Raw genomic sequence first — 230,686 nt, forward strand, 5'->3', positions numbered from 1 at the left:
GGGATCGGACTCGGTGATGACGCGGACGAGGATGAATTCCTTCAATCGCTTCTTGGTGATGGCTTTCGCGACGTCTTGCTCGTGGATGACGTGAGAGGTCTGGAGACCGTTGACAATCAGGGGGTTGGTGAGAACCCATTCCAGCTCAAGCGGGTTATTTGCCTCATCCGCGATCACTGTGATTCCGTTGTTCAACCACCAGAAGGCGGAGTCCGAATCGGTTGCGAGGGTCGTCCCGATTGCATCGTTGACGCGAACATTTGCACCAGCGTAGTCTCGAACATTGACTGCGAACATTTCCTCACGAATGATGGCAGTCTTCTCGTATCTCAGAAAGTTAATGTACTCCTTGATTGAGACGAGGCCCACCATTGCTTTTGCCTGTCTAACTGGCGGTTTGGTCAGCACGAGCTTTGCCATGAAATCGGTGCTGACGCGCAACCGGGTGACCAGCTCGGCGTCGCCCACGTACTCCACCGTAGTGGTGCTTCCCGTTGGCAGGCGGCCTGTCAGCCACTCCTTCAACTGTTTCGACTTCGTTTCCATGTACTTGTCCACATTCTCTTGTGGCGCGAAGCTGGCGTAATAAACGTGAAAGTGGACGACTGGCACAAGCATCGCCAGTTTGGCACGCAGCTGCCGCCACGTAGTTGCTTTCTCAATGATGTCATCGTTCAGAGGAAAGGACCTCAGGTCTGCGGCCGACTGATTGTCGTCGAAGATGGCCTTCAACGTGCTCCCGATTTTAGGGAGTACATTGGTATCCCATTTCTTTTCCTTCTTAGTCTGGATAACGACGACGTCCAATGACATTCCGGTCTGCAGACCGTTCAGAGAGTTCCTGCGCCTCGTCAGCCGGATCGAGTCTGCGTCCACAAGTTCGCGGCGATTCAGAAACAGGAAGATGCCGTCAATCCCGCCGTCGTTGCTCCCAGACACAAGGCCGCGTTCGATGTCTGCGTGATCAGCACCATACTGCCTAAGCAGCAAGCTGGAGGCGAATCGCTCGAAGGCATCGCCGTCTGACAACTTCGGATAGTTGTTTGCCTTGAACTCAGTGAAGTTGCCAATAGCGATGACTTGATCTGGAGAGTCGCTCATCTGGTAAAGCTATCGCGCCTCAGTTGAGCGTCCGCAAGACGGTCGGGCCCGCCGGGAAACCTCTAGCCAGCGCGAATGACCAATGCCGCACGCCACGTGGTCGGTCCGAACCGCGCGGCCCTCGGTCCCTCATCTGAGGCCGGCCAGCACCACAGCGCAGCTCGTACGCGCCCTGGGGCTTGGGCGCTCCGGGTGTCGCCATAGCGTCGTCCTTCCGTTTGTTGTGCGTGAGTCTTCAGGACGATCGAGAACCACTTGCTTGGCATCGCGCCGAGCGCGTTCAGCACCTCGAATGTCGGTGGAGCACTAGCGCCCCTAGACCTGGGTGCGCCGGCCTCGGGTAGCGACAACTGCTCTCGAGCCAGCTGTCTAGGTCTGCTAGATAGCGTTGGAGTCCGGCGATCTGCCCGTCCACGACCTCGGGGCTCGGGTGCCAGAACCGCTCGGGTAACCGAGCCAGTAGTGACTTGATCTAGCCTGAGACGGCTTGAGATCCGCGTCTTCGGGCTATCGGACCACCTTGAATTTCGCCGCCTTCGAGGCGTCGCTGCGGACGGCTGAGACGGCTCCTCGCTTTGCTTCGATCTGTTCGTCTGTCGGGTAGGCAGAGCTTGCCGAGCAACTGAGCGAGCAACCCGCGCTGGAAGCGAACTTCCGCGATCAACGGGTGGATCATCACCTGTCGGGTCGATCCGAGGACGGTGAGCGCACACCGGACGCGGTCACGATCGTTGAACGAATTGTTCCCATCGAGGGCTGACGCGAGCATTGTCCGAGTTCACCGATACATTGCTGCGGTGAGCAGTGAGCTGTGGGCAGCGATAGTCGGTGGAGTGGCAGGTCTCGGAACTGGTGTCGTCTCCTCCTTGTTCGCTCCCTGGGCGAAGTGGGCGGTCGACAAGCGTCAGATCAAAATGCAACACAGATTGGCCTTGTTGACGCAGTTTAGGGACGGACTCGGTGAGTACCGAAGAACGGGCAGGTCTATCTCCAGCAAGAATTGGTATCAGCAACTGCGTCCTTACCTGTCAGTCGACGCACGAGCCAAGGCCGAATTTCCACTTGTCCCGGCAGCGTCGGACCCCGATGGCCGCAGAGATCGGGTGCGAGAGGTCTCGGTGCTACTGGCAGAAGAGATCGACCGGGTTGAGCGCCAATGGAAGCTGCGAAAATGATTTCGCAATGGTTGGTGCAGGAGCCCCCGTCAATTGTCGTCCCGGTCCCTACCGTCGTAGTCGAACCTCAGGTGACGATCCCGCCAGACCTGCTCGAACGGCTGACTCCGCCAGACCCAGGATTGTTCACACAGCCAATTGCAACTATCGCTGCGTCACTAATTGCGCTTACTGCGGCATGGATCGCGTGGTGCTCTGCTAAAAGGCAGACAGCCGCGAACACACGCAACACAATGCGGCAGATCGCTACTCAGAAAAACTTGCATCGCCTCGCGGAGGAATCGGCGGCTCAACAACGAGCGCGGCAAGAACGGCTGACAGTGCTAACGGACGCGGTTTCGGCGCTGAACGAGCTTGGTGCGGCAAGTATCAAGCTTCTCACTATTCAGCATGATCCTATCGACCCTGCAACCTACAAACCCGCCATCGAGCGTGTTCAGCTGGCAAAACTCAAGATGGCTGAGACCACGGCTCAACTGCAACTACTCGGCCTCGCTAGCGCCGTACAGGCAACCGAGACGGCGCGTAAGAGTCTTCTCAAGTGCCGTACAGACAAGCTTTCACCGGTTGAAGAACTTAGCGCCACCATTCGCAGCTCTATCGCAGTAGCGCTGAACACATACGTTGCGGAGCTGGACACGCCAATACGGTTTAACCGGTGAGCTCTACGGAATTATGCAGGACAACCGCCCCGGTCTCGATGACCGCACCGGAGCCCGGCTCCATCTCCAACAGCACTTCCTGCCACTGCTGGGCGCTTCCGGTCGGTCGTGCGCCACACGGGGGTAGAGGCGGTGACCAAACTATCGTGGTCTCAGGAACGTTCCAGGGTCATCGATACGTGAGACAGGGGAGTAGTCCGAACCAGCGGTGCGATCGTGTGGTAACTCGCTCGAACTCTTGAATAACGTCAGCCAAGGTCTCGTGCTCATCGCCGGTAAAGGTTCCTACATCGCGTCGTGCATAGCCGACGCAATCGGATTCGTCGAAGTCGGCCCAATGCCTTTGGAACCAAATGCGTTCTGCCGCAGCAGCGTGATTGATGAGTGCGATAGGTGTCGTGAGCGATGGGACCAAACGTCTGCGGGCTTCGGATTCGCCTAGGTCGCGGACTGCATCGATCAGGGCCCGTCGGTTCCGGTCCAGCATGGCGTCGATAATCTGTCGATCATCTCCAGTGGTAATCATGTCGTCGTACATCGTCGTCCGTTCTTGTCGGGGGGGTAGGGGACTCAGGCGATTGCGGCTTATGTTCGGGCAAAGCGTCGGGTTCGAGGAAGCCGTGTCCTCATGGTTTGCGTCCGCACGATGAGGGCTGGCAACGCAGACTTGTTGGCCGCAGCGGACGCTTCTACCAACCGCTACCGGGCGAGTGTCGAACACCGCGCAGAGGCGACGGCGGACTCGTGAACTTTAACGCGGTCGGCCAATGGATTTTTAGGCCCTGCGCTCAGCGGCAACCTCACGACCGTGACCACCCCATTCGGGTGCCGCATCCCGGCGCTGGGGTACCAACCTCATTGGGAAAGAGCCGCCCCTGATTCCCGCTCGAGCATGGGTCATCCGGATCATCGGCGACTCCGGCAAAGACATCGGAGCCCGTAGCAGGTTTCTCAGGCCTAGGTCTGCAGTGCAAGCCACAGGCCCGCCACGGCCCCGATGATGGTCAGCGGTGTCGTGATGACGCCCAATACGGTGAATGTCCGCAGGTCTGCCGGCTCGTCGTTGGCCGATGCAACGCGTCGCCACAGCATGATTGCCAGTGACCCGACGTAGGTGAGGTTGGGCCCGAGGTTCACCCCGATCACCATGGCCAACAACAACGCCGGGGGAGCATCGGCACCGAACGCGGCCAGTAGCAGCAGCGTCGCGGGCAGGTTGTTGACGATGTTCGACGCCACCGCCGCAATGGCTGCGGTTGCCAGTAGCGATACGAAGGTGGTGTCCGACGGCAGAATTCGCGTCAGCCAGTCGCCGATCGGCCCTGTGGTGACGCCGAGAACGACGATGCCGAGCAGAAAGACGAAGCCGCAGAACGGTAGATCGGCACCGCGCAGAATGGCGCGAGCACTGGTGTGCCGGCCCCGGAGTGCGGGGATGGCCAATGCCACCGATCCCACCGCCGCCACCCAGAACGGTTCGACGTCGAACAGGCCTGCCACTGCGAAGCCGACGAGTGTCGCGCCGAGGATTGCCAGCGTGGCTCGCGGTGCGGGTACGTCCTCGGCGCTCTGCTCGACGGACTTCTCCGGCGGTGTGGCGGTGCGGGACAGGTCTTTGCGGAAGAAGATCAGGAACACCGCCAACTCGATGGCCACCGCGAAGATCCACGGCAGGGCCATCAAGGCAGTGAAGTGCAGGAAGGTCAGACCGGTCGCGGCGAATGCGAGAAGGTTGGTCAGGTTCGACACCGGCAGCAGAGTCGACGCCGAGTTGGACAGGTGTGCAGTGGCGTAACTGTGCGGACGCGGCGACATCCCCAGGATCCGCGCAGCACCGATGATGGCCGGTGTCAGCAGAACCACGGTGGCGTCGAGGCTCAGCACCGCGGTGGTCGACGCCGCCGCCGCGAACACAAGGGTGAGCAATCGGCGGGGACTGCCCCTGGATCCTCGGCGGAGCTTCGCGGCTATCCACGTGAACACTCCGAGTGCGTCCGAGAGGTGCGCCAGGATAAGGATGAACGCCAGAAAGACCACGGTCGGAGCGAGTTCGAGTACTTGCTCTCGCGCGGCGTCGAGGCTTACGAGGCCGACGAGCAGAACGATCGCCGCAGCCGGAAGTGCGGCGACGATCTCGGGCAGGCCGCGAGGGCGAACGATGGCGAAGACGAGAACGGCGGCGACCAGTGCCGCGGCAAGAGCGGTCACGCGAGAATCTTCACCAGTGTGCGCACGTTTCGTGTGGTGGTCGTGGCCTTGTACTTTGCTTTGGCCGTGGCTTTCCCGAATGTGCTGTCGGTGGTGTTGCCCTTGCGCACCTCCCAATAGAGCACGCTGTTCCCCTCGGCGATCCGTTCGAGTTCCGGGTCGAGTTCGTCTGCAAGAGCGGACAATTCGGTCAAATGTTTATCGTCGCTACCAAACACCACATAAGGATGCCAGCCCTCCCGCTCGGCGTCGAACGGGTACGACTCCACTATCGCTCGAAGTGTGGTCACGTCGAGGACGACAACCCAGGCTTGGTAGCCGAACGTCTCGGCCAGCGTGCTCTCCGTCTGCGCCTTGACGGCGTCGACGCTCAGCGAGGAGCCCAGCAGAACATTGCCGGTCGCCAGAACGGTGCGGACATCGGTGAAGCCGGCCGATGTCAGGGCCCCACGGAGATCGGCCATCTTGATGTTGATGCCACCGACGTTGATGCCGCGGAGCAACACGACCCACTCACTCATGGGAGGGACTGTAGTTCGGTTCCCGGCTGACGCGGAGTGCCGAGTAGAGTGTGCAACCGCGAACGAGTTGGCCGGACGGCTGCGGCTCGGAGGACAGGCGAACGAGTGTCGTCGCGCTTCGGGCCGAGGAAAGTCCGGACTCCACAGAGCAGGGCGGTTGTTAACGGCAACCCGAGGTGACTCGCGGGACAGTGCCACAGAAAACAGACCGCCTGCGGATCGGTTCTTCGGAGTCGAACTGCAGGTCAGGGTGAAACGGTGCGGTAAGAGCGCACCAGCATCCCAGGTGACTGGGATGGCTAGGTAAACCCCGCCCGGAGCAAGGTCGAAGGCTGCACCGTTCAAGCGGTGCAGCTGCGCAGGTGCTCGAGGGCTGCTCGCCCGAGCCTGCGGGTGGACTGCTCGAGGTACCCGGCAACGGTGTGCCCAGATGGATGGTCGTCGACGTCGAACCTGCGAAAGCAGGAACGGCAGACAGGATCCGGCTTACAGGCCGACTCGTTCGCACTCACTATTTCTCCCGCAGTTCTCCTGCGGTGTCGCTCCATGGGGCACACTGGAAGTCATGACCGACGACGACACCTCCTGGTACTACGACATCAACACCAAGCAGGTCGTACAGGGCAAGCAGACCAACGCCCTCGACCGCATGGGCCCGTATCCGGACAAGGCCACCGCGGAGCAGGCGCTGAAGATCGCCGCGGCGCGCAACAAGGCCGCCGATTCCGACGACGACTGGAACAACTGACGGTGCTGCTCACCCGGCTCAGGGCTCCGGGCTTCGACTTCGAGGCCATCAGATCCGAGTTCGCTCTCACCGACGCTTTCGAAGCAGACGTGATGCGTGAAGCGATCGAAGCCCGAGACCTGCACGCCGACAGCAGAATCGACCGCACCGACATCCCGTTCGTCACCATCGACCCACCCGGCTCGAAAGACCTCGACCAAGCCGTCCACATCGAGAAGACGTCCAACGGGTTGGTGGTGCACTACGCGATCGCCGACGTGGGCGCACTGGTGACGCCCGGGGGAGCACTCGACACCGAGACCCGTCGACGCGGCCAGACGTTCTACCTCCCCGACGGATCCGTGCCGTTGCATCCACGGGAGCTGTCGGAGGGATCGGGCAGCCTGCTGGAGGGGCAGACTCGCTGCGCCGCGCTGTGGACCATCGAACTCGACGACGTCGGTGAGGCGGCCGCATGGACGGTCACCCGGGCTCTCGTTCGATCGACCGCCCGGCTCGACTACGCCGCCGTGCAAGCCGATGTGGACGCGGGGACACCGCATCCGTCCATCGCGGCGCTGGCCGAATTCGGGGCACAGCGCGCAGCCGCGGCCAGACGGCGCGGAGCCGTCGACATCACCTTGCCCGAGCAGGAAGTGGTGCCCGACGGACAGGGCTGGCGCATCGTCCTGCAACCACGCACCGCAGTGGACGGGTGGAACGCCGACGTATCGCTGCTGACGGGAATGTGCGCCGCCAGAATCATGCTCGACGCCGGAATCGGCATCGTGCGCACCCTCCCGCCTGCCTCGTCCGAATCCGTGGACACACTGAAGAAAACGGCAGTGGCACTCGGAATCGACTGGCCCGCAGGAGCATCCGCCGGGTCTGTACTGGCCGGCCTGCCCACCGACGAGCCGTCGACGCTGGCGATGATGACCCAGGCGACCGGTTTGCTGCGCGGCGCGGACTACCTCGCGTTCGACCGCACGACCAACCCTGTGGACAGTGACACTTCGGTCGAGCATTCGGGAATCGGCGCGCCGTACGCGCACGTGACGGCACCACTGCGTCGGCTGTCCGATCGCTTCGCCACCGAGGTGTGCCTGGCGGTCGTAGCCGGAGCGCCGGTACCGGACTGGGCGGCGCAGGCATTGCCGGAACTGCCCGCCATCATGCGTGGATCGGATTCCGCAGCGTCGAAAGTGGACCGCGCCTGCATCGACCTCACCGAAGCGCACGTACTGAAAGATCGAGTGGGCGAGCAGTTCTCGGCTGTCGTACTGCGCGGCGCAGAGGGCAAGCGGGATGCCGAGGTGCTGGTGTCACAGCCGATCGTTCTGGGAAAGTGCGACGGGGAACCGCCCGCGGGGGAGTCGGTGAAGGTCCGGTTGACCCGGGCCGACACCGACTCGCGCACAGTCCGATTCGACTACGAGGCCGTCACGGCCTGAAACGATCCGTGGCCTCGACGAGGTGATGCACGATGCCGGGCTCGGCCGCAGAATGGCCGGCATCGTCGACGATCACCAGATCGGCCGAAGGCCAGGCCTCGTGCAGCGCCCACGCGCTCGTGGCCGGGCACACGACGTCGTAACGGCCCTGCACGATGACACCGGGAATGCCGTCGAGCAGAGGGGCGTCACGCAGCAGTTGATTCTCTTCGAGAAAGCAGTTGTTGCGGAAGTAGTGGTTCTCGATACCAGCGAATGCCAGGGCGAACCGCGCATCCGAGTTGTTCTGCACCGCATCCGGTTTGGGTAGCAGGTAACTCGTTGCCGCTTCCCAGGTCGACCAGGCCACCGCTGCTCGCGTCGCGGCTTCGTGGTCCTCGGACATCAGCTGCCGGTGATACGCCTCGACGAGATTGCCGTCGCGCTCGTCCTCCGGAATGGGTTCGAGAAATTTGTCCCACAGGTCGGGAAAGATGTGGCCTGCCCCGCCGCCGTAGTACCAGTCGATCTCCGACGGCCGCACCAGGAATATCCCCCGCAGTATCAGCCCCCGGACGCGATCCCGGTGCGACTGCGCGTAGGCCAGGGACAGCGTCGAGCCCCACGAACCGCCGAACACCAACCACGTGTCGATACCCAGGTGCTCCCGGAGCGTCTCCATGTCCGAGATCAACCGGTCGGTGGTGTTGACCGACAGATCGGCACCGTCGGCGATGTGCGGGGTCGACTGCCCGCAGCCTCGCTGATCGAACAACACGATTCGATAGGCCTGCGGGTCGAAATACCTGCGCTGCAACGGATTGGTGGCACCGCCCGGACCGCCGTGCACGAACACCACGGGCGCACCGTCGGGGTTGCCCGATACCTCCCAGTAGATCTGTTGGCCGTCGCCCACGTCGAGGTGCCCGGTCTCGACAGGCGCGATCTCGGGGTAGAGGGTCCGCATTCTAGAAGCCAACCAGACCGGACGCGAGGTCCGGAATGTCGAGAGATCGGATGGCCTCGTCTCGTACGTCCGAGCACGTTTCCGTCGTGATGTCGTCGACGATCGCTCGGTTCTGCACCACCTGCAGGTTGATGACGCCGCTCTGCGCCGCCCAGGTCTGCACCAGGATGTTCAGCCCGCCGCGGCCCAGAGTGGGCCCCTGAACGCGCCAATTGGACAGCTGCGCCTCGAGATCGGTGCACAGCTGCTGCTTCTGGGCATCGGTGATCACTGCGTCCGCAGGCGGTGCGGTGACCGTGGTGGTCGGTGCGACCGTCGTGGTGGACGACGAACCGGTGTTGCTGGTGTCGGTGCTGCATGCAGTCGCCACGACGAGAAGCGCAGCCGCGCCTGCCAAGCCGACTGCGCCTCTGCCGAGAATGGAGATCGAACCCCGTCTGAGTTTCATGGTCCGAGTGTGCCACCCGAACCTGGACGAGGCGAGGACGGTCAGTAGCTGTGCTCGGGCCCGGGGAAGACTCCCGATCGCACCTCGGACAGGTACGTGGTTGCCGCGGTCCGCAGTGAATCGCCGACGTCGGCGAACTTCTTCACGAACTTGGCGGTCTTGCCATTGGTGTATCCGGCCATGTCCTGCCACACCAGAACCTGCGCGTCGCATTCGTTGCCGGCGCCGATACCGACCGTCGGAATGGTCAGCTTGCGGGTCACCTGGCCGGCGATGTCGGCCGGAACCATCTCCATGACGACGGCGAATGCTCCCGCCTCCTGGACTGCGATGGCATCGGCCACCAGCTGCTCGGACGCGTCTCCGCGACCCTGCACGCGGAATCCACCCAACGTGTTGACGCTCTGCGGGGTGAAGCCGACGTGAGCCATCACCGGGATGCCTGCGGCAGTGATCGCGGCGATCTGAGCGGCCACGCGCTCGCCGCCCTCGAGCTTCACTGCGCCCGCGAGCCCTTCCTTCATGAACCGAACAGCGGTTTCGAGTGCCTGCTGCGGGGAGGCCTCGTAGGTGCCGAAGGGCAGATCTGCGACGACGAGGGCGTGCGGTGCGCCGCGGACCACTCCGCGGACCAGCGGAAGAAGTTCGTCGACGGTGATCGGCACGGTGGTGTCGTAGCCGTAGACGACGTTGGCCGCCGAATCGCCGACGAGCAGAACAGGAACTCCGGCTTCCTCGAAGATGCGAGCGCTGGAGTAGTCGTAGGCGGTGAGCATTCCCCAGCGCTCACCGTCGGCCTTCATCTGAAGAAGGTGGTGGGTGCGGGTCTTGCGGGTCAACGCGGTGGATGATGCTTCCTGAGCAGATCCGCCGTACACAGCAGTTTCGGACATCTTTGTCCCTTTCTGGTCCTCGAGGCCCGCTCGGCGGGTCCCCGGGATGGGGTGTGATGACGTGGGCAAGTCTGCCACTGCGCGCGATCTGCCGGAGCGCTACCGGCAGTGCAATTGGTCACATCCCGTGGAGCGTCGAGTAGTCCCGCCAGCCATTGGTGATCGGCATGCGGCGGTCACGTCCGAACGCACGAGAGGTGACCTTGGTGCCGATCGGATATTGACGCCGCTTGTACTCCGATGCGTCGACCTTGCGCAGAATGTCCGCGACCACCGCCGCGTCGAACCCGGCCGCCACGATGTCCGCGAAGCCTTGATCGTGGTCGACGTAGCGAAACACGATGGCGTCCAGTTCGTCGTAATCGGGCAACGAGTCGGTATCCAGTTGGCCCGGCCGAAGCTCGGCGGACGGAGGCTTGTCGATGCTCGACTGGGGGATGGGAGGGACGTCCCCACGATCGGCAGCGGACTTGTTTCGCCAGCGCGCCAGATCCCACACGAGCGACTTCGGCACGTCCTTGATCGGCGCGAAGCCGCCGACGGCATCCCCGTATATCGTCGAATAGCCAACGGCCAGTTCGGATTTGTTGCCGGTGGCCAGCACCAGATGGCCGAAGCTGTTCGACAGTGCCATCAACACCATGCCCCGGCAGCGGGCCTGGATGTTCTCCTCGGCCAAGCCGGTCAGATGCAGCTGGTCGACGTAGCAGGCCACCATGTCCGCAATGGGTTCGGTATGGAAATGGATACCGGTGCGCGACGCGAAATCCTCTGCGTCGGTGCGGGAGTGATCCGACGAGTACGTCGAGGGCATCGACACTCCGTGTACCGCATCGTGGCCCAAGGCGTCGACGGCGATGGCGGCGACCACTGCCGAATCGATACCACCGGACAATCCCAGAGCCACCGAACGAAAACCGTTCTTGTGCACATAGTCTCGTAGTCCGGTCACCAGTGCGCCCCACACCTGTTCCTCGGTGCTCGCGATGTCTGCGAGGGACGGCTCGGCTCGTTGCCAGCCGGTGACCGCGACGTCGGGGAGCGTCACCCGATCGATGGTCCAGCCGGGTACCTCGGCGGCATCCGGATGTGGTGTCGTCGGGGCATCGACGTCGACGATCAGCAGATGCTCGACGAATTGAGGGGAGCGGCCCCACATCGAACCGTCCGGCCCGACGACGAAGCTCGCCCCGTCGAACACCAGCTCGTCCTGTCCGCCGACGACGTTCACGTAAGCAATCGGAGCGCCGATCTCGGTGGCCCGTCGCAGGGCGATGGAGCGCCGCACCTCGTCCTTGCCCTGCTCGAAGGGACTGGCATTGAGGCAGAGCAACATGTCGACCCCGGCCGCGGCATAGGCGGGCACGGACCCGCCCGGTTGCCAGATGTCCTCGCAGACAACGACACCGAGCCGCAGGCCGTTCACCGTCGTGATACTCAGGCCGGATCCCGGAGCGAAGTAGCGGGCCTCGTCGAACACTCGGTAGGTGGGGAGCGAGTGCTTGTCGTATCGAGTCGTCACCCGTCCGTCGGTGATGACTGCCGCGCTGTTCCGCGAGCCCTCGGCGTCGCGATCGAGGTAGCCGACGACCACGATGCGGTCGCCGCACCCGGCACTGTCCAAGGCGGTCGCCAATTCGGTGAGGGCGTGAGCCGATGCGGCGGCGAACGACGGCCGCAGAGCGAGATCCTCGACGGGATATCCCGTCAGCGCCATCTCGGGAAACACCACCACGTTGGCACCGTCGTGGGCCGCGCGGACCGTCCACTCGACGATCGCGGCGGAATTCGCTGCGAGATCGCCGACGACGGAGTTGATCTGGGCCAGGGCGAGTCGAAGTGCCTGCACTGCGCCCACGCTAGTGCTCGGACGACGTCCCCGCCGGGCAGCGGGAGCGGAGCGCCCGAAAGACCTGGCACGATCGTGCCATGAGAACGCGCACCAGGAGCACGGCCGTGGCACTGTCCACGGTCGCCGTGTTGGCCGTCGGCTGCTCGAACTCGGAGCCGACTGCCACTCCCGAGAACTCCGCCGCGCCCGACAGTTCGTCGTCGGCATCGGCCGTCGGTCCGATCCCCTCGGGGCTCGAAGCGTTCTACACCCAGACTCCGGAGTGGGAATCCTGCGACCGGTACAACACCGACGGCAGCGAACTCGGAAGTGCTGTCGAATGCGCGATGGTGACCGTCCCGTTGGACTACGCCGACCCCGAGGGCACAACGATCGAGGTCGCCATCTCGCGGACGAAGGCAACGGGCGAGAAGATCGGATCGGTACTGATGAACCCGGGCGGGCCCGGCTCGTCGGGGCTCTACCTCGCCGGACAGGCCGAAGGCACCGCGATCGCAGAGCGCTTCGATCGGATCGGCTTCGACCCACGCGGTATCGGAGCATCCGAGCCGGAGGTGCGGTGCCTGACATCCGACGAAGTCGACCAGGAACGTAGCGAACCAGACGTGGACGTCAGCCCCGAGGGCATCGCGGCGACCGAGGCCGAACATCGGGACTACGCCGCGCAGTGCGTCGAGCGCACCGGGGCGGACGTGCTCGAGCACGTCGGCACCCGGGAAGTGGTGCGCGACATGGACGTCATCCGCGCAGTTCTCGGGGACGAGAAGATGACCTACATCGGTTACTCGTACGGCACCCGGATCGGGACCGCGTACGCCGAGGAGTTCCCGTCGAACGTGCGCGCGATGGTGCTCGACGGTGCGCTCGATCCGGACCAGTCACCCGTCGACGAGGCCGTCGCCCAGGGTGCGGCGTTCCAGACCGCGTTCGATCAGTTCGCGGCGGACTGCGCACAGACCGACACCTGCCCGCTCGGAACCGATCCCGCGCAGGCCGTCGAGCAGTTCCGATCGCTGGTGGAACCGCTGATCGACCGGGCGGCCGAGACGACCGATCCCCGCGGTCTCAGCTACGACGACGCGATCACCGGTACGCAGCAGGCGCTGTACTCACAGCAGCTGTGGCGTCTGCTGCGAGCCGGATTGAACGAACTGCGCGACGGCAGGGGCGACACCCTGCTCCGGCTGGCCGACACCTACTCCGGACGGCTCGAGGACGGCAGCTACACCAACATCGACGACGCGTTCAACGCCGTTCGGTGCGTCGACGGCCCGCCGACCACCGATCGCGCAGCGGCCGACGAGGCAGACGTCAGGTTCCGTGCCGCCGCGCCGTATCTGGACGACGGCCGGGCGACGGGCAATGCGCCGCTCGATCTGTGTGCTTTCTGGCCGGTGCCGAACACGAGCGATCCGCACATCGTCGACGTCGAGGGACTGCCGACGTTGGTGGTGGTCTCGACGACCAACGATCCGGCCACGCCCTACCAGGCAGGTGTGGAGTTGGCCGCTCAGCTGCGCGGCGATCTGGTGACCTACGAGGGCACCCAGCACACGGTCGCCTTCTCGGGGGTCGAGTGCATCGACGATCCGTTGGTGAACTACCTCGTCGATCTGGTTCCGCCGGGGGACGGATTGCGGTGCTGACGTGCTACCTCACGACCTGGGAAGAGTGCTGAGAGTTTCACGAAGTGAGACCGAATTCACGATGTAACACAGATTTAACTCCGTTTGCTTACTCTCGCGTTCATGGATCGTCAAAAGGAATTCGTGCTCCGGACCCTCGAAGAGCGCGACATTCGTTTCGTCCGCCTCTGGTTCACCGACGTCCTCGGGTACCTCAAGTCGGTGGCCATCGCCCCCGCCGAGCTCGAAGGGGCATTCGACGAGGGAATCGGTTTCGACGGTAGCGCCATCGAAGGATTCGCCCGCGTGTCCGAGGCCGACACCGTGGCCAAGCCCGATCCGTCGACGTTCCAGATACTGCCGTGGTCCACCAGCAAGGGGCACCAGCACTCGGCGCGGATGTTCTGCGACATCGCTATGCCCGACGGCTCGCCGTCCTGGGCCGACTCACGCCACGTGCTGCGTCGCCAGTTGAGCAAGGCCGCGGACCTCGGATTCAGCTGCTACGTGCACCCCGAGATCGAATTCTTCCTGCTCAAGGACGCCCCGCAAGACGGCTCACCGCCGACCCCGGCCGACAACGGCGGTTACTTCGACCAGGCCGTACACGACTCGGCCCCGAACTTTCGCAGGCACGCCATCGACGCGCTCGAGTCGATGGGAATCTCGGTCGAGTTCAGCCACCACGAGGCCGCACCCGGACAGCAGGAGATCGACCTCCGCTACGCCGACGCACTGTCGATGGCCGACAACATCATGACCTTCCGCTACGTGGTCAAGGAAGTCGCCATCGAAGAGGGTGTGCGCGCGACGTTCATGCCCAAGCCGTTCAGCGATCAGGCCGGTTCGGCGATGCACACGCACATGAGCCTGTTCGAGGGCGACGCCAACGCATTCCACAACCCGGACGACCCGATGCAGCTCTCGGAGACCGGCAAGTCGTTCATCGCCGGCATCCTCGAACACGCCAACGAGATCAGCGCCGTGACCAACCAGTGGGTCAACTCCTACAAGCGACTCGTGCGCGGCGGAGAAGCACCGACCGCAGCGTCGTGGGGACCGGCGAACCGCTCGGCACTGATCCGCGTGCCGATGTACACCCCGAACAAGGCATCCTCGCGTCGCGTCGAGATCCGCAGCCCCGACTCGGCCTGCAACCCGTACCTGGCGTTCGCGGTGCTGCTCGCTGCCGGTCTGCGCGGAATCGAGAAGGGCTACACCCTGCCGCCCGAGGCCGAGGAAGACGTGTGGGCGCTGACCTCCGCGGAGCGTCGCGCCATGGGCTACAAGGAACTGCCGGGCAACCTCGATCAGGCACTGAACGCGATGGAAGGCTCCGAACTGGTCGCCGAAGCACTGGGCGAGCACGTCTTCGACTTCTTCCTCCGCAACAAGCGTCGCGAGTGGGAGGAATACCGCAGCCACGTCACGCCGTACGAGCTGAAGGCCTACCTGGGTCTTTAACAGCACGGCGTCGTCATGGGCTACGTTCTAGTCGATCCTTCAATGGTAGTTCCGATGCCGACGCGAGCACCCTCGCGCCGCTGTGTACTGACGACGAGGTAATTCTGTGGCACCCCGAGGTGGATTCTGATGGTGCGTCCTCCGACCTCCAGATCCGTCGTTCCCGGACCGGGCCGTCTCGGCCTCGTCGAAGAAACTGCGCCGTCCGACCTGCGCACCCTCGGCTGGACGGGGGAGGAAAGCCTCGAGCTGCTGTGGTCGCTCTCCCGTGCGCCCAACGCTGACCTCGCTCTGCGCACCCTGGTGCGGATGTACGAACTGCTCGGTGCCGGGTGGACGGAGTTCGACTCGGCACTACGCACCGACAAGGGATTCCGCGGGCGCATCCTCGGCCTCGTCGGTGCGTCGAGTGCGCTCGCCGATCACCTGGTAGCCGACGACAGCACCTGGCGTCTGCTGCTGACCAAGGCGGGTCAGAGCAGCGGGGTCTCGGCCAAGATCGAGCTCCCCACCAAGGCCACCCTGGTCGCAGAACTGCTCGAGGCCGTCGGGGCCGAGCCCGAGACCGGCCCCAATGCCGCACCCGACCTGTATCGCGCGTCCGTCATCGGGCCGCCCGCCGTGATCGCGCTGCGCAAGAAGTACCGCGACCAGATCATGGTGCTGGCGGCATACGACCTTGCCGCGACCGTCGAGAACGAACCCGTCCTGCCGTACACGGTGGTCGGTTCGCAACTGTCCGACATGGCCGACGCTGCGCTCACTGCTGCGCTGGCCGTTGCCGTGGCCACCGTGTGCCCTGACGCTCCGTGTCCGACGCGTCTGGCCGTCGTCGCGATGGGCAAATGCGGTGCGCGCGAACTCAATTACGTCTCCGACGTCGATGTCGTGTTCGTCGCAGAGCCCGCCGACTCGCAAGCGAGCCGCATCGCCGGTGAGATGATGCGCATCGGATCCTCGGCGTTCTTCGAGGTGGACGCGGCACTGCGGCCCGAGGGCAAGCGCGGCGAGCTCGTCCGCACCCTGGATTCGCACGTCGCCTATTACAAGCGCTGGGCCAAGACCTGGGAGTTCCAGGCGTTGCTCAAAGCTCGCCCCATGACCGGCGACATCGCGCTCGGCAACGACTACGTCGACGCGGTCAACCCGATGGTGTGGTTGGCCAGCCAACGCGAGGACTTCGTGCCCGAGGTACGCGCCATGCGGCGTCGAGTCGAGGAGATGGTGCCGCCGGAGCTCCGCGAGCGCGAGATCAAACTCGGACGCGGCAGCCTGCGGGACGTCGAATTCGCCGTCCAGCTCCTGCAATTGGTGCACGGTCGCACCGACGAGTCGTTGCGCGTACTCGGCACGACCGACGCACTGACCGCACTCACCGAGGGCGGCTACGTCGGCCGCGACGACGCTGCGAACCTGACGGCCTCCTACGAGTTTCTTCGGCTGATCGAGCACCGCCTGCAGATGCAGCGGATGCGTCGCACACACACCCTGCCTCCTCAGGACGACGAGGAAGCCCTGCGGTGGCTCGCTCGTTCGGCGCACATGCGACCCGACGGCAACCGCGACGCCCTCGGCGTGCTCAACGCCGAGATCAAACGCAACGCGCAGCGCATCAGGCGGTTGCACGCGAAGCTCTTCTATCGGCCGTTGCTCGACTCGGTGGTCAAGTTCGACTCCGAGACAGTGCGTCTGACCCCCGACGCCGCGACGCGACAGCTCGCCGCACTCGGCTACGCGACCCCGCAGAACGCGTTGGGCCACCTGCGTGCGCTCGTCGGCTCGGGTACCCGCCGCGGTCAGATTCAGGCCGTGTTGCTTCCGACGCTGCTCGAATGGCTTGCCGACACCCCCGATCCCGACGCCGGACTGCTCAACTACCGCAGACTGTCCGAATCGGCGGGGGAGCAGACGTGGTTTCTGCGCGTGCTGCGCGACGAAGGCGCTGTGGCACAACGGCTGATGATCGTGCTCGGCTCCTCGGCCTACGTACCGGACCTGCTGATCAAGGCTCCGGAAGTCATTCGGTTGTTCGCCGATGGACCGACCGGCCCGCGACTGCTCGACGTCGAGCCGGAAGAGACCTACCGCGCCATCCTGTCGTCCTCGGCTCGGTACGAGGACCCGGTGCGAGCCATCAACGCGGCCAGGGCATTACGACGCCACGAACTGGCGCGGGTGGCCTCGGCGGACATTCTGGGAATGCTCGATGTGCCTCAGGTGTGCCGCGCGCTGTCCTCGGTCTGGGCCGCCGTCATCAATGCCGCTCTGGCAGCTGCCATTCGGGCCAGCGAGATCGAGCGCGGCGAACCGGCTCCGGCAACTCTCGCCGTCATCGGCATGGGACGGCTCGGCGGCGGTGAGCTCGGCTACGGCAGCGACGCGGACGTACTGTTCGTCTGCGATCCGGTGGACGGAGTCGACGAGACCGTTGCGGTCAAGTGGGCCAACACCATTGCCGACCGTATCCGGAAGCTGCTCGGCGCGCCCAGCACAGACCCACCCCTCGAGGTCGACACGGGTCTACGGCCGGAAGGCCGCAACGGCCCGGTGGTGCGCACCCTGGCGTCCTACGCCGCGTACTACTCGCAGTGGGCACAGGCCTGGGAAGTGCAGGCGCTGCTGCGCGCACATCAGGTCGCCGGAGACCAGGATCTCGGAATCCGATTCCTGCTCATGGCCGACAAGGTGCGCTACCCCGAGGGCGGCGTGTCCGCCGACGCGGTCCGCGAGATTCGACGCATCAAGGCGCGCATCGACTCCGAGCGTCTGCCCAAGGGGGCCGACCCCTCCACCCACACCAAGCTCGGACGTGGCGGACTGGCAGACATCGAGTGGACCGTTCAGCTCATTCAGCTCAGGTACGCGCACAAGGTCCTGACGCTGCACAACACCTCGACCCTGCAGTCACTCGATGCCATCGGTGCGGCCGAGCTGATGAGCGAAACCGACGTCGAATTGCTCAGGGAGGCATGGATCCTGGCGACGAAGGCGCGCAACGCACTGGTGCTGGTCCGCGGTAAGCCGACCGATCAGCTGCCTGCACCGGGAGCTGTGCTCTCCGCAGTCGCGCAGGTGGCGGGCTGGGAGAACGGCGACGCCGGAGCGTTCCTCGACAACTACCTGCGTGTGACGCGTCGGGCAAAGGCAGTGGTGGAGCGGACCTTCGGCGGGAACTAGTCCCGTCTGTCTCTAATCACTGCCGACGGTGACGAACCCCTGCTGAACCATCCAGTCCCGTGCGACGTCCGCAGGCTCGCGCCCGTCGATGTCGACCTGCTTGTTCAGCTCGGAAATGGCCTCGTTGGTCAACGCAGCCGAGATCGGCGCGGTCACCTCGGCGATCTCGGGGTACTGATCGGCAACCTCCTGGCGGATGATGACCGTGGCGTTGTACCGCGGGAAGAACGACTTGTCGTCCTCGACAACCGTCAGATTCAGGCCCTTGATACGTCCGTCGGTGGTGAACACCTCACCGAACCTGCACTGCGCGCCCTCGGCCGTGGCCTGGTAGATGACGCCGGTCTGCAGAATCTGCACCGGCAACGTGCTCGCGTCGAACCCGTATGTGGCGGCGAGCCCGGGCAATCCGTCCTGGCGACTGTTGAATTCGGTCTCCACACACAGCGCACCGGCGGCGGGGTCGCGGTTCACCAGAGCGGCGTAGTCGGACAGGGTGCGCACCCCGGTCTCCTGTGCAACCTGCTGATTCATGGCCAACGCATACGTGTTGTCCATCGGTGCTGGGTTGACCCAGTCGATGCCGTTGGCCTTGTCCGCGTCGCGCACGGCCTCGAACTGCTCGGTGGCGTCGGGAATAGGGGTTTCGTTGCCCAGGAAGTTGATCCAGCCGGTGCCGGTGTACTCGTAGGCGACGTCCACCTGGCCGCTCTGCATGGCCAGCCGCACGCTCTGCGAGCCGGCGATGTTGGTCAGGTCGCGAACGTCGGCACCGGCCGCGCTCAACGCGAATTCGAGGATGTAGCCGAGGATGATCTGCTCGGTGAAGTCCTTGGAACCGACGGTGAACTGGGCACCTTCGAGGCCGGGGAGCGGGGTGATGCTTCCCGGTTCGACCGACAACGGCATGGCACCGCCGGATTGCAGTCCGCATCCCGAGAGCGCCAGTGTTGCCGCAGCGCACAGGGCCGCGAGTCGTCGAGTGGTGCGCCGCATCAGCGGAGTCCTTTCGGTCCGAGGAATGCCTCGGCGAGTGCGCCCAGCCAATCGACCAGAAGTGCGAGAGCGACGGCAAGAACCGCTCCCACCACCAGGATGATCGGTTGGTTGAGCTTGTAGCCGGTATCGATCAACACGCCCAGACCGCCCGCTCCGACGAGGAAGCTCAGGGTCGCGGTGCCCACGGCCAACACGAGTGAGGTACGCAGACCGGCGAGAATGAACGGAACCGCGAGGGGAAACTCGATGCGCCGCAGGATGCCCATGTTCGACATGCCCTGTCCGCGTGCGGCATCGATGTAGTTGGGATCGACTGTCTGGAAGCCCAACATGGTGTTCCGCAGCACCGGAAGCAGCGAGTAGAACGCGATGGGCAGAACGCCCGCAGTGAATCCGGTCCATCCGGTGGCCAGGAACAACAGCACGAGCAATCCGACTGCCGGCGCTGCCTGACCGATGTTGGCGATACCGATGAACAGCGGAGCCAGCTTTCGATACCCGGGCCGCGTCAGCAGAATCCCGAGCGGTACCGAGATGGCGAGTACGAGTGCCGTCACGACGAACGTGATCGCCACGTGCTCGCGGACGGCGGTGGTGATGCTGCCGGCGTTCAGGGTGCCCGACTGGGTGGCGGTGAGGTCCCGGCTGAACGTGTAGACCAGCAGCGCCGCCACGATGACGAGAACGACGACCGGCTGGATGAGAAGCCGTAGTCGCTCGGCGCGCTTGGCGGCTCGCGCGGTGTCTTTCGTGTCGTCTCCGGTATCGGCGAGTGTGGTCACGACGGCGTCCCGACGTCGCTGCGCGCCTCGTCGTGATCGTTCGCGTGCTGAGACCGCAGGGATTTGATGGTGTCGATCAGCACATCGATCGTCACGGTGCCGACGTACTCGCCGCGGTTGCCGGTCACTGTGGCCGTCGCGTTGCCCTCGGACAGCAGGGCTTCCAGTGCGTCCTGCAGGGTGGACTGCGTCGAGACCATCTCACCCATCGGCACACCGACGTCGCGCAGGCTCCCGACTCCGACGAGGTGGCGTCGATCGGTCCAGCGGAGCGGGCGCTTCCGTGCGTCGAGGATGATTCCCCACGCCTCGGGATCGGAGCCCAGAGCGGTGTTCATCGTATCCACCGAATCGTCCTCGCCGAAAACCGGGACGTCGGACAGTTCGATGTCGCGCACCCGCATCAAGGTCAACTGCTTCAATGCCGCTCCGGCACCGACGAAACCGGCGACGGTGTCGTCTGCGGGGTTGGCGAGAACGGCCTCCGGAGTGTCGTACTGGAGGATGGTCGACTGGTTGCCCAGAACGGCGATCCGGTCGCCGAGTTTCACGGCCTCGTCGAAGTCGTGGGTCACGAACACGATGGTCTTGCCCAGTTCCGCCTGCAGCCGCATCAACTCGTCCTGCAGCAGTCCTCGGGTGATCGGATCGACCGCGCCGAAGGGCTCATCCATCAACAACACCGGGGGATCGGCGGCAAGAGCGCGGGCGACGCCGACACGCTGCTGCTGGCCACCCGAGAGCTGGCGCGGATAGCGCTGCCGGTACACCGCAGGATCGAGCCCGACGAGATCGAGCATCTCGTCGGTGCGATCGTCGATGCGCTTCTTGTTCCACCCGATGAGCCCGGGCACCATGCCGACGTTCTGCGCGATCGTCATGTGCGGGAACAGACCCGCCTGCTGAATGGAGTAGCCGATGGTGCGACGCAACTCGTTGGGGTCGATCGAGAGCGCATCCTTGCCACCGATGGTGATGCGGCCCGACGTCGGCTCGATCAGTCGGTTGATCATGCGCATCGTCGTCGTCTTGCCGCAGCCCGAGGGCCCGACCAGAACGACGACCTCGCCGGCGGGAATCGTCATGGACACGTTGTCCACCGCCGCGAGCTTCTGGCCCGGGTAGCTCTTGGTCACGTTCTCGAGCACGATTTCCGCGCCGGAGACGTTCGATGTACGGGTCGAGTCACTCACGGATACCCCTCGAGGTGGTCAGTTTGCCGATCAACACGTAGATCCCGTCCAGGATCAACGCCAGCAGGACGATCAGGACAGTGCCGGTGAGGGCCTGCGGTAGGGCCGTTGGGCTGCCTACGCGTGCGAGCCCGGAGAACAACAGGTTGCCCAGGCCAGGGCCCTTCGCATACGCAGCGATGGCCAGGATGCCCATGGCCATCTGCGTGCTGATCCTCATCCCGGTGAGAATCGACGGCCAGGCGAGAGGGATTTCGATGCGCCGCAGCACCAGCGTGCGACTCATGCCGATACCGCGGGCGGCGTCGGCGACGGCCGGATCGACTGCCGCCAGCCCGACCACGGTGTTGCGGATGATGGGCAGCAGGGAATAGAGGACCAATGCAGTCACCGTGGGCCGCACGCCCAAACCCATGATGGGGATGAGAACACCCAGCAGCGCGAACGAGGGGATCGTGAGGATCGTGCTTGCGAGCGCCGTCGCGATCGCCGACCCAGCGGGGCTGCGGTAGACGAGAACTCCGATTGCGACCCCGATGACGGTGGCGATGACGACGCACTGCACGACCGCCGAGACGTGCAGATAGGAGTCGATCGCCAGTTGCCTTCGCCGTCCGACGATGAATTCCCACAGTGCATCCATGCAGTTGTCGTCCTCTGTTCGCCGGTAGCGGATAAATACCTTTACCCCGCGTACCGACTATCAAACTCCGACCGGTACGAATTCTTTCGTCGCTTGCCCGAAACGACGCCGAACGGAAACAATCGAGAACGCGACAACGCCCGGCCGAAAAGATTCGGCCGGGCGTTGTCGGTGAGAAATCAGACGATCACACGTCGTAGTACAGCGAGAACTCGTACGGGTGCGGACGCAGGTTCACCGGAGCGATTTCCTGTTCGCGCTTGAGCGAGATCCAGGTCTCGATCAGGTCGGTGGTGAACACGCCGCCCTCGGTGAGGTAGTCATGATCGGCCTCGAGCCGGTCGATCACGGCATTCAGCGAAGTAGGTGCCTGAGGAATGTTCTTGGCTTCCTCGGGCGGCAACTCGTAGAGGTCCTTGTCGACCGGAGCCATCGGTTCGATCTTGTTCTTGATTCCGTCCAGACCAGCCATCATCTGAGCGGCGAAGTTCAGGTAGGGGTTACCCGAGGAGTCCGGCGCACGGAACTCGAGGCGCTTGGCCTTGGGGTTGTTGCCGGTGATCGGGATACGAACCGCGGCGGAGCGGTTGCGCTGGCTGTAGACCAAGTTGATGGGGGCCTCGTAGCCCGGCACCAAGCGGTGGTACGAGTTGATCGTCGGGTTGGTGAACGCCAACAGCGACGGCGCGTGGTGCAGGATGCCGCCGATGTAGTGGCGTGCGAGATCCGACAGTCCGGCGTATCCGGCCTCGTCGTGGAAGAGAGGCTTGCCGTCCTTCCACAGTGACTGGTGGACGTGCATACCCGAGCCGTTGTCGCCGAAGAGCGGCTTCGGCATGAATGTTGCCGACTTGCCGTTCTGCCACGCGGTGTTCTTGACGATGTACTTGAACAGCTGCAGGTCGTCCGCTGCGCGAAGCAGCGTGTTGAACTTGTAGTTGATCTCCTGCTGGCCGCCGGTGCCGACCTCGTGGTGCGCACGCTCGAGCTCGAAGCCCGCGTTCTGCAGGTTGGTCGAGATCTGGTCGCGCAGGTCGACGTAGTGGTCGTACGGAGCGACGGGGAAGTAGCCACCCTTGAAGCGCACCTTGTAGCCGAGGTTCGGGCTGCCGTCGGCCTCGGTCTCGGCTCCGGTGTTCCACCAACCCGAGGACGAATCGACCTCGTAGAACGCGCCGTTCGCCTGCGAATCGAAGCGCACGGAATCGAAGATGTAGAACTCGGCCTCGGCACCGAAGTACGCGGTGTCGGCGATGCCGGTGCTGGCCAAGTACTCCTCGGCCTTACGTGCGACGTTGCGCGGGTCGCGGCTGTAGGCCTCACGCGTGAACGGATCGTGAACGAAGAAGTCGATGTTCAGCGTCTTGGCATTGCGGAAGGGATCGACCTGAGCGGTGGCGTAGTCCGGAAGCAGAATCATGTCGGACTCGTGAATGGACTGGAAGCCGCGGACGGACGAGCCGTCGAACGCAAGGCCGTCTTCCAGCGTGTCCGCCGTGAACGCCTTGGCGGCGATCGAGAAGTGCTGCTGTGCACCCGGCAGATCCGTGAACCGGATGTCGACGTATTCGATTCCTTCATCCGCGATGAACTTGATGACCTCTTGGGCCGTGGAAAACGCCACGCTTTTGCTCCTTTGTTGAGTCCGTCGACCTGACGGTATGGACTTGGTGTTGCCCGCCCGTCAAGCTCGTGTTTCGCCCGTGTTACGCGTCCTGGTTCACGAGTGGCACGAACAACAGTACGTCCGCGTGTTTTCCCGTGTGCCCGTCCGCGCCTATCCTGGAAATCATGGCACGAATGACAGGGTCCTGGTTGTCCGGACCGGCGGCCGCGAACCCGCGTGAACCCCAGAACTTCCGCGGGGAGGAGTTGGGCCTTCCGAAGCAGGGCGTCGGCGCGCTGGCCGGCACGGGACGTCGAATCCTCGCGCTGGTGCTGGATTGGACGATGGCCACCGGCGTGGCGTCGCTGATTCTCGGTGGTTACACCACGAGCGGACTGATCTCGACGATCGTGCTCGCCGTGTGGTTCGGCGTCGGACTGGTGAGCGTCTCGCTGTTCTCGTTCACCCCTGGCCAGTTCATCGTCGGTATTCAGGTGGCACGCATCGACGCGCAGGCGCGGGTCGGCTTCGTGCGCGCGCTGGTGCGCCAGTTGATTCTGCTGTTCGTCGTCCCGGCCGTCGTCACGGACATGGACGGCCGAGGCATGCACGACCGCGCAACGGGAACAGCCCTGCTGCGGGCCCGCTGAGGGGTCGTCGCACCAGGGCTGTCCGAGTGATCGTGAGAGGCTAGCGGCGCTTCATGGTGCGCTGAACGCCCTTCATCTTGGCTCCGCCGGGAATGGGTCCCTTCGGCATCGCCGGGCCCCCCTTGGTGCCCAATGCGGAGAGCCGCGACTCGATGGTGTCCATGCGCTTGCCGTCGATGTTCTTCGGCAACTTGGACAGATACTTCTGCAGACCCGAGAGCGGAATCTGGTTCTCTTCGTTGCCGACGATGATGTCGTAGATCGGAGTGTCGCCCACCAGGCGGGCGGTCTTCTTCTTCTCCTGAGCCAACAGCGACTTCACGCGATGCGGTGCACCCTCGGCCACGAGAATGACACCGGGCTTGCCGATGACGCGATGCACCGCGTCGAGATGGGTGGTTCCGGCGATTGCGTTGGTCACCCGCCACGATCCCTGCAGATTGTCCAGGGCCCACGCGGCCGCGCCGGCCTGACCGTCAGCCTTCTTGTACACCGACTTCTGCACGCGGCGTCCGAAGATGATGAACGCGACCAGGACGCCCAGGAGCAGTCCGATGGGGAGCAGGAACCACTGGAAATCGAAGGCCAGGCCGATGAGGAATCCGAGGAGCCCCAGCCCGACCACCGCGCCGATCATCAGCGGAAGGAGAACCTTGTCGTCCTTGCGCTGCATCTGAAACGCCTGCCAGAGCTGCTTGCGCCGTTCCCTCGATGCCTGCTTGCGCGCTGCCTTGGCAGCCGCTTTTGCTTCCTTGCTGGGCTTTGCTGCTTTGCCAGCCTTACTGCCGTTCGCCATACCTCACAGGATACGTCCTGTGCCGGCGCTCACTCGCACCGCGCCGGGTTGAGGCGAGGATCAGCGAGCAGCCAGTCGTGCCATCAGCGAACTGGCCTCCTGTGACGCTTCGCCACCGTCGGTCAGGTGGCTCATGCTCTCGGGAAGCTGGCGGCCGTGATGTGCCATGGCCTGTGCGTAGAGGCGTCCGGCTCGGTAGGAGGAGCGGACCAACGGCCCGGCCAACACACCGGCAAAGCCGATTTCGGTCGCGTAATCGGAGTGCTCGACGAACTCCTCCGGCTTGACCCAACGCTCGACCGGATGGTGGCGCGGCGACGGGCGCAGGTACTGGGTGATGGTCAGGATGTCGCATCCGGCCTCGTGCAGGTCGCGAATGGCTTCCTGCACCTCTTCCGGGGTCTCACCCATGCCGAGGATCAGGTTGGACTTGGTGACCAGACCGTCGTCGCGGGCTGCGGTGATGACGTCCATCGACCGCTGGTACCGGAAGGCCGGACGGATGCGCTTGAAGATGCGCGGCACCGTCTCGACGTTGTGAGCCAACACCTCGGGCCGTGACGAGAAGACCTCGGCCAACTGATCGGGCTTGGCATTGAAGTCCGGGATGAGCAGCTCGACGCCGGTGTTCGGATTGAGCTTCTTGATGTACCGAACCGTCTCGGCGTACAGCCACGCGCCGCCGTCCTCCAGATCGTCCCGAGCGACTCCGGTGATCGTGGAGTAGCGCAGACCCATGGCCTGCACGCTCTCGGCCACCCGGCGCGGCTCGTCTCGATCGAGATCCTCCGGCTTGCCGGTGTCGATCTGACAGAAATCGCAACGGCGGGTGCATTGCTCACCGCCGATGAGGAAGGTCGCTTCGCGATCTTCCCAGCATTCGTAGATATTGGGGCAGCCGGCTTCCTCGCACACCGTGTGCAGACCTTCACGCTTCACAAGACCCTTGAGCTCGGTGTATTCCGGGCCCATCTTGGCTTTGGTCTTGATCCAGTTGGGTTTGCGTTCGATGGGGGTCTCCGCGTTTCGGATCTCGAGGCGGAGCAGCTTGCGTCCTTCTGGGGCCACAGTCACGGCTTCGATGCTACGCGCCGAAGCGGACCGTCGTGAACTGCGGGTTGATCGACGCCTCCGTGAGCGCCGGATGCTCGATCTCGTGATCCTGCACGGGCATCGACCCGTCGAGCGCGGCCAGAACGGCCTCGGTCACAGCAGCGGTGACCTCGGCGACGGTGACGTCTCGGCCCAGCTCCAGCGACAGCGACGTCACACCCGCATCGGCGATGCCGCACGGCACGATCGCATCGAAACCGGTCATGGCCGCGTTGCAGTTCAGTGAGAAACCGTGCAGCGTCACTCCGCGCTGAACACGGACCCCGATCGCCGCGATCTTGCGTTCGGGCAGCCACACGCCGTCTCTCGGCTGCGCGGCGAGCCACACCCCGGACCTACCGTCGACGCGCCCGCAGCCGATGCCGTAGGCGGACACGACGGAGATCAGAGCTTCTTCGATACGGCGTACGTACCTGACGACGTCGATGGGCTGCGCGAGCTTGACGATGGGGTACCCGACCAACTGGCCGGGACCGTGCCAGGTGATCTTGCCGCCTCGATCGACCTCGACAACGGGGGTACCGTCCCGCGGCATGTCCTCCTCGGAGGTACGCCTGCCCGCCGTGTACACGGACGGATGCTCGAGCAGCAGCATCGTGTCGGAGCCGGTACCGTCCGCCCGGGCACCGGCCAGCTCGCGCTGCAGTGCCCACGCCTCGGTGTACTCGACGGTGCCCAACTCTCGCACCACGACCGGCTCGGAGCTCGCGCGTGCCGACACGGCGACCGACGAAGAGTTCGCATCACTCATGAATCGGAACGGTACGCCGCGTCAGCCACCCACAGCCACCCGCAGTGCCTCTCCCACGGTGTTGTGCTCGAACGTGTAGCCCGCGTCCTCCAGGGCTTTCGGAATGGCGCGTGGGCCGGTGAGAATGGCTTCCTCGGCGAACTCGCCGATGACGGCCTTCAGCGCGAAGCCGGGGACGACCCAGGGTGCCGGACGGTGCACCGCGCGCGACATCGCGCTGTTGAACTGTGCGTTGGTCACCGGAGTTGGACCGACCATGTTGACCGGTCCACGCAGGGAGTCGTTCTCGATGCCGTGGACGATGGCACCGATCTCGTCCTCCAAGGAAATCCACGGGAAGTACTGGCGTCCACTACCGAGCCGCCCGCCGAGGGCGAACAGATACAGCGGGCGAAGCTTGCCCAACATTCCGCCGCGCTGCGACAGCACGACACCGCTGCGCAGCATGATCGTGCGGACACCGGCTTCCGACGCCGCTGTCGTGGCATTCTCCCAATCGCGACAGACCTCGGCCAGAAATCCGTCACCGACGGGAGCCGTCTCGTCGACCACTCGATCGCCCGTGTCGCCGTAGAAGTTGACGCCGCTGGCATTGATCAGGGTGGGTACACCCGCGTCGGCGGCAGCCCCGGCGAGAACCTCGGTGGGAGCGATGCGACTGTCTCGCACCAGCTGCTTGTACGCACCGGACCACCTCTTGTCGCCGATTCCGACACCACAGAGGTTGACGATCGCGTCGGCACCATCGAGCGCGGCCGCGTCGATGCTCCCGCGCGACGGATCCCACTGCGACTCGTCCGGCCCCGCCGGCGATCTCCGAACCAGGCGGGTGACGTCGTGGCTACGACCCCGCAGCGCTGCGACCAGGGCAGTGCCGATCAAACCCGATGAACCTGCAATGACTACGCGCATGTGAACGAAAGCCTCCTTGACGCAAACGGGGCACCATTCGCGAACGAATGATGCCCCGGATGCACGGTTCGTGCCCCTCTTGTCGAGACTCCGATGCGAATGTTTCGCGCTCTCACGAGAATACGTGAGGCGCGAAACTCGCCGGTTGCCTACAGGCCGAGATCGGCCTCGAACGACGCCACTTCGAGACGCTGCTTGATCGTCGTCAGGAAGCGTCCGGCGTCGGCTCCGTCCACCAGACGGTGGTCGTAGGTGAGCGGCAGGTAGCACATCGAGCGAACACCGATCGACTCGTTGCCCGAGTCGTCCTTGACGACGACCGGACGCTTGACGATCGCACCCGTGCCCAGCATGGCCGCCTGTGGCGGAACCAGGATCGGGGTGTCGAACAGCGCGCCCTGGCTGCCGATGTTGGTGATGGTGAACGTGCCACCGGACAGCTCGTCGGGCTTCAGTCCGCCCGAGCGTGCACGGGTGGCGATGTCGTTGATCGCCCGAGCCAGTCCGGCGAGCGACAGGTCGCCCGCATTGTGGATGACGGGGGAGAGCAGACCCTGCTCGGTGTCCACGGCGATACCGAGGTGGACATCGGCGTGGTACGTGATCTCCTTGGCGTCCTCGTTGATGCTCGCGTTGACGTTGGGGTGCGCCTTGAGAGCCTCCACGACCGCTTTCGCGAAGAACGGCAGGTACGTCAGGTTGACGCCCTCGTTCTCGGCGAACTTCGCCTTCGCCTTGGTCCGCAGACCGGCGATCTTCGTCACGTCGACCTCGAAGGTCTGCGTGAGCTGTGCAGACGTCTGCAGCGACTCACGCGTCTTCTTCGCGGTGATCTGCCGAATTCGGTTGATCTTCTGCGTGGTTCCGCGAAGATGCGCGAGCTCCGGACGAACACCTGCGGTGGCCGGGGCAGCGGGCTTCGATGCGGCGGCGGGCGCAGCAGCAGCGGCGGCCGGAGCGGCCGGAGCCTTCTTGGCCTCGGCTGCGGCGAGCACATCCTGCTTGCGGATGCGTCCACCGACACCGGTGCCCTTCACGGTCGACAGGTCGACGTCGTTGTCCGACGCCAGCTTGCGCACCAGGGGAGTGACGTACGGGCTGGAATCACCCGAGGGTGCCGACTCCTTGGCGGGAGCTGCCTTGGGAGCCTCCTGCTTGGGCTCGGCCTTCGGCTCGGCCTTCGGAGCTTCCCGCTTGGGAGCCTCTTCCTTCTTGGGCTCTTCCTTCTTCGGCTCTTCGGCCTTCGGAGCCTCGGGCTCCGGGGTGGCCTCGGGCTCGGGGGCCTTCTCGGCCGGCGATCCCGATCCGATGACGGCGAGCTGGCCACCGACGGCGACCGTGTCGTCTTCCTCGGCGGAGATCTCGAGCAGAGTTCCGGCGACCGGAGACGGGATCTCGGTGTCGACCTTGTCGGTGGACACCTCGAGCAGCGGCTCGTCGACAGCAACCTCGTCACCGACAGCCTTGAGCCACCGAGTCACGGTGCCCTCGGTGACGGACTCGCCCAACTCGGGCATCGTCACCGGCGTGCCGGATCCGGACGAGTCGGACGATGCACTCGCTGCGGGTGCCTCCTCCTCGGCCTGCGGCTCGGGCTCGGCTGCGGGAGTGGGCTCCTCGGCAGCTTCCTCGGGTGCCGATTCCTCGGCGGGCGCTGCGTCCTCGGCCGGTGCATCGGACGAGGGAGCCTCGCCTGCGTCACCGATCTGGGCGAGCTCGCCACCGATCTCGACGGTGTCGTCTTCCTGAGCGACGATCTTGGTCAGGACACCGGCTGCAGGCGACGGGATCTCGGTATCGACCTTGTCCGTGGAGACTTCGAGCAATGGCTCGTCGACTTCGACGGTGTCGCCTTCTTGTTTGAGCCACCTCGTGACAGTTCCCTCGGTGACGCTCTCACCAAGAGCTGGCATCTGGACGGAGAAGGCCATGTCTGTTGACTCCTCGACAGTTGTATGCGGGTGATGTGGTTCGACGACTTGTGGTCGCAGACCATTGTGCTGGCGGAACAGGGTTCATGGACGAGAGTTGCGTGATTCGGTTCGACGGAGGCACCGGTGCACACGGCACCGATCGAGCGTGTTCGGCTCGACACAGCGCCCACGTGGACACTCCCTCTCGGCAATTCACTCACTCACTTCACGAGCCTTGGTTCACTATCAAGAGAGCTGAACCCTCTAATGTCATCCTTCCATTGTTATCGCCTCGCCGTTCCCCTAGGGCGTGCAACACGCCTGGCAAACTGGCGGGTAACAACATTCCGGCACCAGAACCGGTGATCCATCGGCCGTACGAAAAGGATGTTCTCGTGGGATTGTTCGATCGACTCAAGCGCAGCGGCGGGGGCGCGAAACGGGCCCCGGAGGGGTCGGTTGCCCAGTACCTGGCCGATTGGACCGCGGCGCGAATCGGTGTCGAGGCCTACGTCGAGCCGAAGACGACGGTCACCCCGCTGACCGTCGTACTGGTCGCGAACGACGGCGAATGGACCCGTCGGCCGCTCGATGAAAAATATGCACGAAAGATCGGACCCGACCTGAAGATCCCGGTCTACGACGTCCGCAAGACCGGGTATCCCCAGCGCATGCGCGACCACGACGCTCGCCAGAAGATCATCAGGAAGCGCGAGCAGCAGCAGCGCGATCTCTGACCTCACCCGTGCGTGCGGACGACGATCCGCACGCACGGTCGAGCGCGATCAGCCGTTCTCGACGATGTCCTCGAGGACCGCGAACATCGTCCGCACGGGAACACCGGTGCCGCCCTTGCCGGTGTATCCGAAGGGGCCACCGGTGTTGTACGCCGGACCCGCGACGTCGATGTGAGCCCACTCGACGCCGTCGGCGACGAATTCCTTCAAGAACAGGGCGGCGGCCAGCATTCCACCGGCCCGGCCGTTGGTGACGTTCGCCAGATCGGCCACCTTGGAATCGAGTTCGCGTCGGATCTCCTTCGGCAACGGCATCGCCCATGCGTTTTCGCCGATGGCCTGAGAGATCTCGGCGACGCGGTCGCGGAAGTCCTCGGTACCCATGACCCCCGGAGTTCGATTGCCGAGTGCGACCACCTGAGCGCCGGTCAGTGTCGCGGTGTCGATGAGGTAATCCGGATCGTCCTCGCAGGCGCGCACGATCGCGTCGGCCAACACCAAGCGGCCTTCGGCGTCGGTGTTGATGACCTCGACGGTGATGCCGCCGTACTGGGTCAGGACATCGCCCGGACGCTGCGCAGTGCCCGACGGCATGTTCTCGGCCATCGGCACCGTCGCGATGACATCGAGTGGCAGACCGACCTTCGCGGCCAGGATCACCGTCGCGATGACCGCAGCCGCGCCGCCCATGTCCGAGGTCATGTTCTCCATGCCCGCAGCGGGTTTGATGGAGATGCCGCCGGTGTCGAACGTGATTCCCTTGCCCACCAGGGCGACCTTCTTCGCGCCCCGCTTACCGCCCGAATGCGTCAGACGGACCAGTCGCGGCAGGCGTGAAGAACCCTTGCCGACGCCGTGAATGCCGCCGTAGCCGTCCTTCTCCAGTGTCTTGTCGTCGAGGATCTCGACCTTCAGGCCCGCTGCCGTACCCAGGGCCTTGGCCTGCGCCGCGAACTCCTCCGGGTAGAGGTGGCTCGGCGGGGTGTTGACGAAATCGCGCGCTACGGCGACGGATTCGGCAATGGCGAGCGATCGTGCCAGCTCGTTCTTGGCGTCCTTGGAGCGGGTGTCGGGAACGAGCAACTCGACGCGGGCGAGGGGAAGCGCGTCGGACTTCGGTGCCGACAAGGCCGACTTGAACTCGGTGAACTGATATGCGCCGAGAAAGAAGCCTTCAGCGGCCGCACCGAGGTCGAGTGCCGACAGCGTCGTTGCGGCCGTATCGACGCCTTTCAGCGCACGAGCTGCGGTTCCGGCCGACTGGCGGATGCGCTCGCTGTCGATGTCGGCTGCACTGCCGAGGCCGACCGCCAGCACGCTGTCCACGGACAGGCCGGGCGGTGCCGGAATGCGCACCAGCTCGTCGGCCTTGCCGGTGGCACCGACGGACTCGAAAGAGTCCAGCAGCGCTGCGGCGACGGCGTCGTCGGAAATGTCGTCGGTGATGGCGAGTTCGAGTCCGTCGTCACTCGTACTCAGCGCGACGACGAGAACGTCGACTTTCTTACCGAGCTTGCCCGCGAGGACCAGGTCGGGTCCGAGAGTGCGGGAAGGCGTCGAGGGTGAAGGCACGTGGCTGCTCCTGTAGGGGTTGACGTGTACGTACCCCGATCCTAATGACGACTCGTCGCCGGACGCAGTCGGTCTGCCGGGCCCGCAACGGCCGCCATGTGAGCTAGCGTGACCGCCATGACCGACACCGAGCTGATCGAGGGACCACTTCACGCCGTGCACACCGAATTGGGTGCGACATTCGCACCTTTCGGCGGCTGGACCATGCCGGTGTCGTATGCCGGTGTCGTCGTCGAGCACACGGCAGTGCGAGAGGCCGTTGGCCTCTTCGACGTCGGGCATCTCGGCAAGGCGTCGGTGACCGGACCCGGAGCAGCTGCGTTCGTGAACTCCGTGCTCACCAACGATCTGAACCGAATCGAACCGGGCAAGGCGCAGTACACCCTGTGCTGCACCGAATCCGGCGGTGTCGTCGACGACCTGATCGCGTACTACGTCTCGGACGAGGACGTCTTCCTGGTGCCGAACGCAGCCAACACGGCGGCGGTCGTCGCGGCGATGGCAGAGCAGGCACCCGACGGGGTTTCGGTGGTGAACCAGCATCGTGAGTTCGGAGTGCTCGCCGTGCAAGGACCGAAATCGACCGAGGTCCTGCAGGAACTCGGGCTGCCGACCGACATGGACTACATGGCATTCGAGGACGCCACCTGGAATTCGGTGGCGGTCCGCGTCTGCCGGACCGGATACACCGGCGAACACGGCTACGAGCTCGTTCCTCCCGCGGGAGATGTGGAACCGCTCTTCCGGGCACTCATGGCTGCCGTGCGATCGCGCGGAGGCCAGGTGTGCGGGCTCGGTGCACGCGACACGTTGCGCACCGAGATGGGGTACCCGTTGCACGGACACGAACTGGCACTGGACATCTCGCCGCTCGAGGCGCGCTGCGGCTGGGCGATCGGGTGGAAGAAGGACACGTTCTGGGGCAAGGAAGCCCTGTCCACCGAGAAGGCGAGCGGACCGGCGCGAGTGCTGCGCGGACTGAAGGCCCTCGAGCGCGGTGTGCTGCGCCCCGGCCTCGCCGTCAGGGCTTCGGGACAGCAGATCGGAACGACGACGTCCGGCACGTTCTCGCCGTCGCTCAAGATCGGAATCGCACTCGCCCTGCTCGACGCGGAAGCCGCTCCTGAGGTCGGCACGGAGGTCGAGGTCGACGTTCGTGGGCGAGCGTTGCGCTGCGAAGTGGTCGCGCCGCCGTTCGTCGCAGCGAAGACCAGGTGACCGCGCGAGAGCTCGGTGACGTTGACGATAGGATCTCCGGCATGACAGGTGTTTCCGAATTCACGCACGTGCAGCATTCCTCGCCCGCCACTGCCGCGGAGCGCGACGCGGTGCTCGCTGCACCCGGTTTCGGAAAACACTTCACCGACCACATGGTGTACATCGACTACACCCGTGAGAGCGGTTGGCACGATGCGACGATCGCGCCGTACGGTCCGATCGAACTCGACCCCGCAGCGATGGTCCTGCACTACGGCCAGGCCATCTTCGAAGGACTCAAGATCTACCGTCAGCCGAACGGCGACCTCTCGACTTTTCGGGTTGACTCCAACGCCGAGCGTTTCCGCTCCTCGGCTCGCCGTCTGGCGATGCCGGAGTTGCCGGACGAGCTGTTCATCGGATCGATCGAGAAGCTTCTCGAACTCGACCACGACTGGGTTCCCGCGGCCGGCGGCGAGGACGCGCTGTACGTCCGGCCGTACATGTTCTCCACCGAGGCCGGGCTCGGTGTGCGCCCCGCCGACTCGTACCGCTACATGTTGATCGCCTCGCCCGCGGGCGCGTACTTCCCCCGCGGCGTCAAGCCGGTGAGCGTCTGGCTGTCCACCGAGTACGTCCGGGCGGCTCCGGGCGGAACCGGTGCGGCGAAGTTCGCGGGCAACTACGCCGCGTCACTGCTCGCGCAGGCGCAGGCGAGTGACGAGGGATGCGACCAGGTGGTGTGGCTCGACGCCACCGAGCGTCGCTACGTCGAGGAGATGGGCGGCATGAACCTCTTCTTCGTCTTCGGCTCGGGCTCCGACGCGCGTCTGGTGACGCCCTCGCTGTCCGGATCGCTCCTCCCCGGCATCACCCGCGACTCGCTGCTGGCCCTGGCGACGGATGCAGGTATTCCCGTCGAAGAGCGACGGATCTCCACCGAGGAGTGGCGCAAGGGCGCCGATTCGGGTGAGATCACCGAGGTGTTCGCATGTGGCACGGCAGCGGTCATCACACCGGTGGGCAGCGTCAAGTCCACCGAGGGAACGTTCGAGATCGTAGGCGGCGAGCCGGGCGAGATCACGCTCGCACTGCGTGACACGCTCACCGGCATCCAGCGCGGAACGTTCGCCGACACGCACGGCTGGATGACGACGCTCCGCTAGCTCCCCACGAGCAGACCGATCGCGGCCAGCGCGGTGGTGGTCTCGATCCCGGCTCCGAGCACGTCGCCGGAGAGCCCGCCGAAGCGTCGGACGCAGTGCCGAGTGGCCAGTGTCCCGAGCACCAGAACGGCGACGACCACCAGCGGTCCCTGCCACGGGCGGTCGGGCTCTGCGAACACCGAGATCGCCACTGCGACAACCACCCACAACGCTGGAGTCACGTTCGACTGCGTGCCTGCGACCAGCGCACCGAAACCGTTCGGAGACGACGCGGCCGTGCCCCGGCGGCAGGCGAGCACCACCGACACCCGGCCGATCACCGGCAGGACAGCGATCGCCCACCACAGCTGCTGCTCCGCGAGCTGGCCCAGGCCCGCGGCCTGAACCGCCAGAACGAGTGCGATGGTCGCAACTCCGAACGGCCCGGCACTGCCGGACTTCATGACTTCTCGCGCGCGCTCGGGAGGTCCGTAACAGCCCAGTCCGTCTGCGGTGTCGGCCAACCCGTCGAGATGCATCCCCCGAGTGAGCAGTGCCGTGGCCGCGACGGCGATCAGTCCGCGGAGCAGGGGAGACAGGCCTGCCGTCGTCGATGTCCACAGAATGATCGCGCTGATGGCGCCCAGGGCGATGCCGACGATCGGAGCGAGCGCTATCGCGCGCCCGGCGGAGTCCCTGTCGACCTCGTCCGGGCCGCGTACAGGCAGCACCGTCAGCCAGGAGAACGCGAGCACCAGTGCATCGGCTCGCCCGCGCACCGTCAGTGCTCTTCGATAGTGCTGTGGGCTTCGATATCGCCGGTACTGACACCGGAGTCGGCGAAGGTGGCCATCGAATTCAGGGTGCCGACACCCGCACGAACCAGAGGCAACGCCGCCAGCGCACCCGAGCCTTCGCCGAGGCGCATCTCCAACTCCACGATCGGCTCGAGACGCAAGTGCCGCAACGCAAGTGAATGGGCGGGCTCGGCCGAACGATGCCCGGCAACCCACCAGCTGCGTGCCCCGGCTGCCGCGTCCTCGGCCACCAGAGCGGCCGCTGTCACCACGAGGCCGTCCAGAATCACGGGGGTTCGCCGATGCGCGGCCTGGGCGAGAAAGCCGGCGAGGGCCGCGATGTCGGCTCCGCCCGCGACCCGCAGCAGATCGGTTGGATTCTTCGCGACCGGTCGTGCTCGACGCATCGCGTCCCGGATCGCTGCGGTCTTCCTGATCCACCCCGCATCGTCGATTCCGGTGCCGCGACCGACAGCGGCAACCGGCTCGGTGTCGGTCAGAGTCGCGATCAATACCGTTGCAGGAGTGGTGTTTCCGATACCCATGTCGCCTGCGATGAGAAGATCTGCGCCGCCGTCCACTTCTTCGTCGGCGATGGCGGCTCCGGCGGCGATCGCGGCCAGAACCTCGTCCTCGGTCAGTGCGTCCTCGCGGTCGATCGATCCGCTGGACCGTCGAATCTTGAACGCGGACACAGAGGAATCCGTATCGGCGTCGACAGCGATGTCGACAACCCGAACCGCGGCACCGGCGATATCGGCGAGCACATTGACTGCGGCACCACCGGCGCGGATGTTCTCGACCATCTGCGCCGTCACCTCGGGAGGGTACGCAGAGACCCCGTGCGCAGCGACGCCGTGATCGCCTGCGAACACGACGACTCGCACTCGTTCGAGAGAGCGCGGCGGGCAGGTGTCCTGGCATGCGGCGATCCACTCACCGAGCGCCTCGAGGCGACCGAGGCTGCCGGCAGGCTTGGTCAATTCCCGTTGCCGGTCCGCGGCGGCCGATCGAGCCGAGTCGGACGGAGCGGTCACCGGACGAAACGGCGACGACGCCGAATTCTCTTCCGAAAGAATTGTCACACTGTGCCTTTCGCGGTGATGAAGTCCGCCGGAGGTTCCTTGAGAGTCAGCGCGAGTCCCGCGACGACCAGCAGAACCCTGTCACACACTGCTGCGAGCCGAGAATTGAGCAAGCCCAACTCGTCTCGGAAGAGGCGACCGGAACGGGATTCGGGCACCACGGACAGGCCGACCTCGGGGCTGACCAGGACGAGAGTGGAGGTGCAGTCCGCGACCGCCCCCACCAGGTTGTCGACAGCCGGTGCGATGGTGCCGCGGGGGAGCTCCCACGCCTGCGCGTCGTCGAGCATTCCCGTCAGCCACGTTCCGAGATCGTCGACGACGGTGGTGCCGTCCCACGGCTGCGACAGGACTCCCGACAGTGTTGCGACGGTTTCGACAGTGGACCAATGTGTCGGTCTCGACGCGCGATGACGGTCGATGCGGAGCTGCCAGTCCTCGTCCGTGGCGTCGCGCCTACCGGTGGCGAGGTAGCGAACCGGCTCGAGAAGGGCAAGCGACTCGGCGTGCCCGGACTTACCGGATCTGGCTCCACCGAGCACGAGGGTTCGTCTCGGTTCGCCCACCGACGTCAGACGGCCTCGCCGGCGCTGACTCGCGGCTTGGGAGCGCGCATCTTGCGGATCTGGGACGCACGAACGAAGGCGTACCAGCCGATCTTGAAACCGCCGTCGGTGGTCTCGGGGAACCGCACCCGAATCTTGTTGTTGATCATCTTGCCGAGGTAGACGCCCTCGCCGACCATGAAGAGCATCATGACGAACATGCCGAGGGTGACGTATTGCTGCACCTGAGGCTGCAGGAACAACGCGAAGATCAGGATCAGCGCGAGTGGCATGAACAGACCAACGAGGTTGCGCCGCGCGTCGACGATGTCGCGCACGTAGGCGCGGACCGGACCCTTGTCTCGCGGGAGCAGGTACTTGTCGTCGCCCGCAAGCATGCGTGCGCGTCGTTCGGCTGCGGCGGCGCGTCGCTCGTTGGACGCGGCCTTGCGATCTTCCTTGCTGCCCTTGTTCGCCTTGCGACGCTCGCGTGCCTCTTTGCTCGTCAGCGGAGCAGGAGCAACCGGTCCGCGACGCCGGGCCTCGGCGTCACGGCGCTTGGGGGTCGGTCGGCCCTTGCCGAGAGACACCGAAGTGGTCGCGTCGCTCCCGGCCGTCGTCGACTCGGATTCGTTCGAGTCGTTTCCGTCCGAATTGTCAGAGTTTCCACGGCGTAGCAGCTTCACGCACCCAGAGTATGGGATGACTCGTCGGTGTCGAACACCGGCCAGGTCAGCGGCGAAACAGCGGATGCCGTTCCGGCGCTGCAGCCCTAGACTTCCGACGATGCGAGTGATGATTGCGCCGGATTCGTTCGGAGACACCCTGACTGCCGCGGCCGCGGCGGAGGCCATCGCCAGGGGATGGGCCTCGGTTCGTGAGAACGATCGACTCGAACTCGCGCCCCAATCCGACGGCGGCCCCGGCTTCGTCGAGGTCCTGGCCTCGCGCATCGGCACCGTGCACTCCGCGGACGTCGACGGGCCACTCGGCAACCCGGTCCGAGCCCACTGGCTGCTCGACGGTACGGCGGCGTACATCGAATCGGCCCAGGCCTGCGGTCTGCATCTGCTCGGCGGCCCGCCCACCACACAGTCTGCCCTGAAGGCAAGCAGCTACGGCGTCGGCCAGCTTCTCGACGCCGCCCTCGATGCCGGCGCTCGAACGGTGTTCGTCGGACTCGGCGGAAGCAGCTGCACCGACGGCGGGCGCGCGATGATTCGTGCACTGGGCGGACTCGGAGCGGCAGTCGCGCGGTTGTCGGACATCGACCTCGTCGCCGCGTCGGACGTGGAGAACCCGCTGCTGGGCGATACCGGTGCAGCCCGCGTGTTCGGCCCGCAGAAGGGTGCCGACGCGGACACCGTCGCTCGGCTGGAGGAGTTCAACACCGATTGGGCCGCAGTGCTCGCTGCCGCCGGTTACGACGTGGCAGATCGTGCCGGCGCCGGAGCCGCAGGCGGACTGGGAGCCGCTCTGTTCGCACTCGGCGGCAGGCAGCTTCCCGGTGCCGTCGTGGTGGCCGAACGGACCGGTCAGCAAGAACTTCTGGACTCCGTCGACATGGTTCTGACCGGTGAGGGCAAATTCGACTCGCAATCGCTGCGAGGCAAGCTGGTGACCAGAATCGCTGCCGCGGGCGGCGCGACCGGGATCGACACGATCGTGCTGGCGGGACAGGTCACCTTGTCCGAGGACGAACTGGCCTCGGCGGGTATCTCGGCAGCGCATTCGATCAGTGAGTTCGCGGGATCGGTGGAGCTGGCCATGTCCGACGCGGCGAACCAGCTCGAACAGCTCGCCGCGCGCGTCGCGGCCGACGTTGCCGAAACCTCGGTCGAACCGAGGCGGCGAGCGTGAGGAATAGAGCCACCGGGAGTACGGTTGAGTAATTCACGGGTTGTACGACTGATAGGGAGAGCCCATGACCGTTTCGAATGAGACCACAACGACCGAAACCACGGCGCACAAGGTCACCATGACGGAGACCGCATCGACCAAGGCCAAGGCGTTGCTGGATCAAGAAGGCCGCGACGACCTCGCTCTGCGCATCGCCGTGCAGCCAGGTGGTTGCGCAGGACTGCGCTACCAGCTCTTCTTCGACGACCGAAGCCTCGACGGCGACCTCGCGGTCGACTTCAACGGCGTCACCCTCGCGGTGGACCGGATGAGCGCTCCCTACGTGGAGGGTGCATCCATCGACTTCGTGGACACGATCGAGAAGCAGGGCTTCACGATCGACAACCCGAACGCCACGGGATCGTGCGCGTGCGGCGACTCGTTCAACTGAGCTGACTCGTTCTCGACTGTGACCGATACACGCACGCGTGTATCGGTCACAGTCGTGTCTGCCTGTCAACACCCCAGTATTTCCGAACCGAAAGGCCCTCCTTCGTGACTCTCGCGGTATCCGGCTCGATAGCGACCGACCATCTGATGCGATTCTCCGGACGGTTCGCCGAGCAGATCGTCGCCGACCAGCTCTCGAACATCTCGTTGAGCTTTCTGGTGGACGATCTGGTCATCCGCAAGGGCGGCGTCGGCGGCAACATCGCATACGCACTCGGAGTTCTCGGCGGTGCGCCACTGCTCGTCGGAGCTGTGGGACCGGACTTCTCCGAATATCGGAGTTGGCTCGAAGAGCACGGAGTCAACTGCAGTGGTGTGAGCGTGTCCGCTACCGCGCACACTGCCCGCTTCGTCTGCACCACGGACGAGGACATGGCGCAGATCGCGTCGTTCTACCCCGGAGCGATGAGCGAGGCCCGTGATATTTCCATCGAGGCACTGGCAGCGCAGCACTCGATGGACCTCGTTCTGATCGGTGCCAACGACCCCGACGCCATGACGGCGCACACGGCGCAGTGCCGCGCTGCCGGCATCCCGTTCGCGGCCGACCCGTCGCAGCAGCTCGCCCGGCTCGACGCCGTGCAGGCAACCGACTTGATCGACGGCGCCGCGTACCTGTTCACCAACGAGTACGAATGGGCGCTTCTCAAGCAGAAGACCGGAATGTCCGACGCAGATATCGCCGCGAAGGTGGATCTGCGTGTCACCACCCTGGGTAAGCGGGGCGTCGACATCGTCGCCAAGGGCGGCGAACACACTCACATCGGTGTCGTACCCGAGACGAGCAAGGTCGACCCGACCGGTGTCGGCGACGGCTTCCGAGCAGGTTTCCTCACCGCGCACATGGCCGGAGCCAGCATCGAACGTGCAGCACAGCTCGGTTCGCTCGTGGCCGTGCTGGTACTCGAGACCACCGGCACCCAGGAGTGGGATCTCAACCGCGACGACGCGATCAAGCGTCTGACGGCGGCCTACGGTGCCGACGCGGGCGAGGAGATCGGGGCATTGCTCCCCGCCTGATCGAGGTTGTTCGTTTGCCCGCCGGATCAATGTGGCTTTGTTGCACTCCGAGTGACCGAAAGTCGCATTGATCCGCCGGGGACGGTCGGCCAGGTCAGATGTTGACCGGATACTCGGGTTCGGCGATCTGCGGCACGATGCGCTTCTCGACGAAGATGCCGTGCCACACCATGAAGATCAGCAGCGTCCACAGTCGTCGGCTGTGATCGGACTTGCCGGCGCGGTGGTCGTCGAGCATTGCGACGACGGCGGCCTTGTTCAGCAGGTGATCGGTCTGCGAATCGGCGATCTGCTGGTGCGCCCAGTCGAAGAGTTCCGGGCCGCGCAGCCAATGGCGCAGTGGCACGGGGAATCCCAGCTTGGCGCGGTGCAGCACGTGACCGGGAACGATTCCCTCCAGCGCCTGGCGCAGTGCGTACTTGGTGGTGCTCTTGGTGATCTTCTGCTCGAGCGGAAGCTTCTCGGCGACCTTGTAGACCTCGGAGTCCAGGAACGGAACTCGCAGCTCGAGTGAGTTCGCCATGGTGATCTTGTCGGCCTTGACCAGAATGTCGCCGCGCAGCCAGGTGAACAGATCCAGATGCTGCATCCGAGCAACCGGATCCCAGCCCTGCGACTGCGCATAGATCGGCGCGGTGACGTCCTGATGAGTCCACTCGGATCGGAACTCGCGCAGCACGGATCGCAACTGCGCGTCGTTGAAGCTGCGAGCGTTGCCGTAGTACCGCTCTTCGAGAGTCATCGATCCACGGTTGAGCAGGCTCTTGCCGCGCGTGCCCTCCGGGATTCGCTCGCTCAACGAGCCGGCTGCACGTCGAAGGAAGGCGGGAAGCGACTCGAACGGCTTCAACGACAGCGGTTCGCGGTAGATGGTGTAGCCACCGAACAATTCGTCCGCACCTTCACCTGAGAGCACGACCTTCACGTGCTTGCGTGCTTCCTTGGCGACGAAATACAGCGGCACCAACGCGGGGTCGGCCACGGGATCGTCCAGATACCAGACGATCTCGGGGATGGACGCCGCGAACTCCTCCGGCCCGACGACCTTCACGATGTGTCGGGCACCGATTGCGGCCGCGGACTCCGCTGCCACGTCGACCTCCGAGTAGCCGTCGCGCTCGAATCCGGTGGTGAACGTGATCAGGTCGGGATTGTGACGAATCGCCAGAGCCGCGATGGCCGTCGAGTCGATGCCGCCCGAGAGGAACGAGCCGACGGTGACGTCGGCACGCATGTGTTTGGCAACCGAGTCCTCGAGTGCCTCGGCGATTTCCTGGTACCGCGCCTTCTCGCTGCCGGGTGCGAAGGGCTGCACCGGAAACTTCGGGGTGAAGTAGCGGGTGACCTTCGGCGCGGTACCGGGGGAGAGGGTGGCGTAGCAACCGGATTCGAGCCGGCGAACGCCTGCGTGCAGGGTTTCGGGCTCCGGGACGTACTGCAGCACCGTGTAGTGCTCGATCGCGCGAGGATCGAGATCGGCGTCGACGCCGAGCAGATCCATCAACTCGAGCACGCTCTTCTTCTCGCTGCCGAACGCGGTGCCGCCCGGACCGGTGGCCAGGAACAGCGGCTTGATGCCGAAGGGATCGCGTGCGATGAACATCTCGCGGGTCTCGGTGTCCCATACGGCGAACGCGAACATGCCTCGCAGTCGCTGCACGGCGGCAGCGCCCCAGTAGTGGAACGCCGCGACGATCGACTCGCTGTCACCTTCGGTGGTGAACTCGGCACCGTGGTCGCGTGCAAGTTCTGCGCGCAGTTCCAGATAGTTGTAGATCTCGCCGTTGAAGACGAGCGCGTACCGGTTCGGTGATTCCGGCGGACCCCAACGCATCGGCTGATGGGAGTGTTCGATGTCGATGAAGGACAACCGATTGAAGCCGTAGACGACGTCGTCGTCGTGCCAGGTGCCACCGGGTTCGTCCGGGCCACGGTGTCGCATGCAGTGTGTCGCCGAAGCGACGAGTTCGACTCCGGCGGCGGTCGTTCCGTGAGACGTGAGTACTCCGAGCAGTCCACACACGGCGTCTGCTACCTCTTCTCGCAGTTGGGGACAGTGCAGGGGTCCTGGTCTCCGCGAGTGTCGTCAGCGGGACTGTAGATCAGGATCCGAGTATGCCGCAGACACGCTCGGACGTAGGTAACGACCCAAGGGTGGTTCTCCTCGGGCTTTGGTCTACGCTGCGTAGTACTCGGGCATCTCCATGTGGAAGCCCTTATTCTTCAGTGGTGGGCAATCAGGAAGGCGTGAACGTGGCGCAGAGTCGGATCCTTCGGCGAGCGGGGCTGACAGCATTTCTCGGTGTAGCCGCGTTGATGCTGTCGGGCTGTTCCATCAGCAGCGACAACGTACTCAATTTCGGTTTCGCCTCGGGCGTCACCCCTCAGGGGCGACGCATCGGCGACCTGTGGACGTGGTCGGTCATTGCCGCCCTGGTCATGGGCATCATCGTGTGGGTTCTGATCTTCTGGGTGGTGCTGTTCCACCGTAAGAAGAAGAGCTCACCGGAGTTCCCCCGCCAGACGGCGTACAACGTTCCGCTCGAGCTGTTCTACACAGCGGTTCCGTTCGTGATCATCGCCGTCCTGTTCTACTTCACCGTGGTGGTGCAGAACTACGTCGACGAGAAGCAGGCCGATCCCGACGTCCAGGTGGATGTCACGGCGTACCAGTGGAACTGGAAGTTCGGATACCGGACCATCGACCTCAAGGACGGTGCCGCCAAGTACGAGGGCACCGACGAGGAAGAGCAGGCCGCCGCCGAGGCCGCCGCCACCCCGGGCGAAGGTGCCGAGGGCAGCGAGGACGGCGAGTTCGTTCCGGGCCCGATCAACGGAGCATCCACGCAGGACCTGTCGTACCTGCACTACAACAAGATCGAAACGGTCGGCTCCAGCGAAGAGATCCCCGTGCTGGTTCTGCCCACCGGCAAGCGCATCGAATTCGTGCTCGCGTCCTCGGACGTCATCCACGGATTCTGGGTTCCGGAATTCCTGTTCAAGCGTGACGTTCTCCCGAACCCCGAGGAGAACCACTCCGACAACGTGTTCCAGATCAGCGAAATCGAACGCGAAGGCTCCTTCGTCGGACGGTGCACCGAGATGTGTGGCACCTTCCACTCGATGATGAACTTCGAGGTGCGTGCCGTGTCTCCGGAGCGGTTCGAGCAGTACATCGAACTTCGCAAGCCCCTGTCCGAAGGCGGAGAAGCGCTGACCAACGCGCAGGCACTCGAAGCCATCGGCGAGAGCCCCGTCGCAACGAGCACCGCGCCGTTCTCGACCGACCGCACCGTCCGAACAGCCGCTGTCGCTGAAGGCAACTGACCAAGGAAGCATGCTGATATGAAAATCGAAGCCAAGATCTTCGAAATCCTCACTGTCTTCTTTCTCCTGGTCGGCATCGTGTACACGTTGTTCACGGGCCTGAGCCGCACAGGAGTCGAGTGGGCCGGAGTCACCGCGATCTTCCTGTCGGTGGGTCTGACCTTGATCATCGGTACCTACTTCAGGTTCGTCGCCCGACGCCTGGACACGCGCCCCGAGGACTTCGACGACGCCGAGGTGAGCGACGGCGCAGGCGACCTCGGCTTCTTCAGCCCCGGCAGCTTCTGGCCGATCGTGCTGGCAGCAGCGGCATCCGTCACCGCCATCGGATTCGCGTTCTTCCAGCCGTGGCTCATCGCCCTGGGAGTCGTCTGCGTGATCGCTGCGGCCGCAGGTCTGGTCTTCGAGTACCACGTGGGTGCCGAGCGCCACTGACTCCACCAGCTACACCCGGAAAGGGCCCCGGTCGTTCTCACGAGCGACCGGGGCCTTTTTCTGCTGTCCGGGGCACAGGCACGGACGGAATGATCGGCTCACGGCGCTGTGGGGTGTGAACCGGCGCAGATGAACGGGAGAGCTGAACGAGGTGGGGCCGTCAGGAGACGTCGGCCTCCGAGTGGGACCGGACGGAGCTGGACGTCGAATCGGCGAGCGAATCGAGGGAGATGTTCAGCGCACCGCACAATGCGGCGACGGTGAAGAAGGCCGGCGTCGGAATTCTGCCGGTCTCGATCTTCCTCAGAGTCTCGACCGAGATACCGGCCGCATCCGCGACGTCGGTCATGGTTCGACCACCACGGGCACGACGGAGAGCAGAGCCGAGCCTGGCACCTCGGGCGAGTTCGCCGGGGGTGAGGGGAATGCGAACCATGACACCGATAGTAATACCGGTGTTCGCAAGCCCCTGAGCGGAGAACGGTCGGTACACCGGGTCGGTGGGTCATCCGCCCGGTGGGGGAGGGGAGGGGCCGTCAGGACCTTCGCCGGTGTGGAGCCGTCCTGTAGCGAAGGGTTCGAGCCCGGATAGTCTTCGCAGACAACAAAAGAGGGCGACACCGTTGCCGGTGTCGCCCTCTTTTTCGGACTCTGTCAGATGTCAGCGTTCTCTGTCGTTGTCGCTTCGACCCGAAGCGATAGCGGTGTCCTCGTCCGAGTGCAGCCCATTGCCGTTCCCGTTCGAGTGGCCGTGGCCATTGGCATGACCGTTCCCGTTCGAGTGGCCATTGCCGTTCGAGTGACCGTTGCCGTGGATGCCCGCCTGGTAGTTGCGAAGCATCGTGAGCTGCTCGTGCTCACCCTTGTGGTGGGCGTCTTCGAGAGCCTTGCTCTGTGCCACCGGATCCGGCGTGAACAGCGATCCCGAGCCGGGCTTTCCGGCCGAGCCGAGCTTGTTCATCTTCTTCGGTACGGGTGCGCCCTGGTAATCGAGGGGGATCGGGTGTCCGTGATCGTCGACCGGTCCGAGCGGCTGGTGGATTTCCACGTACTGGCCGTGCGGGAGTCGCTTGATGATTCCGGTTTCGATGCCGTGCTCGAGAACAGCCCGGTCACTGCGCTGCAGTCCGATGCAGAATCGGTACGCAATGAAGTACGCGAGCGGGGGCATGGTCAGAATTCCGATACGACCGATCCACGTCATCGCGTTCAGCGAGATGTCGAACTTGTATGCGATGAGGTCGTTGACACATGAGAGGGTCAGAATCACGTAGAACGTGATCGACATCGCGCCGATAGCTGTGCGGACCGGAACGTCGCGGGGACGCTGCAGCAGGTTGTGGTGTGCAGTGTCTCCGGTGAGACGCTTCTCGATCCACGGGTACGCAATCATCACCGCAAATACGAGACCCATGATAACCGCGACCCAGAACACGGCCGGGATCGTGTAGCGACCCGCGATGTAGATCTCCCACGCCGGCCACAGTCGGGCCAGACCGTCGGTCCACATCATGTAGAAGTCGGGTTGCGATCCTGCGGACACCTGGGACGGGTTGTACGGTCCGAGATTCCAGATCGGGTTGATCTGGAGTAATCCGCCCATTGCTGCGAGCACACCGAAGGTGACGGCGAAGAAAGCTCCGGACTTGACTGCGAAGACCGGGAGAATGCGAACGCCGACGACGTTCTGCTCCGTGCGGCCAGGTCCGGGGAACTGCGTGTGCTTCTGGTACCAGACCAGGGCCAGGTGGGCGGCGATCAGTGCGAGGATGATGGCCGGCAACAGCAGCACATGAGCGACGTACAGACGCGGAATGATGATCGTGCCGGGGAAGTCGCCGTCGAAAATCAACCAGTGCATCCATGTGCCGATGATCGGGATGCTCATCGTGATGCCGCCGAAAGCCGCCCGCAGGCCGGTGCCGGACAGCAGATCGTCGGGAAGCGAGTAGCCGAAGAAGCCCTCGAACATCGCGAGGATGAGCAGCAGGCAACCGATGACCCAGTTGGCCTCACGCGGGCGACGGAACGCGCCGGTGAAGAAGATGCGCATCATGTGCACGATGATCGAGGCCGCGAACATGAGAGCAGCCCAGTGGTGAATCTGCCGCATGAAGAGGCCACCGCGAACCTCGAACGAGATATCGAGGGCAGTGGCGTACGCACGCGACATCGTCACACCGTTGAGAGGGGTGTACGCGCCGTCGTACACAACTTCGCTGAGCGACGGATCGAAGAACAGGGTGAGGAACACACCCGAGATCAGCAGGATGACGAAGCTGTACAGCGCGATCTCACCGAGCAGGAACGACCAATGCGTGGGGAAGACCTTGTTGATCTGGCGACGCAATCCCGGCGCCAAGTGGTAACGACTGTCTACGCCGTCGGCCTGCTTGGCGGCGAGGGTTTGCAATGTACTCATGAGTCACGCTCCGGACGACGTTCCCAGAAGGCGGGTCCAAGAGCTTCGGTGAAGTCTCCCGAAGCGACGAGGAATCCCTCTTCGTTGACAGTGATGGGAAGTTGGGGCAGCGCACGCGCAGCCGGTCCGAAGATCGGCTTGCCGTACTCGAGCGCGTTGAACTGCGACTGGTGGCAAGGGCACAGAATTCGGTTGGTCTGCTGCTCGTACAACGATGTCGGGCAACCCAGGTGCGTGCAGATCTTCGAGTAGGCGAAGTAGTCGCCGTAGTTGAAGCTTTCTTGACCCTTGCGCTTGACGACGGTGCTGGCGGCGTCCGGGCGAAGGCGGATGAGCATGACGGAGTTACGAACACCGCGCAGAGAGACGAGCAGGTCGTGCTCGCTCTCGCGGTCCGCTTCGCGGAACGGGAAGACGGTCTCCATGGCACCAGCGTCCAAGTCCTCGGGCCGAACGAGAACGACATCTTCCGGTCGCCCGGTGTCTCGTCGGAGGTAGATGGTCTCTCCATCGTAGCGAGGAGTCCAGCCGGATACCCACAACGGAGAATCTTCGCCCTTCGCCCACGGGTTCTTGATCAGGCCACCGAGGGGAAGTAGTGCCATGACGCCGAGTGCACCACCACCGAAGACCAGCGATCGCTTGATCACCTTGCGACGACCGATGGTCGACGTGTCGAGGGAGTCGCCCAGCTCGGCGACGAGCGTCTTGCGGTCCGTCTCCGACGAACCGCCGTCGTGACGATCCTGGATCGAGACCTCTTCCGGGATGAACTTCTTGGTGAACTGCACCGCGCCGACACCGACCGCGAAGATCGCCAGGCCCATCGTGCCGCCGATCAGCGGGGTGTACAGCGAGTAGGCCAGGTAGTTCTCTTCGCCGATGCCGGCGTACTGCCACGGCCAGAACAGGTAGATACCGATGAACGCGACTGCGGCGAGACCGGCGATCGTGAACCAGATCGCGACGCTGCGCTCGGCGCGCTTCTCGGCGCGGGTACCTTCCACAGCCCAACGGTTGCGGCGGAAAGCGACGTCGACGCCGTCGAGGTTGGTACCGAGCTCGACCAGTTCGTCGCGGCTCATCGCGGCGAGCTCTTCGTCGGTGTACTTCTTGTCCGCGTTCACGCCTTCGGAACCGGTCGCATCCTTGCGTCCGGATTCGTCGTCGTTGTTCGCGTCCTTACGGCCGGAATCGCCGTCGGTCATGATCTAGCTCCGATCCACAAAGTTGCTCCGACGACGGCGATGATGCCGACCGTCCAGATAGCGATCATCTCGGTACCGGGACCGAAGCTTCCGATGCTCCAACCGCCTGCGGGAAGCGTTTCCTGGGCCGACTTGACGTACGCGATGATGTCGGACTTCTCCTCGATCGTCAGCTGACGATCGGAGAACTTCGGCATGTTCTGCGGACCGGTGACCATCGCGGTGTAGATCTCCTGCTCGTTGGCAGGGCCGAGGGACGGTGCGAACTTGCCCGAGGACAGAGCGCCGCCTTCACCGGTGAAGTTGTGGCAGGAAGCGCAGTTGAGACGGAACAGTTCACTGCCGCGTCCGATGTCGCCGCCGCGCAGCGACTCCTGGGCGATCTCACCGTTCTCGTCGCGGATGACCGTGGGTCCGCCGCCGTTGGCGTTGATGAACGCACCGAGGGCGTCGATCTGCTTGTCGTTGAACTTCGGCGGCTTGCGCATTGCCTGCGCCTCGTTGCGCACGGCGGGCATGCGGCCGCTCGACACCTGGAAGTACACGGCTGCTTCGCCGACGCCGATGAGGCTCGGTCCGCGATCCTGAACACCCTGCAGGTTGGCACCGTGGCACGTGACGCAGGACGTGTCGTAGAGCTGCTTGCCCTCGCGGATCAGCGCTGCCGAATCGGTATCGGCGGTCGCGACCTGCGGGGTCGGCGTCAGAGCCGAAGCGAGGAACCCTGCGCTCAGAAGGCCCATCATCAGTACGAGCGCACCGGTGATGCGTCGGCGCGTCTTACGCTGCCGTCTCGTCTTGGAGGCGGCGTTGTCGTCGGATGCTGCTGGGGGAGATGAACTCATCTTCTATCCCTTGTCGTGTCGGGACGGACCGAACGTCGGGGGCTGAATCCGTTCGCTCGTTATCTTTGGCGTGCTGACTGTCACTAGCGGATGAAGTAGATCGTTGCGAAGAGGGCAATCCAGACGATGTCGACGAAGTGCCAGTAGTACGAAACGACGATGGCGGCGGTGGCCTGCGCGGGCGTGAACTTACTGACCAGCGTCCTGGTGATCAGGAACACGAAGGCGATGAGTCCGCCGATCACGTGCAGTCCGTGGAAGCCGGTCGTGATGTAGAAGACCGAGCCGTACACGCTGCTCGAGAGCGTCGTTCCCTCGTGGACCATGTGGTAGTACTCGTACGCCTGGCCGGCCACGAAGAACGCGCCCATGACCAACGTGATGATGTACCAGCGGCGCAGTCCGAAGACGTCACCTCGCTCGGCGGCGAACACACCCAGCTGGCAGGTGAACGACGATGCGATCAGCACCGCGGTCACCGGCACAGCGAGAGCGAGGTTCAGTTCCGTCGGCTCCGGCGGCCAGATTCCATTCGCCTGGGCGCGTGCGACGAAGTACATCGCAAACAGCCCGGCGAAGAACATGAGTTCACTAGACAGCCACACGATCGTGCCGACGCTGACCATATTGGGGCGGTTCAGCGAGTGCACGCGTTGGGTGATTGCCGATCCTTGAGTCCCTACAGCGCTCGTCACAAAGAGAAGTATGACCCGTCGTAGTACGGAAGGCATATCCGGGTCCGCTCTTGGCGCGTCGTGTCGGAACGAATCCGAGTGCCTCCTTGTTCCCGTGCTGGTGGGAGGCCCTGTACGGGCCGGTAGGGTCCAGTCGTGCAAGGCTGGCCTCATGGCAAAGCGCACCGAAGGTGGATGGTTTCGGAGACTGTTCTCGCGATCGACGGCCGAACGTCTGGACCCCACCCGCGACGACCTGGTGACTGTGGCGAGTTGCTTCGACGATGCACAGGCTTGCTCGGCCGTGCTCGACGAAGCGGCGAGGACCCAGCCGGTGTGGACGGAGGCGTCGGACGTGCTGCTTCGGCATCATCTGCTGTTGCCCGCTCACGAAGTCGAGGACGCCGCGTCCGTCGCGGCGCAGGACGGTTACGAAGTCGGACCGAACGTCGAACTCGCGGACAGCGAGGGCTATCGCCCGAAGGTCGACGACGGTGTCCCTCTGGTGCTGCAACGTGTGCAGGTGCTCGACGCCTTGCACTGCTCGCAGGAGCGTTCTCGCATGGCGGGCCTCGCTCAGCGTCGAGGGGGAGCCGTCCTCGGCTGGGACGCGCTGCAGCCCGCGCAGCCCGACGCAGCGTCTGGCTAAGCTTCCACGGCACCGAGTGCATCGACGGCAGAAGGGCACGGCAGAACCACCATGACCGCAGCGATCAGCGACGAACAGCCGCGAACCTGGCGTCGAATCCTCGGCGCGTTGACGAACCACACCGATCTGTCCAGCGCCGACACCGGCTGGGTCATGGACGAGATCATGGCCGACAACGCGACAGCCGCGCAGATCGCAGCCTTCGGCGTAGCGCTCAAGATGAAGGGCCCGACGCCGGCGGAGGTGAACGGGCTGGCCGAATCGATGCTGGCGCACGCAGTGCTGGTGCACACCGACACCGACGCCGTCGACGTCGTGGGGACCGGAGGGGACGGAGCAGACACCGTCAACATCTCCACGATGGCCGCCGTCGTCGTCGCTGCCAGCGGCATCCGAGTCGTCAAGCACGGCAACCGCGCAGCCTCGTCGAAGAGCGGCACGACCGACGTGCTCGAGGAGTTGGGCGTCCGCGTGACACTCGGGGCCGCCGCAGTCGCGGCGAGCGTCGAGCAGGTCGGCATCGGCTTCTGCTTCGCGCCGATCCACCACCCCGCACTGCGCTTCGCCGCCGCACCGCGCAAGGAAATCGGAATCCCCACGGTCTTCAACGTGCTGGGGCCACTGACGAACCCGGGCCGCCCGCGCGCAGGCCTGATCGGCTGCGCGTTCGAGAACCTGGTCCCCGTGGTCGCCGACGTGTTCGCCGCCAGGGGCAGCTCGGTGCTCGTCGTCCGCGGCGACGACGGACTGGACGAGATCACCCTGTCGACCACCACGACCGTGCACGTGGTGTCCGGTGGTTCGGTGAAAGTCGAGACGATCGACCCGCTCGACTACGGCATCGCCCGAGCGCCCATCGAAGCTCTGAAAGGCGGAGACGCCCAATTCAACGCAGCCGTGGCGCATCGCGTGTTCGCCGGTGAACACGGCCCCGTCCGCGATGCAGTACTGCTCAACGCGGCCGCAGCAATGGCAGCGCACCATGGCGTGTCCGGCGACCTCCACACCCGGATCGAAGCCGGATTGGCCACTGCCGCAACGACAGTCGATTCGGGCGCGGCAGCACGTCTGCTCGCCGATTGGGGTCGATGCACCAACGAACTCGTCGACTGACGTAGAGGACGCCTACTCGCCTATCGAGAAGCCGGCATCGACATCGGCGCTCGAATAGGACTGGAACGCAATGTGAGTGGTGGTGCTGCGCACTCCCCGCACACGATTGATGTGCTTGGTGATGACCTCTGCGATCGAAGCATGATCGCGAACCTTGACGATGGCGATCAAATCGACATCCCCAGCACACGAGTAGACCTCCGACACCCCGTCGACATCGGCAACGGCCTGAGCCGCCTCCGGAATCAAGTCGGCCTCGGCGTCGATCAAGACGATGGCATTGATCATCTGTGCTCCTCAAGCATCTCGAGCTCGGTGTCCGACGCGAGCTACCCCCAGACCCTAGTTGCTGCCGTGCTGCAAGAGTCGTCCCGCAGGCTCCACTCCTGCCCTGAACGGTCGTTCCGCAGGCTCCACTCCTGCCCTGAACGGTCGTTCCGCAGGCTCCACTCCTGCCCTGAACGGTCGTTCCGCAGGCTCCACTCCTGCCCGTGCTGCTTCTCTCGCCGTCCGACACCACGACTCCCACGAACCCGCCGACCGTGCCGGGCTGCAGTACCCACTGCTCGTACGCACGATCCGGACGCCGTCCGTACGCAGCCAGGCCGCAATCAGTCCGACTTCCTCCGGCGGCGCGCCGCGAAGCGGGGTGGTATCGGGCAGCACCGTCTCGGCCGACGCGGTGATGGCATCGACGACAGGCATCGGATGCACTCCGCGCGGCGCGACGGCAGCGCCGGCCAGACGCCCGAAACGCACCACGATCAACTCCCACCCGCCGTCGGACGTCCGCTTCGCCGCAACCAGTTCGGCAATGGTGGCCACTGCTGCCGATCGGTGCATCCTGCGCAGTGCATCGACGGTGATCGCGATCCGGTCGCGCAGACGAGCTGCCGTCTCGTACAGCTCCTTGTCCGCCAACTCGGCGACGCGGCGGCGCATGGAGTAGAGAACGGCATCGTCCTGACCGCACACGAGGGCGAGAAACTGTGTCGGGGCGTCCGAGTACTCGTCGGCCGTCAACGGGCCGGACAGTGCCGCTGGGCAGCCTCCGACGTCGGTTGCCGGACAGTGGTCACCGTGTCGGACCGAGCGAGCCAGACGTCGAGTGCACGTTCGTAGGCGGCAGAACTCCGCGACGAGCGCAGCGGCCTCGGCGGCGTCGCCGCGAACCGAGAACGGTCCGAGGCTGTTCGGCGTCGGCGTGCGAACGATCGACAGGCGGGGAAACGCCTCGTCGGTCAGGGTGATCCACCACCCCTTCCTGGGAAACTTCGAGCGGCGGTTGTACGGCGGGATGTGCGCCGAGAGCAGCCGTAGCTCGCGGACTCCGGCCTCGAGCGCGTGCGCACACTCGACGTGGTCGACGCGAGTGGCCAATGCGACCATCTCCTTCATCCGGCCTCTCGTCTCCGAGCCGGTGAAGTAGTTGCGCACGCGTCGCTTGAGGTTGTTGGACGTACCGACGTACAGCACCTCGTCGGACGGGCCGCGGAACAGATAGACGCCGGGGGTGCCGGGTAGATGAGCAGCCAGGCCGCGTTTGGCGCGCTGGCCGGCCGACACCGCGGGTAGGTAGTCGACCAACTCGGCGTAGCTGTGGACTCCCTGATTGCCCACACGTTCGATGAGGCCGTGCAGAACGTCGACGGTCGCCCGGGCGTCGTCGAGTGCGCGGTGGGTGGGCCTGGTGCCGGACCGGAACAACGTCGACAGTGCGGACAGCTTCACCGACGGGGCTTCGTCGCGCGTCAGAACTCGACGAGCCAGCTTGACGGTGCACAGCACCTGAAACCGTGGCCACGCGATGTCGAGACGACTGGCGGCCGCTTTGAGGAATCCCGTGTCGAAGCCGGCGTTGTGCGCCACCAGCACCGAACCGCGCGCGAATTCGAGGAAACCGGGCAGGACCCGTTCGATGCGCGGCGCGCCGATGAGCATCGCCGATGTGATGCCGGTCAGCTCCACGATGTACGGCGGGATGGATCTGCCCGGGTCGATCAGGGTGGCGAACTCGCCGAGAATTTCGCCGCCTCGAACCTTGACTGCCCCGATTTCGGTGATGGCCTCGGTGTCCGCGCTACCACCGGTGGTCTCGAGGTCGACGACGACGAACGTCGTCTCGTGCAGAGGGGTGTCGAGTTCGTCGAACGTCAGCTGGATGGGCAGGCTCACCGGGACGACGTTAGGGCCGACCTCCGACAAGAACGCTCAGCGCGCCGCCGAACGTCGTCGTGTCACGAAACCTGTCGGTGCCCGACGCTATCTTTCGCTTCGTCGGCCGATTCGGCCGCCGGAAACCGCAAAGAGACAAGGATCACAATGATCATCGACTGCAGTGACTGCCTGGTCCGTGACATCGCCTGCGCGGACTGCGTCGTGACGGTGCTTCTCGGGGCTCCGGGGATGCCGTCGAGATCGGACGGGCGATGGGTCGGTCCGCCGTCTCGTATCACTCTCGAGCAGGAAGAACTCGGTGCCATGGGTGTGCTCGCCGATGTCGGTCTCGTGCCCACTCTCAAGCTCGTCGTGAACGACGAGGACACCGCCGAGGTTCCGTTGTTATCGACTCGTGACACACCGGGGGATCAGCGCGCCGGCTAGCGAGAATCAAGGCGAATTCACTCGCCTCGGCGAGTTGGGGTCGACACAGGGGTATGCCATTTCGTAACCTTCCTGAGACCTTGCGGAGTCTCGCCAGTCCAAACCGGAGTGGCGTCGCAAGTCACCGCCTAATCGTTCACTCGCGAGAGTGTTCGTACCGGGAACCCGATATCTACTGGGGTGAATCCCGCTGAGCCACCACACGGTGGCCGGTGGGTAGGGCTGCTCTTCCCAGCCCGAACCCGTCAGCTAACTCGGTCGGCGGACGATAGGAAGAAACGGAGCACCATCTTTCGTGGCGTCACAACTTTCCAACCGATCATTGCGGCGAGTCCTCGTAGCCGGAGCGCTCACGGCAGGCGTGGTCATTCTTCCCGCTGCGCCCGCAATGGCGGCCCCCCTCACCATTCCCGGCGTCGGAACCTTCGAGATTCCTGACATCCCGGGCCTCCCTCCCCTCAACATTCCCGGTGTGCCTGCGCCTGGTGCGCCGTTGGCACCCCAGGTCACCCCGGCAGCGAAGGCCGTTCAGGCCGCAGAATCCAAGATCGGAGCACCGTACGTGTACGGCGCTTCGGGTCCGGATTCGTTCGACTGCTCCGGCCTCGTTCAGTGGGCGTACAAGCAGGCCGGCATCAGCTTGCCCCGTACGAGCTACGACCAGGCGGCCGCAGGCACTCCGGTCTCGCGCGACAGCCTCGCCCCCGGCGACGTCGTCTCGTTCTACGACGGATCGCACTCGGGCATCTACGTCGGCAACGGCAATGTCGTGCATGCATCCACGTCCGGCGTGCCGGTCAAGGTTGCTCCGCTTGCCTCGATGCCGTTCGACGGTGCTCGCCGTTACTGATTCGAGCGACCGACGTCTGCTGTGATCGACCGACAGGGTCGAGCCGTTCATCGGCTCGGCCCTGTCGGCGTATCCGGACACGGACCGCGCGACACGCCGGTCCGGTGGACAGGGAAGCATCCAGTTCGTAATCTGATCGAGACCTGGTCGATGTTTATTTTGTGACCTGTCACCTCGAACCCCCGTCGATTTCGGACCGTGTTCACGTCCGCGCCCGTAAGAGCATGGGTATGGTTCGTTTTCGGTCTACTTTTCCAACCGTTACCTCGGTCGAGGTGACATCTGTGAGGACGGAGAGTCGCTTTCCGTGGCGATATCGAGATCTACCCGAGCGTTGCGTACGGCCCGTAACTCGCTGGTTGCTGTTGCACTGACCGCATGCATCGCCGTGGTGCCGACGACGACGGCGACCGCGCAGCCGGGATTCGGTTCGGCGTCCGACGCGCAGACCGAGCTCGCCGAGCTTTCTCGCCAGTCCGAGCAGACCACCGAATCTCTGCACAATGCTCAGATCGATCTCGACGCCAAGAGCCAGCAGCAACTCGACGCGCAGGTCGTCGTCGACCAGAGCCGTGCCGCGGTGGACGCAGCGCAGGCTCAGTTGGAGCAGCTCAAACCGGCCATGGACAAGGTCGCCAACGTCAACTATCAGGGCGCGCGGACCAACCGACTGTTCGCCGTCATGGTCAGCGACTCGCCACAGCAGTTGCTCGACCAGATGTCGGCGCTGGATGTGATCTCTGCGGAGACCGCCGACCAGGTTGCTCGTTTCAAGCAGGCGAGCTCGGATGCCGAGACGGCCGAGCAGGCCGCAACGACGGCCGCCGAGCAGGCGCGCGTCGCCGCGGAACAAGCCAAGGCCGTCAGCGACGACCTCCAGGCCAAGCAGAGTGAGCTGCAGGGGCAGATAGCCGAGGTCATGGCTGCCTACAGTGCGCTCTCGTCCTCGGAGCAACTGGCTCTGGCCGGTTCGGCCCTGCCCGACGGATTCGACCCCGCCACGATTCTGCAGAACCTGACGCCGGGATCGGGTGCCAGTGCGCTGCAGGCCGGCCTGACGCAGATCGGCAAGCCGTACGTGTGGGGCGCAACCGGCCCGGACGGCTTCGACTGCTCAGGGTTGGTCGTGTGGGCGTACAAGCAGGTGGGCAAGACGTTGCCGCGGTCGAGTCAGGCGCAGGCGGCAGGCGGAACTCCGGTGGATCAGAAGGATCTGCAGCCGGGTGACGTCGTCCTGTTCTATCCGGACATCTCACACGTCGGCATCTATGCCGGAAACGGCAACGTGCTGCATGCGTCGACCTTCGGTGTTCCCGTGAAGGTGCAGTCGATGGCTTCCTTCCCGTACTACGGGGCGCGTCGATACTGAGGGTGTGTCTCGACGATCGACTGACGGCGGTATGAACGCCTCGAACCGGCCATCCGGGTTGCAGGTTCTCCTCCGATCGTCATGGCTGCGTTGGACAGCGGTCGTGGTCGTCGCAATCGTGGCCGTCTCGGTCGTCCTGATTCACCGATTCGACGGCACGTCCAGTGCCGGGACCGCCGACGTGACAGTCGCTCAGGCCCCGCCGACCTACGATCAGCAGCGCCGCGCCGATGTGACCGTCCTCCTCGACCAGTGGGCGCGGGCGGTTCGCTCCGGAGATCTCGATGCACTGCGCGAGTTGATGGATCCGCAGGCCGACCCAGACTTCGTGGAAGCACAGATGCGTCGGGCGGCAGTGGTTCCGGGCGTCCCCTTCGCCGAGTTCGGCTACGACCTGGGTGACGACCCCGAGACCCCGGTGCCGCCGCCGATCGCCGCGGCGCTCGATTCAACCGATGTGTGGGCACCCTCGGTGTATCTGCGCTACGCGGTCACCGGTCCGGACGCATCGCCGACGCGGCGGCCGGTCTCACTGGTCGTGGCCGAGCGGGACGGTCGGTGGCGGCTGGTCGACGACGCGGACCTGACCGAGTACCGACGCCACACCTGGCGTGGGCCGTGGGATTTCGGCCCTCTGACCGTGCGCTCGGTGCCCACCGCAGCCGGGACATCGGTGGTCATGGGCCATCCGGACCGCGAGCAGTTCGTCGAGAGCCTCGCGGCCGAACTTCCGTCGGCAACCGCAGCCGTCACCGACTTCTGGGGAGACGACTGGGCGCGCGACGGGCTGGTCTTCGTCGCATCCTCCGCGGAGGAGTTCGCCGAACTGACGGGATCCGATCCGTCCACCGATGTGGCCGCGGTGACGGTGTCCGACGCGGTTGCGGGGGACGGCTCCCGGCCGACGGGTCAGCGGGTGGTGTTCGGTCCGGACGCGGCGACGCGGTTGACGCCGTTCACCGTGCGCTCGGTTCTGCGACACGAGTTGACTCATGTGGCGGCGAGGGCGCGGACGTCCGACGGTACGGAGTTGTGGGTGTCGGAGGGGTTCGCCGACTATTCGGGGTACCGAAATTCGGGTGCCGACTTCGTGCAACTTGCGCCCACGCTCGCGGCGATCGTGGCGGCGGGTGGGCCGCCGACGGTGCTGCCGAAGAACGAGGACTTCGGGGCCGGTGGTGCCCGGTCGAGTGTGGCCTACGAATCGGCGTGGTCGGTATTCGCATTCGTGGCCGATCGGTTTGGGGAGTCGACCCTGCGCTCGCTGTACGAAGCTCTTGCGTCCGAGAGCTCCACCGATTCTGCCTTCGCGTCGGTGCTGGGGTCGGACCGAGCACAGTTCGTGGCCTCGTGGGGCGACTGGGTGGCTCGCCAGGCCCGCTGAGACGGGGCGCTACGGTTGACACCATGCGTCGTACTCTGCTCGTGACGAACGACTTTCCGCCTCGCCCGGGTGGTATCCAGTCCTATCTGCACAGCTTCGCCTCGCAGCTGCCGGCCGACGAGCTGGTGGTCTACGCACCGCGATGGCGCGGCGACTCGCACGACAAGTTCGACGCCAGGCAGCCGTTCGAGGTGATCCGGCATCCGACGACTCTGATGTTGCCCACTCCGCTCGTCGCGCGTCGGGCAGCTCGAATCCTGAAGTCCAGAGACTGCGATTCGGTGTGGTTCGGTGCGTCGGCTCCGCTGGCCGTGATGTCGTCGTACCTGCGCAAGGCCGGGGCCGAGCGCATCGTGGCGAGTACGCACGGTCACGAGGTCGGTTGGTCGATGGTGCCGGGTGGGCGGGCGACTCTGCGCACGATCGGCGAGAACACCGACGTGGTGACCTACGTCAGCAAGTACACCCGGGGGCGCTTCAGCTCGGCGTTCGGTCGGACCGCTGCCCTCGAGCACCTGCCGCCCGGTGTCGATACCGATCGCTTCGTGCCCGACGACGCTGCACGAGCGGAACTTCGTGCGCGCTACGGCCTCGGTGATCGCCCTACCGTTCTGTGCCTGTCCCGGCTCGTTCCGCGCAAGGGTCAGGATTTCCTGGTCCGGGCGCTCCCGGGGATCCGCCGCGCCGTCGACGGTGCGGTTCTGGTGATCGTCGGCGGCGGGCCGTACGAGAAGACTCTGCGCGAGCTCGTTCGATCCACCGGGATGGAGCAGCACGTGGTGTTCACCGGCACCGTGCCGTCGGCGGAGCTCGCCGCCCACCACACCATCGCCGACGTGTTCGCGATGCCGAGCCGAACCCGAGGCGCCGGTCTCGATGTCGAAGGTCTCGGCATCGTCTACCTCGAGGCGTCTTCCTGCGGAGTACCCGTTGTCGCAGGCATGTCCGGGGGAGCGCCGGAAGCTGTGCAGCACAACAAGACCGGCCTCGTCGTCGACGGGACGTCGGTCTCGGACATCACCGACGCGATCGTGAAGATCCTGTCCGATCGCACGCTGGCCACGCAGATGGGCAACGCCGGCCGCGCATGGGTCGACGCGGAATGGCGCTGGGACGTACTGACGGAAAAGCTGCGTTCGTTGATCTAGGCAGTGCGGCTCAACGGGCGTAGATCGCCTCGATCTCGTCGGCGTAGGCCGCGGTGATGACGTTGCGCTTGAGCTTCATCGTGGGAGTCAGCTCGCCGCTCTCCTCCGAGAAGTCGTGGGGGAGTAGTCGATACTTCTTGATGGACTCTGCATGCGAGACGGACCTGTTCGCGTCGGCGACGGCGGCGTCGATCTCCGCGACGAGTTCGGGATCGGTCTGCAGATCCGCTGCGGTGGCGTCGGCGGCCTTGCCGTGGGAGGACTTCCAGCGATCGAACGCGTCCGGATCGAGGGTGATGAGCGCGCCGATGAAGGGCTTCTGATCGCCCACGACGACTGCCTGGCTGATCAACGCGCCCGCCCGCAGCTGGTCTTCCAGTCCGGCCGGTGAAACGTTCTTGCCGCCTGCGGTGACGATCAATTCCTTCTTGCGCCCCGAGATCGTGATGTAGCCGTCCTCGTCCACGGAACCGAGATCGCCGGTGCGGAACCAGCCGTCGTCCAGCGATTCGGCGGTCGCGTCCTCGTTGCGCCAGTAGCCGTCGAACACGACCGGTCCGCGGAGTTGGATCTCGCCGTCCTCGGCGATGCGCACCGTGTTGCCGGGCAGTGGACGCCCGACGCTGCCCACGCGTTGGAATCCGATGGTGTTGACCGCGAACGCCGCGGTGGTTTCGGTCAGCCCGTAGCCCTCGTAGATCGTCACGCCGATGCCCCGGTAGAAGTGGCCGAGACGGGAACCGAGAGGCGCGCCGCCGGAGATGGCGAGTTCGCACTTGCCGCCGAGCGCTGCCCGCAGTTTGCCGTAGACCAACTTGTCGAACACGGTGTGCTTGGCGCGCAACACGATTCCCGGTCCGCCGGTGTCCTGTGCCTCGCTCCACGCCACTGCGCATTCGGTGGCGAGGTCGAAGATCTTTCCCTTGCCGTCGGCGTGCGCCTTCTGCTTGGCGGTGTTGAAGACCTTCTCGAACACTCGCGGTACCGAGAGGATGAAGTCCGGCTGGAACGTGCCGAACGTCGCAACGAGGTTGGGGATGTCGCTGGTGTGCCCGAGGGTGACCCCGGCGTCGAACGAGGCGATGGACACCGCGCGTGCCAGTACGTGCGCCAACGGAAGGAACATCAGCGTGCTGCGGCCCTGCCTCATCAGTGATTTCAGCGACGTCTCACGAATGCCGAGTGATTCGGCGAGCAGGTTGGCGTGGGTCAGCTGGACGCCCTTGGGGCGACCCGTGGTTCCCGAGGTGTAGATGAGGGTTGCCGGGTCCGACGAGGCGAGTGTCGAAACCCGTTGGTGCACCTCGTCTTCGGTGATCCCGGTCCCGCCGTCGATCAGTGCCTGCACTGCGTCGGTGCCTGCCGAGTTCGCGATGACGAACGTCTGCTGGACCGACGGGGCAGCTGCCACAACGGACTTCGTCTCCTGCACGTGCGCGTCGTTCTCGAGGATCAGCAGGACCGGCTCGGCGTCTTCGAGAATCCACTCCACCTGCCCGGCCGAGGACGTCTCGTAGATCGGTACCGTCACGCCGCCCGCGGCCCAGATCGCGTAGTCGAGAACCGACCACTCGAAACGCGTCGACGACATCAGTGCGACCCGATCGCCCTGCGCGATGCCCGCGGCGATCAGACCCCGCGCCACCCCGACCACCAGGCGCTCGAACTCGGCAGCGGTGACGTCGATCCACTGCCCGTCCGACAAGCGGCGGAACACGACCGCGTCCGGCGATGTGCGGGCGCGAGCGAAGACGGTATCGACAGCCGAGTCGGTGTCCGCGATGGCGTATTTTGCGGCGACGGTGAACTCGCGCACGGGATTACCTCCGGATAGAACGGGGAGAACGAAAGTCGATAGCTCGGCTTCACAGATACTCTAGACCCGGGCTCACGGCGTCGAAATGCGCCTCGAAAGAAGGCTGCAGGAACGACCCGGAACAGACGCGAGTGGAGCCTGCAGGAACGAGCCTGAACAGAGGGGACGCGCATTGCCCCGGACCCGATATGTGAAGCTCTGTCGATGAGCAGTATTCAAGTTGCGGATCAGACATTCGTGGCCGCCCCCGGTGAGCGGGTGGCGCAGGCGTTCGCGTCGCCCGAGCGGTGGCGTCGATGGTGGCCGGATCTGAACCTGACCATCACCGAGGACCGGGGTGAGAAGGGGATCCGCTGGGCAGTGCGCGGCGGGGTCGTCGGAACGATGGAACTGTGGCTCGAGCCTGCGCTCGACGGTGTGATCGTGCATTACTTCCTGCATGCCGAACCTGCCGCGGACGTCGACGTGGCGGCGCACCAGCACACTCGGCGGGTGGCCGGACGAGCGATGACGTTCGAGCTCAAACGAGAGCTCGAGGCCGGTCGGTCTGCAGGTGAGGCACCCCACCACGTAGCGTCGACTCCGGCTCGAGAATGAACCGCGCGGTACGGTCGGCCGGTTCGCGTTGTGCGTCGGCGGATCGATCGTGTGAGATAGGCCTGCGCGAGTTCGGCGGTGCAGAAGCGAGCCGAGCTGATCGAAGTACCCGAGAGGAAGCGGACGAGTAGTCATGGCGGAGAAAACCCAGAGGTCGATCGTCGTCGAAGCCCCACCGAGCCGGGTCATGGACGTCATCGCCGATTTCGACGCGTACCCCACGTGGGTGTCGGCCGCGAAGTCCGTCGAGGTCCTCGAAGTCGGCAAGGACGGTCGTGGCAAGCGCGTCAAGTTCGTGCTCGACGCAGGGATGGTGAAAGACACCTACGAGCTCGAGTACGACTGGGCAGCCGACGGCCATTCGGTCTCCTGGAACCTCGTCTCGGGCGAGATGCAGAAATCCCAGAACGGCTCGTACACGTTGCGCGAGTCGGGTAGCGGCACCGACGTGACGTACGAGCTCACCGTGGACCTGAACATTCCGATGATCGGTCTGTTCAAGCGCAAGGCAGAGAAGGTCATCACCGACACTGCGCTCAAGGAATTGAAGAAGCGGGTCGAAGGCTGAGCGAAGCTCGCACCGAAGCCCGCACCACGGTGTTGCTGTTCCTCGGCAAAGGTGGCGCGGGTAAGACGACGCTGGCGGCTGCGTCGGGGCTGCGACTCGCCCAGGCCGGTGAGCGGGTGCTGATCGCCTCCGTCGACCAGGCGCACTCGCTGGCCGACGCGTTCGCGGGGGACGCCGAGGCCGAGGACCCGTCCGGTGTTCGTTCGATCGCGCCCGGCCTGGACATCGTCGAGATCGACACGCTGGCGTTGCTCGAAGCGCGGTACCGGGGGCTCGGCTCGCTGATGGCCGTGGCGTCCGCCGGACACGAACACGGGGTGAGCTTCGGGGCAATCGAACCGGAGGAGCTGCTCGGTCTCCCCGGAGTCGAAGAGTTGCTCGGAATGCACGAGATCGGCCGTCTTGCCGACGAGAATCGCTGGGACACAGTAATAGTCGACCTGCCCGCATCGGCGGATGCCCTACGCATGCTGCAGTTGCCCGACACCGTCGCCGCGTACGTCGAGCGGATCTGGCCTCTGCACGCACGGATGGTCGCCGGCACCGGTTCCGATGTACGTCTGACCCTCGTGGTGGCGATGATCGAGCGAATCCTCGCGCAGGTCGACTCCGTACGGTCCCTGATCACCGACTCCGCCCGAACCGGCGCGACCGTGGTCGTCACCGCCGAACAACTTTCGGTCGTCGACGCGGAACGAACACTGTCGGCAGCTGCTCTGCTCGGAATCAGAATCGATCGTGTTCTGGTCAACAAAATCCTGCCGAAGCTCAACGCGTCGTCGATCGGTCTGGTGGGCGCTCATCCGGCCGTGTTCTGGTTCGAGAGGTGGCGGGCGGCGCAGCAAGACGCGGTCGCCGAGCTGCGCCGACGCATCGGCACGGTGCCGATCGTGGAGGTGGAGCACGCTCCCGGCGAACCGGTAGGGTTGGGGCCCTTGCAAGATGTGGCCGATCGCCTCGAACCGGACTCCCTCGAACGGCGCGCGCCGGGCTGGGGTGAGCAACCTTCGGTTGTGCTCGAGTCGGGTCGCGGACTCGAATCCGTGTACGCGATGAGAATGCTTCTGCCGGTGGTGGATTCGACGACCTTGGGCCTGGGGCGAGTGGAGGACGACTTGATAGTGAGTGCCGACGGGAGGCGACGGCGCATCAGATTGGCGTCGGTGCTGCGTCGGTGCGTCGCGGACTCCGCCGAACTCGACGGACCGTGCCTGGTGGTGCGTTTCCGTCCGAACCCCGACGTGTGGCCACTGTGACTCCATCAACCCCGGCGGCCGGGGTGTGTCGATGAACTCGGACCATTCCGAGCTGGGGGCGGACCTGCTGGCCCTGGCCGAGACCGTGTTGACGCGACTGGAGCCCATCCTGCGTCGCGTCGCCGAGACACAGCAGGATCGTGACCAACAGGGATGCAGTTGGTGCCCGGTCTGCGCACTCGCGGCGCTGGTGCGCGGCGAGCGCCACGATCTCGTCGAGCTCGTGGCCTCCGAGAGCGCCGTGGTGATCGCGCTGTTGCGCCAGTTGCTCGCCGATCACACGACCTCCGGGGCGGCGCACTCCGCAACGCAGGCTCCGCCCGCCCCGTCGTCACCCGGAACCGCGGCCGAACCCGGGCCCGGCAGTGCCGGTGCCCCCTCGGACCCGGCAGAGGTCGCGGACGTGTCGATGGACACGAAATCACGGGACGACCGCCCCGCGTCGTTCGTTCCGATTACCGTTCGAGTGAAGAATTCGCGTTCGGACGAGCAGGAGCGTCCGTGATCGACGCGACTCGGGTGCAGGCCGCGTGGGGGACGGCCGAGGAAGGCATGAACGAATGAAGCGGCACCACCAGCGACTGACGGTCGGCATCGACGTGGGCGGGACCAGCCTGCGCGCGTCCGTCGTCGACGAGGACGGGCAGGTGCTCGACTCGACGGCCGCTCCCACCCCGCACACTGCTCGCGCGCTCGAACGTGGTCTGGATCGGGCCGTGCAGGAGCTGGCCGGGCGACACGACATCGCGGCAGTGGGGCTCGCCGTCGCCGGGTTCATCGACTCCGACCGCACGACGGTTCTCTTCGCCCCGCATCTGCCGTGGGTGAACACTCCGGTGGCGACGGAAATGAGCATGCGCATCGGTCTGCCGGTGTTGCTCGAGCACGACGCCAATTCGGCGGCATGGGCCGAGTATCGCTTCGGTGCCGCGTCCGGTGGCCGCAACGTGGTGATGGTGGCCATCGGTACCGGTATCGGTGCGGCGCTGCTGATCGACGGCAGGATCTATCGGGGTAGCCACGGCGTGGCACCGGAACTCGGTCACATCCAGGTCGTGCCGGACGGCCGGGCCTGTCCCTGCGGCAAGCGCGGTTGTTGGGAGCGGTACTGCAGCGGTACTGCTCTGGTGGACACCGCGGTCGAGTTGCTGGCGGCGGACCCGGCGTCCTCGACGACCCTGGCTCGTGAGGTGTTCCTCGACCCGGGTTCGTTGACCGGCCGCCGGATCGCCAGTGCTGCGCACGAGGGTGACTCGATCGCCCGCCGCACCATGGAAGACTTCGCACAGTGGCTCGGCGTCGGGCTCTCGATGGTCAGCGACGTGTACGACCCGGATCTGATCGTGTTGGCCGGTGGAGTGGCGACGTCGTCGAGTCAGTTCCTGGCGCGCGCGACCGACAAGTATGCGGAGCTGGTGACCGGTGCGGGGCACCGACCGCTGGCCCGAATTCGCAGTACTCAACTCGGTGAGGCAGCAGGCATGATCGGGGCCGCGGAGTTGGCCCGGGCGCAGTTCGTCACCGGGGTCCGCTGACTGTTCTTCGCTCGCTTCCTGTGACCTCTGTCCCCGTGTCGGCGATGATGTGGCTGGTGTCATAAACCGTGGGTACAGTTCACTACGCGGCACGGTTCGAGGACGCACGGCCGCAGTCGATTCGCTTCAGGGCGAGGCGGCACCAAACGAATTCCGGACCATCATCAGGGAGCATGTCAATGTGGTACTGGCTGGTTAAGTACATTTTCGTCGGCCCCCTTCTCATCGCCCTGGGGCGGCCCACGATCGAGGGTGCGGAGAACATCCCGACGGAGGGTCCGGTCATTCTGGCCAGCAACCACAAGGCCGTTCTCGATTCGTTCTACCTCCCGCTCAAGACGCCTCGCCGCATCACCTTCCTCGCCAAGAGCGAGTACTTCACCGGACCGGGGCTCAAGGGCGCGTTCCAGAAATGGTTCTTCACCGCGGTCGGGCAGGTGCCGATCGATCGCACCGGAGCCGACGCGGCACAGGACGCGCTCAACGCAGGCGTACGCGTGATCGAAGCAGGCAAGGTTCTCGGCATCTACCCCGAGGGCACACGGTCACCCGACGCGCGGCTGTACAAGGGCAAGACCGGGATGGCGCGTCTGGCATTGCAGACCGGAGTTCAGGTGATCCCGGTCGCGATGATCGGTACCGAGAAGATGAACCCGATCGGTTCGCGCGTGTGGCGTCCGGCGAAGGTCACCATCCGGATCGGAAAGCCCATCGACTTCTCTCGCTTCGAGGGCATGGCAGGCAATCGTTTCGTCGAGCGTGCCGTCACCGACGAGGTGATGTACGACCTGATGTTGCTCTCCGGTCAGGAGTACGTGGACGTGTACGCCGCATCTCTGAAAAAGGCTGCACCCGAGGCGGAGTCGGCTCCGACCGCGCAGCGTATCCCGGATTCCAAGGCCAGCTGATCCTGTTCGGCCCGCGTCGCGATCACTGCGCGGCGTGTGTACCGACTGTCGCGTTCAATCGATCGGACCACGTGATCGCGGCCGTGGCGACGATCGAGGCGAGCGCCCACCACACGTAGCCCGAGGCAGCGAACTGATCCACGAGCGGCCAGCCCAGCCCGCTCCATCGACCCTCGCCGAGCTTCCAGTGCGGCGGGTAGAGCATCAACGCCAGCCCGACGGCCACCAGAGTCGCCAGCAGCGCACTGCGGCGGCGGTAGCCCAGTACGGCGAGCACGACGACGAACGGGATGGCCCACACCCAGTGGTGTGACCAGGAAACCGGCGACACCAGCAGTCCGAACATGGCGTTGATCGTCAGCGCGAGCGCAGTCTCGTCTGCGGCGAACGCCTTTCGCATCGCCACCGCCGCGATGGCGAGCACCACCACCGACAACGCGAGCCACAGGATCGACCGGGGTAGTTCGTCCAACCCGAGCCGCGCGAGCACTCCGGTGATCGACTGATTGGGCGGGTAGGCCGGGCCGCCGATTCGGTCGGAATCGACGATCGTCTCGGTCCAGTACTTCACCGAGTCCGACCACGTCAGCGCGAAGCCGATCGCGGTGAACACCGCAAAACTCAGTACCGACACCACTGCTGCGCGAAAGTCCTTGCGCAACAAGAAGAACAGTACGAACACTGCGGGGGTGAGCTTGACGGCGGCCACGAGACCGATCAGCACACCTCGGGGCCACGGCGTCTTCTTCGGCAAGCAGTCCAGTGCAACGAACGCCATCAACACGATGTTGATCTGTCCGTAGTTCAGCGTCGAGGTGACCGGCTCGAGGAGCAGCACGGCCACGGCGAACACAGCTCCGGCAGACCACCACACGAGCGTGCGGGGACGCAGTCCGAGCGAGGTGAGGGTCACCACGACGGTCACCAGCAGCAAGAGCATGGACAGCACGGTGACCGCGATCGAGGCGGCGTACAGCGACACCGACGACAGCGGGCTGAAAATCGCCGCGGCGATCGGGGGATAGGTGAACGGCAGCGTCGTACCGGTCGCGATCGGTGGCAGCTGACCGTAGAGATCCCCGCCCTCGGCGAACACCTGCCCGCCCAGTCGATACACGTCCAGATCGAGACGGTAATGCTCACCGATCGTCCGCAGCCCCGGAAAGCCGTTGAGATGGAACAGCACACCGACGACGGCACCGATCAGAACGAGGACCCTGCTCGACGCCACCGCCCAACTCGGCCACCGGCGTCGCGTCGGCGCGGCCGGCTCCGATGCTTCGGCGACCGGACGGTTGGAGTCGGGCGAAGTCACTGGCGTTCCCTTTCAGGGCTCTTCGGATCGGGGCTACCGGTACGTGGGGGACGTGTCGGGGACGCGCTAGGGTGAGCCGCGTGCGCTACTTCTACGACACAGAGTTCATCGAGGATGGTCGCACAATCGAGTTGGTCTCGATCGGTGTGGTGTCGGAGGACGGTCGCGAGTTCTATGCGGTGTCCTCCGAGTTCGACCCCGAGCGCGCCGGCCGCTGGGTTCGACGCAACGTGCTTCCCAAGCTGCCACCGTACTCGTCGCCGCTGTGGATGAGCCGGTCCCGAATCCGAGACGAACTGCTCGAATTTCTCGTTCCGCACTACGGTGCCGAGGTCGAATTGTGGGCGTGGGTTGCGGCGTACGACCACGTGGCCCTCTGTCAGCTGTGGGGCTCGATGACCGAGTTGCCGCGTTCGTTGCCGCGGTTCACTCGTGAGCTGCGCCAACATTGGGAGGATCGCGGCAGTCCCGAGCTGCCGTCGGTTCCCGACGATGCTCACGACGCCCTGGCCGACGCGCGGCACAATCTGGCGAAGTTCCAGGCGATCGAGGAGTACTCGTACCGCGGGTGAACACCCGTTGTCCTGCGGCTTCGGCGGTGCGAATATCCTGTAGCGGTGAACTGGACTGTCGACGTACCCATCGATCGCTTGCCCGACCTGCCGCCGTTGTCACCGACGCTGCGCTCTCGATTGGACGATGCGTTGGCCAAGCCGGCTGCGCAGCAACCGCAGTGGGATCCCGAGCATGCTGCCGACATGCGCAAGGTGCTCGAGAGCGTTCCCCCGATCACCGTCGCCGGTGAGGTGGAGGCGTTGTCGGACAAGCTCGCCGCCGTCGCTCGCGGTGAGGCCTTCCTGCTGCAGGGTGGCGATTGCGCCGAGACCTTCGTCGACAACACCGAGCCGCACATCAAGGGCAACATCCGCACGCTGCTGCAGATGGCGGTGGTGCTCACCTACGGCGCGAGCATGCCGGTGGTCAAGGTCGCCCGCATCGCGGGGCAGTACGCCAAGCCGCGTTCGTCGAACATCGACGCGCTCGGACTGCAGTCCTACCGCGGCGACATGATCAACTCGCTCGTCGCCGACGAGAGCGTCCGCGGCCACGATCCGTCGCGACTGGTGCGCGCCTACGCCAACGCGAGTGCAGCGATGAATCTGGTCCGCGCACTCACCGGTGCAGGCATGGCGGATCTGCACAAGGTGCACGACTGGAACCGCGAGTTCGTCGCACAGTCGCCCGCCGGTGCCCGCTACGAGGCGCTCGCGGGGGAGATCGATCGCGGACTGCGCTTCATGGATGCCTGCGGCGTCTCGGACCCCAACCTGCACACCGCGCAGATCTTCGCCAGCCACGAAGCACTCGTTCTCGACTACGAGCGCGCGATGCTGCGCCTGGACAACACCGACGATCACCCCAAGCTGTACGACCTGTCCGCACACTTCCTGTGGATCGGCGACCGCACCCGCCAACTCGACGGGGCGCACATCGCGCTGGCCGAGCTGATCTCCAACCCGATCGGTCTCAAGATCGGGCCCACGACCACGCCCGAGATGGCCGTCGAGTACGTCGAGCGGCTCGACCCGACCAACAAGCCGGGACGTCTGACGCTGATCTCGCGCATGGGCAACGGCAAGGTGCGCGACATCCTGCCCGCCATCATCGAGAAGGTGCAGGCCACCGGCCACCAGGTCATCTGGCAGTGCGATCCGATGCACGGCAACACGCACGAGGCCTCGACCGGCTACAAGACGCGTCACTTCGACCGCATCGTCGACGAGGTGCAGGGATTCTTCGAGGTGCACAACGGCCTCGGAACGCATCCGGGCGGAATTCACGTCGAACTGACCGGCGACAACGTCACCGAGTGCCTCGGCGGTGCCCAGGACATCTCGGACCTCGACCTCGCAGGCCGCTACGAGACCGCCTGCGACCCGCGTCTGAACACGCAGCAGAGCATCGAGCTGGCGTTCCTCGTCGCCGAGATGCTCCGCGACTGATCAGGGCAGCGACACGACCATGACCTCGGAGCCCGGTTCCACCCGAGAACCGGCTCCGGGGCTCTGGGTGATGACCAGAGACCCGTCGGTGTCCACCACCTGACGGACGTCGATCGTCAGACCCAACGTCGCGAGCGTGCTCCGGGCCGAGCCGACCGACCGACCCAGCAACGACGGCACGGTGACGGCGTTGGACACCTCGAGCACCGCGGTGGACCCGGACCTCACCGTCTGACCGGCTTCCGGTGTGGTTGCGATCGCCTTGCCGCCATCGGTGTCCTCGTCGAAGGTCTCGCGAACCTCGCCGACGGTGATGCCCACCGAATCCAGCGTCGTTCGGGCCTGGTCGACGCTCTGCCCGCGTACGTCGGGTACCTCGACCGGCGGTGCCCCCTTGCTGCGCAGCACCGTGACCGAGCTTCCCGTCGTCAGCACCGTGCCGGGCGGTGGGTCCAGTGCTGCGACCCCGCCGATCGGAGCGGACGTGCTGAAGGCCTCGCCGCCGTCGACGGGCGTGAACGTCCGGTCTCGCAGCTGTTGTTCCATGTCGTCGACGGATGCGTCCGTGTCGATAGAGGGAACGGTGGGGCGGCCCAGCGACACCAACAGAAACACCGTGTCGCCCTTGGCGATTCGCGATCCGCCGGTGGGATCGGTGCCGATGAGAAGGTCGGTGTCCACCGAGTCGGAGTACGTTCCGCGCACAGCCGACTCGAGACCGGCGGCTTCCACGGCGCTCGTGGCACCGGTGGTGTCGAGCCCGTCCACCATCGGGACTGCGGTGTAACGACCCGAGCCCATCCACCATCCGCCGAAGCCGACCAGTACGGCGAGCAGGGCGACAACGAGCAGCCAGACGACGATCGCTCGGCGCGAGCGTTGGCGATCGGCGTCGAAATCGGGGAACTCGTAGTGCCTTCTGCCGGTCGGGGGTGGCCCGGCGGGCGGCGGATCGGTGATGTCGGAGCCGTGGTCGATGCCTCGGGACGTGGGCGAGGTGACCACTCGGGTGTGCTGCACCCCGTCTCGAGGGGGCTGGGGCGGCGAATTGTCCACGACCTGGGTGCGAGCGGCCGGCGGACGGCCGCCTGCGACCGTCGTCGGTGCGCCGGCTGCGGCCGAGCTCAGATGTTCGGCCGAGCGCTTGGGCGCGGGCACTCGGTACTCGGGCAGCGCGAGCGCCGACGCGGCAGCGCGCAGAGCGCGGGCCATGTCGTCGGCATTGCGGTACCGGTGTTCCGGGGCGCGAACGGTGGCGCGTTGGACCACCTCGTCGAATTGCGGGGGTACGCCCGCGATGAGAGTGGAAGGGAGCGGTACGTCGTTGTCGATGCGCTGGTAGGCGATGGACAGTGAAGTATCGCCGGTGAACGGTGTGCGTCCGGTCAGTAGCTCGAACAACACGACACCGACGCCGTAGACGTCGCTGCTCGCGGACGCGGAGCCGGTGGTGACCTGCTCGGGAGACAGGTACGCGGCGGTGCCCAGAATCACACTGCTCGACGTCACGGTGGAGGCTGCGATGGCTCGGACGAGACCGAAGTCGGCAATCTTCACGTCGCCGTCGTCGCTGATCAGAATGTTCTCGGGCTTGATGTCGCGGTGCACCAGACCGGCTCGGTGGGCCACTGCGAGCGCGTCGAGAACCGGTCGGATGACGGCCGCTGCAGCGTGCGGGGGCATCGGTCCACGCTCGCGCAGTAGTTCACGCAGAGTTCCGCCCTCGACGAGTTCCATGACGAGGAAGGCGTGTTCGCCGTCGCGCCCGTGGTCGTAGACGGCGACGAGGCCGGGGTGACTGAGCCTGGCCACGGCCCGAGCCTCGAACTCGAAGCGCTGGACGAACTGCGGGTCCTCGGCGAACTTCGGATCCATGATCTTCACCGCGACGGGGCGGTCGAGCCTGGTGTCGAGTCCGCGGTAGACCGTCGACATACCGCCGCGCGCGATCGGTGCGTCTATTCGGTACCGACGATCGAGCATCGAACCCGGTATCACCGAACCTCCCCTCGTCGTCCATTGATTTCCGGCCTTCGGTGCCGGATGCTGAAGTCGATCGTATCGGTGCCGGAGATGCCGACCGACGATCGTGGATCGTGTCCTCGGTCCCGACCGACCCGGATTCTGCGCTTTTGAAGTCTGGACGCCGGACCCGTTAACGTTACCTGCGTGAGTGCCATTCCCTATGCCGACGACGTGCTCGATCCGTCGGTGTCTTTGCTGCAGTTCGCCGATGTCGCGAAGATCCTCGACATCCCCAAGACCCGCGTCGAACAGCTCGTCCGAGATCGCCAGTTGCTCGCCCTGAAGCGTTCGCGCGTGCCCGGTGTGCCGGAGCAGTTCCTCGACACGAGCAAGGGCACCATCGTCAAGGGGCTTCCCGGTCTGCTGGCCGTGCTGCACGACGGCGGTTACGAGGACGAGGAAATCCTGCGGTGGCTGTTCACCGAGGACGAGAGCCTGCCCGGTGCACCTGTCGCCGCTCTGCACGGCGACCTGATGCGCGAAGTGATCAGGCGCGCACAGGCGATGGCCTTCTAGCGAACCGTCGCGCGCTTCCAGCCGGTGACGGCGAACTGCGGAAGCGCGATGCGCGCTCGGGTCAACTGCGGCACCGTCGCGCGTTGGGAGAGCACGCGGTAGCCCTGTGACTCGACCTCTGCGAGGATGCGGCCGTACAGGATCGACGCCGTGCGCATCGACGGTCGCACTCGCGGATCCAGCATCTCGATGCCCGCATCGGACGTGCGGTAGATCGAGCGGGTGACGGCGATCAGGTGCGCGAGAGCGCGGGTGACCCTGGCATCGACATTCCCCGTGGTGCGGCACCACCGGAGTAGTTCTTCGTCGACGCCGAACGCCGCGAGTTCGTCGGTGGGCAGGTAGATGCGGTCGCGATCGAGGTCCTCACCCATGTCTCGGATGAAGTTGGTGAGCTGGAACGCCTCGCCGAGGGCTGCGGCGGGCGGCTCGGCCTCCGACCGCTCGACGACGGTTCCCAGGATCGGCAACATCTGCAGTCCGATGACCGCAGCGGAGCCGTACACGTACTCGCGCAACTGCTCCATCGTGCGGTAGCGGGAGACGAACATCGGGCTTCCCGGAATGTCCATGCGCATCGAGTGCATGAACGCGAAGAAATAGTCGTGCGGAATGTCGTAGCGCGCCACGGTGTCGCACAACGCGCTCAACACTCGATCGGACACGCTGTCGGACAACGGTTTTCCCGCCAACGCGTCGCGCACCCGGGATTCGATCACGTCGAGTTCGACGATGCGACGGGCGTTGAGCTCGTCCGACCCCACGGCGATGTCGGTGCCCTCGAGGTCGACGATGTCGTCGACCATCCGGGCGAACCCGTACAGCGCATGCACGCCTGCGCGCTTGTCGGTGGGGAGCAGGCGCGTGGCGAGGAAGTACGTCTTGCCGTGCTGGGCGTTGAGTTCGCGACAGATGCGGTATGCCTCGTGCAGCTCCGGATCGATACCGTCCAGTTCTTTCATCACGCGGGCCTTCATGATGTGGATTCGTCTCCGGTCGGTTCCGTTGCTGGGGTCCTGGGCGCGTTCGGTACGGCACGGTGTTCCCTGGATCGGTCCGATCGTAAACGCAGCGGATCGACGCGCGTCAGGGCCAGAGCCGCGACGACCGCGGCGAAGATCGCCAGTGCGACGTGCCCGAAGGTGTACAGGCCGATCGATCCATCGGGTTGGAAGACGAGCATGAGCCACGTCGACAGACCCGTCAGGATCATCAGGGTCGTACGCGAGAGTGCGAAGCCTGCGGCGATCGCCAACGGCCACGAGTAGTACCAGGGCAGGGCTGCGGGGGAGAGGACGACGGTGGCCACCAGGGCGATCAGGATGCCCTTGACCGCATCGCGTTCTGATCTGCGACCCAACCACCAGGCCACCGCGAGAACGACCACCAGTGCGATCGCGCACAGCAGACGGGTGACGTCGAGAACGGGTCCGAGGCGCAGATCGAGGAACCATGATGTGCTGACGGTCACCAGGTGCGCCAGGATCGTGGGGAGCGAGAGCCAGTTGATGATCTTGGCCGATCCGGAAAGAGCGGTCAGCCAACCGATTCCGACTCCGGCGATCACCGATGCCACGGCGAACACGGCGACGAAGACGGCGGCTCCGATTCCTGCGGTCTTGACGAATGCCAGGCCGGGCGCCATCGGCGTTCGACCCTCCGCCCGCGCCTTCTCTCGCAGATGGATCATCCAGATCCACACCAGGAAAGGCAGCGCCAGGCCTGCTGTGGCCTTGATCGCCACCGCGATCGCGACCAGTGCGATGCCGCCCACGTGTCTGTGCTCGAGCGTCAGCACGATCCCCGCGGTCATCAGGCCGACCATGAGCAACTCGTTGTGCACTCCGCCGATCAGGTGGATCAGCACCAGAGGGTTGAGGACGGCGAGCCACACCGCGGTGGTCGCTCGGCCGCCGAGGTGCTTCGCCAGCCGCGGAACCGCCCACATCATCAGAGCCAGACCGGGCAGCATCGTCAGGCGCAGCAGCATGGTTCCGGCGATGACGTTGTCACCGGTCAGGCTGGTGATTCCGCGACCGAGCAGCAGGAACAACGGGCCGTACGGCGCAGTGGTGGTGGTCCAGACATTGCTGACGTTGTCGAGCAGAACTCCTGGATTGGCAACGGGTCCAACGGCATACGGGTCGAAACCGTCGCGGAGCAGTGCGCCCTGAGCCAGGTAGGAGTACGCATCGCGGCTGAACATCGGCACCGACAGCAGCAGCGGTGCGGTCCATGCCGGGACGACCCAGCGCAGTTCGCCCACGGTGGTGCGGCCGTGCAGGGTCGCGCGGCCGAGCCGAACCCATGCGGTGATCATCAGCAGGACGCCGACCCACACGATGATGGTCGAGAGTACGAATCCGTGACCGAATCGCAGCCACGACAGGTGCATCTCCTCGAGCAACGGATCGCGTCGGCGCACACTGCCCGCGCCGAATCCACCGAACACGATGCAGACGGCACCGACCACACCGAGCAGTGCGGCTTTGCCCTCGGGACTGCGCAGGAAATTGCCCGTTGCGGTCAGTCTGGACGGTCGTCGCGAAGCCGAGGGCGGGGGGCCGCCGTCCGACGATCGATCCTCGGAGGTGGAGTGCGACGAGATCGAAGACATTGCCGCCTGCTCCTCCTCTGCAACGAGTTGTGGGTCGAGATCTGTACGCCGGACGATGGTTCACGCCGATCGCCGAACGATCATGGTCGCAGCAATGAGCGCGACCGGCAAACGATCGCGCTCAGCTTAGTTGGTCGACGCAGTGAATCGAACGAACCTACCGTCCGGTGGGCCCCGTCACCCGCTCTGCGGCGAGCTTTCCGGACACCAGAACAGTGGGAACGCCCACTCCCGGCGTGGTGCCCGAGCCTGCGAGAACCACGTTCTCGAGCCCGGCGACCATGTTCTTGCGTCGGAACGGCCCGGTCTGCCTGAACACGTGGGCGGACGAGAACGGAGAGCCCTCGATCATGCCCTTCTGCGCCCAGGTCTCGGGTGTGTCGATGTGATCGAGCGTGAAGCCGTCGAGCAGACCTTTGTATCCCCGAGCTTCCAGCGTCGTCAGGATCTCGGTGAGGTACGGCTGCGCCAGCTCGCCCCACGGCAGTGGAGCACTGTCGAGGTTGGGGCACGGTGCGAGGATCGACACCGGCTCGCTGCGCACTCCGCCACGCACCACTTCGAGATCGGGATCGCTCACCGACGGTCGGGTGATGAGCAGGGACGGATCGGCCATCAGGGATCCCTTGCCCGATCGTGCGGTGATGCGGCGGAAGGTCTCGGCCCATTCGTCGCCGAAGTCGATGGTGTGGTGCGCGCGGGCCGGCCACGTCGCCGTCAGCTCGACGGGAACGGTTCCGTGCGCGACGACCGCCGACGGTGACACCACGCCGTATCCGTTCCGTCGGCCCTTCTTGGACACCGACGCTCGGTCGAGCAGTCGATCGACCACGGGCAGGTCGGCAGTGAGAACGAGTGCGTCGCAGGCGATTCGACTGCCGGCTGCGGTGACGACGGAGTCGGCACGGCCTCGGTCGACGGTGATGTCGACGATCTCGGTGCCGAGTTCGAGCGTGCCGCCTGCGGTGACGAACGCGTCGGCCATGGCCTTGGCGATGGCCGCCATGCCGCCTTCGGGGAAGAACACCCCGAGGGAGGTGTCCATGTGTGCGATCGCTCCGTAGACCGCAAGGGCCTTCTGGGGTGCCATCCCTGCGTAGAGCGCCTGGAACGTGAACACGCGGCGTAGGCGGGTGTCCTTCAGGAACTTGTCGACGCGGGGCCCGAGACGGCCGAAGCCGCCCAGCTTGGTGAGCGTCGCGGTGTCGGAGATCGCAGCCTTCGATCCCACGAGATCGAGCGGTGAATCGAAGTTCGAGTCGATGAAGCGGTCGAACTCGGCGTCGAAGATGTCGGCGAGCCAGCGCCGCAGTTCGCGATATCCCTGCGCCTCGGCGGGGCCGCAGGTGCGTTCCACCTCGGCCGCCATGGCTTCGGGATCGGAGTAGACGTCGATGGACGTGCCGTCGGCGTAGCGCGTGTGATAGGACGGCGACAGTGTGGTCAGCCGAATCGGCGGCGTGGTCGACTCGAAGTCCGCACCCACGGCGGCGAGCGCCTCGAGCACCAGGTTCGGCATCGTCAACACGCTCGCACCGTTGTCGATGTCGTACAGGTGCGATCCGTCGGCGTCCGATACCGGGTACACCCCGACTCGGCCGCCCACGGTCTCGTCACGCTCGACGATGGTGACTTTCCTGCCTGCCCCCAGCAGATGCAGACCGGCGGCCAGACCGGCCAATCCCGCTCCCACGACGACGACGGTGTCGGTGGTGCCGGAGACCGTGCGGATCGAAGACATGACGCTCTCTTTCAGTACTGCCGTTGGATGGCGGCGGTTGCCATGGCGCGTAGGTGCGCCGCAGCGACCGGTTCGATCGAACTGTTGTCGAGGGCTGCGACCGCCCGGGTTCCGAGCTCGTCGATCTGCTTCTCGACCGCGTCCACTGCGCCGAGTTCGACGAGAATGGAACGGATGTCGGCCACTTCGTTCGCGTCGAGTTCGGTTCCGAGGCTGGCTCTGATCGTGGCTGCACGATCCGGCCGGGTCTCGTCCGCCTTCTGCAGTGCCAACGCGATCAGCACGGTGCGTTTGCCCTCGGTGATGTCGTCGCCCGACGGTTTGCCGGTCACCTCGGGATCGCCGAACACTCCGAGGAGGTCGTCGCGCAGCTGGAACGCGATTCCGATGTCTGCACCGAAGTTGCGGTAGGCCGAGATCAGGTTCTCGTCGGCATCGGCGAGAGCTGCGCCCAGATGCAGCGGCCGCTCGACGGTGTACGCAGCTGTCTTGTAGCGGTTGACGCGCATCGCAGCCTCGACACTCTCGTCGGTGCCTGCCTCGGCTTCGATGTCGAGCAACTGGCCGCCGAGAACCTCGGTGCGCATCGCCGACCACACCGGCTGGACTCGCCGCGCGGCATCGGCGTCGATACCGGACTCGCGCAGTAGATCATCGGCCCAGCACAGGGCGAGATCGCCGACGAGGATGGCTGCCGATTCACCGAAATGGTCCGCGCCACCGGACCAGCCCGCGTCCCGGTGGCGCTGGGCGAAGCCGACATGCACGGTCGGGAAACCACGTCGCGTGCTGGAGGAGTCGATGATGTCGTCGTGGATCAGGGCGCAGGCCTGGATCAGTTCGAGAGCCGAACACGCCCGCAGCACTGCGTCCGCACGGGCACCGGTGGATTCACCGCCTGCACCGAGCCACGCGGTCCAGGCGAACGCGGGGCGCATGCGCTTGCCGCCACGAAGCACGAACGCCTCGAGATCGGCCACCGCAGCGGGATAGCCGCCGCCCACGGTGTCGACTACACCTCGGCGTGAGGCGAAGAACTCGGCGAGGGTCGCATCGACGGCCGTGCGCATCGCCTTGGGGTCGTTCGCGGCGGCGGGTGTGTCGACTACGGGCGAAGAAAAGTCTCCGGACAGGACGATCCTCCAAGGTTGCTGTGGATTACATGAATTCTGAATCCCACAGTAATGGCCGTGCAAGCCCTGGACCGACGTGCAGCGAACATCTGTCGTCAGGGAGGCCCGACGGGCTTCGTTGGGGCGCAACCTATGATCTTCGGGTGAGCGAAGATTCCGTCAGGGGGCGGTCGAGTCGAGGATTCGTGACGAGGACACCGTCCATCGTCGACCGACTACGGACAGAACCCGAGGCCAGGATCCCGTTCTCGGTGGAGTTCTCGCCTCCACGAGACGAGGCCGCCGAGGCCAGGCTGTGGCGGGCGGTTCGTGAGTTCGAACAACTTCAGCCGGCATTCGTGTCGATGACCTACGGCGCAGGCGGTTCGACCCGCGATCGCACGGTGCGCGTCACCGGGCAGATCGCCGAGGAGACCACCCTCCTTCCTGTGGCGCATCTCACTGCTGTCTCGCACAGCGTGGACGAGTTGCGATCGATGGTCGGGTCGTACGCGGACCGCGGCATCACCAACATTCTCGTACTGCGCGGAGATCCCCCCGGAGATCCACTCGGCGACTGGGAGAAGCATCCGGACGGAGTCGAATACGCGGAGGAGCTCGTCCGGCTGGTACGCGATCTCGGCGACTTCCACGTCGGCGTTGCGTCGTTCCCCGAAGGACACCACCGCGCTGCCGACCTCGAGCAGGACACTCGCTGCCTGGTCGGCAAGTTGCGGGCGGGTGCGGAGTACTCGATCACCCAGATGTTCTTCGATGTGGACGACTACCTGCGCCTACGGGATCGCGTGTGCGCGTTCGACGCCGAGCAGGGTGCCAAACCGATCATTCCCGAGATCATGCCCATCACCTCGCTTCGGTCGGTTCGTCGGATGCTCGAGCTCTCGGGCACGACGCTCCCGTCGCACCTGGACGAGAAGTTCACTCGCGCCGCCGGATCCGGTCCTGAGGAGGACCGCGCCGCCGTCCGCGAGGTGGGCATCGAACTCGCCACGAACATCGGTGAGCGCCTGATCTCCGAGGGCGCGCCCGGATTGCACTTCATCACCCTGAACTTCGCGCGCGCGACGCGTGAGGTGCTGAGCAACCTGGGGCTTGCGGCCGCGCGAGTGTGAGACGGGTCAGGGCTGCGGAGCGGGCATCGGGCGCGACTTCCACGACAGCGAGCCACGACGCCTGCGCACGTGGGATTCCGCGACGAGTCCGACGAACGCGAGAATCGACACCGGGTGCAGAGCCGCGTCGAGTGCGTCGCCCACCCCGAACCGCGACCCCACCTCGCGCCGCCGTGTCGACAACCGAGACACCGTACCGGCGAGGTACCCGGCGAATCCGAGGCGACGCGCGCGACCCGAGGACGTGAGCGCCGTGATCGGGGGCAACACGTACACAGCGGTCAGTGCCAGGGCCGCCGCAGCCGAACCTGCCGGTCCACCGAACTCGTTCCACAGCCACCTGCTGTAGCCGGATCGAAGTTCTGCCGCCGATCGATACATCCGGCAGCGGACGAACCCCGCACCCGACGCCACCGCCGTCGAGAATCCACGCCGACGCAGAGCACGTGCCAGATCGAGGTCCTCGGTCGCGCTCGCGGCGACGCAACCGTGGCCCCCGATGGCGCGATAGGCGGCGGCATCGAAAGCCATGAACTGCCCGCAGGCGACCGCCATCGACGGTGCGAGCGTCGCGTTGCCCAGAGGGACGGGAAGCGTGGACATCCACGACCATGCGAGCAACGGCTGGACGAGTCGCTCGACGGTGCTCTCGGCCAGTTGCTCCGGCCACGGGCACAGCAGGGAGGCGCCGCGCCTTCGCAGCATCCGGGCGGCTGCCGCCACGGCCTCCGGTTCGAGTCGCACATCGGCATCGACGAACACGATCAGCGACGTCATCGGGTCGTCCTCGTCGGCCAGCCTCGCGAGTTCGGCGCACGCAGCTGCCTTGCCGGTCCAGCCGGCCGGGGGAGCGACACCGGAGGTCACGATGCGAATCCTCGGATCACCGTCCGCAGCCGCACGGGCAGCGGCCGCCGTTCCGTCGGTCGAGTCGTCGTCGAGAACGATCACTCGCAGATCCGTGCACGATCGTTGCCGCGCGAGATCGCCGATCAGCGCAGGCAGCGTCGCGACCTCGTTACGGGCGGGAATGCAGACCACGACGCGCTCGGTGACGGCCTGCTTCGGGGAGCGCAGGCTCGGCATGAACCGCGAGTTGAACACGGACACCGCGGCCGACGCCGTTGCGAGAACGCTTGCGGTCGCCGTCGTGCGCGCGAGCAAGCCGTCCTTCACGCAGACGTTCTGTCGGTGGAGCTTCCGGACTCGGTACCGCGCGACCCGCGGACCCGCAGCGGTGGATTGCGCGAGACCCACGCCATGGCCCCGACGATGGCCGCGACGCCGACGGTCACGCCGCCCACGATGCCGGCCCAGCCGGCGAAGCTTCGGGTGTTGGGATCGGGATAATTGACCTCGGCGCGCATCGAGGTGACCTCTCCTGCCGGCAACTTCCACGAAATCGAGTTGTCGCTCTCGCGGGTGCCGTTGGTGGTGCCGATGCGGGCCGGGAACGCGATGGTGAACTGTACGTCCGAACCCTGAGCCGGAACGGAGGACAGATCGGCGTTGCCTGCCAGAGTGACGGTGTCACCGGAGCGCTGCAGCGTCAGCTGGAACGAACCGGCCGCGTTCTGGAAGATCGAGCCGAGGGTCTGCACGTCGCCGAACGAGAGATCGTCGAAGATGGCCTGCGACCCGACGTATCCGTCCTGGCTGTACGGCTCGACGCGAACCTTGTCCTCGATCGAGGAGGGAACCACCAGTTCGGGACCGGTGTCGGAGTCCGATGTCGGCACTGTGGCGGCCACGATCTGACCCGCGACGCGGTCGTTCGCCGACACGCCCATCGTGACCTGCACGCGCAGGCAACCGGCCAGCATCGGCGCGACCAGCAGCGCCAGTGCGACCACCGAGAGAACACGGCGGCGGTGGGTTCGATGAGATGTTCGCGATGTCGACTGCACAGCGACATCGTGCCAGGGCATCGAGGTGATGTCAGTCGGCAGGGGTTGTCAGCGAGGCGTGTCGGTACCGGAGCGATCGACCGTCGCACGCGGCTCGGACCCGAGTGGTCGACCGCGACGGGCATTCCATGACAGACGGACATTCCACAACAGCGGGATACCGACGACGCCCATGACGACGAACCCGTACACCGCCGAGTACCTAAGTTCCGGACCGTCGAGGAACACCGCGTGCGCGAGCGCCGATCCGAGCCACGTCCACAGGAACAACCCGATGGGCACCGTGTCGTCGGATGGCTGTGGGCGACCGACGGCGCGGTCGAGCGATTCCATCACCGCAGCCATCAGCGTGGCCACCACCAGCCAGCCGAGGTAGTTGGTCAGCGGAATCGACGGCACACCGGGCAGCCCGACGGAACCGGCGGTCCAGGTCCACTGTCCGTCGGTGACCATCTGAGGATCGAGGTAGAGGTCCCAGCCGACCATCCCCACCGCCACTGCCACGATTCGGAGTGCGGTGGCGCGCGCCTGCGTCGTGTCGAGACGGCGAACGACGAAGGTCACGGCGCACCAGATCGGGTAGAACCCGGCCGTCCACGCCAACGGAACCACGACCGGCACCTCGAACAGGCTCGGGCCCAATCGATTCTGCGCGTAGAAGTACTCGCCGAACGGGATGCCGGTTGCCGTGCCGACGAGCTCGGACGCGAACCCGGTACCTGCGGTCACGACGACGAGAATGGTGGCCCACACGACGCCGCGGTTCAGCGCCGCGTGCAGGATCGACGCGAGCGCGAGCAGGGCCACCACCGCCACCGTCACCACGTCCCTTGTCGATCCCGATACCAGTGGATAGACGATCTGGCAGCCGACAGCGGCGGCAGCCACGACGATCGGCACAACCTTCATTCCCGTTTCCTTCCGAAGAACGTGCGACGGCGGGCTGCGCGGGCGTCGGCGATCGCGATTCGCGCCGCCGACCGACCACTGGCCGCAGTGACCCCTCCGCCGGGGTGGGTCGATGCGCCGGTGAGATAGAGCCCGTCGGCACCGGGGACCCGATGTCCGGCCAGTTGAGGGTGTGGTCGCCACATCATCATCTGGTCCAACGACATGTCCAGGTGCATGATGTTGCCTCCGATCAGACCGAGCTCACGCTCGATGTCCGGCGGCGATTGAACGAACCGATCCAACACCGATCCCGCGAAACCGGGTGCGTACCGATCCAGTTCGGCCACGATCCGGTCCGCCTCGAACTCGGCCAACGAGCGCTCGCCCGGAACGTTCGATCGCCATTGTCTGCCGTCGGCGAGGGTGTGGGGATGCCACTGCGACCACAGTGAGATCTGGTGCTGTCCCGGCGGCGCGATGGTGGGATCGAGTGCGCTGAACGACATTCCCAGGACGGCCGGGGTGGGCGGCAGGTCGCCGGCGAGCGCGTGCCCGTGCGCCAACCGCAACTGGCTGCGGTCGCGTACCAGCAGCGCCAGACCGTGGGTGCCGTCCTCGATCCGGTCCGCACTCGGGTACGCCGGTAGGGCGTCGGTGGCCAGTCTGACCGCGGTACCGATCCCGGGCCCCACCCGAATCGTGCTGCGCCACCGGGTGATCTGCGCCGAGTCGTGTCCGCCTGCTTCGAGGAGGTCGAGGGTGGTCACGATGTGGCAGCCCGCCACGACTACACGGCTGTCGATCTCCCGTCCCGACGCGGTCCTGGTGGTCCAGCCGTGTGGCCGGCGTACGAGCGAGGTCACGGCGTCGCCGAGTGTCAGTTCGGCACCGTCGCGCTGCAGCCGAGCGATCATCGCCTCGGTCAGTGCGCCGCTGCCGCCGACCGCGCGGCCCGGCGGAAGGGTGTGCATGAGGGCAGCGAATCCGACCATCGGTGCGGTGCCCGGCTCGGACATCGGCGGACCCGACTGCGCGCCGAACCACGCGAGGGCGGCCTTGAGTCGTTCGCTCGAGAACATCTCGTCCAGCAGGGAATCGCCGGTGGCGAGAAATTCACGCGACAGCATGCTGCCGCCGTCGGGCGCGCCGAGGCCCCAGAAGGATCGGAGCAGTTTCGGGCCGGTCGGTGGCCCACCGAAGGCACGCATGGTGCGTTCGCTGCGGGGGCCCCAGACGGAGACGAAGGTGCGGTAGGCGCGGGCGTCGGCTGCGCCGCAGGCGGCGGCGATGGAGTCGCAGGTTCGGTCGAGGTCGCGATGGAAGACGATGCCGCGTTCGTCGGTGTCGACGGCTCCCGGCGCGAAGGCCCAGGGATCGCAGTCGATGTAGCGCAGTCCGAACTCGGCGAGTCCGAGCTCCTCGATGATGCCGGTGTGACGAATCATGATGTGCGCCGACGAACCGCGGTCGACACGGTGGCCGGGAAAGCGTTCCACCGTCGAGACCGCGCCGCCCGCGACGGTGTCGCGCTCGAGAACCTCCACCGACATACCGGCATCGGTCAGATAACAGGCAGAGGTCAGGGCATTGTGGCCGGAGCCCACCACCACAGCATCGATCACGCCTTCAGGCTACTGGCCCGTCGAGAGGCAACCGGCGGCCCAGGACTGCGAAGGGGCGTCGGTCGCCGGCGAAGGTGAAGTCGCGCAGCACGTCCTCGAACCCGAGCCGCCGGTACAGCCGCCAGGCTCGGTTGTCCTCTCCCACGACCTCCGGTGTGGACAACATCACGTTGTCCGCGGAGACGCCGCCCAGCAGTCGGCTGCACAGTCGTCCGCCGAGCCCGTGGCCCTGAGCGCTCGGGAGGACGTGCAACTCGGTGAGTTCGAAGTAATCGTCGAGCGTGGCCTCGACACTGTGCGGGGAATGCCCCGTGCGCCGCAAGCCGTCGCGCACCTGCTGATGCCACCACTGGTGCGCGGCACCGTGGTAGCCGTATGCGACGGCCACCAGCGAATCCGGCTGGTTCGGGTCGGTGTTCGGGAGCAGTGCACCGACTGCTCGCCAGCCCGGCCGGTGCAGATGTTCGCTCCACATCGGTGCCCTGCTCTGTTCGGTTCCACGCGGATAGCCCATGGCCTCGACGTAGATGGACAGTGCCTCGAACAGCCGCTGGCGGAATTCCGGGGGCGTCAGATCGACCAGGTACGGCGTTGTCTGCGCATCGGTGACGACTGTTCTCAACCTTTCTTCGGCAACTTGTCGGTGGGCACAGCTATATTGAATGTGTCGAACGGGTGTTCGACAATCGGGGCCGAGTGCGCCGGTGGCTTCGGCTCGGATCGTCGAGACGGATTCTCCGGAGTTCGACTGTAAGGCTTCGCCACGGTTCCGGCCGCGTCAGGTACGCGCCGGAGATTCGAACTGGAGGTGTTCGAGTATGACGATCACGAAGGCATTCGATGCCGGAGTGCGGTCGCCGGTGTCGCGTCAGGCTCAGGTTCTGCTGGGTCGAGCCGATGCCCTGCTGTCCGAGTCCATCGGGGAGAGCGATGTCGGAGATCGATTTCTCGGGAGCTACGCCGCCGCGTTGAAAGGTGCGGCAGCTGTGCTGGCGTCGCTGCCGAATTCGATCGGAGCACGTCCCCGTTCACGCAGTGCATGGGTGCTGATGGCCAAGGCGGCACCGGATCTCGCTGTCTGGGCCGACTATTTCGCGTCCTTCTCGGCCACGCGGGCCGCGGTCGAGGCCGGCGCGTCGAGCACGATCGCCGATCTCGATGCCGACGATTTTCATCGGCACGTCGGTCGTTTTCTGAACTCGGTCGAGGATCGACTCGGCGGGCAGGCTCGATTCGCGTCCGTCGATCCGATGACTGCACCCTTGTCGGCGTAGCTCATCGAGCTGGACGCCGCGTGACAATCGCCACGTCATACGGTGTTCGCTCGGAGTTTTCGGGACGTCCGTCTCCAAAACTTCGGTGTTTCTCAGGAACACATCGACCGAGTAGGTGGTAAGCGGCCGATTCAGCTCGTATCATCGACAGCAGGTAGCCGCCAAGGTCAGCTTCCCGTCGTTTCGCAACCGAAATGACCTTCAATATCTGTGCAGGGGGAGGTACCGTGCCACTCTCCGAGCACGAGCAGCGCATGCTCGATCAGATCGAGAGCGCTCTCTACGCCGAGGATCCCAAATTCGCGTCTCATGTGAGGGGCGGTCGCGTACGCGCGGCGTCGAGCAGGAGGCGCTTTCAGGCTGCCGCGCTGTTCGTAGTGGGACTCGTGTTGCTCGTCGCCGGTGTTGCATTGTCGACGAACAGTCTGGCTTTTCTCGTCGTCAGTCTCATCGGTTTTTTGTTCATGTTCGGTGCCGGGGCACTGTTCTTGTTCGGCGGTTCCAACAAGGGAGCCGCAGCGTCGCAGGACGAAGGCAGCACAGCCAACGATGCTGCCGAACCGTCCGGGCGTAGTACCGGGCAGAAATCGAAGGGTGGTCGCAAGGGCGGCAGCTTCAGCTCTCGCATGGAAGATCGGTTCCGTAAGAGGTTCGAGCAGGAGTAGTCGACCGGGTTCGACGGACCGCTACCGGCTCGTCTCCACAACTTCACGCGTCAACGTAGAACAGCATCTCACCTTCGGGTGAGGTGCTGTTGTCGTTTCTGCCCTCGGACGGACGCCGCCGAATCGCCCGTAGCCCTCCGCTTAGCGTCGAGGGCCGGCTCGGTCGTCCCCGCGCACGGGAGTTCTGGGATGCCTCCCCGACATCCCCCACTTTCACCCACAGTCCCCACTTCTCCCCACCCCGGCCCCACTGGAGGGTCGAGATCTGCGTTCGTTCACCACGCCCGATGCCGAGGTGCTGGTCAGGCGGCTTCAACGATGGACTCGAGCGCTGTCGCTCCCGAATCGAACCGGTGATGTCGCCCGCGGCGTCACGGCCGACGACACCGATCTTGTGCACCCTGAGCTGCATGAATGCCATTTTGGTCAAAGTTTTCCGGCCGTGGATGGTTCGAAGTGGGGGAGAGTGGGGTAAAGTGGTCCGCAGCGGAGAGTCGAGGCTGGAGGTGGCGAGTGTTTCTCGGTACCTACACGCCGAAGCTCGACGACAAAGGTCGACTCACGTTGCCGGCCAAGTTTCGGGACGCGCTTGCAGGAGGAGTCATGGTGAGCAAGGGGCAGGATTTCAGCCTCGCTGTCTACACCGCGGCGGACTTCGCGGAGCGTTCACGGAAATTGACGGCGGCTTCTCGTGCCAACCCCAAAGCCCGTGCCTACGTTCGTCAGTTCTTTTCGGGAACCGACGAACAGCGGCCGGACGGACAGGGTCGTATCACCATCAGTCCCGAGCATCGCCGCTATGCGGGGCTCGAACGAAACTGCGTGGTGATCGGTTCGATGGACTTCATCGAAATCTGGAACGACGAAGCGTGGGCGCGCTACTCCGCTGAGAACGAGCAGGATTTCTCCGACGCTTTCGACGAGTCCCTCGGAGGGATCTTGTAGCCCCAACCAGGTCGCCTGCGAGTGCAGCGAGGCCTCTGCCCGATCAGAACCCTGACGTTCTTCCCCAACGCCAGGTTTCGCAGATCAGGACCCTGACGTTCTTCCCCAACGCCAGGTTCCCTATCGGACAGGGACCTCGATGCATTCGCATCGGCTTCGGTGGGCGACCCGCACGGCCCGGACCCGGGCGAGAAGTACGTACGCGCGACCGGGAGGAACCATGACGGAGGGCACCGGACCGGACGACAACGAGTCGTCCGCCGACCGAACCCACCGTCGATCCGCAGGTCCGGTCCATGTTCCGGTTCGACTCGAACGAGCCGACGAATTGCTCGGACCCGCACTCGAATCCACCGGCGACACCCGAGTCATGATCGACGCAACACTCGGACTCGGCGGTCACGCCGAGCACTTCCTGCGGACCTATCCGCACCTGCATCTCATCGGACTCGACCGTGATCCCGACGCGCTCGAGCTGGCCGGAGCCAGGTTGGCTCCGTTCGCCGACCGAATCACGTTGGTGCACACGACCTACGACGGCATCGCCGACGCGCTCGACGAGGCAGGCCTGCCTGCGGTCGATTCCGTTCACGCCATCCTGTTCGACCTCGGAGTGTCGTCCATGCAGTTGGACGAGTCCGATCGCGGATTCGCGTACTCCGTCGACGCCCCACTGGACATGCGAATGAATCCGACCGTGGGAATCACCGCCGCAGACGTGCTCAACACGTACTCGCACGGCGACATCGCCCGGGTTCTCAGCACTTACGGCGAGGAACGATTCGCCGGCAAGATCGCCTCGGCTGTACTGCGTCGACGAGAGCACACGCCCTTCACCACGAGCGGCCCGTTGGTCGAATTGCTCTATGCCGCAATCCCGGCCGCGACGCGGCGCACCGGCGGACACCCTGCCAAGCGCACTTTCCAAGCACTGCGCATCGAGGTCAACGGTGAACTGGATTCGTTGAAGGCGGCGGTCCCTGCCGGGCTCGACGCGTTGGCTGTCGGCGGCCGGGTGGTCTTCATGTCTTATCAATCGCTCGAAGATCGAGTTGTCAAGCAGGAGTTGGCACCTCGGATCAAGTCGCGCAGTCCCGAGGGGCTGCCGGTCGAGCTACCCGGAATGGGTCCGGAGTTTCGGCTCCTGACCAGAGGTGCCGAGCGTGCCTCGGATGCAGAAATCGACGTCAACCCACGTTCGGCTCCGGTGAGATTGCGCGCCGCCGAACGGATTGCAAGGAGAGCGGAATGACGGTTCCAGGCACAACCGTTGGAACACAACGCAATCGGGTTCCAGCGCCGCGGCACGAACGTACGGGTAAGGGCGGTGGACGATCCGGTGCTGCACTGCGCGCATACGAGCGCAGGCAACAGCGCGCGTCGATCCACACCTCGGATTCTGCGCGTGGATCCGGAACCGGTGCGCGGCCTTCGTTGAACGGGAGCGCTATCGCAGCGCGAATTCCGTTCGTCGCCTTGATCATCGGCCTGCTCGCCATCGGTCTCGGTCTGACGTTGCTGCTGACCACTCGGTCCGCGGGCGACTCCTACGATCTCAGCGCCGCCAAGGCCGTCAATGCCGAACTGGCTCAGCAGCGGGCGTCGCTGCAGCGTGATGTCGAGTTGGCGGAGTCTGCTCCGGAGTTGGCGCGCAAGGCCGCCGAGCTCGGAATGGTCCCGGTGAAGAACTCTGCGCATCTCATCGTCGCGCCGGACGGCGGCGTCCAGGTCGTCGGTACCCCGGCTCCGGCCGACGGTGCACCGGTGGCACCACTCGATCCGGTATCGTCCGCGGCCGCAGGCGAGGGCACCGTCGCGAATCCGAGCACGCAGTCACAGCAGCAGCAGCAGACGCCGAGAAGCGCCTCGCAGCCCAATCGGACGTCGGGAACGATCGACACCCGTGCCGCCACGCCGAATACAAGCAATGGAGCTGGAAACACCGCGCTTGCTGAACAATTGGTTCCCATGAGCATCCCCTCGCTCGAAACACCTGCGGTCGAAGCCCCCGAGCCCACCGGCGAAGCAACGGGTGACGGGCAGTGACCAGGCCTTCGCCTGCTCCACGCCGTCGGCCGCCGAGCCGAAAGCGTCTCGACTCGTCCACCTTTCGGTTTCGCCACGGCACCGGCCGCGTTCTGATGTACCTGGCGCTCGCCGTCGCGGCGGCCCAGTTGCTGTGGATTCAGGGATTCGACGCGCCGAGGCTGTCGGCCGAGTCGGCGTCCCAACGCACCACCACGCTCGTCGATCCGGCGATGCGTGGATCCATCCTGGACCGGAACGGCAACCCGATCGCCTTCACGATGGAGGCCAAAGCGCTGACGTTCCAACCGGTTCGGGTTCGCAAGGAACTCGACGAGGCCCGGGCGAAGGACCCGACCGAACCGGAGACGGATCAGTACCTCGAGGACATCGCCGCGCGCATCCACAGCGACCTCGGCGATGTGATCAGCGAGAAGGACCTGCTCGCGAAGCTGAAGAGCAACGACGAATTCACCTACCTCGCCCGCGGGGTGGACGCCACCGTGGCGTCGAAGATCAGCAAGGATTTCAAGCAGGTAGGACTCGAGCGTCAGGACATCCGTGAGTACCCGGGCGGATCGCTGGCCGGGAACATCGTCGGTGCCACCGGATGGGACGGACACGGTCTGCTCGGTCTGGAGGATTCGCTCGACGCGACCCTGGCCGGAACCGACGGTTCGCAGACCTACGACCGCGGATCCGACGGCGCCGTCATTCCCGGAAGCTGGCGGGACAAGCAGCCGGCCGTGAACGGTTCGAGCGTCGAACTGACCATCGATGCAGATCTGCAGTACTACGTGCAGCAGCAGGTGCAGCTGGCGAAGGACCTGTCGGGAGCGAAGAACGCCTCGGCGTACGTGCAGGATTCGCACACCGGCGAGGTGCTCGCCATGTCGAACGACAACACCTTCAACCCCGGTATCGGGGTCGGCAACAACGAGCGCACCAAGGAAATGGGCAATCTGTCCGTCACCACGCCGTTCGAACCCGGTTCGGTGAACAAGATCATCACCGCGGCCGCAGCCATCGAGTACGGACTCACCACACCCGACGAGGTGCTGCAGGTACCGGGCAGCATCTTCATGTCCGGCGTGTCGGTCAAGGATGCGTGGGACCACGGCGTCGCGCCGTACACGTCGACCGGTGTGTTCGGTAAGTCGTCGAACGTCGGCACCCTCATGCTGGCGCAGCGCGTCGGGGAGGATCGCTACGCAGACATGCTCACCAGGTTCGGCCTCGGCCAACGCAGCGACGTCGGTCTGCCCGGCGAGAGCGCGGGAAACGTACCGAGCCGTGATCAGTGGTCGGGCGGCACGTTCGCCAACCTCCCCATCGGTCAGGGACTGTCCATGACGCTGTTGCAGATGACCGGGATGTACCAGGCCATCGCCAACGACGGAGTCCGCATCCCGCCGCGGATCGTCGAAGCGACGGTGGACGCCAACGGTCAGCGAACCGAGACCCAGCAGCCCGACGGTGTGTACGTCGTCAGTCCCGATACCGCGAAGACGGTCCGCAACATGTTCCGATCCGTCACCCAGGACGACACCGGAAATCAGCGCGGTACCGGAGTCGCTGCGGGCGTCGAGGGTTACCAGATCAGTGGCAAGACAGGTACGGCTCAGCAGGTCGACCCCGAGTGCAAGTGCTACTCGAACTCGAACTACTGGATCACTTTCGCCGGTATCGCGCCCGCGGACGATCCCCGCTACGTGATCGGAATCATGCTCGACGCCCCGACGCGCAGCGCGGACGGTTCGGGCGGTCAGTCGGCAGCACCGCTGTTCCACAACATCGCCAGCTGGATGCTGCAGCGGGACAGCGTGCCGATGTCCGCCGACCCCGGACCCAAGCTGGTTCTGCAGGCGGACTGAGATTCCGACCCGCCGGTTCGGGAGTCGGGGCGGCGACATGACTGTCCCGGACGCCGGTAATCTGACACATCGGCTCGTCCGTGTTCGTTCGGCTGTCGCCGCGGCGTGATCGAGCCGCGGCAGGCGCGCGGCCGGCAGTAGAGAGGAAGGGAGCAGGAGTGACTGTGTCATCGGATTCACAACCGGCTCCGGGTTCACGTCCGGCGCATCCACCACACACCGAAGTTCGGGAGGTGGCGTCCGCGGTCGGTGCAACGATCGGCGAGGGCGACCCCGCCGGTGTGAGCGTGACCGGTATCGATCTGCGAGCACAGTCCGTTCTTCCCGGCGATCTCTTCGCAGCACTGCCCGGATCTTCTCGACACGGTGCCGAGTTCGTCGCCGACGCGATCGAGCGTGGTGCGGTGGCGGTGTTCACCGACCCGGCCGGACTCGAGATCGTGCGGGGAGCGCTCGAAGGCACGGATCGACAGCTTCCGGTGCTCGTGCACGATCGTCCGCGCCAGGTGTTGGGGGCGGTCTCCGCTCTGGTGTACGGCAACCCGTCGTCGAAGATGACCGTCATCGGTATCACCGGTACGTCGGGAAAGACGACGACGTCGTATCTGCTCGAAGCCGGGCTGACCGCTGCCGGTCGTCGGTGCGGTCTGATCGGGACCATCGAGACACGTGTTCTCGGCCGGCACGTACCGAGCGCGCTCACCACTCCCGAGGCTCCGCAACTGCACGCGCTCTTCGCCGTCATGGTGGAGGAGGGTGTCGACACGGTGGTGATGGAGGTGTCCTCGCACGCGTTGTCCCTCGGCCGGGTCGACGGCACCCGTTTCGCGATCGGTGCGTTCACCAATCTTTCGCAGGACCACCTCGATTTCCACGATTCTCTCGAGGACTACTTCTCGGCCAAGAGTCGCCTGTTCGCGGCCGACTCGGCGGTTCGTGCCGACACCGCCGTCGTCTGTGTCGACGACGCGTGGGGCGTGCGGATGGCAGACATCGCTCGATCGGCCGGGTCGACCGTGGTGACCGCGTCGACCGGTGCCGAGTCGCAGTGGACGGTCTCGGACTGGGCCAAGCACGACGACGGCACGCAGTCGTTCACCGTCGCCGATCCCCAGGGGGCTTCGCTTCCGGTCTCGGTCCGGTTGCCGGGTCGCTACAACGTCGCCAACACCGTCCTCGCGTTGGCGACCTGCGCTGCGGCCGGGGCCGATGTGCGCAGCGCTGTGGCCGGGGTCGCGACGGTCGACGTGCCGGGTCGCGTGCAGCGGATCGATCGTGGACAGAACTTCCTCGCGGTGGTCGACTACGCGCACAAGCCTGCGGCCGTCGAGGCCGTGCTGGCGACGCTGCGCGAGTCCTCGCGCGGACGGATAGCGGTTGTGCTCGGAGCAGGTGGCGACCGCGACACTGCGAAGCGTCCGCTGATGGGCGCTGCTGGAGCGCGCGGTGCCGAGCTGCTGCTGGTGACGGACGACAACCCGCGCAGCGAGGATCCGGCCGCCATTCGGCAGGCCGTCGAGGACGGCGCGCTGTCGGTGCCCGGCGAGGCCCGCGGTGAAGTACGGAACGTGGCAGGCCGCGCAGCGGCGATCGAGCAGGCCGTGGCGTGGGCACGTGAAGGGGATGTTGTGTTGATCGCAGGTAAAGGGCACGAGACCGGCCAAGAGGTAGCGGGTGTGAAGCATCCGTTCGACGACCGAGTGGTACTGGCCTCGGCCATCGATGCGCGTCGGGTCGGCACGAGCGCGGGCGCACGGTGATCCCACTCTCGATCGACCGCATCGCCGAGATCGTCGGAGGCACGGTGCACGACGTGCCGGATCCGACCGTCGTGGTGCCGGGGCCGGTGGAGTTCGACTCCCGCAAGGTGATCCCCGGCAGTATCTTCCTCGCACTCCCCGGAGCGAAGGTGGACGGTCACGACCACGCCGCCGACGCGGTTGCCGCCGGTGCGGCCCTGTCGCTGGCCGCGCGTCCGGTGGGTGTACCGGCCGTGGTCGTGCATCCGGTTCCGCACGACAGTCGTGCGATGGCGCTCGAGAACGACCCCGACGGCTCCGGTTCGGCAGTGTTGACCGCACTGGGCGCTCTGGCCCGGGCTTCGGTGCTCGAGTTGACCGCCGAACACGGCCTGACCGTCGTCGGCGTGACGGGATCCTCGGGGAAGACCTCCACCAAGGATCTGATCTCTGCGGTTCTCGAGCCCCTGGGCTCGGTGGTGGCACCGCCCGGATCGTTCAACAACGAATTGGGACATCCGTGGACGGCGCTGCGAGCCGATGCCGAGACCGATTTCCTCTGTCTCGAGTTGTCCGCCAGGGGAATCGGCCACATCGCCGAACTCGCCACGCTCGCACCGCCCAGGATCGGGGTGGTCCTCAACGTCGGCACCGCGCACCTGGGCGAGTTCGGCTCGCGCGCGGCCATCGCACTGGCGAAGGGCGAACTGGTCGAAGCACTGCCGAGTGCTGCCGCCGGGGGAGTGGCGATTCTCAACATCGATGACCGGCTCGTCGCCGAGATGGCCACCCGCACAACGGCATCCGTCGTCACGGTGGGACGCAACGCAGATGCCGACATCAGGGCGCTCGACGTGCAGGTCGACACCGACGCCCGGGCGTCGTTCACGCTCGAATGCGCAGCGGGTTCGGTACCGATCACGCTGGCGGTGCACGGTGAGCATCAGGTCGGCAACGCCCTCGCGGCAGCGGCCGTCGCACTCGAGTGTGGAGCAACGCTGACGCAGGTTGCTCAGGCGCTCGGGACGGCCGCACCGACGTCGATCAGGCGGATGGACGTGCGCACCCGCGCCGACGGCGTCACCGTCGTCAACGATTCGTACAACGCCAACCCCGATTCGATGCGCGCTGCACTCAAGGCGCTGGTGTCGATGTCGCGTCGCGACGACGGACCGAAACGCCGCAGCTGGGCGGTGCTGGGGGAGATGGGCGAACTGGGTTCGGACTCGGTGGTCGAGCACGACGCGATCGGCCGGCTCGCCGTCCGCCTCGACGTCGATCGTCTGATCATCGTCGACTCGGGACGTCCTACTCGTGCGCTGCATCAGGGTGCAGTCATGGAAGGTTCGTGGGGCGAGGAATCGATGCTGGTGCCCGACCGTGAATCGGCGATCGAAGTGCTGCAGGAGGAGGTGCGTCCCGGCGACATCGTGCTGGTGAAGGCCTCGCAGTCCGGGGCGATGTGGACCGTCGCAGACGCTCTGCTGGCCGATGCATCCGGTGTCGCTGCGGAGGGTGAGCAGTGAGGCAGATCCTGTTCGCCGGAGGCATCGCACTCGCGGTCGCGATTCTGCTGACCCCGGTCCTGATCAAGACCTTCTCGAAACAGGGCTTCGGCCAGGAGATCCGGGTGGAGGGCCCGGCGAGTCACCAGTCCAAGCGGGGCACACCGACAATGGGCGGCGTCGCAATTCTGGTCGGCATCTGGGCCGGGTACTGGGGCTCGCATCTGATCGGCATCGGCTACGACGCGGACGGTCCTTCGGCCTCGGCCCTGCTCGTTCTCGGCCTGACCACGGTGCTCGGTCTCGTCGGATTTCTCGACGACTTCATCAAGATCCGCAAGCAGCGCAACCTGGGTCTGAACGCCACCGGCAAGTACGTCGGTCAGATAACGGCTGCCGTGCTGTTCGCGATCCTGGTGTTGCAGTTCCGCAGCGAGAGCGGGCTCACTCCGGGCAGCACCCAACTGTCGTACGTTCGCGACATCGCCACGTGGTCGATGTCCGCGGTGGTCTTCGTGTTCTTCGTCTGCCTGCTCGTGATCGCGTGGTCCAACTCGGTCAACCTCACCGACGGACTCGACGGCCTCGCCGCCGGGTCGATGACGCTGGTGCTCGGTGCTTACACCGTCATCACTTTCTGGCAGTACCGCCAGGCGTGTGCTGGGCCCGCCGGTCCTGCCCCCGGCTGCTACGACGTCCGAGATCCTCTCGACCTGGCCCTGGTCTGCGCCTCGGCAGCGGGAGCCTGCATCGGCTTCCTGTGGTGGAACGCCGCGCCGGCCAAGATCTTCATGGGCGACACCGGATCACTGGCCCTCGGCGGTCTGATCGCAGGCCTGTCGGTGGTGACCAAGACCGAGCTGATCATGGTGGTCATCGGTGCACTGTTCGTCGCCGAGGCCGCGTCGGTCGTCATCCAGGTCGCGGTGTTCCGGTCCAGTCGCCGACGCGTGTTCCGCATGGCACCGTTCCATCATCACTTCGAGTTGGCCGGATGGGCCGAGACGACGGTGATCATCCGGTTCTGGTTGTTGGCCGCCATCGCGTCGGCCGTCGGACTCGCTCTGTTCTACAGCGAGTACCTCGCTGCTGTCGGCGGATAGAGCATGGACGAACGTGTGCACGACTCTCGGACCGACCTGACCTGGTTGCGTGGCAGTGCGGTGCTGGTGACCGGTGCCCGCATCTCGGGACTCGCCGTCGTGCGACCACTGCTCGATCTCGGTGCCGTCGTCACGGTCACCGACTCCAATCGTGCCGCGCTGGACGAGGCGTCGGACTCCGGTGCTGCGGTGGTGCTGCAGGACGACCTGCTCGCCGATCCAGCGGCGCTCGCAGCGTTTTCGCTCGTCGTCACCAGCCCAGGTTTTCGACCCGACTCTCCGGTGTTGGCCGCTGCCACGAAGCAGGGCATTCCGGTGTGGGGCGATGTCGAGTTGTCCTGGCACGTGGACCGGGTCGAGCTGTACGGACCGCGAACTCGCTGGCTGGTGGTCACCGGCACCAACGGAAAGACGACCACCACCTCGATGCTGGCGTCGATACTCGACGCCGCTGGCATCGAGTCGGTGGCCTGCGGCAACATCGGACTCCCCATCGCCGACGCGTTGCGCGGTACCCCACATCCGAGTGTGCTTGCGGTGGAGTTGTCGTCGTTCCAGTTGTTCTGGGCTCCGTCGGTGCGTCCGGCGGCGGGCGTGGTGCTCAACATCGCCGAGGACCATCTCGATTGGCACGGCGGTATGGATCGGTACGTCCAGGCCAAGGCTCGTGCGTTGAGCGGCGATGTCGCGGTGGTCGGTCTCGACGACTCGAGGGCGGCGGGCCTGGCGGCCGGGTCTGCGGCGGCGACCGTCGTCGGTTTCCGCTTGGGTGAGCCGGCCCCGGGTGAGCTGGGAGTGCGGGCGGGGATGCTCGTGGACAACGCCTTCGGGGAGAACGTCGATCTTCTCGCTGCGAACGACGTGGAGCCGAGCGGCCCGTCCGGCGTTCTCGATGCGCTCGCTGCGGGCGCGCTTGCTCGTTCGATCGGAGTGGAGGCCGGAGCTGTTCGGGTAGGGCTGCAGACCTACCGAGTGGGACCGCATCGTGCTGCGGTGGTGCGCGAGCTCGGCGGGGTGACGTTCATCGACGATTCGAAGGCAACGAACCCGCACGCTGCTCGCTCCTCGATCTCGGCGCACGATCGCGTCGTGTGGATCGCGGGTGGGCTGTTGAAGGGTGCGGTGATCGACGATCTGGTGGTCGAGATCGCCGATCGGCTCGTGGCCGCGGTCGTTCTCGGGCGCGATGGGATGCAGATCGCAGAGGCTTTGGCGCGACACGCGCCCGATGTTCCGGTCGTCAGGCTCCCTTCGGGAGACGATGCTGGTGTGACTCATGGTGCTGAAGATGCTGATGCGGTGATGCGGGCGGTCGTGGCCCATGCGGCCGAACTCGCCGCGCCGGGGGATACGGTCCTGCTGGCCCCGGCCGCCGCGTCACTGGACATGTTCGCCGACTACGGCCACCGCGGCCGCAGCTTCGCCGAGTCGGTCCAGCGTCTCGATGCCACCGACATCGGATCGCCGCGATCGTGACCGCCGGTCATCCGCCGCGTCCGCCTCGCCGCACCGCCGCTCCACGCACCCGAATCGGCCTGTGGTTCGGCAGGCCGCTCGCGTCCTTCCACCTCATCGTCACGATCGCGGTACTGCTCACGGTGTTGGGCCTGGTGATGGTGCTGTCGGCGTCGTCCGCCGAATCCTTCGCAGCCGACGAGTCCGGGTACGCGCTCTTCACCCAGCAGTTGATCGGTGTCGCGCTGGGAGTCGTGGCGTTCTACGTCGCTCTCCGGCTGCCGGTTCGGTACCTCAGGAAGCTGTCGTTTCCGCTGTTCCTGGTCTCGATCACCATGTTGATGCTGGTGCTCATTCCCGGTATCGGTGCCGAACGTCAAGGTGCGCGCCGCTGGTTCGACTTCGGCGTCGTGTCCTTCCAGCCGTCCGAGCTGGCCAAGGTCGCGCTGGTTCTGTGGGGCGCGCACCTGCTGGCCTCGCGTCGCAGCGAGCACGGCAACATCAAGTCGCTGCTGGTGCCGCTGCTTCCTGCGGGTCTGCTGATGTGTCTGCTGGTCGTGCTCCAGCCGAACCTCAGTACTGCCATCGCCCTCGGCATCATCCTGGTGGCGCTGCTGTGGTTCGCCGGCCTCAACGCTCGGCTGTTCGGTGCGGTGCTGATGACCGGTCTGGCGCTGGCAACCGTGCTCGCGTTCACCGCCGGTTACCGATCCAATCGCGTCAAGGCCTGGCTCAATCCGGGTGAGGACACCCAGGGCCTGTCGTATCAGTCGACCCAGGCGAAATACTCACTGGCCGACGGCGGAATGTTCGGTCGCGGGCTCGGGCAGAGCCGAGCGAAGTGGAGTTACCTGCCCAACGCGCACAACGACTTCATCTTCGCCATCATCGGCGAGGAACTCGGGATGATCGGCTGCCTCGCAGTCATCGGATTGTTCGGTCTCTTCGTCTACACCGGCCTGCGTATCGCCATGCGTTCGGTCGATCCGTTCCTGCGCCTGTTGACCGCAGGTGCCACGTGCTGGGTGTTCGGCCAGGCCATGATCAACATCGGCTACGTCGTCGGGCTGCTGCCGGTGACCGGCCTACAGCTGCCGCTGGTCTCCTACGGTGGCACCTCGACCGCGATCACGCTGTTGATGTTCGGCATCATCGCGAGCGCCGCCCGGCACGAACCGGAGGCGATCGCAGCCCTGCACGCGGGGCAGGAAGGCCGTATCGCGCGAGCCCTGAAGCTGCCGCTGCCCGCCGTGTTCTCGCCCAAGCGAGCCGCGATGGCGCGGTCGAAGTCCACTCGCCCCACGCTGGCGGCGCAGGATCGCAAGCGCCTCGAGTCCCGTAAGAGCCAGGGCAAGGACGGTCGCGCAGCGAGGGCAGCCGAGCCCGGTCGCGCAGCGAGGGCAGCCGAGCCCGGTCGCACCCGCACTCGAGTCTCCAGCTCACGGACCGATACGATGGTGCCCACATCGGCTGCGTACCGGGGCGATTCGTCCCGCGGCAACCCCCGTCGTGGCGAGCCAGTCCGGCGAGAGCCCGCCGCCGGATCGCGATCGGCATACCGTCCGCGGCCGGAACCACAACCCGGTCGCCCGCCCGTCCGCTCGGGTGAGCGAGGATATCGACGGTGAAGCAGACATCTCGACCGATTTCCGTAGTGGTTGCCGGGGGCGGAACGGCCGGGCACATCGAGCCCGCGCTCGCTGTGGCCGATGCCTTGCGTGTCCTCGACCCCACCGTGACCGTGACCGCTCTCGGCAGTAGCCGTGGTCTGGAGACGACGCTCGTCCCGGCTCGCGGGTACGCGCTCGAACTCATTCCACCCGTTCCGCTGCCCCGTAAGCCCACCGTCGACCTGCTCAAGTTGCCGCTGCGCGTCGTGCGATCGGTGCGCCGCACCCGAGAGATCTTTGCGGCCGTCGAGGCCGACGTACTCGTCGGATTCGGCGGCTATGTCGCGTTGCCTGCCTATCTCGCTGCCCGCGGTCGCCTGTTCGGCCGCGGCGGCCGAATTCCGGTGGTCATTCACGAGGCCAACGCGCGAGCGGGCATCGCCAACAAGGTCGGTGCCCGGTCGGCCCAGCGGGTGCTCGCCGCGGTCGCGGGCTCGGGTATCGCCGCACGCGGTGCCGTCGACGCGGATGTGATCGGAATTCCCGTGCGTCCCACCATCACCGAACTCGACCGGGCCGCGGTTCGCGCGGAAGCTCGTGCGCACTTCGGTCTGCCCGAGAAAGGCCGGGTGCTGCTGGTGTTCGGCGGCTCGCAGGGGGCCCGATCGCTCAACGATGCGGTGTCCGGAGCCGCGGCGGCCCTCGCCGACGCCGGCATCTCGGTTCTGCACGCTCACGGTCCCAAGAACTCGCTCGACGTCGAGCAGCGCAATCCGGACGCGCCGTACGTCGCGCGTCCGTACATCGACCGAATGGATCTGGCGTATGCGGCCGCGGACCTCGCGATCTGCCGGTCCGGCGCGATGACGGTCGCCGAGGTTTCCGCGACCGGGTTGCCTGCCGTCTACGTACCCCTGCCGCACGGCAACGGCGAGCAGGAACTCAATGCCCGTCCGGTGGTCGACGCCGGAGGTGGCATCCTGGTATCCGATGCGACACTGACCGAGCAGTACGTGTGCGAGACGGTGGTCGCGCTGCTGGCCGACACCGAACGAATTGCCACCATGTCTCGTGCCGCCGCCGGTGCCGGGCACAAGGGCGCAGCAGCTGCCGTCGCGCAGATCGTGCTCGACACCGCGCACGCGGCGCGGCGCTGAGCTCGGCGGCGTCGAGCATGAGAAGAGAACGAGGGAGACGTCCGCGTGACAACTGAGGGTGCGATGTCGGATCTGCCGGCAGAGCTCGAACGAGTACACATGGTGGGCATCGGTGGTGCCGGAATGTCCGGCATCGCGCGGATCCTGCTGGCTCGCGGGGGACAGGTGTCGGGTTCGGATGCCAAGGAATCGCGCGGCGTGCTCGCATTGCGTGCACGCGGTGCCCAGGTCCGCATCGGTCACGACGCCAGCGCTCTGGACATGATCGACGGCGGACCCACCGTGGCGGTGACGACCCACGCCGCAATTCCCCAGTCCAATCCCGAACTCGTCGAAGCTCGGGAACGCGGAATCCCGGTGGTGCTGCGACCGGCCGTGCTGTCCTCTCTCATGCAGGGATACCGCACGTTGTTGGTCTCGGGTACGCACGGGAAGACGTCGACGACCTCGATGCTGGTCGTCGCCCTCCAGCACTGCGGGTTCGATCCGTCGTTCGCCGTCGGGGGAGAACTCAACGAGGCCGGGACCAACGCCCACCACGGCAGCGGCGACGTGTTCGTGGCCGAGGCGGACGAGAGTGACGGCTCGCTGCTGCAGTACACGGCCAACGTCATCATCGTGACCAATATCGAGGCCGATCACCTGGACTACTTCGGCACCACCGACGCCTACGTTCAGGTGTTCGACGATTTCGCCGCGCTGCTCGGTCCGGGCGGTGTGCTCGTGGCCTGTATGGACGATCCGGGTTCGGCGGCGCTGGCTCGCCGCGTGGTCGAGCGGAACCTTCCCGGAGTGAAGGTGCTGGGATACGGGTCCTCGGACGTCGACGCGGGGCCGGTCGAGATGGCCGTTCGACTGCTGGCGTGGGAGCCCGAGGACATCGGCGGTGTCGCGCAGTTGCAGATCGCAGGCGAGGACGCGGCGCGCACCGTTCGGCTCGGTGTTCCGGGACGCCACACCGCCCTCAACGCGCTGGCGGCGTTCGTCGCGGCGCGTCAGGTCGGTGCCGGTGTCGAGGAATTGCTGGCCGGGCTCACCGGTTTCGGCGGAGTCCACCGGCGCTTCCAGTTCACCGGGCGTGAGCACGGCGTCCGCGTGTTCGACGACTACGCGCACCACCCGACCGAGGTGCGTGCAGTGTTGACGGCCGCGCAGGCTCTCGTGGCGGGCCAGGACCGTTCGGGTCTCGAGCAGGGACGGGTGGTGGTGGTGTTTCAGCCGCACCTGTACTCGCGGACCGCGACGTTCGCCGAGGAGTTCGGTGCCGCATTGTCGTTGGCCGACGAGATCGTCGTGCTCGACGTCTACGGCGCGCGCGAGGAACCGTTGCCCGGTGTGACGGGGGCGCTGGTTGCCGCGTCGGTGACCAAGCCGGTCAACTACCAGCCGGATCTGTCGTTGGTGGCCAAGCAGGTCGCCCATCTGAGTATGCCCGGCGATGTCGTCATCACCATGGGCGCAGGCGACGTGACGATGCTCGGCGGACCGATTCTCGATGCGCTTCGCTCGAAGACCGATTTCGGTGCTGCGACCGGCCGCGGGGTACCGAAGGATCGGCCGTCGACGTGACCCGCCGCTCCGATCGAGTCCGTTCTTCGAGGTCGGGAACAGCTGCAGGAGAGGGTGATTCGCCGTCCGCGGTCACCGACAAGCAGGCGCGCGCTCTGGCGCGGGAAGAAGAGCGCGCCCGGGTGAAGCGGTCGCGGCGCAAGGCCCTGCTCATCGCGCTGGCCGTGGTGGTCGTCGTGGTGGGATCAGCTGTGCTGGTGTACTTCACACCGTTGCTGTCCGTTCGCACCATTGCGGTCGCGGGGGCATCGTCGGTGTCCGAGGAGGAAATCCTGGAACGGCTCGACGTACCCGTCGGCCTTCCGCTGGTTCGGGTGGACACGGCGGCCGCGGCGCAGCGGGTGGCGACGATTCCGGCGCTGGCCACGGTTCGAGTGCAGCGAAAGTATCCGTCCACCGTTCAGGTGACGGTCGAGGAGCGAGTTCCGGTGGCGTTCTTCGATTCTCCGGATGGCACCCATCTCCTCGACTCCACCGGCGTCGATTTTGCGATCGCGCCACCACCGCCCGGAGTGGTGCGTCTGGTGACCGACAACCCGGTGTTCGGTGATCCGGTGACCGAAGATGCACTCGGGGTTCTCGATACGTTGCCACCGCTGCTGCGCGATCAGGCGGGAGAGGTGCGGGCGAGCACGTTGTCCGACATCTCGATTCTGCTGCTCGACGGGCGCACCGTGGTGTGGGGCAGCAAGGACGACTCGGAACGCAAGGCCGCAGTTGCGATCGCGTTGCTGTCCCAGCCCGGGCAGATCTTCGACGTGTCGAGTCCGGATCTGCCCACCACCAAATAGTTTCGACGCGCGTGACGGGAATTTCTCGCGCGGCGTCGGCGCGCCTAATGGCGATAGTCGTCGGCGATGAATAGCGTTTCGACCAGTTCAGTACTTGACATAACTCTAAGCCTGTGGTTTAGGTTGAGGGTTTTCCACATTTCACGCAACAATCCACGGAAGGCGAGAGCCCATGACGCCCCCGCACAACTACCTCGCCGTAATCAAGGTCGTCGGCATCGGCGGCGGCGGCGTGAACGCGGTCAACCGCATGATCGAACAGGGACTCAAGGGAGTCGAGTTCATCGCGGTCAACACCGACGCTCAGGCCTTGCTGATGAGTGACGCAGACGTCAAGCTCGACGTGGGTCGCGAACTGACTCGCGGACTCGGCGCAGGTGCCGACCCAGAGGTCGGCCGCCGCGCAGCGGACGATCACAAGGACGAGATCGAAGAGGTGCTCAAGGGTGCCGACATGGTGTTCGTCACCGCAGGCGAGGGTGGTGGCACCGGAACCGGTGGTGCTCCCGTCGTCGCCAACATCGCTCGCAAGCTCGGTGCGCTGACCGTCGGTGTCGTCACCCGGCCGTTCTCGTTCGAGGGCAAGCGGCGCGGTGGACAGGCCGACACCGGAATCCAGCAGCTCCGTGAGTCCTGCGACACGCTCATCGTGATCCCCAACGATCGACTTCTCCAGCTCGGCGACGCGGCCGTGAGCCTCATGGACGCATTCCGCAGCGCCGACGAGGTACTGCTCAACGGCGTCCAGGGCATCACCGACCTGATCACCACTCCCGGCCTGATCAACGTCGACTTCGCCGACGTCAAGGGCGTCATGTCCGGGGCAGGCAGCGCGTTGATGGGTATCGGATCCTCACGCGGTGAGGGTCGAGCCATCAAGGCAGCCGAGTCGGCGATCAACTCGCCGCTGCTCGAAGCCTCGATGGAAGGTGCACGCGGTGTGCTGCTCTCCATCGCCGGTGGATCCGACCTCGGTCTGTTCGAGATCAACGAGGCCGCCTCGCTGGTGCAGGAAGCCGCACACATCGACGCCAACATCATCTTCGGCACCGTCATCGACGACTCCCTCGGCGACGAGGTCCGCGTGACCGTCATCGCCGCGGGCTTCGACGGCGGAACTCCGACCCGACGTCCGGTCGAAGCGGCTGCCTCCACGCGTGGCCCGATCGGATCTGCTCGCTCGGGCGAGGTGTCCTCCAGGTCGAGCGACAGTTCCGACGGTGCTGTGTTCCGCGATCCGGTCGGCGCACCGAGTGGTAGCAGTCTGCCGCCGCTGAACTCGTCGAGCTCGTCCAACCGCGAATCGTCGAGCCGCGAATCCGCAGCCGGTCACGGCCGTGAATCGGCCGGCCAGGGCCGCGAATCCGTCGGGTCCGGCCGTCGCGTGCCGATCGCCGAGGACGAGGGCGAAGACGAAGTCGATGTGCCGTCCTTCATGCGGCGGTGAGTGACACCGCATCCGCCGGTCCGTTTCGTGTCCGACGCGTCTCGACGACGCGGGAGGGCGGCGTCTCGGCACCGCCGTTCGACACGTTCAATCTCGGCGACCACGTCGGTGACGACCCCGCTGCGGTGGAGGCCAACCGTCGACGCCTGGGTGACCGATTGGGCATGGGACTCGAACGGCTCGTCTTCATGGAGCAGGTCCACGGACGCACTGTCACGGTGGTCGACGGTCCGGTGTCCGAGCCGGTACCGATGACCGATGCGTTGGTGACGATGCAACGTGACCTCGGTTTGGTGGTGCTCACTGCCGACTGCGTGCCGGTCCTGCTCTCCGACGAGGAGGCCGGGGTGATCGCCGCCGTGCATGCCGGACGGGTCGGTGCCCGCATCGGCATCGTTCCTCGGGTGTTGGCCGCGATGGTCGAACTCGGTGCTGTCCCGTCGCGGATCGGCGCATTTCTGGGTCCGGCCGCGAGCGGTCGGCAGTACGAGGTGCCCGCGTCCATGCGAGCGGACGTCGACAAACATCTGCCGGGCAGCGCGACGACGACGGTCCGCCGTACGCCGGGGCTCGACATTCCCGCCGGTATCCGCACTCAACTGCTCGCTGCGGGAGTGTCCGGGGTGGCGCAGGATCCGCGGTGCACCATCGAGGACCGGGCCTTGTTCAGCCACCGTCGCGAAGGGTCGACCGGCCGCATTGCCAGTGTCGTCTGGATGGACACATCCGCAGGAGATCGGCCGGAAACGGCCGATCGGTGAATCGGCAGAGAAGGTTGTCATGAGCGAACCCACCGACAGCGGTTCGGGCACGGACCGGGCGCGAGAGATCGAGACGGCGTTGACGTCGGTGCGCGAGCGGCTTCATCGCGCCTGTGTCGATGCAGGCCGGTCGCCTGCCGACGTGGCTCTGCTGCCGGTGACCAAGTTCTTCCCTGCCTCGGACGTACGGATCCTGTACGACCTCGGGTGTCGCGATTTCGGAGAGTCCCGGGAGCAGGACGCGTCGCCCAAGGTCGCCGAGACCGCCGAGGCTTTCCGCGGCGATCCGCCTCGGTGGCACATGATCGGTCACCTGCAGCGAAACAAGGCGAAGTCGGTGGCCGCCTGGGCGCACTCCATTCATTCGGTGGACAGTGCGCGGTTGGTGGCCGCGCTGTCCAAGGCGACGACGGCGGCACTGGACGAGGGCGTGCGTCGGACCGAACTCGACGTGATCGTTCAGGTCAGTCTCGACGGGGATGTGCACCGCGGAGGCGTCGAACGTGACGAACTGCGCGAGCTCGCGGACGCGGTGTCGAATGCGTCCGGATTGCGTCTCGCCGGATTGATGGCGGTGCCGCCGCTCGATGCCGATCCGGACGCCGCATTCGCCGACCTCGAGAGTCTGCATCGCCGGCTGTCGGCCGACCATCCAGGAGCGCTCGAGCTGTCCGCAGGCATGACCGGAGACCTGGAAGCTGCTGTGCGGCACGGATCGACGTGCGTGCGTGTCGGTACCGCAATACTCGGCGCGCGGCCGATAACCTCGCAATAACAGTCCATGGATCACATCAGTCACAACAGACACTTGCGAACCTGGAGATGGACAGTAGACACACCGCCACGGAAGGCAGAACGATGAGCACCCTGCACAAGTTCAAGGCGTACTTCGGCATGGTTCCGCTCGCCGACTACGAGGACGACTACCTCGACGATCCGGACACGCGACGCAGCTCCCGTGGTGGTCGCGACAGCTACGACGACATGGACGAGCGCGAGTTCGTGAAGCCGTCGTTCGGTGGATCTCGGCACTCGCAGGTCGAGGACGACTACGACGATTACGAGGCACCGCGTCCGGCGGCCACGCTGGCACCGATCGGTGGACGAGGACGTGGCGTGGCATCGACCACGCGAGGTGCGGCAACCAGGGGAGCGCTCGCCATGGACACTCGGATGGACGTGCGCGCGGAGACCCGACGTAGCCCGATCGTGGACGACGGTGGCCCGCTCTCGAAGATCACCACGTTGCGACCGCGCGACTACAGCGAGGCACGCACCATCGGTGAGCGCTTCCGCGACGGCACTCCGGTCATCATGGACCTGGTCGAGATGAGCAACGCGGACGCCAAGCGTCTGGTGGATTTCGCTGCCGGGCTCGCTTTTGCACTGCGCGGTTCCTTCGACAAGGTGGCGACGAAGGTCTTCCTGCTCTCGCCCGCCGACGTCGACGTCTCGCCGCAGGAGCGCAGGCGCATCGCCGAGACCGGTTTCTACAGTCAGCAGTGAGAGATTCACTGTTCGGGGTGGTAGTACAGGGCTGTGACCAGCGCGCTTTGCTCAGCCCGGCGAATTCAGGCAGAGTATAGCCGTGATCGTGTTCACGGTGATCAACATCGTATTGTTTCTTTTTTGGCTCCTTCTCATCGGTCGAATCATCGTCGAGTTCATCAGAACTTTTGCGAGAGATTGGCAACCGACCGGGGTGGTCGTCATCCTGCTGGAGGCGATCTTCACGGTCACCGACCCGCCGGTGAAGTTCCTCCGGAAGATAATTCCGCCGCTCAACCTCGGTGGAGTTCGACTGGACCTGTCCATCATGGTCCTGTTGTTCGTCGTCTTCATCGCGTGGAATGTGACCAGCGGTCTCGCGGCCTGAGATCGCAGACGAAATGTTAGAACGCGGGACCCAGCGCATGCTGCGTGTCCCGTGTGACAGAATGGACGCCAGTTACAGTTTGATTGTTCTGCACTCGCGCGGAATGGCATATAACTGAATGCTTGCTCTACCGCCCCAAGACGCGTGAAGGGATCCTTCCATGCCGCTGACTCCAGCTGATGTGCACAATGTCGCGTTCAGCAAGCCGCCCATCGGTAAGCGCGGTTACAACGAAGACGAGGTCGACGCTTTTCTCGACCTCGTCGAGCAAGAGTTGTCGCGACTGATCGAAGAGAACGCCGACCTACGCCAGCGAGTCGGTGAGCTCGACCAGGAGCTCGCGGATGCCAAGAACGCTGCGCGGCAGAACCCGCAACCGGCGCAGGTCGCGGCACCGAAGGCCGAGCCGCAGCGCCCGGTGGATCCCCCCAAGCCGCCGCCCGTCGCAGCGCAGCCCGCGCCGGTCGCGCCCGTTGCAGCAGCCCCGCAGCAGAGCGGCGACTCCAACATGCAGGCCGCCAAGATTCTGGGCCTCGCTCAGGAGATGGCCGATCGCCTCACCGGTGATGCCAAGTCGGAGTCCGAGCAGCTGCTCGGTAACGCGCGCACCAACGCCGAGCGTTTGGTTTCGGATGCACGTACGCGTTCGGAGTCGATGATGTCCGAGGCTCGGCAGAAGTCCGAGTCGCTGCTGTCCGACGCACAGACGCGGTCGGAGACCCAGCTGCGTCAGGCCAAGGAGAAGGCCGACGCACTGCAGGCCGACGCCGAGCGCAAGCACACCGAGATCATGGCGACGATCAACCAGCAGCGGTCCGTGCTCGAAGGTCGTATCGAGCAGCTCAAGACATTCGAGCGTGAGTACCGCGTGCGGCTCAAGTCCTACCTCGAATCGCAGCTCGAAGAGCTCGAGAACCGTTCCTCGGCGTTGCCGGTGGACAACGGGCAGGACAACTTCAACCAGGACAACCAGTCCTCGGGGTACAGCCAGTCGTACGCCAAGGGCAACTGACGCACCACCGAACTCCGACGCTGTCGATCGCGACAGCGTCGGACCAGGTTGTCGCGTCGAGTGGTGAGCGAGGAGTCCCGTGTTGGTCCTGACTCTCGGCGCAGCAGCGATCGGCTTCGGCTTTCTGGTTCTCGCCCTGATGACGGGTTCGGTTGTCTGGGCGTGGGCCTGCATCGTCGTTTGTATCGTGGGTGCAGTGCTACTGCTCGTCGGAGCGCTCACGGGCCGACGGCCTCCGTCCGAGCTCGACAGGTAGCATCACGACTCAGGCAGTCAGATTCAAGGCGTCGATCCGGCCATCACCGGGGAGCTTTCGGAAGAACGACGTCGGCACGAAACGCCCTGGTGTTTCGGAACGGCGTTCAGTAGAACCGAACGGGTGAGCCCGTCACAGCTCATCAGGAGTGGCGCGCTCCGACTCGAGAGCGTGCAAGCGGGGTGGTACCGCGGTACCGGGCGTACGAATCGCCCGGATGTCGTCCCCGTGCCAACTTTGCGTCGCGTTAGAAACGCGGCCGGCACGGAGGAGACACGACATGACAGATGCAACCGCACGTCCGAACTCGAAGTCCTACCCGCTGGTGGATCTGGCCGAGGGCCGATCGGGCAGCGTCCCGTTTCCCGATCTCGAGCGCATCGTGCTGCACGAGTGGGCCGAGGACGGCACGTTTCGAGCCAGCATCGACAATCGAGCGGATGCCGAGGAGTTCGTCTTCTACGACGGCCCACCCTTCGCCAACGGTCTGCCGCACTACGGTCACCTGCTCACCGGCTACGTCAAGGACCTCGTCCCGCGATTCCAGACGATGCGGGGCAAGAAGGTCGAGCGTCGCTTCGGGTGGGATTGTCACGGTCTGCCCGCCGAGCTGGAAGCGGAGAAGCAGCTCGGTATCAAGGACAAGTCCGAGATCGACGAGATGGGCCTGGCGAAGTTCAACGCCTACTGCAAGCAGTCGGTACTCCAGTACACCGACGAGTGGCGGGACTACGTCACCCGGCAGGCACGGTGGGTCGACTTCGACAACGACTACAAGACCCTCGACGTCGACTTCATGGAGTCGGTCATGTGGGCGTTCAAGACGCTGCACGACAAGGGCCTGATCTACCAGGGATACCGAGTTCTGCCGTACAGCTGGTACGAGCAGACGCCCTTGTCCAATCAGGAGACCCGCCTGGACGACGCGTACAAGATGCGTCAGGATCCCGCGGTCACCGTCACGATGCCGTTGACGGCTCCCGGCTCGCCCCTGGACGGTGCGAACGCGCTGATCTGGACCACCACGCCGTGGACCCTGCCGTCGAACCTGGCGATCGCGGTGCATCCCGAGGTGCAGTACGTGCAGGTGCGAGGCGGCGGCGGTGAGCGTTACGTACTTGCCGCGCAGCGACTCTCGCACTATGCGAAGGAACTCGGCGAGGAGCCCGAGGTGCTCTCGGAGCACACCGGCTCCGACATGGTCGGACTGTCCTACACACCGCCGTACGACTTCTTCCTCGGCCACGAGAACGCGCACCGCGTACTCGAGGCCGACTACGTCACCACCGATTCGGGCACCGGAATCGTCCACCTCGCACCGGCTTTCGGTGAGGAGGACATGGACGTCGCCACCGCCAACGGAATCGAGGTGGTGCAACCGCTCGACGCAGGTGGCAAGTTCACCTCGTTGGTTCCGCCGTACGAGGGCCTGATGGTGTTCGACGCCAATCCGGTGATCATCAAGGACCTCAAGGCCTCCGGTCGGTTGCTGCGGCACGAGACCATCGAGCACTCGTACCCCCATAGCTGGCGCAGTGGTCAGCCGCTGATCTACATGGCGGTGCCGTCGTGGTTCGTCGCGGTGACCAAATTTCGCGATCGGATGGTCGAGCTGAACCAGGAGATCACCTGGGTGCCCGAGCACATCAAGGACGGCCAGTTCGGCAAGTGGCTCGAAGGTGCACGCGACTGGAACATCAGTCGAAACCGGTACTGGGGCAGCCCGATTCCGGCGTGGACGTCCGACGACCCGGCCTACCCGCGCCTGGACGTGTACGGCAGCCTGGACGAGCTCGAGCGTGACTTCGGCGTGCGTCCGACGGATCTGCATCGTCCGTACATCGATGACCTGACGCGACCCAACCCGGACGACCCGACCGGCAAGTCGACGATGCGCCGCGTCCCCGAGGTGCTGGACTGCTGGTTCGAGTCCGGCTCGATGCCGTATGCGCAGGTGCATTTCCCGTTCGAGAACGAGGAGTGGTTCCAGACACACAACCCGGGCGATTTCATCGTCGAGTACAACGGGCAGACGCGCGGCTGGTTCTACACCCTGCACGTGCTCGCGACCGCGCTCTTCGATCGACCTGCGTTCAAAACGGTTGCCGCACATGGCATCGTGCTCGGCGACGACGGCCTGAAGATGAGCAAGTCCAAGGGCAACTACCCGGACGTCAAGGAGGTCTTCGACCGCGACGGCTCCGACGCCATGCGGTGGTTCCTGATGTCCTCACCGATCCTGCGCGGCGGCAACCTCATCGTCACCGAGCAGGGCATCCGCGAGGGCGTTCGCCAGGCGTTGCTGCCGATCTGGAATGCATGGAGTTTCCTGCAGCTCTACGCGTCGACGCCAGGGCAGTGGCGAACCGATTCGCCGCACGTGCTCGATCGCTACGTGTTGGCCAAGCTGTCGGCCACTCGCGACGCGATCACCGATGCGCTCGAGGGCAACGACATCGCCGGTGCCTGCGACGAGCTGCGCACGTTCTGCGATGCGTTGACCAATTGGTATGTGCGACGGTCTCGCTCGCGGTTCTGGAGCGAGGACGCCGACGCGATCGACACCCTGCACACCGTGCTCGAGGTGCTCACTCGCATCGCCGCTCCACTGTTGCCGCTGATCAGCGAGGTGGTATGGCGCGGATTGACCGGTGGCCGCTCGGTGCACCTGACCGACTGGCCCGAGGCAGGGGACCTGCCGTCGGATCCCGAACTGGTCGAGAGCATGGACGAGGTCCGCACCGTGTGCTCGACGGTTCTGGGCCTGCGCAAGGCGCAGAACCTGCGCGTGCGGTTGCCGCTGCCCGAGGTGACGGTCGCGGCCGCCGATGCGGAGCGGCTGCGTCCGTTCGTCGACATCATCTCCGACGAGGTCAACGTCAAGAAGGTCGACCTGACCGAGGACGTCGCCGTTCACGGAAAGTTCGAGCTCGTCGTCAATGCCCGCGCTGCCGGTCCGCGTATCGGCAAGGACGTCCAGACGGTCATCAAGGCCGTCAAGGCAGGCGATTGGTCCGAGGACGCAGACGGTGTGGTCAGCGCAGCAGGAATCGCGTTGCTGCCGGAGGAGTACACGCGCAAACTCGTTGCCGCCGAACCCGAATCGACGGCGCCGCTGCCCGGAAACGCCGGACTCGTCGTGCTCGATTCCGCCGTCACCGAGGAGCTGGAGGCGGAGGGCTGGGCCAAGGACCGCATCCGCGAACTGCAGGATGCGCGTCGTAATCACGGATTCGACGTCTCGGACCGCATCGACATCGTCATCGAGGTGCCCGAACACCGACAGGCGTGGCTCGACACCCATCGAGATCTGATCGCAGGCGAGGTGCTCGCACTCTCGCTCGTCGACGGACGCGTCGGAGACGACGGCAGCGATCTCGGTGAGGGAGTGCGGGCAGCGATCACCAAGTCGTCATGATCGACGGCGACGTGTCGGTCGACGCCGTCCGCGAGCTTCTTTCCGAGGCCCGCGGCGGCGTCGTGCCCATCGTCGCTGCAGGTGACCCGGTCCTGCGGTCCGGGGCTGCGCGGTATTCCGGTCAGCTCGACTCCGAGACGTTCGCGGAGTTGATCGAGGTGATGCGCGCGACCATGCACGACGCGCCCGGTGTCGGTCTGGCCGCACCGCAGATCGGCATCCCGCTGCAGATCGCGGTGATCGAGGATCTGTACGACGTCGGAGCGGATGTGGCCCGGGTACGGGAGCGCACGCCGCTGCCGTTCCGCGTACTGGTCAATCCGCGGTACACCCCGGTCGGGTCGCGGACCGCAGGGTTCTACGAGGGATGCCTCAGTGTTCCCGGGTATCAGGCCGTCGTGACGCGCGCGGCCGAGGTGCGGCTCGAGTGCACCGACGAGTCGGGCCGCGAGATCGACGAGGTGGTTCGTGGTTGGCCGGCCAGAATCGTGGCCCACGAGACCGATCATCTCCACGGCACCCTGTACATCGACACGGCGCACATGCGATCGCTGACGACGAGCGTGGTGTACGGCGAGCTGTGGTCGGATCCGACTCCCGACCGTGCGGCGCAGGCGCTCGGCTTCACCGTCGATATCGGCTGACGATGTCGAACATCGCCGACGACACTCTGCGGAGTCGCCGATGGGTGCTGCACCTGGACATGGACGCGTTCTTCGCTTCCGCAGAACAGCTGACGCGCCCCACGTTGCGGGGCCGCCCGGTTCTCGTCGGCGGTGCGGGCGGGCGGGGAGTGGTGGCCGGTTGCAGCTACCAGGCCCGCGCATACGGGGCACGTTCGGCGATGCCGATGCATCAGGCCCGCCGGCTCGTCGGAGCCGGAGCCGTGGTGTTGCCGCCGCGGTTCGTTCTCTACTCCGAGCTGAGCCGACGAGCTTTCGAGGCACTCCGGGGACCGATGCCCGTCCTCGAACAACTCTCGATCGACGAGGCGTTCGGTGAGCCGCTCGAACTCGCCGGAGCGACGGTGCACGAGGTCGAACAGTTCTGCGCGGGCCTACGAGCGTTGATCCTCGCCGAGACCGGGCTGGTTGCCTCCATCGGTGCCGGATCCGGGAAGCAGATCGCCAAGATCGCGTCGGGACTGGCCAAACCCGACGGCATCACCGTCGTCGCTCCGGGAATCCAGGCCGAGCTGATGGCGGCTCTGCCGGTCCGGAAGTTGTGGGGGATCGGACCGGTGGCAGGCGAGCGATTGCGGCGCTTGGGCATCGACACCATCGGCAAGTTCGTGGCCACACCCGAGTCCGAGGTGGCGTCGATTCTCGGGGCCACGATGGGGCCGAGCCTGCATCAGCTCGCACGAGGAATCGACAATCGCGTCGTGGCCGAGCGGGCCGAGGCCAAACAGGTCAGCGCCGAGACGACGTTCGCACAGGACCTGATCTCCCTCGCTCAGCTCCGCCCGGCCATCGAGTCCATCGTCGACTCGACGCATCGCCGGTTGCTGAAGGACGGTCGGGGTGCCAGGACGGTGGTGCTCAAACTACGAAAGTCCGACATGAGCATCATCACCCGATCGGCCACGTTGCCGTACGCGACGGTGGACAAGCAGACCATCGTCGCCACGGCGCAGCGACTTGCCGTCGATCCGGTCGACGTCGGTCCGATCAGGCTGGTCGGCGTCGGACTGGCCGGGCTGTCGGCCGTGCGACAGGGATCGCTGTTTCCCGAATTGGAGTACGAGCCGGTCGCGGATGCGACGGAGGAGTCGCCCGCCCCGATCGAGGCGGCTGCGGATATCGTCGTCGAGGAAGGCCCCCGGTGGCAGCCGGGTATGGACGTCCGGCATCCCGACTTCGGTCACGGCTGGGTGCAGGGGGCCGGACACTCGGTGGTGACCGTCCGATTCGAGACCCGAACCAGCGGGCCGGGAATCGCGCGCACCTTCGCCGAATCGGACGAGAACCTGGTCCCTGCCGACGTTCTCGACAGCCTGACGTGAGTTATGGCGTCGCTGAGGAAACTCTGTGAGGTTTCACAGGTATGCCGATCGCGTTGTGACTCGGGCGTGTCGAGCTGACATAGTGGACCAGGTCCGAGACGACCCCATTCCAGACGACCGACGAGTCACAGAACGATCGAGACGTGACTCAGAGTGAAAAGGACAAGCACTTGAAGCTTCGCAACACCCGACGGACAATGGTTGCCGGCATCGCCATCGCCGCAGCGCTCACCATGACCGCCTGCAGCTCCGGAGGCGATGAAGAGCCCACCACGACGACGACGGCTGCCACCACCTCTGCGTCTGTCGCTCCCGACGCCGGTGCGTACCCCCCGGTCCCCACCGTCGAGGAGCTCAACGGCCAGCTCGCGCGCGGGCTCGACCCGAACGTTCCGGTCGAGGAGAAGGCCGCCCTGATCCAGGGTGCCTCCGCCGATCCGGAGCTGATCAACCAGGTCGCCGCCGCAGCGGTAGCCAACAACGCTCAGATCGAGATCACCAGCATCGACGATCTCGGCACCGGAGTCCTCAACGCCGGCATCACCATCACCCTCAACGGGCAGGCCAACCCCGGCACGTTCCAGTTCGTCCCCGAGGACGGCGTCTGGAAGCTGTCGAAGGACAACGCCTGCGGCATCGTGTCGCTCGCGCAGCTGACCAGCCCGGCGTGCCCCGCACCCTGAGTCCTGCCGATCGTCTCTGACCGACACGACGAACTGCCGGTGACATGTCCCCTCGGGGATGTGTCACCGGCAGTTTTTTGTCGGCCGAGTCGGCCCGATTCACATGCTGGGCGTGACCGATCGAATGCGCTCGACGGCCGCTTCGGCGACCGCGGTGACGGTCTCGGGTTCCAGACCACTCTGATCCGAGACGACGACCTGGACGACGGTCGAGTCGACCACGGCCACCACGACGTCGGAGATCAAGGTGAACCCCTCGCTGCTGGTGGTCAGGCGTATCGAGGCCGATGCATCGCCGACCGACGACTGCTCCCGGCCTGCCAACGCGTAGTCGACGCTCACCCCGTCCGCATCCGTGCCGCTGAACGCCGTGCACCCCGCCCACGCCTGCTGAACCGCCGTGAAGGCCTCGGCCGTACCCGTATCGGGGTAACTTGCCGCATCCTCGTCGATCGACGAGAAGTTCGGTCCCGAGAACCGGGCGACTGCGTTCGACGCCGCTCCGCTGCGCTGCTCCGAGATCGGTGCCAGTACCGCGGCGCACTCGGCCGGGTCGGTACCGGACTTGTCGGGGGAGTCGTACTCGGGAGCCGGGTCGAGTCCCAGATCCTGGACCGGGTCGGGGATCGAGGAGAACCCGTCCGGGAGGTCGCCGAGACCCAACATCGCCGCGGCCAGGACTCCGGAGTCGGTGATGGGGGCACCGAGCAGGGGATCGGGTGCGGAGACGGAGCTGGGTGCGACTGCAGGGGCCGGGGCAGGCTCGTCCGCGCCGCATCCGGCCGCGGCGACGCCGACGAGCGAGAGCGCCGCCAGCAGCTGCGTCGTCGTCCGCGCCGTCATCGGGCACCCCAGGTGATCGAGTCTCCGACGGTCTGACGCAGCACGGTCGTGCTGTCGGGGTCGGTGTACATCTGCTCGCCACCTGCGGTGATCGATCCGCCGACGGGGAGTGGGCGGGTCAGATCGATCTCGAGCGTTCCCGAGCCGGTGAAGGTGTACGTCGCGATGTTCAGCGTTCCGGCGTCGTCGGGCAGGTTCCATGTCGTCGATTCGGGCGTCTGGGTGATCGCGATGTCCAGGGTCGCTCGGTCACCGTCGAGTGCTCGCAGCGTGACCGTGGTGCGCTGATTCAATGTGATGCCGCTCAGCACCTGCTGATCGACGGTCCAGACGGCACCCACTCCCACCTCTGCGTCGGGAAAGTCGACGGAGCGGTACACCGCTGCGTTCAACGACCGTTCGATCGCCGCGCGGGCGGTGTCGAGGGCGGCGTCGGCGGGGGTGATGTGCAGTGCGGTGATCGCTCCCGAGTCGCTGGTCGCCAGCCGTGCCGTCGAGCCCTCGGAGGCGGACAGTGCGTCGGTCAGTCCTTCGTCGGGCGACGTCGCAGCTCCGATGGTCAGCTCGACCGAGCGCGTTGCGCCGGTCGCGGCGTCGTCGTCCGGCACGGTATCGGACGTCGACGCGGACAGGGGAACGGTCAGTTCGGGACTGGAGAAGTCCTGCGGTGCATCGTTGTTGATCTGCTGCGAGACGGTGGAGGTGGTGGTGAGGTCCACGTTCTGCTCGTCCGAGTCGGAAGTGTCGAGTGCCAGCACGCGCCGCGGCTCGGCACCGGGGTCGACGACCGTGGTCGTCGTCGGTGTCACGGCGATCGTCACCTCGTTCGAGGACGCGGCCTGTTCGGGAGCGGGATCGGTGTCGGTGCTCGAACATCCGGCGACGAGCGCCACTGCACAGCAGGCGGCGAGAAAACCGGAACGGACGGTGCCGGAGCGGACGGTGCGGATACGATCGGTCGACTTCACGGGCACCAGGCTACTGACACCGCCGGTAGTGACGGGTGGTGCGCGGCACGGATGAGGACCCGCCGCCGTCCATGCGCCATGATGGACAGGTGAGTGAAGACCGCGCCGACGATCCGCCAGCCGAGACGAGTAGTGTTCCGGCACCGAACGAGACCGCGGACTCCCAGGTGACCGATACCGACAGCGCAGTGAATCGACCACCGAAGCCGCTCAGGACACGGTTGCTGGTCGCGATCGCAGCCGTGATTCTGCTGTTCGACCTCGTGACCAAGATCGTGGTGGTGCACTACGTCAAGCCCGGCAACCCGATGTCGATCGTCGGAGACGTCGTGACGTTGCGCCTGGTGCGTAATCCCGGTGCGGCGTTCTCGATGGCCACCGGGATGACCTGGTTGCTCACGGTCGTGGCCGTCGCGGTCGTCATCGGGGTGATCAAGATCGGCCGGACGCTGCGATCGCCGTGGTGGGCACTGGGATTGGGTCTGGTTCTCGGGGGTGCCCTCGGCAACCTGATCGACCGTTTCTTCCGCGCACCGGGGCCGTTCCAGGGACACGTCGTCGACTTCGTGTCGGTGGGCTGGTGGCCGGTGTTCAACGTTGCCGACTCGTCCATCGTCTGTGGTGCGATCCTGCTCGTCGTGCTGAGCCTGTTCGGCTTCGAGCCGAACGGTGAACGGGTGACCAAGTCGAACTCCGACGCCGCAGGCGAGGCCGACAAGTGAGGGAATCGCGCTCGATGCCGGTGCCCGACGGTCTGGACGGAATGCGGGTGGACGCCGGTCTCGCTCGGCTGCTCGGGCTCTCGCGTACCGTTGCCGCGACCCTCGCCGAGGAAGGCTCTGTTCTGGTCGATCACGGTGCCGTCGGCAAGTCCGACCGGCTGGCCGCTGGTTCGTGGCTCGAAGTCACGCTGCCCGAGCCGGCCCGCGAGTTGACGATCGAGGCGGAGCCGGTCGAGGGGATGGAAATCCTCTACGCCGACGACGACATCGTGGCCGTGGACAAGCCCGTCGGGGTCGCCGCGCATGCCAGTGTCGGCTGGACCGGCCCCACCGTCATCGGTGGTCTCGCGGCCGCCGGTTTCCGAATTTCGACCTCCGGTGCGCACGAGCGGCAGGGCATCGTCCATCGCCTCGACGTCGGCACGTCCGGAGTCATGGTGGTCGCCACGTCCGAGCGGGCGTACACCGTGCTCAAGCGGGCGTTCAAGGCGCGGACCATCGACAAGCGCTACCACGCACTGGTGCAGGGCCATCCGGACCCGAGCAGTGGAACGATCGATGCCCCGATCGGTCGACACGGCAGCAACGACTGGAAGTTCGCCGTCCGTGCCGACGGCAAGCCCAGCGTCACCCACTACGACACGGTCGAAGCTTTCCAGGCCGCGAGCCTGCTGGACGTGCACTTGGAAACCGGTCGCACGCACCAGATTCGGGTGCACTTCTCGGCTCTTCGACATCCGTGCTGTGGCGATCTGACCTATGGAGCCGATCCGCGTCTGGCCGAACGATTGGGCCTGGAGCGGCAGTGGCTGCATGCCCGGTCGCTGGGCTTCGCGCATCCGTCCGACGGACGCTGGGTCGAGATCGAGAGCAAGTATCCGGCCGACCTCGAGCACGCACTCGAGGTGCTTCGGAAGGCGTGATGCGCACCAGGGGAGTCTCCGGTGTACTCGGCGGCGTCGTTGCCGCTGCGCTCGTGGTCGGGTCGCTCGCCGTGGTCGGGCACCTCAATCCGGTACGACAGCTGAGCGTGAGCACCGACCGGCTCGGCCCGGACAGCGGCGAGCAGGTGACCGACTATCTGGCCCGCGCCGAGGCGAGCCTGCGTAGCGACAACGCCGAACCTCGATGGGGCTCGGTGTCGTTCGATCGCGAACTCACCGCCGAACAGGCCTACGCCGTCGCCGACGGGATTCGTATCTCGCAGGTGGTCCTGCGTGTTCCGCTCGATCGCGTGCAGACTCCGATACACACCGTGGGCGTGCCGGGCAGCGAACGCTCGGTACTGAACTCGGTCGCGCGCGCAGCGAGCCAGGCGACCGACTCGTTCGGGGCGGGGGATCGGCAGGCGCAGATCGCCGCAGTGTCGCAGCGACGTCTCCTCGACGGGTGTGCGTGTGTGGTGACGGTGGTGGTGCGCGGGACCCCTGCCGAGTTGACCGAGCTGGCCGGCCGCGCCGATGTGCGAGCGGTGCAGGCGCTTCCGCCGGATGCAGTGTCCGGCAAGTTCGCGGTCGAGCCACTTCTGCCGGAGTACGTCGACGTCGTCGCGCCGTTGCCGGACGACGGTCCCGTGCCGGCAGAGTGAGAACATCTTTCGTCGCATCCGTCACACCTGTCACGTCCTCCCAGGACACACCGGCGGCCTGAAAATTCTGTCGGTTTCACCGCCTAGAGTGGGTGCATTCGCGGCTCGTATTATCGAAAACGCACGACCTTCAGGAGAGAACCTTCGTGGCCGATTCGTTCGTTCATCTGCACAACCACACCGAATATTCGATGCTCGACGGTGCCGCCAAGATCGGGGCGATGTTCGCCGAGGCGGCACGGTTGGAGATGACGGCGGTCGGCATGACCGACCACGGCAACATGTACGGGGCCAGCGAGTTCTACAACGAGGCCAAGAAAGCAGGCATCAAGCCGATCATCGGCATCGAGGCCTACATCGCCCCCGAGTCGCGGTTCAACAAGAAGCGCGTGCTCTGGGGTGACCGCAGTCAGAAGTCCGACGACGTCTCCGGTAGCGGTGCCTACACGCACATGACGATGGTCGCCGAGAACGCCACCGGGGTCCGCAACCTGTTCAAGCTGTCCTCGCTCGCCTCCATCGAGGGCCAGCTGGGCAAGTGGGCCCGAATGGACGAGGAGATCATCGCCTCGCACGCCGAGGGCATCATCGCCACCACGGGCTGCCCGTCGGGGGAGGTGCAGACTCGGCTCCGACTCGGCCAGGAGCGCGAAGCGCTCGAGGCCGCAGCCAAGTGGCGCGAGATCTGGGGCCCGGAGAACTTCTTTCTCGAACTGATGGATCACGGCCTGTCCATCGAGCGACGCGTCCGCGAAGGTCTGCTCGACATCGGCAAGAAGCTCTCGATCCCACCGCTGGCCACCAACGACTGCCACTACGTCACCAAGGACGCCGCCGAGAACCACGAGGCGCTGCTGTGCATCCAGACCGGTAAGACGCTCAGCGATCCCACTCGCTTCAAGTTCGACGGCGACGGCTACTACCTCAAGTCCGCCGCCGAGATGCGCGAGCTCTGGGACGATCAGGTGCCCGGTGCCTGCGACAGCACGCTGCTCATCGCCGAGCGAGTGCAGCCCTACGACGAGGTGTGGGCGCACCGCGACCGGATGCCGATCTTCCCCGTGCCCGAGGGCCACACCCAGGGCACCTGGCTGCGCCACGAGGTCATGACCGGGCTCGAGCGTCGATTCCCCGACGGACCGGCCGAGGACTACCTCGCGCGCGCGGAGTACGAGATCAAGGTCATTCTCGAGATGGGCTTCCCGGCCTACTTCCTGGTGGTCGGCGACCTGATCAACCACGCCAAGGCCGTCGGCATCCGCGTCGGGCCCGGCCGAGGATCCGCTGCCGGATCGTTGGTCGCGTACGCCATGGGCATCACCAACATCGACCCACTCCCGCACGGTCTGCTGTTCGAGCGATTCCTCAACCCCGAGCGCGTGTCGATGCCCGATATCGATATCGACTTCGACGATCGTCGCCGCGGTGAGATGGTCCGCTACGCCACCGAGAAGTGGGGCAGCGATCGAGTGGCCCAGGTGATCACGTTCGGCACCATCAAGACCAAGGCCGCCATCAAGGACTCCGCACGAGTGCAGTTCGGCCAGCCCGGCTTCGGAATCGCCGATCAGATCACCAAGGCGCTGCCGCCGCCCATCATGGCCAAGGACATCTCGGTGGCCGGCATCACCGACCCGGCGCACGAGCGGTACAAGGAAGCCGTCGAGGTTCGAGCGCTGATCGACTCCAACCCCGACGTCGCGACCATCTACAAGACGGCCAAGGGACTCGAAGGCCTGATTCGCAACGCAGGCGTGCACGCCTGCGCGGTCATCATGTCCTCCGAGCCGCTCACCGATGCCATCCCGGTGTGGAAGCGCGCGCAGGACGGCGCGATCATCACCGGCTGGGACTACCCGTCGTGCGAGGCCATCGGCCTGCTCAAGATGGACTTCCTGGGTCTGCGCAACCTCACCGTCATCGGTGACGCCATCGACAACATCAAGGCCAACCGCGGCATCGACATCGACCTCGACGCTCTCCCACTCGACGACCCGGCGACCTTCGACCTGCTCTCTCGCGGAGACACTCTCGGCGTCTTCCAGCTCGACGGCAGTGCCATGCGTGATCTGCTCCGCCGTATGCAGCCCACCGGCTTCGAGGACATCGTCGCCGTCCTGGCCCTGTACCGGCCGGGTCCGATGGGCATGAACTCGCACAACGATTACGCCGACCGCAAGAACGGTAGGCAAGAGGTCAAGCCGATTCACCCGGAGCTCGAAGAGCCGCTCAAGGTGATTCTCGGCGAGACGTACGGCCTGGTGGTCTACCAGGAGCAGATCATGCAGCTCGCGCAGAAGGTGGCCGGCTACACGCTCGGCCAGGCCGACCTGCTCCGTCGTGCCATGGGCAAGAAGAAGCTCTCCGAGCTGGAGAAGGCCTACGCCGGGTTCCGGCAGGGCATGTTGGACAACGACTTCTCCGAGGCGGCCATCAAGGCGCTGTGGGACACCGTGCTGCCCTTCGCGGGCTACGCGTTCAACAAGTCTCACTCCGCGGGCTACGGCCTGGTGTCGTACTGGACGGCATACCTCAAGGCGAACTACCCGGCCGAGTACATGGCAGGCCTGCTCACCAGCGTCGGCGACGACAAGGACAAGGCCGCGATCTACCTCGCCGACTGTCGCAAGCTCGGTATCACGGTGCTGCCACCGGACGTCAACGAGTCCGAACTGAACTTCGCGTCGGTGGGCAAGGACATCCGGTTCGGTCTCGGCGCTGTCCGCAACGTCGGTACCAATGTGGTCGCGTCGATAATCAGGGCGCGATCGGAGAAGTCGAAGTACACCGACTTCTCCGACTACCTCGGCAAGATCGACGCGATCGCGTGCAGCAAGAAGGTCACCGAATCCCTCATCAAGGCAGGTGCTTTCGACTCGCTCGATCATCCGCGCAAGGGTCTGATGCTCATCCACGCCGATGCGATCGACGCGGTGATGGGCACCAAGAAGGCCGAGGCGATCGGTCAGTTCGATCTGTTCGGCGGCGAGGATGCCGACGAGTCCATCTCCGCAGTGTTCAACGTTCGGGTGCCGGACGAGGAGTGGGAATCCAAGCACCGGCTCGCCCTCGAACGCGAGATGCTCGGCCTCTACGTCTCGGGCCACCCGCTTCTGGGCGTCGAGCACATGCTGGCCGCGAAGTCCGACTGCAACATCCCCACCATCCTCGAAGGTGACATCAAGGACGGCACTCAGGTCACCGTCGGCGGCATTCTCGCCTCGGTGAATCGTCGGATCAACAAGAACGGTTTGACGTGGGCGTCGGCTCAGCTCGAGGACCTGGCCGGTGGTATCGAGGTGCTGTTCTTCCCGCAGGCGTACTCGGTGTTCGGTGCCGACGTCACCGAGGATTCGGTGGTACTGGTCAAGGGTCGGGTCTCGGTGCGTGACGACCGGGTGTCCTTGATCGCGAACGACCTTGCGGTGCCGGATCTTTCGGCCATCGGCATCGACAAGCCGCTTGCGGTGAGTCTACCGACGCGGCTGTGCACCGCCGACAAGGTCGGCGCGCTCAAGCGGGTGTTGATCAGTCACCCGGGGACCTCGGACGTCCATCTGCGGTTGGTCAGTGGCGACAAGATCACCACGATGAAACTCGATGACAGTCTGAGGGTGACGCCGACCTCGGCGCTGATGGGAGACCTGAAGGCGCTACTGGGGCCGGGCTGCCTGACGGGCTGACGCCGGGCCGGTCGAACCGAGCTCGGTCAGGCGCAGCGTCCACCACGCGACGACGGCAACCGCTGCGCCTGCCAGCACTGCTGCCTGCAGGGAGCCGGCAATGACGAGGGTCGCGGCGAACACGAGAAATCCGAGTGCGAGGGCTTCGAGCTTGTACACGGGCCACGCGATGCCTGCGACGTCGGCGGTGCGCAGCGCGGGAGCGGGTCGACGGCTCACCTGGGTGCTCGTGTAGGTCATCGCGTTCTCCTCTGGTAACCCCGGCAGGTTCGGGTGTCCGCTGCAGGAAGTTCAGACTATACCCAACAAAAGATTCGGTCCACCGAACTTGGCCCTCGGGCCTGGCAATGTGATCGATCTCGTGGCGTCACGCCCGCGAGAGGTGTTCACTCGAGTCATGCCATTGACAGGAGAATACGAACCGAGTTCATCCGACTGGGCCCGCGAGCAGGCCGAGCTGTACGAGAACTCCGGCGGAACCGAAGGCACGATGATGAACGGCATGCCGGTGGTGCTGTTGACCACCAAGGGCAACAAGAGCGGCAAGCTGCGCAAGTCGCCGTTGATGAAGGTCGAACACGACGGCGAGTACGCCATCGTCGCCTCGCTCGGCGGAGCACCGAAGCACCCGGTCTGGTACCACAACGTCAAGGCCGAGCCGCTCGTCGAGCTGCAGGACGGTCCGGACAAGCACGACTACATCGCACGCGAAGTGACCGGCGACGAGAAGGCCGTGTGGTGGGAACGTTCGGTTGCCGCGTACCCCGACTACGCGGAGTATCAGAAGAAGACCGACCGCGAGATACCTGTTCTCGTACTCTCACGCGCCTGAAACGGCGTCGCCGGCGTTCCGGAGTCGGGCCTGCGGAACGACCCGGTCTCCAGCGTGGAACGGTCCCGGATGGGCAACCGTTCGACGCTGGTGGCAGCATGTCCTGGTGTCTTCATCCCCTGAACTCGCCTCCCAGCACTCATCGTCGGTAGCCGTCACCGCTGCCGACATCGATGCCGCTGCCGTGCGAATTTCTTCGGTGGTGGCGGCGACGCCCCTGCAGCTGTGCGAGCGACTGTCTGCGGAGACGGGTGCGAAGGTCTACCTCAAGCGCGAGGACCTGCAGATCGTGCGGTCGTACAAGATTCGCGGCGCATACAACCTGATGGATCAGCTGACTGATGCCGAGCGCTCCGTGGGCGTGGTGACGGCGAGTGCAGGCAACCATGCTCAGGGCGTCGCGTTCGCGTGCCGGACGATGCAGGTGCGGGGGCGGATCTACGTCCCGGCCAACACCCCCAAGCAGAAGCGTGACCGAATCCGGGTGCACGGCGGCGAGTTCGTCGATCTCATCGTCATCGGGGACACGTTCGACGCTGCTGCCGCTGCGGCGGCCGAGGACGTCGCTCGTACCGGTGCCACGATGGTGCCGCCGTTCGACGATCCCCGTACCGTGGCCGGCCAAGGCACCATCGCCGCCGAAATAGTCGACCAGCTCGGCAGCGCGCCGGACGTCGTCGTGATGCCCGTCGGCGGCGGAGGATGCATCGCGGGCATCTCGAGCTACCTGCGCGAGCGAGCACCGCAGACCTCACTGGTGGGCGTCGAGCCGTCCGGAGCCGCGTCGATGACCGCCGCCCTGATCGCCGGTGGCCCGGTGACGCTCTCCGACATCGATCCGTTCGTCGACGGAGCTGCCGTCCGCCGCATCGGAGACGTGCCGTACGCCGCGCTGCGGTCGCTGGGCGCGAGCGTGGTCTCGCACGCGTCGCTGCCGCTGCTCACCGCGCCGGTGTTCGACAGTGCAGGCCCCGGTGCGTTCCTGATCACGCAGATCGACGAGGGCGCTATCTGCACTGCGATGCTGGCGCTGTACCAGAACGAGGGCGTCATCGCCGAGCCTGCGGGTGCACTCGCGGTGGCTGCGCTCGAACACCTCGACATCGCCCCCGGCAGTACCGTCGTGTGCCTGGTCTCGGGTGGCAACAACGACGTCTCCCGATACGGCGAGATCCTCGAGCGCTCTCTGGTGCATTTGGGGCTCAAGCACTACTTCTTGGTGGATTTTCCGCAGGAACCCGGAGCGCTTCGCCGATTCCTCGACGAGGTACTCGGCCCCGAGGACGACATCACGCTGTTCGAGTACGTCAAGCGAAACAACCGGGAGACCGGTGCCGCACTGGTCGGCATCGAACTCGGGTTCGCGAGCGGATTGGGCCCGCTTCTGGAACGCATGCGGGATTCGCACCTGCACGTCGAGCAGCTGGAGCCGGGTTCCCCGGTGTACCGCTATCTGACCTGAGTCGGCACACCGAACGTACCCGCGCGAAGTCACCGGCCGAGAAGGCGATCGACCACCCGTCGATGCAGGTCGGGGTCCACTCCCGGAAGATCGAGGAGGGCACCGAGGTAGATCCCGTCGCCGACGAGTCTGATGATCTCGGCCTGGACCGGATCGTCGATCTCGGTGCGCAGACCCTCGTCCCACAACCGCATCATTTCGGTGACGGCGTCCTGCACCTCGCCGGAATTGCCGTCGACGCTGCGTAACGCGGCCAGGGTCGATCGATACAGCGCAATCTCCTTCTCGGAGATGGAGTCGGGCGGTTGCAGATACCACTCGGCCACCGAGGTTCCGCCTGCTGCGGCGTCGGCGCGCTGCTGATCTGCCTGGGCGCCGAGTCGTCGCACCATGGCGGCGATCAGCGCGTCCTTGGTCTTGAAGTGATAGAGCAGACCGCCCTTGGAGACGCCTGCGGCGGCGGCGACGCTGTCGAGGGTCACCTTGGTCATGCCGTGTTCGATCAGCATCGATTCGAGTGCGTCGAGTATTCGGTCGCGGGTGTCCGATGACATGAAAGTCACTTTACCGGCTGGACGGTTCGCGGTACTCTCGATCACTGTACCGGCTGGACGGTTGGTGCTCGCAGGCGTTTCGGACCCGGCCATCGCCGGCGCACCGAGCGCAGAACGTAGGAGATGTAGTGAGTGACATGCGCACCGGATCGGTGCACGAGGTAGCCGGGGGATCCGAGCACCGGGCGACCCCTCGGGACTGGCTCGGTTTGGTGGTGCTGGCGTTCGCGGTGCTGCTCATCGCTGTCGATGGCACCGTCCTCGATCTGGCACTGCCGTTCATCAGTTCGGACTTGGCACCGACCAGCAACCAGCTGCTGTGGATCATCGACGTCTACTCGTTCGTCCTGGCCGGCCTGCTCATCACCATGGGCACCCTCGGCGATCGCATCGGCCGTCGCCGATTGCTACTGATCGGAGCAGCGGGTTTCGGTATCGCCTCGCTCGTCGCCGCTGTGTCGACCAGCGCCGAGATGCTCATCGCGGCGCGGGTGTTGCAAGGTATTTCCGGCGCGACCTTGATGCCCGCGACGCTCGGCCTGATCAGGACCATCTTCCTGAACCCGCGTCAGCGTGTCGCCGCCATCGGCGTGTGGGGCGCGATGGCGGGTGGCGGTGCTGCGGCCGGTCCACTCGTGGGCGGTTGGCTGCTCGAGCACTTCTGGTGGGGCTCGGTGTTTCTCATCAACATCCCCGTGATGATCGTGCTGATCGTGCTCGGGCCACTGGTGATTCCCGAGTCCAAGGATCCGAATCCGGGCCGCTTCGACCTCACGAGTTCGGCGCTGTCGATGCTCGCCATCGTGCCCGTGGTGTTCGCGGTGAAAGAAACCGCAGCGCACGGATTCGACGTGGTGTACCTGCTCTCCGCTGTGATCGGTGTGATCGCCGGCTTCGTGTTCGTCCGCCGGCAGCGGACCCTCGCCGCGCCGATGATCGACCTGAGGCTGTTCGCGAACCGGGCGTTCTCGACGGGCGTCGCCACGAACTTCCTGTCGGTGTTCGCCCTCGCCGGGGTGCTGTTCTTCGGCTCGCAGTACCTGCAGCTCGTACTCGGCAACAGCCCGCTCGAAGCCGGATTGTTGCTGCTACCGGGCACGGCCGCCAGTATCGTCACCTCACTGCTGGTTGCGGTGCTGGTTCGATACTTCAGCGCGGGAACGGTTCTCGGCGTCGCGATGTTCGTGGCCGCCGCGGGCGCAGGCCTCCTGGTCGGCCTCGCAACCGACAGCGGCCCGGCGTTGTTCATCGCCGGATTCGTCCTCGTCGGAGCGGGAGTCGGTGTCGCGCTGACGCTGACCTCCGAGTTGGTCGTCAGCTCCGTCGAACCCGAACGAGCGGGAGCTGCCTCGGCGGTGTCGGAGACCGCGTACGAGCTGGGTATCGCGTTGGGTGTCGCCGTGCTCGGCACCGTGGTGATGGCCATCTTCCGTCGCGGAATCGACGTCACTCAGTTGACCCCCGAGCTCGGAGCCAAGGCAGGCGAGACACTCGGCGGCGCGGATGCGGTGGCTCGTGAGTTGCCGGACTCGGTGGCGACGGTTCTGCTCGATTCCGCACATGCTGCGTTCGTATCGGGCATGCATGTCGCGGCCGTCGCCACCGCGGTGGTGCTGGCGATCACCGCCGTGTTCGTCCTGGTCAATCTACGCAGGCGTCAGGACTCCAGCACGACGACGGAGTGACCAGGAACCGTGGTGGCGGAGCCGGTCCGGTCCGAGGTCGTCGGCTCCCACTCGAGCAGTGCGGAGCCGCCGACCGGCACCGTCACCGCGGATTCGGACAGGTTGCACACCACGCTGATGCGGCCTCGGCGAACGACGATCCACTTCGCGTCCTCGTCGTACTCCACCTTCACGTGGTCGAGCCACGGATCGGTCAATTCGGTCCGGTCACGGCGCAGCCGCAACAGATCGCGGTAGACGGCCAACAGTCGCGCATGATCGCCGTCGCCCAGCTCCGCCCAGTTCAGCTTCGATCGCGTGAACGTCTCGGGATCCTGCGGATCCGGGATGTCGCTCTTGTCCCAACCGTGCTCGGCGAACTCCGCTTTGCGCCCCTCTGCGGTGGCCTTGCCCAGCTCGGGCTCGGGGTGCGAGGTGAAGAACTGGAACGGCGTCGACGCTCCCCATTCTTCGCCCATGAACAGCATCGGAGTGTAGGGCGAGGTCAGCACCAGGGCGGCCTTGATCGCGAGCTGGCCGGGGGAGAGGTAGAAGCCCGGTCGGTCGCCGATCGCACGGTTGCCCACCTGGTCGTGCGTGGTCGTGTAGGTCACCAGGGAGCTGGCCGGGATTCGTCGGGTGTCGAGCGGGCGACCGTGGATACGGCCCCGGAAACTCGAGTACGTTCCGGCGTGAAAGAAGCCCTGCCGCAGCGTGTTCGCAAGCCCCTGCAGCGAACCGAAATCGCCGTAGTAGCCCTGCCGCTCACCGGAGACCGCGGCGTGGATCGCATGGTGGATGTCGTCGTCCCACTGGGCGTCGAGTCCGTAACCACCGCCCGACCGAGCGGTGATCAGCATCGGATCGTTGAGATCGCTCTCGGCGATCAGGGTCAGTGGCCGACCCAGATGTGCCGAGAGGCTTCGGGTTTCGATCGACAGCTGTTCGAGCAGGTGCACCGCAGTGTGGTCGACGATCGCGTGTACTGCGTCGAGTCGCAGCGCGTCGATGTGGAACTCGGAGAACCACCGCAGCGCGTTGTCGAGGGCGTAGCGCCGCACCTCGCCCGAGTCGGCCTCGGCGTAGTTGATCGCCTGGCCCCAACTGTTGGCACCCTCGGTCATGTACGGGCCGAAGCGGTCCAGGTAGTTGCCGGACGGGCCGAGGTGGTTGTAGACCACGTCGAGAACGACGCCGATGCCGCGGCCATGGCAAGCATCGACCAAGCGCTGCAAGCCTTCCGGGCCGCCGTACGTCTCGTGCACGGTGTACCAGAGCACACCGTCGTAGCCCCAGTTGTGCACGCCGTTGAACCCGTTGACCGGCATGATCTCCACGAACGTCACGCCGAGGTCGACCAGATGATCGAGCTTGGTGATGGCCGCGTCGAACGTGCCCTCGTCGGTGAACGTGCCGATGTGCAGCTCGTAGATCGACGAGCCGGGCAGTTGCCGTCCGGTCCAGGCCGCGTCGGTCCACAGCGTCGGATCGACTTCGAAGACCTGGGACAGCTCGTGTACGCCGTCGGGCTGCCGAGGCGACCGCGGATCCGGGAGCGCCTTGTCTGCGTCGTCGAGCAGGAAGCCGTAACGACTCGTCGGGCTGCAGTCGACATCCGCGTGCCACCACCCGTTCGAGGAGCGCTGCATCGGATGCACCGTGTCGTCGAGCTGGAGGCGGACCGTCTCGGGCGTCGGCGCCCAGACCTGGAACCGACGAGTCGCTGCCGGTGATGTCGCTGCTGTCGATGTCACTGCTGTCGATATCACTGTGTCACCGCTTCTTCGTTGTCGCGCACCAGAAGTGCGACCGGGAGTGAGGCGAACACCTCGGCCACCGACACGGTGCCGGTGTGTTCGACGTCGGTGATCCGATCGCGCCAGCGGCCGTCGGGCAGGGACACGGTTGTCTCACCCCAACCCTGCTCGGAGACGCCGAGTGAGAGTCTGGTGGCCAGTGCGATCACGTCGGCGTTGCCGGCCAGTGGGCCACGCGCGAATCCGACGAGGTGCTCGGCCGCGGATCCGTTCGCGACGATGGGGGTGTAGGTTCCGCCGACGAAACTCTCGGGTCGCTCGCGTCGCACGTGCAGTGCGGAGCGAACGACGGCGAGCTTGGCAGCACCCGTATCGACCGAGAGCGCAGCGGAGTTCGACGCGGCGAGCATAGATCGACGGACCGAGTAGTCGACGGGCCGTCTGTTGTCGGGGTCGACGAGCGAGTCCTCCCACAACTCGGTGCCCTGGTACACATCGGGGATACCGGGCCCGGCCAGGTTCAACAGTTTCTGACCCAGTGCGTCGGAATGGCCGTGCGGAGCCAGCTTCTCGACGAGCATCGACATCGAACGCGCGACGGCACCGTCGAAGATCGCGTCGAGCCAGCTGTGTACCGCGGACTCGAATTCCTCGTCCGGATCGGTCCACGTCGTGCGAAGGGCTGCCTCGCGGATCGCCTTCTCCGCGTAGGCGTGGACGCGTTCACGCAACGAGGAGGTGACCACGCCGTCCGTCGGCCAGACTCCGAACAGGTTCTGCCACAGGAACATTCCAGTGGTGCCGTCGGGGCTCGGGGCCAGTTCTTCCCAGTCGGTGATGCATCGGGCCCACAGTTCGGGAGTCTGCGACAGCACGCCGATGCGCGCTCGCACATCCTCGCCTCGCTTGGTGTCGTGAGTCGACAGCGTGGTCATCGCAGCAGGCCAACGCTTCGCGCGGTCCGCATTGGTGAGATGGAAGAACTCTGTGCTGCAACCGAATCGGCTGGGATCGCCGCCGACCTCCTGCAGCGAGATGAGCCGGTTGGCGCGGTAGAACAAGCAGTCCTCGACGCCCTTGGCGGTGACGGCACCGCACACCTGATCGAATCGCACCGGCGATTCGGCACCGCCGATGAGAGCTGTCGTCAATGCACCGAGACCGGCTGCCAGTTCGGGCTGCTCCTCGCCGATCTCCGCGATCACGCCGGGCAGGACGCGGGCGAGCGGCGCGTAGTCGGTCCTGTACACGGGAACGGCCGCGACGACTGCGACGATCGCGTCGATGACGGACTCGAGATCGACGCTCGTGCCGGACTCGCGCACGACGGCCCGCGCGAGGCGTCGTACCTCCGGGGACAGATCCCCGCGGGCGACACCGGTCTTGAGGTCGAGTTCCGTCTCGTGCAGCGTCTCGCTGTCGTAGGCGATGCCCGAGCGCACCTGGGACAACGCGGTGAGCGCGTGCACGCCCTCGGGGTCGACGAACACTCCGCCGACTGCGGCCAGGGCGTCGTATCCGGTCGTGCCGTCGACGGGGAGCGACTCGTCCAACGGTTCGCCGTCGGCGAGAATCTTCTCGATGACCAGCCACCGATCGGGGCCGAGAAGTCCGCGTAGTTCGGTGAGGTAGCCGGCGGGGTCGGCCAGACCGTCGGGATGGTCGACGCGAAGTCCGTCGATCAGACCGTCCTCGATCCAACCGGCCACCTGACGATGGGAGTCGGTGAAGACGTCGAGGTCTTCCTGCCGGATTCCCGCCAGGCCGTTCACCGAGAAGAACCGTCGGTACCCGATCAGCCCGTCGGACCAGCTCACCAGTCGGTACGACTGACGGTCGTGCACTGCCTGCGCGTCGCCGCTGTCCGTGCCGTCGGCGATAGGGAAGCGGTGCTCGTAGAACGCGAGCAGAGGCTGGTCCTCGGAGCGGTCGACGGTCAGCTCGCCGACGTCGCTCGCGCTACCCAGGACGGGGATGGCGATCTTGCCGTCGACGCCGTTGTCGGCTCCGAAGTCGATGTCGAAGTACGTCGCGTACTCGGAGTCGCGACCACGCCGCAGTACGTCCCACCACCATCCGTTCTGCCGCGGATCCTCCACTCCGACGTGGTTGGGCACGATGTCGACGATGATCCCCATGCCCAGTTCGGCAGCACGAGAATGCAACTGCGTCAATGCCTCTCGGCCCCCGAGTGCGGCCGAGACAGTCGAGGTGTCGGTGACGTCGTAACCGTGGGTCGAGCCCTCGGTCGCAGTGAGGATGGGCGACAGATAGAGGTGGGTGACCCCGAGGTCGTGTAAATAATCGACCACGTCGGAGGCGTCGGCCAGGGTGAAGGCATCGCCCCGCAGTTGTAACCGGTATGTACTGGTGGGCAGCGGCATATGTCAGGCAGTCTTTCGTAGAACGAGCAAGGAACGAGCGGTGACTTCCACCGGTGTACCCGCTTCGATCGATTTCTCACTTGTCCCGGTTCGCGACGCGGTGTTCAGCGCCACCGTCCACTCCTTGGCGTAGTTTCCGTCCGGGGTCACGAACTCGATGGTCTCGTGATGTGCGTTGAAGCACAACAGGAACGAGTCGTCCACCACGCGCTCGCCGCGCTGGTTCGGTTCCGGGATTCCGTCACCGTTGAGGAACACGGTGAGCGATTTGCCGAATCCGCTGTCCCAGTCCTCCGGAGTCATCTCCTCGCCCGCGGGGGTGAGCCAGGCGATGTCTCGGGCCTGCTCGCCGGTTCGAATGGGACGGCCCTCGAAGAACCGTCGACGCCGGAACACCGGGTGCTCGGCACGCAGCGCGATGGCGTTGCGGGTGAACTCGATCAGTTCGGCGTTCTTCTCGGCCAACGACCAGTCCATCCAGGCCAGTTCGGAGTCCTGGCAGTAGACGTTGTTGTTGCCCTGCTGAGTGCGCGCCATCTCGTCGCCGTGGGCGATCATCGGCGTGCCCTGGCTGAGCAGCAACGTCGCCATGATGTTGCGGATCTGGCGAGCACGCAGGTCGAGGATCTCCGGATCGTCCGTCGGGCCCTCGACGCCGCAGTTCCACGAGCGGTTGTGGCTCTCGCCGTCGTTGTTGTCCTCGCCGTTGGCGTCGTTGTGCTTGTCGTTGTACGACACCAGATCGTTGAGGGTGAACCCGTCGTGCGCGATGACGAAGTTGATGCTGGCACCGGGGCGACGGCCGGTGGCCTCGTACAGATCCGAGGATCCGGTCAGTCTCGACGCGAACTCGCCCAGCGTGGCCGGCTCGCCCCGCCAGTAGTCGCGCACGGTGTCGCGGTACTTGCCGTTCCATTCCGTCCACAGGCCGGGGAAGTTACCGACCTGGTAGCCGCCTTCGCCGACGTCCCAGGGTTCGGCGATCAGCTTCACCTGGCTGACGACCGGATCCTGTTGCACCAGATCGAAGAACGCGCTCAGGCGGTCGACGTCGTGCAGTTCGCGAGCCAGAGTGGACGCGAGGTCGAAGCGGAATCCGTCGACGTGCATCTCGGTGACCCAGTAGCGCAGTGAGTCCATGATGAGCTGCAGCGTGTGCGGGTGTCGCGCGTTGAGGCTGTTGCCGGTACCGGTGTAATCCATGTAGTGCTCGAGGTCGCCGTCGACGAGCCGGTAGTACGCGGCGTTGTCGATGCCGCGGAAGCTGATGGTCGGGCCCATGTGGTTGCCCTCGGCCGTGTGGTTGTAGACCACGTCGAGGATCACCTCGATGCCGGCGGCGTGGAACGAACGAACCATGGCCTTGAACTCGGTGACCGCGGCACCGGGGGACTTGTGTGAGGAGTACTCGGCGTGCGGGGCCAGGAAGCCGAATGTGTTGTAGCCCCAGTAGTTTCGCAGTCCCTTGTCCAGCAGAACCTGATCTTGCATGAACTGGTGCACCGGCATCAGCTCGATGGCCGTGACACCGAGGTGGTTGAGGTGGTCGATGATCACCGGATGCGCCAGGCCTGCATAGGTGCCGCGCTCGGATTCGGGGATGTCGGGATGGTTGATCGTCATGCCCTTGACGTGGGCCTCGTAGATCACCGTCTCGTGATACGGGCGCTTGGGGGCGCGATCGGCCTGCCAGTCGAAGAAGGGGTTGATCACGACGGTGGTCATCGTGTGTCCGAGCGAATCGTGCTGGGGGAAGTCGTTGTTCGGCACGTCGTCGTGCGCGATGGGAGCGTCCTCGATGATCTCGTCGTCGGGATCGGCGAGATCGGTGGCGTCCTCGAACGGGGCCTCGGCGTCGAGTGAATCCGCGGATTCCTCGTCGATCCGTACCTCGGCCTCGGGTTCGGGAGCCGGCGCGTCCATGTTGTACGAGAACAGCGATCGGTCGCCGTCGAACGATCCCTCGAACGCCTTGCCGTACGGATCGACGAGCAGCTTGCTCGGGTCACAGCGGTGCCCGGCTGCCGGATCCCATGGGCCGTGGACGCGGTAGCCGTAGCGCTGACCCGGTTCCACCGTGGGCAGATACGCGTGCCAGACGTAGCCGTCGGACTCCTCGAAGCGGATGCGGGTCTCGGTTCCGTCGTCGGCGATCAGGCACAGATCCACGGCCTCCGCGGCCTCGGAGAACAGTGCGAAATTGGTTCCTGCTCCGTCGTAGGTCGCGCCGAGCGGATAAGCGGATCCCGGCCATACTGCGATGGCAGGCGTGTCGTCGGAGGCTTCGTGCAGCATGGATCAACCCTACTGTGGCGGGTGGGCCCGGGCTTACCGAGCGCGACCAGCTCCGGTCACGGTCCGGCCCACCAGCCGGTGGCCGATCCGATCTGTCGGCCCAGCTCGGTGGTGAGAGTTCGCACGTAGGTCGCGGTGAGATGGTGTTCGTCACGGTAGATCAGAACGTTGCCCTGCTCGACGCGGCACACGGTGTCGTCGCACACGGCATCGGACAGGTCGAGAGCAGAGAACCCGGGCAGCTGGAACGAGGAGGCAAGGGCCGGGTTGACGGGGTCCAACGCCTCGTCCCTCGGGATACCGCACGAGGCGGCCGTGCCGCCGTCGGCGAGGCAGTCGATAGCCCGATACGCGAGCCACGGGGTGTCCCTGACACCCAGTATTCCCACTCCGTCGCCGATCAGTTGCTGCCATACCGAGGCGTACCAGTTGGGGGTGTAGTCGCCGGGAACGTCCTCTCGGGGGCGGGTGGCGGTGGTGAACACGTAGTCCGGCTGCATCGCGGCCACGTCGGCGAGCACGGTCTGCGTCCAATCCAGGCAGTCGGGGTACTCGTTGGGGCCGAGCATCGGCATCGTGTCCGTGCTCAACGGACAGCCCATCTTGAGAAACGTGACGACCTTGAAGCCGTGCCGGAGACCGAGTGTGTCGAGGGCCGTCACCCAGTGTTCGGCATGTGAACTGCCTGCCAGCACGATCGTTCGGTCCGAGTCGACGTCGCCGTAGGTGCACGAGATCGCGTCCCGCGTCTCGAAGTCCGCGATGCAGCCCTCGAGGGTGGTGACGGGGAGATCCTCGGGAGCGGAGTAGAGCGGCGGACTGATGTCGGCAGGCTCCACGCGAATCCCGTCGGTGAGTTCGAGCGCTCCGGGGTGAGTCAGTTCGTCGACCGATCCGTCCGCCTGCACCGCGGTGATCGACCGATCGATGTAGACGTTCCATCCGACCGAGCCGGCCGTCACTGCGACTGCGGCGATCGTCGCGGTCGCAGTCACCGCGATGCGTCCTGGTGTGAACGTGCTCGACTGGGTGGGGCGCTCGACGAGACGGACTGTGAGCCATGCCAGTGCGACCGAGGCTCCGATGATGCCGAGACCGCCGAGTACGTCGGCGTGGGGCCGGCCGGTGGCCGACAGATAGAAGATCAGCAGCGGCCAGTGCCACAGGTACAGCGGAAACGCGATCGATCCGACCCAGGCGAAGAACCGATTGGAGAGCGTGGCCGCGACGGCGGTCTCGGAGCCGGCGACGATCAACGCGATGGTGGCCAACACCGGAACGAGGGCCAGGGGGCCGGGAAAGGCAGTCACTCCGTCGACCACGAAGCCGCACCCGACGATGACGGTCATGCCGACCACGGCGAGAACCGAGCGCACGGTCGACGACGAGCGGGGGTATCGCGACGACGTCTCGGCCGGACCGTGGCTTCGTGTGGCGAACACGGCGGCGACGGCGGCACCGAGCATGATCTCCCAGAGCCGCGCACCGGTGTCGTAGTAGTTCCACGCCTGATGGCGTTGCACACCGTCTGCTGCGTAGACGAAGGACACCACCGCTATCACGGCGAATATCGCCGCGAACGTCTGCGGTCGAAGGCTTCGTGGTCCGTCGGGACGCACGGTGCGTCGTATCCACGCGAGACCGAACACGACGGCAATGGCCAGTAGATAGAACTGGAACTGCACGGCCACCGACCACAGGTGCTGCAGTGGGCTCACCGAGGGGTCGGCCGCCAGGTAGTCGTTGGCCGTCGTCGCCAGCTGCCAGTTCACGTAGTAGAAGACACCGGAGACCAGTTGATCGCCCAGGTCGGCCCAACGAGTGCGCGGCAGCAGGAACACCGATGCGACGGCAACCGCAAGCAATGTGATCAGCAGGGGAGGCCCGAGCCTGCGCAGCACCCGCGTGATCCGGGTGAACGGATTCAGGCTTGCCCCGGCCTCGGCCGATCGAAGCAGAGATGCGGTGAAGAAGAAGCCGGACAGTGTGAGGAATACATCGACGCCGCCCGAGACCCGACCCATCCAGATGTGGAAGACGACAACGAGGGCGATCGCGACACCGCGCAGGCCGTTGAGATCTCGGCGTTGCGGTGGCCGATGCGTACCGCTGGGCGGAGAATCTGCATCCCCCTGAGCCGCAACAACCGGGGCCGAGGTATCGGCGACCGAATCGGTGCCGGCTCTGCTGTGGGGTACGTGCATGGAGGAGAAGTGACTTCCCGGCTGTGTATCGACCACTCGGTCGGGGGTCGCGGACGGTGGTACCCGATCTTGATGAGACCGGGATTCTGGGGCAAACAATACGTGTACGTGAGGTGAAGTACTCCTCGGAGTCTGCTTTGCCGCAATCGGCCCAGTTCGGGGGCGGTTTCGGGCGCATTGCGCATCGTACGGCTTGCGCATGTATGAGGCGTATGCAAGCATTTATCAAGCGCGTGCAACTAAACGCGATAGCTCGATAAATGCGTACGCATCTTCCATTCAGGAGTTCAGACATGCCACTCGGCTTGCTCGCCCTCGCCATCGGGGGATTCGGAATCGGTTTGACCGAATTCGTCATCATGGGCCTACTGCCCGAAGTCGCGGCCGATTTTGCGGTCACCGAGGCCACCGCCGGCTGGCTCATCACCGGCTACGCGCTGTCCGTCGTCGTCGGGGCACTGTTCGTCACCGCAGCCGCGACACGGTTTCCTCGCAAGAACGTCCTGCTCGCACTGATGTGCCTGTTCATCGTCGGCAATCTCGTTTCCGCACTGTCGAGCAGCTACGAGATGATGCTGTTCGGCCGCGTCGTCGCAGCGCTGTGTCACGGAGCGTTCTTCGGCATCGGTGCCGTCGTCGCGGCGAGCCTGGTCGAGCCGGCGAAGAAGGCCGGAGCCATCGCCATGATGTTCGCCGGCCTCACCGCCGCCAATGTCCTGGGAGTTCCGTTCGGGACGTTCCTGGGTCAGAACCACGGTTGGCGCTCGACGTTCTGGGCGATCACGGTGATCGGCATCGTCGCGTCGATCGGCATCGCCGCCCTCGTTCCTCGCGACACCGGGAGCGGTGAGGTGAGCAATCTGCGGCGAGAGTTGCGCGCGTTCCGATCGGTGCAGGTATGGCTGTCCATCGTGGTCACGGTGCTCGGGTACGGCGGCATGTTCGGTGCGTTCACGTACATCGCGTTCACGCTCACCGACGTCAGTGGCTTCGCGTCGAGTTCGGTGCCGTGGCTCCTCGTGCTGTTCGGCGGCGGGTTGTTCGTCGGCAACTATCTCGGCGGCAAGGCGGCAGACCGCAACCTCACCGGCACGCTGACGATTCTGCTCGGTGCGCTGACCGTCGTACTCGTCTTCTTCGCGCTCACCGCGGAGAGTCGTCCGGCGACGATCGCATCTCTCGTGCTCATGGGTGCGTTCGGCTTCGCAACGGTCCCGGGGCTGCAGATGCGGGTGATGTCGTTCGCATCCGACGCTCCGACGATGGCGTCCGGCGCGAACATCGCCGCGTTCAATCTCGGAAACGCGTTGGGCGCGTGGCTCGGCGGTGTCACGATCTCGGCCGGTCTCGGCTACACCTCGCCCATCTGGGCCGGATCCGGCATCACCGCGGCGGCCTTGATGGTGTTGTTGTTCGCGACCGGTCTGCTCCGACGCGCCGACGCGAATCCGATCGCGGGGGCGGGCCGATCGAGCGCTGCAACCAGTGCCGCGGGATCGTCCACCTGAAGGCCGAAGGAGTGGGCGCTGCCCTCGACCCTCCACCGCTGCAGGGGCGCGGGCACGGCAACCGTTGTAGCGCAGGACAAATCGATGTCGACGGTGGTGCCGTCCTGATTCGGTAGGACGAGTCGGCCGCCGTCGAGCGTCGGCGACACGACGCCGTAGCGGCGGTGGATTCGGGCGGAGACGATGGTCGCTCGGTCCACCGTCGCGACGACCTTCCCGGAGGTTCGCAGAGTGAGCGTGGTCGGCGAGAGAACGTGAGGATGGACGCGGGCCAGCGCGACCGACGAGGTGAGCACCATCAGTGACGCCACCGACAGAGCTGCGAGGACTGCACTGATCCACAGCACCGGAATCAGCAGATGCAGAACGACCATCTCGATGACGGTGACGACGCCGAACATCACCGGCATCGCAAGAGTTCCGCGTACCGCGGTGAACACTGCCGAATCCGCGCCGATCGGCGCATGCCGTCGACGGCCCCACAGCAGCAATGCGTGCCATCTGCCGACCCGGACCGGGGTGTGGACCGTCATCGAGCAGCACCGGGGCGGCTGGGTTCGCTGGTCTGCAGACGTGCGATGGCTTCGATGATCACTGCGCGCTGAGCGGGATCGGGCACGATGTCGTCGATACTCAGCGGGCCGGTCTCGTGGGTGGAGACCTCCGGCTCCGCCGAAACGAGAGCGGGAATATCGAGCACTGACGCCAATTCTGCTGCGAGCGAATCGATGTCGGCTGCGGCATCGTCGACCCCTCGGCCTTCGAGCGCGCTGAATCTGCGCAGGAGCGCCAGATACTTCACCCGGGTGTCGGGATCGGCCAGCGTCGCTGTCATCGACTCGAAGAACGACGAGGGGACGGTGCCCGAGATCGCCATCACCTCGAGCAGGTCACGCTCACGGAGCAACGCTTCGCGGTCGGTCTCGGCAGCGGCATCGATCAACGCGGCCAGTGTGTCCGCCGCATCGCGCGGCAGCGCGGTGAGTGGACGATGCTCGACGGCGTCGTCGAGCAGGGCCGACAAGCGAGTGTGCCGGTGCGCCAGAGCTTTCTGCTGCGATTCGATACCGGACAACAGAGCGCGTAGATCGGCGACCACGTCGCTCTCGTCCGCCTCGGACCGGTCGAGGGCGGCAGCTATCGCGCCGAGAGGCATTCCGCAGTCGGCAAGCCAACGGATTCTCATCAGTCGAACCACGTCGTCGATCGCGTACTCGCGATAGCCGTTGGACAGACGGCGTGGCTCACCGAGCAGGCCGAGACGGTGATAGTGCCGCACTGTTCGAGGTGTCGTTCCGGCGGCGTCGGCCAGGGATCCGATTCTCATGTGTTCAGTGTGAACCGTGACGCTACGTCAAGGTCAAGATCGGCAGCGCCCTGCTCACAGGCAGCCCCTGTGCGACGCACCGAGTATTCTCGGTGGTCCGTGCGATTCGACGTGGTTCGCACTGTTCGAGGAAGAGACCTGGCTGAAGATGGTCGACACCGATCGTTGGTATCGGGAGATGTTCGAGGCCAGCACGGTCGGTTTGGCACTGGCCGACGAGAACGGACTGTTGGTTCTCGCGAACGAGGCGTACGCGGCAATCGTCGGTTGTCCGCGTCATCTGTTGGCCGGCCGCTCCTCTCGCGAATTCACCCATCCCGACGATCTGGCCCAGCACGCCGCCATGGAACAGATCATGGACGACGCCAAGGCGCGTGGGGAATCGGTCCACGTCGAGAAGCGCTACCTGCATCCGGACGGCACGGTGCGGTGGGGATGGATCTCGGCCAGTGAGGTCCCCAGCCCCAGGGGCATTCGGTGGACGATGGCCGTCGTGCACGACATCACCGATCGTCGGCGCCTCGAGGACGACCTCCGCCAGGCCGCGCACACCGATGCCCTCACCGGATTGCTCAACCGGCGTGGATGGCGCGATCGGCTGCATCAGTTGACGACACCGCGTGCTGCCGGTGTCGCACTGGCTCTGGCGATGGTCGACTTCGATCGATTCAAGTCGTACAACGACAAGTACGGTCACGGACGCGGTGATCGGCTGTTGATTCAGTTCTCTGCTGCTGCCGAGGACCTGCTCGGCAGTCGAGCCTCCATCGCCAGGTGGGGCGGCGAGGAATTCGCTCTCGTCATGCCCGATGTGGGTCCGACGACCATGTCGGCCGTGCTTGCCGAGTTGTCGGCGGTCGTGCCCGACGGACAGACATTCTCTGCCGGCTACACGACACTGCGTGTGGGGGAGTCCGTCGACGACTGCTTCGACCGCGCGGACATGTTGCTCTACCGAGCAAAACGCGACGGTGGTGCGCGTTCGTACGGGGACGCAGCCGCGATTCCGACGTGACGACCGTCAGTTCTGCAGGCGACCGAATCCGACGACCCCGGAATCGGATGCGTAGTGCAGCGTGTGCACCCTGATCTTGCCGGCTTCGTTGCCGCCGACGGTGATGGCCTCGTCGCCGTCCACCGCGACGATCACGTTGGTGTGTTGGCCGGCCCAGCTGGTGTTGTCGTAGAGCACCACATCGCCCACCGAAGGCGTGTAGCCACCGACCGCTTCGAATCGGCCCTGCTCCTGGTAGTACTCCTGCAGGGTGTAGACGCCGGGAATCCGCCACGAACCCGAATTGGGGTTCGACAACGGCAGGCCCGCCTCCTTCATGATCCAGCTGACGAAATCCGCGCACCACGCTTCGTCGACACCCTCGGCGTAGAACGTCCCCGGCCGCTGCTGCTCGTGCTCGGTACGGAGGAGTTCGACCACACGGGCCTGATCGGTGGTCAGCTCGCCGGCGTTCACCTCGGGGAACGCTTCGGTGTCCCACGGGAGATACCGGCTCGGTGCCAGCCACAGAATTCCGACCGCCACCACGACGACGACAGCGGCGCAGGCCGCCGACCACAGGGGCCAGCGTCGTCGAGTGCGCGCGGTGGTGTCGATGCTCATGCGACCACGGTAGCGCGACGTGCCACACCGCTCGGCACAATGACCGTGTGACCACTTCCGAGAATCAGTCGCCCGTTGCCGTTCCGCAGCCTGTCGTGGACTCCGCACGAGAGGCGTCGCGGATCACCGTACTGACCGGCGCAGGCATGTCCGCCGAGTCGGGGATCGCCACATTCCGGGACGCCCAGAGCGGGTTGTGGAAGGACTTCGACCCCAAGGATCTCGCCAGCCCGGAGGGGTGGCTGGCCGACAGTGACCTGGTGTGGGGCTGGTATCGATGGCGAGCCGAATTGGTCCGACGCTCCGAGCCCAACGCCGGTCACGTGGCACTGGCTCAATGGCAGGCCCGCGCGCACGTCGACATCGCCACCCAGAATGTCGACGACCTCCACGAGAGGGCCGGGGCCACAGTTCTCGCGCACGTGCACGGCAGCCTGTTCGAGCCGTATTGCAGCGACTGTGGGACACGAGCGCAGTTCGACGGTGCCGCCGATGCTCCGGCCGAGGCCGATCAGCGGGTTCCGCCGCCGGAGTGCCCGCTGTGCGGTGGGTTGATCAGGCCGGGAGCGGTGTGGTTCGGCGAATCGCTGCCCGAGGCCGCGTGGGAGGCGGCCGAGGACGCGGTGCGCACTGCCGACCTCGTTCTCGTCGTCGGCACGTCGGGAGTGGTGTACCCGTTCGCCGGGCTGCCTGCGATCGCGCGCAGCGCCGGAGCGACGGTGGTCGAGATCAACCCGGTCGAGACCGAGGTCTCGGACATGGCCGATCACCGGTGGCGCACCACGGCCGCGACGGGATTGCCTGCATTGGTTGCCCAACTTTGATCCGCCACATCAGGCCGGTGGCCACTCGCCGCTTCGTCTGATGACGGACCCGCCGTCACGGGCGTAGTCGCCGAACCAGCAGCAGCGAAAGCCCACCGAGCAGGCCGGCGATCACCAGGGCCAGGGCTGTCTCGATCGCTTGGAATCGCCAGAACGGTCGATCCTCGTGGTACTTCGTCTCGAAGGCCTCGGCACCCTGGGCGCGGATGCAGTCGATCTCGATTCTGGCGTTGTTCGCGCGCTGACGATCGGAGTACTGCTCGTATTCTGCGACCGTCTCGAATTCGCTCATGTCTCTGTAGTCGTCGGGCCAGTCACACTGCTGCAGGTCGATGGCTACGGCATCACCGTGTCGATCGACGTAGTCCGACGAGACGTTCCACCGCGGATAGATCCTGATCGAATCCATCGGCAGATAGAAGTCAGGGGTGCCGCCGTACATGTCGCCCACCTTCTGCTCCACCGTCAGTCGCTCGACTTCGGGGTTCGCGTAGTGCTCGCGGATCTGCGTCGGCAGCAGCGCCAGGAACGCAGTGGACACGACGAGGGTCGTGATCATCGCGGCGATCGTGTTCCTCATGGCCAGCGCGCATGCTGCGCCGAGCATCAGTCCCACAGCCGTGTACGCGCCTGCTACGAACCCCGTTGCCCCGAATGTCGGGAAATCCAAGCGCGATTCGCCGGTGCTCATGAACGTGAACGATCCTGGGGAGGTGCGATATTTCGCCCAGTACAGGGCGCAGCCGAGCAGTGCCATGGCGAGCATCGTCGGTACGAACACGACGAGCACGCGCACTCCGTACCACCGTCGTCTGCTCACCGATTGGGTCAGACCGAGTACGTGAGTTCGACGTTCGAGATCGCGGGAGAACACGGTGACCCCGACGAAAGTTCCGAGCACGACCGGGAGGGCGATCGTGAGAAGAATCGCCAGGCTCTGCGCGGTCTCCGCTGTGCAGTAGTCCTCACCGATCCCGAGGCAGCCCTGCAGCGCGGGAATCGGTGCCACACCGCCGTCGATCAGCGTGATGGCAATCGTGATGGCCGCCAACAGCAGTGGGGTCAGCACTCCGAACAGAATCGTCGCGCGGAACTGTCTCCACGTTACCCAGATCATGCCGCTACCGCCGCTCCGAGGTGGGCGAGCACGACGTCGTCCAGGGTTGCGTCTTCGACGCTCCAGCCCGGTGGCGTCGTCTCCGGCCGGGTGCCGTGGACGACGAACACTGCTGCGCTGGAACCGGATACGTCGGAGACGATGGTTCCGTCGTCGACGGTGGGTTCGGCATCGGTGCTCCCGACGAGCAGGTAGTGCTCGGCCGTGATGGTGTCGAGTTCGCCGTCGAGTCGAATTCTCCCGTCGCGCAACAGGAGTAGTCGATCGGCGACGTCGACCAGTTCGGACAGAACGTGTGAGGACAGGACGATCGTCGTGCCGTTCTCTGCTGCGTCGCGCATCAGCGTTCGGGCCACAGCACGTCGGGCGACGGGATCGAGGTCTGCGAGCGGCTCGTCGAGTAGAAGTACCTCCGGTCGTCGGCCCAGCGCCAGCGCCAGAGCGACGCGGGTGCGGTGACCGGGGGAGAGAGCTTTCACTCGCGCCGAGACGGAGATTCCGGCCGCATCGACGAGCTCGGCGGCGTAGGCATCGTCCCAGTGCACGTTGGTGTTTCGGCCGAATCGCAGCATGTCGTCGACGGTGAAGTGGGGGTAGAGGGGCTTGTGCTGGGCCAGATAGGACAGGCCGGGCGCTATTCCGCGTTGGCCCACGACCTCACCGAGCACTCGGATGGATCCGGCGTCCGGTGCGAGCAGCCCGACTGCCAATGACATCAGAGTCGACTTACCTGCACCGTTGGAGCCGACGAGTGCTGTGACGCTTCCTTTTTCGATGTCGAACGAGCAGCCGTCGAGTACGGCCCTGCGTCGGAACGACTTGACCACCTCGTCCATGGTGAGAACCGCGTCGGTCATGAATCGCTTCCTTCGGGTCGGTCGAATTGTGTGTCGAGTGCTGCGGTGACGATGGCCTCGAGGTCCGGTCTGTCCAGTCCTGCTGCGAGGCAGTGGCGAATCCAGCGGCCGAGTTCGGCCTCGAGCGCCGACCTCTCGGCCATGCCGGGTTTCGCCAGCGAGGCGACGACGAAGGTTCCCGATCCGGTCCGTGGTTCGACCAGGCCTTCGCGCTCCAGTTCGCGGTAGGCCTTGAGCACGGTGTTCGGGTTGATGGCCAGTGCCGTGACCACGTCTTTCGCCGTCGGGAGCTTGTCGCCGACGGCGAGTGATCCGAGGCGCAGGGCCTGTTTGGTCTGCAGTATCAGCTGGACATAGGTGGGGATGCCGGACCGACGATCGATGCGGTACGCGATCATCAAGACCCTTTCACTAGTTGATTAGTGGAAGACGGTAATGCGGACTCCGCGGTTTGTCCAGATCTCACGGTCACTCGGTGGTCAATGCCTCGATCAGAGCGCTCATTGCCGATGCGGCACTGTCGGTTTCGCTGGGTCCCAGGGCGGCGAGGCTGGCGATGAGTGCTGCTATCTCGGGGGCGGTCAACCGCACCGGCCGGGGCCAGGCGACACTCGCCAGCCGAGAACCGCCGTGCACACCCGGCACCGCATCGACAGGAACCCCGGACTCACGCAACCGGGCGAGGTCGCGTTCGACGGTGCGCACGGAAACCCCGAGCCGCTGCGCGAGTTCGGGCGAGGTCAACGGCGCAGCCGCCGACCCCAGCCATTCGATGATCCGCTGCTGACGCGCGACACGGCGCAGGGTGAGCACGCTGTCGAGCGACCGGGGCGCATTCTCCTTCGGCACCGCTCGAATTCTTCCCGATTCCCGACATAGCCCTGACGGGAATGAGTCCTACCGTTGTCGATATGACACCTGACACCGAATCGATCGACAGTTTCTTCGCTCGTTATACGGGGTACCTGACCTCGGGGGATCTCGACGGTCTGGCCGAGATCTACAACTACCCGGCTCTGGCGGTCAAGGCACGTGGATGTGCGGCGATCGCCGATCCGCAGCAGACTCGAGAATTCTTTCGGCAGGGGCAGACCTACTATCGGTCGCGCGGAATCGAGGGTGTGCGGGCCCGCGACATCGTCACCGAGGCAGAGGTGCCGGGTATCTGGGTCGGGCATCTTCTTCTGGAGAACCTCGACTCCGACGGCTCGCCGGTGGGAACCGAGCGCAATGCCTATCAGGTGGTGACGCTGGACGACGGCACGCGCCGGATCGCGGTGACGACGCCGCTCGATGCCTAGCGCTGGGCGGGGCCGCACTCGGTACTGTGGGTGGGAACGGTTCTTCTTTCTCAGGTAGGGATTACAGATGGCTTTGGGCTCCGACCGATTCTGGCGTGTACTCGGCCGCTCAGCGCAGAAGGCGCAGAGCACCTCGCTTCGACGCGTCGACCGAGCCCAGGAGCACGCGGAGTGGGCAGCTGCCCTGAGCGAGAGCGAGTTGGCCTCCGAGGCGACCGCTCTGCGCGTCGACGATGCCGAGCGTCTCGACGTTCCGCGGTATCTGGCATTGACGCGCGAGGCGAGCGAGCGTGCGCTGAACCTACGGCCCTTCGATGTGCAGTTGCACGGCGCCGTGCGATTGCTCGCCGGTGACGTGGTGGAGATGGCGACCGGCGAGGGCAAGACGTTGGCCGGTGCCATCGCTGCCGTCGGATACGTGCTGTCCGGGCGCTCGGTGCACGTCATCTCGGTCAACGATTTTCTCGCGCAGCGTGACGCGCAGTGGATGCAGCCGCTGTTCGAGTCCCTCGGCATCACCGTCGGTTCCATCGGCGAGTCGTCGACGGCACAGGATCGACGTACCGCCTATGCCTGCGACATCACCTATGCCTCGGTCAACGAGATCGGTTTCGATGTTCTGCGCGATCATCTGGTGAACGATCGAGACGATCTGGTCGCGCCCGTGCCGGACGTTGCCCTGATCGACGAGGCCGATTCCGTGCTGGTCGACGAGGCGCTCGTGCCGCTGGTGTTGGCCGGTTCGGTCTCCGGTGACGTCTCGACATCGACGGTCATGGAGGCAGTCCGGTTGTTGGACAAGGGAGTCGATTTCGACACCGATGCCGAAGGACGCAACGTGTTCCTCACCGACGAGGGCGCGCTGCGGATGGAGAAGGAACTGGGCGGAATCGATCTGTACTCCGAGCATCACGTCGGGACGACGTTGGTGGCGGTCAATGTGGCACTGCACGCCCAGGTGCTGGTCCAGCGCGACGTCGATTACATCGTCCGTGACGGCCGGGTGCAGCTGATCAACGCCTCGCGTGGCCGAGTGGCCGAACTGCAGCGCTGGCCGGACGGTTTGCAGGCCGCGGTCGAGATCAAGGAAGGGCTCGCCCCCACCGAGACCGGTGAAATTCTCGACACCATCACCGTGCAGGCGTTGATCAATCGGTACGCAACGGTGTGCGGTATGACCGGTACGGCCATGGCGGCGGGGGAGCAGCTTCGCACGTTCTACGGCCTCGGCGTCTCGGTCATTGCGCCCAATGTGCCGACGGTGCGCGTCGACGAAGACGACCGTGTGTACGACACGATCGAGCACAAGAACGCTGCAATTGCGCTGCAGGTGAAGGACATTCACGAGACCGGTCAGCCGATTCTCATCGGCACCCACGATGTCGCCGAGTCCGAGGCGCTGGCCGAGACGCTCACCGCGTCGGGCGTGGAGGTGGTGGTGCTCAATGCCAAGAACGACGCAGAGGAAGCGGCGGTCATCGCCGCGGCGGGTGTGCACGGCGCGGTGACGGTGTCGACCCAGATCGCCGGGCGCGGAACCGACATCAAGCTCGGTGGTCCCGACGGTGCCGATCGCGAACGTATCGCCGAGCTCGGCGGACTGTTCGTTCTCGGCACCGGTCGACACACCACCGAGCGACTCGACAATCAGCTTCGAGGACGCGCAGGCCGGCAGGGTGATCCAGGCCGGTCACTGTTCTTCGGCAGTTGGGAGGACGACGTCGTCGCGAACAACATCGGCGACAAGGACGCACCGAAGGGTATCGACGACAGCGGAAAGTTCACCTCGTCGGCAGCGGCCGACCGTGTCGATCACGCACAACGCATCGCCGAGGGGCAGATGCTCGAAATACATTCGCGCACGTGGCGCTACAACCAGCTGACGGCTCAGCACCGTGAGATCCTGGATCGCCGACGGGCCACGTTGCTCGACTCCGACGAGGCGTTGACGTTGCTCGAGCAGCACGCACCGACGCGCTCGAAGGAACTTCGCGAGACCGTCTCGGAGGAGACTCTGGTCGAGGTCGCCCGCCAGATCGTTCTCTACCACCTCGATCGATCCTGGTCGGACTACCTCGCGCATCTCGCCGACGTGCGCGAGAGCATCCACCTGCGCGCACTGGGCCGAGAGAATCCACTCGACGAGTACCACCGTATCGCGGTCGAGGCGTTCAAGACGGTGTCCTCCAAGGCGATGGATCTCTCGCACGCGACGTTCGAGTCGGCCGAAATCACCTCGGACGGAATCGATCTGGACGAAGCCGGCCTGCGTCGACCGACGTCGACCTGGACGTACATGGTGCACGACAACCCGTTCGCGTCCCGCGGAAATGCCGGTGCGGCCGGTCTGGGGCCGATTTTCGGTGGCTGACGCGCGGCGCGCGTTTCTCGCTCTCGCGTTGGGTGCGAGTGCGGTGGCCTCCGGGTGCGCCGACTCGTACGGCGAATTCCCGGCAGGCAAGTCGTACTCGTCGATCGAGGCACCCGACTCCTACACGCCGGTCGCCGGAACGACGGTCAGGCTCGAGTTCGTCGACGACAGAATCTCGGCCGAGGCGGGGTGCAACAGGTTGTTCGGCACCGTGGACACCTCGCAGGGCAGGATCACCGTCGACTCCCTCGGGTCGACGCGGATGGCCTGCCCGGAGGCGTTGATGGAGCAGGACATGTGGCTGTCGGCTTTCCTGACCTCCACTCCACTGTGGTCTCGGGACAACGGCACCATGACCTTGGACAACGGGAGTCAGCGCATCGTCTTCGCGGAATTCTGATCGATCAGCGGCGGATGCGGTCCGCCGCGGTGTGGCGTACTCCGTCGAGGAAGAGTTTCAGTCCGAAATCGAATCTGCTCGTCGGGTCGGGACTCTCGAAGAGCGGCGACGCGTCGGGCGTGAGGGCTCCGAGCGAGTCCATCTGGAGTCGTGACTGCTCGTCCACGGTCTGACCCAGGATGTAGTACAACAACGTGTCGGCGGTGAGTTCCGCGTCGCGGCGCGGCAGCCCCGCGCGAATGCACACGGCGGCAATACGTTCGCGAATGTGGTTGGTGGTCAGCCTCGACGCGTAGGTCGCGGCCACCAATTCCGCACCGTCGCGTCGGGAGAGCAGAGCATCGCGCAGCCGGTGCGCGATCTGTGCGATCTGTGCGTCCCACGAATCCTCGGTCGACGGTGCATCGGCACCCGAGAGTATGTGGTCGGCAATGGCACCGAGCAGCGTCTGCTTGTTGGGGAAGTGCCAGTACAGCGCGCCCGGCTGCACGTGCAGGGACGTCGCCAGACGCCGCATCGTCAGGTCTGCCAGGCCGTACTCGTCGAGAATGGCGATCGCGCCGTCCAGGACGTCCTGCCTGTTCAGTTGCACTGCTACCCCCAAGTCGTTCGACGCGTCTTCGCTTTGACAGTAGCCGAGCGCGGTGCCTAACGTGAACGCCGTTCAACTTGAACGGTGTTCAATGATGATGCCGTTCGACTACGAGGGGACCCGGAATGGACATTTTGCGCACGGCGCGTACACAGGTGCTCGGCGACGGCATCGCGCTCGACCGATCTCAGGTTCTCGAGGTTCTCGAGCTCGGCGACGACCGTCTCGAGGAGACGATGCTGTTGGCCCACGAGGTGCGGATGAAGTGGTGCGGGCCCGAGGTCGAGGTGGAAGGAATCATCAGCCTCAAGACCGGCGGGTGTCCCGAGGACTGCCACTTCTGTTCGCAATCCGGCCTTTTCGCGTCCCCGGTTCGTGCTGCGTGGCTCGATATCCCGTCGCTGGTCGAAGCCGCGAAGCAGACCGCGAAGACCGGAGCGACGGAATTCTGCATCGTCGCCGCGGTACGCGGACCCGACGCTCGGCTGCTCGCGCAGGTCGCCGCAGGTATCGAAGCCATCCGGAACGAGGTCGAGATCGATATCGCCTGCTCGTTGGGAATGCTCGATCAGGATCAGGTCGATCAGCTCGCGGCGATGGGTGTACATCGCTACAACCACAACCTCGAGACCTCCCGCTCGTACTTTCCGAACGTGGTGACCACCCACACGTGGGAGGAACGGTGGAACACACTGCGGATGGTGCGCGAGGCAGGCATGGAGGTGTGCTGCGGCGGAATTCTCGGTATGGGGGAGACCCTGGAGCAACGTGCCGAGTTCGCCGCCGATCTCACCGCACTCGAACCCGACGAGGTGCCCCTGAACTTCCTCAATCCAAGACCGGGAACCCCGTTCGGAGACCTCGATGTGCTGCCTGCATCCGATGCTCTGCGCGCCGTCGCCGCGTTTCGTCTCGCTCTGCCGCGCACGATTCTCAGATTCGCCGGTGGCCGCGAGATCACTCTCGGAGATCTGGGTGCCAAGCGAGGAATTCTCGGCGGCATCAATGCCGTCATCGTCGGCAACTACCTGACGACGCTCGGTCGTCCGGCAGAGCAGGATCTCGATCTTCTCGGCGAGCTGCAGATGCCGATCAAAGCGCTCAACTCGACTATCTGATGGGCGTATTAGGGTGGGTCGAATGACGAGCGAGACCCACTACGACCCGTACACCGGTCGGCCTGTCGACGCCGGAGCCGAGGCGGGTGCGGATTCGTTGTCGGTCGCCGTCCGGCTCGGGTTGGAGCCGCCGCGGTTCTGCGCAGAATGCGGTCGCCGCATGGTGGTCCAGATCGTCCCCGACGGGTGGACATCACTGTGCTCGCGTCACGGCCTCGTCGATTCGGCCGCGACGGGTAGGCGCTAGGTGGTGGTCATGTCGGACGTTCTCGAAACGCCACCGCGGAGCAGCACCGTTCGTGTGCTGTCGGTGGTCGTCGGAATCTCGGTGGCAGTGTCGGCTCTGGGCGGGGTGCTGTGGGGGTTCCTGGCACCGGCGCAGCAGTTGCTCGTGGTGGCGCAGGATCGCGGGGCGGCCCTGACCGGGGAGAGCCTGCACAGCTTCGACGGCCTCGCACTGTTCGCGTTCGTGTCCCTGGCCCTCGGTCTCGTTCTCCCGATCGGGTGGTGGCTGTGGAGATCGGAGCGGGGTCCGCGGCTGTTCGGTGCCGTCTTCGTCGGTGCACTCGCCGGCTCGGTCGCTGCGGTCCTGGTGGGCAACGGGATTGCTGCTCTTCGGTTTCCGAAGGCCGGCGACCCGGCGGTCGGGTCGATCGTCACCGTTGCGCCCAGTATCGATACTCCGCTGGTGCTGATCGTTCAGGCGCTGACGGCTTCGCTGGTGATCCTGCTGCTGGCGGCGATGAATCCCAACGACAATCTGCAACACACCGATCCCGATCCGGACGACCTCGATGTCGAGTTCTTCCCGCCGCCACCGTCGTTCGACTCGAATCGAGCCGACTGACAGCAGCAGTTCACGCCTGGGGTGGCCTCAGTGCGGCGAACTCGTCGGTGACTCGAATGCTGTTGTCGGCAAAGCGAAACAGTGCAGGCGGTCTGCCACCGGCCTTGCCGGACGGCGCGCGCCGTCCGGTGGGTTCGATGACACCGCGCCGGCTCAGCACCCGCTGCAGGTTGGTGGCATCGACCTGATATCCGAGTGCGGCACCGTAGATCTCGCGCAGCGACGAGATCGCGAAATCGACCGGAGCCAGTGCAAATCCGATGTTGGTGTACGAGAGTTTCGCGACCAGTCGATGTCTCGCGTGCGCGACGACGGTTCCGTGATCGAAGGACATGTCGGGCAGCGCCGAAACCGGGTGCCATGCGGTGTCCGAGGGGAGTGTCGGTTCTGCCGAGATCGGCACCAAGCCGAGGAAGGTCGACGCGATCCGCCGATCTCCCGGTACGCGTTCGGGTTCGCTGAAGACGGACAGCTGCTCGAGGTGCGCCACCGAGCGCACGTCGACCTTCTCGGCGAGCTGACGGCGCGCGGACGCGGCGAGATTTTCGTCGTCGCGCAGGGTGCCACCGGGCAGCGACCAGGTGCCGGCCTCGGGGTCGAGCGCGCGCTGCCACAGCAGCACCCCCAGTTCCGGGGCGTCGGGGTCGGAAAAGGGTCGAACTTGGAACACCGCGATGAGTACTTCGTGGACGGTGCTACGATGAATCATGTTTTCGATCATAGGTCGAAAACTCCCTCGGAGGAAATTCGGTCACCGACGACCGGATGATCGGTGAAGGAGAACCGTCATGACCAGCAGCGCTACCCGGGTGAACATCCTGGACTCGGCATTCGCCGGAGTTCGCGACATCGTCGATGGAGCAGGTGGTTACGGGGGAGTGGAGGCAACTCCGGAATGGGCGGCCGAGGTTCGACGGCTCGCCGATCTGCGCGGCGCGACGCTGCTCGCGCACAACTACCAGCTGCCTGCGATTCAGGACGTTGCCGACCATGTCGGCGACTCGCTCGCGCTCTCGCGGATGGCCGCCGAGGTCCCCGAGGACACGATCGTGTTCTGCGGAGTTCACTTCATGGCCGAGACCGCCAAGATCCTGAGCCCACAGAAAACGATCCTCATCCCGGACCAGCGCGCCGGCTGCTCACTGGCCGATTCCATCACCGCAGACCAGCTCCGCGAATGGAAGGCCGATTTTCCCGACGCCGTCGTCGTCTCGTACGTCAACACCACCGCCGAGATCAAAGCACTGACCGACATCTGCTGCACCTCGTCGAACGCCGTCGAGGTGGTCGAGTCGATCGATCCGGGCCGCGACATCCTGTTCCTTCCCGATCAGTTCCTCGGCGCGCACGTCAAACGCGTCACCGGGCGCGAGAACCTGCACATCTGGGCCGGCGAATGTCACGTGCACGCCGGCATCAACGGCGACGAACTGGCCGAGAAATCGCGCACCCACCCCGATGCCGAGCTGTACGTGCACCCCGAATGCGGCTGCGCAACATCGGCGCTGTACCTCGCAGGCGAGGGATTCGTACCCGCCGACAAGGTCAAGATCCTCTCCACCGGCGGCATGCTCGACGCTGCCCGCACCACCGCGTCCAAGCAGGTTCTGGTCGCCACCGAGATCGGCATGCTGCATCAACTGCGGATGGCGGCTCCCGACGTCGACTTCCTCGCCGTCAACGACCGCGCATCGTGCGGCTACATGAAGATGATCACCCCAGCCGCTCTGCTGCGCTGCCTCGTCGAGGGGCGCGACGAGGTGCACGTCGACCTCGAGACCGCGAACATCGCGAGCAAGTCGGTGCAGCGGATGATCGAGATCGGTACCCCGGGCGGCGGCGAGTGAATCCAACGGTCGCGTGGGAAACCGCGGCCGATCTCGTCGTCGTCGGCGGTGGAATTGCCGGACTCACCGCGGCCCGGACTGCGGCGGTCCGCGGCCTGCGGGTGGCGACCGTCAGTAAGGGGCATTCCACCGACACGGCGACGCAGTACGCCCAGGGTGGGATCGCGGTCGTCGGTCCCGCACTCGAGGATTCGATCGAATCGCATGTGGCCGACACCTGCGTTGCCGGTGCAGGCCTGTGCGACGAGGACGCAGTGCGCTCCATCGTCTCGGGCGGACGCGCGGCGATCACCTCGCTCGAAGCTGCGGGTGCCGAGTTCGATCGCGCTGCCGACGGCTCCGTCGCGCGCACCAGGGAGGGCGGCCACAGTGTGCGCCGCATCATCCATGCCGGCGGCGACGCCACCGGGGCCGAGGTACAGCGCACCCTCGACGGTGCAGTGCCGACGGTGCAGTTCGACACCACCGCTCTGCGGGTGCTGACCACCGACGGCGAGGTCGTCGGCCTCCTCGTGCGCGGGCCTCGCGGCGTCGGCGTCGTCCATTGCCCGACGGTTCTCCTGGCCACCGGCGGACTGGGACAGCTGTACTCGTGCAGCACCAACCCACCGGGTGCGACGGCCGACGGCATCGCACTCGCCCTCGATGCAGGTGCACGGATCGCGGATCTGGAATTCGTGCAGTTCCATCCGACGGTGCTGTTCGCCGCCGGGTCCACGGGCCGTCGTCCGTTGATCAGTGAGGCGGTACGCGGCGAGGGTGCCCATCTGGTAGATGTCGCAGGCCGTGCGTTCATGGCCGGAGTGCACCCGCTCGGTGATCTTGCGCCCCGCGACGTGGTGTCCCGGGCCATTGCCGAACTGCTGCACGAGCGCGGTGACGACCACGTGCTGCTGGACGCCCGCCTCGTGGAGCACTTCCACGAGCGATTCCCGACCGTGACCGCCTCGTGCCTCGAGGCCGGAATCGATCCGGCGACGGACCTGATTCCGGTGGCACCCGCAGCGCACTACTCGTGCGGGGGCGTGGCGACGGATACATCCGGGCGCACCTCGGTTCCCGGCTTGCTCGCCGCAGGCGAAGTGGCGCGCACTGGCTTGCACGGCGCCAACAGGTTGGCGTCGAACAGCCTGCTCGAGGGTCTCGTCGTCGGTGAGCGCGCGGCCTACGTGGCTGCCGAACGGGTCGGCCGACACGGCAGCATTTCGGATGTCGCATTGCCCACGTATCGCCGCATCGACCGCGCGGTGCTGCAGCGAACCATGACCGCCGAGGTCGGCGTCGTACGCGACGCAACGGGTCTTGCTGCGGCGCAACGCGTCCTGGCCCACGGTGTCGTGTCGGAACCGCCGGTCGATGCACGTGCTGTCGAGGATGCTGCGTTGACCGCTGCGGCGGAGGTCATCGTGCTGGCCGCGTCCGAGCGCCGTGAGAGCAGAGGGTGCCACACCCGACGGGATTTCCCCGAGAGTGCACCGGCGCAACGTCGAAGCCTGCACATCGAACGAGATCCCGAGGGACGGTTGGCGATCGTGAACGACGAAGTGATGACGGGAGCACGCTGACATGACCGATACTGCGAACGAGGTGAACCCGGGCGTCGATCGCGCCGAGGTACTCGCACTGATTCGGACCGCGCTCGACGAGGACCTGCGGTTCGGACCCGACATCACCACGCTGGCAACGGTTTCCGAGGATGCCATCGCCACGGCGTCGGTGGTCTCGCGTCACTTCGGCACGATCGCCGGGATCGATGTCGGCCTCCTGGTTCTCGACGAGGTGATCGGAGCCGAGGGATACTCCGTCGTGCATCGCATCGAGGACGGATCCGAAGTCGAACCAGGACAAGCCGTGCTGACGGTCGAGGCCCCGACTCGGGGCTTGCTCACTGCCGAACGCACGATGCTCAACATCGTCTGCCATCTCTCGGGGATCGCCACCGCGACGGCCGGCTGGGTCGCCGAGGTCGCAGACACCGAGTGCAAGATCCGGGACAGTCGAAAGACGTTGCCGGGGTTGCGTTCGCTGCAGAAGTACGCGGTGCGTGCCGGTGGCGGCGTCAATCACCGGATGGGTCTGGGCGATGCTGCGCTGATCAAGGACAATCACGTGGCAGCGGCCGGTTCGGTCGTCGCTGCGTTGAACGCGGTGCGGGCCGCTGCGCCGAACATCGCCTGTGAAGTGGAGGTCGACAGCCTCGAGCAACTCGACCAGGTGCTCGCAGAGAACGTCGAACTGGTTCTGCTGGACAACTTCGCGCTGTGGCAGACGCAGATGGCCGTGCAACGTCGCGATACGTTCGCGCCGCAGACCAAGCTGGAATCCTCGGGCGGACTGACCGTCGACGTGGCACGGGACTACGCGCGCACGGGGGTCGACTTCCTCGCGGTGGGCGGTCTGACACACTCGGTGACAGTGCTCGACCTCGGCCTGGACATGTAGTCGAGCCTCGCAATGTGAGGAATTCGTACGAAGATGGAAGTTCAGAGTGTCCGCCTCGACAGTTGGATCTGGGCGGTGCGGTTGTTCAAGACGCGGTCTGCCGCCGCTGCTGCCTGCCGCGGCGGCCACGTCCGTGTCAACGGAACTCCTGCCAAACCCGGGCATCGCATCGGCCCCGACGACGAGATCAGGCTCCGGTCCGACGGAGTGGAGAAGATCGTCGTCGTGGTGCGGGCCATCGGCAAACGCGTCGGCGCAGCGGTCGTTCCCGAGTGCTTGATCGATCGCAGTCCGCCGCCGCCCCCGAAAGAAGTTCTGGCTTCCGTACCGAGACGGGATCGAGGGGCGGGTAGGCCCACCAAGCGCGATCGTCGTGAGATCGACCGACTGCGGGGCCTTGGCCTCTAGTGCGCCCGGTTCTTCGCAGGGTGTGAGCCCGTCTAGCGGCGCTTTCCGCTGCGTCGGGCGTTCGTCTTCGTCTTGGCAACGGGGCGAGCAGGTTTGGAGGGGTGCGCTTTCTTCTTCTTGACCGGTGCCTCGTCCGATGCACCGCGCGAGCTACGGGTCGACCGTCCTCGAACGATGCCGATGAACTCCTCGATGCGGTCGTCCTCGTGTTCTGCGACCCAGGCCAACGCAATCTGGGACTGCTCTATGTCGGTCACAGGGCGGTAGACGAGATCTTTGCGCGCGTTGAATCGGGCCACCGAGTGCGGCACTATTGCCACCCCCAGCCCGGCAGCCACGTACTCGAATGTCTCCGCGACGGTATTCATCGGGGGTAGTTCCGGGCGGTTGCCGACTTCGAGTTCCGTTGCCACAGCTGCCCATTCGGGTACCGTCGCGGGATCGGCCAGCAGATGCTCGTCGGCGAGATCGCTCGCGGTGACCGAATCGAATGCGGCGACTGCATGGTCCTTCGGGACCACCACGACCTGGACTTCCTGATACAGGCCGATGGCGTTGAGGCCCTGACGATCGAGCGGCGGTCGGACGAAGCTCACATCGACCGTTCCGTCGCGCAACGCCGCCACCTGTGTCTCGGGTGTGGTCGCGACCACGGAGAGCGTGACATCGGGGAACCGATCAGCCCAGATGCGCGTCCACTTCGTCAGCGTCACTCCCTCGGCGTACCCGATGGTGAACGTGGTCGGCTCGGCAGCAGCAACCTGCGCGAGTTCCGAGAGTCGATCGTCCTCGGCGATCTCCACCAGCGCCCGCTCGAGCAGAGCGCGGCCGTCCTCGGTGAGCTCGGTGGGGGATGCCCCTGGCACGAACAGATCGACGCCGAGCTGTTCCTCGAGTTCCACGACCGTCTTGCTCAAGCGGATTCGCGAGATTCCCAGTGACTGAGCAGCGCGCGCGAAATGCAGTTGCTGCGCCACCGCCGCGTACCAGCGCAGTGTCTGCACATCGATGTTCACGGTGTCGAGCCTATGGGACGACGCGGACCGGGAGCGACCGTGGCGTCGAGAGTGCTCATGGCCGGATAAGCTGTTCCGGTGAGCCCGGAGAACAAGCAGCAGACCATGAAGCCATTGACCGCGGCGAACAAGCTCGGCATCTACCTTCCCGCAGCACCCGAAGAGTTCCAGAACTCGATGGTCAGCAGGTCCGAACTGGACGCACTGCGTAGTGATCCGCCGCAGTGGTTGACCGAACTGCAGACCAACGGACCCTTCCCCCGCGACGTCATCGCGAAGAAGCTGGGCGTGTCCATTGCAGGGCTGGCCCGTGGTGGTGTCACCGAGGCGCTGACCAGCGAGGCGATCGAGGAGCTCGTTGCCAGCCCACCGCAGTGGCTCGTCCGAGAGCGTCGCACCCAGATTCAGGTGCGCAAGGATGCCGAACGCATCAAGGAGAAGCAGGAAGCGCGTCGTACGTCGGGCAACCGACCGACCAAGCTGCGCAACCTCTAGCTCGAGACGATCCCGTCGAGGTAGAGCCACCGGCCGTCCACGCGGACGAAGCGGCTCACCTCACTCATCGAGCCCGCCCCGCCCGGATGCTTGTATCGAGCTCGGAACTCGACGGTTCCCGCGTCGTCGAACAGCCCGCCGGCGTCGGTCGCGAGAATGTCGAGTCGGTACCACCGTTGATCGGGGTCCAGCTCCAGCTCGGCCGGTGCGGTGTCGGGATGCCACGATGCGCGGAGATAGTCCACGTCTGCGACGGCGAACGCAGTGAATCGAGATCGCATCAGCTTCTCGGCTGTCGGCGCGCTCGCATCGCCGCGCAGGTACGGCTCGCAGCACGCGTCGAACGTGTCACCGCTCGAACACGGACACCGCCCGCTCACTCGTCGACAACCTCGACCGTGTAGGTGCCGAGTTCGTGCTCGTCGCGCTTGCCGACGTCCTGGATCCACGTGTTGGCCTCGAGGAGTGTGTCGAACAGTCCCAACGGAATCGGGTCGCCGCCGAGCGCGTTCTTCATGATCACGCGGTATTTCCTCACGGTGTCACGCGCCGGACGGTCGCGAGGAACGTTGCGGCAGCGAAGAACATCCCGGCGAACGTGCGATTCATCGTCTTCTGCTGGCGCTGCGAGCGCATCAGCCGCAGAACCCGAGATGCCAGCGAGGTGTATCCGGTCATCACCAACATGTCGACCGCGACCATCGTGGCCGCGATGACGAGGTACTGAGTGAGCAGAGGCTGCGCTGGATCGAGGAACTGGGGAAGGACGGCAACCATGAACACGACGGCCTTCGGGTTGCTGGCATTGACGAGGAATCCTCGTACCAGCATCGTCGTTCCGCGATCGGCCACCGCGGGGGCGTCGGCGACGTCGGTCGGGGCTGCCCGCCACTGCCGAATGCCCAGGTAGACCAGGTATGCGACACCGAACCACTTGATGGCAGTGAACGCGAGCGCCGAGCTGGCGAGCACTGCCCCCAGTCCGACGGCGACGATGCCGATCTGCAGGAGCAGACCGATCTGCAGACCGAAGATGTTCCAGTATCCGCGGCGCAGGCCGTAGCGAAGCCCGGTGGACATCGACGCGATGGCGCCTGCACCGGGGGAGAGACTGATGACGATGCTCGCGCCGAGGAAGGCGAGCCACACTGACCAGGACATGCGTTCATTGAACTACGACCGTCAACTCGAATTCGGCCCGGCCGTGGGTGTCGAACGCGCCGAAGCAGGGTAGGCCACCGAGATGGCAGACATCAGAAGTATCGACACCGGCCCCCAGCAGGTCACCCGGCAGACCGAAGTTCGGGCACCGGCATCCGAATTGTTCGACATCGTGGCCGATCCCAACCGGCACGGTGAGCTCGACGGGTCCGGGACGGTCAAGGACACCGTCCGCGGCCCCGATCGACTGAGCACCGGCGCGAAGTTCTCCGTCGGCATGAAGCAGTACGGCGTGCCGTACAAGATCACCAGCACCGTCACCGAGTTCGTCGACGCCGACAAGCACAAGGTGATCGAGTGGCAGCACCCGATGGGGCACACCTGGCGCTGGGAGTTCGAGGAGAAGCAGCCGGGGCTGACCACGGTCACCGAGAGCTTCAAGTACGGCACCGCCAAGGTCCCGAAGATGCTCGAGCTGTTCAAGATTCCGCAGAAGAATGCCCAGGGCCTCGAGAGCACGCTGCACAACCTCGCTGCCCGCTACGCCTGACAGATCTGGCGACAGCCCTCGCTGTCCACAATTCGCGTTCGGATGCACAACCGACGATCGACGACGCGAATTGTGGACACCGAGGTGTCCCTTGCCCTGATCTATTCTGACCGGCATGCCGATCGATCCCGACACCAAGAACTGGACCTGGGTACTCGAACGAGCGTGCCCGGATTGCGGGTTCGACTCGAGTGCCGTCGAATACGACGCTATCCCGGACCTGATCCGCGCCGACGTCGAGCGTTGGGGAGCGGTTCTGCGGCGCGAGAACGTTGCACTGCGTCCCGACGACTCGACGTGGTCCGCGCTCGAATACGCCGCGCACGTACGTGACGCGCACCGCATCTTCCGGACCCGGCTCGCACTGGTGTTGACCGAGGACGATCCCGAGTTCGCGAACTGGGACCAGGACGCCACCGCGCTGGCCGAGGACTACAACTCCCAGAATCCTGCGGAGGTGGCGTCGGAACTCGGCGACGCCGCCCGCGCTCTGGCCGACGATTTCGCCGCTGTACCGCCGGAGAATCGGCATCGGAACGGTCGACGCAGCGACGGATCGAACTTCTCGGTCGAATCACTGGCCGCCTACTACATTCACGACCCCATCCATCATCTGTGGGACGTGCGGGGCTGAGCGGAATTCGGTGGAACTATCCTGGGTGTTCGAACCACACTGTTTCGACCGAACCCCGGCTTCGACCGAACTCCGGCACCGAACCGACTTCACGAAGGGGCCCACTATGCCTGCCCGCATCGAGCTCGCCCGCGTCGATCTACGCGGACGAACTCCATCCACTGCCGAACTACGCGGCGCACTTCCCCGAGGCGGAGTGGATGTCGATTCGGTGCTGCATCAGGTTCGCCCTGTCGTCGACGCGGTCAAGGAGCGCGGTACCGACGCGGCCCTCGAGTTCAGCAAGAAGTTCGACGGAGTCCGACCGGACCGCGTTCGCGTCCCGCAGGAAGAACTGGTCAAGGCCCTCGCAGAGCTCGACTCCGATGTTCGCGCTGCCCTCGAGGTCGCCATCGAACGGACCCGCCTGGTGCACTCGGATCAGCGCAGAACCGACCACACCACCCAGGTGGTACCCGGCGGCACCGTGACCGAACGCTGGATCCCCGTCGATCGCGTCGGCCTGTACGTGCCCGGCGGCAACGCTGTGTACCCGTCGTCGGTCGTGATGAACGTGGTGCCCGCGCAGATCGCCGGCGTCGGATCTCTGGTGGTGGCGTCGCCGCCGCAGAAGAACTTCGGCGGACTGCCGCACCCGACGATCTTGGCTGCGGCGCAGCTGCTCGGCGTCGACGAGGTCTGGGCGGTCGGCGGTGGCCAGGGTGTCGCGCTGCTCACCTACGGAGGCGTCGACACCGACGGCGGCGAGTTGGCACCGGTCGATCTGATCACCGGTCCGGGCAACATCTACGTCACGGCGGCCAAGCGGCTGTGTCGCTCGCTCATTGGAATCGACTCCGAGGCAGGACCGACCGAGATCGCGATTCTCGCCGACGCCACCGCGGACCCGATTCACGTGGCGGCGGACCTCATCAGCCAGGCCGAACACGACGTCATGGCGGCCAGTGTGTTGGTCACCGACAGCATCGAACTGGCCGATGCCGTGGACCGGGCCGTCAACGCACAGATGGCATCCACCCGGCATGCAGAGCGCGTGGCCACCGCACTGAACGGAAGCCAGTCCGGCATCGTGCTGGTCGACGACGTCACTCAGGGATTGGCCGTGGTCAACGCCTACGCCGCCGAGCATCTCGAGATTCAGACGAAGGACGCGTCCGACGTCGCATCCCGGGTGCGCAGCGCCGGTGCCGTGTTCGTCGGAGCGTGGTCGCCGGTGAGCCTCGGTGACTACTGCGCCGGCTCCAACCACGTACTTCCGACGGCGGGATGCGCACGCCACTCGTCCGGCCTGAGTGTGCAGACGTTCCTGCGCGGCATCCATGTGGTGGACTACAGCGAAGCCGCGCTGAAAGATATTGCGGCGCACGTCATTGCGCTGGCCAACGCGGAGGATCTCCCGGCTCACGGAGAAGCGGTGCGGCTGCGGTTCGAAGGGCTGCGTACCGGTGATCCATCATGACCGATGCTCTGGGACAAGCGGTCTCGCTGGACGACCTCCCGCTGCGTGAGGCACTGATCGGCAAAACGCCGTATGGTGCGCCGCAGCTCACCGTGCCGGTTCAGTTGAACACCAACGAAAATCCGCACCCGCCGACGCAGGCATTGATCGACGATGTGGCGGACTCCGTTCGGCTCGCCGCCGGTCAGCTGCACCGCTACCCGGATCGCGATGCGGAGGAGCTGCGTGCCGACCTCGCTCGCTACCTCACCGAGCAGACCGGCTTCGCTGTCGACACCGCCAACGTGTGGGCGGCCAACGGGTCCAACGAAATTCTGCAGCAGTTGCTGCAGGCGTTCGGGGGACCGGATCGCACCGCGCTCGGCTTCGTGCCGTCCTACTCGATGCACCCGATCATCTCCTCCGGGACCCAGACCGAATGGATTCCGGCGAAGCGTCGGGCAGATTTCTCTCTCGATGTCGACTACGCAGTGCAGGCGATCGAAGAACGAAAGCCCGACGTCGTGTTCGTCACCAGCCCCAACAATCCGACGGGCCACAGCATCGACGAGGCGGATCTGCGCCGAATCCTCGACGCCGCACCGGGAATCGTGGTGGTCGACGAGGCCTATGCGGAATTCTCCTCTGCGCCCAGCGCGATCGGGTTGATCGAGAGCTACCCCAGCAAGATCGTGGTCAGCCGAACCATGAGCAAGGCGTTCGCGTTCGCCGGCGGTCGGCTGGGATATCTGGTGGCTGCCCCCGCCGTCGTCGACGCAATGCTGTTGGTGCGCTTGCCCTATCACCTCTCGGTCGTCACACAGGCAGCTGCGCGGGCGGCGCTACGGCACGCCTCGGACACTCTCGGGAGCGTGGCCGAACTCTCCGCCGAACGAGATCGGGTGGCAGCGGCTCTCGGCCACCAGGGGTACGACGTGGTGCCGTCCGACGCCAACTTCCTGCTCTTCGGCCGGTTCTCCGATGCGGCCGCGACCTGGCAGCGGTACCTGGACGACGGCGTGCTAATCCGGGACGTCGGAATTCCCGGGTATCTTCGCGTCACCATCGGACTGGCGCACGAGAACGACCGATTCCTCACCGTCAGCGCAGCACTCGCATCGACCGAAACAGCAGAGGCACCGAAGTGACAACACCCGCTCCCCGCATCGCCAAGATCGAGCGCACCACCAAGGAATCCGACATCTCGGTCGAGCTGAACCTCGACGGGACCGGCATCGTCGACATCTCCACCGGCGTTCCGTTCTACGACCACATGCTCACCGCGCTCGGCACCCATGCTCGTTTCGACCTGACGGTGCGCGCGAAGGGCGACATCGAGATCGAGGCGCACCACACCGTCGAGGACACCGCGATCGTGCTCGGGCAAGCTCTCGGCCAGGCCCTCGGCGACAAGGCGGGCATCACTCGGTTCGGCGACTCGTTCATTCCGATGGACGAAACGCTCGTGCACGCGGCTGTCGACGTGTCCGGTCGTCCGTACTGTGTACACACCGGTGAGCCCGACTACATGGTGCACTCGGTGATCGGCGGCTACCCCGGTGTTCCGTACTCCACCGTGATCAACAAGCACGTGTTCGAGACGCTGGCCTCGAACGCTCGGATCGCACTGCACGTCCGGGTGATCTACGGCCGCGATCAGCACCACATCACCGAAGCCGAGTTCAAGGCCGTGGCTCGGGCACTGCGTCAGGCCACCGAGTACGACCCTCGCGTGACCGGTGTGCTGTCCACCAAGGGAAGTCTGTGATCGGTCGATCGGCGCTCGTGCGTTGAGTGGCCTGAGCTCCATCCGCGGTCTTCCGGCCGCGATGGCCATGGGCGCGGCCTCCTTCGGCGGGTGGGGGTTGCTGCTCCCGGTGGTTCCCCTCGCTGTGTCCCAGTCGGGGGCATCGGACGCGGTGGCCGCGGCCAGCACCGCGATCTTCATGGCCACGACGGTGATCACTCAGCTCTTCGTGCCGGGCATGCTGATGCGAGTCGGCCACCGCGCGGTTCTGGCCGCCGGGTGTCTGCTTCTCGGGCTGCCTGCACTGCTGTTCATCGTCTCCGTCGAGGCCGTACCGGCGCTGGCGGTGTCCGCCCTGCGGGGCACCGGATTCGGAATGTTGACCGTCGCCGGTGCCGCCATCGTCGCCGAGCTCGCTCCGACAGCGCTGCTCGGCCGGGCGACGGGCGCGCAGGGCATCGCCGTCGCCTTGGCTCAGATGGTCACGCTGCCATTGGGTCTGGTGATATTCGCGGCGAGTCCTACTGCCGTGTTCGTACTCGGTGCTCTGGTGCCCGCAGCAGGCCTGATCGGCGTGGCGCTGTTACCGCCGACCCGGCCCGCGCCGCAGCCGCCGAGGATCGAGCGGGTTCGCCTCGACGTTCGTCAATTCCTGGTGCCGTGTCTCGTCGTGGCCTCGGTGTCCGCGGCCTACGGGGGAATCACCAGTCTGCTGCCCATCGCCGAATCGAACCGAGCCGCGATGATCGGACTCGCACTGGCCGTCGTCAGTGCCTCGATGCTCGTCGGGCGTTACGCCGCTGGCTCGGTGGCGGACCGCATCGGAATCGGACGCTCTGTGCTTCCGGCGCTGGTGTCGGCGGCGATCGGCATCGCCCTGTTCGCGATCGCTGCGCTCGGCAACATGCCCGCGGCGCTGTTCTTCGTCGCAGCCGTCCTGTTCGGAATCGGGTACGGCGCATGCCAGAACGACAGCCTCGTGATGGCATTCGACGCAGCCGGACCCGCCCGCTACAGCAGCGCGAGCGCCGTCTGGAACATCAGCTTCGACGCGGGCACCGGGGCGGGCGCACTCGCCCTCGGTGTCCTCGCGACAAGTGTGGGGTACACCGCGGGATTCACCGCAGCCGCTGCCACGGTGGTCGTCGTCGCGGCGGTGGCGCTCATCGCGAGACCACGCCCCGATAGACTCCGCGCATGACTTCTGTGGTGTTGCTCGATTACGGCTCGGGCAATCTGCACTCGGCGAAGAGGGCTCTGGCCCGGGTCGGTGCCGATGTGACCGTGACCTCGGACTTCGACGAGGCCCTGAATGCAGAAGCGCTGGTCGTTCCCGGTGTCGGTGCGTTCGCCGCCTGCATGGAAGGTCTGCTGGCGGTGAAGGGCGATCGCATCATCGGGCGTCGTCTCGCCGGTGGGCGTCCCGTGCTTGGTATCTGCGTCGGAATGCAGATCCTGTTCGACCGCGGCGTCGAATTCGGTGTCGAAGCCAACGGGTGCGGGGAGTGGCCGGGAACGGTCGAGCGCCTGCAGGCCGAGGTGCTGCCGCACATGGGCTGGAACACCGTCGAGGCACCGGAGAAGAGCGTGCTGTTCGACGGCATCGATCCCGAGACCCGGTTCTATTTCGTCCACTCCTACGCTGCCCAGCAGTGGGAGCTCGAACCCAGCGACACCATCGCTGCGCCGTTGCTCACGTGGGCCGATCACGGCGGCCGATTCCTCGCTGCCGTGGAGAACGGCGCTCTCTCGGCCACTCAGTTCCACCCGGAGAAGTCCGGTGACGCCGGGGCTGCGCTGCTGGAGAACTGGGTCCGATCGGTGTGAGCGACCGCGAGTTCTCACTCGGGCGCTTGGCCTTTCGCGCACTCGGTTCGGCTGTGATCGTGCTCGCCCTTGCGACGGCACTGATCGCTGTGCTGCAGCCGAGTGCCGGGGTGGGTCTGGTCATCGCGTTGGCCGGTGTGGTCGGCGCGATCGCGGCCATGGGTGTGGTGTCCACGCGCATGACGCGCAAAGAACTCCGGTAGGACGACAGACGACCCGTTTTGAGTTCACAGCCGCTCGGCCCGTAGCATAACCGCACGTGAGCCTGGTCTTATTGCCTGCTGTCGATGTCGCAGGCGGCGAAGCTGTCCGTCTCGTTCAAGGAGAAGCAGGAAGCGAAACGAAGTACGGGTCGCCTCGCGACGCTGCACTCGCGTGGCAGAACGACGGCGCCGAGTGGGTCCATCTCGTGGATCTCGACGCCGCGTTCGGACGCGGATCCAACCGCGAGCTGCTGGCGTCCGTCGTCGGCGAGCTCGACGTCAAGGTGGAGCTGTCCGGCGGAATTCGTGACGACGAGTCGCTGCGTGCGGCGCTGGCGACCGGTTGCGCGCGAGTCAATCTCGGCACCGCGGCCCTCGAAGATCCGCAGTGGTGCTCCCGCGCGATCGGCGAGTTCGGCGATCGCGTTGCCGTCGGTCTGGACGTGCTGATCGTCGACGGAGCACCGCGGTTGCGCGGTCGCGGCTGGGTGAGCGACGGCGGCGACCTGTGGGAGGTTCTCGAGCGGCTCGAACGCGACGGGTGCTCACGCTACGTCGTCACCGACGTCACCAAGGACGGCACGTTGACCGGGCCCAACCTGGAACTGCTCGCCGACGTGTGTGCCAAGACCGACAAGCCGGTCATCGCATCGGGCGGCGTGTCCACGATCGCGGACCTGGAAGCGATCGCCGGACTGGTCGACCGCGGCGTGGAAGGTTCCATCGTCGGAAAGGCGCTGTACGCCGGACGTTTCACGCTCCCGGACGCCCTCGCTGCGGTGTCGCGGTAACACAGGGATGACCCTTCCCGAGGAACCGACTCGTCTGCTCGAGATCGCCGGTGGTCTGCTCGACGGCATCCACGATCGGTTCGTCGCCGGCGTCGGCGCGCCGAGCGCAGTGCAGAAGGGCCCCGACGACTTCGCCACTGCGGTGGATCTGGAACTCGAGCGGCGGCTCGGTGCGGAATTGCTCGAGGCCACCGGAATCGCCGTTCACGGTGAGGAGTTCGGCGGACCGGATCTGAACTCGGGACTCGTCTGGGTGCTGGACCCGATCGACGGCACCTTCAACTACTCGTCGGGATTGCCCTCGGCCGGAACGTTGTTGGCGTTGCTCGACGATGGAGAACCGGTCCTCGGACTCACCTGGCTGCCGTTGGTGGATCAGCGTTTCGCCGCTGTGGCGGGCGGCCCCCTGATGCTCAACGGTGTCGCGCTTCCGGCACTGCAGCCGAAAGTGCTGCGCGAATCCATGATCGGCTTCGGTGCGTTCAATGTCGCCAGCCGCGGTTCGCTGCCGGGTCGGTTCCGGTTCCGCATCCTCGAAGAGTTGTCGATGCATTCCTCGCGATTGCGGATGCACGGTGCCACCGGGGTCGATCTGGCCTACACGGCCAGTGGCGTCCTCGGCGGCGCGGTCGTATTCGGTCACCGGGCCTGGGACAATGCGGCCGGTGCGCTGCTGGTGCGCGCGGCAGGCGGAATCGTCACCGACCTCGCGGGCGAACCCTGGACGGTCGACTCGGCGTCGGTCCTCGCAGCCGGACCGGGAGTGCACGAACAATTGCTGAAGGTGATCACCGAACTCGGTGATCCCGTCGACTATCTGGAAGGACCGGTGCGATGAGCGTCGCGGTCAGAGTGATTCCGTGCCTGGACGTCGACGCCGGACGTGTCGTCAAGGGAGTGAACTTCGAAAACCTCCGTGACGCAGGCGATCCCGTGGAGCTCGCTGCCGCCTACGACGCGCAGGGTGCCGACGAACTGACCTTCCTCGACGTCACCGCGTCGACGTCGGACAGAGGCACGATGCTCGACGTCGTCAGCCGCACCGCCGAGCAGGTGTTCATCCCGCTCACCGTCGGCGGGGGAGTGCGCACCGTCGCCGATGTGGATCGACTGCTGCGAGCCGGGGCGGACAAGGTCAGTGTCAACACCGCTGCGATCGCCCGGCCGGAGTTGCTGCGTGAGCTCAGCGAACGGTTCGGCTCACAGTGCATCGTGCTCTCGGTCGACGCCCGAACCGTCCCCCAGGGGCAGCAGGACACCCCGTCGGGCTGGGAGGTCACCACGCACGGCGGCAAACGTGGCACCGGCATCGACGCCGTCGAATGGGCGGTACGTGGTGCAGAACTGGGCGTCGGAGAGATTCTGCTCAATTCGATGGACGCCGACGGAACGAAGGCCGGATTCGATCTGCCGATGATCGCCGCCGTCCGGTCCGCGGTACATGTGCCGGTGATCGCCAGCGGCGGAGCAGGCGTGGTGGAACACTTTTCGCCGGCCGTGCACGCCGGAGCGGACGCGGTGCTTGCCGCGAGCGTGTTCCATTTCGGCGATCTCACCATCGGCCAGGTCAAAGATGCGATGCGCGCCGAGCACATCGTCGTTCGATAGCGAAGAGGATTTCCGATGACACTCGATCCCACGCTGTCCGCGCGGCTCAAGCGCAACGAGGCCGGGCTGTTCAGCGCTGTCGTGCAGGAACGGTCGACCGGTCAGGTACTCATGGTGGCGTGGATGGACGACGAGGCACTCGCTCGAACCCTCGAAACCCGCAAGGGCACTTACTATTCCAGGTCCAGGCAGCAGTACTGGGTCAAGGGTGAGACGTCGGGTCACACGCAGTACGTGCACGAGGTTCGGCTCGACTGCGACGGTGACACCGTGCTCCTGATCGTCGATCAGGTCGGCGCGGCGTGCCACACCGGCACACACACCTGCTTCGATGCCGACGTCCTGTTGGGCCCCGACACTCAGGCGTGACCGGTTCCCGCTGCAATTCCCTTGTCCAACTGCGCCAGCAGAGTCGAACTCAGGGTCGCGAGCTGCTCGACCTCCGCGTCGGACAGACCCTCGAACACCAGCGACTGCACCGTGCCGACGTGCCCGGGCGCCGCTTCCACCACCTTGGCCATGCCTGCGTCGGTCAGTACCGCATAGGAACCGCGGCTGCCCGGGATGCTCTCGCGCTCGACCCACCCGGCCTTCTCGAGCTTCGTCACCACGTGTGACAGGCGCGAGAGCGAGGCGTTCGCGTACTCGGCCAGATCGCGGAGTTGGATCCGTCGCTGTGGATTCTCGCTGACCGTGGCGAGGACGAAGTAGTCGAAGTGGGTCAGCTGCGAATCGCGCTGCAACTGCGCGTCCAACGCTGCCGGCAACCGAGTGACCAGAGCGACGAGTGATCGCCAGGCCTCCTGCTGACTCTCGGTGAGCCAACGGGGATCCACCGTGTGTTGCGGTGTCGCCGACGTATCCATCGCGGGGAACCTCTCGATCAAGTTGGTTGTTGCCTGCACATGATGCCTCGAGGTTGCCCCCACCCGAGGCATCGCGTCGGACAGTGCTCTAGGTGCGATGTGCCCGCAGGTACTCCAGAGCCTTGTCCGCATGCGCTTCGAACCGTACTTCGCTGGAGAAGGTCTCGAGGACCTTCCGGTCGGTGCCGATGACGAACGTCGCGCGCTTCACCGGGGACAGCTTGGCCAGCAGACCGCGCTTGACGCCGAACGCGGTGGCGACGGTGCCGTCCTCGTCGGAGAGCAGCGGGTAGTCGAAGGATTTCGAGGCGGCGAACTCTGCCTGCTTGGCGACTGCATCGGCACTGATGCCGACACGGGTTGCTCCGACCTCGGCGAACTCCGATGCCAGGTCCCGGAAGTGGCACGCCTCGGCGGTGCACCCGGGGGTGAATGCAGCGGGGTAGAAGAACAGCACTATCGGACCGTTCGCCAGCAATTCGGTCAGCGTTCGGGTCTCTCCGGTCTGGTCCGGCAGGGAAAAATCGGGAACGAGCTCGCCTGGTTTCATGCTCGGCAGGTTACCGCGAGCGCCGACCCTGCACCCGAACCTGGGAGGATGGTGGCATGCACGGCGAGACGACCACCGACCCCAGCCCCACCCCCGACACCGAGAACTCCGACTCGACCACCTCGCGTGAGGTGTTCCGGCATCTCGCCGCAGAGCACCGCGTGGTGCCCGTGACGCGAAAGGTGCTCGCCGACTCCGAGACTCCTCTGTCGGCATACCGCAAGCTCGGTGCCGACCGACCCGGAACCTTCTTGCTCGAGTCCGCACAGAACGGCAGTTCGTGGTCCAGGTGGTCGTTCATCGGTGCAGGTGCTCCGGCATCGCTCACGGTCATCGACGGTGAGGCCGCGTGGCGTGGCAACGTCCCCGCCGGGGTGCCGAGCGGCGGCGATCCTCTCGAAGTGCTGGCGCGGACATTGGAGCTGCTGCACTCGGAGCGGCTGCCGGGCCTGCCCCCGTTGACCGGTGGCATGGTGGGTTACCTCGGATACGACTCGGTGCGGCGCATCGAGAAACTGCCCGAGCACGCGCAGGACGACCTCGGTGTTCCGGAGATGGTCATGCTGCTCGCCACCGATCTCGCGGCCGTCGACCATCACGAAGGCGCGATCACCCTGATTGCGAACGCCGTGAACTGGAACGGCACCGACGATCACGTCGACGAGGCGTACGACGACGCGGTGCGCCGTCTCGATCGCATGTGTGCGGACCTGTCGAAGCCCGCTGCCTCCACCGTCTCCACCGTGTCCAGGCCTGCGCCGCAGTTCCGCCGGCAGCGTACGTCCGAGGGCTTCGGTGCCGACGTCGCTCGGCTGGTCGAGGAGATCGAAGCAGGGGAGGCGTTCCAGGTGGTGCTCTCCCAGCGTTTCGAGATGGACACCGATGCGTCACCCCTCGACGTCTACCGAATGCTGCGGGCCTCCAATCCCAGCCCGTACATGTATCTGATGCACGTACCGGGCGAGAACGACGAGACGGCGTTCTCCATCGTCGGATCGAGCCCCGAGGCATTGGTGACGGTGGTCGACGGTCTGGCCACCACACATCCGATCGCGGGTACGCGTTGGCGCGGCACGTCCGAGGAAGAGGACGTGCTGCTCGAGAAGGATCTGCTCGCCGACGAGAAGGAGAACGCCGAGCACCTGATGCTCGTCGATCTGGGCCGCAACGATCTCGGACGCGTCTGCGCTCCCGGCACCGTGCGTGTGAGCGACTACCGCCACATCGAGCGATACAGCCACGTCATGCATCTGGTGTCGACGGTCACCGGACGGTTGGCCGAGGGCAAGCGCGCCCTCGACGCGGTCAAGGCCTGCTTCCCGGCAGGCACCCTGTCCGGGGCACCGAAGGTGCGCGCGATGGAACTGATCGACGAGCTGGAGCCGACGCGACGCGGCATCTACGGCGGCATCGTCGGCTACCTCGACTTCGCGGGCGACGCCGACACTGCCATCTCGATTCGCACCGCCCTCATCAAGGACGGCACCGCGTACGTTCAGGCCGGGGCAGGCGTCGTGGCCGACTCGGTTGCCGAATACGAGGACGACGAGGCGCGGAACAAGGCGATGGCGGTGCTGGGAGCCGTCGCCGCAGCGGAATCGCTCCGTGAGGTCGGTGGCCGATGAGCGAGCGATCCGGTCGCCGCGGGTCGGCCGCTCTCCCCGTCGCCCTTCTGGTGGTTGCAGCGGCGTGCCTGTGGGGCGCGTCGAGAATGACCTGGGTTCGGGTGACGTCGTTCGACGGACTCGGCGAGAGCCGGACCGACGAGCTTCTCGGCAGCACCTGGGCTGCTGCCACGACGCCGCTCGCGCTGGTGCTGGTGGCTGCGATCGCCGCGTCGTTCGCCGTGCGGGGGTGGGCCTCTCGGGTGCTGGCCCTGTTGATCGCCGTTGTGGCCGTGGCGGCTGCGATTCCGGCAGTTCGATTGCTCACCGCCGGGGCGTCGGATTCGGAGTCCGCGGCGCTCGCGGAGCTTCCGGCACGCGCCCAGGTCTCGATGACGGACGTCTCGGTTCTGCCGGCGATCGTCACCCTCGTCGGTGCCGTCTGCGCCTTCGCTGCTGCCGTGGTGTCGATTCGGAAAACGTTTGCCACGCAGGTACTCTCGTCCAAGTACGACGCCCCGGCGGTGCGTCGCGACGAGGTCGCTCGGCGCGCGCGCACCACGGCATCCGGTGCCGGCGTGCAGGACGAGGGAGAGGACCTCACCGAACGCATGATGTGGGACGCGCTCGACGCCGGTGAAGACCCTACCGACGAGTCCGGTACCCGGCGTTCGTCGGATTGAAACGGACCTCTACGCTAGGTCCGACCCCGATGAGATTCCTCACATCGGACGTCGACGCTCAGAAAGGACTGGGGGCACCATGACTGTTCTCGACTCGATTCTCGACGGTGTACGAGCCGACGTGGCCGCGCGCGAATCGGTGGTCGATTTCGCCGCCGTGAAAGCAGCAGCGAAAGCAGCCCCGGCCCCCCTCGACGCGGCAGCCGCCCTCCGTGAGGACGGTATCGGCGTCATCGCCGAAGTGAAGCGGGCGAGCCCGTCCAAGGGCGCGTTGGCAGACATCGGTGATCCAGCTGTTCTCGCTCGCGCATACGAGCAGGGCGGCGCTCGCATCATCAGCGTCCTCACCGAAGAGCGTCGCTTTCACGGATCTCTCGCAGACCTCGACGCGGTTCGTGCCGCCGTCTCGATTCCTGTGCTGCGCAAGGACTTCACCGTCGGTCCGTATCAGATCCACGAGGCTCGGGCGCACGGTGCCGACGTCATCCTGCTGATCGTCGCGGCTCTCGAACAGGACGCGTTGACGTCGTTGCTCGATCGCACCGAGTCGCTGGGTATGACGGCGCTGGTCGAGGTGCACACCGAGGCCGAGGCGGATCGCGCCCTCGAGGCCGGTGCCAGCGTCATAGGCATCAACGCCCGCAATCTGAAGACGCTCGAGATCGATCGTGACAGCTTCGGCCGTATCGCGCCCGGGTTGCCCAGCGAGATCATTCGTATCGCGGAGTCCGGGGTGCGGGGCACTGCAGATCTGCTCGCCTACGCCGGTGCCGGTGCCGACGCGGTACTCGTCGGCGAGGGCTTGGTCACCGCAGGGGATCCACGCACGGCCGTCTCGGACCTGGTGACGGCGGGAACGCATCCGTCGTGCCCCAAGCCCGCACGCTGACCCGGCACCCGACCCGAGCGCGGCGGCGGTCCGCCGTTGGGGCACACTGGACCGGTGAGCACCAGCAATTCTTCTTCCATCACGGACGCCCCGCAGGCAGTCCGTTTCAAGGGCGCTGATCTGCCGCAGAGCAGCATCGGCCTCACCGATCGCAGCGCGCACGAGCCCGATGTGGGCGGCCATTTCGGTGTCTACGGCGGCAGATTCGTGCCCGAGGCGCTGATGGGTGTGATCGAGGAAGTCACCGCCGAGTACGAGAAGGTGCGCAGCGACAACGAGTTCCTCGGTGAACTGGACCGACTGCAGCGCGATTACACCGGTCGCCCCTCGCCGGTCTTCGAGGCGACACGGTTGTCCGAGCACGCGGGCGGCGCTCGAATCCTTCTCAAGCGAGAAGACCTCAACCACACCGGTTCTCACAAGATCAACAACGTTCTCGGCCAGGTACTCCTGGCCAAGCGCATGGGCAAGACACGGATCATCGCCGAGACCGGTGCAGGCCAGCACGGAGTGGCCACCGCCACGGCGTGCGCGCTCCTCGGACTCGACTGTGTCGTGTACATGGGCGAGGTCGACACCGAACGGCAGGCACTCAACGTCGCTCGGATGCGTCTGCTCGGGTCCAGTGTCGTGGCCGTCAAGTCGGGATCGCGCACCCTCAAGGACGCCATCAACGAGGCGCTGCGCGACTGGGTCACCAACGCGGACAACACCTACTACTGCTTCGGCACCGTCGCCGGGCCGCACCCCTTCCCGGTCATGGTGCGCGATTTCCAGCGCATCATCGGCCTCGAAGCGCGGCAGCAGGTCCTCGCGTCCACGGGCCGGCTGCCCGACGCCATCGCTGCCTGCGTCGGCGGTGGCTCCAACGCGATCGGCATCTTCCACGCCTTCATCGACGACGCGGATGTTCGACTGATCGGCTTCGAGGCGGCGGGTGACGGCGTCGAGACCGGCCGCCACGCTGCGACGATCAGCGGTGGAACTCCGGGAGCCCTGCACGGTGCGTACTCCTACCTGCTGCAGGACGAGGACGGTCAGACCGTCGAATCTCATTCCATCTCAGCGGGATTGGACTACCCGGGCGTCGGTCCGGAGCATTCCTACCTGCACGACATCGGGCGGGCCGAGTACCGCGGCATCACCGATACCGAAGCCATGAACGCCTTCAAGCTGCTGTGCCGAACCGAAGGCATCATCCCGGCCATCGAGTCCTCGCACGCCATCGCCGGCGCGCTCACCCTCGGCAAGGAGTTGGGCAAGGACGCGATCATCCTGGTGAACCTCTCCGGACGTGGAGACAAGGACGTCGACACCGCGGCCGAATGGTTCGGTCTGATCGACGGAGACGGCGAAGCGAACGTGGACGACGAAGCAGGTATCAAGCCATGAGCAACAACGACTCTCGCCTCTCCGGGACCTTCGCGCAGTGCCGTGCCGAAGGGCGCGCAGCACTCGTCGGGTACCTCCCGGCAGGTTTTCCGACGGTGCCGCGGTCGGTCGAGGTGTTCAAGACGATGGTCGACGCCGGATGCGACATCGTCGAGGTCGGCATTCCGTATTCCGATCCGGTGATGGACGGCCCCACGATCCAGGCCGCGGCAGACGTGGCACTGCGAGCCGGGGCCCGGGTCAAGGACGTCTTCGCCGTCACCGAGCAGGTCGCTGCTGCGGGCGGAAAAGCGGTCGTCATGACCTACTGGAACCTGGTTCTCAAGTACGGCATCGAGAACTTCGCCCGGGATCTCGCAAATGCGGGTGGGCTCGGAATCATCACCCCGGATCTCATTCCCGACGAAGCGCAGGAATGGATCGAGGTCTCGAACCACTACGAACTCGACCGAATCTTCCTCGTCGCCCCGTCGTCCACCGAGGAGCGGCTCGTCAGCACCGTCGAAGCCAGTAGCGGCTTCGTCTACGCGGCCTCGACGATGGGTGTCACCGGTGCCCGCGACGCGGTGTCCTCGATGGCACCTGCACTCTCGGCCCGGATCCGTCAACACTCCGATATTCCCATCGGCGTGGGGCTCGGGGTCCGCTCGGGTGCGCAGGCCGCCGAGATCGCCCGCTACGCCGACGCCGTGATCGTCGGTTCGGCACTGGTCAGTGCCGTCGACAAGGGACTCGACGCCGTACGCGACCTGACGACGGAACTCGCCGAGGGTGTCCGTTCCGCTAACGTAGCGTCGTGACTTCGACCGCGATCCTGGCCTACATTCCCAGTCCGCCGCAGGGGGTGTGGCACGTCGGACCGCTGGCTCTGCGGGCCTACGCCCTGTTCATCATCATCGGCATCATCGTTGCCGTGGTGTGGGGTGATCGACGCTGGGTGGCCCGAGGTGGAACCAAGGGCACAGTCCTCGACGTCGCAGTCTGGGCGGTCCCGTTCGGCCTGCTGGGCGGACGGCTGTACCACGTGGCAACCGACTGGAAGACGTACTTCGGTCCCGGCGGAAACCCGATCGAAGCGCTGTACGTGTGGAACGGCGGCCTCGGAATCTGGGGAGCAGTGTTCCTCGGCGGCGTCGGTGCCTGGATCGCCTGCCGTCGACGCGGAATCCCGTTGCCCGCGTTCGGTGACGCCGTCGGTCCACCGATTCTGCTAGCCCAGGCGATCGGCCGCATCGGCAACTACTTCAACCAGGAACTGTACGGTCGCGCCACCACCCAGCCGTGGGGTCTGGAGATCTACGAACGGGTCGACGCCAACGGACGGCTCGATCCACTCAACGGGATCTCGACCGGTTTCGTGGAAAAAGTGGTGCATCCGACGTTCCTGTACGAACTGTTGTGGAGCGTCGCGGTCGTCGTACTTCTGGTTCTCGTCGACCGCAAGTACACGATCGGCCACGGTCGATTGTTCGCGCTGTACGTGGCCGGATACTGCGCCGGACGGTTCTGGGTGGAACTGATGCGCAACGACTTCGCCACGACGATCGCCGGGATACGCATCAACACCTTCACCTCCGCCATCATCTTCGTTCTGGCGATCGCGTACTTCGTGATCGCCACCAAAGGCCGTGAGGAACCGGCGACGCTGAGGTCGAACGACGACGAGGATCGCGAGGTTGCTCCCGAGGACACCTCCTCGGATGCGGAAGGCTCGCGCCCGACGCCGGCCGACGACACCACGGCCGCAGGCACCGTCGACGCGCAGCCCGTTCGGGCAACCGACAAGAAAGCCGAGGAAGAAGGCAGTACCCGTGGTTGATTTCGACAAGACCCCTGATCCGGAATCGGGTTCCGGCACCGCCGATTCGAGCGACAGAGTGACGAAGCCGACCGCGTCGTTCGGCACGCCGTTCGACTACGACGCCACCGCCGAAGCGTCGCTCTCGGAGGCACCCGGTACCTCGGAGTCCGCGCCCTCACACGGCCCGACCGGCCCCACGGGTCCGGGGTGGGACACGTACTCGGGTATCGGAAACGGACCGGGTTGGTCCAGCACGCCGAGCTACCCGGCACCGAGCCCCGACGGCAGTACCGACAATCCTCTCGGTGGGTTTCCGGCACCTCCCGGCTACCCGCAACAGGAGTACGGCCAGCAGGGCTATTCGCAGCCGAACTACGGACAGCCGAACTACGGACAGCAGGGCTACCCGCAGCAGGGTTACGGCCAACAGCAGGGGTACGGCCAACAGGGCTTCGGGCAACAGCAGGGTTACGGCCAGCAGGGGAATGGCCAGCAGGGCTTCGGGCAACAGCAGGGGTACGGGCAGCAGTACGGCTACGGCCCGCAGGGTTACGGCATACCCCCTGGCTACCAGGGTGGACCCGCGTTCGGTGTAGGCCCCGATGCGCCGTACGGGCGTGATCCGATGACCGGCGAGGCGCTGTCGGACAAGTCCAAGATCGTCGGCGGCCTGCTGCAGATATTTCTCGGCTGGTTGGGTGTCGGTCGTTTCTACCTCGGCAGTATCGGGATCGGCGTCGCACAGCTGTTGGTGTTCTTCTTGGGGGTGCTGCTCATCGCAGCGTTCGGCCTCGGACTGGTCGTATTGTTCGGGCTGTTCGTCTGGCATCTCGTCGACGGCGTTCTGATACTGGTGGGCAATGTGAAGGATCCTCAGGGGCGAAAGCTGAGAGACTGATGCCCTCGCTGATACTGCATCGGACGTAAGGGAGCTCGACATGGGTGAATCGGGTACACCGTCTTCGGACGGATCCTCGGGCGATGGATCCACTCCGTCGGAGCCGACCATCTCGTTCGAAAAAGGCACTCCCGCAGGGTCGGGTCCCGTCTACGGGGTTCCCGACCCGAACTACAGCACGCCGAACTACAGCACTCCCGACGTCGACGAGCAGGGCCGGTTCGGACCTCCGCCCGGAGCGGGTTACCCACCGCCATCCGAAGGGTCCGGCCAGTACGGTGCGCCGCCGCCCCCGCCGTATGCGGGCGGGCAGTACGGCGCTCCCCAATACGGCGGCCCTCAGTACGGCGCTCCCCAATACGGTGGTCCCCAGTTTCCAGGCGGGCCCGGATACATGGATCCGATGGCTCCGTACGGTCGGCACCCGGTCACCGGGGAGCCGTTCTCCGACAAGCAGAAGCTGACGGCAGGTCTGCTCGGCATCCTGTTGGGCGCGTTCGGTGCAGGGCGTTTCTATCTGAATCAGCCGGGCATCGCGGTGGCGCAGATAGCCGTCACGTGGCTCACCTGCGGTATCGGCGGAATCTGGCCGTTGATCGACGGCATCATGATGCTCACCGGCAGCGTGCGTGATGAGCACGGTCGACCGTTGCGCGACTGACGATCACATTCGTCACAGCCGGCATTCGCGATTGCATCGATGCGAATGACAGCTGCTACGATTTCGCCATCCGGGAGAGATCTCGGATTCTTTCGCGGGCCAGAGCTGTCCCGGTGAATTCCCGATAGGCAGTTCAATTCGGCTCATCCGACCGTCTCGGTCGACTCGAGCCGACCAGCCGGCGGGGTTGCCGAGACTTCCGATGCAGGGTCGAAGACACTGCACCGCTTGCACGCACCCCACCGGCCTACGTGGAGGTGATCGTGGTGCTGTTTTCTCGGATGCCTGCGGAGCAAGGTCTGTACGACCCGAGCTCGGAGAAGGATTCCTGTGGCGTGGCGATGATCGCCGACATCGCGGGTCGCCGCTCCCACGCGATCGTCGCCGACGGCGTTCTGGCACTGGAGAACCTGGAGCATCGCGGAGCTGCCGGTGCCGAGCCCAACAGTGGTGACGGCGCGGGCATTCTGATCCAGCTGCCGGTCGAACTCCTCGCCTCCCTCGCGCCGTTCGATCTGCCCGCGGCCGGAGCCGACGGCGACAACACGTTCGCGGCCGGAGTGTGTTTTCTGCCGCAGGGCATCCGTGAGCGCGCGATCGCCGTCGAGCGCGTCGAAACCGTTGCGGCCGAAGAGGGTCTAAACATCCTGGGCTGGGTTCCGGTCGAGGTCGATCCCGATCGAGCCGATGTGGGCCTCACCGCCCTCGGCTGCATGCCCTACATGAGCTACCTCTACGTCACCGCCCCCGAGGTCGACGGCACGCGTCCCGCCGGTCTCGCGCTCGACCGTCTCGTCTACGGATTGCGCAAGCGTTCCGAGCGGGTCACCCCCGAGATCGAGGCCGAGGGGTCGGGGCTGTTCTTTCCGTCGCTGTCCTCGCGCACCATCGTCTACAAGGGCATGCTCACCACGATGCAGCTGCCGCTGTACTTTCCGGAACTGCGTAACCCTTTGTGCACGAGCGCCATTGCCATCGTGCACAGTCGCTTCTCGACCAACACGTTCCCGTCGTGGCCGCTGGCGCACCCGCATCGCTACGTCGCGCACAACGGCGAGATCAACACCGTCAAGGGCAACCGAAACAGGATGCGGGCTCGCGAAGCGTTGCTGTCGAGTGACCTGATCCCCGGGGACCTGGAGCGTTTGTTCCCGATCTGCAACCCCGATGCCTCGGACTCGGTGTCCCTGGACGAGGTGCTCGAACTACTGCACCTCGGCGGACGCAGCGTGCCGCACGTGGTGATGATGATGGTGCCCGAGCCGTGGGAGAACCACCGCACGATGGATCCGCGGGTGCGAGCGTTCTACCAGTTCCACTCGTCGATGATGGAGGCCTGGGACGGTCCGGCCTGCGTGACGTTCACCGACGGCAGCTATGTCGGAGCCGTGCTGGATCGCAACGGCCTTCGCCCCGGCCGCTGGTGGCAGACGGCGGACGGTCGCGTGATCCTCGCCAGTGAGGCAGGCGTGCTCGACGTGCCCCAATCCGAGGTCGTCGCCAAAGGTCGCCTCGAGCCCGGCAAGATGTTCCTGATCGACACTGTCGCCGGACGTCTCGTGCCGGACGAGGAGATCAAACTCCAACTGGCAACCGAACATCCGTACCAGGAGTGGCTGCACGCGGGCCTGCTCGAGATCAAGAGCCTGCCCGAGCGCGCTCACATCCAGTACAACCACGACTCGGTGGTGCGCAGGCAGGTCGCTTTCGGCTACACCGAGGAAGACCTCCGCGTCGTACTGACGCCGATGGCCGCATCCGGGGGCGAGCCGCTCGGTTCGATGGGTACCGATACCCCGGCCGCAGTGATGTCGCAGCGATCGCGCCAGCTCTACGACTACTTCATCGAACTGTTTGCGCAGGTCACCAACCCGCCGCTCGACTCGATCCGCGAGGAGATCGTGACCTCGCTCGCGCGGGTGATGGGTCCCGAGCAGAACCTGCTCGAGCCCACTGCGGCGTCGTGCAGGCAGATCGTGTTGCCGTGGCCGGTGCTCGACAACGACGAGCTCAACAAGATCATTCATATCAACGACGACGGCGACCATCCGGGACTGTCGGCCACGGTGTTGCGTGGGCTGTACGAGGTCGAGCGCGGCGGCGAAGGTCTCGCAGAGGCCATCGAGGAGTTGCGTGCCCGGGCATCGGAGGCGATCGCTGCGGGGTACACCACGCTGATCATTTCCGATCGCGATTCGGACCACACCCGCGCCCCGATCCCGTCCCTGCTGGCCACCTCGGCGGTGCACCATCACCTGGTTCGCACCAAGGAGCGCACCAAGATCGCGCTCGTCGTCGAATCCGGTGACGCGCGCGAGGTGCACCATCTGGCGCTGCTCATCGGCTTCGGTGCCGCAGCGGTCAACCCGTATCTGGCGATGGAGTCGATCGAGGATCTGGTCGGCGAAGGCGAACTCACCGGAGTCGAACCGACGATCGCGGTACGGAATTACCTGTACGGGCTCGGCAAGGGCGTGCTCAAGGTGATGTCGAAGATGGGCATCTCGACCGTCGGGTCGTACACCGGCGCACAGGTTTTCGAGGCCGTCGGTCTCGATCGCGAGGTGGTGCGCGAGTACTTCAAGGGCACGGTCAGCAAGCTCGGCGGCGTCGGTCTCGACGTGCTCGCCGAGGAGGTCAAGCTGCGCCATCGTCGGGCGTACCCCGAGAATCCGACCGACCGCGTCCATCGCCGGTTGGAGATCGGCGGTGAATACCAGTTCCGGCGCGAAGGCGAGCTGCACCTGTTCACCCCCGAGACGGTGTTCCTGCTGCAGCACGCAACGCGTACCGGTCGATACGACGTGTTCCAGAAGTACACCGACGAGGTGGACCGGCTCGCTCGCGAAGGCGGTGCACTGCGCGGTCTGTTCGAGTTCAAGGACGGTGTCAGGCCGCCGGTTCCGCTCGACGAGGTGGAATCGGTCGAGTCGATCGTCACGCGGTTCAACACCGGCGCGATGAGCTACGGATCCATCTCGGCCGAGGCGCACGAGACGATGGCCGTCGCGATGAACAATCTGGGCGGACGGTCCAACTCGGGGGAGGGCGGCGAGGACGTCGACCGGCTCTACGACCCGACGCGACGCAGTGCAGTCAAGCAGGTAGCCAGTGGTCGGTTCGGTGTCACCAGCGACTATCTGGTCAACGCGACGGACATTCAGATCAAGATGGCGCAGGGTGCCAAGCCGGGCGAAGGTGGCCAGCTGCCCGGTTACAAGGTGTACCCGTGGGTGGCCAAGACCCGACACTCGACGCCGGGTGTCGGCCTCATCTCGCCGCCACCGCACCATGACATCTATTCGATCGAGGATCTCGCGCAGCTGATCCACGATCTCAAGAACGCCAACGAGAAGGCGCGCGTGCACGTCAAACTCGTCAGTTCCGTCGGCGTCGGCACGGTGGCGACGGGCGTGAGCAAGGCCCACGCCGATGTCGTCCTGATCTCCGGATACGACGGCGGAACCGGTGCTGCGCCGTTGACCTCGCTCAAGCATGCAGGCGCTCCATGGGAGATCGGCCTCGCCGACGCCCAGCAGACATTGGTGCTCAACGGCCTGCGTGATCGCATCACCGTGCAGTGCGACGGCGGCATGCGCACCGGACGCGACGTCATCGTTGCGGCGCTGCTCGGTGCGGAGGAATTCGGGTTCTCGACGGCCCCGCTGATCGTGGCCGGGTGCATCATGATGCGCGTCTGTCACCTCGACACCTGCCCGGTCGGTGTCGCGACGCAGAACCCGGAGCTGCGCAAGCGGTTCACCGGCAAACCCGAGTTCCTCGAGGACTTCTTCAAGTTCATCGCCGAGGACGTGCGAAAGTACCTCGCGCAGCTCGGTTTCCGGAGCATCGACGAGGCCGTCGGTCACGCCGATGTGCTCGAGACGGCAGCCGGAGTGGCGCACTGGAAGAGCAAGGGACTCGATCTCGCGCCGATCTTCGCGATGCCCGTCGACCGGCACGGTGCCCCGATGACGCAGCGTCGACGCCTCCGCGCGCAGGACCACGGTCTCGATCTCGCGCTGGACCGCACTCTGATCCAGTTGGCCGAAGGAGCGCTGGAGGACGCGCATCCGGTGAAGCTCGAGCTGCCGGTACGCAACGTCAATCGCACCGTCGGAACTCTGCTGGGGTCCGAGGTCACCCGGCGTTACGGCGCGGTCGGGTTGCCGGACGACACCATTCGCATCGCGTTCACCGGATCGGCCGGTCAGTCTCTCGGGGCCTTCCTGCCGCCGGGCATCACCATCGACCTGGTCGGTGATGCGAACGACTATGTCGGCAAGGGATTGTCGGGCGGCCGAATAGTCGTGCGTCCCGCCGAGGATGCGCCGTTCGTCGCAGAGGACAACGTGATCGCAGGAAACACGATTCTCTACGGTGCCACCTCGGGCGAGGTGTACCTGCGCGGTAAGGCAGGGGAGCGGTTCGCGGTCCGCAACTCGGGAGCGATCGCGGTGAACGAGGGCGTGGGCGACCACGCGTTCGAGTACATGACCGGCGGTCGTGTCGTGGTGCTCGGGCCCACCGGTCGCAACATGGCTGCGGGTATGTCCGGCGGTATCGCGTTCGTCCTCGGTCTCGATCCGGCGGATGTGAACATGGCGATGGTCGAACTGCAGGTGCCCAACCCGGACGATCTGGTGTGGCTGCGCGAGACCGTCGAGAATCACCGACGGTGGACCGGTTCCACCGTCGCGACCTCGTTGCTGGCCGATTGGCCCCGCCGGTCTGCGCTGTTCACCAAGGTCATGCCCGTCGACTACCAGCGGGTGCTGGAAGCGACAAGAATGGCGCGCGCCGAAGGGCGCGACGTCGATGCTGCGATCATGGAGGCTGCACGTGGCTGATCCACAGGGATTTCTGAAAGTCGTCAAGCGTGAGGCTGCCAAGCGTCCGATCGGCGAGCGCGTCAAGGACTGGAACGAGGTGTACTCGCACCAGCCGGCGAGCGAGCGTGCCGCCGAGGTCTCCGATCAGGCGCGTCGCTGCATGGACTGCGGTATTCCGTTCTGCCACTCGGGAACTGCGGGCTGCCCGCTGGGAAATTTGATCCCCGAGTGGAACGACCTGGTGCGCCGCGGCCGCTGGGATGCGGCCAGCGACCGACTGCATGCGACCAACAACTTTCCGGAGTTCACCGGGCGGGTCTGCCCGGCCCCGTGTGAATCGGCGTGTGTGCTGTCGATCTCCGAGGCGGCCACCGGCGGAAGCGTGACGATCAAGCGGGTCGAGCAGACCATCGCGGACCTTGCCTGGGAAGACGGCAGCATCGTTCCGCAGCCGCCGACGATCACCACCGGCAAGCGGGTCGCCGTCGTCGGCTCGGGCCCTGCGGGATTGGCTGCGGCGCAACAGCTCACGCGCGCCGGGCACGACGTCACCGTGTACGAGCGTGACGATCGTCTCGGCGGACTGCTCCGCTACGGCATCCCCGAGTTCAAGCTCGAGAAGTCGGTGCTCGATCAGCGCCTCATGCAGATGCGGGCCGAGGGAACACATTTCGTCACCGACTGCGAGGTCGGGATCGACTTCACCGTCGAGCAACTGCGCGAATCCTTCGACGCAGTCGTTCTCGCGGTCGGAGCTCTGCGGGCCCGTGACAACGCCGAGGTCATCGGTCGCGAGCTCGACGGTATCCACCTGGCCATGGAGCATCTGGTGCCGTCGAACAAGGAATGCGAGGGCGACGGTCCCACCTCCATCTCCGCAGCGGACAAGCACGTGGTCATCATCGGTGGCGGTGACACCGGAGCCGACTGCCTGGGTACGGCCCACCGCCAAGGTGCCGCTTCGGTCACTCAGCTCGACTACAACCCGGCTCTGCCCGGGGCTCGCGACGACAGTCTCTCGCCGTGGCCGTCGTGGCCGCTGGTGCTGCGGACCTCGCCCGCGCACGCCGAGGGTGGCGTCGTGCGTCATCAGGTCGCGGTTCAGCGATTCCTCGGTGACGAGCGCGGGCACGTTCGTGCGATGGTGCTCGCCGAGGTGGAGGTGCAACGCGACGCGGACGGTCGACGCATCGTCACGCCCATCGGGGAGGAGATCGAATTGCCCTGTGATCTGGCGTTGTTCGCCATCGGTTTCGAGGGCGTCGAGCACGGTCCGCTGCTCGACGAATACGGCCTCGCACTGACCAAGCGGGGCGCGCTCTCGTGTGGTCCCGACTGGCAGACCACGGCACCCGGCGTGTTCGTCTGCGGGGATGCGCATCGCGGTGCTTCGTTGGTCGTGTGGGCGATCGCGGAGGGTCGATCTGCGGCCCACGGAGTCGATGCTTTCCTCACCGGACACTCGGAATTACCGTCGCCGGTACACCCGACCGCACTGCCTCTGGCGGTCGTGTGACCCCCGTCTCTGAACCGGTACAGGCCATCCCAGCAGCGGGGTAACGTGGCTACCGATCGGTAGTATCGCGGTGGATGCGTCTGCGATAGAGAACGGGGCGTCCAGCGGCTAGGCTCGCTTTCGTGAGCCGACGTACTAAGATTGTCTGCACCCTTGGACCTGCAACCGCAACCACAGAGCGCATCCGCGAACTCGTCGAGAGTGGAATGGATGTCGCACGACTGAACTTCAGCCATGGTGATCACCCCGATCATCAGGCCAACTACGAGAGGGTTCGCGCAGCATCGGACGCCACCGGCAAAGCCGTGGGCATTCTGGCCGACCTGCAGGGACCGAAGATTCGTCTCGGGCGTTTCGCCGAGGGCTCGACCACCTGGGCGGCCGGCGAGCTGATCCGCATCACCGTCGAAGAGTGCGAGGGCACTCACGACCGGGTGTCGACCACGTACAAGGAACTGGCTCAGGACGCCAAGGAAGGCGACCGCCTGCTCGTCGACGACGGCAAGGTCGGCCTCGTGGTCACCGGCGTCGAAGGCAACGACGTGCTGTGCCGTGTCACCGAAGGTGGACCGGTCAGCAACAACAAGGGTGTGTCCCTGCCGGGCATGGACGTGTCCGTTCCCGCCATGAGCGAGAAGGACATCGCCGACCTCGAGTTCGCCCTCGCTCTGGGATGCGACTTCATCGCACTCTCGTTCGTGCGTTCCCCCGCGGACGTCGAACTCGTCCACGCCGTCATGGACCGCGTCGGCCGCCGCGTTCCGGTCATCGCCAAGCTCGAGAAGCCCGAAGCCGTCGACAACCTCGAAGCCATCGTGCTCGCGTTCGATGCGATCATGGTCGCCCGCGGTGACCTCGGCGTCGAGTTGCCCCTCGAGCAGGTGCCGCTGGTGCAGAAGCGTGCCATCCAGATCGCCCGCGCCAACGCCAAGCCCGTCATCGTCGCGACCCAGATGCTCGAATCGATGATCGAGAACTCCCGCCCGACGCGCGCCGAGGCGTCCGACGTCGCCAATGCCGTGCTCGACGGCACCGACGCGGTCATGCTCTCCGGTGAGACCTCGGTCGGTAAGTACGTCATGGAAACTGTGCGGACCATGGCCCGCATCGTCGAGACGGTCGAGACCGAGGGCGACAGTGTTCCTCCGCTGACGCACGTCCCGCGCACCAAGCGTGGCGTCATCTCGTACGCCGCCCGTGACATCGGTGAGCGCTTGGACGCAAAGGCACTCGTGGCGTTCACCCAGTCGGGAGACACCGTTCGACGGTTGGCTCGTCTGCACACCAAGCTTCCGTTGCTCGCCTTCACCTCCATCTCCGAGGTCCGCAGCCAGCTGTCGCTGAGCTGGGGCACCGAGACGTTCCTGGTCCCGGATGTGGGTTCCACGGACGCGATGGTCAAGGAAGTGGACCGGGCGCTGCTCGAGCTGGGTCGATACAGCAAGGGCGACCAGGTCGTGATCGTGGCCGGTGCCCCTCCCGGCACAGTAGGCTCGACCAACTTGATCCATGTGCACCGAATCGGAGAAGAGGACCGGTAAGTGGTCGAAGCGGGGGGAACCGGCGTCAGCGAAAGCGCGCCGAGCAGTACAGCAGTACGCAAGACCGATCTCGAGACGCTCCTCGATCTCCTCGCACTGGAGGAGATCGAGGAGGACGTGTTCGTCGGCGTTCACCCCGAGCAGGTGGGCAGCCGTACGTTCGGGGGACAACTGGTCGCTCAGGGCCTGATCGCGGCGGGTCGCACCGTCTCCGGTACCTCGCGAGACGTGCATGCGATCAACGCCCACTTCATCCGCGGTGGTGACGTCAAGAAGCCCATCGAATACCGGGTCTCGCGCCAGCGCGACGGCCGCGCTTTTGCCAACCGGCAGGTCACCGCAGTTCAGGACGGCAACGAGCTGTTCGTCATGCTCGCTGCCTTCCAGGATTTCGGTACAGGCCTCGAGCACAGCGTCGAGGTGCCCGAGGTTCCGTACCCCGACGCGCTGCCACCGCTCGGCGATCACTTCGTCGGGTACGAGGATCGACTGCAGATGTTCGTCGACGCCCTCAAGCCGATCGACATGCGGTACGCGAACGATCCGGCGTGGATCATGCACGGCACCGGCGAGAAGCTCAACCACAATCGCGTGTGGATGAAGGCCGACGGGGATCTGCCCGACGCCTCGATCTTCCACGCCGCAACCATGGGCTACGCGTCGGACACCACGGTGCTCGACTCGATCATCACCACCCACGGTCTCTCGTGGGGACTCGATCGCATCGTGGCGGCGACGGTCAACCATTCCATCTGGTTCCATCGCCCGTTCCGGTTCGACGAGTGGGCGCTCTACGCCACCGAATCACCCGTCGCTGCAGGGTCCCGTGGCCTGGCCACCGGACGGTTCTTCTCGATGGACGGCCAATTGCTGGCCACCGTCGTGCAGGAAGGTCTCATTCGCCACTTCCCGAAGCGGGTCCGAGCCTGAGTGCATCCGACCACGCGCGCGTCTTCGCATCCAGGTTCAGTGAGGCGTGCGCCGGGCTGGTCGACGGTAATCGAGTCAATTCGACGTGGGGGAGCGGCAGTTTCGTTGCGACGTACCGTCGGTAGCTCTCGGCTGCTTTGGCTCCGTTGAAGAACACCCTGACGATGCCGGGGTGCTCGGCGAACAACTCGTTGAAATCGTTTGTCTCGATGGAGGATTCGATGATCGCCGAGTCCAGACTTCCCTCGCGCGTGCACAACTTCAGCACGTCCCACACCGCGACGCCATGGCTGCGCAGACGCTCGGTGCGCGCGTCGTAGTGGAGTTCGGGGCCTGCATCGAACACCGTTCCCATGATCGGCCAGAACGCATTTCGTGGATGGGCGTAGTACTGCTGCGCGGCCAGCGAGGCGACGCCGGGCATGGACCCCAGGATCAGGATTGTTGCGCCCGGTCCGATTATCGGATCGAAACTGTGCACCACGGTCATTGCGTGATTACAGCAAATCCCCGCGGGGGCGCCGGACGGGGGACCACAATGGAGTTCATGTTGGATCCACGCGTACTCGACAACAACGAACTCGAAGCCGAACTCGCCGCACTGCGCCGGGGGCGTGATGCGGCGATGGACGAAGGCGCGCGAGATGTCTCGACCGCCGACACCGACCACCTCATCGCGCGGTTCGAGGAAGAGATTCGCAAGCGACACCAGGATTCGGTGTCCGATCAGCCCAGTGCCGATCTGCCCTGACCCACGATCAGGACGGCGCATGCGGCGGTCGCCGCGACCGTCCTGACGTTGTTCCATCGCGTCCACTTGTCGGTGAAGTTCTGCCACACCGCGGCGCCTGCCGCACTGCCGGGATCCACACCGGCCAGTGCGTCGTTGAGGGGGACGTTCAGAACGGCCGTGATCGCGAAGCATCCGAGAATGTAGAGAACGGCACCGCTCACGACGAGCAGGGGTGAACCCCGACCGGTCGACACGGCGAGAATCGCTGCGAGAGTGCACGATACGGCAGTTCCGAAGAACAGGCCGAGAAACATCGGGTTGAGAATCGCCGCATTGAATCTCTGCATGGCGGCGATGGCGTCGGGTACCGGCAGTGTTGCCAGGCCGGGGAGCACACTGATGGAGAAGGCGAGCAGCACTCCTGCGACCAGCCCGCATCCGATGGCGGACACGAGGGTGGCGACCGAGGACGCCCGCTCCATCACGACGGGTCTGTTCGGTTGATGTTCACGGTCGGTGATCCTTTCGACGAGGATTTGTCCTGTCGTCCACTGTTGCTCGGAATATCAGGATGATCAATGCTCGAAACGCCGGATTCGATGTCCGATCGTCCAAGTGGTGCAACAATCGATCGATGCGTGGACTCGACCCCTGGAAGTCGCCCGATCCGCTCGGTGAGGCCCTGCACTTTCTGCGGTTGACCGGATCGTTCTACGTACGATCCGAGATGAGCGGTTCGTGGGGTCTCGACCTGCCCGCCATGGAGGACGCGCTGTGGTTTCACACGGTGGTGGACGGTCGGTGCCTGCTGTCGGTTCCCGATGAGCCGACGCGTGAGTTGGTGCCCGGCGATTTCGCATTGGTCCCGCATGGGCGAGGTCACGTTCTCGCCGCCGACGAGGATGCGGCGACGCGAGCGGCGAGTGTGTACGACCTCCCGCACGAGTACGTCAGCGACCGATACGCGGTGATCACTCACGGTGAGGGAGCAGGACCGGCCGCCACCCTGGTGTGCGGAGCGGTGCGGCTGGATCACCCTGCGGCGCAACAGCTCGTCCGTCTGCTGCCTGCTGTGGTGTTCGTCGATGCGGAGCCCGGACCGAAACAAGCGAGAATGCAGAACGTCCTGGCGATGGTGGCGGACGAAGCCCGAGTCCTCGAGCCCGGGGGAGAGGCGGTCATCACCCGGCTGTCCGACATTCTGGTGATCCTCGCACTGCGGTCGTGGATCGCCGGCAGTCCGCGAGCGCAGTCCGGGTGGCTCGGAGCGTTGCAGGACGACCGAATCGGAGCTGCGTTGGCTCTGATTCATCGATATCCCCACGAGCGGTGGACCGTTGCGGCTCTGGCGTCGAGCGCCAACATGTCGCGTTCGGCGTTCTCGGCGCGTTTCACCGAACTGGTCGGCGAATCGGTGATGAGCTACCTGGCGACGTGGCGAATGCAGGTCGCGTATCAGACCTTGCGTTCCGAGGACGTCGTGCTGGCCGAATTGGCCCGACGCAGTGGGTATCTCTCGGAGGCGGCATTCGGTAAGGCCTTCAAACGGGCGATGGGGGTTTCTCCGGGAAGTGTGCGTCGCCGTCGTGAGGTGTCGATGGCCGACGGTCAGTCGAGCAGATGACGGAGATAGCTGTTCGGGTCCTCGAGGTAGCGACGCCAGTGCTGTACCAATTCGAGTTCGTCCCAGGTACTTCGGCGTAGACCGTGTTCGCCGACTTCGACGATGTCCGCACCTGGGGTCGACGCCAGAATCGGTGAGTGGGTCGCGCAGACGATCTGCGCGCCCTCGTTACCCAGCTCGGACATCAGTGCAACGAGCTGCAGGCTCGCGGTGAACGACAGGGTCGATTCCGGCTCGTCCAGAACGTAGAAACCGGGTTCGGCCAACATAGCGCCGAACATGGTCAGGAAGCCCTCGCCGTGGCTCATCTCCGCGGTGTTCTCGTCCCAGAAGCCCGGCATGCCGCCGAGGTTCTCGGCCATGTCGAATGCGGTCTCGGCGCGCAGGAAGAAGCCGCGCTTGTTCAGTCGTGGGCCACGAAGCATTCGAGAACCCCGCGGCGTGGTCTCGAGTTCGAGTACCTCGCCGAGGGCGCTGGTCACCTCGTCGAAACGACGTGATTGCTGCGCCGCCCGACCACCACGGGCATCGATACCGAAACCCTCGGCGATCGCCTCGACGAGGGTCGATTTACCGGAACCGTTGTCGCCGACCAGAATTGTGACCGGTGCCAGGAACTCGAGTCCGTCGCGAGCGAGGTCGGCGACAGCAGGCACGGTGAAGGGCCAGTCCGATCCGACGTCGTCGCCGTGGACGTGGGCGCGTTCTACGAACATGGTTCAGGCAGTGACCAGACGGTCGACGTAACCGGTCTCGTGGGCGGTGTCGGCGCTGCAGGTGTAGTAGACCCACTCCGCCGACCGGTCCGCCGAATCCCCGAAACGATGGTCGACCTTCGCTGCGCACAAACTGCCCGCACTGGTGTCATGGCAACGGAGACTGCTGGGTATGTACATGACTCCACTGTAGGCGCGATCATGGGCGGCCATTACCGACCGCTCGATCGTGTCAAGACCGTGCTTCGCTGTTGTGGTGCCCTCGGTGAGACTCGAACTCACACTGGACGGGTTTTGAATCCGTTTCCTCTGCCAATTGGGATACGAGGGCTGGCGTCTTTCAAGCAACGATTGACGAGTTTAGAAGATGCGCTTTCGGGGGCGCGCACCGGTACCCTTCAGATGCTCGACGGCCCTGATGGGCGATGACTGTCAAAGGAGACCGATACAGATGAATGCTCCTGGTGCGCACGGTACTGGCAAGCCCCCGCTTCGCGTGGTGGTCGCGGAGGACGAATCCCTGATCCGACTCGACCTCGTGGAGATGCTCCGGGAAGAGGGTTACGACGTGGTCGGTGAAGCGGCCGACGGTCAGCAGGCGGTGGAGTTGGCCGTCGAACTGCGTCCCGATCTGGTCATCATGGATGTGAAGATGCCGCGTCGGGACGGAATCGATGCGGCATCGGAGATCGCCGAGAAGCGCATTGCGCCCGTTGTCATTCTCACCGCGTTCAGTCAGCGCGAGCTGGTGGAGAAGGCGCGCGATGCCGGAGCGATGGCGTATTTGGTCAAGCCGTTCACCAAAGCCGACCTGATGCCCGCGGTGGAGTTGGCCGCCAGTCGTTTCGGCGAGATCTCCGCTCTCGAATCCGAGATCGTGGATCTGCAGGACCGGCTCGAGACGCGCAAGCTCATCGAGAAGGCCAAGGGCATCCTGATGACCTCGCAATCGCTCACAGAACCGCAGGCGTTCAAGTGGATTCAGCGTGCCGCCATGGATCGCAGGACGACGATGAAGGCCGTCGCGGAGGTCGTGATCGAGACTCTCGGTACCCCCGCGAACAAGCCTGTGGCAGAGAGCTGATCGACCCGCGAAAGCTACGGACACGTAAAACTTCGACTCTCTAGGTCACAGTCAGGTCACGAGCGTCGTTCTAGGCCTTGCGAATCAGCTCCGAGCATTAGCGTCTGACCCACACGTGAGCCACATGTAACTCAGGTGCGCTTCATCGACGAGCAATTTCAAGGAGAACCTAGATGGCAATTCGGACCTATGTCCGCACGGCTGCGGTGCTGAGCGTTACCTCGCTCGCACTGTTCGGCTGTTCGTCGAGCGACGACTCGGGCTCGACCGACTCCACCAGTGCCAGCGGCGGCACTGCAGCCGCGGAAACGACCGTCTCCACCGACTGCACGCCCGAGCAGGCCACTGCCGGGGCAACCCCCGACACGGCACCGCTGGTGGTGGGAACCCTCCTCCCCGAGACCGGAACCCTGGCCTTCCTCGGCCCGCCCGAAGTTGCCGGCGTGCAGTTGGCCATCAACGACGTCAACGAAGCCGGTGGCGTCCTCGAGCAGCCCGTCACGCTCATCCCCGGTGACTCGGGTGACACGACGACCGATACCGCCAACACCACGGTGGACCGTTTGCTCGCCGGCGGCTCCGACGTCATCGTCGGTGCAGCGTCGTCCTCGGTCTCGCTCAAGGTCATCGACAAGATCGCCAGCGCAGGCGTCGTGCAGTTCTCGCCGGCGAACACGTCCGATCAGTTCGTCTGCTACCCGGACAAGGGCCAGTACTTCCGTACCGCACCCACCGACGTGCTGCAGGCCCAGGCCTTGTCCCAGCTGATCGCCCAGGACGGCGCGCAGCGCGTGTCCATCCTCGCGCTCAACGACCCGTACGGCACGGGCCTGGCCGCGAACACCGCGGACAACCTCGAAGAGGCGGGCATCGCGGCGGACCAGATCCAGACCACGATCTACGACCCGAACGCACAGTCGTTCAACGCCGAGGTCGACGGTGTGAAGAACTTCAACCCGGACGCCGTGGCCATCATCGGCTTCGAGGAGTCCGCGAAGATCATCACCCGTATGCACGAGATCGGCATCGGACCGTCCGACGGCACGCTGGTCTACGGCGTCGACGGCAACATGGGTAACGCCCTCGGTGAGTCGGTTGCACCGGGTCTGCTCGACACGATGCGCGGCACCACCCCGTTGACCGATGTCGGCACCGGATTCCAGGACCGTCTCAAGGTCGTCGATCCGGCCCTGGTGGACTTCAACTACGCGGGTGAGTCCTACGACGCAGTGATCATCTCGGCGCTCGCTGCAGAGCAGGCCAAGTCGACGGCAGGCACCGACATCGCTGCCAACATCAACAGCGTCACCAAGGACGGCACCAAGTGCACCAGCTACGCCGAGTGCCTTCCGCTCGTCAAGGCCGGAACCGATATCGACTACGACGGAATCACCGGTGCGCTGAACTTCAGTGACGCAGGAGAGCCCGCCACCGGTTCCTACGGCAACCTGGTCTTCGGACCGGACAACACCCTGACGACGGAAGATTACATCGTCGTCGGTGAGTGATCTGTAACTGTCACACAGCCTCTGGGCCCGAGTCCTCGATCAGGACTCGGGCCCAGAGGTTTTCGTATGCGTCGCACGTTCGACGGCAGCGAGAAGGCCCCGGTTCGATGGCGATCGAACCGGGGCCTTCGTCGTTGTCGAGCAGCTACTTCTTCTCTTTGCTTCCTGCCAGTGTGCCGAGGTACAGCTCGATCACCTTCGGGTCGTTCATCAATGCCGGACCGGTGTCGGTGTAGGCGTTGCGGCCCTGATCGAGGACATAGCCACGGTCGCAGATCTGGAGGCAGCGACGGGCGTTCTGCTCGACCATGATGATCGAGACGCCCGCTGCATTGATCTTCTTGCAGCGGATGAACACCTCGTCCTGGAACATCGGTGACAATCCGGCCGACGGTTCGTCGAGGAGCAGTACCGACGGCTCCATCATCAGTGCGCGTCCCATGGCGACCATCTGTCGCTCGCCGCCGGACAGCGCGCCGGCCTTGACCTTCTTGCGCTCACCGAGCAGCGGGAACAGCTCGCTGACGAACTCGAAACGCTCGCCGAACTTCTTGGGACGCAGATAGATTCCCATTTCGAGGTTCTCTTCGATGGTGAGCGACGGAAACACGTTCTGCGTCTGCGGAACGTAGCCGACTCCCTTGGTGACCAATACGTGCGCTTCTGCGGAGGTGATGTTGTCACCTCGCAGTTTGACGCTGCCCTCACGGACGGCGACCAGCCCGAACAGGGTCTTGAGGAGGGTCGACTTTCCGGCACCGTTGGGCCCGATGATGCCGACGATCTCCCCGTCGTTGAGGAAGAAGTTGCATTCGCTGAGGATGTTGACACCGGGGATGTACCCGGCCACCAGCCCATCGGCGCGCAGCAGTGCACCCTCGGCGAGTCGCGCGTGCTCCTCGGGTGTCGCGGCGAATTCCGCAGGCGTCAATGTCTGTTCGCTCATCAGTTGTCCTCCTTGGCCCGGTGTGAGCCGCCCTCGGCGACGTCGGGCGTCACTGGGCTGACGAACTCCGGTTCCGAAAGATCGCCTCCCGCTTCGAGTTCCTCTTTCTCGGCCTGCTTCAAGGCCTCGGCCAGTTCGGCGGTGGCTCCGACCGGATTGCCGTCGGCGTCGAATTCCAGAGCCTGATCGTGATGGCTACCGAGATACGCGTCGACGACGGCTCCGTTGTTGGAGAGCTCCTCCGGGGTGGACTCGGCGATGATGCTGCCCTGCGCCATCACCACCACCCAGTCACTGATGTCGCGGATGACGTCCATGTCGTGCTCGACGAACACCACCGTCATACCGTCGTCGCGAAGCGACTTGATGTGCCCCAGAAGTGACTGCGTCAGAGCCGGATTGACCCCGGCCATCGGCTCGTCGAGCATGACCACCGACGGATCGGTCATCAGCGCTCGCGCCATCTCCAGCAGCTTGCGCTGGCCGCCGGACAACGAGCCGGCCAGGTCGTCGGCCTTGGCGTCGAGCTTGAAGCGGCTCAGTAGCTCGTAGGCGCGTTCGGTGATCTGGCGTTCCTGGGCCTTCCACGTCCACGGCATGAACGTGTTGATCATGCGTTCACCGCGCTGACCGGTTGCACCCAGTCGAACATTGTCCAGCACAGTCAGTTTCGACAGCGCCTTGGTCAACTGGAACGTGCGCACCACACCTTTGCGGGCCACCTGGTGCGGATGCATCCGACCCAGTTCCTGGCCGTCCATCGACCACGTGCCGGTGTCGGGGCGATCGAATCCGGTGAGCAGGTTGAACAGGGTGGTCTTGCCTGCACCGTTGGGCCCGATCAGGCCGGTGATGCAGCCGCGCTGAATTTCGAGGTGCGCCACGTCGACGGCTTTGAGGCCGCCGAAGGTACGCGAGACGCCGTCGACCACCATGGTGGCGTCCGGCTTCGGCGCGCCGGGTTCGTTGGGCACACCGGCGAACAGGGCGGCGCGTTGATCGCTCGACAAGGCCTGGGCGGCGCGTGATTCGAGGGTGCTGGCTTTCTTGCTCGGTGCGGCCGTTGCAGCAGCATCCTTGCTCGGGTCAGGCATTGAGTTGAACCTCTCGCTTGTTGCCGAGAATGCCCTGAGGTCTGAACACCATCAAGACGGCGATCAGGATTCCCAGGAGCACGAATCGCGTGGCACCGACCTGGGCACCGGTGAGGTTGAGCACCGGGTCGTCGCCGGAGATCAATTGCCGCAGAATCGCATCGGGAATGGACAGCAGGAACCAGAAGAGCATCGCGCCCAGCACCGGGCCGAACACTGTTGCCGCCCCACCGAGGATCAGTGCGCCGAAGGCGAAGAACGTCTGCGCGGTCGAGTAGAAGTCGGGGTTGATGGACTGGGTCTGCAATGCGTTGAACACACCGCCCATGCCGCCGATGACACCACCGAGAACCAGTGCCTGCATCTTGTAGACGAAGACGTTCTTGCCCAGTGAGCGGGCAGCGTCCTCGTCCTCACGGACGGCCTTGAGGACGCGTCCCCAGGGGCTGTGCGTCAGGAGGTAGATCACTCCGCACAACAGCAGGACCAGTGTCCAACCGACGAGCATGGCCCACAGGTCGTTGCCCAGGAAGCGCACGCCGAGGAAGCTGTACGACTTGCCGCCCTCGAACGGACTCATGCTGGTGAACGGTCCGGCGAAGCCGGTGATGCCGTTGGTCGACTTGGTCACCGAATCCGTTGCGGTCGAACGGAACACCAGTCGCAGAATTTCCGAGGCGGCGATGGTGACGATCGCGAGATAGTCGGCTCGCAGTCGTAGCGTCGGAATGCCGAGCACCAGGGCGAGCAGCCCCGCTGCGGCGAGTCCCACCAGAATGCCGAGCCAGAGCGGCTGTTCGTAGGTGATCGTGGTGATGCCGACGCCGTAGCCGCCGAGCAGTGCGAAGCCGATCTGGCCGAAGTTGAGCAGTCCGGCGTAGCCGAAGTGCAGGTTCAGGCCGATGGCGAGCAGAGCGTAGAAGATGGCGGACGGGCCGACCAGCTGAGCGAGTGAGATCTGAAGTGCGCCGATGATATCCATGTGAAGGTCACCCGATCCTTTGTCGCGAGCCGAGGATGCCCTGTGGGCGGACGACGAGGATGAGAATCAAGACGAGCAACCCTCCGATGTATTTGAGATCGGGATTGATGACCAGCGTCGACCACTGCACGAGCAGACCGACGATGACGCAACCGAGGAAGGCGCCGTAGGCCGTTCCCAGTCCACCGAGCGTGATGCCGGCGAACATGAGCAACAGGAGTTTGAAGCCCATCTCCCACTGCACGCGACCGCCGAGTTCGGAGAGCCCGAACAACACGCCGCCGAGGGCAGCCAGGCCACCGCCGAGGCACCAGACGAACGTGACCACGCGCTCGACGTTGATGCCGGAGGACGCGGCGAGGTCTCGGTTGTCGGCCACCGCACGCATGGCCTTGCCGATCTTGGTGCGCTGCAACATCAGTGCAACGCCGACCAGCACGACGATGCTGATGACGATGCAGGCGAGGTTGACGTTGGTGATCGACAGCGGACCCCAGTTGTTCTCGGTCTGAGCCTGGTAGTCGTCGAAGGGTTCGGAGCGGTCCGAGAAGAAGATCAGGATGAGATAGCGCAGTGCGATCGCGAGGCCGATCGTCACCACGAGCTGTGCGATGAGGCCGGTTCGTCGCTTGCGCAACGGCCGCCATATCAGGGCGTTGTTGAGCCAGCCGATCGCGACTCCCACGACTATCGCCAGCAGCGTGGCCGGAATCAGTTGTATCCCGACACTGACGTTGAAGAACCACGCCGCGACGGCACCGAGCGTGACCATTTCTCCGTGCGCGAAGTTCGTCAGACCGGTGGTGCCGAAGATCAGACTCAGTCCGACCGCGGCGAGCGCGATGACGAGGCCGAAGCGAAAGCCGTCGACGGTGGTGCGGACGAACTTCTCGTAGAACGGGACGCTGGTGGCGGTTCTGGCCTCACCGAACGAGAAGATGACGGTGTTGGAACGCCCTGCCTGCACATCGCGCTGGACCTCGCCCTGGACGCTGACCCCGTCGGGGAGCGTTTCCTGAACGACCTGGAATGTGTATGTGCCGGGAGACAATTCGAGGGTCCACCGGCCGCCGGTTTCACTGGTGGTGCGGGCGACTTCGGAGCCGGACGCGTCCAGCGCCGCGACATCGACGCCGATGAGTCGTTCGCCACCGTTGTTGAGAGATCCGGCGACGCTGACCGCGTCCGCAGGCGGTGCCTGTTCGGCGCTGGTCCCCGGTGCTGCCGGGGGAGTGGGGGTAGGTTCCTGGGCCAATGCCGGCGCACTGAACAGCAGCGCGGCAATGGAACTCAGAACGGCGAGTAGGAGTGTTCGCTGGAAGAGCCGAACGGCAGATCTTGCGCGCAACCTCGGCGGTTGCACCTTTCTGGTCCATCGAACATTTGGAGCCACGCACGTCCTCCGGACGGTTGTCGTTGAGTCACGGGTTGGGGATTTACTGCAATTGTCGGACTCTATCCGCTGAAACGACGCAAAATCGGCGACTGAGATTTCCGGAAAGTATCGGTTGTGTTTCGCGGTGCGCGACGCGAGCCGTGAGTGCGTTCGCGTCGTGGCACCTGCATCCGGCTACGAGTTGTCGGACCGGCTCCCTAGACTGATCAATCGTGAGCCCAGTAACGGAGAAAAGTGCAGCGCCGGCAGCCGAGACCGATGCGAAAGCGGGCGGGGAGCGGCCCACGTTGCTGCTCATCGACGGCCACTCGATGGCGTTCCGGGCATTCTTCGCATTGCCTGCGGACAACTTCAAGACCACCAGCGGCCAGTCGACCAACGCCGTCTACGGGTTCACCTCGATGTTGATCAATCTGTTGCGGGACGAGAAACCGACGCATATCGCGGCGGCGTTCGACGTCTCTCGGCAGACCTTCCGCGCCGAGCGGTTCCCCGAGTACAAGGCGAACCGCAGCAAGACGCCGGACGAGTTCGCCGGCCAGGTCGACATCACCAAGGACGTACTCGGGGCCATGGGTATCCCGGTGATGGCAGAGGCGGGCTTCGAGGCAGACGACATCATCGCCACTCTCGTGACCCAGGCGGAGGCGCTGGGCTACCGCGTTCTGGTGGTCACCGGCGACCGCGATGCGCTGCAACTGGTGACCGACAACGTCACGGTGTTGTATCCGCGCAAAGGCGTCTCGGATCTGACTCGCTTCACCCCCGACGAGGTCGCCACCAAGTACGGGTTGACGCCCTCGCAGTACCCGGACTTCGCGGCCCTGCGCGGAGACCCGAGCGACAACCTTCCTGGCATTCCCGGGGTCGGCGAGAAGACGGCCACCAAGTGGATCATCGAATACGGTTCCCTCACCGCGCTCGTCGACAACGTGGACAAGGTCAAGGGCAAAGTGGGAGATGCACTGCGCGCCAACCTGTCGAGCGTGGTGCTCAACCGCGAGCTCACCGAGATGGTGCGCGATGTGCCGTTGCCGTACACCCCCGATCAGCTCGAACTCGCTCCGTGGGACCGCGAGAAGATCCACGCCCTGTTCGACGATCTGGAATTCCGCATTCTGCGGGACCGGTTGTTCGAGACTCTCGCGTCGGTCGAACCCGAGGCGGAGGAAGGGTTCGACGTCCGCGGTGGCATCGTCGCGCCGGGCGAACTGGCCGCGTGGCTGGCAGAACACGCAGCCGACGGCCGGCGGAGCGGGCTGTCGGTCCTCGGCCCGCGTCGGCCGTTCGACAGCGACGCGACGTCGGTGGCGATCGCCGCGGCCGACGGTGAGGGTGCGTTCGTCACGACGACCGCTCTGGACGAATCCGACGAGCAGGCACTCGCCGCCTGGCTCGCCGATCCGGCGCAACCCAAGGCACTGCACGAGGCCAAGTGGGCTCTGCATGCGGTTCGTGGGCGGGGCTGGACCCTCGCCGGGTTGACCACCGACACCGCCCTGGCGGCGTACCTGGTTCGGCCCGGTCAGCGATCGTTCAATCTCGACGACCTGTCGTTGCGCTACCTCAAACGCGAACTCCGGGTGGAGGATGCGGGCGAAGGTCAGATGTCGTTGCTCGACGCCGAGGACACCGCAGATGCGGCGTTCGCGGAGGGCGAGATTCTCAAGGCGCGGGCCGTCATCGACCTGGCCGATGCGCTGGACGCCGAGCTCGCCGCCATCGAGTCGACCACCCTGCTCTCCGAGATGGAGCTGCCTCTGCTGACGGTGTTGGCCGATGTCGAGGCAACCGGTATCGCCGTGAACGGTGATCACCTGCGCGCACTGCAGTCCGGATTCGCCGCTCAGGTGGACGAGGCCGCGAACTCCGCGTATGGCGTGATCGACAAGCAGATCAACCTCGGGTCACCGAAGCAGTTGCAGGTGGTGCTGTTCGAGGAACTCGACATGCCCAAGACGAAGAAGACCAAGACCGGGTACACCACCGATGCCGATGCGCTGCAAGGGTTGTTCGAGAAGACCGAGCATCCGTTCCTCAAGTTCCTGCTCGATCACCGTGACGCGACGCGGATGAAGGTGACGGTCGACGGCCTGCTGAAGTCCGTTGCCGACGACGGACGTATCCACACCACGTTCAATCAGACGGTCGCGGCCACCGGACGACTGTCGTCCACCGAGCCGAACCTGCAGAACATTCCGGTGCGCAACGAGGCGGGTCGCCACATCCGGGACGGCTTCGTCGTCGGGGCCGGGTACGACACCCTGCTCACTGCCGACTACAGCCAGATCGAGATGCGCATCATGGCGCACGTCTCCGGCGACGAAGGGCTGATCGAGGCGTTCAACACCGGCGAGGATCTGCACAGTTTCGTCGGTGCCCGGGCGTTCGGCGTGCCGATCGAGGAGGTCACTCCCGAGCTGCGTCGTCGGGTCAAGGCGATGTCGTACGGATTGGCCTACGGACTGAGCGCATTCGGTCTCGCCGCGCAGCTCAAGATCTCCACCGACGAGGCGAAGCAGCAGATGGAGGCGTATTTCGCGCGTTTCGGTGGCGTCCGTGACTACCTGCGCAACGCCGTCGAGGAAGCGCGCAAGGTGGGGTACACCTCGACGCTGTACGGCAGGCGTCGCTATTTGCCCGATCTGAACAGCGACAATCGTCAGCGCCGCGAGGTCGCCGAGCGGGCCGCACTCAACGCCCCGATCCAGGGCACCGCCGCAGACATCATCAAGGTCGCGATGATCGACGTGCACCGATCGCTGGCGGAGTCGACGCTGAAGTCACGAATGCTGTTGCAGGTGCACGACGAACTGGTACTCGAGGTCGTCGAATCCGAGCGTGAGGAAGTCGAGGCGCTGGTACGCGACAAGATGTCCTCGGCCATCGAACTGTCGGTGCCGCTCGAAGTGTCGGTCGGTACCGGCCGCAGCTGGGATGCCGCAGCTCACTGAATCGGGCCGGCTCACTGATCGAACCCGTGGCACAGCGAAGGGCCGCTCACCGAAAACTCGGTGAGCGGCCCTTCGCGTCGTTCTGTGTGACGAGCTACTCCGCTGCGGGAGCCTGCTCGGCGATCTGCTGGCGCACGACGTCCATGTCGAGTGCCTTGATCTGACCGACGAGGTCCTCGAGCGCAGGTGCAGGCAGTGCGCCTGGCTGTGCGTACACGAGAATTCCTTCGCGGAACGCCATGATCGTCGGGATCGACTGGATCTGCGCTGCGGCTGCCAGCCCCTGCTCGGCCTCGGTGTCCACCTTGGCGTGCACGACGTCGGGGTGTGCGTCGGACGACTTCTCGAACGTCGGCGCGAACTGGCGGCACGGTCCGCACCAGGATGCCCAGAAATCGACCAACACCACGTCGTTGTTCGTCACGATCTCGTCGAAATTCTGCTGGGTCAAAGTCTGAGTGGCCACGCGGTCCCTTTCGATTGATTGCGCTTCTGGATTGTCTCAACGCAGCTACTCGCCGGAATCATCCCGGCCGGGTCGGAGCGCGGCGTGTCAGGCGGGCTGAGGTGCGGCACGGAACGTGCGGCGGTACGAGTTCGGTGTGGTGCATCGCAACCGCACGAAGTGCTGCCGCAGAGCGGCGGCATTTCCGAAGCCGACCACCTCGGCGATCGAATCCATCGGCAGATCTGAATTCTCCAACAGCTGCTGCGCCGCCAGTACTCGTTGGTCGTTGAGCCAGCGCGCGGGTGTGGTTCCGGTTTCGGCCGCGAACTTGCGGGCAAAGGTTCTCGCCGACATGTTCACCCGCGCCGCCAACCGACCGATGGTGAGCTCGGAGTCGAGATTCTCGGTCATCCAGTCCAGCAGCGGAGCCAGCGTCTCGGTGCGAGTGGCGGGCAGGGGACTGGTGACGAACTGAGCCTGGCCACCGTCGCGATGAGGCGGAACGACCATCCGGCGGGCGATCCCGTTGGCCACGACGCTGCCCTGGTACTTGCGCACGATGTGCAGGCACAGGTCGATGCCGGCTGCCGTGCCTGCGCTGGTCAGCACGTTTCCGTCGTCGACGTAGAGGACGTTCGGATCGACCTGCGCGAGTGGGTATTTCGCGGCCAGCAAAGCGGAATGCCGCCAATGCGTCGTACAGGGGCGGCCGTCGAGCAGGCCGGCCTTGCCCAGAACGAACGCGCCGTTGCACAGGCTGGCGACCATGGCACCCCGGTCGACGGCCGCGCGAAGTTTGGCCAGTAACGGCTCGATGGACGAGTTGTATCCGACTCCGCAGACATAGGTACCGTCTTCGGCGGCTTCGGTGCCACCGGCCGGAATGATGATCAGATCGGCGCTGTCGAGACTGTCGAGATCGTGTGGCACGTCGATGGTGTAACCGACGCGGGTGCGGATCGGTTGGGGGACACCTGCGATCAGGGAGAAGTCGTAGGTGGGTAGGCCCTCGTCCGAGCGATCGAATCCGAACACCTCGCAGGCGACGCCCAGCTCGAACTGTTCGGTCAACGGCATCAGCGCGACAACCACTCGTTTCAGCATGAAAAGCAGTATGGCAGAAAGTCGTCGATATATGGCATTACTGCCACTCGTGCGCGCTCTCCACAGGTTGGAAGCTAGCGGCATGACAATTGTATTGGTAGTTGTGTTGTTGTTGCTCGCCCTCGACGCCCTCGTGGTTGCAGGCTTCGCTCCCGATACCCACGCGGAGGTGACCCAGTTCGGCGATTTCCGGTTCTGAGGTGCCCGGCCTCAGCCGATCCGCCATTCGCGCTTGGCCTCGCCGTCCCATCGGCGCAGCGCAACCGCAGATCCGACCAGATCGTCGACGTCGGCCGAGAGCAGGCGCACCGCCGCTCCTGCCTCCTCGGGCGTCAACCGTCGGGCCACCGTCACATGCGGTGTCCATCGGCCGGGTTCGAGGTGGTCGAGCGAACGTTCGCCCACGACCTCGTGCAGCCGTGCGTGCAGATCGAGCAACTCGCTCGACGGAACGACCAGTCGGGCCAGGGTGATCGCTCGCCCGCCGAACACGACGAGCCCTCCGAGACGCACATCGAACGGATCGAAGCGGACCGCATCGCCGTCATCCACCGCGGCCGGCATCGACGACGCCACCGCGACGGTGACGTGCGGGCGGTTCGACTCACCGCGGTGGCGGTTCTGGCTCGGGAGTCCAGCGTCGGACAGCGCCGCCCACTCGCGGCGCACCGCTGCGTCGAGGCCGGAGTCGAGGAGAAGTTCTGCGGACTGCACCATGGAGGCCATGATGTCTCAGACGGACGGTCCCCATGCAACGGCGCTACGGATCGGAGCCATGACCGGCGACGGCATCGGCCACGAGATCGTTCCCGCAACGATTCGGGTGGTCGACGCAGCCCTCGCAGCCGCCGGTGGACCGGCCGTCGACTGGGTGCACCTGCCGCTGGGGCTCGGTGCCATCGACGAGCACGGAACGCCGATACCCGACAGCACGTTGGAAGAACTGTCCGCACTCGAATGCTGGATTCTGGGACCACACGACAGCGCGTCGTATCCGGAACCGTTCCGATCGCAGTTGACCCCGGGCGGACGAATTCGCAAGAACTTCGACCTGTTCGCCAACATCCGGCCGGCGAAGGCACTGCCCGGCGTACGGGCGGTGTCCCCGCGGATGGACCTGGTGGTCGTGCGGGAGAACACCGAGGGGTTCTATGCCGATCGCAACATGTTCGTCGGCAGCGGGGAGTTCATGCCAACTCCCGATGTGGCTTTGGCGGTCGGAGTGTTCACGCGCGCGGCCTGCGAACGCATCGCACGTGAAGCGTTCTCGCTGGCCGAGCGACGCAGCAGGAAACTGACCATCGTGCACAAGACCAACGTCCTGTCGATGACGACGGGACTGTTCCGTGATGCATGCCGCGCGGTGGGAGAGCAGTTCCCGCACGTCGATGTGACGGAGGAGCACGTCGACGCGCTCGCGGCGCATCTGGTTCGGCGGGGCGAGGACTACGACGTCATCGTGGCCGAGAACATGTTCGGCGACATTCTGTCGGATCTGACGGGTGAGCTGTCCGGGTCGCTCGGCACCGCGCCGTCGATCAATTCCTCGGAAACGCAGGCGATGGCGCAGGCCTCGCACGGATCTGCCCCGGACATCGCAGGCAAGAACCGTGCCAATCCGACGGCGCTCTTCCTGTCGGCGGCGATGCTGCTCGAGTGGCTCGCGCCGCGGCATCGCGACGAACGGTTGGCCGCGGCCGCAGGCAGGATCCGACACGCTGTCGACGCCACGGTCGAATCCGGGGTCGCGACAGCCGACCTCGGCGGGCAGGCGTCGACCAGTGCGTTCACCGAGGCCGTCGAGGCCCGAGTTCACCGGCGCTGATCGCGGCGCTCTCGGTCAGAGCGGTTTGCGGCTGCTGAAGATCGCGGTGCCCGGAAAGAGTTGCCCGCGCAGTGGGCTCCACTGACCCCACTCACGGTCGAGCCACTCCGGCCAGTCCGGTTCGACGATGTCGCGCACCTCGAGACCTGCGGCGACCAGCTCGCGCACACGGTCACCGATCGTGCGGTGATGCTCTACGTAGTTCGGGGTCCCGTCGGCGTCGTACTCGACGTACGGGGTTCGATCGAAGTACGGAATCGTCGCGGTCAGACCGCCGACGCCGGGATCGTCGGGGAACACCCAGCGCATCGGATGATTGACCGCGAACACCCAGATCCCGCCCGGCCGCAGTACCCGCGCGACCTCCTTCATCACATTGGCGGAGTCCGCGACGAACGGCACCGCCCCGAAGGCCGAGCAGACGATGTCGAACCGCTCGTCGCCGAACGGTAAGGACTCGGCACTGGCCTGGACCAGCGGAACCGTCGATCCGCCCGTGTTCATCGCGTCGACGCCGCGCTGCAACATGCCCATCGAGATGTCGAGGCCGACGGCGTGCGCACCCTGAGCTCCGAGCCAGCGGGCGCACGGTGCGCTGCCGCAGCCCACTTCGAGGACGTCCTTGCCCACGACGTCACCGAGCAGATGGACGTCGCCCTCGTGCAGTCCCTCCGGGCACCAGACGAACTCCCCGGATTCGGTCGTCACGCCGAGAAACGCGCCGTGGGTACGGTGGTAGTTGTCGGCGTCGGAATCCCACCAGAGACGACTCGCACGGTCGCTGGCGACCGAATCGATTCGGCCGCGGCCGGGAGTGGACGACGGTGTGGAAAGATCGGTCACACGCCGACTCTAACCGGGTTTGTGCTGGTACTGCGGCATCGCGTACCCTGTTCAACGCGAGTGTGTTCATGCTGCGCCCAGGTCGGGTTCTCTCGACGTCGGCGCATACGGATCCGTCAACGGATTCGCCGAAGATGCTCGTGTTGCACACGTTTCACCAAGTCCGACCGAACATCCATCAACCGATACCCAACCCGTCCGGAGCAACTCAACACATGCCCTCAACCACAACCTCACCGCAGGTAGCCGTCAACGATATCGGCTCCGCAGAGGATTTTCTCGCCGCCATCGACGCCACGATCAAGTACTTCAACGATGGTGACATCGTCGAGGGCACCATCGTCAAGGTCGATCGTGACGAGGTTCTACTCGACATCGGTTACAAGACCGAAGGCGTCATTCCTTCCCGCGAGCTCTCCATCAAGCACGACGTCGACCCCAACGAGGTCGTCTCCGTGGGAGATGAGATCGAAGCACTCGTCCTCACCAAGGAGGACAAGGAAGGCCGTCTGATCCTGTCCAAGAAGCGAGCTCAGTACGAGCGCGCTTGGGGCACGATCGAGGAGCTCAAGGAGAAGGACGAGGCCGTCAAGGGCACCGTCATCGAGGTCGTCAAGGGTGGACTCATCCTCGACATCGGTCTTCGTGGCTTCCTTCCCGCCTCGCTCGTCGAGATGCGTCGCGTCCGCGATCTCCAGCCGTACGTCGGCAAGGAGATCGAGGCCAAGATCATCGAGCTCGACAAGAACCGCAACAACGTGGTCCTGTCGCGCCGCGCATGGCTCGAGCAGACCCAGTCCGAGGTCCGCAGCGAGTTCCTGCACCAGCTTCAGAAGGGCCAGGTCCGCAAGGGCGTCGTGTCCTCCATCGTCAACTTCGGTGCCTTCGTGGACCTGGGTGGCGTCGACGGACTCGTGCACGTCTCCGAGCTGTCCTGGAAGCACATCGATCACCCGTCCGAGGTTGTCGAGGTCGGCACCGAGGTCACCGTCGAGGTTCTCGACGTCGACCTGGACCGCGAGCGTGTTTCCCTGTCGCTCAAGGCAACTCAGGAAGATCCGTGGCGCCAGTTCGCTCGCACCCACGCGATCGGCCAGATCGTGCCCGGCAAGGTCACCAAGCTGGTTCCCTTCGGTGCATTCGTGCGCGTCGAAGAGGGCATCGAGGGCCTCGTGCACATCTCCGAGCTGGCCGAGCGCCACGTGGAGGTTCCGGACCAGGTCGTGGGTGTCGGCGACGACGCACTCGTCAAGGTCATCGACATCGATCTCGAGCGTCGCCGGATTTCGTTGAGCCTCAAGCAGGCCAACGAGGATTACGCAGAAGAGTTCGATCCGTCCAAGTACGGCATGGCCGACTCGTACGACGAGGGTGGCAACTACATCTTCCCCGAGGGCTTCGACTCCGAGACCAACGAATGGCTCGAAGGTTACGAGAAGCAGCGTGAAGAGTGGGAAGGTCGCTACGCCGAGGCAGAGCGTCGCCACAAGATGCACACCGCTCAGATGGAGAAGACGGCCAAGGACGAAGCTGCCGAAGCCGCCAACACCAACTACTCCTCCGAGTCGGGTCAGGCCCCCGCCGATGCAGAAGGCGACGCTCCCGCAGCGTCGGCTCCGGCCTCGACCGGTGGATCGCTGGCCAGCGATGCGCAGCTCGCTGCACTTCGCGAGAAGCTGTCGGGCAACGCCTGATAGAAGTGGTCCACCCGTGAGGGTGTGACACCGAGCCCCGGTTCTCCACGTGAGAACCGGGGCTTTCTCGTTCGAATCAGGTGAGCAGAGAACGTGCGGACACGACAATGGACCCGGTTCGGATGAACCGGGCCCATGGTGGAGGGGGAGTGCGAACTACGCGGCGGTGGCTGGACTCCACTGGCCGACGCTCTCCGTGCGCTTGCGCATGGTGGCGAAGCTGTGGCGGGCGGGGGTCAGGAGGTTGGTGAACCAGTTACGCCGGTGGTCGGCCAACGCCGAGGCAACTTCCGGGATGAGAATGCAATGAACGCCTGCATCCATGCCAAGGCGGTGCCGACCCGGTTGGATCTGATTGCTTCGCATGGGTGTCCTTTTCAATAGCTGTGGGTCGGCACATCGAGGTCGCGCTCGTCGAAGATAACCGACCGGCCTCCGAAACCGGTGCATTTGAGGCTGGTGTGCTTCGGCGTGTTCGAGTGTCAGACTGGGTGCATGCTGAGACTGGGACTGACCGGTGGAATAGGTGCCGGAAAATCGACCGTTGCCAAGGTGCTGACCGAACTCGGGGGAGTGCTCGTCGACTCCGATGTACTTGCCCGTGAAGTCGTGGAGCTGGGAACACCTGGGCTGCAACGCCTGACGGATACCTTCGGAGCCGACATACTCGCACCCGATGGCTCGCTCGACCGTCCGGCCTTGGCGGCCAAAGCATTCGGCGACGAGGAATCCCGCAAGAAACTCAACGCGATCGTTCATCCGTTGGTCGGTGAACGCACCGCCGAGATCATCGACGGAGCAGCATCGGATGCCGTAGTGGTGCAAGACATTCCGCTCCTCGTCGAGGGATCGATGGGCCCGTTCTTCCACCTCGTGGTCATCGTGTGGGTCGACGCCGAGGAGCGGGTGCGTCGTCTCACGGGACAGCGAGGTATGCCCGAGGCCGACGCTCGCGCGCGTATCGCAGCGCAGGCAACCGATGATGCGCGCCGAGCCGCGGCAGACGTGTGGATCGACAACACCGGTGAGCCGGGCAGCGTCGACGACGTCGTCCGGGCCCTGTGGAACGACCGTCTGATTCCCTTCGAGCGCAACATCAGGGAGGGAGTCATCGCGCGTGTTCATCCGGAACAGGTGACGGCCGACCCTACGTGGGAGTTGCAGGCCCGACGCATCATCTCGCGCCTGGCCCTGGCCTGCGCGGACAAAGCGGTCCGAATCGATCACATCGGATCCACCGCAGTGCCCGGCCTCGACGCCAAGGATGTCATCGACATTCAGATCACCGTGCGAGGCCTCGACGACGCTGATTCCGTCGCCGAGCAGCTGCGTGTGGCGGGGTTCCCCCGACGAGAGGCGAGCAACTTCGACCATCCGAAGCCCGCGTACGGAATCGGCGGCGAAGCGGATCCGGCCGTGTGGGCCAAGCGTTTTCACGGCAGCGCGGACCCCGGCCGGCCGGCGAACGTGCACATCCGGGTGGACGGCTGGCCGAATCAGACATTCGCACTACTGTTCCGTGACTGGCTGCGGGCGGACGACAGCATCACGACCGAGTACGCCGGAATCAAGCGACGCGCCTCCGAGGCCGCTGCCGGAATCACCGACTTCCGATCGGCGATCGAGGCCTACGAGAACGCGAAGGCCCCATGGTTCGATGTGGCATACCGTCGGGCATGGCAGTGGGCGGAGCAGTCGAACTGGACCGCGTGAATCGGGGTCGACCGACTCAGGACGGCTTGCCGTTCCACTCGGTGGGCATTCCGACGGATGCGAGCCACGCGTTCAGGTCGTAGTCGTGCCGCGTCAGTCCTTCGATGGCCGTGATAGATCTGGCCAGCGCGAGCTCGGCCGTCGGGGTGTCGAGGTGTTGCGCCACCCGAGCGTCGAACAGTTCGTCGACGTCCAACAGGTCGTAATCACGGCCGGTGCGGACACTGAGGTCGAGATAGTGGTCGACGGACGTCCACTCGGTGGTGCCGGCGGTGTACTCGCCGATGTCGACGTAGTAGTCCTGGTCCCTCGCGTGAGCCGGCAGGTAATGGAACACCGAGGCGCGGAGCCCGAGAGCGGGCAGTAGCCAGGACTCGAGGTAGTCGAAGTGGGCATGGTCCGAGGGTCGGGCCATGTACAACCCCCACGGCTCGACGCGGTATTCGTCGACGACACGGACGAACCCCTTGGGATCCACGTTCGTCTTGGCGACGAGGTCGAACGTCTCGTGCTTGGGGGCATGAACGACGGCGTGCGCACCGGCTGACGTGTGAGCGACCATGCCTGTAGAAGCTACCGGGAACGACGTCCTGGGTCTGCCCGACGGAACTTGTCGGTGGTCGCGTCTACGCTTGTGTAATGGCGTTTGCATCCGAACATCCCGTTGTCGCGCACTCCGAACACCGTCCGGTGGGTGCCATCGAGCGCACCGGACCGGCGTTCGAGGTCGTCAGCGAACACGTGCCGGCCGGCGATCAGCCGACCGCCATCGCCGAGCTCGAACGGCGGATCAAGGCGGACGAGAAGGACGTCGTTCTTCTCGGTGCCACGGGTACCGGTAAATCGGCCACCACGGCCTGGCTCATCGAGAAGCTGCAGCGCCCCACTCTGGTGATGGCACCGAACAAGACTCTGGCTGCGCAGTTGGCGAACGAGCTGCGAGACATGTTGCCCAACAACGCAGTCGAGTACTTCGTCTCCTACTACGACTACTACCAGCCCGAGGCGTACATCGCGCAGACCGATACCTACATCGAGAAGGACTCGTCCATCAACGACGACGTCGAGCGGCTGCGGCACTCGGCGACGGCATCTCTGCTCTCGCGCCGCGACGTGGTCGTGGTGGCGTCGGTGTCGTGCATCTACGGTCTCGGTACCCCGCAGTCGTACGTCGATCGGTCGATCGAGCTGGAGGTCAACGTCGAAGTACAGCGTGACGCGCTGCTGAGGCTGCTGGTGGACGTGCAGTACACCCGCAACGACATGGCCTTCACCCGCGGATCGTTCCGGGTTCGCGGTGACACCGTCGAGATCATTCCGTCCTACGAGGAACTGGCGATTCGCATCGAGTTCTTCGGCGACGAGATCGAGGCGCTGTACTACCTCCATCCGCTCACCGGCGACATCGTTCGGCAGGTGGATTCGGTGCGCATCTTCCCGGCCACCCACTACGTTGCCGGTCCGGAGCGGATGGAGCGAGCCGTCAAGGACATCGAAGCCGAACTCGAAGGTCGGCTCGCCGAGCTGGAGGGCAAAGGAAAGCTGCTCGAGGCGCAGCGGCTTCGGATGCGGACGCAATACGACCTGGAGATGATCAAGCAGGTCGGGTTCTGCTCGGGCATCGAGAACTACTCGCGGCACATCGACGGCCGTGGGGCGGGCACTGCGCCCGCAACGCTGATCGATTACTTTCCCGAGGACTTTCTGCTCGTCATCGACGAGTCTCACGTGACGGTGCCGCAGATCGGGGCGATGTACGAGGGCGACATGTCGCGCAAGCGCAACCTCGTCGACTTCGGGTTCCGCCTGCCGTCCGCGACCGACAACCGACCGTTGACGTGGGAGGAGTTCACTCAGCGGATCGGTCAGACGGTCTACCTCTCGGCAACTCCGGGGAAGTACGAGCTGGGGCAGACCGGGGGAGAGTTCGTCGAACAGGTGATTCGTCCGACCGGACTCGTCGATCCCCAGGTCGTCATCAAACCGACCAAGGGCCAGATCGACGACCTGGTCCACCAGATCCGGGAACGCGCGGAGAAGGACGAGCGTGTGCTGGTGACCACGCTGACCAAGAAGATGTCGGAGGATCTGACCGACTACCTGCTCGAACTGGGCATTCGTGTCCGCTACCTGCACTCCGACATCGACACGCTGCGCCGCGTCGAACTGCTCCGGCAACTCCGGCTGGGGGAGTACGACGTACTGGTGGGCATCAACCTGCTCCGTGAGGGTCTCGACCTGCCCGAAGTCTCGTTGGTGGCGATTCTCGACGCCGACAAGGAAGGCTTCCTCCGCAGCGGTACCAGCCTCATCCAGACCATCGGACGTGCCGCCCGAAACGTCTCCGGTGAAGTCCACATGTACGCGGACAAGATGACCGACTCCATGACCTACGCGATCGAGGAAACCGAACGTCGGCGCGAGAAGCAGATCGCGTACAACAAGGAAAGAGGCGTCGATCCTCAGCCGCTGCGCAAGAAGATCGCCGACATCCTCGACCAGGTGTACCAGGAAGCCGAGGACACCGAGTCGGTCGTGGAGGTCGGTGGGTCCGGTCGCAACGCCAGCCGGGGTCGACGCGCGCAGGGCGAGGCGGGCCGGTCGGTCAGCACCGGGGTGTACGAGGGCCAGGACGTGTCGTCGATGCCGCGCGCCGAACTGGCCGATCTGATCAAGAACATGACCGATCAGATGATGAACGCCGCACGCGAGCTCAAGTTCGAGCTCGCCGGCCGACTGCGCGACGAGATCCAGGACCTGAAGAAGGAACTGCGCGGGATGGATGCGGCCGGCCTCAAATAGGTTCGGATACGGTTCAGCGATGGACGCAACCACCGCAGGCCGCACCTCTCGCGCGCTCGAACTGATCCACTCGATGACCTATTTCCTTCCGGAGACGCAGGACGCACTCGTCGCCACCGGGTTGCCGCCGCGGGCCTGCTACTTCGCGGGCCGGGCAGCGCCTCTGGGCCGGGTCGGTGCAGGTGTCGTCACCGCGACGTTCTACAACTTCAACCGAGAGCTGGTGGCGCCGCTCATCCCGGCCGCCTGGGACATCGCATCACCCGACGAGATCATGGCCATCCGGTACGCCACTCTCGATGCCGCCTTCGGTCGATTGCTCGGCCCGGAGGTTCTCACGTCAACGGACATGGCCGAGGCCGCCGACCTGGCATCGATCGCGGCCCGTGGAATTCCCGGTGACGACGGTCGACCCCTGTACGCCGCGTACGCCGAGCTCGACTGGCCGACGGCTCCGCACCTGGTGCTGTGGCACGCCCTGACTCTGATCCGCGAATACCGCGGTGACGGCCACATCGCGGCGCTGCAGACGGCGGGCCTGAGCGGTCTCGAAGCGCTCATCACCCATACCGCCACCGGCTACGGCTTCGAGAAGGAGTTCGCGCGCAAGCGTCGCGGATGGTCGACCGAGCAGTGGGACGGGGCGGTCGCGTCTCTGGCCGACCGAGAGTTGCTCTCGTCCGACGGTGCGCTGACCCAGGACGGGAAGGATCTCCGTACGTTGGTCGAGGACATCACCAACGACCTCGCAGTTGCACCGTGGGCCGCCCTCGGCGAGGACGGTGCCGCTCGGCTGGTTTCGCTCGCGACGCCGTGGCGCGAGACGATCGTCGGTGCGGGCGTCATTCCCGAGGGTGTCTTCGGGCCCGCAATCAAGAAGAAGTAGGCCGCCTCAGCTGGTGATGTCCTTGGTGCCGAAACGTCGCCACGCGATCAACCCGAACACGGCTGCGTACGTGATGGCCGAGAACGAGCCGACCACCATGTCGTTCCAGTCGATGCTCGTGCCGAAAGCGTCGATCCAGGAATTGGCGTAGTGCCCGGGCAGGTAGTTGCGGAGTGATCCCAGTGCCGTGATCTGATCGAGAATCTGCATCAGAATCGACGTCATCACGGCGCCGCCGACGGCCCCGAGAGGGGCGTCGGTGAGCACCGACAGCAGCATCGCGAGGCCCGCGACCCACAGCAGGTTGATCCCGATGTAGGCGACCGCGATCAGCAGCCGTACCAGCGAGGTGCCGTAGGGCAGTCCTTCACCCAGCGGGGTGATCAGCGACTCCGCGCCGTACATCACGGTGCCGATCAACAGTGACACCCCGACGAGCACCAGGATCGCAACACTGGACAGCGTCGCCGACACCAGCGCCTTCTGCGTCAGCAGACGACTCCTGGGCACGGGAATGGCCAGCAGGTACCGCAGGCTCGACCACGAGGCTTCGCTTGCCACCGAGTCGCCGAAGAATAGGGCCACCACCACGATCAGCAGAAAGCCCACCGACATGAACAGAGCGAAGACCGTGAAGTTCATGCCACCGCGGGTGCCGAGCTCGATGAGCCCATCGGCATCCGAGTCCGCACTCGAGCTGCCGACGGTGAAGGCGATGGCCAGGATCACCGGAAGCAGGGCGAGGAAGCCGATGGCCAGCTGAGTGCGGCGACGTCCCAGTTGCCTGCGCAACTCGGTACGGAACGGCAAGGTGCTACTGCCGGTGTACCCGGCAGCGCGCCCGTCTGCGTGTGTGGTGCTCATGAGCGATCCTTGCTGGTGTCGGACCCGGGGGTGTCTCGGTGGACGAGGTCGAGGAACACGTCTTCGAGACGCGTCGACTGCGAGAATCCGCGTACCGAGATCCCCGCGGTGACGAGCTCCCTGATCACGACGGCGGCATCCGCATCGGTCAGGTCGACGGTCACCGTGCCGTCGTCGACGATCACCGCGCCGTCGTGGCCGGAGGCACCCAGCACCGACTGCGCGCGGGTGGCGTCGTCGACCCTGATCTCCGTTTGTCCTCCTGCCGCGGTCAGTTCGCGGACAGTGCCCGAACTGATCACCGATCCGCGATTCATGACGACCACGTGGGTGCAGGTCTGCTCCACCTCGGCGAGGAGATGGCTCGACACCAACACGGTTCGTCCGGTTTTCGCGTAGTTGATCAGCACGTCGCGCATCGTCCTGATCTGCGGTGGGTCGAGTCCGTTGGTCGGCTCGTCCAGGACCATCAGATCCGGCAGCCCCAGCATGGCCTGCGCGATCGCGAGCCGCTGCCGCATGCCTTGGCTGTACGACTTGACCTTGCGTTCGATCGCCGTGCCGAGGTCGGCGATCTCCAGGGCTTCCTCGAGATGAGCGTCCTCGATCGGGCGACCGGTCGCTTCCCAGTACAGCCGCAAATTCTGTGTTCCGGTCAGGTGCGGCAGGAAGCCGGATCCCTCGACGAAGGAGCCCAACCTGGACAGCACCGGGGCCCCAGGCGTCACCTTGTGGCCGAAGACCCTGATGTCGCCGCCGGTGGGAGTGATCAGGCCCATCAACATGCGCAGGGTGGTGGTCTTTCCTGCACCGTTGGGCCCGAGGAGACCGAGAACCTGGCCCTGCTTCACCTCGAAGCTGACGCCGTCGACCGCGCGGAAGCCGTTGGAGTACGTCTTGGCCAGATCGGTGATCACCAGGGGAGTGTCGATCAGACTCTCGTCCACTTCGGCGACCGCGCGGCGTCTGGTCCGCACGACTCCGGCCACGATCGCACCGGCGACCGCGAGCAGCACGACCCCGATGCCGATCAGCGGTGGCACCGGAACGGTGCTGTTGGAGCTCTCTTCTGCGGGGACGGTGGGCAACGCGATGGTGTTGTCGGTCATGGCCACGCTGAACTGGGCCGGTTCGAGCGGTACGGCGTAAGCCTGATCCGTGGTGGAGATGCTCAGTTCGAGGCGATGACCCTGCTGGACGGTGTAGCTGATGCCAGGCAGCGCAACGGTGACGTCGACGGGGTCGATGCCCTCGGTGGTCGGCAGGCGGATCGCCGAGACCGCACCACCCGGAAGTGTTCTCGTGCCGTTCGGCGCGACGTCGTAGAGCTTCGCGAACAGAACGGCTTGATCGGGTGCGGCCAGAGACGCCACGCGCAGGTTCACTCGCGGGGCACCGGTGATCGTCACGGACGTATCGACGGGATCGCTGGTGAACGTTGCCGATTGGCCTGGCAGGTCCGCGGTCAGGGCTGCTCCGGCCCCGGTCGATCCGAGAGTCGAGAGCACCGAGCCCAAACCGGGTACCGACGAGATCGCCGACGGGGACGCTCCGGGCGGACGAATGATCGACTGGTTCTCCGCAGCGGGAGTGAACGTCACCGATCGGGTCCGGGTGGGTTCGGAGTCGTCGGTCAGCCCCGGGTAGTCGGGAGCTGTCATGCGGCGGTTGCGGTCGCCGCCGCGCTCGTCGGCTGCCCGCTGAGTGGAGTAGACGAACGGCTCGGTGCCGGTACCGGCATCGGTGTCGATGTCACGCAACGTCGTGTCGAAGAAGTCGGCGATGGCCTGATCGCTCGTGCTGTCCGTTCCGCCGGCGTCGTGGCCGCCGTCGAACCATCGCACGGTGACGTTCCCACCGGCCGCCGCGATCTGACGCGCCGTCGCATCGGCCTGATCCAGACCGAACAGCGTGTCCTGGGTGCCCTGCACCAACAGGGTCGGTGCCATGATGTTCGACGCCACCGCGATCGGCGAGTGGGCCGTGAGCAGATCGAGGAGTTCTTGGCTGGGAATCCCGGTCACCGCGGATTGGGTGTAGGCGTCGCAGAATTCGGGTGCGAACCGTCCGCAGGCCGAGGTGCCCTCGGCGGTACCGGAATCGGTCCCGTCGTCGCCGCTGCCGTCGGGCGCTGCACTGGCTGCGCCCACTCCGAAGAACACTCCGGCCCAGCCGCGCTTGAGGACACCGGGTCCGCCGTATTCGGCAGCTGCGGGAGTGACGATGTCGCCGAGAGCTTCTCGGCCCTCGGCGGAGGTGACGCCGTAGTTGGGGAACAGGGCCTGACCCAGGTCGTTCCAGGTGATCGCTGCGGCTATCGAATCGATCCGTGGGTCGGTGCCGCCTGCGCTCAGTGCCAGTGCGCCGCCGTACGATCCGCCGGCGACACCGACGTGCGGGTCACCGGGAGCGTCGAGTTCCACCTCCGGTTGTTCGGCGAGCCAGTCGATGAGTCCACGGGCATCGGCGACCTCACGATCGGGGTCGTTGAGCGAGATCGAACCCGTGCTGTCGCCGAACCCGCGTGCGCTGTAGGCGAGCACGGTGTAACCGCGCGCCGCGAGGTCACGTGCCTCACCGTCGACCGAGTCCTTGCTGCCGCCGAAGCCGTGGGCGAGCAGCACCGTCGGCGCGGGGGTGACGGCGGGGGCGTAGAGCCGTGCGTCGATGTCGACGGTGCCCGTCGACCCGGGGCTGTCCGGTAGCGTGATGCGCGCATCACGCGTGGATGTGTCGGCGCTCGAATCCTGGGGGAGGACTACGAATGCGAGAGCGGCTACCGCCAGAACTGCAATCACTGCGGCACCGACGGTCATGGCCCGTCTCGACAGTGGCGGGCGGGGAATCGGCATGCAAACCAATGTATGTGAGTGGCGCGGATCGTGTTGTTCCCCAAGTTCACGTGCCGATCGGCCGCTTGCGGCTAATGTCAGCGAATCAGTCCCCGGACCACGTCTTTCGGTCCTGTGACTTGCACCAATCGAGTTGGACCAGAAGTGTCACATCTGTGTGTGACCGACAAATGGAGGAATGAATGAGCGCCTACCGCACCGTCGTCGTCGGGACCGATGGCTCCGAATCGTCACTGCGGGCAGTGGAGAAGGCCGCGGCTCTGGCAGGAGACGCCGATGCCACCCTGGTGATCGCCTGCGCGTACTACCCGGCCGATCCGAAGGACACGTCCGCTGCCGCCGACGCATTGCGCGAAGACGCCTACCAGATCACCGGATCGGCACCGACGCGTGAGATTCTGCGCACCGCGCGCGAGCACGCCACCAAGGCCGGTGCGAAGAACATCGAGGAGAAGGCGATCGTCGGTGCTCCCGTCGAGTCGCTGCTGGCACTCGTGGACGAGGTCAAGGGCGACCTCCTCGTCGTGGGTAACCGCGGCCTGAACTCGTTGACGGGCCGCCTGCTGGGATCGGTCCCGTCGGACGCCGCTCGCAAGTCCACCTGCGACGTTCTGATCGTGCACACCGTCCGCTGATTTCACCCCCGCTCGAGCAACGGCCCGCTCCGTCGAATCGACGGAGCGGGCCGTTGCTGTGTGCGGTTCTCTAGGCTTCCGGCTCGAACGGTTGCAGCGCCGAGAGTTCACCCGGTAATGCGTCGACGTGCACCACGCCGAGTCGCTGCGTGGCTCGGGTGAGCGCCACGTACAGATCGTTCATACCTTTGACCGAATCGGCCACGATGGCACCGGGTTCGACGATCAGGACCGAGTCGAACTCGAGTCCCTTGGCCTCCTTGACCGTCGATACGGTGACCAGCTCCGATGCCAGATGGCGGAATCGGTCGACGTGGCCTGCGGGAACCAGCACGGCGCTCAGGCCCGGGCGCGGGTGATCGGCCACTCGCTTCTCCACCGCGGTGACCAGATCAGCATCTGCCACTCGCTGTGCCCACGGTCGCGCTCCGGTGCTGCGAATGGACCGGGGCTCGGACTGCTCGGGATCGATGGCAGCCAACACGTCGTGCGCCACGGCCATGATCTCGGAGGGTGTTCGGTAGTTCACCGTCAGTTCGGTTCGCTTCCAGCGCTTGGCCACATACGGTTCGAGAACCGAACCCCACGACGAGGTCCCGGCGGGGTCACCGGTCTGCGCAGTATCGCCCACCAGTGTCATCCACCGATTCGGTATGCGCCGCATCACCATTCGCCACGCCATCGCAGAGAGTTCCTGCGCCTCGTCGACGATCACGTGCCCGTAGGTCCACGTTCGGTCACCGGCGGCCCGTTCGGCCGTTGTGAGTCGTTGACCCGAATTCTGGCGTCGCGCAAGCTGATCGGCATCGATGAGGTCGTAGGCCATCAGGATCTCCGGATCGAGTTCGTCCTCGAGGTCCTGAGGTGCCGAACCGGTCAGGATGTCCAGTGCACCCTGGGCATCGGCGATCTGACCGCGCCATTGACGTTGTGCCTGTTCACGTTCGGCCGCGTCGTCGACGCCGAGCAGCTCGGCGAGTTCGTCGAGCAGGGGAGCGTCGGCCGACGAGAAGCCGTGGCCCCGACGAACGAGCGCCGCACGCTCCACCTCGTCCAGTGCAGGCGCGGCCGAGGCGATCTTCTCGGGTGATGCGAAGAGGTCGCGGAGAACCTGCTGGGGAGACAGGTCCGGCCACAGTTCGTCCACGGCCGCCATGACGTCCCGGTCCTCGCGCATCTCGTCGCGCATGTCCGCGATGTCGTCGGCGCTGAGCAGGCTGGACCCGTCGACGAGGTTCTGCCCGAGTTTCGCGGCCAATTGGTTGGCCAGCTGGTCGATGACCGAGGACACGAACAGTGGCCGAGCCAGGTTGTGTGGTCGCCGCGACGAGCGGGCGCGACCGCGAGCCCTGGTGACGATCTTGCGATCGAGTGTGATGTCGTAGGTGTCGAACTTCAGTCGACGGGGCTGCGCGGGGACTTCCTGACGGTCGCGTACCGCTTGGGTCAGCACCTCCACCATCGACAGTCTGCCCTTGACCTCGGTCGCCACGGCCGAGTCCTCGCGTTGTGCGCGGACTCCCGGGTAGAGATCGCCGATCGTCGACAGCAGTACTCCCGTCTCGCCGAGTGACGGCAGCACCTGACCGATGTAGTCGAGGAACGTGGCGTTGGGTCCGATGATCAGCACGCCGCTCTTACCGAGCTGCTGGCGGTAGGTGTAGAGCAGGTAGGCGGCGCGGTGCAGTGCGACGGCTGTCTTGCCGGTGCCCGGTCCGCCCTGAACCACCAACACACTGCGATGCTGCGATCGGATGATCGCGTCCTGCTCGCTCTGGATCGTCTCGACGATGTCGTTCATCTGACCGGTACGGGCGGCATCGAGCGCCGAGAGCAGCGCGCCTTCGCTCGCGACGCCGCCTGCCACGGCTGCGTCGCTCGACGATCGGGCGGAATTCAGGTCGAGGAATTCGTCGGCGATCGACGTCACTCGCCGACCGCGGGTCCGAATATGTCTGCGCCGCAACACGTTCTCGGGTGCGGCGGGTGTCGCCAGGTAGAACGGCCGGGCCATCGGTGCTCGCCAGTCCAACAGCAGCGTCTCGTAGTCGTTCTTGTCGTCGAGAATTCCGACTCGGCCGATGTAGCGCTCTGGCCGGTCGTCGACCTTGGGGTCGAGGGACTCGGGATCGAGGTCGATGCGTCCGAAGCAGAGTCCGTTCTCGGCGGCGTCGTACTTGGCGATGTCCTCGGTGTACATCTGGTTGAACGATTCGCGTTCACTACGGGCCTGCGGAGTGCCGCCGGTCTCCAACAGCACTGCACGCAGTCGGTTCGCGGCGTACTCACGTAAGGCGTCGAGCTGCGTGTACAGCCGCGTCAGATGCGCCTGCTCGAAGTCTTCTTCGAGCGGCACGGCGGAGTCGCTCGATGTGTGGCCGTCGTCCGGCAAAGGGTCTCCTCGGGAGTTCGGCCGAGGCGTAGATATCGCCTCGAAATCAGCCAGAGCAGTCTACGCCGCACAACGGCCCTGCCGCAGAACCGCTGGTTCCGGGGCAGGGCCGTATGTGCGAACGTCGCTGAGTTGCTATCGGCGCGACACTACTTCGCGTACTGCTGCAGCTTCTTGTCCAAGTTCTTCTGAGCCTTGGCAACTCGCTTCTCGAGCTTGGCGCGAGCCTGCTCGGTCACTTTCTCGAGTTCCTTGCTCTGCTTCTCGGCGCGCTTGCGAGCGCGCTTGCTCAGCGTCTCGACGCGGTCGGACGCCAGATCGGCCCACGTGACCCCGCGCTTCTGCGCTTCGTCGGCGAGGACGGAACCCTTCTCGGCAGCCAGATCGGCGAACTTGGACGCGCGCTTCTGCGCGACATCGGCCAATTCACTGCGGCGATCTGCGGCAACGTCGACGAGCTTGGATCCGCGCTTCTGCGCGAGCTCTGCGAGGTCGGTTCCGCGATGCGCTGCCTTGTCGGCGAGCTTGGATCCGCGCTTCTGTGCCTCGTCGGCCAAGTCGCTGCCGCGGTCGGCAGCGAGCTCGGCGAGCTTTGAGCCGCGCTTCTGTGCTTCCTCGGCCAAGTCGCTGCCGCGGTCGGCGGCGAGCTCGGCGAGCTTTGAGCCGCGCTTCTGTGCTTCCTCGGCGAGCACGGAGCCCTTGTCGGCGGCCACGTGAGCCCAGCGGCTCAGTGCCGGCTGAGCGACCTCGGCCAGCTCCGAGCCCTTGTCGGTAGCGATGTCGGCGAGCTTGGCCAACTTGGGCTGGGCGGCGTCGGCGAACTTGGCCAGCTTCGGCTGTGCAGCCTCGGCGAGATCGGCGCTGCGGCTCGCGGCGACGGCTGCGATTTCCTTGACGCGCTCACCGGTCTCGTGGGTGGAGTGCCCCGGCAGTGCCGAGACGACGGTCTCCTGCGCGCGGCGTGCTGCCCGCTTGCTACGCCACGCGACGGACGGCTTGCCCTCGGTGTCGACTGCTGCGATGAGCAGTCCGCCGAGCAGGCTCAGGTTCTTGAAGAAGTGAATACGCTGCGCAGCCTTGGTCTCCGGGTCGGTCTCGTTCCAGAAGGCGTGTCCGGCCAGCGTCGTCGGTACGAGGCTTCCGGCGAGAGCGAGCGAGGCGATGCGCGGTGCCTTGCCGGTGGCCAGCAGGATGCCGCCCGCGACCTGGATTCCGCCGTTGATACGGACCAGCGTCTCCGGGTCGCTCGGCACGTTCGCGGTGACCTCGTTGGGGAGGACGTCCTTGCCCTGCTCGATCAGCGGGGTGGCGGCCTGCGCCTTGCCGGCGGGATTACGGAGTGCGTCGACGCCCCCTGCGATGAAGATCGTAGACATCAGCGGACGGGCGATACGGCGGACCAGCATTGACAGCCTCCTGCATAGTTTCTCGTGTCATCGGCGGTGGAACCAGAACGGCACGGCGGTACGAAAACCTACCGCTGCGCGTCCTTTTGTCACACTATTCATACCCCGTGGTTCTCGGTCTCAAGCACGCCGATCGTCACCAACCCCGTGCGCGCCATTCGTCCAGGTGAGGACGCTCGGCACCGAGCGTCGTGTCCTTCCCGTGGCCGGGGTAGACGACGGTCTCGTCGTCGAAGCGGTCGAACAGTTTGGCCGTCACATCGTCGAGCAGGTGGGTGAAATCCTCGGGGCTGCCCGTCTTGCCGACGCCACCGGGAAAGAGCGAATCTCCGGTGAAGAGGTGAGTGCGCGCGCCGTCGGCATCGGTGAGTGCGAGTGCGATGGAGCCGGGGGTGTGTCCGGTCAGGTGCACCACCTCGAACGTGAGCTCACCCACCGACACGGTGTCCCGATCGGCCAGCTGGCGGTTCGGAGCCACCGGTAGAGGTTCGGCGTCGAGTTCGTGGGCTGCGGTCGGAGAATCCGTTCCGCCCGCGATGTCCGCCAGCGCCTGCCAGTGATCGGCGTGCTGGTGGGTGGTCACGATGAGTGAGAGTGTCGGCGCGTTCTCGTCGATGAGCAACGAGATTCGGTCGGCCTCGTTGGCGGCGTCGATCAGAAGCGAGTGACCTGTCGCGGAACAGACGACAAGGTAGGTGTTGTTGTCCATGGGGCCGACCGACATCTTCGTGATCGTCGCTCCGGGAATCGTTCGCCGCTGCGGCTGCGAACCCTGAGAGACGACGCCGGTGTAATTGTCATCGATGACCATGAGGTGCTCGTCCATTTCGAGGACGCTACCGTCGTCGACGGCACGAGGGGCGGCGGGGTCGCGCACATGGAAAAGTGTGTCGGTGCCTGGATCTACCATTGCTACTGCGTGAGGTTCGTCCCTCACCACAACAGGTTTTCGACGTGGGGTCCACGGTTACACGAGATGTGACCGATGCGTCGGCATCACACGTCATCACGCGACTCGACAGTCGTGCAGTGCTGCGTCCTGCAGCAACTCGGCTGGACGTGCTCGTTCGGAAAGAAGGGAACACAGTGGCGGATCGCCTGATAGTGCGAGGTGCACGAGAGCACAATCTGCGGGGAGTCGACATCGACCTGCCCCGCGATGCGCTGATCGTGTTCACGGGTCTGTCCGGCTCGGGCAAGTCGTCCCTCGCCTTCGACACGATCTTCGCCGAAGGTCAGCGCCGCTACGTGGAGTCGCTGTCCGCGTACGCGCGGCAGTTCCTCGGCCAGATGGACAAGCCGGACGTCGATTTCATCGAGGGCCTCTCGCCTGCGGTCTCCATCGATCAGAAGTCGACCAACCGCAACCCGCGATCGACGGTGGGCACCATCACCGAGGTCTACGACTACCTGCGTCTGCTGTACGCGCGTGCAGGCACGGCCCACTGTCCGGTGTGCAACGAACAGATCGCGAAGCAGACTCCGCAGCAGATCGTCGATCAGGTGCTGGACATGGAGGAGGGCCTCAAGTTCCAGGTTCTCGCACCGGTGGTGCGCACCCGCAAGGGCGAATTCGTCGACCTGTTCGACTCGCTGAACACCCAGGGCTACTCACGTGTTCGCGTCGACGGCGTCGTACATCAGCTCACGAGCCCACCGGTGCTCAAGAAGCAGGAGAAGCACGACATCGAGGTCGTCGTCGACCGCCTGACCGTCAAGTCGAGTTCGAAGCAGCGTCTGACCGACTCGGTGGAAACCGCCCTTCGCCTGGCCGACGGCATCGTGGTGCTCGATTTCGTCGACCGTGACGAGAATGCATCGGACCGCGAACGCCGGTTCTCCGAGAAGCTCGCCTGCCCCAACGGTCACCCGTTGTCCATCGACGATCTCGAACCGCGGTCGTTCTCCTTCAACTCGCCGTACGGTGCGTGCCCGGATTGCGTCGGACTCGGCGTCCGCAAGGAGGTCGACCCGGAGCTGGTCGTTCCCGACGGTGATCTCAGCCTCGCGGACGGTGCCATCGCACCGTGGTCGATGGGCCAGACGTCGGAGTACTTCGGCCGCCTGCTGTCCGGTCTCGCCGACGCCATGGGGTTCGACCTGAACGCGCCGTGGAACAAGTTGCCCGCCAAGGTCAAGCGTGCGGTCCTCGAAGGCAGCGATCACCAGGTGCACGTGAAGTACAAGAACCGCTACGGCCGCACGCGGTCGTACTACGCCGAGTTCGAGGGTGTGATGCCGTTCCTGCACCGCCGGTTGGAGCAGACCGAGTCCGAGCAGATGAAGGAACGCTACGACGGCTACATGCGCGACGTGCCGTGTCCCACCTGCAACGGTGCCAGGCTGCGGCCCGAGATCCTGTCGGTGACGATCGCGGCAGGCGACTTCGGGCCGAAGTCGATCGCCGAGGTCTGCGAGTTGTCGATCGCCGACACCGCAAATTTCCTGAACAGCCTCACTCTCGGTCGCCGCGAGGAAGCTATTGCAGGTCAGGTCCTCAAGGAGGTGCAGGCTCGCCTCGGCTTCCTGCTGGACGTCGGCCTGGAATACCTGTCACTGGCCAGGACCGCCGGCTCGCTGTCGGGCGGCGAGGCCCAGCGCATCCGACTCGCCACCCAGATCGGATCGGGACTCGTCGGCGTTCTCTACGTGCTCGACGAGCCGTCGATCGGACTGCATCAGCGCGACAACCGTCGGCTCATCGACACGTTGACGCGGTTGCGCGATCTCGGAAACACGCTGATCGTCGTCGAGCACGACGAGGACACCATCCGCACCTCGGATTGGATCGTCGACATCGGTCCGTTGGCGGGTGAGCACGGCGGGCGCGTCGTGCACAGCGGTTCGTACGAGGACCTGCTGACCAACGAGGAATCACTGACCGGCGCCTATCTGTCCGGGCGGATGGAGATCCCGCTGCCCGACACCCGTCGTGTCGTGGACAAGAAGCGTCAGGTCACCGTGGTCGGTGCCCGCGAGCACAATCTCCGTGGCATCGACGTCAGCTTCCCGCTCGGCGTGCTGACCTCGGTCACCGGGGTGTCGGGTTCGGGCAAGTCCACACTCGTCAACGACATCCTCGCGACGGTGATGGCCAACAAGCTCAACGGTGCCCGTCAGGTTCCCGGTCGGCACACGCGCATCAACGGACTCGACCAGCTCGACAAGCTCGTGCGGGTGGATCAGTCGCCGATCGGACGAACGCCGCGCTCGAACGCGGCCACGTATACCGGTGTGTTCGACAAGATCCGCACGCTGTTCGCGGCGACCACCGAGGCCAAGGTGCGCGGCTATCAGCCCGGTCGATTCTCGTTCAACGTCAAGGGCGGCCGGTGCGAGGCATGCTCGGGAGACGGCACGCTCAAGATCGAGATGAACTTCCTGCCCGACGTCTACGTTCCGTGCGAGGTCTGTGAGGGTGCGCGGTACAACCGCGAGACACTCGAAGTCCATTACAAGGGCAAGACCATCGCCGAGGTCCTGGATATGCCGATCGAGGAGGCTGCCGACTTCTTCGAGGCGATCACGTCGATCCACCGCTACCTCAAGACGCTCGTCGAGGTCGGTCTCGGGTACGTCCGACTCGGACAACCGGCAACGACGTTGTCCGGCGGCGAGGCGCAACGCGTCAAGCTGGCAGCGGAACTGCAGAAGCGGTCAACCGGCCGCACGGTCTACATTCTCGACGAACCGACCACCGGCTTGCACTTCGAGGACATTCGCAAGCTGCTCGGCGTCGTGAACGGCTTGGTGGACAAGGGCAACACGGTGATCGTGATCGAGCACAATCTCGACGTCATCAAGGTCTCGGACTGGGTCATCGACATGGGCCCCGAAGGTGGTTCCGGCGGCGGAACGGTTGTGGCGCAAGGTGATCCGGAGGCGGTGGCGGCGGTCTCGGAGAGCTACACCGGCAAGTTCCTGCAGGAGGCGCTCACCCGTGAGTCGGTCGTCGCTCCGCCGGTGAAGGCCGCTCCGAAGAAGCGCAGGCCCCGCAAGGTCGCCGCCGTCCGATGAGCGCAGCGGCCTGCTGGAGGCAGTAGTCCGATTCACACCGCGTGAACGACGAAGCCGCATCCGGTACTCACCGGATGCGGCTTCGTCGGGCTGTATGGACTCGGCTGGTGTTCTGCTCAGTGAACCGGACCCGTGTACTTCTCGCCGGGGCCCTTTCCTGGCTCGTCCGGGTGGGCCGACGCTTCCCGGAAGGCGCGCTGCAGTGCCTGCAGCCCGTCGCGAATGGGTCCGGCATGGGGGCCGAGGTATTCCACCGACGCGGTGACCAGGCCTGCCAACGCAGTGATGACGCGTCGTGCCTCGTCGAGGTCCAGGTAGGGGCTCTCCGCGGGATCCGGCTCGGAGAGTCCCAATTTCTCGGCGGCGGAACTCATCAGCATCACCGCAGCGCGGCTGATGACCTCGACCGCGGGGACCTCGGCGAGTTCACGGACTTCGGGCTCGGTGCCGACTGGGTCGGCACCCGCGGGATCGCCATCGGCGGGAGTGGGGGAGCTGGTCATGCCTACGAGAATCCCACGCCGCCTGCCGCAGGGAGAATCGGGTGCCGACGCTGTCGGGGGCGATCGGGCTCGATTGTTGGTTTCTGGAATCGGCTGGTAGTGTGACTCGACGACCGTCTTCGGCGTGCGCTCCTCGATGGAGTTCACCGCACGGAGGCAGCAAGTGGAGCCCGACTCCCACCGGCACGTAGCCTTCAACAAGCTACTTCCGGTCCGGTCGCACGACGGAAGTCTTCACCGATTTCCTCCGTGCTTCCTCCCAGTGAGGAGACTGTACGACGACAGTTGTCGTGCGGGTCGACCGGTCGACATCGGGCCCTGCTATCGGATCACACCGAGAGCGGGGTTTTTTCGTTGCAGCGGTTCGTACCGCTGCGGGGAATGTCGAGGATCGACGGCGACGGGCTGTGCCAGTGGCAGGCGGTCGGGTTACACACCACACCGCACTACCTAGGAGGCCCCATCAGCACTGAGACCCGCATCAACGATCGCATCCGAGTTCCCGAGGTCCGGCTTGTCGGACCGGGCGGTGAACAGGTGGGGATCGTGCGTGTTGAAGATGCACTCCGCTTGGCTCTCGAAGCCGACCTCGATCTTGTAGAAGTAGCTCCCGACGCACGTCCGCCGGTCTGCAAGATCATGGACTACGGGAAGTTCAAGTACGAGGCTGCGCAGAAGGCGCGCGAATCGCGCAAGAACCAGACGCTCACCGTCATCAAGGAGCAGAAGCTCCGTCCCAAGATCGACGCGCACGACTACGAGACGAAGAAGCGCAACGTCGTTCGCTTCCTCGAAGCCGGCTCGAAGGTCAAGGTCACGATCATGTTCCGCGGCCGCGAGCAGTCGCGTCCCGAACTCGGCTTCCGTCTGCTGCAGCGCCTGGGCGCGGACGTCGCGGAGCTCGGCTTCGTGGAGACCTCGGCCAAGCAGGACGGCCGCAACATGACGATGGTGTTGGCGCCGCACAAGGGTGCCAAGACTCGCGTCAAGGCACAGGAGAGCGCAGCGGCTCCGCCCGCACAGCGTGCACCGGCCCCCGCGCCGGAACAGCCCGCCGACGCAGCCCCGGCTGCCGAGGCACCGGCCGCAGCAGCTCCGGCTACTCCGGCGCAGACCAACTGAGCCTCGCGCTCTACCAGTAAGACAGCCCTACACCTGCTTCGGTGCACAGGATTTCCGTTGCGATGTGCGGCTGTGCCATGCAACACCGAAGAGCTATTACAGAAGAAGAGGATTTCATGCCCAAGCAGAAGACCCACAGTGGTGCCAAGAAGCGATTCAAGGTGTCCGGCAGCGGCAAGATCCTGCGCCAGAAGGCCGGCCGTCGCCACCTGCTCGAGCACAAGCCCACCAAGGTGACTCGTCGCCTCGATGGTGTCGCCGTTGTCAAGAAGGCCGACGTGCCGCGGATCAAGCGCCTGCTCGGCATCTGATTCGGCCCGCCGCCGACTGATTTCGGTCGGCTTCATCCCATTACCATTCGGGGTTTCACACACCCCCAGATCGACAGGATTCACCAGTGGCACGCGTAAAAAGGGCCGTCAACGCCCAGAAGAAGCGCCGTTCGATTCTCGAAGCGTCCAAGGGCTACCGCGGACAGCGCTCACGTCTGTACACCAAGGCCAAGGAGCAGCAGCTCCACTCGCTGACCTATGCGTACCGGGACCGCCGCGCGCGCAAGGGTGACTTCCGCAAGCTGTGGATCACGCGTATCAATGCTGCAGCTCGCGCCAACGACATCACGTACAACCGCTTCGTCCAGGGCCTCAAGGCCGCGGGCGTCGAGGTCGACCGCAAGATCCTCGCTGAGCTCGCTGTGTCGGATGCCGCGGCGTTCGCAAGCCTGGTCGCCATCGCCAAGGCTGCACTGCCTGCCGATGTCAACGCTCCGGCCGGAGAAGCAGCCTGAGCGAGTCGACGTACGACGACTCAACACCGAAACGACCCGTGGATTCGCTGACCGAGCGAACTCCGCGGGTCGTTTCGGCCGTCAAGCTCGCTCGAGCCGCGGAGCGCAAGAAGACCGGACTCTTTCTGGCCGAAGGCTTCAATGCGGTGTCCGAGGCGGCGCAGTCCCGGTTGGTTCGTGAGCTGTTCTTCACCGCGGATGCCCTCGAGCGCCACCATGACCTCATCGCGTCCGTCGAGGCGGGTGGCGCACGAGTTCATCCGATCACCGACCGTGCTGCGAAGGCGTTGTCCGACACCGTCACTCCGCAGGGCCTGATCGCAGTCACCGAGTTGGTCGACGTCCCGATCGACCGTGCGTTGGCCGGGACACCGCGGCTGGTGGCCGTACCGGTGGAGATGGCCGAGCCGGGCAACGCCGGGACCGTCATCCGCGTCGCCGACGCGGCAGGAGCGGATTCGGTTGTTCTGCTGGGCGATTCGGTGGATCCCCACAACGGCAAATGCGTCCGCGCCTCGGCAGGCAGCGTGTTCCACCTGCCCATCGCTCGGGAGCGATCGATCGAGTCCGGAATCGACGCGTTGCGCAGGGCGGGACTGACCATCGTCGCCACGGCCGCCGATGGCGAAGTGGACTTGGACGACGCCGACGAACTGCTCACGCAACCGACCGCGTGGTTGTTCGGCAACGAGGCGCACGGGCTCCCCGAGTCCGTGACGCGCGATGCCGATCACCGCATCCGAATCCCGATCCACGGCCGCGCCGAGAGCCTCAACCTGGCAACCGCCGCAGCGATCTGCCTGTACGCCAGCGCCAGGGCGCAACGACGCTCCGAAACCCCGTGAGCACGTCTCGCCTAGGATCGATACCTGTCTGCTCCGCGCAGGAGCGAAGCCTGCGCAACGACCGTTCGTGGCAGACACCGACTATTACTCGAGGAGTGCAGCTGTCGTGGCGAAGAAAGAAGCCGGACCCGAGCCGGTAGATCCGAGCGTTCTCGAGGAGTCTGCGCTCGGATCCGCAGTGGACTCGGCCGAGCAGGCGTTCGCCGGCGCGTCGGACCTCGATGCTCTGACCAAGGTCAAGATCGATCATGTGGGTGGCAAGGCTCCGCTGGCACTGGCGCAGCGCGCACTCGGTGCGCTCCCCGGGGACCAGAAGGCGGACGCTGGCAAGCGCGTCAAGGCAGCGCGTGATCGAGTGCAGAAGGCCTTCGACGAGCGACGCGCCGTGCTGTCTGCCGAGCGTGACGCCGCCATCCTGGTCGCAGAGACCATCGACGTGACGCTGCCGACCGACCGAGCTCCCGTCGGTGCCCGGCACCCCATCACGATCATTTCCGAACAGGTGGCCGACGTGTTCGTCGCCATGGGCTGGGAGGTCGAAGAAGGCCCCGAGGTCGAAACCGAGCATTTCAATTTCGATGCGCTCAACTTCCTGCCCGACCACCCGGCGCGCACGATGCAGGACACGTTTCACATCGCGCCCGAGGGTTCGCGGCAGGTGTTGCGCACCCACACCTCTCCGGTGCAGGTCCGGTCGATGCTCTCGCGCGAGGTTCCGATCTACGTCGTCTGCCCGGGACGGACGTTTCGCACGGACGAACTCGACACGACGCACACTCCGGTCTTCCATCAGGTAGAGGGTCTTGCCATCGACAAGGGCCTGACCATGGCGCACCTGCGCGGCACACTGGATGCGTTCGCCAAGGCGTTGTTCGGTAACGACACCCGTACTCGCATGCGCCCCAACTACTTCCCGTTCACCGAGCCGTCGGCCGAGGTCGACGTGTGGTTCCCGAAGAAGAAGGGCGGGGCCGGTTGGGTCGAGTGGGGTGGCTGCGGAATGGTCAACCCGAAGGTGCTGCAGGCCAGCGGTATCGACCCCGAGGTCTATACCGGATTCGCGTTCGGAATGGGTCTGGAGCGGACGCTGCAGTTCCGCAACGACATCCCGGACATGCGCGACATCGTCGAGGGCGACATCAGGTTCACGTTGCCCTTCGGTGTTCAGGCCTGACGGAAATTTCTCACCCGCCCCACTTCTTCTCGGATACAAGAAAGAGCTGAGCACACGTGCGAGTCCCACAATCCTGGCTGACCGAGGTCCTGCACGCGGGGACTCCCGACTGGGCCGTGTCGCCCGAGGAGCTCGACGCCGGTTTCGTGCGGGTCGGGTTCGAGGTCGAGGAACTCGATTCACTGGACAATGTGACCGGACCACTGGTGGTGGGTCGGGTGAGTTCGATCGAGGAGCTGACCGAGTTCAAGAAGCCGATTCGCTTCTGCCTGGTGGACGTCGGAGCTGCCGAGCCTCAGGAGATCGTGTGCGGTGCCAGGAACTTCGCCGAGGGTGACCTGATCGTGGCCGCCTTGCCGGGCAGCGTCCTGCCCGGGGGATTCGCCATCGCGTCGCGCAAGACCTACGGCCGCAACTCCAACGGCATGATCTGCTCGACCCTCGAGCTCGGGCTGGGCCGGGATCACTCCGGGATTCTGGTGTTGCCGGAGGGCACGGCCGCTCCGGGTGACGATGCCAAAGTTGTTCTCGGGCTGCAGGACTCGGTGATCGAGCTGAACGTGACCCCGGATCGCGGTTACGCCTTCTCGGTCCGCGGCCTCGCCCGCGAACTGGCCTGCAGTTTCGACCTCCCGTTCGTGGATCCGGCGCGCACGGTCCCCACCGAGGTCACCGGTGATGCATGGTCTGTCACCGTCGAACCGAACTCGGGCGCATCGCGATTCGCGTTGCGCAAGATCGTCGGTATCGATCCGGCGGCGACTACGCCCTGGTGGATGCAGCGTCGACTGCTGCTGGCCGGCGTACGCCCGATCTCGGCGGCCGTCGATGTCACCAACTACGTGCTCCACGAACTCGGGCAGCCGTTGCACGCATTCGATGCGGCCAAGCTCGATGGCGATCTGGTCGTCCGGCGTGCGAATGCGGGGGAGAGGCTGACCACACTGGACGGCGTCGAGCGTTCCCTCGATCCCGAGGACGTCGTGATCGCCGACGGATCGGGAGCGATCTCGTTGGCCGGTGTCATGGGCGGCGCGTCCACCGAAGTCGACGACTCGACCACCGAGGTCGTACTCGAAGCTGCGTCGTTCGATCCGCTCGCGGTGTTCCGCACCGGGCGCCGTCACAAGCTCTCCAGCGAGGCCAGCAAGCGTTTCGAGCGGACCGTAGATTCGGCACTTCCGGTGGCGGCGCTCGATCGCGCAGCACAGTTGCTGGTCGAGATCGCCGGCGGACGGATCGAGCCCGTGCTGACCGACATCGGCGAAGCCGCCGAATATCCCACGGTCACGATGGACTTCGACCTGCCGGATCGGATCGCCGGAGTGCAGTACCCCAACGGAACCGCTGCTCGACGCTTGACGCAGATCGGCTGCACAGTCGAGGTGTCGGTCGACGACGGCGGGCACGGCCAGCTCATCGTCACCCCGCCGTCCTGGCGACCGGACCTGGTGCAGCGCGCCGACCTGGTGGAAGAGGTGCTGCGGCTCGAGGGGCTCGAACAGATCCCGTCGGTACTGCCGTCGGCTCCGGGAGGTCGTGGCCTCACCGCCGAACAGAAGCGCAGGCGCGCTGTCGGCAAGGCACTCGCATTCTCCGGGTACGTCGAGGTGTTACCTCCGGTGTTCCTGCCCAAGGGCGTGTTCGACACGTGGGGTCTCGACGCGGACGACCCACGGCGCGCGACCACCTCGGTGCTCAATCCACTCGAGGCCGACCGTCCCGAGCTCGCGACCACTGTGCTTCCCGGTTTGCTCGAGATGCTGAGCCGGAACATCGCGCGAGGTCAGCGAGACGTCTCGCTGTTCGGCATTGCTCAGGTGGTGCTCCGACACGACGCCACCGCAGCTGTGGAGGCGTTGCCGGTCGACCGTCGTCCCACCGACGACCAGATCGCCATGCTTCGTGGTTCGTTGCCTGCGCAGCCGGTGCACGTGGGCATGGTGCTGACCGGTCAGCGTGAGTTGTCGGGTCCGTGGGGTCCCGGCCGCGCGGCAGAGGCCGCCGATGCGTTCGCTGCGGTACGTACGGTTGCCGAGGCGTCCGGAGTGCACGTCGATCTTCGTGCGGCACAGCACCTTCCGTGGCATCCGGGTCGGTGCGCGGAGGTCCTGCTCGACGGTGAGGTCGTCGGATACGCGGGCGAGCTGCATCCGGCGGTGCTCGAGCGGGCGGGCCTGCCGCCGCGTACGTGTGCCGTGGAGTTGAGCCTGAGCGCTCTCCCCGTCGTCGAGTCGCTCCCTGCCCCCGAGGTGTCTCCGTATCCGGCGGTGCTGCAGGACGTGGCCGTGGTGGTCGACGCGTCCGTACCAGCGGCGTCGGTGGAAGCCGCGCTCACGATCGGCGGTGGCGACCTGCTCGAGTCGATTCGACTGTTCGACGTCTACGAGGGTGAACAGGTCGGCGAGGGTCGCAAGTCGCTGGCGTTCGCGCTGCGGTTCCGCGGTGCGGACGGCACCTTGACCGAGGATCAGGCAACGGCTGCGCGTGATGCGGCGGTCGAAGCGGCATCGAAGGCTGTCGGCGCGCAGCTGCGCAGTTGAATCGGCGCAGCCGCGCAGTTGATCCGTGCACGCCCGGGCTCGTGTGTCCGTAGCGTGGAGTCACGAGTACCACGGGTGACGGGAGCAGCGCATGAGTGAATTCGGAACAGACGGTGCGACGGATCTTCAGGTGATCGAGGAGATTCTTGCCGCCGTGGCGGGTCGTCCGCGACTCGCCCCGGTGGCAGCTGCCGCGTCTGCTCTGGCCGCCGAGTTGGGTACTGCCCGGCCGGAGCCGATCACGCCCGATCGCGGAGCGCCACCCGGAACGGTTCCCGACGTGGACGTTCCGCAGGTGACGAAGCCGCGGATCGACCAGCCGCTCGGTGATCCACCACCGGGGGCTCCGCGCGGCGGCACGGTACCGGGGATCATCGATGCGGAGCTGGTCGACGACCTGCCTGTCGGTACCGCATACGGTTCCGGTGCGGTGAGCGCGCCGATCGGTGACTTCACCGATTCGGGGGTGCCCACGTGGGACGGTGTGCGCGACAAGGTGGAACAGCGATCGGGCACAGCCGTGGGCGCGGAGGAGTTGGACCGAGAGTCCAGGGCAGGCCGTGACCTCGACGAGCAGTGGAACGAACGCCAGGAAGCCGGCCGAAAGAAGCTCGACGAGATCCGCAGGTCCATGGGCGGACGCTGACACACCGGACCCATTCATGAATGAGCTTGCATGATGCTGCATAATAAACCGCATGACTATTTCGGAGGCAACGCCGAGGCGCATCGCGGTGGCGGGCGCAAGTGGGTACGCCGGCGGTGAAATTCTTCGACTGCTGCTCGGGCACCCGGGAGTGCGCGACGGTTCGTTGGTCATCGGCACTCTGACCGCGGGCGGCAATGCCGGTGCGACGCTGGGTCAATTCCATCCCCATCTGTTGCCTCTCGCAGACCGCGTTCTCGCCCCGACCACCGTCGACGAACTCGCAGGGCACGATGTCGTGTTCCTGGGGCTCCCGCACGGCAAGTCCGCCGAGCTCGCGCTGCAGCTGCCCGAGTCCGTGGTGATCATCGATTGCGGGGCCGATTTCCGCCTCACCGACGGTGCGGCCTGGGAGAAGTACTACAAGAGTCCTCACGCGGGCAGTTGGCCGTACGGCTTGCCGGAGTTGCCGGGCTGCCGTGAGCGCTTGGTCGGTGCCACTCGCATCGCGGTTCCCGGGTGCTACCCGACGGTGTCGTCTCTCGCGCTCGCACCCGCTGTCGCCGCAGGAATCATCGAGCCCCGTGTCAATATCGTTGCCGTCAGCGGTACTTCGGGTGCAGGCCGAGCTCCCAAGGCCGATCTTCTCGGTTCGGAGGTGATGGGTTCGGTTCGGGCGTACGCGGTTGCGGGCGCGCACCGCCACACTCCCGAGATCGTGCAGAACCTCTCGGCCGTCGCCGGTAGCGCTGTTGCGGTGTCCTTCACTCCGGTTCTCGCGCCGATGCCTCGCGGAATCCTGGCCACCTGCACCGCGATCACCACCGCCACGCAGGCACAGGCCGTCGAGGTCTACGAGAAGGCGTACGCGGCAGAGCCGTTCGTGCACGTGCTTCCGGCCGGACGACTTCCGCAGACCGGTTCGGTCATCGGGTCGAACGCCGTGCAGATGAGCGTGTCGGTCGACGCGGACGCCGGCTTGCTCGTCGTGATCGCGGCCATCGACAATCTGGCCAAGGGCACGGCGGGAGCCGCAGTTCAATCCATGAATCTTGCACTGGGAATCACCGAGACCGAGGGTCTCTCTACCGTAGGAGTAGCGCCATGAGCAGCGTCGGGAGCCAGGCGGAGGCCGTCGGCATGGTTGTGGGCAAGCTCGTGCGCACGCAGGGCGTCACCTGTCCCGCGGGTTTCCGCGCCGCCGGTATTACGGCCGGTATCAAGGCAAGTGGCAAGTCCGATCTGGCCTTGGTGTTCAACGAGGGTCCCGATTTCGCTGCGGCGGGTGTCTTCACCCGAAACAAGGTCAAGGCTGCGCCGGTGCTGTGGTCTCAGCAGGTGCTCTCCACCGGACGGCTGCGCGCGGTGATTCTGAATTCCGGTGGTGCCAATGCCTGCACGGGTGCGCCCGGCTTCCAGGATTCGCACCGGACAGCCGAGGAAGTGGCGTCCGCACTGAGCAATTGGGGTTCCGAGACCGGAGCGATCGAGGTTGCCGTGTGCTCGACGGGTCTCATCGGTGATCGGCTCCCGATGGACAAGCTGCTGCCCGGCGTGACCGAGGTGGTGCACGAACTCGCGGGCGGTATTTCGGGTGGTACCGACGCGGCGTACGCGATCATGACCACCGACACCGTGCCCAAGCAGGCGGCCGTTCATCATGCCGACAAATGGAACGTCGGCGGCATGGCCAAGGGTGCAGGCATGCTGGCACCATCGTTGGCCACGATGCTCAGCGTCATCACCACCGATGCCGTCGCCACTGCAGACCAGCTGGACAAGGCGCTGCGCGCGGCGACCCGGATGTCCTACGACCGGCTCGACGTCGACGGCGCGTCCTCGACGAACGACACCGTGCTGCTGCTCTCCTCCGGGGCCAGCGGAGTGGCACCGTCGCAGGAAGAACTCGACGCCGCGGTCCTGGCGGTGTGCGACGACCTGGCCGACCAGATGATGGCCGACGCCGAGGGCGTGACCAAGCGGGTGCGGATCACCGTGTCTGGTGCGATGAGCGAGGACGACGCCCTGATCGGCGCGCGCGCAGTCGCCAGGGACTCGCTGACCAAGACGGCCCTGTTCGGGTCGGATCCCAACTGGGGTCGGGTGCTCGCGGCAATCGGTATCGCCCCGATCGAGCTCGATCCGGATCGAATTGCCGTGTCCTTCAACGGCAATCCGGTGTGCATCGACGGCGTGGGAGCGCCGGGGGCTCGGGAGGTCGATCTGTCCGGTGTCGACATCGCGGTGACCATCGATCTCGGTCTCGGCGCAGGGTCGGCCACCATTCGAACCACCGATCTCTCGCACGCGTACGTCGAAGAGAATTCGGCGTACTCGTCATGACCTCGGCCGCTCTGCAATTGACGGCCGCGCAGAAGGCCTTCACGCTCGCGGAGGCTCTGCCCTGGCTGCAGCGATTCTCGGGCAAGGTCGTCGTCGTCAAGTACGGCGGAAACGCCATGATCGACGACAATTTGAAGCGGGCCTTCGCGGCCGACATGGTATTTCTGCGCACCGTCGGAATCCATCCGGTGGTCGTTCACGGCGGCGGGCCACAGATCTCGGCCATGCTGACCAGACTCGGCCTGGCAGGTGAATTCCGCGGCGGATTCCGCGTCACCACCCCCGAGGTCATGGACGTCGCGCGGATGGTGCTGTTCGGGCAGGTCGGGCGCGAGCTCGTCGGCCTGATCAACGGCCACGGTCCCTACGCCGTGGGAATCTCCGGTGAGGATGCGCACCTGTTCACCGCGACGCGGCGCACCGTGCTGGTCGACGGCGCCGAGACCGATATCGGTCTCGTCGGCGACGTCACGTCGGTGAACCCTGCAGCGGTCTTCGATCTCATTGCGGCAGGACGTATTCCGGTGGTGTCCACCATCGCTCCCGACCGCGACGGCGTCGTCCACAACATCAACGCGGACACTGCGGCAGCGGCGCTCGCCAGTGCCATCGGTGCCGAGAAGATGGTGGTGCTCACCGATGTCGAAGGCCTGTACACGGATTGGCCCGATCGCAGCTCGTTGACCTCCGAGATCGACGCGTCCACGCTCGAGGCGTTGCTGCCATCGCTCGACGCCGGGATGGTGCCGAAGATGGAAGCGTGCCTGCGGGCGGTTCGAGCCGGTGTTCCATCGGCTCATGTCATCGACGGTCGCGTCGAACATTCCGTGCTGGTGGAGCTGTTCACCGGTGAGGGAATCGGCACCATGGTCACCCCCGATCACTCGTCTACGTCAGGAGTCACGCCATGACCGGCACCGAGTCCACCCTCGATCTGCAACAGCGGTGGTCGAATTCGTTGATGGACAACTACGGTGTTCCGCGCGTGGCGCTCGTCCGCGGCGAGGGTGCGGTGGTGACGGACGCCGACGGAAAGCAGTATCTGGACCTGCTCGCGGGTATCGCCGTGAACATTCTCGGACACGCCCATCCGGCGGTGATCGAGGCGGTCACCACTCAGCTGTCCACTCTCGGGCACACCTCGAATCTCTATGCGACAGAACCCGGTATCGCGTTGGCCGAGCAATTGCTCGCGCACCTCGGTGCCGGGGCCACCGGCCGGGTGTTCCTGTGCAATTCGGGAACCGAGGCCAACGAGGCGGCGTTCAAGATCGCTCGCCTGACCGGCCGCCCCAACATCGTGGCAGCCGAGAAGTCCTTTCACGGCCGGACGATGGGCGCTCTCGCACTGACCGGTCAGCCGGACAAGCGGACCCCGTTCGAGCCGATGCCTGCCGGCGTGCACCACGTTCCGTACGGCGATGTGGCCGCGCTGGAAGCCGCCGTCGATTCCGATACCGCCGCAGTGTTTCTCGAACCGATCATGGGCGAGGGCGGAGTGGTGGTTCCGCCCGAGGGATACCTCCTCGCTGCGCGCGAGATCACCGCGAAGCACGGTGCACTGCTTGTCCTGGACGAGGTACAGACCGGTATCGGCCGAACGGGATGGTTCTACGCCCACCAGTCGGTCGGCATCGTGCCCGACGTCATCACACTCGCCAAGGGCTTGGGCGGTGGCCTGCCCATCGGGGCCTGCATCGGCATCGGAGCGGCGGGGGAGTTGCTGCATCCGGGCAAGCACGGCACCACGTTCGGTGGCAATCCCGTGTGCGCGGCGGCGGCTCTGGCCGTCTTGCGCACCATTGCCGACGAGGATCTGCTCTCGCACGCGGACAGCATCGGCAAGACCATCGCGCACTCCATCGAGGGTCTGAATCACCCTCTGGTGAGCCATGTTCGGGGTTCGGGTCTTCTCCTCGGCGTGGTTCTCACCGCCGCCGTCGCGCCGGCGGCCGAAGCAGCCGCGCGCGAGGCAGGCTTCCTCCTCAACGCGGCACAGCCCGACGTGCTCCGGCTCGCACCACCGTTGATCATCACCGAAGACCAAGCCGCGTCGTTCGTGACGGCGCTACCGGCAATTCTCGACGCAGCACAGGAGGCTCATCAGCCATGACCGTTCAGCATTTCCTCCGGGACGACGACATCACGCCTGTGCAGCAGGGCGAAATCCTCGCCCTGGCAGCAGAGCTCAAGCGTGCACCGTTCTCGAAGCGTCCGCTCGAGGGTCCCAAGGGGATCGGTGTCATCTTCGAGAAGAACTCGACACGCACCCGTTTCTCGTTCGAGATGGGCATCGCGCAGTTGGGTGGTCATGCCGTGGTGGTGACGGGCCGCGACACCCAGTTGGGTCGTGAGGAGACGCTGCAGGACACGGGGCGGGTTCTCTCGCGCTATGTCGAGGCGGTCGTGTGGCGCACGTTCGGGCAGAAGCGGCTCGAGCAGATGGCTACCGGCGCAACGATTCCGATCGTCAACGCCCTCTCCAACGAGTTCCACCCGTGCCAGGTTCTGGCGGATCTGCAGACCCTGATCGAACACAAGGGAAATCTGCAGGGGCGCACCCTGGCCTACTTCGGTGACGGTGCCAACAACATGGCGCACTCGCTGCTCATCGGCGGAGTGACGGCCGGGCTGAACGTGCGGATCGCCGCGCCCAAGGAATTTGCGCCGCTCGGCTACGTTCTCGACGCGGCGCATGCGCGTGCCGAGGAAACCGGGGCCACCATCACCATCACCGAGGACCCGTTCGAGGCCGCCGCCGGTGCCGACGCGCTCGTCACCGACACCTGGACGTCGATGGGCCAGGAGAACGACGGTCTCGATCGCGTCGCCCCGTTCCGGCCGTATCGAATCGATTCCGATCTGCTCTCGAAGGCCCAGTCGGACGCTGTCGTGCTGCACTGCCTACCCGCACATCGCGGCGAGGAGATCACCGACGAGGTGCTCGACGGTCCCCAGAGTGTGGTCTGGGACGAGGCCGAGAACCGCCTGCACGCGCAGAAGGCTCTGCTGGTGTGGCTCCTCGAACAGGCACGACGACCATGAGCGAGGACGTCACTGCGGTGCCGTTGACCGCGTCGACCCGCGCGGGGAGGCAGGCACGGATCATCGCGTTGCTGGCCACGCATCAGGTGCGCAGTCAACCGCAGCTGGCGTCGTTGCTCGCGGCCGAGGGGATCGACACCACTCAGGCAACTCTCTCGCGGGACCTCGAGGAATTGGGTGCCGTGAAACTGCGCGCGCCGGACGGTGGAGTGGGGGTGTACGTCGTGCCCGAGGACGGCAGCCCGGTCCGGGGAGTGTCCGGCGGCACCGACCGTCTCCTGAAGTTGCTGGGGGAGTTGTTGGTGTCCACCGATCACAGCGGGAACCAGGCCGTCCTCCGCACACCACCGGGCGCGGCGCACTACCTGGCCAGCGCTCTGGATCGTGCTGCGATGCCCGAGATCGTCGGGACCATCGCGGGTGACGACACGATTCTGTTGATAGCCCGCGAGCCACATACCGGTGGCGAGGTCGCGGACAAGATCGAAAAGCTTGCTCGACGCGGTAACTGAGATCCGGTTACCCATCATGCGCAACAAGAACAACGAAGGAGCTTGAACACCATGGCCGAACGCGTCATCCTCGCCTATTCCGGCGGACTCGACACCTCCGTCGCCATCAGCTGGATCGGGAGGGAGACCGGCAAGGAGGTCGTTGCCGTCGCCATCGATCTGGGGCAGGGCGGCGAGGACATGGACGTCGTGCGCCAGCGCGCACTCGATTGCGGCGCAGTCGAATCCGTCGTCGTCGATGCCAGGAACGAGTTCGCCGACGAGTACTGCCTGCCGACGGTCCAGTCCAACGCGCTGTACATGGATCGGTACCCGCTCGTGTCGGCCATCAGCCGTCCGTTGATCGTCAAGCACCTCGTCGAGAACGCGCGGGCGCACGGCGGAACCGTCGTCGCCCACGGATGCACGGGCAAGGGCAACGACCAGGTTCGGTTCGAGGTCGGCTTCAACACCCTCGCCCCCGAGCTCGAGGTGTTGGCGCCGGTTCGCGACTACGCGTGGACGCGCGAGAAGGCGATCAAGTTCGCCGAAGAGAACAACATCCCGATCAACGTGACCACCAAGTCGCCGTTCTCGATCGACCAGAACGTCTGGGGACGCGCGGTGGAGACCGGTTTCCTCGAGGACCTGTGGAACGCGCCGACCAAGGACGTCTACGACTACA

General features: G+C 65.5%; 212 protein-coding genes, 1 tRNA gene, 1 other RNA gene, 1 pseudogene and 1 riboswitch (2 of these 216 cut by a window edge). Of the genes and pseudogenes, 129 read left to right on the plus strand and 86 right to left on the minus strand.

The window, feature by feature from the left end; all coding sequences use genetic code 11:
• Positions 1-1,101 carry the 5' portion of an AIPR family protein gene (locus tag ABZ677_RS06215; protein WP_358367475.1) on the minus strand. Its footprint begins 651 nt before the window's first position, so only the first 1,101 of its 1,752 coding nucleotides appear in the window; it begins with the start codon at positions 1,099-1,101; its stop codon lies beyond the left edge, outside the window.
• Positions 1,102-2,509: 1,408 nt separating this feature from the next.
• On the opposite strand from ABZ677_RS06215, the gene ABZ677_RS06220 reads away from it, so the two are divergent.
• Complete coding sequence (locus tag ABZ677_RS06220; RefSeq protein ID WP_358367478.1) at positions 2,510-2,938, plus strand: hypothetical protein; 429 nt, start codon at positions 2,510-2,512, stop codon at positions 2,936-2,938.
• A 169-nt stretch (positions 2,939-3,107) separates the two neighbouring features.
• Here the strand turns inward: ABZ677_RS06220 and ABZ677_RS06225 are convergent, their stop codons facing one another.
• From ABZ677_RS06225 to ABZ677_RS06235, 3 genes are all read right to left on the minus strand, one after another.
• Positions 3,108-3,476, minus strand: a complete 369-nt coding sequence (locus ABZ677_RS06225; RefSeq protein WP_358367481.1) for a DUF664 domain-containing protein — start codon at positions 3,474-3,476, stop codon at positions 3,108-3,110.
• A 419-nt stretch (positions 3,477-3,895) separates the two neighbouring features.
• On the minus strand, positions 3,896-5,146 hold the full coding sequence (locus tag ABZ677_RS06230) for an SLC13 family permease (RefSeq protein ID WP_358367484.1): 1,251 nt from the start codon (positions 5,144-5,146) through the stop codon (positions 3,896-3,898).
• Positions 5,143-5,667 (minus strand): DUF1697 domain-containing protein, encoded by a 525-nt coding sequence (locus tag ABZ677_RS06235; protein WP_358367487.1) that lies wholly within the window; start codon positions 5,665-5,667, stop codon positions 5,143-5,145. Before ABZ677_RS06235 ends, ABZ677_RS06230 begins: the two co-directional genes overlap by 4 nt.
• 63 nt (positions 5,668-5,730) lie before the next feature.
• Here ABZ677_RS06235 and rnpB point away from each other — a divergent pair.
• The 3 genes from rnpB (at position 5,731) to ABZ677_RS06250 (ending at position 7,848) form a co-directional block, all read left to right on the plus strand.
• Positions 5,731-6,172, plus strand: an RNA gene (gene rnpB, locus ABZ677_RS06240) — RNase P RNA component class A.
• A 60-nt stretch (positions 6,173-6,232) separates the two neighbouring features.
• A complete protein-coding gene (locus ABZ677_RS06245; RefSeq protein ID WP_037192936.1) occupies positions 6,233-6,415 on the plus strand; it encodes a hypothetical protein in 183 nt (60 codons plus the stop codon).
• 2 nt (positions 6,416-6,417) lie between these two features.
• Entirely contained in the window at positions 6,418-7,848 is a 1,431-nt protein-coding gene (locus ABZ677_RS06250) for an RNB domain-containing ribonuclease (protein WP_358367490.1), read from the plus strand.
• Here the strand turns inward: ABZ677_RS06250 and pip are convergent.
• The 4 genes from pip to ABZ677_RS06270 all read right to left on the minus strand — a co-directional run bounded on the left by pip (position 7,838) and on the right by ABZ677_RS06270 (position 11,984).
• On the minus strand, positions 7,838-8,794 hold the full coding sequence (gene pip, locus ABZ677_RS06255; RefSeq protein WP_358367493.1) for a prolyl aminopeptidase: 957 nt from the start codon (positions 8,792-8,794) through the stop codon (positions 7,838-7,840). The genes ABZ677_RS06250 and pip overlap by 11 nt on opposite strands.
• Before the next feature lies 1 nt (position 8,795).
• Positions 8,796-9,242 carry a hypothetical protein gene (locus ABZ677_RS06260; protein WP_052047844.1) on the minus strand — a complete coding sequence of 149 codons (447 nt, stop codon included), beginning with the start codon at positions 9,240-9,242 and terminating at the stop codon, positions 8,796-8,798.
• A 41-nt stretch (positions 9,243-9,283) separates the two neighbouring features.
• Positions 9,284-10,135, minus strand: coding sequence for a 3-methyl-2-oxobutanoate hydroxymethyltransferase (gene panB / locus ABZ677_RS06265; protein WP_037192931.1), 852 nt, complete (start codon positions 10,133-10,135; stop codon positions 9,284-9,286).
• 118 nt (positions 10,136-10,253) lie between these two features.
• Positions 10,254-11,984: an NAD+ synthase gene (locus ABZ677_RS06270; RefSeq protein ID WP_358367497.1), complete on the minus strand. Its 1,731-nt coding sequence runs from the start codon at positions 11,982-11,984 to the stop codon at positions 10,254-10,256.
• An 80-nt stretch (positions 11,985-12,064) separates the two neighbouring features.
• On the opposite strand from ABZ677_RS06270, the gene ABZ677_RS06275 reads away from it, so the two are divergent.
• The 3 genes from ABZ677_RS06275 to ABZ677_RS06285 all read left to right on the plus strand — a co-directional run bounded on the left by ABZ677_RS06275 (position 12,065) and on the right by ABZ677_RS06285 (position 18,253).
• Positions 12,065-13,633, plus strand: a complete 1,569-nt coding sequence (locus ABZ677_RS06275) for an alpha/beta hydrolase (protein ID WP_094635475.1) — start codon at positions 12,065-12,067, stop codon at positions 13,631-13,633.
• Positions 13,634-13,735: 102 nt separating this feature from the next.
• Positions 13,736-15,076 carry a type I glutamate--ammonia ligase gene (gene glnA / locus ABZ677_RS06280; protein WP_032379097.1) on the plus strand — a complete coding sequence of 447 codons (1,341 nt, stop codon included), beginning with the start codon at positions 13,736-13,738 and terminating at the stop codon, positions 15,074-15,076.
• Positions 15,077-15,205: 129 nt separating this feature from the next.
• The gene (locus ABZ677_RS06285) at positions 15,206-18,253 is read left to right on the plus strand and encodes a bifunctional [glutamine synthetase] adenylyltransferase/[glutamine synthetase]-adenylyl-L-tyrosine phosphorylase (protein ID WP_358367502.1); all 3,048 of its coding nucleotides are present in this window, start codon (positions 15,206-15,208) and stop codon (positions 18,251-18,253) included.
• A 12-nt stretch (positions 18,254-18,265) separates the two neighbouring features.
• Here the strand turns inward: ABZ677_RS06285 and ABZ677_RS06290 are convergent, their stop codons facing one another.
• From ABZ677_RS06290 to glnA (ABZ677_RS06310), 5 genes are all read right to left on the minus strand, one after another.
• A complete protein-coding gene (locus tag ABZ677_RS06290; RefSeq protein WP_037192922.1) occupies positions 18,266-19,249 on the minus strand; it encodes a glycine betaine ABC transporter substrate-binding protein in 984 nt (327 codons plus the stop codon).
• Positions 19,249-20,034: an ABC transporter permease gene (locus tag ABZ677_RS06295; protein WP_037192920.1), complete on the minus strand. Its 786-nt coding sequence runs from the start codon at positions 20,032-20,034 to the stop codon at positions 19,249-19,251. The genes ABZ677_RS06290 and ABZ677_RS06295 overlap by 1 nt, the downstream gene beginning before the upstream one ends.
• Positions 20,031-21,227 (minus strand): ATP-binding cassette domain-containing protein, encoded by a 1,197-nt coding sequence (locus ABZ677_RS06300; RefSeq protein ID WP_358367506.1) that lies wholly within the window; start codon positions 21,225-21,227, stop codon positions 20,031-20,033. Before ABZ677_RS06300 ends, ABZ677_RS06295 begins: the two co-directional genes overlap by 4 nt.
• Positions 21,220-21,870, minus strand: coding sequence for an ABC transporter permease (locus ABZ677_RS06305; RefSeq protein ID WP_037192916.1), 651 nt, complete (start codon positions 21,868-21,870; stop codon positions 21,220-21,222). Before ABZ677_RS06305 ends, ABZ677_RS06300 begins: the two co-directional genes overlap by 8 nt.
• A gap of 187 nt (positions 21,871-22,057) precedes the next feature.
• Positions 22,058-23,494 (minus strand): type I glutamate--ammonia ligase, encoded by a 1,437-nt coding sequence (gene glnA / locus ABZ677_RS06310; protein WP_032368128.1) that lies wholly within the window; start codon positions 23,492-23,494, stop codon positions 22,058-22,060.
• Positions 23,495-23,661: 167 nt separating this feature from the next.
• On the opposite strand from glnA (ABZ677_RS06310), the gene ABZ677_RS06315 reads away from it, so the two are divergent.
• On the plus strand, positions 23,662-24,126 hold the full coding sequence (locus ABZ677_RS06315; protein WP_037192914.1) for an RDD family protein: 465 nt from the start codon (positions 23,662-23,664) through the stop codon (positions 24,124-24,126).
• A 40-nt stretch (positions 24,127-24,166) separates the two neighbouring features.
• On the opposite strand, the gene ABZ677_RS06320 is transcribed toward ABZ677_RS06315, so the two are convergent.
• The 5 genes from ABZ677_RS06320 to sucB all read right to left on the minus strand — a co-directional run bounded on the left by ABZ677_RS06320 (position 24,167) and on the right by sucB (position 29,629).
• Positions 24,167-24,922 carry a DUF4191 domain-containing protein gene (locus ABZ677_RS06320; protein WP_037192911.1) on the minus strand — a complete coding sequence of 252 codons (756 nt, stop codon included), beginning with the start codon at positions 24,920-24,922 and terminating at the stop codon, positions 24,167-24,169.
• A 60-nt stretch (positions 24,923-24,982) separates the two neighbouring features.
• The gene (gene lipA / locus ABZ677_RS06325; RefSeq protein WP_170945989.1) at positions 24,983-25,996 is read right to left on the minus strand and encodes a lipoyl synthase; all 1,014 of its coding nucleotides are present in this window, start codon (positions 25,994-25,996) and stop codon (positions 24,983-24,985) included.
• Positions 25,997-26,006: 10 nt separating this feature from the next.
• Complete coding sequence (gene lipB, locus ABZ677_RS06330) at positions 26,007-26,786, minus strand: lipoyl(octanoyl) transferase LipB (protein ID WP_037192909.1); 780 nt, start codon at positions 26,784-26,786, stop codon at positions 26,007-26,009.
• A gap of 21 nt (positions 26,787-26,807) precedes the next feature.
• The gene (locus tag ABZ677_RS06335) at positions 26,808-27,698 is read right to left on the minus strand and encodes a TIGR01777 family oxidoreductase (RefSeq protein WP_037192907.1); all 891 of its coding nucleotides are present in this window, start codon (positions 27,696-27,698) and stop codon (positions 26,808-26,810) included.
• Between the two features lie 149 nt (positions 27,699-27,847).
• Entirely contained in the window at positions 27,848-29,629 is a 1,782-nt protein-coding gene (sucB, locus tag ABZ677_RS06340) for a 2-oxoglutarate dehydrogenase, E2 component, dihydrolipoamide succinyltransferase (RefSeq protein ID WP_358367514.1), read from the minus strand.
• Positions 29,630-30,006: 377 nt separating this feature from the next.
• On the opposite strand from sucB, the gene ABZ677_RS06345 reads away from it, so the two are divergent.
• Positions 30,007-30,348 (plus strand): hypothetical protein, encoded by a 342-nt coding sequence (locus tag ABZ677_RS06345; protein ID WP_037192902.1) that lies wholly within the window; start codon positions 30,007-30,009, stop codon positions 30,346-30,348.
• A gap of 48 nt (positions 30,349-30,396) precedes the next feature.
• Here ABZ677_RS06345 and ABZ677_RS06350 read toward each other — a convergent pair whose 3' ends face one another.
• Entirely contained in the window at positions 30,397-31,920 is a 1,524-nt protein-coding gene (locus ABZ677_RS06350) for a leucyl aminopeptidase (RefSeq protein WP_094635469.1), read from the minus strand.
• A gap of 117 nt (positions 31,921-32,037) precedes the next feature.
• Between ABZ677_RS06350 and gcvT the strand changes: the two genes are divergently transcribed.
• Complete coding sequence (gene gcvT, locus ABZ677_RS06355) at positions 32,038-33,138, plus strand: glycine cleavage system aminomethyltransferase GcvT (RefSeq protein WP_037193528.1); 1,101 nt, start codon at positions 32,038-32,040, stop codon at positions 33,136-33,138.
• Positions 33,139-33,179: 41 nt separating this feature from the next.
• Complete coding sequence (locus ABZ677_RS06360; RefSeq protein WP_358367519.1) at positions 33,180-34,283, plus strand: branched-chain amino acid aminotransferase; 1,104 nt, start codon at positions 33,180-33,182, stop codon at positions 34,281-34,283.
• On the opposite strand, the gene ABZ677_RS06365 is transcribed toward ABZ677_RS06360, so the two are convergent.
• The 4 genes from ABZ677_RS06365 to ABZ677_RS06380 are packed head-to-tail and all read right to left on the minus strand — an operon-like array spanning position 34,280 to position 37,375.
• Entirely contained in the window at positions 34,280-35,041 is a 762-nt protein-coding gene (locus ABZ677_RS06365; protein ID WP_358367521.1) for an adenosylcobinamide-GDP ribazoletransferase, read from the minus strand. The two genes, ABZ677_RS06360 and ABZ677_RS06365, sit on opposite strands and share 4 nt — an antisense overlap.
• Before the next feature lie 2 nt (positions 35,042-35,043).
• A complete protein-coding gene (cobT, locus tag ABZ677_RS06370) occupies positions 35,044-36,144 on the minus strand; it encodes a nicotinate-nucleotide--dimethylbenzimidazole phosphoribosyltransferase (RefSeq protein ID WP_358367524.1) in 1,101 nt (366 codons plus the stop codon).
• Positions 36,141-36,710 (minus strand): bifunctional adenosylcobinamide kinase/adenosylcobinamide-phosphate guanylyltransferase, encoded by a 570-nt coding sequence (gene cobU, locus ABZ677_RS06375; RefSeq protein ID WP_037192888.1) that lies wholly within the window; start codon positions 36,708-36,710, stop codon positions 36,141-36,143. The genes cobT and cobU overlap by 4 nt, the downstream gene beginning before the upstream one ends.
• A gap of 5 nt (positions 36,711-36,715) precedes the next feature.
• Complete coding sequence (locus ABZ677_RS06380) at positions 36,716-37,375, minus strand: DUF3043 domain-containing protein (protein WP_037192886.1); 660 nt, start codon at positions 37,373-37,375, stop codon at positions 36,716-36,718.
• A gap of 100 nt (positions 37,376-37,475) precedes the next feature.
• Between ABZ677_RS06380 and ABZ677_RS06385 the strand changes: the two genes are divergently transcribed.
• The 3 genes from ABZ677_RS06385 to ABZ677_RS06395 all read left to right on the plus strand — a co-directional run bounded on the left by ABZ677_RS06385 (position 37,476) and on the right by ABZ677_RS06395 (position 40,058).
• A complete protein-coding gene (locus ABZ677_RS06385) occupies positions 37,476-38,549 on the plus strand; it encodes a glycerate kinase (RefSeq protein WP_358367527.1) in 1,074 nt (357 codons plus the stop codon).
• Positions 38,550-38,613: 64 nt separating this feature from the next.
• Positions 38,614-38,979: an iron-sulfur cluster assembly accessory protein gene (locus ABZ677_RS06390; RefSeq protein WP_037192882.1), complete on the plus strand. Its 366-nt coding sequence runs from the start codon at positions 38,614-38,616 to the stop codon at positions 38,977-38,979.
• A 104-nt stretch (positions 38,980-39,083) separates the two neighbouring features.
• The gene (locus ABZ677_RS06395) at positions 39,084-40,058 is read left to right on the plus strand and encodes a carbohydrate kinase family protein (protein ID WP_358367532.1); all 975 of its coding nucleotides are present in this window, start codon (positions 39,084-39,086) and stop codon (positions 40,056-40,058) included.
• A gap of 94 nt (positions 40,059-40,152) precedes the next feature.
• Here the strand turns inward: ABZ677_RS06395 and asnB are convergent, their stop codons facing one another.
• Positions 40,153-42,081 (minus strand): asparagine synthase (glutamine-hydrolyzing), encoded by a 1,929-nt coding sequence (gene asnB / locus ABZ677_RS06400; RefSeq protein WP_037192878.1) that lies wholly within the window; start codon positions 42,079-42,081, stop codon positions 40,153-40,155.
• Positions 42,082-42,305: 224 nt separating this feature from the next.
• Between asnB and ABZ677_RS06405 the strand changes: the two genes are divergently transcribed.
• Together ABZ677_RS06405 and ABZ677_RS06410 are read left to right on the plus strand one after the other, a co-directional pair.
• Entirely contained in the window at positions 42,306-43,385 is a 1,080-nt protein-coding gene (locus ABZ677_RS06405; protein WP_037193526.1) for a cytochrome c oxidase subunit II, read from the plus strand.
• Positions 43,386-43,403: 18 nt separating this feature from the next.
• The gene (locus tag ABZ677_RS06410; protein WP_037192876.1) at positions 43,404-43,820 is read left to right on the plus strand and encodes a cytochrome c oxidase subunit 4; all 417 of its coding nucleotides are present in this window, start codon (positions 43,404-43,406) and stop codon (positions 43,818-43,820) included.
• 160 nt (positions 43,821-43,980) lie between these two features.
• Here ABZ677_RS06410 and ABZ677_RS06415 read toward each other — a convergent pair whose 3' ends face one another.
• From ABZ677_RS06415 to ABZ677_RS06435, 5 genes are all read right to left on the minus strand, one after another.
• Entirely contained in the window at positions 43,981-44,256 is a 276-nt protein-coding gene (locus tag ABZ677_RS06415) for a helix-turn-helix transcriptional regulator (RefSeq protein WP_358367536.1), read from the minus strand.
• A gap of 225 nt (positions 44,257-44,481) precedes the next feature.
• Complete coding sequence (locus ABZ677_RS06420; protein WP_358367539.1) at positions 44,482-46,242, minus strand: cytochrome bc complex cytochrome b subunit; 1,761 nt, start codon at positions 46,240-46,242, stop codon at positions 44,482-44,484.
• Positions 46,239-47,450 (minus strand): ubiquinol-cytochrome c reductase iron-sulfur subunit, encoded by a 1,212-nt coding sequence (locus ABZ677_RS06425; protein WP_358367542.1) that lies wholly within the window; start codon positions 47,448-47,450, stop codon positions 46,239-46,241. The genes ABZ677_RS06420 and ABZ677_RS06425 overlap by 4 nt, the downstream gene beginning before the upstream one ends.
• A complete protein-coding gene (locus ABZ677_RS06430; RefSeq protein WP_037192872.1) occupies positions 47,447-48,295 on the minus strand; it encodes a cytochrome c in 849 nt (282 codons plus the stop codon). The genes ABZ677_RS06425 and ABZ677_RS06430 overlap by 4 nt, the downstream gene beginning before the upstream one ends.
• A gap of 83 nt (positions 48,296-48,378) precedes the next feature.
• Positions 48,379-48,990 carry a heme-copper oxidase subunit III gene (locus ABZ677_RS06435; RefSeq protein WP_037192869.1) on the minus strand — a complete coding sequence of 204 codons (612 nt, stop codon included), beginning with the start codon at positions 48,988-48,990 and terminating at the stop codon, positions 48,379-48,381.
• Between the two features lie 151 nt (positions 48,991-49,141).
• Between ABZ677_RS06435 and ABZ677_RS06440 the strand changes: the two genes are divergently transcribed.
• Positions 49,142-49,618, plus strand: coding sequence for a hypothetical protein (locus tag ABZ677_RS06440; protein WP_358367545.1), 477 nt, complete (start codon positions 49,142-49,144; stop codon positions 49,616-49,618).
• A 51-nt stretch (positions 49,619-49,669) separates the two neighbouring features.
• Positions 49,670-50,731, plus strand: a complete 1,062-nt coding sequence (trpD, locus tag ABZ677_RS06445; protein ID WP_358367548.1) for an anthranilate phosphoribosyltransferase — start codon at positions 49,670-49,672, stop codon at positions 50,729-50,731.
• 12 nt (positions 50,732-50,743) lie between these two features.
• On the opposite strand, the gene ABZ677_RS06450 is transcribed toward trpD, so the two are convergent.
• Entirely contained in the window at positions 50,744-51,019 is a 276-nt protein-coding gene (locus tag ABZ677_RS06450; RefSeq protein WP_027497377.1) for an Lrp/AsnC ligand binding domain-containing protein, read from the minus strand.
• A gap of 54 nt (positions 51,020-51,073) precedes the next feature.
• Positions 51,074-52,906, minus strand: a complete 1,833-nt coding sequence (locus ABZ677_RS06455; protein ID WP_358367552.1) for a DEDD exonuclease domain-containing protein — start codon at positions 52,904-52,906, stop codon at positions 51,074-51,076.
• Positions 52,907-53,053: 147 nt separating this feature from the next.
• Here ABZ677_RS06455 and ABZ677_RS06460 point away from each other — a divergent pair, with 147 nt between their 5' ends.
• The 5 genes from ABZ677_RS06460 to ABZ677_RS06480 all read left to right on the plus strand — a co-directional run bounded on the left by ABZ677_RS06460 (position 53,054) and on the right by ABZ677_RS06480 (position 58,086).
• Complete coding sequence (locus ABZ677_RS06460; RefSeq protein ID WP_037192862.1) at positions 53,054-53,335, plus strand: hypothetical protein; 282 nt, start codon at positions 53,054-53,056, stop codon at positions 53,333-53,335.
• A gap of 115 nt (positions 53,336-53,450) precedes the next feature.
• Positions 53,451-53,612, plus strand: a riboswitch (cyclic di-AMP (ydaO/yuaA leader).
• Between the two features lie 18 nt (positions 53,613-53,630).
• Entirely contained in the window at positions 53,631-54,185 is a 555-nt protein-coding gene (locus ABZ677_RS06465) for a C40 family peptidase (protein WP_037192860.1), read from the plus strand.
• A 370-nt stretch (positions 54,186-54,555) separates the two neighbouring features.
• The gene (locus ABZ677_RS06470; protein WP_358367814.1) at positions 54,556-55,554 is read left to right on the plus strand and encodes a C40 family peptidase; all 999 of its coding nucleotides are present in this window, start codon (positions 54,556-54,558) and stop codon (positions 55,552-55,554) included.
• 103 nt (positions 55,555-55,657) lie between these two features.
• On the plus strand, positions 55,658-56,938 hold the full coding sequence (locus tag ABZ677_RS06475) for a hypothetical protein (RefSeq protein ID WP_358367555.1): 1,281 nt from the start codon (positions 55,658-55,660) through the stop codon (positions 56,936-56,938).
• A 23-nt stretch (positions 56,939-56,961) separates the two neighbouring features.
• Positions 56,962-58,086, plus strand: a complete 1,125-nt coding sequence (locus ABZ677_RS06480) for a glycosyltransferase family 4 protein (protein WP_358367558.1) — start codon at positions 56,962-56,964, stop codon at positions 58,084-58,086.
• Between the two features lie 10 nt (positions 58,087-58,096).
• Here the strand turns inward: ABZ677_RS06480 and ABZ677_RS06485 are convergent, their stop codons facing one another.
• The gene (locus tag ABZ677_RS06485; RefSeq protein WP_358367561.1) at positions 58,097-59,902 is read right to left on the minus strand and encodes a long-chain fatty acid--CoA ligase; all 1,806 of its coding nucleotides are present in this window, start codon (positions 59,900-59,902) and stop codon (positions 58,097-58,099) included.
• A gap of 204 nt (positions 59,903-60,106) precedes the next feature.
• Here ABZ677_RS06485 and ABZ677_RS06490 point away from each other — a divergent pair, with 204 nt between their 5' ends.
• The 6 genes from ABZ677_RS06490 (at position 60,107) to ABZ677_RS06515 (ending at position 64,766) form a co-directional block, all read left to right on the plus strand.
• Positions 60,107-60,499, plus strand: a complete 393-nt coding sequence (locus ABZ677_RS06490) for a hypothetical protein (RefSeq protein WP_037192852.1) — start codon at positions 60,107-60,109, stop codon at positions 60,497-60,499.
• A gap of 133 nt (positions 60,500-60,632) precedes the next feature.
• Complete coding sequence (locus tag ABZ677_RS06495; RefSeq protein WP_358367564.1) at positions 60,633-61,067, plus strand: SRPBCC family protein; 435 nt, start codon at positions 60,633-60,635, stop codon at positions 61,065-61,067.
• A 29-nt stretch (positions 61,068-61,096) separates the two neighbouring features.
• Positions 61,097-62,323, plus strand: a complete 1,227-nt coding sequence (locus tag ABZ677_RS06500; protein WP_358367567.1) for an ArsA family ATPase — start codon at positions 61,097-61,099, stop codon at positions 62,321-62,323.
• A 31-nt stretch (positions 62,324-62,354) separates the two neighbouring features.
• Positions 62,355-62,828 carry a hypothetical protein gene (locus tag ABZ677_RS06505; protein WP_358367570.1) on the plus strand — a complete coding sequence of 158 codons (474 nt, stop codon included), beginning with the start codon at positions 62,355-62,357 and terminating at the stop codon, positions 62,826-62,828.
• Between the two features lie 55 nt (positions 62,829-62,883).
• Complete coding sequence (locus tag ABZ677_RS06510) at positions 62,884-63,858, plus strand: ROK family protein (RefSeq protein WP_037192841.1); 975 nt, start codon at positions 62,884-62,886, stop codon at positions 63,856-63,858.
• 179 nt (positions 63,859-64,037) lie between these two features.
• Positions 64,038-64,766, plus strand: a complete 729-nt coding sequence (locus ABZ677_RS06515; RefSeq protein WP_037192839.1) for a lysophospholipid acyltransferase family protein — start codon at positions 64,038-64,040, stop codon at positions 64,764-64,766.
• A 22-nt stretch (positions 64,767-64,788) separates the two neighbouring features.
• On the opposite strand, the gene ABZ677_RS06520 is transcribed toward ABZ677_RS06515, so the two are convergent.
• Positions 64,789-65,997 (minus strand): glycosyltransferase 87 family protein, encoded by a 1,209-nt coding sequence (locus tag ABZ677_RS06520; RefSeq protein ID WP_358367817.1) that lies wholly within the window; start codon positions 65,995-65,997, stop codon positions 64,789-64,791.
• A gap of 164 nt (positions 65,998-66,161) precedes the next feature.
• Here ABZ677_RS06520 and ABZ677_RS06525 point away from each other — a divergent pair, with 164 nt between their 5' ends.
• Both ABZ677_RS06525 and ABZ677_RS06530 read left to right on the plus strand, forming a co-directional pair.
• Positions 66,162-66,653 carry a polyadenylate-specific 3'-exoribonuclease AS gene (locus ABZ677_RS06525; RefSeq protein WP_027497365.1) on the plus strand — a complete coding sequence of 164 codons (492 nt, stop codon included), beginning with the start codon at positions 66,162-66,164 and terminating at the stop codon, positions 66,651-66,653.
• Positions 66,654-66,698: 45 nt separating this feature from the next.
• Entirely contained in the window at positions 66,699-68,084 is a 1,386-nt protein-coding gene (locus tag ABZ677_RS06530; RefSeq protein WP_032394396.1) for a class II 3-deoxy-7-phosphoheptulonate synthase, read from the plus strand.
• On the opposite strand, the gene pknB is transcribed toward ABZ677_RS06530, so the two are convergent.
• Positions 68,085-70,067, minus strand: coding sequence for a Stk1 family PASTA domain-containing Ser/Thr kinase (gene pknB, locus ABZ677_RS06535; RefSeq protein ID WP_358367820.1), 1,983 nt, complete (start codon positions 70,065-70,067; stop codon positions 68,085-68,087).
• 186 nt (positions 70,068-70,253) lie between these two features.
• Here pknB and ABZ677_RS06540 point away from each other — a divergent pair, with 186 nt between their 5' ends.
• Positions 70,254-70,625, plus strand: a complete 372-nt coding sequence (locus ABZ677_RS06540) for an Rv2175c family DNA-binding protein (protein ID WP_314141433.1) — start codon at positions 70,254-70,256, stop codon at positions 70,623-70,625.
• Here ABZ677_RS06540 and ABZ677_RS06545 read toward each other — a convergent pair.
• The 4 genes from ABZ677_RS06545 to ABZ677_RS06560 form a co-directional block, all read right to left on the minus strand.
• The gene (locus ABZ677_RS06545; protein WP_358367823.1) at positions 70,622-71,587 is read right to left on the minus strand and encodes a phytoene/squalene synthase family protein; all 966 of its coding nucleotides are present in this window, start codon (positions 71,585-71,587) and stop codon (positions 70,622-70,624) included. The genes ABZ677_RS06540 and ABZ677_RS06545 overlap by 4 nt on opposite strands.
• Positions 71,588-71,598: 11 nt before the next feature.
• Positions 71,599-73,242: an alpha-(1->6)-mannopyranosyltransferase A gene (locus tag ABZ677_RS06550; protein WP_037192835.1), complete on the minus strand. Its 1,644-nt coding sequence runs from the start codon at positions 73,240-73,242 to the stop codon at positions 71,599-71,601.
• A 157-nt stretch (positions 73,243-73,399) separates the two neighbouring features.
• Positions 73,400-74,983 carry a phytoene desaturase family protein gene (crtI, locus tag ABZ677_RS06555; protein ID WP_358367576.1) on the minus strand — a complete coding sequence of 528 codons (1,584 nt, stop codon included), beginning with the start codon at positions 74,981-74,983 and terminating at the stop codon, positions 73,400-73,402.
• A gap of 11 nt (positions 74,984-74,994) precedes the next feature.
• Complete coding sequence (locus tag ABZ677_RS06560; RefSeq protein WP_358367579.1) at positions 74,995-76,053, minus strand: polyprenyl synthetase family protein; 1,059 nt, start codon at positions 76,051-76,053, stop codon at positions 74,995-74,997.
• Positions 76,054-76,301: 248 nt separating this feature from the next.
• On the opposite strand from ABZ677_RS06560, the gene metF reads away from it, so the two are divergent.
• Positions 76,302-77,228: a methylenetetrahydrofolate reductase [NAD(P)H] gene (metF, locus tag ABZ677_RS06565; RefSeq protein WP_037192830.1), complete on the plus strand. Its 927-nt coding sequence runs from the start codon at positions 76,302-76,304 to the stop codon at positions 77,226-77,228.
• A gap of 6 nt (positions 77,229-77,234) precedes the next feature.
• Here the strand turns inward: metF and ABZ677_RS06570 are convergent, their stop codons facing one another.
• From ABZ677_RS06570 to ABZ677_RS06590, 5 genes are read right to left on the minus strand one after another with little or no spacing between them, the layout of a single operon-like run.
• Positions 77,235-78,404 (minus strand): glycosyltransferase family A protein, encoded by a 1,170-nt coding sequence (locus ABZ677_RS06570; RefSeq protein WP_358367582.1) that lies wholly within the window; start codon positions 78,402-78,404, stop codon positions 77,235-77,237.
• On the minus strand, positions 78,401-79,156 hold the full coding sequence (locus ABZ677_RS06575) for a DUF3153 domain-containing protein (RefSeq protein WP_196250558.1): 756 nt from the start codon (positions 79,154-79,156) through the stop codon (positions 78,401-78,403). Before ABZ677_RS06575 ends, ABZ677_RS06570 begins: the two co-directional genes overlap by 4 nt.
• A gap of 27 nt (positions 79,157-79,183) precedes the next feature.
• The gene (locus ABZ677_RS06580) at positions 79,184-80,044 is read right to left on the minus strand and encodes a carotenoid biosynthesis protein (protein WP_037192825.1); all 861 of its coding nucleotides are present in this window, start codon (positions 80,042-80,044) and stop codon (positions 79,184-79,186) included.
• On the minus strand, positions 80,041-81,648 hold the full coding sequence (locus ABZ677_RS06585; protein WP_358367587.1) for an NAD(P)/FAD-dependent oxidoreductase: 1,608 nt from the start codon (positions 81,646-81,648) through the stop codon (positions 80,041-80,043). The genes ABZ677_RS06580 and ABZ677_RS06585 overlap by 4 nt, the downstream gene beginning before the upstream one ends.
• A gap of 4 nt (positions 81,649-81,652) precedes the next feature.
• Positions 81,653-82,270 (minus strand): GNAT family N-acetyltransferase, encoded by a 618-nt coding sequence (locus ABZ677_RS06590; RefSeq protein WP_358367590.1) that lies wholly within the window; start codon positions 82,268-82,270, stop codon positions 81,653-81,655.
• A 196-nt stretch (positions 82,271-82,466) separates the two neighbouring features.
• Here ABZ677_RS06590 and ABZ677_RS06595 point away from each other — a divergent pair, with 196 nt between their 5' ends.
• The 25 genes from ABZ677_RS06595 (at position 82,467) to ABZ677_RS06715 (ending at position 110,818) form a co-directional block, all read left to right on the plus strand.
• Complete coding sequence (locus tag ABZ677_RS06595) at positions 82,467-82,922, plus strand: SAV_6107 family HEPN domain-containing protein (protein ID WP_358367593.1); 456 nt, start codon at positions 82,467-82,469, stop codon at positions 82,920-82,922.
• A 227-nt stretch (positions 82,923-83,149) separates the two neighbouring features.
• Entirely contained in the window at positions 83,150-83,587 is a 438-nt protein-coding gene (locus ABZ677_RS06600; RefSeq protein WP_037192817.1) for a DUF3040 domain-containing protein, read from the plus strand.
• Positions 83,588-84,100: 513 nt separating this feature from the next.
• Positions 84,101-84,532 (plus strand): division/cell wall cluster transcriptional repressor MraZ, encoded by a 432-nt coding sequence (gene mraZ, locus ABZ677_RS06605; RefSeq protein WP_027497352.1) that lies wholly within the window; start codon positions 84,101-84,103, stop codon positions 84,530-84,532.
• 220 nt (positions 84,533-84,752) lie between these two features.
• Positions 84,753-85,784 carry a 16S rRNA (cytosine(1402)-N(4))-methyltransferase RsmH gene (gene rsmH, locus ABZ677_RS06610; protein WP_037192814.1) on the plus strand — a complete coding sequence of 344 codons (1,032 nt, stop codon included), beginning with the start codon at positions 84,753-84,755 and terminating at the stop codon, positions 85,782-85,784.
• Between the two features lie 197 nt (positions 85,785-85,981).
• Complete coding sequence (locus ABZ677_RS06615; protein WP_358367826.1) at positions 85,982-86,578, plus strand: hypothetical protein; 597 nt, start codon at positions 85,982-85,984, stop codon at positions 86,576-86,578.
• On the plus strand, positions 86,575-88,431 hold the full coding sequence (locus ABZ677_RS06620; protein WP_094635449.1) for a penicillin-binding protein 2: 1,857 nt from the start codon (positions 86,575-86,577) through the stop codon (positions 88,429-88,431). The genes ABZ677_RS06615 and ABZ677_RS06620 overlap by 4 nt, the downstream gene beginning before the upstream one ends.
• A 158-nt stretch (positions 88,432-88,589) precedes the next feature.
• Complete coding sequence (locus tag ABZ677_RS06625; protein WP_358367598.1) at positions 88,590-90,191, plus strand: UDP-N-acetylmuramoyl-L-alanyl-D-glutamate--2,6-diaminopimelate ligase; 1,602 nt, start codon at positions 88,590-88,592, stop codon at positions 90,189-90,191.
• On the plus strand, positions 90,188-91,696 hold the full coding sequence (gene murF, locus ABZ677_RS06630; protein WP_358367601.1) for a UDP-N-acetylmuramoyl-tripeptide--D-alanyl-D-alanine ligase: 1,509 nt from the start codon (positions 90,188-90,190) through the stop codon (positions 91,694-91,696). The genes ABZ677_RS06625 and murF overlap by 4 nt, the downstream gene beginning before the upstream one ends.
• Entirely contained in the window at positions 91,693-92,778 is a 1,086-nt protein-coding gene (mraY, locus tag ABZ677_RS06635; RefSeq protein ID WP_032394385.1) for a phospho-N-acetylmuramoyl-pentapeptide-transferase, read from the plus strand. The genes murF and mraY overlap by 4 nt, the downstream gene beginning before the upstream one ends.
• Before the next feature lie 3 nt (positions 92,779-92,781).
• Positions 92,782-94,254 (plus strand): UDP-N-acetylmuramoyl-L-alanine--D-glutamate ligase, encoded by a 1,473-nt coding sequence (gene murD, locus ABZ677_RS06640; protein WP_358367604.1) that lies wholly within the window; start codon positions 92,782-92,784, stop codon positions 94,252-94,254.
• Positions 94,251-95,861, plus strand: a complete 1,611-nt coding sequence (gene ftsW / locus ABZ677_RS06645; RefSeq protein WP_358367607.1) for a putative lipid II flippase FtsW — start codon at positions 94,251-94,253, stop codon at positions 95,859-95,861. Before murD ends, ftsW begins: the two co-directional genes overlap by 4 nt.
• On the plus strand, positions 95,858-97,000 hold the full coding sequence (gene murG / locus ABZ677_RS06650; RefSeq protein WP_217903120.1) for an undecaprenyldiphospho-muramoylpentapeptide beta-N-acetylglucosaminyltransferase: 1,143 nt from the start codon (positions 95,858-95,860) through the stop codon (positions 96,998-97,000). The genes ftsW and murG overlap by 4 nt, the downstream gene beginning before the upstream one ends.
• A gap of 63 nt (positions 97,001-97,063) precedes the next feature.
• Positions 97,064-98,569, plus strand: a complete 1,506-nt coding sequence (gene murC, locus ABZ677_RS06655) for a UDP-N-acetylmuramate--L-alanine ligase (RefSeq protein WP_358367829.1) — start codon at positions 97,064-97,066, stop codon at positions 98,567-98,569.
• A complete protein-coding gene (locus ABZ677_RS06660) occupies positions 98,566-99,360 on the plus strand; it encodes an FtsQ-type POTRA domain-containing protein (RefSeq protein WP_358367610.1) in 795 nt (264 codons plus the stop codon). Before murC ends, ABZ677_RS06660 begins: the two co-directional genes overlap by 4 nt.
• Before the next feature lie 172 nt (positions 99,361-99,532).
• A complete protein-coding gene (ftsZ, locus tag ABZ677_RS06665) occupies positions 99,533-100,807 on the plus strand; it encodes a cell division protein FtsZ (protein WP_358367612.1) in 1,275 nt (424 codons plus the stop codon).
• Positions 100,804-101,568, plus strand: a complete 765-nt coding sequence (gene pgeF, locus ABZ677_RS06670) for a peptidoglycan editing factor PgeF (RefSeq protein WP_358367614.1) — start codon at positions 100,804-100,806, stop codon at positions 101,566-101,568. The genes ftsZ and pgeF overlap by 4 nt, the downstream gene beginning before the upstream one ends.
• Before the next feature lie 19 nt (positions 101,569-101,587).
• On the plus strand, positions 101,588-102,343 hold the full coding sequence (locus ABZ677_RS06675) for a YggS family pyridoxal phosphate-dependent enzyme (RefSeq protein WP_037192800.1): 756 nt from the start codon (positions 101,588-101,590) through the stop codon (positions 102,341-102,343).
• A gap of 83 nt (positions 102,344-102,426) precedes the next feature.
• Positions 102,427-103,074 carry a cell division protein SepF gene (locus ABZ677_RS06680; RefSeq protein ID WP_358367617.1) on the plus strand — a complete coding sequence of 216 codons (648 nt, stop codon included), beginning with the start codon at positions 102,427-102,429 and terminating at the stop codon, positions 103,072-103,074.
• A gap of 82 nt (positions 103,075-103,156) precedes the next feature.
• Positions 103,157-103,444 (plus strand): YggT family protein, encoded by a 288-nt coding sequence (locus tag ABZ677_RS06685; protein ID WP_037192795.1) that lies wholly within the window; start codon positions 103,157-103,159, stop codon positions 103,442-103,444.
• Positions 103,445-103,604: 160 nt separating this feature from the next.
• A complete protein-coding gene (locus tag ABZ677_RS06690; RefSeq protein WP_094635444.1) occupies positions 103,605-104,456 on the plus strand; it encodes a DivIVA domain-containing protein in 852 nt (283 codons plus the stop codon).
• A gap of 79 nt (positions 104,457-104,535) precedes the next feature.
• A complete protein-coding gene (locus ABZ677_RS06695) occupies positions 104,536-104,712 on the plus strand; it encodes a hypothetical protein (RefSeq protein ID WP_037192792.1) in 177 nt (58 codons plus the stop codon).
• A 280-nt stretch (positions 104,713-104,992) separates the two neighbouring features.
• Positions 104,993-108,130: an isoleucine--tRNA ligase gene (gene ileS / locus ABZ677_RS06700; RefSeq protein ID WP_358367621.1), complete on the plus strand. Its 3,138-nt coding sequence runs from the start codon at positions 104,993-104,995 to the stop codon at positions 108,128-108,130.
• The gene (locus tag ABZ677_RS06705; protein WP_358367624.1) at positions 108,127-108,774 is read left to right on the plus strand and encodes a peptide deformylase; all 648 of its coding nucleotides are present in this window, start codon (positions 108,127-108,129) and stop codon (positions 108,772-108,774) included. The genes ileS and ABZ677_RS06705 overlap by 4 nt, the downstream gene beginning before the upstream one ends.
• 2 nt (positions 108,775-108,776) lie before the next feature.
• Positions 108,777-110,135 (plus strand): DNA polymerase IV, encoded by a 1,359-nt coding sequence (locus ABZ677_RS06710; RefSeq protein ID WP_094635441.1) that lies wholly within the window; start codon positions 108,777-108,779, stop codon positions 110,133-110,135.
• Positions 110,136-110,332: 197 nt separating this feature from the next.
• Complete coding sequence (locus ABZ677_RS06715; RefSeq protein WP_176460707.1) at positions 110,333-110,818, plus strand: hypothetical protein; 486 nt, start codon at positions 110,333-110,335, stop codon at positions 110,816-110,818.
• 99 nt (positions 110,819-110,917) lie between these two features.
• Here the strand turns inward: ABZ677_RS06715 and ABZ677_RS06720 are convergent, their stop codons facing one another.
• Positions 110,918-111,661 carry a hypothetical protein gene (locus ABZ677_RS06720; protein WP_358367629.1) on the minus strand — a complete coding sequence of 248 codons (744 nt, stop codon included), beginning with the start codon at positions 111,659-111,661 and terminating at the stop codon, positions 110,918-110,920.
• Complete coding sequence (locus tag ABZ677_RS06725; RefSeq protein ID WP_358367632.1) at positions 111,658-112,629, minus strand: hypothetical protein; 972 nt, start codon at positions 112,627-112,629, stop codon at positions 111,658-111,660. Before ABZ677_RS06725 ends, ABZ677_RS06720 begins: the two co-directional genes overlap by 4 nt.
• Positions 112,630-112,718: 89 nt before the next feature.
• Here ABZ677_RS06725 and lspA point away from each other — a divergent pair, with 89 nt between their 5' ends.
• The 4 genes from lspA to dnaE all read left to right on the plus strand — a co-directional run bounded on the left by lspA (position 112,719) and on the right by dnaE (position 118,622).
• Positions 112,719-113,351, plus strand: coding sequence for a signal peptidase II (gene lspA / locus ABZ677_RS06730; protein ID WP_358367635.1), 633 nt, complete (start codon positions 112,719-112,721; stop codon positions 113,349-113,351).
• Positions 113,348-114,274: an RluA family pseudouridine synthase gene (locus ABZ677_RS06735; RefSeq protein WP_032394372.1), complete on the plus strand. Its 927-nt coding sequence runs from the start codon at positions 113,348-113,350 to the stop codon at positions 114,272-114,274. The genes lspA and ABZ677_RS06735 overlap by 4 nt, the downstream gene beginning before the upstream one ends.
• Positions 114,274-114,939 carry a hypothetical protein gene (locus ABZ677_RS06740; RefSeq protein ID WP_358367832.1) on the plus strand — a complete coding sequence of 222 codons (666 nt, stop codon included), beginning with the start codon at positions 114,274-114,276 and terminating at the stop codon, positions 114,937-114,939. Before ABZ677_RS06735 ends, ABZ677_RS06740 begins: the two co-directional genes overlap by 1 nt.
• A 146-nt stretch (positions 114,940-115,085) precedes the next feature.
• On the plus strand, positions 115,086-118,622 hold the full coding sequence (gene dnaE / locus ABZ677_RS06745; protein ID WP_037192775.1) for a DNA polymerase III subunit alpha: 3,537 nt from the start codon (positions 115,086-115,088) through the stop codon (positions 118,620-118,622).
• On the opposite strand, the gene ABZ677_RS06750 is transcribed toward dnaE, so the two are convergent.
• Positions 118,593-118,862, minus strand: coding sequence for a hypothetical protein (locus tag ABZ677_RS06750; RefSeq protein ID WP_052047837.1), 270 nt, complete (start codon positions 118,860-118,862; stop codon positions 118,593-118,595). The two genes, dnaE and ABZ677_RS06750, sit on opposite strands and share 30 nt — an antisense overlap.
• Before the next feature lie 157 nt (positions 118,863-119,019).
• Between ABZ677_RS06750 and ABZ677_RS06755 the strand changes: the two genes are divergently transcribed.
• Both ABZ677_RS06755 and ilvA read left to right on the plus strand, forming a co-directional pair.
• Positions 119,020-119,454 carry a nitroreductase family deazaflavin-dependent oxidoreductase gene (locus tag ABZ677_RS06755; protein ID WP_094635438.1) on the plus strand — a complete coding sequence of 145 codons (435 nt, stop codon included), beginning with the start codon at positions 119,020-119,022 and terminating at the stop codon, positions 119,452-119,454.
• A gap of 106 nt (positions 119,455-119,560) precedes the next feature.
• Positions 119,561-120,916 (plus strand): threonine ammonia-lyase IlvA, encoded by a 1,356-nt coding sequence (gene ilvA / locus ABZ677_RS06760; protein WP_094635437.1) that lies wholly within the window; start codon positions 119,561-119,563, stop codon positions 120,914-120,916.
• Positions 120,917-120,945: 29 nt separating this feature from the next.
• Here the strand turns inward: ilvA and ABZ677_RS06765 are convergent, their stop codons facing one another.
• On the minus strand, positions 120,946-121,470 hold the full coding sequence (locus ABZ677_RS06765) for a TetR/AcrR family transcriptional regulator (protein ID WP_094635640.1): 525 nt from the start codon (positions 121,468-121,470) through the stop codon (positions 120,946-120,948).
• Between the two features lie 137 nt (positions 121,471-121,607).
• Between ABZ677_RS06765 and ABZ677_RS06770 the strand changes: the two genes are divergently transcribed.
• Positions 121,608-123,155, plus strand: coding sequence for an MFS transporter (locus ABZ677_RS06770; protein ID WP_358367835.1), 1,548 nt, complete (start codon positions 121,608-121,610; stop codon positions 123,153-123,155).
• On the opposite strand, the gene treZ is transcribed toward ABZ677_RS06770, so the two are convergent.
• Genes treZ through ABZ677_RS06790 form a run of 4 tightly spaced genes read right to left on the minus strand, consistent with a single transcriptional unit; the run spans position 123,128 to position 131,774 of the window.
• Positions 123,128-124,888 carry a malto-oligosyltrehalose trehalohydrolase gene (gene treZ / locus ABZ677_RS06775; protein ID WP_358367641.1) on the minus strand — a complete coding sequence of 587 codons (1,761 nt, stop codon included), beginning with the start codon at positions 124,886-124,888 and terminating at the stop codon, positions 123,128-123,130. The two genes, ABZ677_RS06770 and treZ, sit on opposite strands and share 28 nt — an antisense overlap.
• Before the next feature lie 11 nt (positions 124,889-124,899).
• Positions 124,900-127,275 carry a malto-oligosyltrehalose synthase gene (gene treY / locus ABZ677_RS06780; protein ID WP_037192766.1) on the minus strand — a complete coding sequence of 792 codons (2,376 nt, stop codon included), beginning with the start codon at positions 127,273-127,275 and terminating at the stop codon, positions 124,900-124,902.
• A 3-nt stretch (positions 127,276-127,278) separates the two neighbouring features.
• Positions 127,279-129,570 (minus strand): glycogen debranching protein GlgX, encoded by a 2,292-nt coding sequence (glgX, locus tag ABZ677_RS06785; RefSeq protein ID WP_358367645.1) that lies wholly within the window; start codon positions 129,568-129,570, stop codon positions 127,279-127,281.
• 56 nt (positions 129,571-129,626) lie between these two features.
• Positions 129,627-131,774: an acyltransferase family protein gene (locus ABZ677_RS06790; RefSeq protein ID WP_358367648.1), complete on the minus strand. Its 2,148-nt coding sequence runs from the start codon at positions 131,772-131,774 to the stop codon at positions 129,627-129,629.
• Positions 131,775-132,067: 293 nt separating this feature from the next.
• Between ABZ677_RS06790 and ABZ677_RS06795 the strand changes: the two genes are divergently transcribed.
• Positions 132,068-133,282, plus strand: coding sequence for an MFS transporter (locus ABZ677_RS06795; RefSeq protein ID WP_358367651.1), 1,215 nt, complete (start codon positions 132,068-132,070; stop codon positions 133,280-133,282).
• Between the two features lie 529 nt (positions 133,283-133,811).
• Here the strand turns inward: ABZ677_RS06795 and ABZ677_RS06800 are convergent.
• Positions 133,812-134,609 (minus strand): MerR family transcriptional regulator, encoded by a 798-nt coding sequence (locus ABZ677_RS06800; RefSeq protein ID WP_358367654.1) that lies wholly within the window; start codon positions 134,607-134,609, stop codon positions 133,812-133,814.
• 148 nt (positions 134,610-134,757) lie between these two features.
• On the opposite strand from ABZ677_RS06800, the gene ABZ677_RS06805 reads away from it, so the two are divergent.
• Positions 134,758-135,624: a sensor domain-containing diguanylate cyclase gene (locus tag ABZ677_RS06805; RefSeq protein WP_358367657.1), complete on the plus strand. Its 867-nt coding sequence runs from the start codon at positions 134,758-134,760 to the stop codon at positions 135,622-135,624.
• A 6-nt stretch (positions 135,625-135,630) separates the two neighbouring features.
• Here ABZ677_RS06805 and ABZ677_RS06810 read toward each other — a convergent pair whose 3' ends face one another.
• Complete coding sequence (locus ABZ677_RS06810; RefSeq protein WP_358367660.1) at positions 135,631-136,227, minus strand: CHAP domain-containing protein; 597 nt, start codon at positions 136,225-136,227, stop codon at positions 135,631-135,633.
• 47 nt (positions 136,228-136,274) lie between these two features.
• Here ABZ677_RS06810 and ABZ677_RS06815 point away from each other — a divergent pair, with 47 nt between their 5' ends.
• A complete protein-coding gene (locus tag ABZ677_RS06815) occupies positions 136,275-137,051 on the plus strand; it encodes an NAD-dependent deacylase (RefSeq protein WP_037192754.1) in 777 nt (258 codons plus the stop codon).
• Between the two features lie 55 nt (positions 137,052-137,106).
• On the opposite strand, the gene ABZ677_RS06820 is transcribed toward ABZ677_RS06815, so the two are convergent.
• The 4 genes from ABZ677_RS06820 to ABZ677_RS06835 form a co-directional block, all read right to left on the minus strand.
• Positions 137,107-138,168, minus strand: a complete 1,062-nt coding sequence (locus ABZ677_RS06820; RefSeq protein WP_358367663.1) for an ABC transporter permease — start codon at positions 138,166-138,168, stop codon at positions 137,107-137,109.
• Positions 138,165-139,025, minus strand: a complete 861-nt coding sequence (locus tag ABZ677_RS06825; RefSeq protein WP_358367666.1) for an ABC transporter ATP-binding protein — start codon at positions 139,023-139,025, stop codon at positions 138,165-138,167. The genes ABZ677_RS06820 and ABZ677_RS06825 overlap by 4 nt, the downstream gene beginning before the upstream one ends.
• A complete protein-coding gene (locus tag ABZ677_RS06830) occupies positions 139,022-139,423 on the minus strand; it encodes a GntR family transcriptional regulator (RefSeq protein ID WP_358367668.1) in 402 nt (133 codons plus the stop codon). The genes ABZ677_RS06825 and ABZ677_RS06830 overlap by 4 nt, the downstream gene beginning before the upstream one ends.
• A 70-nt stretch (positions 139,424-139,493) precedes the next feature.
• Positions 139,494-139,874, minus strand: coding sequence for an HTH domain-containing protein (locus ABZ677_RS06835; protein ID WP_358367671.1), 381 nt, complete (start codon positions 139,872-139,874; stop codon positions 139,494-139,496).
• A gap of 62 nt (positions 139,875-139,936) precedes the next feature.
• Here ABZ677_RS06835 and ABZ677_RS06840 point away from each other — a divergent pair, with 62 nt between their 5' ends.
• The 3 genes from ABZ677_RS06840 (at position 139,937) to ABZ677_RS06850 (ending at position 143,097) form a co-directional block, all read left to right on the plus strand.
• Positions 139,937-140,326: a hypothetical protein gene (locus tag ABZ677_RS06840; protein ID WP_358367673.1), complete on the plus strand. Its 390-nt coding sequence runs from the start codon at positions 139,937-139,939 to the stop codon at positions 140,324-140,326.
• Between the two features lie 67 nt (positions 140,327-140,393).
• Positions 140,394-142,697 carry an accessory Sec system translocase SecA2 gene (secA2, locus tag ABZ677_RS06845; protein ID WP_358367676.1) on the plus strand — a complete coding sequence of 768 codons (2,304 nt, stop codon included), beginning with the start codon at positions 140,394-140,396 and terminating at the stop codon, positions 142,695-142,697.
• On the plus strand, positions 142,690-143,097 hold the full coding sequence (locus ABZ677_RS06850) for an META domain-containing protein (RefSeq protein WP_358367678.1): 408 nt from the start codon (positions 142,690-142,692) through the stop codon (positions 143,095-143,097). The genes secA2 and ABZ677_RS06850 overlap by 8 nt, the downstream gene beginning before the upstream one ends.
• A 4-nt stretch (positions 143,098-143,101) precedes the next feature.
• Here the strand turns inward: ABZ677_RS06850 and ABZ677_RS06855 are convergent, their stop codons facing one another.
• Complete coding sequence (locus ABZ677_RS06855; RefSeq protein WP_358367680.1) at positions 143,102-143,689, minus strand: TetR/AcrR family transcriptional regulator C-terminal domain-containing protein; 588 nt, start codon at positions 143,687-143,689, stop codon at positions 143,102-143,104.
• A 125-nt stretch (positions 143,690-143,814) separates the two neighbouring features.
• Here ABZ677_RS06855 and bioB point away from each other — a divergent pair, with 125 nt between their 5' ends.
• Genes bioB through ABZ677_RS06870 form a run of 3 tightly spaced genes read left to right on the plus strand, consistent with a single transcriptional unit; the run spans position 143,815 to position 145,654 of the window.
• Positions 143,815-144,807, plus strand: a complete 993-nt coding sequence (bioB, locus tag ABZ677_RS06860; RefSeq protein WP_358367682.1) for a biotin synthase BioB — start codon at positions 143,815-143,817, stop codon at positions 144,805-144,807.
• Between the two features lie 22 nt (positions 144,808-144,829).
• Positions 144,830-145,054 carry a hypothetical protein gene (locus ABZ677_RS06865; protein ID WP_094635420.1) on the plus strand — a complete coding sequence of 75 codons (225 nt, stop codon included), beginning with the start codon at positions 144,830-144,832 and terminating at the stop codon, positions 145,052-145,054.
• 9 nt (positions 145,055-145,063) lie between these two features.
• Complete coding sequence (locus ABZ677_RS06870) at positions 145,064-145,654, plus strand: DUF2567 domain-containing protein (protein WP_037193483.1); 591 nt, start codon at positions 145,064-145,066, stop codon at positions 145,652-145,654.
• Positions 145,655-145,664: 10 nt separating this feature from the next.
• Here ABZ677_RS06870 and ABZ677_RS06875 read toward each other — a convergent pair whose 3' ends face one another.
• Positions 145,665-146,363, minus strand: coding sequence for an NUDIX domain-containing protein (locus tag ABZ677_RS06875; RefSeq protein WP_037193481.1), 699 nt, complete (start codon positions 146,361-146,363; stop codon positions 145,665-145,667).
• A gap of 79 nt (positions 146,364-146,442) precedes the next feature.
• Between ABZ677_RS06875 and nadA the strand changes: the two genes are divergently transcribed.
• From nadA to ABZ677_RS06895, 4 genes are read left to right on the plus strand one after another with little or no spacing between them, the layout of a single operon-like run.
• Complete coding sequence (nadA, locus tag ABZ677_RS06880) at positions 146,443-147,501, plus strand: quinolinate synthase NadA (RefSeq protein WP_052047833.1); 1,059 nt, start codon at positions 146,443-146,445, stop codon at positions 147,499-147,501.
• Positions 147,498-149,066 (plus strand): L-aspartate oxidase, encoded by a 1,569-nt coding sequence (locus tag ABZ677_RS06885; protein ID WP_358367687.1) that lies wholly within the window; start codon positions 147,498-147,500, stop codon positions 149,064-149,066. The genes nadA and ABZ677_RS06885 overlap by 4 nt, the downstream gene beginning before the upstream one ends.
• 1 nt (position 149,067) lies before the next feature.
• On the plus strand, positions 149,068-149,943 hold the full coding sequence (gene nadC, locus ABZ677_RS06890) for a carboxylating nicotinate-nucleotide diphosphorylase (RefSeq protein WP_358367690.1): 876 nt from the start codon (positions 149,068-149,070) through the stop codon (positions 149,941-149,943).
• Positions 149,944-149,976: 33 nt separating this feature from the next.
• Positions 149,977-150,351 (plus strand): RNA-binding S4 domain-containing protein, encoded by a 375-nt coding sequence (locus tag ABZ677_RS06895; RefSeq protein WP_037192726.1) that lies wholly within the window; start codon positions 149,977-149,979, stop codon positions 150,349-150,351.
• A gap of 32 nt (positions 150,352-150,383) precedes the next feature.
• Here ABZ677_RS06895 and ABZ677_RS06900 read toward each other — a convergent pair whose 3' ends face one another.
• On the minus strand, positions 150,384-151,367 hold the full coding sequence (locus ABZ677_RS06900) for a LysR family transcriptional regulator (RefSeq protein WP_037192724.1): 984 nt from the start codon (positions 151,365-151,367) through the stop codon (positions 150,384-150,386).
• 105 nt (positions 151,368-151,472) lie between these two features.
• On the opposite strand from ABZ677_RS06900, the gene ABZ677_RS06905 reads away from it, so the two are divergent.
• Entirely contained in the window at positions 151,473-151,862 is a 390-nt protein-coding gene (locus tag ABZ677_RS06905; RefSeq protein ID WP_170946007.1) for a DUF5997 family protein, read from the plus strand.
• Here ABZ677_RS06905 and ABZ677_RS06910 read toward each other — a convergent pair.
• Genes ABZ677_RS06910 through rhtB form a run of 3 tightly spaced genes read right to left on the minus strand, consistent with a single transcriptional unit; the run spans position 151,859 to position 153,023 of the window.
• A complete protein-coding gene (locus tag ABZ677_RS06910; protein ID WP_358367694.1) occupies positions 151,859-152,242 on the minus strand; it encodes a YchJ family protein in 384 nt (127 codons plus the stop codon). The genes ABZ677_RS06905 and ABZ677_RS06910 overlap by 4 nt on opposite strands.
• Positions 152,239-152,385 carry a hypothetical protein gene (locus tag ABZ677_RS06915; RefSeq protein ID WP_155292933.1) on the minus strand — a complete coding sequence of 49 codons (147 nt, stop codon included), beginning with the start codon at positions 152,383-152,385 and terminating at the stop codon, positions 152,239-152,241. The genes ABZ677_RS06910 and ABZ677_RS06915 overlap by 4 nt, the downstream gene beginning before the upstream one ends.
• A gap of 11 nt (positions 152,386-152,396) precedes the next feature.
• The gene (gene rhtB / locus ABZ677_RS06920; protein ID WP_358367696.1) at positions 152,397-153,023 is read right to left on the minus strand and encodes a homoserine/homoserine lactone efflux protein; all 627 of its coding nucleotides are present in this window, start codon (positions 153,021-153,023) and stop codon (positions 152,397-152,399) included.
• A gap of 82 nt (positions 153,024-153,105) precedes the next feature.
• On the opposite strand from rhtB, the gene ABZ677_RS06925 reads away from it, so the two are divergent.
• The 12 genes from ABZ677_RS06925 to hisI all read left to right on the plus strand — a co-directional run bounded on the left by ABZ677_RS06925 (position 153,106) and on the right by hisI (position 162,190).
• Entirely contained in the window at positions 153,106-153,573 is a 468-nt protein-coding gene (locus ABZ677_RS06925; protein WP_358367699.1) for an SRPBCC family protein, read from the plus strand.
• Positions 153,574-153,688: 115 nt separating this feature from the next.
• The gene (locus ABZ677_RS06930) at positions 153,689-154,207 is read left to right on the plus strand and encodes a DinB family protein (protein ID WP_358367702.1); all 519 of its coding nucleotides are present in this window, start codon (positions 153,689-153,691) and stop codon (positions 154,205-154,207) included.
• A 106-nt stretch (positions 154,208-154,313) separates the two neighbouring features.
• On the plus strand, positions 154,314-155,666 hold the full coding sequence (hisD, locus tag ABZ677_RS06935; RefSeq protein ID WP_358367705.1) for a histidinol dehydrogenase: 1,353 nt from the start codon (positions 154,314-154,316) through the stop codon (positions 155,664-155,666).
• Positions 155,663-156,793 (plus strand): histidinol-phosphate transaminase, encoded by a 1,131-nt coding sequence (locus ABZ677_RS06940; protein WP_358367708.1) that lies wholly within the window; start codon positions 155,663-155,665, stop codon positions 156,791-156,793. Before hisD ends, ABZ677_RS06940 begins: the two co-directional genes overlap by 4 nt.
• Positions 156,790-157,413, plus strand: coding sequence for an imidazoleglycerol-phosphate dehydratase HisB (gene hisB, locus ABZ677_RS06945; RefSeq protein ID WP_032394340.1), 624 nt, complete (start codon positions 156,790-156,792; stop codon positions 157,411-157,413). Before ABZ677_RS06940 ends, hisB begins: the two co-directional genes overlap by 4 nt.
• A gap of 61 nt (positions 157,414-157,474) precedes the next feature.
• Positions 157,475-158,593 carry an MFS transporter gene (locus ABZ677_RS06950; protein ID WP_094741861.1) on the plus strand — a complete coding sequence of 373 codons (1,119 nt, stop codon included), beginning with the start codon at positions 157,475-157,477 and terminating at the stop codon, positions 158,591-158,593.
• Positions 158,590-159,219 (plus strand): imidazole glycerol phosphate synthase subunit HisH, encoded by a 630-nt coding sequence (gene hisH / locus ABZ677_RS06955; RefSeq protein ID WP_037192708.1) that lies wholly within the window; start codon positions 158,590-158,592, stop codon positions 159,217-159,219. Before ABZ677_RS06950 ends, hisH begins: the two co-directional genes overlap by 4 nt.
• Complete coding sequence (locus ABZ677_RS06960; RefSeq protein ID WP_037192707.1) at positions 159,216-159,422, plus strand: hypothetical protein; 207 nt, start codon at positions 159,216-159,218, stop codon at positions 159,420-159,422. The genes hisH and ABZ677_RS06960 overlap by 4 nt, the downstream gene beginning before the upstream one ends.
• A gap of 56 nt (positions 159,423-159,478) precedes the next feature.
• A complete protein-coding gene (priA, locus tag ABZ677_RS06965) occupies positions 159,479-160,213 on the plus strand; it encodes a bifunctional 1-(5-phosphoribosyl)-5-((5-phosphoribosylamino)methylideneamino)imidazole-4-carboxamide isomerase/phosphoribosylanthranilate isomerase PriA (RefSeq protein ID WP_008715867.1) in 735 nt (244 codons plus the stop codon).
• Positions 160,214-160,220: 7 nt separating this feature from the next.
• Positions 160,221-161,051, plus strand: a complete 831-nt coding sequence (locus tag ABZ677_RS06970; protein WP_037192705.1) for an inositol monophosphatase family protein — start codon at positions 160,221-160,223, stop codon at positions 161,049-161,051.
• Positions 161,048-161,821, plus strand: coding sequence for an imidazole glycerol phosphate synthase subunit HisF (hisF, locus tag ABZ677_RS06975; RefSeq protein WP_037192703.1), 774 nt, complete (start codon positions 161,048-161,050; stop codon positions 161,819-161,821). The genes ABZ677_RS06970 and hisF overlap by 4 nt, the downstream gene beginning before the upstream one ends.
• A gap of 15 nt (positions 161,822-161,836) precedes the next feature.
• The gene (hisI, locus tag ABZ677_RS06980) at positions 161,837-162,190 is read left to right on the plus strand and encodes a phosphoribosyl-AMP cyclohydrolase (protein WP_037192701.1); all 354 of its coding nucleotides are present in this window, start codon (positions 161,837-161,839) and stop codon (positions 162,188-162,190) included.
• Here hisI and ABZ677_RS06985 read toward each other — a convergent pair.
• A complete protein-coding gene (locus ABZ677_RS06985; protein WP_358367715.1) occupies positions 162,181-162,687 on the minus strand; it encodes a MarR family transcriptional regulator in 507 nt (168 codons plus the stop codon). The two genes, hisI and ABZ677_RS06985, sit on opposite strands and share 10 nt — an antisense overlap.
• A gap of 88 nt (positions 162,688-162,775) precedes the next feature.
• The gene (locus ABZ677_RS06990) at positions 162,776-163,237 is read right to left on the minus strand and encodes a peroxiredoxin (protein WP_037192697.1); all 462 of its coding nucleotides are present in this window, start codon (positions 163,235-163,237) and stop codon (positions 162,776-162,778) included.
• A 56-nt stretch (positions 163,238-163,293) separates the two neighbouring features.
• On the opposite strand from ABZ677_RS06990, the gene ABZ677_RS06995 reads away from it, so the two are divergent.
• The 12 genes and pseudogenes from ABZ677_RS06995 (at position 163,294) to ABZ677_RS07050 (ending at position 179,984) form a co-directional block, all read left to right on the plus strand.
• A complete protein-coding gene (locus tag ABZ677_RS06995) occupies positions 163,294-164,862 on the plus strand; it encodes an anthranilate synthase component I (protein WP_037192694.1) in 1,569 nt (522 codons plus the stop codon).
• Positions 164,859-165,524 (plus strand): TIGR02234 family membrane protein, encoded by a 666-nt coding sequence (locus ABZ677_RS07000; RefSeq protein ID WP_094635410.1) that lies wholly within the window; start codon positions 164,859-164,861, stop codon positions 165,522-165,524. The genes ABZ677_RS06995 and ABZ677_RS07000 overlap by 4 nt, the downstream gene beginning before the upstream one ends.
• 79 nt (positions 165,525-165,603) lie before the next feature.
• The gene (gene trpC, locus ABZ677_RS07005; RefSeq protein WP_358367720.1) at positions 165,604-166,413 is read left to right on the plus strand and encodes an indole-3-glycerol phosphate synthase TrpC; all 810 of its coding nucleotides are present in this window, start codon (positions 165,604-165,606) and stop codon (positions 166,411-166,413) included.
• Positions 166,414-166,533: 120 nt separating this feature from the next.
• Complete coding sequence (trpB, locus tag ABZ677_RS07010; protein WP_052047895.1) at positions 166,534-167,805, plus strand: tryptophan synthase subunit beta; 1,272 nt, start codon at positions 166,534-166,536, stop codon at positions 167,803-167,805.
• Entirely contained in the window at positions 167,802-168,605 is an 804-nt protein-coding gene (gene trpA / locus ABZ677_RS07015) for a tryptophan synthase subunit alpha (protein WP_358367723.1), read from the plus strand. Before trpB ends, trpA begins: the two co-directional genes overlap by 4 nt.
• Positions 168,602-169,624 carry a prolipoprotein diacylglyceryl transferase gene (gene lgt, locus ABZ677_RS07020; protein WP_358367726.1) on the plus strand — a complete coding sequence of 341 codons (1,023 nt, stop codon included), beginning with the start codon at positions 168,602-168,604 and terminating at the stop codon, positions 169,622-169,624. Before trpA ends, lgt begins: the two co-directional genes overlap by 4 nt.
• Complete coding sequence (locus ABZ677_RS07025; RefSeq protein WP_358367729.1) at positions 169,617-170,504, plus strand: TM2 domain-containing protein; 888 nt, start codon at positions 169,617-169,619, stop codon at positions 170,502-170,504. The genes lgt and ABZ677_RS07025 overlap by 8 nt, the downstream gene beginning before the upstream one ends.
• Positions 170,505-170,856: 352 nt before the next feature.
• A pseudogene (locus tag ABZ677_RS07030) lies at positions 170,857-171,165 on the plus strand (TM2 domain-containing protein); the annotation flags it as partial.
• Between the two features lie 266 nt (positions 171,166-171,431).
• Positions 171,432-176,015 (plus strand): glutamate synthase large subunit, encoded by a 4,584-nt coding sequence (gene gltB / locus ABZ677_RS07035; RefSeq protein ID WP_358367839.1) that lies wholly within the window; start codon positions 171,432-171,434, stop codon positions 176,013-176,015.
• Positions 176,008-177,513, plus strand: coding sequence for a glutamate synthase subunit beta (locus ABZ677_RS07040; RefSeq protein ID WP_037192681.1), 1,506 nt, complete (start codon positions 176,008-176,010; stop codon positions 177,511-177,513). Before gltB ends, ABZ677_RS07040 begins: the two co-directional genes overlap by 8 nt.
• Positions 177,514-177,635: 122 nt before the next feature.
• Positions 177,636-179,054: a pyruvate kinase gene (gene pyk / locus ABZ677_RS07045; RefSeq protein ID WP_082323730.1), complete on the plus strand. Its 1,419-nt coding sequence runs from the start codon at positions 177,636-177,638 to the stop codon at positions 179,052-179,054.
• A gap of 96 nt (positions 179,055-179,150) precedes the next feature.
• Positions 179,151-179,984 (plus strand): acyl-CoA thioesterase II, encoded by an 834-nt coding sequence (locus ABZ677_RS07050; RefSeq protein ID WP_230596361.1) that lies wholly within the window; start codon positions 179,151-179,153, stop codon positions 179,982-179,984.
• Here the strand turns inward: ABZ677_RS07050 and ABZ677_RS07055 are convergent.
• Positions 179,950-180,474, minus strand: a complete 525-nt coding sequence (locus tag ABZ677_RS07055; protein ID WP_358367733.1) for a DNA-deoxyinosine glycosylase — start codon at positions 180,472-180,474, stop codon at positions 179,950-179,952. The genes ABZ677_RS07050 and ABZ677_RS07055 overlap by 35 nt on opposite strands.
• A gap of 57 nt (positions 180,475-180,531) precedes the next feature.
• On the opposite strand from ABZ677_RS07055, the gene ABZ677_RS07060 reads away from it, so the two are divergent.
• Positions 180,532-180,735: a hypothetical protein gene (locus ABZ677_RS07060; RefSeq protein WP_141217065.1), complete on the plus strand. Its 204-nt coding sequence runs from the start codon at positions 180,532-180,534 to the stop codon at positions 180,733-180,735.
• Here ABZ677_RS07060 and ABZ677_RS07065 read toward each other — a convergent pair.
• Positions 180,711-181,199, minus strand: coding sequence for an anthrone oxygenase family protein (locus ABZ677_RS07065; RefSeq protein WP_037192667.1), 489 nt, complete (start codon positions 181,197-181,199; stop codon positions 180,711-180,713). The two genes, ABZ677_RS07060 and ABZ677_RS07065, sit on opposite strands and share 25 nt — an antisense overlap.
• 152 nt (positions 181,200-181,351) lie before the next feature.
• On the opposite strand from ABZ677_RS07065, the gene ABZ677_RS07070 reads away from it, so the two are divergent.
• The gene (locus ABZ677_RS07070) at positions 181,352-182,341 is read left to right on the plus strand and encodes an AraC family transcriptional regulator (RefSeq protein ID WP_358367736.1); all 990 of its coding nucleotides are present in this window, start codon (positions 181,352-181,354) and stop codon (positions 182,339-182,341) included.
• Here the strand turns inward: ABZ677_RS07070 and ABZ677_RS07075 are convergent.
• The 3 genes from ABZ677_RS07075 to ABZ677_RS07085 all read right to left on the minus strand — a co-directional run bounded on the left by ABZ677_RS07075 (position 182,326) and on the right by ABZ677_RS07085 (position 183,388).
• A complete protein-coding gene (locus tag ABZ677_RS07075; protein ID WP_358367739.1) occupies positions 182,326-183,057 on the minus strand; it encodes an AAA family ATPase in 732 nt (243 codons plus the stop codon). The two genes, ABZ677_RS07070 and ABZ677_RS07075, sit on opposite strands and share 16 nt — an antisense overlap.
• A 3-nt stretch (positions 183,058-183,060) precedes the next feature.
• The gene (locus ABZ677_RS07080; protein ID WP_170945993.1) at positions 183,061-183,237 is read right to left on the minus strand and encodes a hypothetical protein; all 177 of its coding nucleotides are present in this window, start codon (positions 183,235-183,237) and stop codon (positions 183,061-183,063) included.
• 74 nt (positions 183,238-183,311) lie between these two features.
• Positions 183,312-183,388: transfer RNA gene (locus ABZ677_RS07085), tRNA-Leu, on the minus strand.
• A gap of 120 nt (positions 183,389-183,508) precedes the next feature.
• On the opposite strand from ABZ677_RS07085, the gene ABZ677_RS07090 reads away from it, so the two are divergent.
• Entirely contained in the window at positions 183,509-184,141 is a 633-nt protein-coding gene (locus ABZ677_RS07090; RefSeq protein WP_037192661.1) for an ANTAR domain-containing response regulator, read from the plus strand.
• Between the two features lie 173 nt (positions 184,142-184,314).
• Entirely contained in the window at positions 184,315-185,649 is a 1,335-nt protein-coding gene (locus ABZ677_RS07095) for an ABC transporter substrate-binding protein (RefSeq protein ID WP_037192660.1), read from the plus strand.
• A gap of 145 nt (positions 185,650-185,794) precedes the next feature.
• On the opposite strand, the gene ABZ677_RS07100 is transcribed toward ABZ677_RS07095, so the two are convergent.
• The 4 genes from ABZ677_RS07100 to ABZ677_RS07115 are packed head-to-tail and all read right to left on the minus strand — an operon-like array spanning position 185,795 to position 190,019.
• On the minus strand, positions 185,795-186,595 hold the full coding sequence (locus ABZ677_RS07100) for an ABC transporter ATP-binding protein (protein WP_032394315.1): 801 nt from the start codon (positions 186,593-186,595) through the stop codon (positions 185,795-185,797).
• Positions 186,595-187,689: an ABC transporter ATP-binding protein gene (locus ABZ677_RS07105; RefSeq protein WP_230596336.1), complete on the minus strand. Its 1,095-nt coding sequence runs from the start codon at positions 187,687-187,689 to the stop codon at positions 186,595-186,597. Before ABZ677_RS07105 ends, ABZ677_RS07100 begins: the two co-directional genes overlap by 1 nt.
• The gene (locus ABZ677_RS07110; RefSeq protein ID WP_032404006.1) at positions 187,682-188,671 is read right to left on the minus strand and encodes a branched-chain amino acid ABC transporter permease; all 990 of its coding nucleotides are present in this window, start codon (positions 188,669-188,671) and stop codon (positions 187,682-187,684) included. Before ABZ677_RS07110 ends, ABZ677_RS07105 begins: the two co-directional genes overlap by 8 nt.
• 7 nt (positions 188,672-188,678) lie before the next feature.
• Complete coding sequence (locus ABZ677_RS07115) at positions 188,679-190,019, minus strand: branched-chain amino acid ABC transporter permease (RefSeq protein ID WP_358367745.1); 1,341 nt, start codon at positions 190,017-190,019, stop codon at positions 188,679-188,681.
• Positions 190,020-190,279: 260 nt separating this feature from the next.
• On the opposite strand from ABZ677_RS07115, the gene polA reads away from it, so the two are divergent.
• The gene (gene polA / locus ABZ677_RS07120; protein WP_037192659.1) at positions 190,280-193,021 is read left to right on the plus strand and encodes a DNA polymerase I; all 2,742 of its coding nucleotides are present in this window, start codon (positions 190,280-190,282) and stop codon (positions 193,019-193,021) included.
• A gap of 94 nt (positions 193,022-193,115) precedes the next feature.
• Here polA and trxA read toward each other — a convergent pair whose 3' ends face one another.
• From trxA to ABZ677_RS07135, 3 genes are all read right to left on the minus strand, one after another.
• A complete protein-coding gene (trxA, locus tag ABZ677_RS07125) occupies positions 193,116-193,487 on the minus strand; it encodes a thioredoxin (RefSeq protein WP_037192657.1) in 372 nt (123 codons plus the stop codon).
• Between the two features lie 87 nt (positions 193,488-193,574).
• Positions 193,575-194,573, minus strand: a complete 999-nt coding sequence (locus ABZ677_RS07130; protein ID WP_094635400.1) for a helix-turn-helix domain-containing protein — start codon at positions 194,571-194,573, stop codon at positions 193,575-193,577.
• Positions 194,574-194,783: 210 nt separating this feature from the next.
• Positions 194,784-195,290 carry a 2'-5' RNA ligase family protein gene (locus ABZ677_RS07135; RefSeq protein WP_358367750.1) on the minus strand — a complete coding sequence of 169 codons (507 nt, stop codon included), beginning with the start codon at positions 195,288-195,290 and terminating at the stop codon, positions 194,784-194,786.
• A 10-nt stretch (positions 195,291-195,300) separates the two neighbouring features.
• Between ABZ677_RS07135 and ABZ677_RS07140 the strand changes: the two genes are divergently transcribed.
• A complete protein-coding gene (locus ABZ677_RS07140) occupies positions 195,301-196,398 on the plus strand; it encodes an isocitrate/isopropylmalate family dehydrogenase (RefSeq protein ID WP_358367843.1) in 1,098 nt (365 codons plus the stop codon).
• 15 nt (positions 196,399-196,413) lie between these two features.
• Here ABZ677_RS07140 and ABZ677_RS07145 read toward each other — a convergent pair whose 3' ends face one another.
• Positions 196,414-197,241, minus strand: coding sequence for a class I SAM-dependent methyltransferase (locus tag ABZ677_RS07145; RefSeq protein ID WP_037192652.1), 828 nt, complete (start codon positions 197,239-197,241; stop codon positions 196,414-196,416).
• Between the two features lie 215 nt (positions 197,242-197,456).
• On the opposite strand from ABZ677_RS07145, the gene rpsA reads away from it, so the two are divergent.
• Positions 197,457-198,935: a 30S ribosomal protein S1 gene (gene rpsA / locus ABZ677_RS07150; protein ID WP_027497255.1), complete on the plus strand. Its 1,479-nt coding sequence runs from the start codon at positions 197,457-197,459 to the stop codon at positions 198,933-198,935.
• Between the two features lie 156 nt (positions 198,936-199,091).
• On the opposite strand, the gene ABZ677_RS07155 is transcribed toward rpsA, so the two are convergent.
• Entirely contained in the window at positions 199,092-199,301 is a 210-nt protein-coding gene (locus ABZ677_RS07155) for a hypothetical protein (protein ID WP_032394307.1), read from the minus strand.
• A 129-nt stretch (positions 199,302-199,430) separates the two neighbouring features.
• Here ABZ677_RS07155 and coaE point away from each other — a divergent pair, with 129 nt between their 5' ends.
• Positions 199,431-200,648, plus strand: a complete 1,218-nt coding sequence (gene coaE, locus ABZ677_RS07160) for a dephospho-CoA kinase (RefSeq protein ID WP_358367755.1) — start codon at positions 199,431-199,433, stop codon at positions 200,646-200,648.
• Between the two features lie 16 nt (positions 200,649-200,664).
• Here coaE and ABZ677_RS07165 read toward each other — a convergent pair whose 3' ends face one another.
• The gene (locus ABZ677_RS07165; protein WP_037192648.1) at positions 200,665-201,210 is read right to left on the minus strand and encodes a DUF402 domain-containing protein; all 546 of its coding nucleotides are present in this window, start codon (positions 201,208-201,210) and stop codon (positions 200,665-200,667) included.
• 77 nt (positions 201,211-201,287) lie between these two features.
• Here ABZ677_RS07165 and uvrB point away from each other — a divergent pair, with 77 nt between their 5' ends.
• Both uvrB and ABZ677_RS07175 read left to right on the plus strand, forming a co-directional pair.
• On the plus strand, positions 201,288-203,450 hold the full coding sequence (gene uvrB, locus ABZ677_RS07170) for an excinuclease ABC subunit UvrB (RefSeq protein ID WP_037192646.1): 2,163 nt from the start codon (positions 201,288-201,290) through the stop codon (positions 203,448-203,450).
• 19 nt (positions 203,451-203,469) lie between these two features.
• The gene (locus tag ABZ677_RS07175) at positions 203,470-204,336 is read left to right on the plus strand and encodes a hypothetical protein (protein ID WP_037192644.1); all 867 of its coding nucleotides are present in this window, start codon (positions 203,470-203,472) and stop codon (positions 204,334-204,336) included.
• Positions 204,337-204,342: 6 nt separating this feature from the next.
• Here the strand turns inward: ABZ677_RS07175 and ABZ677_RS07180 are convergent, their stop codons facing one another.
• Positions 204,343-205,200 carry an ABC transporter permease subunit gene (locus ABZ677_RS07180; protein WP_037192641.1) on the minus strand — a complete coding sequence of 286 codons (858 nt, stop codon included), beginning with the start codon at positions 205,198-205,200 and terminating at the stop codon, positions 204,343-204,345.
• Positions 205,197-208,052, minus strand: coding sequence for an alpha/beta fold hydrolase (locus ABZ677_RS07185; protein WP_358367760.1), 2,856 nt, complete (start codon positions 208,050-208,052; stop codon positions 205,197-205,199). Before ABZ677_RS07185 ends, ABZ677_RS07180 begins: the two co-directional genes overlap by 4 nt.
• A gap of 182 nt (positions 208,053-208,234) precedes the next feature.
• Here ABZ677_RS07185 and ABZ677_RS07190 point away from each other — a divergent pair, with 182 nt between their 5' ends.
• Positions 208,235-208,687: a universal stress protein gene (locus tag ABZ677_RS07190; protein ID WP_032378962.1), complete on the plus strand. Its 453-nt coding sequence runs from the start codon at positions 208,235-208,237 to the stop codon at positions 208,685-208,687.
• Between the two features lie 70 nt (positions 208,688-208,757).
• Here the strand turns inward: ABZ677_RS07190 and ABZ677_RS07195 are convergent, their stop codons facing one another.
• The 3 genes from ABZ677_RS07195 to ABZ677_RS07205 all read right to left on the minus strand — a co-directional run bounded on the left by ABZ677_RS07195 (position 208,758) and on the right by ABZ677_RS07205 (position 213,311).
• Positions 208,758-211,079 (minus strand): ATP-binding domain-containing protein, encoded by a 2,322-nt coding sequence (locus ABZ677_RS07195; protein WP_094635394.1) that lies wholly within the window; start codon positions 211,077-211,079, stop codon positions 208,758-208,760.
• Positions 211,080-211,228: 149 nt separating this feature from the next.
• Positions 211,229-212,485, minus strand: a complete 1,257-nt coding sequence (locus ABZ677_RS07200; protein WP_358367764.1) for a DoxX family membrane protein — start codon at positions 212,483-212,485, stop codon at positions 211,229-211,231.
• Between the two features lie 136 nt (positions 212,486-212,621).
• Positions 212,622-213,311 (minus strand): MBL fold metallo-hydrolase, encoded by a 690-nt coding sequence (locus ABZ677_RS07205; RefSeq protein WP_358367846.1) that lies wholly within the window; start codon positions 213,309-213,311, stop codon positions 212,622-212,624.
• 260 nt (positions 213,312-213,571) lie between these two features.
• Here ABZ677_RS07205 and uvrA point away from each other — a divergent pair, with 260 nt between their 5' ends.
• Positions 213,572-216,502, plus strand: coding sequence for an excinuclease ABC subunit UvrA (gene uvrA / locus ABZ677_RS07210; protein ID WP_094741868.1), 2,931 nt, complete (start codon positions 213,572-213,574; stop codon positions 216,500-216,502).
• Positions 216,503-216,618: 116 nt separating this feature from the next.
• On the opposite strand, the gene ABZ677_RS07215 is transcribed toward uvrA, so the two are convergent.
• A complete protein-coding gene (locus ABZ677_RS07215) occupies positions 216,619-217,005 on the minus strand; it encodes a DUF1844 domain-containing protein (protein ID WP_037193458.1) in 387 nt (128 codons plus the stop codon).
• A 390-nt stretch (positions 217,006-217,395) separates the two neighbouring features.
• Between ABZ677_RS07215 and infC the strand changes: the two genes are divergently transcribed.
• The 14 genes from infC to ABZ677_RS07285 all read left to right on the plus strand — a co-directional run.
• Positions 217,396-218,127, plus strand: coding sequence for a translation initiation factor IF-3 (infC, locus tag ABZ677_RS07220; RefSeq protein ID WP_170946008.1), 732 nt, complete (start codon positions 217,396-217,398; stop codon positions 218,125-218,127).
• 116 nt (positions 218,128-218,243) lie between these two features.
• Positions 218,244-218,438 carry a 50S ribosomal protein L35 gene (rpmI, locus tag ABZ677_RS07225; protein WP_008715923.1) on the plus strand — a complete coding sequence of 65 codons (195 nt, stop codon included), beginning with the start codon at positions 218,244-218,246 and terminating at the stop codon, positions 218,436-218,438.
• 86 nt (positions 218,439-218,524) lie between these two features.
• Positions 218,525-218,914 (plus strand): 50S ribosomal protein L20, encoded by a 390-nt coding sequence (rplT, locus tag ABZ677_RS07230; protein ID WP_032378959.1) that lies wholly within the window; start codon positions 218,525-218,527, stop codon positions 218,912-218,914.
• Positions 218,915-218,952: 38 nt separating this feature from the next.
• Entirely contained in the window at positions 218,953-219,759 is an 807-nt protein-coding gene (locus ABZ677_RS07235) for an RNA methyltransferase (protein WP_094741808.1), read from the plus strand.
• A gap of 106 nt (positions 219,760-219,865) precedes the next feature.
• Positions 219,866-220,933, plus strand: a complete 1,068-nt coding sequence (gene pheS, locus ABZ677_RS07240; protein WP_037193457.1) for a phenylalanine--tRNA ligase subunit alpha — start codon at positions 219,866-219,868, stop codon at positions 220,931-220,933.
• 56 nt (positions 220,934-220,989) lie between these two features.
• Entirely contained in the window at positions 220,990-223,476 is a 2,487-nt protein-coding gene (gene pheT, locus ABZ677_RS07245; protein ID WP_358367771.1) for a phenylalanine--tRNA ligase subunit beta, read from the plus strand.
• Between the two features lie 91 nt (positions 223,477-223,567).
• Positions 223,568-224,122 (plus strand): hypothetical protein, encoded by a 555-nt coding sequence (locus ABZ677_RS07250; RefSeq protein ID WP_358367774.1) that lies wholly within the window; start codon positions 223,568-223,570, stop codon positions 224,120-224,122.
• Between the two features lie 52 nt (positions 224,123-224,174).
• Positions 224,175-225,230, plus strand: coding sequence for an N-acetyl-gamma-glutamyl-phosphate reductase (gene argC / locus ABZ677_RS07255; RefSeq protein ID WP_358367777.1), 1,056 nt, complete (start codon positions 224,175-224,177; stop codon positions 225,228-225,230).
• Between the two features lie 32 nt (positions 225,231-225,262).
• A complete protein-coding gene (argJ, locus tag ABZ677_RS07260; protein ID WP_358367849.1) occupies positions 225,263-226,465 on the plus strand; it encodes a bifunctional glutamate N-acetyltransferase/amino-acid acetyltransferase ArgJ in 1,203 nt (400 codons plus the stop codon).
• The gene (gene argB / locus ABZ677_RS07265) at positions 226,462-227,376 is read left to right on the plus strand and encodes an acetylglutamate kinase (protein ID WP_358367780.1); all 915 of its coding nucleotides are present in this window, start codon (positions 226,462-226,464) and stop codon (positions 227,374-227,376) included. Before argJ ends, argB begins: the two co-directional genes overlap by 4 nt.
• Complete coding sequence (locus ABZ677_RS07270) at positions 227,373-228,578, plus strand: acetylornithine transaminase (protein WP_358367782.1); 1,206 nt, start codon at positions 227,373-227,375, stop codon at positions 228,576-228,578. Before argB ends, ABZ677_RS07270 begins: the two co-directional genes overlap by 4 nt.
• Entirely contained in the window at positions 228,575-229,510 is a 936-nt protein-coding gene (gene argF / locus ABZ677_RS07275; RefSeq protein WP_358367785.1) for an ornithine carbamoyltransferase, read from the plus strand. The genes ABZ677_RS07270 and argF overlap by 4 nt, the downstream gene beginning before the upstream one ends.
• Before the next feature lie 23 nt (positions 229,511-229,533).
• Positions 229,534-230,022 (plus strand): arginine repressor, encoded by a 489-nt coding sequence (locus ABZ677_RS07280; protein WP_094612908.1) that lies wholly within the window; start codon positions 229,534-229,536, stop codon positions 230,020-230,022.
• A 51-nt stretch (positions 230,023-230,073) separates the two neighbouring features.
• Positions 230,074-230,686, plus strand: the 5' portion of a protein-coding gene (locus ABZ677_RS07285) for an argininosuccinate synthase (protein ID WP_358367787.1). Its footprint extends 587 nt past the window's final position; only the first 613 of its 1,200 coding nucleotides appear in the window; it begins with the start codon at positions 230,074-230,076; the stop codon falls past the right edge of the window.

It is taken from the genome of Rhodococcus sp. NPDC006774 (assembly GCF_040636045.1).
Taxonomy (GTDB): domain Bacteria; phylum Actinomycetota; class Actinomycetes; order Mycobacteriales; family Mycobacteriaceae; genus Rhodococcoides.

Bases quoted from the DNA above. Each gene is read 5' to 3' on its own strand.
- ABZ677_RS06415 (WP_358367536.1), bottom strand. From the start codon at position 44,256: ATGGTTCGCATTCCCCTCACCCCCGGCGAACTCGCCCGAGGTGCCAGG.
- pknB (WP_358367820.1), bottom strand. From the start codon at position 70,067: ATGCTCGATCGTCGGTACCGAATAGACGCACCGATCGCGCGCGGCGGT.
- hisD (WP_358367705.1), top strand. From the start codon at position 154,314: ATGCCTGCCCGCATCGAGCTCGCCCGCGTCGATCTACGCGGACGAACT.
- ABZ677_RS06875 (WP_037193481.1), bottom strand. From the start codon at position 146,363: ATGATTCATCGTAGCACCGTCCACGAAGTACTCATCGCGGTGTTCCAA.
- ABZ677_RS06450 (WP_027497377.1), bottom strand. From the start codon at position 51,019: ATGATCAATGCCATCGTCTTGATCGACGCCGAGGCCGACTTGATTCCG.
- trpA (WP_358367723.1), top strand. From the start codon at position 167,802: ATGAGCAACAACGACTCTCGCCTCTCCGGGACCTTCGCGCAGTGCCGT.
- hisF (WP_037192703.1), top strand. From the start codon at position 161,048: ATGAGCGTCGCGGTCAGAGTGATTCCGTGCCTGGACGTCGACGCCGGA.
- ABZ677_RS06755 (WP_094635438.1), top strand. From the start codon at position 119,020: ATGCCATTGACAGGAGAATACGAACCGAGTTCATCCGACTGGGCCCGC.
- ABZ677_RS07080 (WP_170945993.1), bottom strand. From the start codon at position 183,237: ATGTACATACCCAGCAGTCTCCGTTGCCATGACACCAGTGCGGGCAGT.
- ABZ677_RS06715 (WP_176460707.1), top strand. From the start codon at position 110,333: ATGGTTGCCGGCATCGCCATCGCCGCAGCGCTCACCATGACCGCCTGC.
- ftsZ (WP_358367612.1), top strand. From the start codon at position 99,533: ATGACGCCCCCGCACAACTACCTCGCCGTAATCAAGGTCGTCGGCATC.
- ABZ677_RS07185 (WP_358367760.1), bottom strand. From the start codon at position 208,052: ATGCCGATTCCCCGCCCGCCACTGTCGAGACGGGCCATGACCGTCGGT.
- ABZ677_RS06390 (WP_037192882.1), top strand. From the start codon at position 38,614: ATGACCGTTTCGAATGAGACCACAACGACCGAAACCACGGCGCACAAG.
- ABZ677_RS07110 (WP_032404006.1), bottom strand. From the start codon at position 188,671: ATGGATATCATCGGCGCACTTCAGATCTCACTCGCTCAGCTGGTCGGC.
- coaE (WP_358367755.1), top strand. From the start codon at position 199,431: ATGCTGAGACTGGGACTGACCGGTGGAATAGGTGCCGGAAAATCGACC.
- ABZ677_RS06825 (WP_358367666.1), bottom strand. From the start codon at position 139,025: ATGACCGACGCGGTTCTCACCATGGACGAGGTGGTCAAGTCGTTCCGA.
- ABZ677_RS07100 (WP_032394315.1), bottom strand. From the start codon at position 186,595: ATGAGCGAACAGACATTGACGCCTGCGGAATTCGCCGCGACACCCGAG.
- ABZ677_RS06560 (WP_358367579.1), bottom strand. From the start codon at position 76,053: ATGCGCACGGCCGTCGATGCGACCCTCGCCGAGTTCTTCGCCTCACGC.
- ABZ677_RS06690 (WP_094635444.1), top strand. From the start codon at position 103,605: ATGCCGCTGACTCCAGCTGATGTGCACAATGTCGCGTTCAGCAAGCCG.
- nadA (WP_052047833.1), top strand. From the start codon at position 146,443: ATGACCAGCAGCGCTACCCGGGTGAACATCCTGGACTCGGCATTCGCC.
- ABZ677_RS06995 (WP_037192694.1), top strand. From the start codon at position 163,294: ATGCACGGCGAGACGACCACCGACCCCAGCCCCACCCCCGACACCGAG.
- ABZ677_RS07200 (WP_358367764.1), bottom strand. From the start codon at position 212,485: ATGCTGGTCCGCCGTATCGCCCGTCCGCTGATGTCTACGATCTTCATC.
- ABZ677_RS06800 (WP_358367654.1), bottom strand. From the start codon at position 134,609: ATGAGAATCGGATCCCTGGCCGACGCCGCCGGAACGACACCTCGAACA.
- ABZ677_RS07070 (WP_358367736.1), top strand. From the start codon at position 181,352: ATGCGTGGACTCGACCCCTGGAAGTCGCCCGATCCGCTCGGTGAGGCC.
- ABZ677_RS06515 (WP_037192839.1), top strand. From the start codon at position 64,038: ATGTGGTACTGGCTGGTTAAGTACATTTTCGTCGGCCCCCTTCTCATC.
- murC (WP_358367829.1), top strand. From the start codon at position 97,064: ATGTCGGATCTGCCGGCAGAGCTCGAACGAGTACACATGGTGGGCATC.
- secA2 (WP_358367676.1), top strand. From the start codon at position 140,394: ATGGCTTTGGGCTCCGACCGATTCTGGCGTGTACTCGGCCGCTCAGCG.
- ABZ677_RS06895 (WP_037192726.1), top strand. From the start codon at position 149,977: ATGGAAGTTCAGAGTGTCCGCCTCGACAGTTGGATCTGGGCGGTGCGG.
- ABZ677_RS06505 (WP_358367570.1), top strand. From the start codon at position 62,355: ATGAACTCGGACCATTCCGAGCTGGGGGCGGACCTGCTGGCCCTGGCC.
- ABZ677_RS07175 (WP_037192644.1), top strand. From the start codon at position 203,470: ATGGACGCAACCACCGCAGGCCGCACCTCTCGCGCGCTCGAACTGATC.
- ABZ677_RS07155 (WP_032394307.1), bottom strand. From the start codon at position 199,301: ATGCGAAGCAATCAGATCCAACCGGGTCGGCACCGCCTTGGCATGGAT.
- ABZ677_RS07135 (WP_358367750.1), bottom strand. From the start codon at position 195,290: ATGGTGCAGTCCGCAGAACTTCTCCTCGACTCCGGCCTCGACGCAGCG.
- ABZ677_RS06315 (WP_037192914.1), top strand. From the start codon at position 23,662: ATGGCACGAATGACAGGGTCCTGGTTGTCCGGACCGGCGGCCGCGAAC.
- ABZ677_RS06595 (WP_358367593.1), top strand. From the start codon at position 82,467: ATGACGATCACGAAGGCATTCGATGCCGGAGTGCGGTCGCCGGTGTCG.
- ABZ677_RS06790 (WP_358367648.1), bottom strand. From the start codon at position 131,774: ATGCACGTACCCCACAGCAGAGCCGGCACCGATTCGGTCGCCGATACC.
- gcvT (WP_037193528.1), top strand. From the start codon at position 32,038: ATGACCGACACCGAGCTGATCGAGGGACCACTTCACGCCGTGCACACC.
- ABZ677_RS06290 (WP_037192922.1), bottom strand. From the start codon at position 19,249: ATGCGGCGCACCACTCGACGACTCGCGGCCCTGTGCGCTGCGGCAACA.
- hisH (WP_037192708.1), top strand. From the start codon at position 158,590: ATGACTTCTGTGGTGTTGCTCGATTACGGCTCGGGCAATCTGCACTCG.
- ABZ677_RS07180 (WP_037192641.1), bottom strand. From the start codon at position 205,200: ATGAGCACCACACACGCAGACGGGCGCGCTGCCGGGTACACCGGCAGT.
- ABZ677_RS06235 (WP_358367487.1), bottom strand. From the start codon at position 5,667: ATGAGTGAGTGGGTCGTGTTGCTCCGCGGCATCAACGTCGGTGGCATC.
- trpC (WP_358367720.1), top strand. From the start codon at position 165,604: ATGACTGTTCTCGACTCGATTCTCGACGGTGTACGAGCCGACGTGGCC.
- ABZ677_RS07250 (WP_358367774.1), top strand. From the start codon at position 223,568: ATGAGTGAATTCGGAACAGACGGTGCGACGGATCTTCAGGTGATCGAG.
- ABZ677_RS07165 (WP_037192648.1), bottom strand. From the start codon at position 201,210: ATGGTCGCTCACACGTCAGCCGGTGCGCACGCCGTCGTTCATGCCCCC.
- panB (WP_037192931.1), bottom strand. From the start codon at position 10,135: ATGTCCGAAACTGCTGTGTACGGCGGATCTGCTCAGGAAGCATCATCC.
- ABZ677_RS06805 (WP_358367657.1), top strand. From the start codon at position 134,758: ATGGTCGACACCGATCGTTGGTATCGGGAGATGTTCGAGGCCAGCACG.
- ABZ677_RS06580 (WP_037192825.1), bottom strand. From the start codon at position 80,044: ATGAAGGTTGTGCCGATCGTCGTGGCTGCCGCCGCTGTCGGCTGCCAG.
- ABZ677_RS06930 (WP_358367702.1), top strand. From the start codon at position 153,689: ATGCCGATCGATCCCGACACCAAGAACTGGACCTGGGTACTCGAACGA.
- argJ (WP_358367849.1), top strand. From the start codon at position 225,263: ATGGTTGTGGGCAAGCTCGTGCGCACGCAGGGCGTCACCTGTCCCGCG.
- trpD (WP_358367548.1), top strand. From the start codon at position 49,670: ATGACCGCAGCGATCAGCGACGAACAGCCGCGAACCTGGCGTCGAATC.
- glnA (WP_032379097.1), top strand. From the start codon at position 13,736: ATGGATCGTCAAAAGGAATTCGTGCTCCGGACCCTCGAAGAGCGCGAC.
- ABZ677_RS06575 (WP_196250558.1), bottom strand. From the start codon at position 79,156: ATGCCCTGGCACGATGTCGCTGTGCAGTCGACATCGCGAACATCTCAT.
- ABZ677_RS06705 (WP_358367624.1), top strand. From the start codon at position 108,127: ATGATCGACGGCGACGTGTCGGTCGACGCCGTCCGCGAGCTTCTTTCC.
- ABZ677_RS06750 (WP_052047837.1), bottom strand. From the start codon at position 118,862: ATGACCTACACGAGCACCCAGGTGAGCCGTCGACCCGCTCCCGCGCTG.
- lipB (WP_037192909.1), bottom strand. From the start codon at position 26,786: ATGAGTGATGCGAACTCTTCGTCGGTCGCCGTGTCGGCACGCGCGAGC.
- ABZ677_RS06830 (WP_358367668.1), bottom strand. From the start codon at position 139,423: ATGATCGCGTACCGCATCGATCGTCGGTCCGGCATCCCCACCTATGTC.
- ABZ677_RS07090 (WP_037192661.1), top strand. From the start codon at position 183,509: ATGAATGCTCCTGGTGCGCACGGTACTGGCAAGCCCCCGCTTCGCGTG.
- argB (WP_358367780.1), top strand. From the start codon at position 226,462: ATGACCTCGGCCGCTCTGCAATTGACGGCCGCGCAGAAGGCCTTCACG.
- ABZ677_RS07270 (WP_358367782.1), top strand. From the start codon at position 227,373: ATGACCGGCACCGAGTCCACCCTCGATCTGCAACAGCGGTGGTCGAAT.
- ABZ677_RS06950 (WP_094741861.1), top strand. From the start codon at position 157,475: ATGGCCATGGGCGCGGCCTCCTTCGGCGGGTGGGGGTTGCTGCTCCCG.
- ABZ677_RS06410 (WP_037192876.1), top strand. From the start codon at position 43,404: ATGAAAATCGAAGCCAAGATCTTCGAAATCCTCACTGTCTTCTTTCTC.
- ABZ677_RS06840 (WP_358367673.1), top strand. From the start codon at position 139,937: ATGACACCTGACACCGAATCGATCGACAGTTTCTTCGCTCGTTATACG.
- ABZ677_RS06905 (WP_170946007.1), top strand. From the start codon at position 151,473: ATGAAGCCATTGACCGCGGCGAACAAGCTCGGCATCTACCTTCCCGCA.
- crtI (WP_358367576.1), bottom strand. From the start codon at position 74,983: ATGTCTTCGATCCGCACGGTCTCCGGCACCACCGACACCGTCGTCGTC.
- nadC (WP_358367690.1), top strand. From the start codon at position 149,068: ATGACCGATACTGCGAACGAGGTGAACCCGGGCGTCGATCGCGCCGAG.
- ABZ677_RS06795 (WP_358367651.1), top strand. From the start codon at position 132,068: ATGCCACTCGGCTTGCTCGCCCTCGCCATCGGGGGATTCGGAATCGGT.
- ABZ677_RS06320 (WP_037192911.1), bottom strand. From the start codon at position 24,922: ATGGCGAACGGCAGTAAGGCTGGCAAAGCAGCAAAGCCCAGCAAGGAA.
- ABZ677_RS06810 (WP_358367660.1), bottom strand. From the start codon at position 136,227: ATGAGCATCGACACCACCGCGCGCACTCGACGACGCTGGCCCCTGTGG.
- ABZ677_RS06550 (WP_037192835.1), bottom strand. From the start codon at position 73,242: ATGTCTTCGATCTCGTCGCACTCCACCTCCGAGGATCGATCGTCGGAC.
- ABZ677_RS06510 (WP_037192841.1), top strand. From the start codon at position 62,884: ATGAAGCGGCACCACCAGCGACTGACGGTCGGCATCGACGTGGGCGGG.
- ABZ677_RS06720 (WP_358367629.1), bottom strand. From the start codon at position 111,661: ATGACGGCGCGGACGACGACGCAGCTGCTGGCGGCGCTCTCGCTCGTC.
- ABZ677_RS06305 (WP_037192916.1), bottom strand. From the start codon at position 21,870: ATGGATGCACTGTGGGAATTCATCGTCGGACGGCGAAGGCAACTGGCG.
- pip (WP_358367493.1), bottom strand. From the start codon at position 8,794: ATGCGGACCCTCTACCCCGAGATCGCGCCTGTCGAGACCGGGCACCTC.
- sucB (WP_358367514.1), bottom strand. From the start codon at position 29,629: ATGGCCTTCTCCGTCCAGATGCCAGCTCTTGGTGAGAGCGTCACCGAG.
- uvrB (WP_037192646.1), top strand. From the start codon at position 201,288: ATGGCGTTTGCATCCGAACATCCCGTTGTCGCGCACTCCGAACACCGT.
- ABZ677_RS07000 (WP_094635410.1), top strand. From the start codon at position 164,859: ATGAGCGAGCGATCCGGTCGCCGCGGGTCGGCCGCTCTCCCCGTCGCC.
- bioB (WP_358367682.1), top strand. From the start codon at position 143,815: ATGGACATTTTGCGCACGGCGCGTACACAGGTGCTCGGCGACGGCATC.
- ABZ677_RS07215 (WP_037193458.1), bottom strand. From the start codon at position 217,005: ATGACCAGCTCCCCCACTCCCGCCGATGGCGATCCCGCGGGTGCCGAC.
- ABZ677_RS06245 (WP_037192936.1), top strand. From the start codon at position 6,233: ATGACCGACGACGACACCTCCTGGTACTACGACATCAACACCAAGCAG.
- ABZ677_RS06220 (WP_358367478.1), top strand. From the start codon at position 2,510: ATGCGGCAGATCGCTACTCAGAAAAACTTGCATCGCCTCGCGGAGGAA.
- ileS (WP_358367621.1), top strand. From the start codon at position 104,993: ATGACAGATGCAACCGCACGTCCGAACTCGAAGTCCTACCCGCTGGTG.
- ABZ677_RS06275 (WP_094635475.1), top strand. From the start codon at position 12,065: ATGAGAACGCGCACCAGGAGCACGGCCGTGGCACTGTCCACGGTCGCC.
- ABZ677_RS07065 (WP_037192667.1), bottom strand. From the start codon at position 181,199: ATGGAGCGGGCGTCCTCGGTCGCCACCCTCGTGTCCGCCATCGGATGC.
- ABZ677_RS06710 (WP_094635441.1), top strand. From the start codon at position 108,777: ATGTCGAACATCGCCGACGACACTCTGCGGAGTCGCCGATGGGTGCTG.
- ABZ677_RS06740 (WP_358367832.1), top strand. From the start codon at position 114,274: ATGCGCACCAGGGGAGTCTCCGGTGTACTCGGCGGCGTCGTTGCCGCT.
- murD (WP_358367604.1), top strand. From the start codon at position 92,782: ATGGACGAACGTGTGCACGACTCTCGGACCGACCTGACCTGGTTGCGT.
- ABZ677_RS06990 (WP_037192697.1), bottom strand. From the start codon at position 163,237: ATGAAACCAGGCGAGCTCGTTCCCGATTTTTCCCTGCCGGACCAGACC.
- ABZ677_RS07055 (WP_358367733.1), bottom strand. From the start codon at position 180,474: ATGACCGTGGTGCACAGTTTCGATCCGATAATCGGACCGGGCGCAACA.
- ABZ677_RS06765 (WP_094635640.1), bottom strand. From the start codon at position 121,470: ATGTCATCGGACACCCGCGACCGAATACTCGACGCACTCGAATCGATG.
- argF (WP_358367785.1), top strand. From the start codon at position 228,575: ATGACCGTTCAGCATTTCCTCCGGGACGACGACATCACGCCTGTGCAG.
- ABZ677_RS06360 (WP_358367519.1), top strand. From the start codon at position 33,180: ATGACAGGTGTTTCCGAATTCACGCACGTGCAGCATTCCTCGCCCGCC.
- ABZ677_RS07105 (WP_230596336.1), bottom strand. From the start codon at position 187,689: ATGCCTGACCCGAGCAAGGATGCTGCTGCAACGGCCGCACCGAGCAAG.
- ABZ677_RS06225 (WP_358367481.1), bottom strand. From the start codon at position 3,476: ATGTACGACGACATGATTACCACTGGAGATGATCGACAGATTATCGAC.
- ABZ677_RS06820 (WP_358367663.1), bottom strand. From the start codon at position 138,168: ATGATCTGGGTAACGTGGAGACAGTTCCGCGCGACGATTCTGTTCGGA.
- ABZ677_RS07095 (WP_037192660.1), top strand. From the start codon at position 184,315: ATGGCAATTCGGACCTATGTCCGCACGGCTGCGGTGCTGAGCGTTACC.
- ABZ677_RS06425 (WP_358367542.1), bottom strand. From the start codon at position 47,450: ATGACCGACGGCGATTCCGGCCGTAAGGACGCGAACAACGACGACGAA.
- rpmI (WP_008715923.1), top strand. From the start codon at position 218,244: ATGCCCAAGCAGAAGACCCACAGTGGTGCCAAGAAGCGATTCAAGGTG.
- ABZ677_RS06545 (WP_358367823.1), bottom strand. From the start codon at position 71,587: ATGAAAGAACTGGACGGTATCGATCCGGAGCTGCACGAGGCATACCGC.
- ABZ677_RS06770 (WP_358367835.1), top strand. From the start codon at position 121,608: ATGCGCACCGGATCGGTGCACGAGGTAGCCGGGGGATCCGAGCACCGG.
- glgX (WP_358367645.1), bottom strand. From the start codon at position 129,570: ATGCTGCACGAAGCCTCCGACGACACGCCTGCCATCGCAGTATGGCCG.
- ABZ677_RS06285 (WP_358367502.1), top strand. From the start codon at position 15,206: ATGGTGCGTCCTCCGACCTCCAGATCCGTCGTTCCCGGACCGGGCCGT.
- ABZ677_RS06460 (WP_037192862.1), top strand. From the start codon at position 53,054: ATGATCATCGACTGCAGTGACTGCCTGGTCCGTGACATCGCCTGCGCG.
- treY (WP_037192766.1), bottom strand. From the start codon at position 127,275: ATGCCGCTGCCCACCAGTACATACCGGTTACAACTGCGGGGCGATGCC.
- ABZ677_RS06925 (WP_358367699.1), top strand. From the start codon at position 153,106: ATGGCAGACATCAGAAGTATCGACACCGGCCCCCAGCAGGTCACCCGG.
- ABZ677_RS06440 (WP_358367545.1), top strand. From the start codon at position 49,142: ATGGCAAAGCGCACCGAAGGTGGATGGTTTCGGAGACTGTTCTCGCGA.
- ABZ677_RS06675 (WP_037192800.1), top strand. From the start codon at position 101,588: ATGAGCGAACCCACCGACAGCGGTTCGGGCACGGACCGGGCGCGAGAG.
- ABZ677_RS06940 (WP_358367708.1), top strand. From the start codon at position 155,663: ATGACCGATGCTCTGGGACAAGCGGTCTCGCTGGACGACCTCCCGCTG.
- ABZ677_RS06985 (WP_358367715.1), bottom strand. From the start codon at position 162,687: ATGGATACGTCGGCGACACCGCAACACACGGTGGATCCCCGTTGGCTC.
- ABZ677_RS06480 (WP_358367558.1), top strand. From the start codon at position 56,962: ATGCGTCGTACTCTGCTCGTGACGAACGACTTTCCGCCTCGCCCGGGT.
- ABZ677_RS06430 (WP_037192872.1), bottom strand. From the start codon at position 48,295: ATGAGTTCATCTCCCCCAGCAGCATCCGACGACAACGCCGCCTCCAAG.
- argC (WP_358367777.1), top strand. From the start codon at position 224,175: ATGACTATTTCGGAGGCAACGCCGAGGCGCATCGCGGTGGCGGGCGCA.
- ABZ677_RS06870 (WP_037193483.1), top strand. From the start codon at position 145,064: ATGTCGGACGTTCTCGAAACGCCACCGCGGAGCAGCACCGTTCGTGTG.
- ABZ677_RS06260 (WP_052047844.1), bottom strand. From the start codon at position 9,242: ATGAAACTCAGACGGGGTTCGATCTCCATTCTCGGCAGAGGCGCAGTC.
- ABZ677_RS07060 (WP_141217065.1), top strand. From the start codon at position 180,532: ATGTTGGATCCACGCGTACTCGACAACAACGAACTCGAAGCCGAACTC.
- ABZ677_RS07190 (WP_032378962.1), top strand. From the start codon at position 208,235: ATGAGCGCCTACCGCACCGTCGTCGTCGGGACCGATGGCTCCGAATCG.
- ABZ677_RS06420 (WP_358367539.1), bottom strand. From the start codon at position 46,242: ATGAGTACATTGCAAACCCTCGCCGCCAAGCAGGCCGACGGCGTAGAC.
- ABZ677_RS06680 (WP_358367617.1), top strand. From the start codon at position 102,427: ATGAGCACCCTGCACAAGTTCAAGGCGTACTTCGGCATGGTTCCGCTC.
- hisI (WP_037192701.1), top strand. From the start codon at position 161,837: ATGACACTCGATCCCACGCTGTCCGCGCGGCTCAAGCGCAACGAGGCC.
- ABZ677_RS07205 (WP_358367846.1), bottom strand. From the start codon at position 213,311: ATGGACGAGCACCTCATGGTCATCGATGACAATTACACCGGCGTCGTC.
- ABZ677_RS06495 (WP_358367564.1), top strand. From the start codon at position 60,633: ATGGCGGAGAAAACCCAGAGGTCGATCGTCGTCGAAGCCCCACCGAGC.
- ABZ677_RS07140 (WP_358367843.1), top strand. From the start codon at position 195,301: ATGTCTCAGACGGACGGTCCCCATGCAACGGCGCTACGGATCGGAGCC.
- rsmH (WP_037192814.1), top strand. From the start codon at position 84,753: ATGACGGAGGGCACCGGACCGGACGACAACGAGTCGTCCGCCGACCGA.
- ABZ677_RS07130 (WP_094635400.1), bottom strand. From the start codon at position 194,573: ATGCTGAAACGAGTGGTTGTCGCGCTGATGCCGTTGACCGAACAGTTC.
- ABZ677_RS06865 (WP_094635420.1), top strand. From the start codon at position 144,830: ATGACGAGCGAGACCCACTACGACCCGTACACCGGTCGGCCTGTCGAC.
- ABZ677_RS06970 (WP_037192705.1), top strand. From the start codon at position 160,221: ATGACCCTTCCCGAGGAACCGACTCGTCTGCTCGAGATCGCCGGTGGT.
- rhtB (WP_358367696.1), bottom strand. From the start codon at position 153,023: ATGTCCTGGTCAGTGTGGCTCGCCTTCCTCGGCGCGAGCATCGTCATC.
- rpsA (WP_027497255.1), top strand. From the start codon at position 197,457: ATGCCCTCAACCACAACCTCACCGCAGGTAGCCGTCAACGATATCGGC.
- ABZ677_RS06335 (WP_037192907.1), bottom strand. From the start codon at position 27,698: ATGCGCGTAGTCATTGCAGGTTCATCGGGTTTGATCGGCACTGCCCTG.
- ABZ677_RS06385 (WP_358367527.1), top strand. From the start codon at position 37,476: ATGCGAGTGATGATTGCGCCGGATTCGTTCGGAGACACCCTGACTGCC.
- ABZ677_RS07075 (WP_358367739.1), bottom strand. From the start codon at position 183,057: ATGTTCGTAGAACGCGCCCACGTCCACGGCGACGACGTCGGATCGGAC.
- ABZ677_RS06490 (WP_037192852.1), top strand. From the start codon at position 60,107: ATGAGCAGTATTCAAGTTGCGGATCAGACATTCGTGGCCGCCCCCGGT.